Raw genomic sequence first — 227934 nt, 5'->3', positions numbered from 1 at the left:
AAACAACCAGCTCGCGCCGCTGCAGTGATACCAAGATCACTATCTTCAAATGCCGCGCATTGATTTGCTGCCACCCCAAGCGTGTCTGCACCCTGCAGATATGGTGCGGGGTCGGGTTTATTCGCCCGCACCTCATCCCCACCAATCACGGCGCGAAAACAGGGCAGCAGCCCTGCGCGATCAAGATGATGACGCGCTTTGTCGCCCAAGGTCGAGGTCACCACAGCCATCGCATGGCCCTCTGCGTACAAGGTTTTGAGAGTGTCAGCGACGGTCGGTTTAACCGGAATACCCCCGGCCATGCGTTTTTGGCTGTGGTATTGCCACGCCTGATCCAACGCCTCGAAATCGCGATCAGGGCCGATGAAGTCGCGCACCATCTGCTCGCCCTGTGCTTTGGCAGTGCCAATCAACCCCATAAAGAAGGGGCGCATCGCTTCGGGATCTAAATCAAACTCTGGCGCGCAATCGAGAAACGCATCCAAAGTGAGCTGCTCCGTATCAAGGAGCAGCCCATCCATATCAAAGAGATACGCCGCAGGCATCAGCCGAGATAGTCCGAGCGCTGCAGGCCGTATTTCGCCATCTTCTCATTCAGCGTCCGACGCGGCAGGCACAACTCGTCCATGACCGACGCAATGGAGCCTTTGTGGCGACGCATGGTGTTGTCGATCAGCATACGTTCAAACGCTTCGACATATTCCTTGAGCGGTTTGCCCTCGGTCGTCATCACCGGCTGCATGTCTTCGTGATCGCTCATCAACAGCGAGGCAATGGTGCCGGAGCCGCGCCGCGATTGCAGCACTGCGCGTTCCGCCACATTGATCAGCTGACGCACGTTGCCCGGCCAGGGCGCCTGCAACAGCTGCGCCGCTTCCTGCGCGGTCACTTGTGGCGCATCACAGCCGTATTCCTCGGAGAATTGCTCTGAGAGACGAGTGAAGAGCGTCAGGATATCCTCGCCACGCTGCCGCAGTGGCGGCACAGTGATCCGCAATGCGGCCAGACGGTAGAAGAGATCGGCGCGCAGCACATCCTCGGAGGTTTTACCTGCCTCTTGCAGGTTGGAGATCGCGATGATGCGCGTCTCGCCCGGAATGCCTTGCTCATTGATGAAGCTCAGGAGCTTGGCCTGCAAAGGTTCACTCAGCGCCTCAACATCCTCCAGCACCAGCGTGCCACCACGGGCCTCTTCCACGGCGGGGAGCATGCTGTCTTCGGGCTGCATCGGGCCAAACAGACGTTTGGCGAGCGCTTCTTCTTCGAGCGCGGCACAGGACACTAGCACGAATTTCTTGCCTGCCCGGCTGCCCACAGCGTGAAGCGCATGGGCCACCAAGGTCTTGCCAGTGCCGGTTTCTCCGTCGATCAGCACATGGCCGTCGGCCTGGCCGAGATCAAGGATATCCTCGCGCAGACGGTCCATCACCGGACTGGTGCCGATGAGTTTCTTCATGATCTGGCCGCCATCGGACAATTCACGCCGCAGCGCGCGGGTGTCCAGCGTCAGACGACGCGCACCGGTTGCGCGTTTTGCCAGTTCTGACATGCGATCCGGATTGAACGGCTTTTCAAGGAAGTCAAAGGCGCCGACGCGCATCGCTTCGACCGCCATCGGCACATCGCCGTGACCGGTAATCATAATCACTGGCAAGGAGCTATCCGATCCCATCAGCTTCTTCAGGAACTGCATCCCGTCCATGCCCGGCATCTTGATGTCGGAAATCACGATGCCCGGATAATCCGGCCCCAGCGCCTTTAGCGCGTCTTCAGCGCTGGCAAAGGTCTCAGTGTCATAGCCAGACAGTGCCAGCCACTGGCTGATCGACTGACGCATGTCCTGTTCGTCATCCACAATCGCAATTTTCATGGCCTGTGCCATAAGTTGCCCTCCAGGTCGTGCCGCTTACTCAGCGGCCTCGATGCCGTCCACAAGGATCGGCAGTTGCATTTCAAACACCGCGCCACCCGCCTCGGAGTTGCGGGCCGTGAGGCGACCGCCTAGGTCGTTCACGATCCCCGAGGAGATAGCAAGCCCAAGACCAACACCGTCACCGGGTTGCTTGGTTGTATAAAACGGCTCAAACAGGCTGTCGAAGTCCTGAATGCCGTCACCATTGTCCCGCACGGTCAGTGTCGCGGTTTCCCCGGCTGCGAGAATAATCTCCACCTCGGGTTCCTCGACGGATTTGGTGGCATCCAGCGCATTGCGCAAGAGGTTCACCATCACCTGTTCCAACCGCATCCGGTCTGCCATCACATAGACCGGTTCATCTGGAAGTATACGGGTAATTTGCACATGACGCTGGCGCAGCTGCGGTTCCATCATCGACAGGCTCGAGGCCAGCGCATCGCCCATGTTTACAGGGCTGAACGCGTCACCGCCCTTGCGCGCATAGGATTTAAGCTGGCGAGTGATCGCCCCCATGCGCTCAATGAGATCATCAATCCGCCCAAAGGAGGACAACGCCTCGTCCGGTCGGTTGCGCTGCAACAACAGTCGCGCCCCGGCGAGGTATGTTTTCATCGCTGCAAGCGGTTGATTAAGCTCGTGACTGACCGCTGCGGACATCTCGCCCAATGCGGCCAGTTTTGAGCTTTGCGCGAGGCTCTGCTCGGCCACAGCAAGGGTCTCTTGCACCCGCTCGCGTTCGGCAATTTCTCGCTGTAAGCGCGTGTTCAACACGCGAAGCTCCGCCGACTCGCGCTGGAACAATGCCATCCTGAGCGCGGTCTTTCGACTGAGCGCATAGAAGGCCAACGCCAGAAGGATCGCGAAGCCCATGATTTCGAGCGCAATTACTGCGTTCACCTGCTCTCGGATCGAATCATAAGTGGTGTAGGACATCATCCGCCAGCCCTGAAACGGCACGCGGGTCTCCAGCCGCATCACCGCCTCGCCCTGCAGATAGACATCCGTCGGCAGCGCGGTCCAATCCGCAGTTGCGCGAATGGCCCGCTGAATCGCGCCCTCGGGTGTTTGTTCCTTGAGCGCTTCCGCTTCCGACAGACCGCGCCAGCGTGCCTCGGTCGCCATCACCACCTTACCCGTGCTGTCAGCCACCATGACCGCATCGGAAATGCCGGCCCATGCGCGTTCGAACTTTTGCAGATCGACCTCGACCATAATCACGCCAAGGGTGCCGCTGCTGTCGACCAAACGGCGCGAATAGGTGAACTGATACCCACGCACCTCGCGCGGGATCACAGAAAACACCGTGGAGTTCGAACGGATCGCCTCCACAAAGAAGGGAGAGTTGCGATAAATCTCTCCCAGCCGAATGCGATCCGTCGCAGCAACCGTGCGCCCGTCCCGGTCCATCAATGTGATTGAGGCCGCGCCGATCTCATCAACAAAGGAAATGAGCCGCTGAGTGGACAGAGAAAAGTCCTGGCTCTGCAGCGCCGAGATCAAAGCCTGATCGCGCGACAGAAGTTGCGGCACAATCGCGTGGCGGCGTAACTCGCTGACAAGGTTGCCAGAATAAAGCGCTAACCGCAGCTCTGCCCGGTTACGCGTGGTTTCGGTAAAACTATGGGTCAGCGTGGAGTTGGTGAACCACACCGTTGCACCTGCAACGGCCATAAACGCCACCAACGCGAAACGCACGCGCCAAGAAATGGTGCGCGAACGCGGTGCTGTGCGTTTGTCAGGGCGCTCAGATGGCGCACGCGGCTTTTGGCCGGAGGGCTCCTCAGGGGCAGTCATGACGCAACACTAGGTTTACCGCCCCTGAGGCTCAAGTCAGGCCTCTGTCAGAAGTCCGGACAATGCGCGGAACATCGCCGCACCATCGGTGCCGCCATGGCCGTCATCCGCCGCCCGTTCCGGGTGGGGCATCATGCCAAGCACGCGGCGGTTTTCCGACAGGATTCCCGCAATATCCGCGACAGAGCCGTTGGGATTGTCCACATAGGTAAAGGCGATCCGGTCTTGATCCTTCAGCGCCTGCACGGTGGCCTCATCGGCGTAGTAGTTGCCGTCGTGGTGCGCAATCGGCACACCAATCACATCACCAGCGTTGTAGCCCTGGGTGAAAGCACTGTCCGAGGTCGCAACACTCAGGTCCACGGTCTTGCAGATGTACTTCAGCCCCGCATTGCGCAACAGCGCCCCCGGCAGCACGCCGGTCTCGGTCAGGATCTGAAACCCGTTGCAGACACCCAGCGCATAGCCGCCACGTTCGGCGTGATCGACCACGGCCTTGCAGATCGGCGACTGCGCCGCGATCGCACCGCAGCGCAGGTAGTCGCCATAGGAAAAGCCACCGGGAACGCCGACGATGTCCACGCCTTCGGGCAGTTGGCTGTCCTTGTGCCACACCATTGAGACGTCGAAACCGGCCTGTTCAAAGGCCACGGCAAGGTCACGGTCGCAGTTGGAACCGGGGAAAACGACGACGGCAGCCTTCATCACTGGATCTCGACGCTGTAGGATTCGATCACGGTATTGGCGAGCAGCTTTTCGCACATCTCGGTCACATCGGCCTCGGTGGCACCCTCGGCCAGCTCCAGATCGATGACCTTGCCCTGACGCACGCCTTCGACCTTGTCAAAGCCAAGCGCGCCAAGCGCGTGACGAACGGCCTCTCCTTGCGGATCGAGAACCCCGTTCTTCAGCATCACATGCACCCGTGCTTTCATCGCGTCTTTCCTCAAGTTCCTGCGGGCGGGAGCATGAGCGCCCTGCCCTGTTGCGCTATTGAAAAACCCGCAAGACCGGCTGAGCAGACCTTGCGGGCGAAATCTCTTAGTTCACCAGCTGGGGCTTGCCCGGCGCTGGCGGATTGTTCGGCATGACACCCAGACGGCGGGCAACCTCGGTATAGGCATCCGTGAGGCTGCCAAGATCGCGGCGGAACACGTCTTTGTCGAGTTTCTGGCCGGTCTTGATGTCCCACAGGCGGCAGCTGTCGGGGCTGATCTCATCAGCCACCACAAGACGCTGGAAATCACCGTCATAGACGCGGCCGATCTCGATCTTGAAGTCGACCAGTCGGATCCCCACGGCAAGCATCACACCAGACAAGAAGTCATTCACCCGCAGCGCCAGCGACAGGATGTCATCCATGTCCTGCTGACTGGCCCAGCCAAAGGCCGCGATATGCTCTTCGGTGACCAGCGGATCACCCAGTGCATCGTCCTTATAGCAATATTCAACGATGGGACGCGGCAGCTGTGTGCCCTCATCGATGCCAAGACGTTTGCACAGCGATCCGGCTGCATAGTTGCGCACGATGATCTCCAGCGGGATAATCTCGCAGGAGCGCACCAGCTGTTCGCGCATGTTAAGCCGTTTCAAGAAGTGCGTCGGCACACCGATCTGACCCAGACCCAGCATGAAGAATTCGCTCAGGATGTTGTTCAACACCCCTTTGCCCTCGATCACGTCGTGCTTTTCGGCGTTAAAGGCCGTGGCGTCATCCTTGAAGTACTGGACGATCGTGCCCGGTTCAGGCCCTTCATAGAGGGTTTTTGCCTTGCCTTCGTAAATCTTTTTGCGCCGCGCCATGGAGAGCCTTTCGGTATGGACCACCGGGAATCTGCCCCGATCCGTAGCGCTCTCATAGTGCAAGGGGCCTGATCCCGCAAGCACAGCGCAGAGCGATCACCGCCCCACACAGCCGCAATTTTGTGGAACCTATGCAAAATGCGCAAAATGAACGCAATTCCGCCCCAGATGTCCAAAGTTGACTGCGCTTTCGCCCTTTGCGTTGACGCTTTATTCAAGAACCAGTGCTAATTTGGCTGCAACCACATACGGATGTCTACGGATGTCCGGCCTCCCGTGGTGGGACCCGGGGACGCGGTATCAGTGCACAGAATGGCACGCCGCACCCTTTCACAGATGTGACAGCACCATGCTGTCTTGATGTGCTACCCTAAGCTTCGGGGCGAATGTGTGATCTGTTTACGCCCCACGGGTCCACAGCTTTGGGGAGGACAGCAGATGACGACCTTTGACGACCGCGAGAAGGCGTTTGAAAATAAGTTTGCGCATGACGCGGAACTGAGGTTCCGCGCCGAGGCGCGTCGCAACAAGTTACTCGGCCTCTGGGCTGCAGATATCTTGGGGCACAGGGATGAAGCGGCAGAAGCCTATGCCCAGACCGTTGTGATCGCCGACCTGGATGAACCGGGCGACGAGGATGTTTTGAGAAAGCTGGCAGATGACCTTAATGGCAAGGTCGAGCGCGCAGCGATCCGGGACAAGATGACGGAACTGATGATGCAGGTGGCAGAAGAACTCTCCCACAAGGATACCTGACCACGACTGGCTGCCCGTTCATTCGCGCTAAGGGGCATGTCCGTCTGACCCTGAACCGGCAGGTGCTGCACGCCTGACTCTGTGCCGCGCCCGCGAAGAATGGCGGAAGCTAGACATGCCGACACGCGCCCGACGCAAGCAAACCGTAGCAAACTCTCTGCGGGTGGTCACGCCATTGATCATTATGGCAGGCTGCCTCTTCGCCCTCACCAGACAGGCGGATCTGCCGCATATTCATGACCTGTTCATCCTGCTGGGTCAGGTCCCTGCGCCGCATTGGGTCGGCGCGCTAGGCGCCACGGTTCTGAGCTTTTGGGCCCTTGGGCGCTATGATGCCGTGGCGCACCGTCACCTCCGCACCGGTGTCGATGACCCCACGGCGCGGCGCGCGGGCATGGCGTCCATTGCGTTTTCACAGGCGGTAGGCTTTGGTCTTTTTTCCGGCTCGTTTGCGCGCTGGCGTCTGCTACCTCGGCTCAATCCGCTGCAATCTGCGCAACTCACGGGTTTTGTCGGCATCACCTTTATGACGGCCCTTGCCGTGATTTGCGGTCTCTCTTTGCTGCTCGTTGGACCGTCATTGGGAATGCGTGCGTCCGGGGCGGGCATTTTGCTGGTTTCGACAGTTGCGTGTGGGCTGTGTTTTTTGCACCCCGAGTGGCGTGTACGCGGGCTTCGGCTTCGCCTTCCCTCGCTGCAGGCCATTTTTGCGCTCGCCTTCTGGACGTTGATGGATGTTACCTTTGCCGGGGTTGCACTCTGGCTGCTTTTGCCTCTGGGTCATGACATCGGTCTTGGGGTGCTGTTGCCTGCTTATTTTCTCGCGCTTGGTCTGGCGATTATCTCGTCTTCGCCCGGTGGCGCAGGTCCGCTGGAGCTTGCGATGCTCACGCTCCTTCCCGGCGCAGATCCCGCCATTCTGGTCGCAGGTCTTTTGGCCTTTCGCGCGGTCTATTACGCCCTGCCCGCCGCGCTGGCCGGTGTGGTGTTGCTCTGGCCAAACCTGATGCGCCGCGGGCTGCCCCTGCCGGATCATGCGGAGGATGACTACCTCGGCAGCGACGTGCGCCCCGCCGCCAGCCAGCCCTTCGTGCGACCTCAGGCGGAAACTGGGGTTATCCTGCAGAACGGCGGTCATATCATGGCGTTTGGCCTCAATCAAGTGGCCATGCTCGACACCCCTCAGATCTCGGCGGTCCTGTTTGACCCGATCAGCGGGCGACGCGGCGAGATTCCAGATGCCTTGCGCGCCCATGCCCGTGCCAGAAACACGGCCGCATGTTTTTATAAATGCAGCGCGCGCACTGCAATCGCAGCGAAAAAACAGGGCTGGAAAGTCTTGAAAGTAGCGCAAGACGCCATCCTCTATCCCGCAGAGTTTTCTGTGAACGGGTCGAAATTTCGCCAGCTCCGCCGCAAACTCCGCCATGCGGAAAAATCGGGCCTTCGTGTTGAACCCGCATGGAGCAGCCTGCCACTGGTACAGATGGCAGAAGTCGATGAGGCTTGGACACGCCAGCACGGCGCCGCACGCGGCACCACCATGGGACAATTCGAACCCGGTTATGTTTCCATCCAGATGACCTGTCTCGCTTGGCTCGAGGAACGGTTGGTGGGCTTTATGACGTTTCACCGTGCCGCCGATGAATGGTGTCTTGATCTGGTGCGCCAACTGCCCGGTGCCCCCGACGGCACCGGACACGCGCTTATCTGCACCGCGATTGATGCTGCCCGCGATGCCGGGGTGCGCCGCCTCTCCCTCGCTGCGGTGCCCGATCACCGTTTCAGTCAGCGATTTGATGGTGGGTTACATCAGTTCAAATCCTGTTTTGCCCCAAAGTGGGAACCTCGTTACATCGCCGCCCCCACTTGGCCGCAAATGGGGCTCGCCATTGCCGAAATGACCCGGCTTGTGCACCGTCCGGCGCGCCCGGAGGTTGAGATGCCGCAGGCGAACATGCCGGGATTTGAGAATCATGCTGATGTTGCTGAAAATACAGTTGCGGCAAAATGGACCGCATGACAAAGGGACCATCCTAACAGGGCCTGCGCGCCCTCCGTGCGGATATGGCAAGTGGATAAGAGCATGAGCAATCGTTTCCTTGAGCTTCTGGAAAGCCGTGAGGTGCTTCTGGCGGATGGCGCAACGGGCACCAACCTGTTCAACATGGGACTGCAATCCGGGGACGCGCCCGAATTGTGGAACACGGATGAGCCGGAAAAGATCAAAGCGCTCTATAAAGGCTCTGTCGACGCGGGCAGCGATCTGTTCCTGACCAACAGCTTTGGCGGCACCGCCGCGCGCCTGAAACTGCACGATGCGCAAGGCCGCGTACGAGAGTTGAACCGCGTTGCTGCGGAACTTGGCCGCGAGGTTGCAGACAAATCCGAGCGCAAGATCGCCGTTGCCGGGTCAGTGGGCCCCACGGGCGAAATCATGCAGCCCGTTGGCGAATTGAGCCACGCACTGGCAGTGGAAATGTTCCACGAACAGGCCGATGCGCTCAAGGAAGGCGGCGTTGATGTGCTGTGGCTGGAGACGATCTCCGCACCCGAAGAATTCGCCGCCGCTGCCGAAGCGTTCAAACTGGCCGATATGCCGTGGTGCGGCACCATGAGCTTTGACACCGCAGGCCGCACCATGATGGGTGTGACCTCAGCCGATCTTGCCAAACTCGTCGAAGATTACGATGTGCCGCCTCTGGCCTTTGGGGCGAATTGCGGCACCGGCGCCTCTGACATTCTGCGCACCGTGCTTGGCTTTGCCGCACAGGGCACCGAACGCCCGATCATCTCCAAGGGTAATGCAGGCATTCCGAAATATGTCGACGGTCATATCCATTACGATGGCACACCGAAGCTTATGGGCGAATATGCCGTGCTGGCCCGCGACGCCGGCGCAAAAATCATCGGCGGTTGCTGCGGCACCATGCCCGATCATCTGCGCAAGATGCGTGAAGCACTGGACAGCCGCCCGCGCGGTGACCGCCCCACGCTGGAACAGATCGTCGAGGTCCTCGGCCCCTTCACCTCGGCCAATGACGGCACCGAAGAAGGCAGCGACGCAGGGTCTGAACGCCGTGGTCGTCGCGGCCGTCGTCGCAGCTGATCCATTCTGCATCACAAGAGAGCCGGGCTATGCCACGGCTCTCTTGCTATTTTGAATTACGAAAACAGGCTCAGTTGATCGCCCGCCTGAGCGGGTTTTGCAAATAGGTCAGTTCTGAGCGGCGGTGATCGTTCCGCCAGCCCAAGCCGTTTACACGCAAGCCGAAAGCGCCGCGCGATCATATCCGCATATTCGCCCTCCCCTCGCATACGATGCCCCCATCGCGGATCGTAATCCCGTCCGCCGTGCATCTCGCGCAACCGGGCCATGACCTTGGCAGCACGGTCCGGTTCATGCTCCTGCAACCAATCCTGCCACAAATCCGATACCTCACGCGGCAGCCGCAGCATGATCCAACTGGCGGCATCCGCTCCCGCCTCTTGCCCCGCTGCCAAAAGCGCTTCTAATTCGTGATCAGTAAGCCCCGGCACCAGTGGCGACGTCATGATCCGAACCGGAATACCCGCCTCACTCAACCGACGGATGGTGGCCAGTCGGCGCGCCGGAGCGGGCACGCGCGGCTCCATCCGCCGCGACAGATCTGCATCCAACGTGGTCACGGAAACGCCCACCCGCACCAGACCTCGGGTCGCCATATCCGCAAGAATGTCGATATCGCGTTCGATCATCGCCCCTTTGGTCACAATCGCCACCGGGTGATTGAACGCCTGCAGCACCTCAAGACAGTGCCGCATCAATTGATGATCCCGCTCGCAGGGTTGGTAAGGGTCGGTATTGGTCCCAATTGCCAGTGTCGCTACCTTGTAGCTTCGCGCAGATAACTCCTTGCGCAACACCTCTGCCGCATTGCTGCGCGCAATCAGTCGTGTTTCAAAATCCAGCCCCGGCGACAGACCGAGATAGGCGTGAGACGGCCGCGCAAAGCAATAGATACAGCCATGTTCACACCCGCGATATGGATTGATGGAACGATCAAACGGCAAATCAGGAGAGCGGTTATAAGAGATCAGACTACGCGCCAACTCGCTGCGAATCTCTGTCGCGATCGACGTATCGGGCAGCTCTTGCTGCCAGCCATCGTCCACGTTTTCGCGCAGCAAGTCAAAGCGACCTGCCGCATTGCTAAGCGCCCCGCGAGATTTGCGACGTGGGGTGGAAAATCGATCAGTGTTCTGCATACGTTCCAAATGGCACATGCATAGGAACAAATAAAGAACTTACTGCGCAAAATCAGCAAAACCCATGGGTTGAACCGATCAAACTATCCCAATTCCCCAACCAAAGGTCGGTTCGAAACGCGTCAATGTCGCAATCGAAACAGTGGAGATCTGAACATCTGTCACAAACGTATGAAATGGCCAATTCAGCCAGGCCCGCCAGCTAAGGAATGCAGATATGTCGGAAGAAGAAGACATCATCCTCTCAGAACTCGATGACGAGGAACTGGTCCAACAGATGTTCGACGACCTCTATGACGGTCTCAAGGAAGAGATCGAAGAGGGCGTGAACATCCTTCTGGAACGCGGCTGGGCACCTTACAAAATCCTGACCGAAGCCCTCGTGGGCGGTATGACCATCGTTGGCGCTGACTTCCGTGATGGCATCCTGTTTGTGCCCGAGGTACTGCTTGCGGCCAATGCCATGAAGGGCGGCATGACGATCCTGAAACCGCTTCTGGCGGAAACCGGCGCACCGCGCATGGGCTCCATGGTGATCGGCACAGTCAAAGGCGACATTCACGACATTGGCAAAAACCTCGTCTCCATGATGATGGAAGGTGCCGGCTTTGAGGTGGTCGACATCGGCATCAATAACCCGGTCGAAAACTATCTCGAGGCGCTTGAGGAACATAAACCCGACATCCTCGGCATGTCCGCGCTGCTGACCACCACCATGCCCTATATGAAAGTCGTGATCGACACGATGATCGAACAAGGCAAGCGCGACGACTACATCGTTTTGGTGGGCGGCGCACCGTTGAATGAGGAATTCGGCAAAGCCATCGGCGCCGATGCCTACTGCCGCGACGCAGCTGTTGCTGTGGAGACGGCAAAAGAATATGTCGCGCGCAAACACAACGCCATGAACGCCTAAAATGGCCGCCGCGTCCCTCAGACGCGGCCGAGCTGCCCGGCTATCACACCGGGCAGCCCTCCCCTTGCCCAATGGCACATCTCTTGACGATAGAAGCCTTACAGAAAACGGCCTTGCTGCACCGGAACGCAAAACAGGCCGCATCCTGCTGATCGCCTGCGGCGCGCTCGCCCGCGAAATCCTCGACATCTGCAATGCAAACGGGCTGGATCACATGGATCTGACCTGCCTGCCCGCAAAGCTGCATCTTTACCCCGATCAGATCATCACGCATGTAGAGGCCGCAGTGGCAAAACATCGCGCGATCTACGATCAGATCTATGTGGTCTACGCCGATTGCGGCACCGGCGGCCAGTTGCAGAAAAAATGTACAGACCTCGGCGTTGAGATGGTGCCCGGCCCACATTGCTACGCGTTTTTCGAAGGCAACACCCGGTTCGACACCCTGTCAGAGGCCGGGGAAATCACCGCTTTTTACCTCACGGATTTTCTCGTCAAACAATTCGACGCCTTCGTCTGGCGCCCCATGGGGCTTGATAAGAACCCAGAGCTGCGCGACATGATATTCGGGAATTACACCACCCTGATCTACCAGTCACAGATCCGCGACTCGGCGCTTTTGGGTAAAGCACGCGACTGCGCCAAACGTATGGGGTTGGACTTTATTCACCGCCACACGGGCTACGGCGATCTTGAGACCACGCTCAAGTCCTGGGGCAAGTCCGCCCCCTCTTCTAACTAAAAATATCCCGGGGTGAATTGGCCGCAGGCCAAGAGGGGCAGCGCCCTCTTTAGGGGTCAAACCTGCGCTGCAGCCGTGTCGCGGATACGCTCAATCATGGCGCGCAACCCATTGGATCGCTGCGCCGACAGATGGTCATTCAGACCAAGGCGCCCCATTTCCGCCCGCGCATCCACCGCCAGCACCTCTTTGAGCGTCAACCCATTGTAGAGCTTGCGCAAAACCGCAATCAGCCCTTTGACGATCATCGCGTCGCTGTCGCCATCGAAATGGAATACACCATTCTCGATCTGCGGATGCAGCCAGACCTGACTTGCGCAGCCATCCACCTTGGTTGCAGGCACTTTCAGCGCCTCATCCAGAGGCGGCATCGCCTTGCCCTGCTCGATCACATGGCGGTAGCGATCTTCCCAATCCTCAAAGAACTCAAAATCCTCGACGATTTCCTCGAAGGCGGCACTGGCCATAGCAAACCTCATCTCGCAGTCATGTGGCAACAGATCGGACCTAGGCCAGAGCCTTAGTCTTTTCAACCGCTTTTCAACGCCGCTTCAATCGGGTAGTCAGTTTTGCAAGTAACTCTGACTGCGGCAGGTATTCATGCGTATCACTATCGGCGCCCTTCTGATTAGCACATTGGTCCTGTCGTCCTGCGGTGGATGGCGCGATTCGCGCGTCAACCCGACCAACTGGTTCGGCAAATCGCGCGAAACCACAAACACTGTGGATGAAAACCTGAATCCGCTGATCCCGCAGGAAGAAGAAAAAACCAACCTTCTGGGTCGCAAGGATGACAAAGGCGAAGACCGCAGCCTCCCCATCGCAGTCATCAAGGACATGCGGATTGAGCGCACGTCGGTCGGGGCGATCCTCACTGTCGAGGGCGAAGCCGCCCGTAACGGTGCCTTTGACGCCAAACTGGTGCCTGCCGACCCACAAGAGCCGGGGCAGTTGGAATATACCTTCCGCGTGACCTATCCCAAGAAAGCAACCTATCAGGGCACCGTCGCAACACGCACCATCCGCGCGGCGGTGAGCCTCTCTAATCAGGATCTTGCAGGTGTCCGTGTCCTGCGGGTTGTGGGAAAAGAAAACGCCCGCGAAACCCGCCGCTAAAGACGCCAACAGACAGCAACAAAAAACGCGCCACGGTCATCCGGGCGCGTTTTTTGTTGCTTGGTCACTTAGTCACGATGCGATCAGAGGTCGACAACCTTCACCAGCTGTCCCTTGGCTGCAAGCGCAATCTCACCATTGCACAGGCGCAGCGCGTCTGAGCCGAAGACTTCATGACGCCAGCCCTTGAGCGCAGGTACATCCCGCTCGCCTGCGGCGATGGCATCCAGATCTGCGGAAGGCGCAATCAGCTTGGCCGCAACACCGGCGGTTTCGGTCTTTGCTTTCAAAAGCACCCGTAACAGATCCGCAAGCGCGCCATTGATCTGCATTTTTTCGCGTGAACGGTCCGCTTGGGGCATGTCCTCCTGCGGACAATTCACGCCACGTTCCACCGCTTTCAAAATCCCCTCAGCGATCGCGCCCTTACGCGCTTCACGCAGCAACAGGCGCGAGCCGCCCAGATCAGACGGCGTGTGCGGCTTGGTGGACGCGAGTTCCACCAATGCGTCATCCTTGTAAACCCGGTTGCGGGGCACATTGTTGGTCTGGGCGTATTCCTCGCGAAAGGCCGCAAGCTCACGCACCACAGCAAGGAACTTACCAGAATTGGTGCGGGTTTTGACCCGACGCCATGCCTCTCGGGGCTGAATATCATAGGTCGCGGGATCGGTCAGAACCTGCAACTCTTCCGCCACCCAATGGCTACGCCCGGTCTTGTCCAGTTCTTTGCGCAGGTGCTCATAGATCTGGCGCAGATGGGTAACATCAGCCAAAGCATAGGTTTTTTGAGCGTCGGATAGCGGGCGACGCGACCAGTCGGTAAAACGTGACGTTTTATCAAGGCCTTGCTTGCAGATCTTGCGCACCAGCGTCTCGTATCCAACCTGTTCACCAAAGCCGCAGACCATGGCTGCGACCTGCGTGTCAAACAGCGGCTTGGGGAAGACGGATGCATCCACCCAAAAGATCTCCAGATCCTGACGCGCGGCATGAAAAACCTTGACCACATCCTCATTGCGAAAGAGCTCGTACAAAGGCTCCAGCGACAGATCACCTGAAAGCGGATCGACCAGAACCGCATCTGTTTTGCCATCCCCCCGAAAGGCAATCTGGATCAGGCAAAGTTTGGAGTAATAGGTGCGCTCTCGGAGAAACTCGGTATCGACCGTCACATAAGGATAATTCGCGGCCTCTTCACAAAAGGCGCGCAGCTCGTCGGTGGTGGTCAGAGTTTTCATCAAATGGGTCTTTATTAAGGGTTTCTGCCGCTCGGTCCCCCGTTGATACGACGAGTGCGAGCGGGTTGCAAACCCTCTAAGAGCAAGAAGGTTGCAGTTCAGCTCAGATGAAGGACGTCACGCTCGCCGCGCAGATAACGTGCAAGCACCGCCGGATAGAGGCGATGTTCCTGCACCAACACGCGCGCTGCCAGATCATCCGGCGTGTCGCCGGGATTTACTGGCACCTCGGCTTGTCCCAGGATTGGGCCATCATCCAAAAGTGGCGTCACCTCATGCACGGTGCAGCCGTGGCGATCATCGCCTGCCTCCAACGCCCGGGCATGGGTATGCAGGCCCTTATATTTGGGCAGGAGAGACGGATGGATATTCAGCATCCGCCCCTCGAACTGACGCACAAAACCGGCGGTCAGCACCCGCATGAATCCCGCGAGACAGACGACATCGGCGCGCGCCTCAAGGATAGGCTTTACCAGCTCTGCCTCAAACGCCTCGCGATCTTTGCCAAAGGGGCGATGATCCACAACAGCCGTCGCAACGCCGCGCGCGGCGGCCTTCGTCAGCCCCCCGGCATCGGCGTTGTTGGACAGCACCAGACAAGGTTGGCCCGGATGATCGGCGTCATTCAGCATACTGTCGACGAGGGACACCATATTGGAGCCCCCGCCGGAAACCAGAATGGCGACGCGTTTCTTGTCGCTCACAGCAGCCCGCCTGTGTAGCGGATGCCCTCCCCGGCTGTCACCGTACCGAGACGCGCGACGGTTTCGCCTTCGCCCTCCAGCACTTCGGTCAGCGCATCGGCGCGCTCGGCCTTCACCACAAGCATCATGCCGATGCCGCAGTTGAAGGTCTTGAGCATCTCGCCCTCTTCAATGCCGCCAGTTTCCGCCAGCCATTTGAAGACACCCGGAAGCTCCCACGCACCAAGGTCGATATCAGCCCCCAGCCCCTCGGGCAGGACGCGCGGCAGGTTCTCGGTGAGGCCGCCACCAGTGATATGCGCCAATGCATTGACGCCCCCGGCACGTACCGCAGCCAGGGCCTGCTTCACATAAAGACGCGTCGGGGTCAGCAACGCCTCCCCCAGTTTGCCCTCGCCAAACGGGTTGTCGCCGTCCCAGCCAAGGCCCGAATATTTCACGATCTGGCGCACAAGCGAATAGCCGTTGGAGTGCACACCATCAGAGGCCAGTCCCAAGAGCACATCGCCCTCGCTCACGCCTTCGGGCAGTGCGGTGCCCCGCTCCATCGCGCCAACGGCAAAGCCGGCGAGGTCAAAATCACCCTTGGGGTACATGCCCGGCATCTCTGCCGTTTCACCACCGATCAGCGCGCAGCCAGAGCGCACGCAGCCCTCAGCGATGCCTTCGATGATTCGCGCCGCGACATCGGTTTCCAGTTTGCCGGTGGCAAAGTAGTCGAGGAAGAACAGCGGTTCTGCGCCCTGACAGACCAGATCGTTGACACACATGGCCACGAGGTCGATGCCCACGCCATCCACAAGACCGGTATCAATGGCGATCCGCAGCTTGGTCCCAACCCCATCGGTGGCACCGACAAGGATCGGGTCCTCGTATCCGGCAGCTTTCAGGTCAAACAGCGCGCCAAAGCCGCCGAGGCCGCTCATCACGCCGGGGCGGTTGGTTCGCTTTGCGGCCGGTTTGATCCGGTCCACAAGTTCGTTGCCCGCATCAATATCGACCCCTGCATCTGCATAGGTCAAACCGTTCTTGCCGCTGGTCATCGCATGGCTCCTTCGCAATGGTTGACGAGCGTTTAGCCTATAGGACGGGTGAAGGAAACTAGGGAATGTCCCCCTCCCACCGCAGAAATCTGCACAATGGGAGGGGTATTTGACTGATTGCTACAAAATCCGGCGCTCAGTGGGCCAGATCAAAGCCCGAACTGCCATGGTGCCTGATCAAATGCGTAGGCCGCGCCGTCGCGCTCCACCCGGCCCAGACCCGGGAAATCCAGATGCATGCCAGTCACCAACAGCTGATCTGCAGCCGCGCGATCAAACATCGCCTTGCGAGTCTGCGCCGCCAATGGCTGATCCGCATCAAACGGGATGGTCCAGTCCGGGTTCTTGAATTGCAGCGCAGTGCTGTGCACCACATCGCCCCAGAACAAGAGCTGCGCATCGCCCGCATCGAGCATAAAGCCACTGTGACCCGGCGTATGCCCCGGCAGCGGCATAGCGGTAAAGCCGGGTGCCACTTCGACCTCGCCGGTGAAGGGTTTTCTGCGCTCTGCATAGGGTGCCACCGCATCGCGCGCCATCTGAAAGAAACCACGGCTTCCTTCATCGACTGAGGCCATGATGGCATCATCGTACCAAAAGCCCCATTCGGTTTCCGCCACCACCAGCTCTGCATTCGGGAAGGCGGCACTGCCATCGGGCGCGATCAGCCCTCCCGCGTGGTCCGGGTGCATATGTGTCAAAAGGATAGTTGTGATCTGCTCTGCGGTGACGCCGGTTGCCGCCAGCGCCGCCATAAGACCACCAAGATCAGGCCCCATGAGCTGCGCCGTCCCGGTATCAATCAGCGTATATTGCCCCCCGCGCTCCACCAAATAACCGTTTACCGGAATTTCGAGCCCCTGCCCGCCTTCGCGATAAAAGCTGCCCGCGAGGGTCTCTGCCACCTTAGCTGGATCGGACCCGGTAAAAATTGCCGAAGGAATGGCCAGATGACCATCCAGGAGTGCGGTGATGGTGGCGTCGCCAAACCGAAACTGATGCAAGACGGGTGCAGGGCCGGAAGGTGCAGCCTGTGCCATCATCCCAAACGACGGCAGTGCAAGGCTCGCACCGCCCAGGCCCAGGGATTTCAAAAGAGTTCTACGGGAAAGGGTCATAAGAGGCTCCAATATCCATGTCAGCGGATGTCGCCGACGAGCTCGAGATAGTGTTTTGCTGTGGCCTTCTGCAGTCTTTGATGGCTAATAAGGGGTATTAGCATTTGCGATAGGAGTGCCAATGGACCGGCTGTCGCTACTTGAAACTCTGATCGTGGCCTTGGATGAGGGCAGCCTGAACCGCGCCGCAGCACGCCGGGAGATGACGCAATCCGCAGTGAGCCAGCAGATCAAACAGTTGGAAAGCCTCATCGGTCACCAGCTCCTGCATCGCACTGCACAAGGGGTGCGCGCCACGCGCTATGGCGAATTGGTCTACACTCATGCGCAAGGCCTGCTCAGCAACTATGATCGGATGACGGCGGAGCTTGATCAGTTGCAAGAAGGGCTCTCGGGCGATTTTCGCATCAGCGTTAACAGCTTTCTTGGGCGTCACCTGATTGGTCCCATGCTGGTGGATCTGGATCGCAAGCATGATGATCTGAACATCATTCTGCGTCTTGAGGATCGTCTGGTGGATGTGGTGCGCGAGAACTACGATCTGGCGATCCGCACCGGACGACTTGGCGAAACCGATGGCGTGGGGCGCCGGATAGCCACGATGGAGACGGTGCTGCTGGCGACACCTGACTATCTGGACCGAATGGGACGCCCCGACGGCCCCGAAGATCTGACACGACTAAAGTACATTCAATACTACGAGGACCAAACCAACGGTTTCTTCCCGCTCAGTCGCAACGGCGAAGAGGTGCTGGCGCCGATCCGTGTTGGCTTTACTGCCGATGATCCCGATCTGATCCGCCACGCGGTCACCAACGGCACAGGCTATTCACGCGTGCCGCTGTTCTTTGTGCAAGAGATGATCGAAGATGGCCAGTTTGAGCGCGTATTGCCCGAATGGGACGCCCCGGAGAAAGACGTATTTGCCGTCTACCCCTCGCGTCACGGCATTGATCGCCGCAGAGAGTTGGTCATAGAAGGTGTGGTTGCCAAATTAGACGAATTTCGCAGCCGCCGCCCTGCCCCGCGCCTGCAGGCGGTCACGGCCTGATTTCGAGCGTCGTCACGCAGAGTTTCCCCTCCTATGTCAGTGGGATGCAACCAGGGATGCAACGGGTTCAATTTCTTGCACAGAACGGATTGCGAGGTCCGTGGTTCGGTTCTATAAGGCTGCTGGCGGGAGATTAGCTCAGCGGTTAGAGCAGAGCGCTCATAACGCTTTGGTCCAGAGTTCGAATCTCTGATCTCCCACCACCCTAGCCGCCGTTTTTGTGCAGCTGAATGCGCCTCCATAAAGTCCAGGTTCAGAGTGCGATTACGATATCCGCCTGCAACCCGCCCAGCTCTTCGCTGGTTCCGAGCCGTAACGTGCCACCATGTGCGCGCGCGATATCGGCCACAATCGCAAGACCCAACCCAACTCCGGTGCCCAGATCCTGATTGCGGGCCGGATCAAGCCGCGTGAAGGGGCGCATGGCATCGCCGCGCAGATCCTCGGGAATGCCGGGGCCATCATCTTCGACCCGGATACGCAGGGACTTTTGCATGACCGCCACCGACACCCGTGCCCGCGTGCCATAGCGCACCGCGTTCGAAATTAGATTGTCCAGCGCCCGGCGCACTGCCGCCGCACGAAGAGGCACGGTGCGATTGCCAATGGTCTCTACCAGATGCACCGTTTTTCCCTGCCGGGTCCAGTTATCGACCGCCTCCTCAACCAGCGCGCAGGGGTCCGTCTCCTCCATCGCACTGGTGGTTACCCCGCGCGAGAAATCGAGGAAGGCATTCACCATATCCTCCATTTCCTTGACATCCTGCAGCATCGGTTCTGCGTCGTCGTCTTCCAGCATGGAAAGACTGAGCCTTAGCCGCGTCAGCGGCGTGCGCAGATCATGGCTCACCCCCGAAAGCATCAATGTGCGTTGCTCGATCTGCCGATCAATCCGGGCGCGCATATCGTTAAACGCGGCCCCCGCAGCCCGCACCTCGGTCGCGCCACGCGGCTGATAAGGGATCACACGCCCACGCCCAAACGCCTCTGCCGCATCCGCTAGCCGTTTGATCGGGCGAAGCTGATTACGCATATAGGCCATGGCGATCACCACCAGCATAAAGCCAAACACTACAGTGATAACGATCAGCTGATGGGGGGCGGCGACCGTGGCGCGACGGCGGCTGAATTCGATCTCTGCCAATCCGAATTTCGTCCCCATCACAATATAGCTTGCATGGGACCGGGTGAACCGGATGGAGTGAAACTCTGGCAAGCTGCGCATCATTGTATCGCGCACGACCCGGCCTGAAAGATCCTCAAACGGGATATAGGTTTCGGGTTCCGCCTCATCCGGCCCGATAAATCGCAGCTGAAAATTCAGGCGCAGCAGCAAGGGCTCCAACGCGTTTAATGCAGCCTCTTGCGTTGGCGCAGCCTCGATCTGATCATTGATCACAAACAGCTCTCGCACCACGGTGTAGGACATCTGCTGCGTGATATCCTCAAGGTCGCGCCGGATAAACACAAAGGCCACCACCAGTTGCAGAACCACCACCGGCATCAGCAAAATAAGCGCAGCACGGCCGTAGATGCCGGTGGGCAGGCGTGGAACATAGTGTTTGAGATGAGGGAACTTCATGACTAAGCCTAGAGCGGGACAGGTTTACGCCCTCCGTCAAAGAGGATCATCATGAGCAGAACGCAAGCCACCGACGGGTTCAACCCCAAACCCGGCCATCCCGAAACGGTTGCCACCGGTATTCGCAGAATTGTCGCGCCAAACCCATCGCCCATGACCTATCGGGGCACCAATACGTATTTGGTCGGAGACACTGAGCTTGCGGTGATTGATCCGGGCCCCGCGTCTGAGGCGCATCTGAACGCCATCCTTGCCGCGTGTCAGGCCGGCCAAACCATCAGCCATATTCTGGTGAGCCACAGTCATCTCGATCACTCCCCCCTCGCCAAACGCCTAAGGGACAAAACCGGCGCACAGATCTATGCCTTCGGCGACGCGGGTGCCGGGCGCAGCGCCATCATGCAAGACCTCGCCCTCACGGGTACGGCAGGCGGCGGCGAAGGGATTGATCATAGCTTTGCTTGCGACCACTGCCTTGAGGACGGAGAAATTTTACGCGGAGCTGACTGGCAGATTGAGGCGTTGCACACGCCGGGCCATATTGGAAATCATTTGTGTTTTGCCCTCGGCGACATCCTGTTTTCCGGCGACCATGTCATGGGGTGGGCCAGTTCGCTTGTCTCGCCTCCGGATGGGGATCTGACAGACTTCATGGCCTCTTGCCGCAAATTACAACTACGCGAATGGTCATTGTTCCTACCCGGCCATGGCGCGCCAGTGGCATCGCCTCTTGCGCGACTTGACTGGCTGATCGCGCACCGTCTGGAGCGTGAGCGCGCGGTCCTCGCGCAATTGAGGTCTGCGCCTGCAACCGCTGCGGATCTTGCGCGCGAAATTTACAAGGACACACCCGCAGCCCTGCTGCCAGCTGCAGAGCGCAACGTCTTTGCCCATCTGGTAGATCTGACCCAACGCCAGCAAATCCAACCAAACGGCCCATTGGCATTCTCAGCGACATTCATCTGTGTGGATTGATTTTTTTGACGGTTTTTTGTTTTTCGCTCTGGACGCCCAGAAACGGCATCGCTATACGGTCGCTCACACTCCGGCGTAGCTCAGCGGTAGAGCAGTTGACTGTTAATCAATTGGTCGTAGGTTCGATCCCTACCGCCGGAGCCAAAATCCCAAACAGCATGAAACCGCCCAAGTGAAGCGTTGATATATTGAGGTATTCGCTTACGCCTTAGGGGAAGCAATCATCAGGATTGCGGTATATTCATCCCAATATTTTTGACGCAAAAAAGGACAGATCACTGTCTTTAGCAGCGTTGGAAATCACCTGCGCAGGGTGCGGATATGCACCTTAACCTATGATTAGTCATAACACCCAAGACCTGTGGTGAAACCACCATCAAGAAGGGTTCTGTTAGGATATATCAGTTAGGTTGATCAACCACGAACTGTCCGACATTGGACCTGGTCACAGATGAAGTGGTAGACATAAATGTTCAAGCGAAAGCCCCAGAAAGCTGCATCGACCGATCTGAATGAGGATCGAAAACTGCGCGCAATGATCGAACGCACGCAGGCAGTTATCGAGTTCGAAGTGGATGGCACCATCCTGCGCGCGAACGACAACTTTTTGCAAACGCTGGGCTACACACTGGAGGAAATCCAAGGCAAGCATCACAGTATGTTTGTTTACCCCAGCTTCGCCAAAACCGATCGCTACAAAAACATGTGGCGTGAGCTGGCAGAAGGCAAACCGCAAACCGATCAGTTTCCACGCTTGCGCAAAGATGGTGAAGTGGTTTGGATTCAAGCCACCTATGCCCCCTATCTGAACGAGGATGGGACCGTTGAGCGCATCGTAAAGATCGCCACCGACATCACCAAACGCCGTATGGAAATCCTCGGCATTGCCGCAGCGCTGGAACATCTGCGAAATGGTGATCTGACCCATCGATGCGCTCCTTCCGACATCGATGATATCGGCCGCCTGTCTACCGCCTATAACGAGGCCGTGGACTCGTTGCAGACGGCGATCCGTACGGTGCGCGACGTCGCCGATGGCGTCAGTCGAACCGCGGGACAACTGAACGGTTCCTCTGCTGAACTGTCTCAACGTACGGAAAATCAAGCAGCAACGCTGGAAGAAACCGCAGCCGCGCTAGAAGAACTGACGGCAACCGTACGATCCGCAGCGGAAGGCGCGCGGGACGTCGAAGGCAACGTTCAAAACGCACGCGTCACAGCCGAAAAAAGCGGACAAGTGGTAAAAGATGCTGTCGAGGCGATGTCCAAGATCGAAGAATCTTCGCAAGGCATTGCAAAGATCATCTCTGTGATCGACGATATTGCCTTCCAGACCAACTTGTTGGCACTGAACGCCGGTGTTGAGGCCGCGCGCGCAGGAGAAGCGGGTCGCGGTTTTGCCGTTGTGGCCTCCGAGGTACGCAGCCTTGCCCTGCGTTCAGCAGATGCGGCCGGTGAGATCAAAGGGTTGATCGAGCAAAGTACCCGACATGTGTCCGACGGCGTCACCCTTGTGGGGCGTGCGGGTACGGAGCTTGAGACGATCATCACCAGCGTGAACTCGATTTCGGAAAATGTAACCGAGATCGCCCGCGGCGCTGAGGAGCAATCGATCACCCTGAATGAAATCAACACTGGCATCGGTCATCTGGACGAAGTGACACAGCACAACGCCGCGATGGTTGAAGAAACCACCGCAGCCAGCCAAACACTCTCGAGTGACGCAAATGTCATGACCCAAGAGATGGCAAAATTCGTGTCTGAAGGCGAAGTGAAGATCGCAAAACATGTCGCGCCGATCCCGTCTGCCCCCAAAACGCCGCAAGCAGAGCCGGAACTGCGCACGGGCACCTAAACGAGGGCCTGCGCCCTTCGAACTGGTGCCAATCCGGGTCAGTCCAAGGGGGAAAGCAACGGTCCCTTTCGCCAGTGGACGCACGATGAAACCAAAAGGACTGCACCGATGAGCGCGGTGTAGGCCTTTGATATGTTTGAGGCCCAGAACACTGTCTGAATAGGCGCTTCGTCTCAACAGACACTTCCCTCAGCGCGGGCGGGTTTTGAGCTTGTTGGGAATGATGACGCATTGTGCCTTCGCCGCACACAACGCTCCCCTGCGCCCAGCGCCTCACCAGTTTGTGATTTTTGCGCTGAGTTTATTATCTACGCGCCTTACCGCTCTAAACCAGAACTTAAGAGAAACCTCATAAAACATTAGAATATAGAAATTTGTCCACGCGTTAACCAGCATTGGCTCCTTGTATCGGAGCCGGGAAGAGTAAGATGGCCACGATGAACTCCGGCCTTGGCGGCACGTCAGGCTATGGTGAAAACAGTTTTGTTGCCAACGGCCCCGACACTGGCACGCTTGATGATGGCAGTGTCTATGTCGACATCACGTCTGTTTTTGGCCCGGACGGGATCACACTCTTTGGTGAGAGCTACACGGGGTTCAATGTCGGCACCAATGGTGTCATCGGCTTTGATTGGGACAGCACCAGTTATTATTCGCAGGGGTTAGCCGGTTTCAACGGAGGCCCTCTGATTGCGCCGCTCTGGACCGACATGGACCTCAACAAAGGCGGCGACATACTGTGGGATCTCGACCCCACCAACGGCAAAGTCACAATCACTTGGCTGAATGTCGCGCCCTACTCCGGCACGGGGACCAACTCGTTTCAGGTGGTGTTGACGGATACGGGTGACGGGAACTTCGATCTCGAGTTCATCTACGAAGATATCCAGTTCGGCGATGGCTATAACCAAGGTAACAATATTGGTATTACCGACGGCAACGGGAATGTCTACGAGCTGGAAGGATCCAGCGACCCGACCGCGACCGAACAATATGAGACCACTGATTTCGAAAGCGGCTCATCGGGGCATTTTGCCACCTCTGTGGTAGATGGTACACCGCAGGTCTATGTTGTGAACGGCACCAATGGCGCCGATAATATGGATCTCGGCTATATTGATGGTGACGGTCAGGAGATCACCAATCACGACGACAGCATCGAGGGTGGCGCAGGCAACGACACCATCCAAGGCGGCGAAGGTGATGACACGATCATTGGTGGCGCCGGAGATGATGTCATCTACAGTGGCACCCATTCTGATGCCACAACCCCGACCTATAAAACGGTCAATACTGGCGCGAACTACCAAGGCACCACAGGTCAGGATTTCTATCACTGGACTGCGGAAACCGGTGGCTATGCCACAATCCGCATGAACTACACCCCCGCAGACGCGGGCGTCGGGGATGGTGAAGCGGATTATGTCGTTGTCGGCAGCACCAATCAGACCGGCACCTTGGAGATTGGGGACTTCGATATTGGCAATGACCGTATTGTCTTGCCCGAAGAATATTACTCGATCTCGATCAGTTCTTATGAGACGACGTCATATCACTACGCCGATATTACGATTACCTATAACAATGGGAACACACAGAATTTTCTCATCTACCACGATGGGACGACCCCGGTAACAGCCGCCGATATTTTCACCACCGAAGCTCCCACCGTCACAGCCAGTGACAACGATCTGCTGATTGGTGGCGAGGGGGACGATACGTTCATCCTTGAAAACAGCTTTGGTGATGACACCATCGACGGCGGCACTGGGGAAGGCGACCAGATCGATGCCTCGAACCTGTCCTCGGGTGTCACGGTCACCTACACTGGCGACGAGTCCGGCGAGATCGACAGCGGCACCGACACCATTGCCTTCAGCGATATTGAAGAATTCACGCTCACCAATCGCGATGATTACTTTGATGCGAGCAATTCTACCACCGGGGTGGTGCTCGACGCCGGTGTCGGAAGCGACACGATCATCGGTTCGGATGGCAATGACACCCTCTCAAGTGGCAACGGCCACGACACGATAACCGGCGGTCTCGGTGATGACGTAATGATCAGCGCCGGTGGTGAGGATCTGTTCATCCTCACAACCAGCGGTGGCCGCGATACCATCACTGACTTTGGCATGGGTGATCTTGATGGCGACGGGCGCTACAACGATCAGCTTGATGTGTCCGATCTTGCGGGAGGCACTGGCCCTGACGGCGCTGTCACCATTTACGATATTGTCGTAACCGATGATGGCAGCGGCAATGCGGTCATGACGTTCCCCGAAGGGGAGCAATTGGTTCTGGAAGGCGTTCCTCCCTCCAGCCTGTCAACACCTGCAAGCCTTTATTCAGCAGGTATCCCGTGCTTTACGGCGGGGACACTGATTGAGACCGCACGTGGTCCCTGCCCCGTGGAGACACTGCGTGTTGGCGATCTATTGCAAACCGCTGACAACGGTCTGCAACAGGTGATGTGGGTTGGCACATCTCACATCGAAGGCGCAGCACTGCGCGCCAATCCGCGCCTGCGCCCGATCACATTGCAACCGGGGGGCATTCTTAACCTGCCTCACCCCATGACGGTGTCCAGGCAGCACCGCTTTGTTTTAAACGACACCGATCAGGCGGAGCTTTTCTTGCGGGCAAATCAATTGCATCAGCTTGCGCCCGAACAGGCTCAGTCTCATTGCCCTCAACATGGGGTGACCTATGTCCACGTCTTGCTGGAACGCCATGAGGTGATCTTTGCAGGTGGCATCCCGACAGAGAGCTTCTACCCCGGCCCGTGGTCCCTGCGAGGCCTCTCAAATGATGCACAGGCGGAGCTGACGTCATTGCTGCCCGATCTACGCGCCCTTCGCCCGCTGCATCCACGTTTGGCACGCATTGCCACCGATAAGATCTACTCTCCCTTGGCCCGTAAAGAGATCTCTACTGCGGATCTAGGAATGAGGATAACGCCGGAACGATTGCAACGTCACGCCTGAGCGGCGCATTGCCGCGCATCTTTGTAATGAGGCAATGCATATTGCAGAGCCTGTCGGACGCATGAGATACCCTGACCCGCACCAGACCTGACAGTCACCGTGAGGACGTTTCATGCCGCCCTATCCCCTCTCAATGTCGCAAGCGCCGCATGTTGAAGGCTTCTTTGATCCCGCCACCAACACGATCAGCTATCTTGTGAGCGACCCGCACACCGGCGCTGCTGCGGTGATCGACAGTGTAATGGACATCGACTATGCCGCCGGGCGGATTACCTATGACCACGCCGACCGGATCATTGCCTGCATCATCGAGCGCGAGTTGAGGCTCGACTGGATTATTGAGACCCATGTTCACGCCGACCATCTGAGTGCTGCCCCCTATATTCAGGACCGTTTGGGCGGCAAAATCGGCATTGGCGCTCGGATTATGGAGGTTCAGGAGACCTTCGGAAAGATCTTCAACGAGGGCACCGAGTTCCAGCGTGACGGCAGCCAGTTCGATAAACTGTTTGAGGATGGCGACACGTATATGGTGGGCGACATCTCCTGTTTCGCCATGGCAACGCCCGGCCACACGCCCGCTTGTATGGTGCATGTGATCGGCAACGCAGCCTTTGTGGGGGATACGTTGTTTATGCCCGATGGGGGGTCAGCGCGGGCGGACTTTCCCGGCGGAGATGCGGGCGAACTTTATGACTCGATCCAAAAGGTACTGGCGCTGCCGGACGAGATGCACCTGTTCATGTGCCATGATTACGGCCCCAATGGACGCGATATCCGCTGGGAGACCACCGTCGCTGACGAAAAGGCGCATAATATCCACGTGGGCGGCGGCAAAAGCCGCGAGGAGTTCATTCGTTTCCGCACGGAACGTGACGCACAACTGGCAATGCCCAAACTGATCATCCCCTCGCTGCAGGTCAATATGCGCGCAGGTGAGATGCCCACAGATGACGATGGAACCCCGATGCTGAAGGTCCCGATCAACCGTCTCTGATAGGCTGCGCGGAATCGCCGCAGCCGCGAAGACCCGCAATTGCGCCCTGTAAAGCCGCACAGGGGCGGTGCGATTGACAGTAAAATCCCTGTCTTATCTTGTAAAATTCGTCAAAATCCGGCGGGAATTTACAGTATTTCAGCAAGCACCGGAAAGAGATTTACAGGCAAGCCCTTATTTTAACGATGTTTATTCACATCTTTTCAACTTTGCTTATTATTACCGCAGAGGTTGGAGAACGTTTGACTCTTGGCGCGCTTCCATGTGGAGATCGCGCTCAAGAGAATATTGGAGGGAGGACATTCCATGACCACGCCCGAGAGCGCAGTGTACCCGCCGTCTGAGGACATTATCAAAAACGCGCATATTGATGCTGCGAAATATGATGAGATGTACGCGCAATCCATTCAGAACCCAGAGAAATTCTGGGCCGAACAGGCAGAGCGTATCACCTGGATCAAGCCTTTCACCAAGGTCAAAGATGTCTCCTACGACTTTGGCAATGTGAACATCAAATGGTTCGAAGACGGCCAATTGAACGTCGCCGCCAACTGCATTGATCGCCATTTGGCGACCCGTGGCAATCAGACCGCGATCATCTGGGAGCCCGATGATCCGAACGAGGATGCCAAGCATATCTCCTATAAGGAGCTACATCTGAAGACCTGCCGCATGGCGAATATCCTAGAGAGCATGGGCGTCGGTAAAGGCGACCGGGTGGTGATTTATCTGCCGATGATCCCAGAAGCGGCCTATGCCATGCTGGCCTGCGCGCGCATCGGTGCCATCCATTCCATTGTGTTTGCAGGCTTTTCGCCGGACGCATTGGCGGCGCGGGTCAATGGCTGTGATGCAAAGGTTGTTATCACCGCAGACGAGGCCCCGCGTGGCGGTCGCAAAACTCCGCTGAAATCCAACGCCGACGCCGCGCTCCTGCACTGCAAAGAGAGCGTCAAATGTCTCGTGGTGCGCCGCACCGGCGGCCAGACCACTTGGATTGATGGGCGCGACTACGACTACAACGAGATGGCACTGGAGGCGAACGATTACTGTAAGCCTGCCGAGATGAACTCCGAGGATCCGCTGTTCATCCTCTACACCTCCGGCTCTACCGGCCAGCCCAAGGGTGTGGTGCATACCACCGGCGGCTATCTGACCTACGCAGCGCTGACCCATGAGGTGACTTTCGACTACCACGACGGCGACATCTACTGGTGCACGGCGGATGTGGGCTGGGTCACGGGCCACAGTTACATCGTCTATGGCCCCCTCGCCAATGGCGCGACCACGCTGATGTTTGAGGGCGTGCCCACCTACCCCGACGCCGGTCGATTCTGGGCGGTCTGCGAAAAACACAAGGTCAATCAGTTCTATACCGCGCCCACTGCCATTCGCGCATTGATGGGTCAAGGCACTGAATTTGTTGAAAAATACAATCTATCCGATCTCAAGGTGCTTGGCACTGTGGGAGAGCCGATCAACCCCGAAGCGTGGAACTGGTACAACGACGTCGTCGGTAAGGGCAAATGCCCCATTGTCGACACTTGGTGGCAGACCGAAACCGGCGGCCACCTGATGACGCCGCTGCCCGGCGCGCATGCCACCAAGCCCGGCGCAGCCATGAAGCCGTTTTTCGGGATTGAGCCAGTGGTGCTTGACCCGCAGTCCGGCGCGGAAATCGAGGGCAATGGTGTCGAAGGTGTCCTGTGTATCAAGGATAGCTGGCCCGGTCAGATGCGCACCGTTTGGGGCGATCATGAGCGGTTCGAGAAAACCTATTTCTCCGACTACAAAGGCTACTATTTCACGGGTGATGGCTGCCGCCGCGATGAGGGGGGTGATTACTGGATCACTGGGCGCGTCGATGACGTGATCAACGTCTCCGGTCACCGCATGGGCACCGCCGAGGTCGAAAGCGCATTGGTCGCACATGCCGCCGTGGCCGAGGCCGCCGTGGTGGGCTACCCGCATGAGATCAAAGGTCAGGGCATCTACTGCTATGTGACCCTGATGAATGATCGTGAGCCATCGGATGAGCTCATGAAGGAGCTGCGCCAGTGGGTGCGTACGGAAATTGGTCCGATTGCCTCACCGGATGTGATCCAATGGGCGCCGGGCCTGCCAAAGACCCGTTCAGGCAAGATCATGCGCCGCATCCTGCGCAAAATCGCCGAAAACGATTTTGGCAGCCTTGGCGATACCTCGACCCTCGCGGACCCATCCGTCGTAGACGATCTGATCACCAACCGCGCCAGCAAGGGGTAAGTGAACATGAGCACTGATGTGATGACCCGCCCAGCGGTATTGATCCTGCTGGGGCCTCCCGGTGCGGGCAAAGGTACCCAGGCCCGTATGTTGCAGGAAAAATACGGGCTTGTGCAACTGTCCACCGGCGACTTGCTGCGTGCGGCGGTAGCCGCCGGAACGGAAGCCGGGAAACAAGCCAAGGCCGTAATGGACGCCGGGGGATTGGTGTCCGATGAGATTGTGATCGCCATTCTCAAGGATCGGATGAATGATGCGGATTGCAAAAACGGTGTCATCCTCGACGGCTTTCCCCGCACCACCGTTCAGGCAAAGGCGCTTGATGCGTTGCTGGCCTCGACCGGACAACGCATCAATGCAGCCATTAGCTTGCAGGTAAACGACGAGGCCATGGTCGAACGGATCTCGGGCCGTTCCACCTGTGCGGGATGCGGTGAAGGCTATCATGACACGTTCAAGCCGCCGTTGCCGGGGGACACCTGTGCCAAATGCGGTGGTACAGAACTGACCCGTCGTGCGGATGATCGGGCTGAAACCGTCGCCAGCCGGCTCGAGGCATATCATGCCCAGACCGCGCCTTTGATCACCTACTATGGGGATGCAGGGGTTCTGCAAACCGTTGATGCCATGGAAGAAATCAATCGCGTCGCCACTCAGATGTCATCTGTCGTGGAAACGGTTTTGCGCTAAACCCTTTTTGGCATGGGTCGCTTTTTGAACGCCTCCGTCCGCATGGCCGGGGGCGTTATTCTTAATTTCTTTTGCATCTTAGTGCAGAGGTTGAAATAAGGGCGTGGGCCGCACTGCGCCTTTCGCACCTGCAGCAACCAACACGGAAACGGAACCCCTGCTCTATGACCCAAACCAGCTTCATTCCCGGCCCAGACACACAAGCCGAGATGCGCGCTGCCTTGGGGTGTTTTGCAACCGGCGTTGTGGTGGTTACAACGCAAACCGAGCGCGGTCCTTTGGCGATCACTGTTAACAGTTTCACATCCGTCTCACTGACGCCGCCGCTGGTGCTCTGGTGTCCTGCTATCCAATCCCAGCGTCATGATCCATTTGTCAAAGCGCAGCATTTCTCCATCCATGTGATGGCAGAAACGCATATGGAGGCAGCCCTGCATTTTGCCCGCCACGGAGAGGTTTTCGACACCCATCCATGGAGCCGCAACGACGAAGGGAACCCGGTGCTGGATGACGCGCTCACGCGGTTGGATTGCCTACATCACGCAGCACATCCCGGCGGTGATCACACGATCCTTGTGGGTGAAGTTCTACGCGTATCACAGCGCTCGGATCTGGGATCTGGTCTGGTGTTTCATCAGGGCAAATACGGCCGCTTCTCCGACTGACTGGCCTCAGGCGCTACGCTGAGCGGCGGGCAACGGCAGGATCGCCAGCACCCGCTCGGGGCAAGCACTGGCGCACAAACCGCACCCCGTGCAGTGGCGATCTCGAATTTCCAACGTATCACCCTGTTCACCAAGGTGGATGGCATCGCTTGGGCAGGACCAGATGCAGTGTTGGCACAGGGTACAGCCCTCAGAGATGGTCACATAGCCCGCATTTGCCTCCGCTCTGTCTTGTGGCTCCTGAGGTAAGATCAGCATCGTTTCTTCTGTCACAGGCTCTTCCAGCAACACAGCCAGTGCATTTTCAGAATGAAACAGGGCGACGGTTCCATCCAAGCCTGAGCAGGCGGCGATATCCTCAACAAGATTAAGCTGTCGGTGGATCAATCTGATATCAGGAGATAATTCCAGGAACACGCGCGAAAAGCCATGGGCCAATGCGCCCAAGACATCCTCCGTTTGCAGGCAGGCCCCATTACAAACCGTGAGGTTTGTCACCGCATATGCACCGCGCAGCTCCCCCGCAGGGTGCACCGGAACATTTGCATTGTAATACAGCACCAAAGCCTCAGGACCGCCTCCCATTCGGGTGCGCATTCGCGCTTCGAGACAGGCCCGTTCAAGGGCTGCGGAGCGGCGAAGGCTTGGCGACGCCGCCCCACAAAAACACACGTTACTGGTTAACTGGGACATCATTTCCCCCGTGACACGAGGGAGCAGATCCCCGCACACATTAACTCAAACGCCTATCCCCTTAACAGAAAGTTACTTTTTCTTAAAATTGACGATACCCAGCCAATGCTCTGGCTGGGTATCCTGATGTTTCACGATGGCTTCACTAGCCGAGAGGTTTAGTTCAACGCCGCATCCGTAATGGCGTGGGTCCAAGCCCCTTCTGGCGTTTTGGTAATCACCGGATCAGACCCACCCGTAAGCAGTGTTTCCACGGTGCGTTCATAGTCTGCGACGTCCAGCGCGCCATTGCTGCCAGAGGTCAATTTTGCGATCTCGCGCATCATGCGTTTCTGGTGGGTTTCGGTCTGGGCACCAGACGCATCATTGTCGAGCACGATTTCCGCGGCCTCGTCCGGGTTGGATTCTGCATATTTCCAGCCCTTCATCGAAGCGCGCACAAAACGCTCCATCTTGTCGACAAAGGCCTCATCAGACAGGTTGTCTTCGAGCACATAAAGGCCGTCCTCAAGCGTCGCGACGCCCTGATCCTCGTATTTGAAGGTCAACAATTCTTCTGGCGTCACGCCCGCATCAATCACCTGCCAATATTCATTGTAGGTCATGGTTGAAATGCAATCCGCCTGGCGCTGTAACAGCGGGTCGACGTTGAACCCCTGCTTCAGCACCTCGACACCCTCGGGGCCTTTGCCTTCGGTGGAAATCCCAAGCTTGCCCATCCAGCTCATGAAGGGGAACTCATTGCCGAAGAACCAGACCCCCAGCGTGCGATCCGCCAGATCCGCAGGCTCGGAAATTCCAGTGTCTTTCCAGCAAGTCAGCATCATGCCCGAGGATTTGAACGGTTGCGCGATATTGACCAGGGGCAGGCCCTTTTCACGCGCCGCGAGGGCCGCGGGCATCCATTCCACGGTGACATCCGCGCCACCGCCCGCAATCACCTGTGTCGGCGCAATGTCGGGGCCACCGGGCAGGATGGTCACGTCGAGGTCTTCTTCCTCATAAAACCCCTTGTCGAGCGCCACGTAATAGCCCGCAAACTGTGCCTGCGTGACCCATTTCAATTGCAGTTTGACCTCATCCGCAGCCTGTGCGGCGGAGGTTGCCATCAGTGCCATGGCGGCGGCTGTTAGCACGTTTTTCATCAGTTCGAACTCCCTGTTGATTATGATGAAATCATGCGCAAGCTCATCTCGACACGCAAAAGTTTTGCTTCTTATTGACGGTCGAAACGGCGTCCTCGCGCATACATTGAGCACAGGCCAAGGCGGGGATTTTTCCCTCTGTTTAAGGCCTTGCACCCAAAGGATGAGGCGCACCCGCAAAACACGGAGGCGCCGATAGTTTCAGCCCCGTTGAGACGGGTGCCAGAAGGTCAGCGTTTTCTCCAAAAGCGCCATCAGACCGTAAAAGAGCGATCCGGCAAGTGCTGCGACCACGATTTCGGCCCAGACCATATCGAGGGCCAGCTGGCCCACCGAGGTGGAGATGCGAAATCCCATCCCGACGGTCGGAGAGCCAAAGAACTCGGCCACGATCGCACCGATCAAAGCAAGCGTGGTGGAGATCTTGAGCCCATTGAACACGAAAGGCAGCGCGGCTGGCAGGCGCAGCTTGAACAGGCTTTGCCAATAGGAGGCCGCATAGGTGCGCATCAGGTCACGCTGCATCTGATCGGTTTCACGCAAACCCGCCACCGTATTCACCAGCATCGGAAAGAACACCATCACCACCACGACCGCAGCCTTGGATTGCCAGTCAAAACCGAACCACATTACGAGGATCGGCGCGGTGCCAACGATGGGCAGTGCGGCGACAAAGTTCCCGACCGGCAACAGCCCCCGCCGTAGGAAATCGCTGCGATCCACAAGGATGGCCGTCAGGAACGCCGCACCGCAACCGATGACATAGCCGCCAAGCGCGCCCTTCAGAATGGTCTGGCTGAAGTCCGCCCAAAGGATCGGCAGGCTGGAGGCAAACCGCTCCGCGATCAACGAAGGCGCGGGCAGGATCACCAAGGGCACCTGAAGGCCACGCACCAACAGTTCCCAGACGATGAGGATCGTCAAGCCAAAGATCGCAGGCACCAAGAGCCCCACCGCACGGGTATTGGCTTTTGGTCCATTGGCCAGACGCGCGTTGATCCACCAGCCCGCGATCCACACGAGCAGTGCAAGAAGAACCAAGCCCATCAGCGCACCTCCTCTGTGGTCAGGTTGCATCGGGCGTTCGATGTCAGCATATCGCTCATGGCTTCACCCCCATGCGCCCCAGCAGCACCCGCTCCAGCAGCCCCAGCAGCGCAACCAGAGCCGCCGCCAGGATTGCCGCCGCAAAGAGCGCCGACCAGATCTGCACCGTTTGTCCGTAGTAGCTGCCCGCCAGAAGCCGCGCGCCAAGTCCGGCAACCGCGCCGGTGGGCAATTCGCCCACGATGGCACCGACCAACGAGGCCGCAATCCCGATCTTCAGCGAGGCAAAGAGATAGGGCATCGAGGATGGCAACCGCAGCTTCCAGAACACCTGCCCCTGAGACGCAAAATACGTCTTCATCAGGTCAAGCTGCATATGATCGGGACTGCGCAGCCCCTTCACCATGCCCACGACCACAGGGAAGAAACTGAGATAGGCGGCAATGATCGCCTTGGGTAAAAGCCCTTGTACGCCAATGGAATAGAGCACGACGATAATCATCGGCGCCAGCGCGATGATGGGGATGGTCTGGCTGACGATGGCCCAGGGCATCACCGACATATCCATCACCCGCGAATGCACAATCCCCACGGCAAGCAGGATGCCAAGCCCGGTGCCGATGGCAAATCCCATAAGCGTCGCCGAAAGCGTCACCTGCGCATGGTAGATCAGGCTGCGCTTCGAGGTGATCTTTTTCATCACCGTCGTGTCCCACAGCTCCGTGGCGACCTGATGCGGGGCGGGCAGACGTGGGCGCTCCACCGACCAGACACGCGGAATGGCAAAGCTGTTCTGCGCCACGAGACCAAGCGCCGAAGCATCGCGCCGCTCCCTTGCAGTGGCAGGCGTCACCTGCTCCCCTGCCCGTTCAGCCGCATCCAAGACGCCCTTGATGTTCATCGGCACGCAGGCGAGATACCAGATCCCGATAAGTGTCGCGACAACGGTGAGGACAGCCAAAAGCGTCTTCATGCGCGGCCCTCCGAATTCCTAGCGTCAGTCATGCGCATGCCCCGCGCGCAGCCCCTCGCGGACGCGATGGGCGATCTCGATGAACTCTGGCGAGTCGCGAATATCGAGGGGGCGTTCTTTGGGCAGCGTGCTGTCGATCACCTCATGGATGCGGCCCGGACGGGGGGACATCACCACGATCTTGGTCGACAGATACACCGCCTCGGGGATCGAGTGGGTCACAAAGCCGATGGTTTTATCCGTTCGCGCCCAGAGTTTCAGCAACTGCTCATTGAGGTGATCGCGCACGATTTCATCAAGCGCCCCAAAGGGTTCGTCCATCAACAGTAGATCCGCATCAAAGGCCAGCGCGCGAGCAATGCTGGCCCGCTGCTGCATGCCGCCCGACAGCTGCCACGGGAATTTACCACCAAACCCAGAAAGCTCCACCAGCTCCAGCACCTCGGCCACGCGTTTGTCCTGCTCGGCCTTGGAATATCCCATGATTTCAAGCGGAAGCTTGATGTTCTTGGCGATGGTGCGCCACGGGTACAATCCCGCCGCCTGAAACACATAGCCATAGGCACGCTGCTTGCGGGCGTCTTCGGGTGTCATCCCGTTCACGGTCAAGCTGCCGCCCGTCGGCGTCTCCAGAGATGCCACACATCGCAGGAATGTCGTCTTGCCACAGCCCGAAGGGCCAATAAAAGAGACAAACTCCCCTTTGTTGATCGTCAGGTTGATATCCTTGAGCGCGTGAACGGATGTCTCGCCCGTCCCAAACACAAGGTTCAGATCCCGGGCTTCGATCACTGCGGCATCCGGGGCTCGGTCCATGGCGCTGTCCACCCGTGAGGTCATTTGCATATTCATTTCATAGCCTTGGTCAAACAAACGGGGGCACGCGGCCCCCGTTCCTGATGCAGTTAGACGCCAGTGGCGGGAATGCCGCTGCGCTCCACCGGGCGCGGCGCGGTCAGATCCTTCCAGGTGCTGAGCGCCGTGTTGACCACCGTGTTGGGCGCGCGCTCCACAAACTTGCCGTGACCCTCCTGCGTCTTGATCTCGCCGTCCATCACAGCCACCTGACCACGGGTCAGCGTGTAGCGCGGCAGGCCCTTGACCTCTTTGCCCTCGAACACGTTGTAATCAATGGCGGATTGCTGCGAGGCGGCCGAGATCACCTTGGTCTTCGCAGGGTCCCAGACCACCAGATCCGCATCGGCGCCGACCAGCACCGCGCCCTTTTTCGGGTAGCAGTTCAGGATCTTGGCGATGTTGGTCGACGTGACCGCGACAAATTCATTGGGCGTCAGACGGCCGGTCTCAACCCCATGGGTCCAGAGCATCGGCATCCGGTCCTCAAGCCCACCGGTGCCATTGGGGATCTTGGTGAAATCCCCCACGCCATAGCGTTTCTGCTCGGTCGAGAACGCGCAATGATCCGTCGCCACCACCGACAACGATCCAGACTGAAGACCCGCCCAGAGGCTGTCCTGATGCTGCTTGTTGCGGAACGGCGGCGACATCACCCTTCGTGCGGCATGGTCCCAATCGGCGTTGAAATACTCGCTTTCATCCAGCGTCAGATGCTGGATCAGCGGCTCGCCCCAGACCCGTTTGCCCTGCATGCGCGCACGGCGAATGGCCTCGTGACTGTCCTCGCAGGAGGTATGCACCACATAGAGCGGCACGCCCGCCATATCGGCGATCATGATGGCGCGGTTGGTGGCCTCGCCCTCGACCTGCGGCGGCCGGGAATAGGCATGCGCCTCGGGGCCGGTGTTGCCCTGCGCCAGCAGCTTGGCGCTGAGTTCGGCGACCACATCACCGTTTTCGGCATGCACCATTGCAATGCCGCCAAGCTCCGCAAGCCGCTGAAATGATGCATACATCTCGTCATCATTGACCATCAAGGCGCCCTTGTAGGCCATAAAATGCTTGAAGGTGTTGATGCCGCGGGTCTCGATCACGGTCTTCATCTCGTCAAAGACCTGCTCCCCCCACCATGTCACCGCCATGTGGAAAGAATAGTCGCAGTTCGCTCGCGTCGATTTATTGTCCCAGCGTTTCAGCGCATCCAGCAGGCTCTCACCCGGACTTGGCAGTGCAAAATCCACCACCATGGTGGTGCCGCCCGCCAGCCCCGCGCGGGTGCCGCTCTCAAAATCATCCGACGAATAGGTGCCCATGAAGGGCATCTCCAGATGGGTATGCGGGTCGATCCCGCCCGGCATCACGTAGCAGCCGGTGGCGTCCAGCACCTCATCGCCCTTCAGATCCGGGCCAATTTCGGTGATGACGCCACCCTCGACCAGCACATCCGCCTTATAGGTCAGATCCGCGGTGACAATGGTGCCGTTCTTGATGACTTTGGTCATATCAAACTCCCTGTGGTCCGACGCCTTGCGCGCCGTTGTCTTCAAATCCCGGGCGAGTTTCTTCTGACCCTAAATATCCCGGGGGAGTCGCGCAGGCGCGACGGGGGCAGCGCCCCCTCCATCTCAGCGGTTTCAGGCGACGATCTCTGCCGTCTCCAGCACCGCATGCAGCATCACATCGGTGCCCGCTGCGGCCCAGTCCTTGGAAATCTCTTCCGCTTCATTGTGGCTCAGGCCATCAACGCAGGGGCACATGATCATCGCAGTGGGGGCCACATCGTTGATCCAACAGGCATCATGACCCGCGCCGGACACGATATCGAGATGGCTGTAGCCCAGACGCTCCGCCGCATTGCGCACCGCGCTGACGCAGGTCTCGTCAAAGGTCACCGGGTCAAAATGCCCAACGGGTTCGATCTCCAGCCCAAGCCCCAGCTCATCGGCGATCTCCTTCGCCTTGGCCTCGAACTGCGCCCGCATCGACGTGAGCTTCTCCAGATCCGGCGAGCGGAAATCGGCGGTGAACACCACCTTGCCGGGGATCACATTGCGCGAGTTTGGGAAAACATCACAATGCCCCACCGCGCCGACCGCATGCGGCTGATGCGCCATGGCGATCTGATGCGCCGCTTCGGTCATCCGCGCCATGCCAAGCCCGGCATTCACCCGCATATTCATCGGCGTGGAGCCAGTATGCGCGTCCTTGCCGCTCACCGTACATTGCAACCACCACAGCCCCTGCCCATGGGTCACAACGCCAATATCTTTGCCTTCGGCCTCGAGGATGGGGCCTTGCTCAATATGCAACTCGAACATTGCGTGCATCTTGCGCGCGCCGACCGTCTCATCCCCGACCCAGCCGATCCGTTTCAACTCGTCGCCGAACGTCTTGCCCTCGGCATCCTCGCGCCCATAGGCCCAGTCCTGCGTGTGCTTGCCCGCAAACACGCCTGAGGCCAGCATCGCGGGCGCAAACCTTGTGCCTTCCTCGTTGGTCCAATTCGTCACCACGATGGGGTGTTTGGTCTTGATCCCGAGGTCATTCATCGTGCGCACGACTTCCAAGCCACCAAGCACCCCCAGAACACCATCGTATTTGCCGCCCGTGGGCTGGGTATCCAGATGCGAGCCCATATAGACCGGCAGCGCGTCGGGATCTTCGCCGGGGCGGGTCGCAAACATATTGCCCATGGTGTCACAGCCCATGGTCATGCCTGCCGCCTCGCACCAGGACTGAAACAGCGCCCGCCCCTCTGCATCCTCATCCGTGAGCGTCTGGCGGTTGTTGCCCCCCGCGACGCCGGGGCCGATCTTGGCCATCTCCATCAGACTGTCCCACAGCCGGTCGCCGTTGATTTTCAGATTTTGTCCAAGCGCGGTCATCTCTGTTTGCTTCCTTCCCTGTGGTCTGCCTCGCCCTCATGCATCGGGGCGAGGTCCTGCGTGGCTTGTCCAGCCCGGGTCAGTGGCTCTCACTGTGCCGTTGGTTCTGGCCGGGCCGCCAGGACAGGCAAGGCCGGACATTTGACCAACTGGTCAAACTCACGCTATCACCAGATGAGACTCAGTCAAGAAATTGCGCATCCTGAGAATTGGAATAGATATTTGCAGCCCATCATCTGCGCAAAATTCAGGCAGCACCTCCAACCGCAAATAACAACAGAAAGCACCGGCACGACATGGCCACTGACCGCAGCCCCACGAGGATCCAAAAACGCAATCGCGCCAACATCCTAGAGGCAGCTCTGGATGTGTTTTCCCAGAACGGCTTTCGCGGTGCAACGGTCGATCAAATCGCCAGTGCAGCCGGTCTTTCCAAGCCCAACCTGCTCTACTATTACCCCTCCAAAGAGGCGATATTCACCGAATTATTGTCAAAACTTCTGGCAACCTGGTTGGCCCCTTTGCGCGATATCGACCCGGAAGGAGACCCGATGGAGGAGATCCTCGGGTATGTGCAGCGCAAACTTCAGATGAGTCAGGACATGCCGCGCGAAAGCCGCCTCTTCGCCAATGAGATCGTGCAAGGTGCGCCGCGCATGATCGACACGCTCTCGACGGAACTGCGCGAACTGGTGGATGCGACAGAAGTCATCTTGCAAGGCTGGATGGCGGCGGGCAAGATCGCCAACGTTCATCCCCGGCATCTGTTGTTTTCGATCTGGTCCCTCACCCAGCATTACGCGGATTTCGAAGTTCAGGTACAGACCTTGATGACCCCCGAAGACCCTTTTGCCGCCGCACCGGAGTTTCTCGACACCCTCTACCGCCGCATGCTCACGCCCACGACCTGACACTCCGGACCCAACGCCAAAGTTGGGACGCCCTTGAGGGGGATGGCGGGTCAAGGGCCGCAAAGCGGCGGCGCGCAAGCGACGTTTACCCTTGAGGCGCCAGCGCCCGCCTCAGACTTGATCTGCACATGTGCCCCTGATGGACCTCCCCAGCAAAATTCCGATCTCTCCCCAATAGCGCTCCGGCCTCGGCTTTACGCCAAAGCGCCGCGCGAAGCGCGGCGCCGGGCCCAACGGGAGAGGATGCAGGTTACCTGCATCCTCGACGGGCGGGAGCCTCCCCGCCGTGGCTTATTCCGCCGCTGTCGCAACCGGATTGTTCGGATGCTGTGTCCAGTTGCCATATTCGCCGCTCACCACCTTGCCGGTGCGCTCATCAACAGCGCCGACGGCAACCTCTTCCATGGTGATGCAGCCCTCGACCGGGCAAACATTGACACAGAGGTTACAAGCCACGCATTCATCGTCCTTCACGGTAAAGGTCCGATCCGCCGACATCGCAATCGCCTGATGCGAGGTATCCTCGCAGGCCGCATAGCAACGCCCGCATTTGATGCAATCGTCCTGAGAGATCTTCGCCTTGGTCACGTAATTCAGGTCCAGATACTGCCAGTCGGTGACGTTCGGAACTGCCATGCCGCGGAAGTCCTCAATGGAGGAATATCCCTTCTGATCCATCCAGTCCGACAGACCCGAGATCATCTCCTCGACAACCTTGAACCCATAGGTCATTGCCGCCGTGCAGACCTGCACATTGCCCGCCCCCAGCGCAATGAACTCTGCCGCATCGCGCCATGTGGTGACACCGCCGATGGCGGAAATCGGCAGGCCAGCGGTCTGCGGATCGCGGGCGATCTCGGCGACCATATTCATCGCGATGGGCTTCACCGCCGGGCCGCAATAGCCGCCATGGGTGCCCTTGCCGCCGATCATCGGCTCCGGCGACATCGCATCAAGGTTCACCGAGGTGATCGAATTGATCGTATTGATCAGCGACACTGCATCCGCATTGCCCGCATGGGCCGCGCGCGCCGGGCGGCGGATATCGGTGATATTGGGCGTCAGCTTCACGATCACCGGCTTGTCGTAATATTGCTTGCACCACTCTGTGACCATCTGGATGTATTCAGGCACCTGCCCCACCGCAGAGCCCATGCCGCGCTCAGCCATGCCATGCGGACAACCAAAGTTCAGCTCGATCCCGTCACAGCCAGTTTCCGCCACACGCGGCAGGATCGCTTTCCACGCGGCTTCTTCGCAGGGCACCATGATCGAGGCAATGAGCGCGCGATCCGGATAATCCTTCTTCACACGGGTCATTTCCTCAAGGTTCACATCCAGCGGGCGGTCGGTGATCAGCTCAATGTTGTTGAGCCCCAAGAGCCGCCGGTCCGCGCCCCAGATCGCGCCGTAGCGCGGCCCGTTCACATTCACCACCGGCGGGCCTTCGGCGCCCAGCGTCTTCCAGACCACGCCGCCCCATCCGGCCTCAAAGGCACGGCGAACGTTGTATTCCTTGTCGGTGGGCGGCGCGGAGGCCAGCCAGAAAGGGTTCGGTGATTTTATACCGAGGAATTCTGTCGTAAGATCAGCCATTTGATCTCTCCCTGTTTGCTAACTATGCGGCCTGCCCTACATCGCAAGGCGGCGCATAGCGGCTTCAGCCCATCAGGCTCGCGTGGATATCTTCGGCCGCATCGCGGCCCTCGGCGACGGCGGTCACGGTGAGGTCATCGCCGCCGGATGCACAATCGCCCCCGGCCCAGACCCCGGACACCGAGGTGCGCCCGGTTTCAGAAACCTTGATCTTACGCCCTTCCAGCGCCAGCGCCTCCGGCTGGGCTTCAAGCGTCTGACCGATAGCCTTCATCACCTGATCGGCGGCCAGTCGCACCGTTTCTCCGGTGCCGGTGACACGCCCGTCCACAACATCGGTGTATTCCAGTTCGATCTCGACCGCAGATCCGTTGCCGTGGATCGCCTTTGGCATCACGTTGAACATCAGCTTCACGCCCTTGGAGGCCGCAAGATCCTGTTCAAACCGGCTCGCGCCCATGGCGTCACGCCCCCGGCGATAGGCGATGGTGACGTTTTCAGCGCCCAGAAGTTTGGACTGCACGGCGGCATCCACGGCGGTCATACCGCCGCCGATAACCACCACATTGCGCCCCACGGGCAGCGCGGTCAGATCCTCGGCCTGACGCAGCTCCGCGATGAAATCCACCGCATCTCGCACGCCGTCCTTGTCTTCGCCGTCCGCACGCAGCGCATTAACGCCCTGTAGCCCGACGGACAGGAACACCGCATCAAAGTCAGACTGAAGCCCTTCCAGCGTCAGCCCCATACCAAGCCCGCGCCCGTACTCGATGGTGATGCCGCCGATTTGCAGCAACCACTCCACCTCGCGCGCGGCGAAGTCATTGGTGGATTTATAGGCCGCGATCCCGAATTCATTGAGGCCGCCCGCCTTGGCCTTGGCCTCATAGACCGTGACCTCGTGACCGTGCATCGCGAGACGGTGCGCCGCCGCAAGACCCGCAGGCCCTGCCCCCACAACCGCAACCCGCTTTCCGGTGGCCGCTGCGCGGGTGAAGGGGTGCACGTCCCGCTCCATCAACATATCGGTGGCGTAGCGCTGCAAGCGACCGATTTCGACCGGCTTGCCCTCGGCCACCTCCCGCACGCAGACCTCTTCGCAGAGCGTCTCTGTCGGGCAGACCCGGGCGCACATACCGCCGAGGATGTTCTGCTCCAGAATGGTCTTGGCGGCACTTTCCGCATGCCCGCCCTGGATCTCGCGGATGAATTGCGGAATGTCGATGCTGGTGGGACACGCCGTCATACAGGGCGCATCGAAACAGAAATAACAGCGATCCGCCGCAACCGCGGCCTCATGCGCATCAAAGGGCGCGTGAAGATCCGCGAAGTTTTCGGCGATTTCCTGAGCGCTGAGCCGCTCTGATCGCACTCCGGATACCTGGTGGCCTGCTGCCATTGGGTGTCTCCTTGCTGATACTGGACAGTCAATGATGTCTTCTTGTTGAAACCAGAGTGCCACAGGCGAATTTTTTATCAACTGGTAAAATTTAGAGAATGCGCATTCTCATCGTTTGACGCCGCAACAACGCCTCGCAATCACATGATTTAAATGAAAAAATCATGCGTGATTAATTCTGATGCACATCCCTGTCAGGCACAAAGACACAGCTGAACAGCACATTTTCAATGCAAAACGGGGACCTGAGTCCCCTCAGATCCCCGTTCAAACAGGTTGGCGTATGGGTCCGGTTCAGGACATTCCAAGCGCTTCTTTGTACATTTCCAACACGGCCTCTTCTTCGGCGATGTCGTTTTCATCTCGCTTGCGCAGAGCGATAATCTTGCGCAGAACCTTGACGTCGTAACCGCGCCCCTTGGCTTCGGCCATGACCTCTTTCTGCTGCTCGGCAATTGCCTTCTTCTCTTCGTCCAGACGCTCGAACCGCTCCACAAACTGGCGCAGTTCGCCTGCGGTGACGCGGTAGTTTTCGCTCTTTTCGTCTTCGGTCATGTCCATGGGATGGCCCTCGTGCAAATTGCCTCAACTGCTCCGGTTTGGCACCGGTTGAGGCAGAGGGATACAGGGCTGCCGCGCGCCTCGCAAGACTGGAGTTGACATGCATCCGCTTGCAGTGTCGCAGCCACTCTTGTAGGCGCTATGCCACCGACATGGCACGCTTCGGCGGCGATTGCCTGAGACAACCTGTGACAAGAGGTAGACGGAACATGGAATACCTGATCTGGGCCGGTGGTGCCCTGTCGATCCTTGGTATGCTGGGACTTGCGTGGTGTGTGCTGATCGTGGTGCGCGCCAAGCGCAAAGGGTTGAGCGAGGATGAGCTGCGCGCGGTCCTGCAATCGGTGCTGCCCAAAAACCTCGGCGCGTTGTTGCTGTCTGTCCTTGGGCTTATGCTGGTGATGGTCGGCCTGTTTCTGCGCTAACTGTCGTAACCGGCGCGTCTATTTGGCGATCACAGGCGATTTCTATAAACCGCCTGAATTCGCCAATCGGACTCCGTCAGTTCACACTCACACTTAGTCGGCAAATGCCAAATCAAACCGGCATATTATCAAACTGACGTTCCACCAGCTCGTCATTGAGCGCCTGTTCCGTTCGGCGCAAATGTCCGGGAACAGATTCCCCTGCCGCCTTAATATGCCGCAAGACACGCGAAAATTCTGGCTGCAAATCCAGCCTCGCCACCTCAGAAGCGGTCCGGATTTGCTTTTCAAGGTGGCAGGCACGTTTCATCAACTGTTCTGTCGTCATTCGTTACTCTCCTCCCCTACAGGTCCAAAAATAGGATCCTGTCCGCGCAGCGTAACACTTGCCGCGCAGGACCAGTTTACATCAGTTCAAGGGTGCAGCAATCATCGCCGCTGGGGAATACCGCAAATTGACGCATTCCAATCGTAAACCCTGCAATAATATTGCCAATATATTAGGCCATTCGCCTTTCAAGCCAAAACAATTGGCAGTGCCCAAACCCAACTTCGGAAACGAAAAATACCTGTCAGCAGCGCGTGCCGCCCAGCCAAACGCCGACACCGAAAAACCCCAACAAGGATCGGAGCTTTTCTGCCGATATGTATAACGCCTTCTGTGCGTGGAGGGGGACTCGCTTGGTTCTGGACCGCAGCCCAACAAAGGCTTAAACCGATTGCCATGGATGCACGCACATTGACCCCCCGTTACTCGGTTTCTCCGCAGATCTCCGTGGAGGATATTCCCGCAATCAAAGCTGCCGGTTTTACCACCGTGATCTGCAACAGACCTGACGCGGAAGTTCCGCCCAGCCATCAGGCGGATACAATCCGCGCGGCGGCTGAAACGGCTGGTTTGAAATTTCAGGTCCTGCCGCTCACCCACCAGACCATGACGCCTGAGAACGTCGAGAAACAAGGCGCATTCATTGAGGCGTCAGATGGGCCAGTTCTGGCTTATTGCGCCTCTGGTACGCGGTGTTCGGTGGTTTGGGCGCTGGGTCAGGTGTCAAACCCTGACGTCTCGGTCGACGATATCATGACCACCACGCAACAGGCGGGGTACGATCTGTCCGGTCTGCGCCCGACGCTTCAATCCCTTAAAGGCTAAAACATCGCCTTTACCTAAGTCAGAATGGTTTTGCGGCCCGCGGAGAATTCCGAGGGCCGTTTTTCTATCCTACTAGGATCATGTCCTGATGATGCGCAAATGTTGCTGGTTGCGGGCGTTAGGTGCCCGTCTCCGATAGATCTGACAACCCAGCCAATTCGGAAATCTCTGCCGCCGTATCATCGGCGTTAAAATCGCCAAGATCGTTCATTGGCAATTCTGGCAGGTCTCCCATGGCGTCGAAATCTCCCATCGGAAGATCACCACCATCAAGGCCGCCGCCCAGATCACCACCCAGGCCACTGCCCAGATCGCCACCCAAGTCGCCGCCAAGATCACCCCCGAGGTCCCCGCCCATCATGCCGCCAAGATCCCCACCAAACCCGTCGCCCGGATCTTGCAGACCATGCGCCGCAATCGACAGATCCAGCGTGTTGTCATCCATGGCCGGTGCTGCACCCCGACCGATCCCGTCGGAAAAGCTGCCCTGATTGTTTGGCACAAGCCGGGTGCGTTGCTGATCCAGGCGCACTGCGCGCGCGCCGTTCATCTGGCCAAGCCGGCCCTTGGCGATCGCCTGTCCATTGATGGCAATCAAGTCGGTCTCATAAAGATACGCCTGATCCAGCGGCAGCAACTCCCCGACCTTGAGCGCAGAGAATTGACGCAAGGGGATTCGCATTTTGCACAAAACCGCCGACAGCTCTGCACGCATCGATCCGACACTGGACCCCAAGCGCGGACCACGGACTGCATTTGCCTCGTCATATTCGTCAACCGAGGGTTCCGGCAGCACCAGACAGATCTCGCCCTGCATTTTGCCCGTCGCAAGATCCACGTTCAGATTGATCACCCGGTAGTCATCCGCTTCCATTCCCAGCACAAGCGTTCGAACATCTTCAACCTGAGCGCCGAATCTATATCCTTCAAAAATGCGCAGATCGCTCTGGTCTTCCAGCAGGTTAGTGACCTTGCCGAACAGCTTCTCCAGAAACTCCGCCACCATTGCGGCATCTGTCGGTGTGTAATTGCGCTCATCCCCGGACATGCCGAGGACCGTCCCCATGGTCTGCTGTTGAATAAGCGCCGTAACCGCAGCGGCATCCAGCGTCGCTGCGCCAATCCGCCCTTCGGGGCAGTCGAGAACCACAAGGAGATGTTTGTCGGACAGAAGGCCAGTCAGATCTTCGGGCACGCGGTTGGTTTGACGCGCCGCGATCACTGCCATTGGCAATTCGCACAGATCCTCAGCGGCGCGCGCCACCGATCTGCGCAACGCCTTGAGCGTGAGCGATCCGCCTGTCCCGGCAGTCCCTTCTTTTGAGGCTGCAAGTTTACGCGCAAGTCCCCCGACCGCGCGCTTGCCATCCTCCGTTTGATCCTTGTCCGTCATAAATGAACCTGAAGCCTTCCGCACCCGTATGGACATGGTTCTAGCCCAGTGCTGGTTACCAAGACCTTTACAGAATTCAGCGGATTTCTTCTATTTTCAGTCGAATGGGCAGTGTGACCCGAAAAGCAGCCCCCTCTTGCTCCGACAAAAAGCTGATATCGCCGCCGAGCTTGCGCATGATTTCCTTGCAAATCGCCAGCCCAAGCCCCGCGCCACCAGCGCGCTCCGGGGTAACCCGCGAGAATTTCTCAAAAATCATCTCGTGGAAATCCACCGGGATGCCTGCACCATTGTCGGCAAGGTCCACCTCAACGCGATCCCCATTGCTGCGCACATGCATACGCAGTTCAGGGTTTGTGGCGGTGCAGTATTTTTGTGCATTGGCAATCAGATTGATAAAAACCTGTGACAAGCGATCCACGTCAGTCTCGATCTCGACCGCCTCTCTGTCACGATCCCGTATGATCTGCAGCGGCCCATCCGCCCCTGCCAGCGCTGAGGAAAGCGCATGATCCAGCACGTCCCCAAGACGACGCGTCGACACGTTGAGCGACACCGCACCGCTTTCCAGCACGCTCAGATCAAGGAGGTCATTGAGGAGCCGCGTCAGCCTCAGCGCTTCGTCATGGATGATGGAGGCGTATTTATGCTGCTCCGCCGCAGTTAATCCCGGCTCATCGCGCAAAATTTCGGAAAACGCACGCACCGATGTCATGGGCGTGCGCAGTTCGTGGCTCACCTGACTGAGAAACGCATCCTTTTGCTCAGAGAGTTGCGTCAGCTTCTGGTTGGTGTCGCGCAACTGAAGCGCGGTGCGCGACAGCTCTTTGGATTGCGCTTCCAGACGACTGGAATACTCCAGAAGTTGCGCTGATTCGTCCGCCACCGCGAGCAGATCCTCCACCGACACCGCAGCACCGCTGACAATCTGGCCAATCATCGCATGCGCCGCTGCCGCACCGATAGATGCGCTCAACTCGCGCTCCAATTGTTCAAGAAAACTTGGGGTCGGTTCCGGAAGCGGCCCCGGCCCGCCCTGTCGCCTCAACGCGGCCTGAAAGAAATTCTGCGCCTCCTCCGGCCCGAGGATACGCTGGGACATAATCATCAGGTCTTCGCTCTGTGCAACAGACCCGGTCCAACCGCCTGGCCCGGCGGAATGATCAAACACATGCACAAATTGCGCGCCCTGCAATCGCTCCATAGGGCTCGGAAAGCTCATGACCGACACCAGAGCAAACGCCGCCACATTGAGGCTCATGGACCACAGCACGCAATGGACAATCGGGTCGAACCCCTCAATGCCAAAGAGCGCCTGCGGGCGCAGCCAGCCAAGGCCAAATGGGCCATTGGCGAGTGTTGAGGCGGAAAACACCCCGCCTGCAACTTCGGGCAACAGCAGCGTATAGCCCCAGACCGCAAACCCGATGGTCAGCCCCGCCAATGCGCCCGCGCGGGTCGCCCCACGCCAGAAAAGCCCGCCCACCAGCGCAGGCAGGATCTGCGCGATGCCGGAAAATGAGATCAGACCAATCGCAGCAAGCGCAGCGCCGCCGCCCGAAATCTGATAGTAGGCATAGCCCAACCCCATGATCGCCGCGATGGAGAACCGTCGCGCAAACAGCACCACGGAGCGCACATCCCCCGACACCGACGCCCCCTTGAAGGCCCCGGTAGAGCGCAGCCAAATCGGCATTACGATATGGTTTGACACCATGGTCGACAGGCTCATGGCGGCAACGATCACCATTGATGTGGCCGAGGAAAACCCGCCCAGAAACGACAGCATCGCCAGACCGTTCTGCCCCTGAGACAGCGGCAGCGTCAGCACAAAAAGATCGGGGTTAGAGCCCTGCGGCAACAGTTCCAGCCCGAGCGCAGCAATCGGCACCACAAAGATCGAGATCAGGAGCAGATAGGTGGGAAAGGCCCATGCGGCAGTGCGCAGATGGCGTTCATCCTCGTTTTCGACCACCATCACCTGAAACATGCGGGGCAGGCAGACAAAGGCCGCCGCCGCCAGAAATGTGATCGCGGTCCAGCGTCCGCCATCCACCTGCCAATGCCCAATGGGCGAGCGGTCAATCCGTGCAAGCGTCTCCTCAATGCCGCCCGCCAGCCCCCAAACCACAAAGACACCAACCGCGACCAAAGCGATGAGTTTTACCACCGCCTCAAGTGCGACGGCCATCACCACCCCGTGGTGGCGCTCATTTGCGTTGAGGTTCCGGGTGCCGAACAGGATTGCGAAGCAGGCCAACCCCATCGCGATCCAGAACACGGTGCCGGATTCATTGTGACTGCGTGTCGGGTCGGCCTCAGCAAAGATCGCAACAGACAAGGTAATAGACTGCAATTGCAGCGCAATATAGGGCGTCACCCCAACCACGGCGAGCAAAGTAACCCCGATTGCCAGCACATTGGATTTGCCGTAACGCGCCGACAATAGGTCTGCAATGGAACTGATGCGTTGGCTTCGCCCCACCCTCACCAGTTTGCGCAGCCCCCACCACCAGCCGATCATTACCAATGTCGGGCCGAGGTAGATGGTGACATATTCCATACCCGACCGCGCCGCATATCCTACCGCGCCGTAAAAGGTCCAAGCGGTGCAATAGATCGAAAGCGATAGCGTGTAGATCAGCGGCGAGCGCATAAAGCGCGCGCTGCGTCCCCGGAGCGCCTGCCGGTCAGCCCAAAAGGCAACCATAAACAGGATCGCAACATAACCGAGGCTGACTGTGGCCAGCAGGTTGAGCGAGGTCACGGATGATCCTCCGGCCCTGTTGATGCAGGCGGGAGGGGCGCGGTTGAGGGAGACGTGTCGACTCGATCCTCGGCTCTGTCATCACCCGGTTGGCGCATGGCCAACACATCTGCGGTCTCTGTTGGGGCGCCAACGCCGGTCCAATGCACCGCCCAAAGCCGAACTGCGACCGAAAACGCCACCGAGAACAGGATCAGCCCGATCCAGACACCGAATATGTAAATCATCGCGGTGGACATGCTGCTCCCGGCGTCATGCCCTCCCCCTTCAGAGAGATGCTGCTCCGGCCACAACAGCGGCACCAGAAACAACAAGGCCCCGATCAGCGGCGCCAGACGGGCAATGTCCATGAGACGGCGGCGGCGATAGGTGCGGCGCTCCACAAAAGGGGTGCGCAGCTCGTCTTTACTGCCCGCGCCATCGGATCGGATCATCGCGGGCGGCTCAGCCTGCGTCGCGCACAGAAGAGGCCTGTGCCTGCCGTGCCTGCGCATTGAGATCGCGCACCGCGGTCAGCACCTCTGTGTTCGAGAACGGTTTGGTCATGAAACGGGTGACCCCCGCACGTTCCGCCATCTCGCGATCTTTCAGTTGACCACGCGCCGTGAGCATCAGAACGGGCAGATGAGAAAATTCCTCTACCTCTCTGATTTCACGAATGATTTCCATGCCACTTTTGCCCGGCAGCATCAAATCCAAGATGACCAGATCAGGCTCTGCCGCCTTAATCACCGATAGCGCACTGCTGCCATCTGCATGTACATCGACCTGCCATCCCTCGCGCGAGAGCAGAAAGCGGATCGCCTCTGCAATATTGGCTTCGTCTTCAATCAAAACGACTCGTCCAGCCATTGATTTCTTTGTCCTCCCCAAGCACCACGCCGTTTGCCGGTTCCTCCGGGTGCGATAGCGATCTTTGCATGAAAGCAACACCGCTGTCACCCGGCAGTTACATCTGCATCAAACGCGCCCCAGATGAATCACGCAGGATCGACGGCTCGCGGCGTGCCGGGCAGCCTCTGCGAACACAGATCCGACAACTGGCTCCAACCGGCCGCGAATCCGCATGAGGTGGCTGATCCGGGTGCTCTGACGGCAGGATCAGCATCACCGAACGCATCACCGGATCACGATCAAATCCGGGCTGCTCCGCCTGCCATGAAATCGCAAAACACTCACTGTCACGCGCCGCGCGCCCCTTTTGATGGATACGCCGCCGGATCGGCACCCCCGGCTGAGAGAGCGCCGTAAACAGCGGCCAGAGCGGACAAGAGGTGCCAAAACGCGGCAGCGGGAAACCCGCAACGGGCTTGCGCATCAGGATAGAGCCTGAGGCATCGCAGATCACCAATCCGACCGGATGCCCAAGCACATCTTGAGGAACCATCGCCAGACGGCGCAGCAGACGATAGATTTCGACGTCTAATGCCTGTGCCAGTTTTCCGGGAGCGAGCCCGTGGGTCTCGATAGCGGCGCGCAACGCAACCAGCGGCATGCGCTCGGCGTCCTCCTGATAGAGCTGTAGTCCCGCTTCTGCCAGCTTGCGCGCGGCGGTGCTTTCCAGTTCCGGGGCTGCCTTCACCAGATCACGCGGCTCTACGCTGCCCTTCTCAATCTCGGGGAAATGAAACTCCCGCGCGGTGAAAAACGCCTCCACTTCCTCTTGAGGAATGCCCCGGCGCTCACCAGCCTGATCGCTCTCATCCAGAAACCGCACCAACGCCCGACTGCTATCCGCAAGCCGCTGGGCATCCTGGTCGAGGTTTTTGTGAAACCGGTCTCGCCATTCGGCCTCCAACTCCCCCGGTTCCGCCAGGATACCAGCAGTAGAGCGGATCGCCGCTGCGGTAGAGAGCACTTCATGCAGCGAGGCCGCCAGATGAGGATCATGCGTGAGCCGGTCCGAGAGAGATCTCACAGTGCGCTCCAATGCACCAATACGCCCGTGGGTCTGTGCCAGGACTTCTGCCCAACCGGGAAACCGACCTGCGAATTCGTCCACGCGGTCCAGTTCCACCATCGGCGTCCGTGCCTCGGCCGCCGCTTCTCGCAATGACGCCACCAACGTGGCCTCCACCCCTTCCGTCAAAAGCGATGGCTCAACATTGAGCACCTGCGCCAGTGTCACCAGCAACTTGCCGCCGATTCTGCGTCGATTGTGTTCGATCAGGTTGAGGTAAGAGGCCGATATCCCGGCGTCACGGGCAAGATCAGCCTGACGCAACCCTAGCATTAATCGCCTTTCACGAATGCGACTACCGGTCAGACTGTCACCTGCCATGGGTTTGCCTCCTCCTGCAAAACACCGGGTTATCAAGGGCTTTCTGCGCGGCAGAATAAGATAATTTACCGCAATACGCCCCTCACTGTATATTTCTTTACAGAAAAAACATTCAAAACAAGCGTTTTATTGCGGTGATTTACAACACACCCCCATACTGATTTTGCACAATGTTGCAAGGCAACGCGCGGAAGTGAGGAGTCGCGCCTCGCCTTTTACACTCAGGGAGGAACTTAAATGTCCAAGACAGACGTAAGCCGTCGTGGCCTGTTGAAAACCAGCGCCGTTGCAGGCGCAGGTCTCGCCGTGCCGACCATTTTCACGGCCCAAAGCGCAGCTGCTTTCACCAATAATCCAACCGGCGGCACCGTCACCCTCGGCTTCAACGTCCCGCAGACCGGACCCTACGCCGACGAAGGCGCGGACGAGCTGCGCGCATATCAACTGGCGGTTGAGCACCTCAACGGCGAAGGCGACGGCGGCATGCTGAACACCTTCAGTTCCAAGGCGCTTGAGGGCAGCGGTATCATGGGCAAGAAGGTGGAATATGTCACCGGCGACACCCAGACCAAATCGGATGCGGCCCGCGCCTCTGCAAAATCCATGATCGAAAAAGACGGCGCGATCATGATCACCGGCGGCTCCTCCTCCGGTGTGGCGGTTGCGGTTCAAGGCCTGTGCCAAGAGGCAGGCGTGATCTTTATGGCAGGCCTGACGCACTCGAACGACACCACCGGCAAAGACAAAAAAGCCAATGGTTTTCGCCATTTCTTTAACGCGTATATGTCCGGCGCGGCGCTCGCACCGGTGCTCAAGAACCTCTATGGCGATGACCGCAAGGCCTATCACCTGACTGCTGACTATACTTGGGGCTGGACCCAAGAAGAATCCATCAAGGCCGCAACAGAAGCGCTCGGCTGGGAGACCGTCAACACGGTGAAAACCCCGCTCGCCGCGACTGACTTCTCGTCCTATATCGCACCTGTTCTGAACTCCGGTGCGGATGTGCTGGTTCTGAACCACTACGGCGGTAACATGGTGAACTCGCTCACCAACGCCGTGCAGTTCGGCCTGCGCGAAAAAGAAGTGAACGGTAAAAACTTCGAAATCGTCGTGCCGCTTTATTCGCGTCTGATGGCTAAAGGTGCGGGCGAAAACGTGAAAGGCATTCACGGCTCCACCAACTGGCATTGGTCGCTGCAGGACGAAGGCTCCAAGGCCTTTGTGCGCTCCTTCGGTACCAAGTATGGCTTCCCGCCCTCACAGGCTGCGCATACCTGCTACGTGCAGACCCTGCTCTATGCAGACGCAGTTCAGCGCGCGGGTTCCTTCAACCCCTGTGCGGTCGCAGAAGCGCTCGAAGATTTCGAGTTCGACGGCATGGGCAACGGCAAGACGCTCTATCGCGGCGAGGATCACCAGTGCTTCAAGGATGTGCTTGTGGTGCGCGGGAAAGAAAACCCGACATCCGAGTTTGACCTTCTTGAGGTGGTCGAGGTCACACCACGCGCGCAGGTCGAATATCCGGCGGATCACCCGATGTTTGCAGGCGGCCAGCTCGGTTCTTGTAACCCGGGCGCATAACGCGAGAGCCCTATCACTGGTCGGGTGCGAAAGACGCGCCTGACCACCCTTCTCCCGCACAGCTTTGGTCTCTTTGATCCGCGCCCTCTTGGCGACCGGGCGTGACCTACTGTTGCATCCCGAAACCAGCCACCCAGACGAACCGGAAGGTGGGGATCATGGACGCATTCCTTCTGCAAATCCTAAACGGGCTCGATAAGGGCTCTGCCTATGCGCTGATCGCGCTCGGGCTTACACTTATTTTTGGCACGCTCGGCGTCGTGAATTTCGCCCATGGGGCGCTGTTCATGATCGGTGCCTTCTGCGCGGTGACGCTGCAAAAAATCTTCAGCCTCAGCTTTGAGACGGTCGACCCCGAAAAGACCGATTTCCTCGGCAACCCGCTGAAGGTCAAAACCCCTTATGTCGAGAGCTGGTTCGGACCGGAATTCGGTGGCGCGATCATCGACTGGTCAGTGCCGCTGGCGATCCTCTTTGCGATCCCGATCATGGTGGCCGTCGGCTTCATCATGGAGCGCGGGCTGATCAAGCATTTCTACAAACGCCCCCATGCGGACCAGATCCTTGTGACATTTGGCCTCGCCATCGTGCTGCAAGAGGTCATCAAGTATTTCTACGGTGCCAACCCGATCCCGACGCCCGCGCCCGATGCGCTCAATGGCGTGGCCAATCTTGGCGCGGTGATCGGCATGGACTTGATCTATCCGGTCTGGCGTATCGTCTATTTCTGCTTTGCCTGCCTCATCATCGGTGCGGTCTTTGCCTTTCTGCAGTTCACCACCTTCGGCATGGTGGTCCGGGCCGGCATGGCGGATCGTGAAACCGTGGGCCTATTGGGTATCAACATCGACCGCCGCTTTACGATCATGTTCGGCATCGCGGCCGCCGTCGCGGGACTTGCGGGCGTCATGTACACGCCCATCAACTCGCCCAACTATCACATGGGCATGGACTTTCTTGTGTTGTCCTTTGTGGTTGTGGTTGTGGGCGGCATGGGTTCCCTGCCCGGTGCGGTGCTGGCGGGCTTTGTGCTCGGCGTGCTTGAAAGCTTTGCCTCGATGGAATGGGCGATCAGCCTCATTCCCGGCATCAATCAGATCATCATCTACCTCGTCGCCATCATCATCCTTCTGGTCCGTCCACGCGGATTGATGGGGCGCAAAGGCGTGATGGAGGACTAAGATCATGTTCGGACTTGATAAAAGAGACACTACATTGCTTTTGATCGTAGCTGGACTGACGATCTTTGCTCCCTTCCTTCTAAATCCCTTTCCGACCGACAGCGGTCTGGCGCAGTTCAATGCGGGTTATCCCGACCTGATGCAGCGCTTTGTGATCTTTGGGATTTTTGCCATCGGGTTTAACATCCTCTTTGGCCTCACCGGGTATCTGTCCTTTGGTCACGCGGCCTTTCTCGGTGTGGGGTCTTACTCCGCGGTCTGGATGTTCAAACTGCTGAGCATGAACGTCCTACCCGCCATCATCCTCAGCGTCATCATTTCGGGCCTTTTTGCGCTGGTGATTGGATTTATTAGTCTGCGGCGCTCCGGGATCTACTTCTCGATCCTGACGCTGGCCTTTGCGCAGATGTCCTTCAGCCTCGCCTATTCGGTGCTGACACCGATCACCAATGGCGAGACCGGCCTGCAACTGACACTTGATGATCCGCGCGTGCTGGGGGTTTCTGCTACGGCTGACGGCTCCATCCCCGTAACCAACCTTTTTGGCATGGAGATGCGCTCGACCTACCATCTGATCGTGGGGCCATGGGACTTCCAGTTCAACATGGGCTACTATCTATGTGCACTGGTCATGATCGCGGCCTTTTACCTCTCGATCCGCATCTTCCGCTCGCCTTTCGGGATGATGCTGCGGGCGGTAAAATCTAACCAGCAGCGGATGAATTACACCGGTCTGAATTCCAAACCCTACACGCTGGCAGCTTTTGTGATCTCTGGCATGTATGCAGGTCTTGCCGGTGGTCTGATGGCCTCCATGGACCCGTTAGCCGGTGCGGAGCGGATGCAATGGACCGCCTCTGGCGAGGTCGTCCTGATGACCATCCTTGGTGGTGCGGGCACGCTGATCGGGCCGGTTCTGGGCGCAGGCTTCATCAAATACTTCGAGAACATCTTCTCCAAGATCAACGACAACGTGCTGCACGGCTGGTTCAGCTTCCTGCCGGATGGGCTTGAGGACTTCGTGGTCTTCATCATCCACCCGTTTATCGGCAAAGGCTGGCATCTGACTCTTGGTATCCTGTTCATGCTGGTGGTGATCTACCTCCCCGGTGGCCTTGTGGAAGGCGGACAGCGGATCGGCAATTGGTTCAAGGGGCGCAAGAAATCTGACGCCCGCCAGAACGAAACCCACCCGGCGGAATAAGGAGACATCTCATGAGTATTCTCGAAGTCAAAAACGTCGGCAAACGCTTTGGTGGCCTGCAGGCGCTCTCGGATGTGAACCTCTCCGTCAAGGAAAACTCGGTTCACGCCATCATCGGCCCCAATGGCGCGGGCAAGTCCACGCTGCTGAACTGCCTTGTCGGCAAACTGATCCCCGACACCGGGTCGGTGATGTTTGACGGGCAGTCGGTACTGGGGCGCGCGCCCTACGAGATCAACCAGATGGGCATCAGCCGCGTCTTTCAAACGCCTGAAATATTTGGTGATCTGACAGTTCTTGAGAACATGATGATCCCCTGTCTGGCGAAACGGGACGGCGCATTTGAACTCAACGCCATCGCTTCGGTGATGTCGCAACGCGACATTCTCGACAAGGCCGAGGCGATGCTGGTGGAAATGAACATGGCCGAAAAACGCCATATGCATGCCGCCTCGCTCTCGCGCGGGGACAAGCGGCGGCTGGAAATCGGCATGTGCCTTAGCCAGGAGCCACGTCTGCTGTTGCTGGATGAACCCACGGCAGGCATGGCACGGGCCGACACCAACAACACGATCGACCTCCTGAAACAGATCTCGGATCAGCGCAATATCACCATCGCCATCATCGAACACGACATGCATGTGGTGTTCTCGCTCGCCAATCGGATCACCGTTTTGGCACAGGGCACCCCATTGGTAGAAGACGATCCGGAGAACATTCGTGGCAACCCGAAGGTGCGCGAAGCCTACCTCGGCGAAACCGCGTAAGGGGAAAGGAAAAGAGATGAACGTAAAACCCGACTTCTCCAAAGGCGCAAACCACGCCGCCACCGCGCCCGCGTTTCTGTCGATCTGGGACGTGCACGCCTATTACGGCGAGAGCTATATCGTTCAGGGTATCAACTTTAACGTCCATGAAGGCGAGATTCTCGCGCTTTTGGGTCGCAATGGGGCGGGCAAAACCTCGACTCTGCGTTCCATCGCGCGCACGGGCTCGCCTATGGTGACACGCGGCGAAATCTGGCTCGATCACCAACCGCTGCACCTGATGGAAAGTCATGAGGCCGCAGCTGCCGGGCTTGGCCTGGTGCCAGAGGATCGCCGCATTATCCCCGGCCTCACGGTCGAGGAAAACCTGCAACTGGCGCAGATCGCCCCCCCCATCGGCTGGTCCATCGAGCGTCTGTATGAGCTGTTTCCGCGACTTGGCGAGCGGCGCAAACAAGAGGGCGTCACACTTTCGGGCGGCGAGCAGCAGATGCTGGCCATTGCCCGCGCCCTTGCCCGCGACATCAAGGTTCTGTTGCTTGATGAGCCTTATGAGGGTCTTGCCCCGGTCATCGTGGATGAGATTGAGAAGACTCTGATCCACATCAAGGAACAGGGCATGACAACCATTATCGTAGAGCAAAATGCCGTACGCGCGCTGCAACTGGCAGACCGTGCGGTCATCCTTGATACGGGCGGGATCGTCTTTGACGGCACCGCTGCCGAGGTTCTCGAGAATGAGGAGTTGCGGTCCGAATACCTCGCGATCTGATCTCCGGGTGCGCGGCTTGCGCATTTGACGTTTTACTCCGTGCTGCACGGCAATTCCCTGTCGCGCACACCTCCTGTGCCGGGCCTGTTTCAGGTCCGGCTTTTTTTGCAAACCGGACCGACCCTGTCGTAAACACAAGCGCCCTTCCCTTGCGCAGTGCTGCGCTTTAGAACCAGCCCATGTCTGATCCCGCTTTTGACTACGCGCCCGTTGGGCTTGCGCTTTTAGAACATCGCATCATCAAGCGGTGCAATCTGCAATTCGCCGACACCTTTGGGGCCACTCCCGCGGAGCTGTGCGAACTGCCCATCGCCGCACTTTATCCCAGCGTCGAGGATTACCAGCGTATTGGTGAAATTCTGCAAATGCCGGAATCACAAAGCGGATTTTACCACGACGAGCGCATCATGCGCCGCACCTCGGGGGCGCTGTTTTGGTGCCGCGTGCGGGGGCGTTCGCTGGATGGGGCGCGTCCGTTCCAAAGCGGTGTTTGGTCCTTTGCCGATCTCTCCGATGAACGCCCCGTCGTCAGCCTGACCCAGCGCGAACGCGAGGTGGCAATCCTCACCTGCCGGGGGTTGTCGGCCAAGGAAATCGGCCTGAAGCTCGATCTTTCCTATCGCACGGTTGAGACTCACCGCGCCCGCCTGCTGGATAAATTCAACGCCCGCAAGCTGCCCGAACTGGTGGCAAAGCTCAGCGGCATGCCCCTGTGACGGAGGCCGCAACAGGGATATTCCCCTGCAAAAACGATTGAAAATCGCCCCTCGCGCCCTCATCTTGTGAGGCAATCCAAGTACGCTTTCCTTATGGTCAGCTATGGCTTATAAGGCCGCAAATTTCCGCCCCGGATGCATTCGGGGCCAGACAGGACCCTGCCGAGGAACACAATGACAAATAAATCTCATGAAGCAGATGTAGCGTTCATCAAGGCTCTGGCAGAGCTTTTGCGCGAAAATGACCTGACCGAGCTGCAGGTAAAGCGCGACTACGCGGAAGATGACAGCCTGAACGTGCGCGTCTCCCGCCAATTCCCAGCACCCGTCGCGCCGGTTCAGGTCGCCGCCGCACCTGCCGCAGCCCCAGTTGCCGCGGCTCCCGCTGCTGTTGCTGCCGCACCGGCTGCTGAGGCCGCCGTGTCTGACGATCCTGCCAACCATCCGGGTGCAGTGACCTCGCCAATGGTCGGCACCGCCTATCTGGCACCAGAGCCGGGTGCCTCTGCATTTATCTCCGTCGGCCAGCAGGTCAATGAGGGCGACACGCTCCTGATCGTTGAGGCGATGAAAACCATGAACCACATTCCGGCCCCCAAGGCTGGCACCGTGAAGCGCATCCTCGTCGAGGATGGCGCAGCGGTTGAATTTGGTTCTCCGCTCGTCATCGTCGAGTAAGGCGGTCTCATGTTTGACAAAATCCTGATTGCGAACCGGGGTGAGATCGCGCTGCGCGTGATCCGTGCCTGCCGCGAGATGGGCATCCAGTCCGTCGCGGTGCACTCCACCGCCGATGCCGACGCGATGCACGTGCGCATGGCAGACGAGTCGATCTGTATCGGCCCCCCTTCCGGCACCCAAAGCTACCTGTCGATCCCCGCCATCATCTCCGCCTGCGAGATTTCCGGCGCACAGGCAATCCATCCGGGCTATGGCTTCCTGTCTGAGAACGCGAACTTCGTGCAGATCGTCGAGGATCACGGGCTGACCTTCATCGGCCCCTCCGCCGAGCACATTCGCCAGATGGGTGACAAGATCACCGCAAAAGACACCGCAAAAGCGCTTGGCATTCCCTGTGTGCCCGGCTCTGACGGTGGCGTGCCCGACGTGGAGACCGCCAAAACCGTCGCCGCCGACATGGGCTATCCCGTCATCATCAAAGCCACCGCCGGTGGTGGTGGTCGCGGCATGAAAGTGGCGCAAACCGAGGCCGATCTGGTCCATGCGTTCCAGACGGCCCGCTCCGAGGCCAAGGCCGCTTTTGGTAACGACGAAGTCTATATGGAGAAATATCTCCAGCGTCCGCGCCATATCGAGATTCAGGTCTTTGGCGACGGCAAAGGCGGCGGTGTCCATCTGGGCGAGCGCGACTGCTCCTTGCAGCGCCGCCACCAGAAGGTCTTTGAAGAGGCCCCCGGCCCCTGCATCTCTGAGGAAGAACGCGCCCGGATCGGCAAGATCTGCGCCGACGCCATCGGCAAGATGGGCTATTCCGGCGCGGGAACTGTCGAGTTCCTCTACGAGGACGGCGAGTTCTACTTCATCGAGATGAACACCCGCCTGCAGGTGGAACACCCCGTGACCGAGGCCATCTTTGGTGTCGATCTGGTGCGTGAACAGATCCGCGTGGCCTCTGGCCTGCCGCTCTCGTTCGGCCAGGACGATCTGACCATCAACGGTCACGCCATCGAGGTGCGCATCAACGCCGAGAAACTGCCGAACTTCTCCCCCTGTCCGGGCAAGATCACTGCATACCACGCCCCCGGCGGCCTTGGCGTGCGGATGGATTCGGCGCTCTATGACGGCTACTCAATCCCGCCCTACTACGACAGTTTGATCGGCAAGCTGATCGTGCATGGCCGCGACCGGGACGAGGCGCTGGCGCGTCTTAGCCGTTCGCTGGGCGAGTTGATCGTGGACGGGATCGACACCACCGTGCCGCTGTTTCATGCACTCTTGCAGGAAAAGGACGTCCAGACTGGTGACTATAACATTCACTGGTTGGAAAAATGGCTTGAGGCCAACCTGCAGAAATAAAATACTTTTAAGGGCGGCGGTCGAAAACCACCGCCCTTGCTCATTCCTGTGCTAGGCTAACTTATGACGCTCAGCGCTGATCTTCTTCTTCATGCCTATGCCAGCGGCGTCTTTCCCATGGCGGAAAGCCGCGACGATCCCGAGGTGTTCTGGGTCGACCCCAAACGCCGTGGCATTCTGCCTCTTGATGGGTTTCGCATTTCCCGCTCGCTGGGCAAACGCCTGCGCCGCGACGATTATGAGATCTCAGTGAACCGAGATTTTGCAGGCGTCGTGCACGGCTGCGCCGATCGTGAGGAAACCTGGATCAACGAGGAAATCTTTGACCGCTATCTGGAACTCCACCTGATGGGCTTTGCCCATTCCCTTGAGGTCTGGATGGATGGCGCGCTCGTCGGTGGGGTTTACGGCGTCTCTTTGGGGGCCGCTTTCTTTGGCGAAAGCATGTTTTCCCGCCGCCGCGATGCCTCAAAGATCGCACTGGCCTATCTGGTGGATCGGCTCAATGCGGGCGGCTATACCCTATGTGATACGCAGTTTATTACGCCCCACCTCGCCTCTCTGGGCGGAAAAGAGATCAGCCGTGCACGGTATCGCAGATTGCTGGCAGAGGCTTTGGATCAGTCCGGCGATTTTCTGTCCCCGGCAATCCCTGCACCTCAGTCGCTCTTGCAGCGCAGAACCCAGACGTCATAGCGGCGATGGTCCAGCGCGCTCAGAGCGGGGCTTGAGGCGATCATCCAGCCATCAAAGAACACCTTCCCATCCTGACGATCGCGGATCGTCAGATAGGCAAACGCATCGCCCGAGGGGTTCTCCGTTGGATAACGGCACTCACGCATGGTCACGATCAGACCGAAGACCTCAACCGAACCACCGGTTTGAACGTCCACGTCCGTGCTCTTGCCGTTGACCTTATCAAGGCCGCGCAAGCTGGCGATGCTGCCCTTTGTGGCTTCCACACGTTCCACATGCTCGCGGGTTTCAGGCACCCGAGGTTGCACCGGCGATGGCGCAAGTTCTTCAACCGAAATCGTTTGCGCCACAGCAGAGCTCGCAGCCACAAGGCAAAAGGCAAGTGTCGTCAGGCGCATCATCAGGACTCGTCACCGCCGCCGGAAACAAATTTTACAAGCAGCGAGATCAGGCTGACTGCGCCTTGCGTGTCGGTGATCTCATCCCCTGCTTCAAAGTTGAACGGCGACCCACCGGGCATCACTTCGACGAAGTTGCCGCCCAAAAGCCCCTCGGACGCAATCACGATGGCGCTGTCGTCGGGGATCATAATGCTGTTGTCGACGGAAAATGTGGTGTCGGCGCGAAAGGTTTCAGCATTCAGCGCCACATTGGTCACCGTGCCGATTTTAACCCCGGCGAGGCGCACATCTGTGCCGACACTCACCCCTTCGAGCGAACGAAAGGAGGCCGACAGCGGGTAGCTATCGCCCCCGCGGGAGAGGCCTGCAGCCTGGGCTGCGTAGAACGCAAAACCAGCCGCCACGGCCAGCACAAGGCCGCCGGTCAACACTTCGGTTGTGGAATGGGTCATTTAAAACCTGCCTTTTGGCCAGATCGCAAAAGGGCGGCCAACTCGGCTGCACCCTTCTGGAAGTCACTTATTCAGGGCTCCAGGCCTCGTAATCGCTGCGCGGCTTTGGCGTACCGCCCGCGCGGATCGACCCGGCCGGAGCATAGGCCAACATGGTGCCTGTCAGGTTTTCCTGATGCGGCTTTTCCCATGTCTTGTGCTTCAGCGGCTTTTCACTTGGAACCTCGTTAAAGGTCCGGTGCAGCCAGCCATGCCAGTCGGCGCTCACACGAGAGGCCTCTGCCTCACCGTTGAAGATCACCCAGCGGCGGCTGTCATCTGCAGTGCGGTAGAACACATTGCCCTGTTCGTCTTCACCAACTTTCACACCCTTGCGGCGGGTGTAGATCATGGTGTTCAGGGTGGCGCCATTCCACCAAGTCACGGCCTGCAAAAGCGAATTCAGGATTCCCATCGGTCCCTCCGAAAATCTCTCTCCCGATATGGCCCATTCTCGCCATAAGGTCCAGTGGTTCGCGGCGAAGTGGTGAACAGACTGGCAGGAAACAGCAATATCGCCACGCTCTTTGCTGGCTCAGACGTGCCCTGTGCGCTGTTCACAAAAGCGCAAGCGGTTGCCAAACGGATCTGTCACCGAAATCTGCAGCCCCCATGGCATCGCATCAAGCGCAGGTTTGATGTTGCGATAGCGCCGCTCCCCCAGTTCCTGATGCATCGCCATCGCAGCGTTGATGGGGACAAAGCAGGTCGACCCCGGTGTCGCATCCCCGTGATGTTCGCTCAGATGTAAGACACACCCCGACCGGGAGATCTGCATATATATGGGGGTATCCTCTTCTTGGCGATGCTCCCAATCGACACTGAAGCCAAGGTAGTCGAGGTAATAGTCCCGTGCCTTTTCAAGATCAAAGATACGGATCACCGGGATGGCGGGGCGAATTGTCACCGTGCTGTCTGTGTTGTCCATCTCAGCCTCCTTATGATGATGCCGACGCCGCAAGGGCCGTCACTTCGATCTCAATGCGAAATTCCGGCGCGATCAGGTTGCACTCGATCATCGTGGCAGCTGGTGGGTTGGCCCCAAATGTCTCGGCGAGGATCGGCCAGCAAGGTTCAAATTCCGCCGCATCCGGCAGGTAGTAATTGACCCGCACCACATCGGCGAAACCAACACCCGCCTTGGCCAGAGCAGTTTCGATAGTGGCAAGCGCAGAGCGGCATTGCGCCACCACATCCTCACCCTGCCCCACGGTTCCGGCCACATGGACAAAGCCTCCGGCCACAACGGCACGACAGTACCCGACCTTGGCCTCAAACTCTCCACCAGAGGAAATGCGTCTGATTGTCATGCGGTGTCCTTCCCTTTATCGCGTTACAAATTTGTGACTACTTAATTTGGTAAGCGATTAGCGGTGTCGGCAATATTGCAATATAAGCAACCCCGCTATGCATACGCTGCGCGCTAATTCTGCAAGGTCTCGGCCAGAAATCCCGTGAGCGCCTCCCAAGCCCGCGCCGTCGCGCGCGCATTGTACATCATGCCGCCGTCGCGATCCTGTGCGTTTGGGTTGGTAAAGGCATGTCCTGTATGACCAAATCCTAAGACCTGCCAATCCGCACAATGTGCGCTCAGTTCCACTGCCAGCGCCTGCAAAGCCTCTGGTGGTGCAAGCGGATCGTCCCAGCCATGTAGCACCAGAACGGACGCATGGATGGTCTCTGTTTCAAAATTCGGGCGATCATACACCCCGTGTAGCGGGGCACAGGCCCGGATATCCGCCCTTGTGCGCGCCAGATCCAACACCGCCTTGCCGCCCAGACAGTACCCCATCGCGCCGATCCGGGCCGCATCCACCTGCGGCAGGGCTTTTGCCGCATCACATGCCGCAACCATGCGTCGGGCCAGAATTTTGCGATCCGCCTGCAGCGTGCCCATCAGGGCCTGCGACTCTTCGGGCGATCCTGCCCGTTTTCCGTTCCCGTAATAATCCACCGCGATGGCCACATATCCAAGTGCGGCCAGCTCCTCGGCACGCGCCCGTTCAAAATCACTCAGCCCGCCAAAAGCCGGGGCGATCAGTACAGAAGGCTGCGGGCCGTCCAACGTTTCATCCCACGCCAGATGACCAATAAAGTGATCTGCGCCATCGCTGTAATTGAATGCTTCGCTTTTCATAAAGCCCTCCCATTTGAAATTCTGTCACCCGCGCAATGAAAAAGGCCAATGTCACGAGGACATTGGCCTTTTTCTTTAATGCATATTGGTCTGGACCAAATCACACCGGATTACCCGGCGGTGGCCGATTCCTTCTCATCCGCGTGGATCATCAGCGGCTGCGCCTCAGAGGTGACAGCCTCTTCATTCACAACCACTTTGGTGACGCTTTCCATTCCCGGCAGCTCGAACATGGTATCGAGCAGAATATCCTCAAGGATGGAACGCAGACCCCGCGCACCGGTTTTACGCTCGATGGCCTTTTTGGCAATCGAAGAGAGGGCTTCGTCGGTGAAGTCCAGTTCGGTATCTTCCAGTTCAAAGAGACGCTGATACTGTTTGACCAGAGCGTTCTTGGGCTTGGTCAGGATGGTGATCAGCGCATCCTCGTCCAGATCTTCCAGCGTTGCCAGAACCGGCAAACGGCCGACAAATTCCGGGATCAGGCCGAACTTCAGCAGATCTTCAGGTTCCAGATCACGGAAAGTCTCGCCCACGCCAGCGTCGCTCTCATCGCGCACATCCGCGCCAAAGCCCATCGCAGAGCCCTTGCCACGTTGCTTGATGATGCGATCAAGACCGGCAAACGCACCGCCGCAGATGAACAGGATGTTGGTGGTGTCCACTTGCAGGAATTCCTGCTGCGGATGCTTGCGCCCACCCTGTGGCGGCACAGAGGCGACGGTGCCTTCCATCAGCTTCAGAAGCGCTTGCTGCACCCCCTCGCCCGACACGTCGCGGGTGATGGACGGGTTTTCGGATTTGCGAGTGATCTTGTCGACCTCGTCGATGTAGACGATGCCGCGCTGCGCGCGCTCGACGTTGTATTCCGACGCCTGCAACAGCTTCAGGATGATGTTCTCGACATCCTCACCCACATAGCCCGCCTCGGTGAGCGTGGTGGCATCCGCCATGGTGAAGGGCACATCCAGAATGCGCGCAAGGGTTTGCGCCAGCAGAGTTTTACCGCAACCCGTGGGGCCGATCAGCAGGATGTTGGACTTTGAAAGTTCAATATCATTGCCAGCCTTCTGGGCATGATTCAGACGTTTGTAGTGGTTGTGAACCGCCACCGACAGCACACGCTTTGCCGTCGCCTGACCAATCACATAATCATCCAGAACATCGCAAATATCCTTCGGTGTTGGCACACCGTCGGTTGCTTTCATCCCGGAGGCTTTTGTCTCCTCGCGGATGATGTCCATGCACAGCTCAACGCATTCATCACAGATGAACACGGTCGGGCCTGCAATCAGCTTTCGCACCTCATGCTGGCTCTTGCCGCAAAAGCTGCAGTAAAGCGTGTTCTTGCTGTCGCCGCTCGAGTTCGTCGCCATGGTCTACCTTTCCATCCGCCTCGGGGCCAGCGCGTGTCAATTTGCCCCGATGTCCAGCCAGCTTAGGACAGCTCCCAACTGGCCACAATGTCAAATTGTGCTCCCTTGAACACATTGATGAAGGGAGCACAAAGCCCGTGCACAGACCGGCTTAGCTTTCTTCGTCTTCCGCTTTGACGCGGTTTTCGACGATTTCGTCGATCAGGCCAAATTCCTTGGCTTGTTCCGGCGACATGAAATTGTCACGTTCCAGCGCCTTTTCAATGGTGTCGTAGTCCTGACCGGTGTGTTTTACGTAAATCTCGTTCAGGCGACGCTTCAGCTTCAGCGTTTCCTCAGCGTGGATCATGATATCCGTGGCCTGACCCTGATAGCCACCGGACGGCTGGTGCACCATCACACGCGAATTCGGCAGGCTGAACCGCATGCCCGCCTCACCGGCAGTAAGCAGCAAGGAGCCCATAGAGGCCGCCTGACCGATTACCAGCGTCGACACCTTCGGCTTGATGTACTGCATGGTATCATAGATCGACAGACCCGACGTCACCACGCCACCGGGCGAGTTGATGTACATCGAAATTTCTTTCGACGGGTTTTCTGCCTCAAGGTGCAAAAGCTGCGCCACGATCAGCGAGGACATGCCGTCATGCACCGGACCGTTGAGGAAGATGATACGCTCCTTCAACAGGCGCGAGAAAATGTCATATGCGCGCTCGCCCCGGCTGGTCTGCTCAACGACCATCGGCACGAGTGTGTTCATGTATGTTTCTGTTGGATCAATCATTGGACCTGCCTGTCTTAGGATCATGACGGGCACCATACCCGACAGAGGATTACCCGAGTCTTAGTATTGCGAAAAATGGGCTGCAAGAGGTGCGCCTGCATTTTCGCTTAAGCGTGACGGTGGAATACCAATGAACACCCCGCCTCAGCATCTTTGTAGAAAAAAGCAAGGTGTCGTAATTCGCCGTGCCAAGGTCGGATTATCCCGGCACCTGTCGCGGCGGCGGCGATAGCTGATAAATGTGACAGAGATTTATCTTTGCCCGCAGCCAGTACCTCCCTGATGGACCAGCCCATGTCTGATGACAGTTTTGTTCAAAAAGGCGCAGCCGCCACGCTTTCGGTGCCGCACATAGGCGAGCCACAGGATTTTTATTTCCTGCTGCTGCCCAAAGCCACGATGTTGCCGGTTGCCGCCGCGATCGAACCACTCAGAATCGCAAATCAGGTCACAAATACAAAGCTTTACCGCTGGTACATCATGACCGAGGACGGCGCGCCCCTACGCTGTTCCAACGGCATGGTGGTCACGCCCGACATGCCGCTTGCAGCGCTTCCGTCGGATGCGATGGGCTTTGTTTGCGCAGGCGTAGAGCCACAAGAGACCGCAAGCGATACCACCCTCAACTGGCTTCGGCGCGAGCATCGCTTTGGCCGCAAACTTGGCGGTATTTGCACCGGTGCATTTGCGTTGGCACAGGCCGGCCTCATCAAGGATCAGCCGTTTACGCTTCATTGGGAAAACCAGCCCGGCTTTGTGGAGCGTTTTGAACACCTGAAGCCCTCGCCTAATATTTATGAAATTGCCGGAAATTTGATGACCTGTGGCGGCGGCAGCGCTGCAACCGACATGATGTTGACCCTGATCGAGCAACGCCATGGCAAGCAACTGGCGATTATTGTTGCAGATATGTGTCTACATGTGCGCTCCACCTCGGGGGCTGCGCCGCAAAAATCCAATTACGCCGTTGCCATCGGCAGCCGAAATCAACGCCTGCTGAGCGCTTTGCAACTTATGCAAGAATCAATAGAGGAGCCGCTGTCGATTGGCGCGCTGTGTACCCGGCTGGACATTTCGCGCCGGCAGTTGGAGCGGCTGTTTTCGCGTTATCTCGATCAAAGCCCGATGCATGTTTATGCCGACATGCGTCTGAGCCACGCCTTTGCGTTGATGAATGAAACCTCAATGTCCGTGACCCAAATCGCCTTGGCCTCCGGGTTCAATTCCGCCACGCATTTCTCTCGTCAATTCAAACGTAAATTCGGCGCAAGCCCGCATTTCTTCCGCAAAGGCTGGGCCTGATCCGCAATACACCGCACAGCTCATGGGCCGAACTTTCGGTCAGAGGGGCTGCAGGGGGCTATGACGGGGCACCCACTGAAATGTGACGAGTATTTCAGCCACTTCGCGCGTAGACCATGTATCAACCCTCATTGAAGGAGCCCCACATGGTCCGCCCCCTCGCCCAACTCAAACGCCTCGGCGCAAGTCTCTTACTAGCTGCAACACTCGCCGCCCCTGTTGCGGCGGGAATCCCTGCGCGCGAAGGCTGGGCCATCCATGCCAGCACCAAGGATTACCAAACATTGCTCGCCGATCTGAAAGCTGCGGTCAAAGCGCAGAACATGGGCGTGGTGACCGAGGCCGGGCCAACGGGCGCTGCAGCCGCCCGCGGCATCACTATCCCCGGCAACCGCGTCGTCGGGGTCTTTGCCAATGACTACGCAGTGCAGATCCTTGAACTCTCCACCGCCGCCATGATCGAGGCCCCCATACGCTTTTACGTCACCGAAGAGGGCGATGGCACCGCGACGCTCTCCTACAAAACACCAAGCCATGTCTTTGCCCCCTATGTGCCAGAAGCAGGAGAGAAACTCTCTGCCGTGGCCACGCGGCTTGACGCGGTGTTCAGCGCGATTGCCACGGCCGCCCTGCGCGAATGATCCTTTTGACGACAAACTGATACGGACTACTGATGACCCAATCTCTTCGCGCCGCCGATGTTCTGGCCCGCCGTCTTTATGACGCAGGCTGCCGCCACGCCTTTGGCATGCCCGGCGGCGAAGTTCTGACCCTTGTGGACGCGCTCACCCGTGCCGGGATCCGTTTCCAACTCGCCAAACACGAAAACTGCGCCGGGTTTATGGGCGAAGGCGTGCATCATAGCGATGGCGCTCCCGCTATTCTGGTGGCGACACTTGGCCCCGGCGCACTGAACGGGGTCAATGTGGTGGCCAATGCCCATCAGGACCGGGTGCCAATGCTGGTGCTGACCGGCTGCGTCGATGCGGATGAGGCGCAAACCTACACCCATCAGGTGCTCGACCAGCAGGCGGTTTTTGAACCGATCACCAAGGCCAGCTTCCGCCTTGATGCAGCCGCCGCCGATGTGATCGCCGACAAGGCCGTCGCCATCGCCACCGAGGCTCGCCAGGGACCGGTTCATATTGATGTGCCGATCACCGTGGCCAACGCCCCCGCCACAGAACGCAACATCCGCCGCGCGCCTGCAGGTGCAACCGCGCCTGCAGGCGCAACACTGGCGCAGGCGCATGATTGGCTGAGGGAGGCCGCGCGCCCGCTTGCGGTCATTGGTCTGGATGCGCTGCTGCCCGGTGGCCCGGAAGCGGTCGCGGCCTTTGTCGAGGCCCGCCAGATCCCTTTTGTCACCACCTACAAGGCCAAGGGCATCCTGTCTGAAGATCATCCCCTGTGCCTCGGTGGGGCTGGCCTCTCGCCGCTTGCGGACCGACATTTGCTGCCGATCGTGGAGACTTCGGACCTCATCCTCTGCATCGGTTATGACCCGATCGAGATGCGCACCGGCTGGCGCAATGCCTGGGACGCAGCCCGCACCCGCGTGATCGACATCACACCAGAATCCAACACCCATTACATGCATCAATCCAGCCTGCCGCTGGTGGCCGACATCCCCGCCACACTGGCAGCCCTCGCGGTTGCACCGCAGCCCGCAACCCTCTGGCCCGGCGGCGAAATCCCTGACACGCAAAAGGCCCTCGCCCAGGCCTTCCCACGCTCTGACGACTGGGGCCCGGCCGGCGTGATCGCGCAATGCATCGAGAGCCTGCCCGCCGACACGCTGCTCACCGCCGACAGCGGCGCGCACCGTATTTTGCTCAGCCAGATGTGGCCCTGCACGGAACCGCGCCAACTAGTGCAATCCTCTGGCCTGTGCACCATGGGCTGCGCCCTGCCGCTCGCCATGGGGCGCAAGCTTGCAGATCCTGACCGCACTGTTGTTAGCTTCTCCGGGGATGCGGGGTTCCTGATGGTGGCGGGCGAGCTGGCAACCGCTGCAGAAATGGGGCTTGCGCCGATTTTCATCGTCTTTGTCGATGCCTCGCTTGCCCTGATCGATCTCAAGCAACGCCAGCGCCAGCTCCCCAATGCGGGGGTGGATTTTGGCCGCCACGAGTTTGCCGCCATCGGCCGCGCCTTTGGCGGTGAGGGTCACACGGTCCGCAACCGCAAGGAGCTAAAGACCGCCCTTGACCTTGCCGTCAAAGCAGAGACATTCACGGTGATCGCCGCTGAAATTGACAAGGAAGCTTACGATGGCCGCATCTGAATTCTCGCCCGCCGCCGCTCTGCCACATGGCGCGCTCAAGGGCGTGAAGGTGCTCGATCTATCGCGCATCCTCGCAGGCCCCACCGCGACGCAGCTCCTGGGCGATCTTGGCGCGGATGTGATCAAGGTGGAAAACCCCTCCACCGGCGGCGACGATACCCGCCAATGGGGCAAGAGCGTCGCAGAAGACGCTGACCTTACGCCCTATTTCATGGCCGCCAATCGCAACAAACGCTCACTCGCGCTTGATATTGCAAAACCCGAAGGACAGGACATCATCCGCCGCCTTGCGACGCAGGCCGATGTGCTGGTGGAGAACTTCAAACCCGGCGGGCTGGCCAAATACGGACTGGATTACGCCTCCCTCCGCGAGAGCTGTCCCCGTCTGGTCTATGCGTCCATATCCGGCTACGGCCAGACCGGCCCCAATCGTGAAAAGCCCGGCTATGACCTAATGGCGCAGGGCTATGGTGGCATCATGTCCCTGACCGGCGACCCCGAAGGCGCGCCGGTCAAGGTCGGCGTCGGCATCGCGGATGTGATGTGCGGCATGTACGCGACCATCGGCATCCTCTCGGCGCTGCGCCACCGCGACCTCACCGGCGAAGGCCAGCAGGTGGAACTGGCGCTGGTGGACGCGCAGATCGCCTGGCTCATCAATGAGGGGGTGAGCTACCTCAACACCGGCCAAAAACCGCTGCGGCGGGGCAATGAGCACCCCTCGATCATGCCCTATGGCACCTATGAAACCCGCGATGGCCACGTGATCCTCGCGGTGGGCAATGACAGCCAGTTCCGCCGTTTCATGGCCTTCCTCGCGCTTGAGGGGCTGGCGGAGGATTCCCGCTTTGCCACCAATCCCGCCCGCCTTGAAAATCGCGGCGCGCTGAATGACATCCTGATCCCCGCACTCCGGCGCTACAGCACCGATGAGGTAATCACGGCGATGGAGGCGGCAAAGGTCCCGGTCGGCCCGGTGAAAACCCTCGATCAGGTGTTTGAAGCCGATCAGGTTGCGGCGCGCGATATGGTGGTGACTATGCAATCGGGTGACACCCCGCTGCGCCTTTTGGGCAATCCGCTCAAATTCTCACGCACCCCGGTGACATACCGCAAATCGCCCCCTATATGCGGCGCAGACAGTGACGAGATTCTCGCCACTGATACGCCTTTTAAGGACGACTGAAATAGACAGGATTGCTGCGGGCCCGCGGGGCCGTTTCGCAATGTTACAAAACCCGGTGCCACGGCACCCGCGTGCTGCCTCAAACAGCGCAAGCTCGGGTGTTTGTGCCGGTTTTTGCTCATCTCAGCCCGTTTTCATGTCAGTTTCCTGCCGAAACCCACACGCGCCTTCACCAAAGCGCGAGCGGGGGGCGCGCGGTGTAAACCACTCCGCTAGCATCACTTTTGACACCTGTATTTATCAGCTTGCGAAAGTGACCCGCCCATGACCCAGGATATCTTCGGACAGGATTGCAGCCTCACCGATCCCCGCGCGCTCAGCGAATGGAACGGAGCGCAACTGGGCGTGCTCGCCCACGCAGCGCGCACCGCAAACCACCTTGGCGCAGTGCTGGAGGCCGCCCCCGATTTTGCGCTGGGTCAGGCCATCAAGGGACTGTCGCTCCTGATGCTGGGGCGTGCGGAACTGGTGCCCACCGCGCACGAGGCCCTTGCAACCGCAAAGACCGCCTATGAGGGCGCCTTGCCGCGTGAACGCAAATATGTGGACGCGCTGGAGGCATGGCTCGCCGGGCATCCCTCGCGCGCGATCAGTTGCATGGAGGAGGTGCTGACCAACCACCCCTGCGACACGCTGGCGATGAAACTGAGCCACGGTATCCGGTTTATCCTCGGGGATGCGCGCGGCATGCGGGCCTCGATCGAACGTGTGCTGCCCGCCTATTCCACCGAACACGCAGGTCATGGCTACCTTTTGGGCTGTCACGCCTTTGCGCTGGAGGAAACCGGCGAATATGATCGCGCCGAGATCACCGGGCGTCAGGCGCTCTGGACCGCGCCGGATGACGCCTGGGGCCTGCATGCGGTGGCGCATGTGCATGACATGACTGGCAATGCCAAAACCGGACTCGGTTGGCTCAGCGGGCGCGAGGATGCTTGGGCGCATTGCAACAACTTCCGCTACCACGTCTGGTGGCACAAGGCGCTGATGCATCTGGACCTTGGCCAGATCGATGAAGTGATGCGGCTGTATGACGACGAGGTACGCAAGGACAAGACCGACGACTACCGCGATATTTCCAACGCCACGTCGCTGCTGATGCGGCTGGAACTGGACGGCGTCAATGTCGGGGATCGCTGGGACGAACTGGCAGACCTCTGCGCCAACCGAACCGAGGATGGCAGCCTGATCTTTGCAGATCTGCATTACCTGCTGGCTCTGGTCGGCGGCGATCGCGCATCGGCGACGGACCGCCTGATCCGGCGGATACACGCCGATGGTGCGCAAGCCTCCACTGAAGCCGCGCAAAGAATGGCCGACCCGGGCTGCATTGTTGCAAAGGGGCTTGAGGCTTTTGGGGAAGGCGACTACGGCACAGCTTTCGGTTACCTCGCTAAGTCACGGGATTCGTTGCAACTTGCAGGTGGCAGTCACGCCCAACGGGATGTCTTCGAACGAATGACAATTGACGCAGGGCTGCGGGCAGGCAACTGGACGCAAGTGGAGGCCATTCTCGACGATAGACGGGCCAAACGTGGGGGGGCTGAGGACAATTACGCGATTGCCCGTCGCACTTTGATTGCATCCGCACGGAACAACGGCGGGGCTCAGAGCGTTCCGGCGGAGTGATCCTTTAGGAGATTTGAAACAGATGGCAGACGTCGCGCCTTTCCCGGCGCCCGATAAGGGCAGCGCTTCCCGCGCCGCCGCCAACACAATGAGCGCGCCACCCGATGGAGCGGCCGCTCTTCCTCGCCCCCGCGATCCGCGTCTCGACTTTTATCGTGGCATCGCAATGTTTATCATCCTTTGTGCCCATATCCCCGGCAACCGCTGGACTGGCTGGATACCGGCCCGGTTTGGGTTCTCAGACGCGACCGAGATTTTTGTGTTCTGCTCGGGCATGGCCTCGGCCATCGCCTTTGGCGGGTCATTCGCCCGTCATGGCTGGTGGCTTGGCACCGCCCGCGTGGCCTATCGCTGCTGGCAGGTGTTCTGGGCCCATATCGGCCTGTTTTTCTTCCTCGCCATGTCGATGGCCGCGCTCGATCTCTATGGCAGTTTCGACAAGAGCTATATCGGCTCGCTGAACCTGCACCGGTTTTTCTCCAACACCACACAGCAGATCGTGGGGATCTTCACCCTCACCTATGTGCCGAACTACTTTGACATCTTGCCGATGTATCTGGTGGTTCTGGCCTTGATGCCTGCGGTGATGGGGCTCAGGAAAGCGGGGCTTTGGGCCGTGGCCGGATTTAGCATTGCGCTCTGGCTGCTCGCAAACCCCTATATCCTCGGTCTTGGCCCCAATGGCGTGTCACTGCCGGCAGAGCCATGGTCGGATCGTGAATGGTTCTTCAACCCGTTCGGCTGGCAGCTTTTGTTCTTCACCGGCTTTGCCTTCATGGCCGGCTGGCTGCCAAAACCACCGGTCAGCCGCACCCTCGCCGTGATCGCTGCTGCCTTCCTGATCCTCTCGATGCCCTTTGGATCGTGGAAAGTGTTCAGCTGGCTCAATGCCGCAGCACCTGATCTGAGCGAGGCAATCCGCCCCGCATGGACCATCACCGACGAGTGGCGCGAAAAGACAGACTTCGGCCTGCTGCGCTACATGCACTTTCTGTCGCTGGCGTATCTGGCGTGGCTTGTGGCCGGTGAAAATGGTCAAAACCTCGTGGCGCGCGGCACATCTGCGCTCTCGCGCCTTTGGGGGCTCGTCATCGCGCTGATCACCAAGGTCGGCCAACAAAGCCTTGCAATCTTTGTGTTTTCCATGGCGCTCGCCCGTTTCATCGGCGCCACACTGGATCAAACCGATCGCGGTATCCTCGTGACTGCCGCTGCAAATCTCGCAGGCTTCGCACTTATCATCGGCTGCGCTTATGGCGCGGCTTGGTTCAAATCCCAACCGTGGAGACGCAAACGATGAGCACAATCAGCCGTCGTTCCTTCCTTCAATCTGCATCTGCTCTGTCGCTCATGGCGATGGCGCCCGCTGCCCGTGCCACCACCGGCTCTGAGAAATTCTCCCGTGCCGATGTCGTCGCACGCGCCAAAGCCCTCGCCGAGCGCCCCTTCAAGGCGCGCAGCTCTGTACCGGATGACTGGCTCGCCATGAGCTACGACCAATACCGGTCGATCCAGTTTGATGTCGACAAGGCGCTCTGGGCCAACACCGACCGCAGCTACAACGTGGATTTCTTCCTGCCCGGCCTGTATTTCGAACGCCCGGTACTGGTGCATGCGGTCGAGGATGGCATCTCAACCAGCATCCCCTTTGACATTGGCCGTTTTAAGACTCATCCGGAAATATCGCCCGAGCTTTCACAAGAAGGCCCGCTGGGGTATTCGGGTTTTCGCCTGCGCACAGACCTTGGCGACCGAGACCATCCGGGCAAGAAAACAGAGTTTTGTGTGTTTCAGGGCGCAAGCTATTTCCGCGCGATTGCCAATGGCAATAATTACGGTCTCTCGGCCCGGGGGCTGGCCCTGAAAACCGCCGACCCCGAGGGCGAGGAATTCCCCGAATTTGTGAGCTTCTGGCTGGAGGCCCCCGGCCCCCTGCAGGACAACATGGTGGTGCATGCGCTGATGGACAGCCCGTCCGTGACGGGCGCCTATCGGTTCGACATCACCCCAGGCAATCCATGTGTGATGGATGTCGAAGCGACACTGTTCCCGCGCAAAGACCTCACGCACGCCGGGCTTGCGCCTTTGACATCGATGTTCCTGTTTGACGGCACCAATCACCAGCGTTTTGACGATTTCCGCCCCGCCGTGCATGACAGCGATGGCTTGTTGATGAAAAACGGCCAAGGCGAAGTGCTCTGGCGTCCGCTCGCCAATCCCACGCGCTTGCAAGTATCGAGTTTCGTGGATCAAAGCCCCATGGGTTTTGGCTTGATGCAGCGTGCACGCAAGCTCTCGGATTTTGCCGATCTTGAGGCGCATTATCACCGCCGCCCTTCGCTGTGGGTGGAACCCCGTGGCGATTGGGGGGCAGGCTCCGTGACACTGGTGGAAATCCCCGCCGATAAGGAAATCTACGACAATATCGTCGCCTACTGGCGGCCCAAAGACCCATATGCTGCAGGTACGCGTGTCGATCTGAACTACCGCCTCAGCTGGGGCGAAGGGCCAAAGCTGGATCTGCCGCGTGTGATTGACACTGCGTCAGGTGCCAAGATCTTTGGCGATCCCGGTCGCCTTATGGTGATTGATTTCGAGGCGCATCCCATCTTTGAGGCCGCGCCCGAGGATTTCGATATACATATCTCCTCGCCGCATCTGCAAACCAGTGCAGGCATTCTTGAACGCAATCCGGAGACCGGCGGCATGCGGCTGGCGTTTTCTTTTGATCCGGGCGAGCAGACCCATGTTGAACTGCGCGCCCAGCTTCGCAAAGACGGCGCTGCCGCCTCCGAAGTCTGGCTTTATCGGTGGACTGTTTAAATGAGTGATGACCCTTCCATATTTACGCCCCCGCAACTGGTGCCACCAGAGGCTCCGCTGGCCATGCCGGCGCAGGACTTTGGGCGCCAGTTCCACGACACCAGCGCGCCGGCATCAGACGAGGGCGACCAGCCCGGTGTTGCGCTTTGGCGTATCCTTGCGTTTTCCCCTGCCATGGCGGCCACAGTCGCACTGGCTTGGGTCATGCAGGGCTGGTTTGCGGCTGACGGCACCACCCTTTTGGAATGGGTGCTTCTCACACTGATCGCCTTCAATTTCTTCTGGATCACCTTCACGGTTTCAACGGTTCTGCTGGGGCTTTACAGCCTGTCGCGCACCCGTCCCACGCCGCAACGCGGGCCACGCCGGTCGATGCGGGTGGCGCTTTTGGTGCCCGTCTATAACGAGGTGCCGTGGTATGTGCTGGGCAATGCCCGTTCCATGCTCGAAGAGCTGCGCGCCATTGGCGGGGCACACCAGTATGAGATGTTCATCCTGTCCGACACCCGCGACCCGGAGATCGCCGCACAAGAAGAAGAAAGCGTGCAAGCCCTGCGCGCAGAACTGCCCGAAGGCATTACGCTTTATTATCGCCGCCGTGAGAAAAACACTGCCCGCAAAGTGGGCAATATCCACGATTGGGTGACCCGCTGGGGCGGCGACTATGAGGCGATGCTGGTTCTGGATGCCGACAGTCTGATGACGGGCCGCGCGATTGTGCGCCTGACCGATGCGCTGTCGCGCGACCCGGCTGCAGGCCTCATTCAGAGCTTCCCGCAACTCATTGGTGCGCAATCCGTTTTTGGTCGCATGCAGCAGTTTGCAAATGGCGTCTACGGTCTCGCACTGGCCGAAGGGCTGGCGCGCTGGACTGGTCATGAGGGCAACTACTGGGGCCATAATGCAATCATCCGCACCCGCGCGTTTGCTGCCTGTGCGGGCCTGCCGGAACTGCCGACACTTACGGGCGGCACCTCCATCATCATGAGCCATGATTTTGTCGAAGCTGGCCTCTTGCGCCGGGCAGGCTGGCGGGTGCGGTTCCTGCCGCGTATTCGCGGCTCTTATGAGGAAACGCCCGCCACGCTGATCGATCACATTCAACGCGACCGGCGCTGGTGTCAGGGCAACCTGCAGCATCTGCGCATTCTGTCAGCCACCGGTTTTCACGCCATGTCGCGCTTCCATCTGGCGCATGGGGCCATCGGCTATCTGATGGCGCCTGTGTGGTTTGCGCTATTGGTGATCTGGGCGGTGATCGGCCGTGAAGATGGCGGATCGGTCATCACCTATTTCTCCGAGAAGAACCCTCTGCGCCCCAATTGGCCCGACATGAGCGAGCCGCGTCATGTGGCGGTGATCATCCTGATTTACGCGATGTTGCTGGCCCCCAAGATTCTGTCCGTGGCCGCCCTGCCCCTCACCGGGCGCAGGATTTCCGACTATGGCGGCGTGGGACAGTTTCTGCTGTCGATGCTGACGGAAATCCTGCTGGCAATCCTCTATGCACCGATCCTGATGGTGCAACAGATGATCGCAGTTCTGCGCACGCTGTTTGGCTTGCAAAAAGGCTGGTCCCCGCAGGCCCGCGAAGGAGGGCACTACAGTCTTGCGACGCTGTTCAAATGCCATGCACTGGAAACCGTCAGCGGTGTGGCGCTGTGGATCGGGATCGCTTCTGGGCTGGTGTCGCTCTGGCTCGCCCCCATCGCGCTGTCACTGGTGCTGGCAGTGCCGCTTTCGGCGCTTTCCAGTCTGCGCCTGCCGCGCGGCTGGATGGGCACCGCAGAGGTGTTGAACGAGCCGCGCATTAACCGCGCCGCACGTCATTACCGTGGGTTGTTGCGGCAAAATCTAAAAGGTCCGGACGCGCCGGTTCAAGCCGCAGAATGATCTGGAAAATTGGGATCTCGGGGGCTCTGCCCCCGCACCCCCGGGATATTTCTAGTTAGAAGAAAAGCCCAGTTCACTCCGTATCTGGTGTTGCGGGGATTTGGGCCTCAATCCATGTAATGGCGCGATCTGCCCAGCCGGAGGGCACCCGATGACCGCCGGGAAAGAGTTCAAACGTGAGAGTGTGCCCTTCTCCGCATTCCCAGCGGCGCAGGTGACGCGCATCGTCTTGCCAGATTTGGTCAGGCGCGTGTGTGTCGCAGCCTAACGTGTCGCGCCAAAGCTCTAGCCCTGCCCATATATCACCTTGGGTAAAGCGCCCTCCTCCCAAGATACGCCCTTCGAGTGGCACCACCTCATCTGACCAGCCGTGACTTTGGTAGAGAGACACCGGACCGGCGCAGGTTTCAGGCTGCGGTCGCCAGAACCCGCCTGAGACGGGCAGATAGGCGGCAAAAGCCTCGGGCTCTTTGCAGGCGAGGTAATTGACCATGAACGCCCCCGATGAAAACCCAGCCAAAACAGTGCGTTCCGGATCAACATCAAAGCGCGCCGCGGCATCATTCAACACCTCTGGCAGAAAGTTAAAATCGTCCCGTCCGCCAAATTCCGGCAAGAATGACCAACTGCGCGGACCGTTCGGACGGCGCGCGCCGTTGGGGGCGATAACCGCATAGCCCCGCGCGGTGAAACTCTCGACCATTTCGCGCATGTTCAACACACCCACAGCAGAGCCGCCGTGCCCGTGCAGGAACATAACCGCAGGGATAGGACGGTTATCTGTATCGGGCCGCGCGATGTGGTAACTGCCTGCAGAGAGCGTGCAGGGCGTCTCACCGCCGCAGTCCGCAACAGCACTGCTGGCCAGCGCTGCGCTGACGACGGCAATTGCGATCAACCGTTCCATGGGCGCACCGGGAGGTTGGATTTGAGCCAGCCCGGCCCTGCCGCTGAGCCATAGATGCCTTCGGGGACGTCAATGATCTGCCCGAACCCCGCCGCAAGCAATTGGCGGCTCAACCGTGCGGAGCGCACGCCGCCCGCACAGATCAAGGCAACAGGTCGATTTTCGGTTTGCACCAACAGAGATTGCAGTGACTCCATAAAATCATCACTGCGCATATCCAATGGTACAGCACCTTCGGGTACTCCGGTCTGACGCCATTCTCCGGGCGTGCGAATATCGACGAGTAAAATCGCTCCGCTTATGGCCTGAGCATGAGCCTGCGCCACGGTGAGCTGGCCGCCATCATGTTTTGGTCGATACCGGTAAAGCGCCCACCAGCCGCCGCCCGTCACAGCGAGAGCGCCGCCACAAACCAGCAGGCTGCGGCGCGAAATCAATGCAGGGGGTTCGGTTTCTTGCATCTGCCCATCCGATTTTATCTGCGAAATCTAGCACAGCCGGTGGACACATGCGCGTCTGCCGCACACACTTGCCGTTCAAGATCCTGTCATAATCTCGCTGCAATGCAGCACTTGCGGATCAGCAACAGAGGAGGCCAAAAACATGCGGCGCAATGTCACATTTAGCGATTTCCGATCAGAAACGTGAGGTTATCCACCGGAAATTCTGGAACCCTACTGGAAATTTCCCTACTCAAATAACAGCTAGGGGCCTGTTGCCCGCCATAATAACAATCCGAAACTTGGAGAGTATGACGTGTCCCTTTTCCTGATAGCAGCCCTGCCATTTCTTGGTGCGCTGTTTCCCGCGCTTTTGATCCGCGCCGGTCGCAATGCCTCGGCCTCATCTGCCGGGTTGGCGACGGGGCTTGCTTTCATTGGTCTGATGCTACACGCCCCCGCCATCCTGCGCGGCGAGGTTGTTCAGGTTGGCATCGACTGGCTGCCTGCTCTTGGGCTTTCGGCCAATTTCTTTCTGGATGGGCTTGGGTTTCTCTTTGCGACTTTGATCCTCGGGATTGGTCTATTGATCATCGTTTACGCGCGATTTTATCTGTCGCGGCAGGACCCGATGGGGCAGTTTTACACGTATCTTCTGTTGTTTCAGGGCGCGATGGTGGGGATCGTCCTTTCGGACAATATCCTGCTTTTGCTTATTTTCTGGGAACTTACATCGCTGTCTTCGTTCCTGTTGATCGGCTATTGGAAGCACCTTCCCGAAGGGCGTCAGGGCGCGCGCATGGCGCTTACAGTGACCGGTATGGGCGGGCTTGCCATGATCGGGGGCATGCTGATCCTCGGCAATATCGCCGGATCTTACGACATCAGCGTGATCCTGCAGAACAAAGAAGCGATCCAGTCCTCTGATCTCTACCTGCCCGCCTTGATCCTGATCCTGATCGGGGCTTTCACCAAGTCGGCTCAGTTTCCGTTCCACTTCTGGCTGCCGCATGCGATGGCCGCGCCGACACCGGTTTCAGCCTATTTGCATTCTGCGACGATGGTGAAGGCCGGTCTGTTCTTGATGGCACGGCTCTGGCCGGTGCTCGCGGGCACGCCGGAGTGGTTCTATATCGTGGCGACCACGGGTCTGATTACAATGGTGATCGGCGCTGTGATAGCTCTGTTTAAGGACGATCTGAAGGCGCTGTTGGCGTTCTCCACCGTTTCGCATCTGGGCCTGATCACTATGCTTTTGGGTATGGGAACAAAGCTCGCAGCAGTGGTCGCAGTGTTTCACATCATCAACCACGCCACCTTTAAGGCCGCGCTCTTTATGTCCGCAGGCATTGTCGATCATGAGGCACATACCCGCGACATCAAGCGATTGGGCGGGCTGCGCCATGTGATGCCCGTGACATTTGTGATCGCCACCGTGGCGTCGCTGTCAATGGCGGGCATTCCACCACTGAACGGCTTTTTGTCCAAGGAGATGATGCTGACAGAGGTGTCCGAAACCAACTGGTTGCAAAGCCCCTACGCCATGTCGATTCTTGCAACGATCGCTGCAGTGTTTTCCGCCGCTTATTCGTTCCGCCTGATTGCCCATGTGTTCTTGGGTCCCAAACGAGACGATTACCCGGCCAAGCCGCATGACCCCGGCTTTGGCATGTGGGCCTCGCCTGCGCTTTTGGTGGTGCTGGTGGTGCTGATCGGGTTGTTCTCGGCCAAGCTCGTCGGCCCGCTGGTCGCGGCCTCTGCCAGCGCGGTCATTGGCGGCGAGAAACTGCCTTATTATTCGCTAAAGCTCTGGCATGGGGTCAACGCGGCCCTCTACATGTCGATCATCGCAGTGGTTGGCGGTCTGGTCCTGCTGGCGCTTCATCGCCCGTTGGAGCGGCTGTGGAACGCCTTGCCCCGCCCCGAAGCCAAGGTGATCTTTGACGTGATCGTGCGCGGCTTGACCGCGCTGGTACAGGGCGTGACTGCGCGGCTTCATAATGGGTCGCTCACACGCTATGCGGCGATCATGGTGAGCTTTACCGTGGCGATCAGCCTTTACGCCTATGCCACCGGGACATTGGGTGCACCGACGCGACAGATGCAACAGGCTGGCGTAATGCCGATGGTGGCGTGGTTCTGCCTTGCGATGGCGGCAATCTGCATCGTGATCTTCCACCGCCGTCGCTTTGTGGCACTGATCCTGATCGGCATTGTCGGCCTCATTGTGTCGATGTCGTTCAACTATCTCTCCGCCCCCGATCTGGCCCTAACGCAGATCTCGGTCGAGGTGGTGACGATCATTCTGATGCTGCTGGCGCTCAATTTTCTGCCCAAGGAAACCCCGGTGGAGACGCCGCTGTTTGCACGCCTGCGTGACGGGGGCATTGCCATCGTCGGCGGTCTGGGCGTTGGCGGGTTGATCTATGCGATGTTGGTTCGCGATTTTGCCTTCCCGTCGATCTCTGGCTTTCACATCGAGAACTCCTACAAAGGCGGTGGCGGCACCAATATGGTGAACGTGATCCTGGTGGATTTCCGGGGCTTTGACACCTTTGGCGAAATCATCGTGCTGGGTATTGCAGCGCTGGTGATCTTTGCCCTGACCGAGGCAGTGCTGTCGACCCGCGTGCGGGCCTATCTCCTTAACCGCAAACCCGACATCGAACAGGCAGGCGACAGCCATCCGGGTATGATGGTGGTGGTCACGCGGATGATGATGCCGGTGGCCCTGATGGTTGCGGCCTATATCTTCTTCCGCGGTCACAACCTGCCGGGCGGCGGCTTCATCGCGGGTCTGATCGCAGCCATCGCGGTGATCATGCAATATATGGCGTCCGGGTTTGGCTGGGCGACCGAACGGCAACGCTTCCCCTATCACGGCATCATCGGCTCTGGCGTGCTGATCGCAGCCGCCACGGGGATTGGCGCGTGGTTCAATGGCCAGCCGTTCCTGACCTCCGCCTTCGGTTATGTGCATATCGCACCGCTAGAGGAATTCGAACTGGCCACCGCAGCCCTCTTTGACCTTGGCGTCTTCCTCGCCGTCGTGGGCGCTGTGATGCTGGCGCTCGAAAGCCTGTCACGCTTTGCATGGCAGCCGGGCACCGCGTCAGAACACGCCATGGACATCAACCCTGCCCGCGATGACGCGGAACAAGACATGAAGGAGGCCTGAGAGTATGGAACTGCTCGTTGCTTCGGCCGTCGGCCTGCTCACTGCGGCGGGGATCTATCTGGTCCTGCGTCGCCGCACTTTCCCGGTGATCCTCGGCACCTCACTGCTGTCTTATGCGGTGAATGTGTTTCTCTTTGCTACCGGACGGCTGGCGACCGACGCGCCGCCGATCCTCAACAAATATGCCGAGGTGACCTATAGCGACCCGTTACCGCAGGCGCTGGTGCTGACGGCGATTGTGATTTCCTTTGGCATGACCGCCGTGGTGGTGATGGTGGCCCTTGGGGCCTACCTCAGCGCCCGCGATGACAATATCAACATGGACGACACTGCGCCTGCGCAGGGAGAGGACGCATGAACCACCTACTGATTGCGCCCATCGTGCTGCCTGCGCTGGTGGCACCCTTTATTATCATGACCTTACGCTATCACATTGATCTTCAGCGTATCTTCTCGCTGGCGACCAATGTTCTGCTGATCGCGATTGCGGCGGCGCTTGCCGTACAGGCGGCGGATGGCACCGTTCAGGTCTACGAGCTTGGCGACTGGCAGGCCCCCTTTGGGATCGTGCTGGTGCTGGACCGGCTCTCGGCGATGATGGTGTTGCTGACCACGGTGCTTGCGCTGGCGGTGAACCTCTATGCGGTGGGCAGCAAATGGGACGCGCGCGGCGCAAATTTCCATGCGTTGTTCCAGTTTCAGCTGATGGGCATCATCGGTGCCTTCCTGACCGGCGATGCCTTCAACCTCTTTGTGTTCTTTGAGGTGCTGCTGATTGCCTCCTATGGTCTGATGATCCACGGCGGTGGCGCGCGGCGCTTTCAGGCGGGCGTGCAATATGTGGTCTTCAACCTCCTCGGCTCCACGCTGTTCTTGTTCGCACTTGGCACCATCTACTCGGTGACAGGCACGCTCAATCTGGCCGATCTTGCGGTCCGTGTGGCTGAACTTCCTGCAGAAGACAGCGCGCTTATTCGCGTGGGTGCGGTGATGCTGCTGTTGGTTTTTGCGATCAAAGCTTCGCTCCTGCCGCTGCATTTCTGGCTGCCTGCGTCTTATGCCAACGCTCCCGCCCCGGTGGCGGCGCTCTTTGCGATCATGACCAAAGTGGGCGCCTATTCCATCCTGCGCGTCTACACGCTGGTCTTTGGCCCTGATGTCGCGGTTGTTGAAGGGCTGGTGGACAATTGGCTCCTGCCCGCCGCACTCCTGACCATCGCTATCGGTGCCATTGGTGTATTGGGATCAAAGGACATCGGACGCCTGATGTCCTTCGGCGCGATCACCTCTGTCGGTACATTGCTGACGGCCATCGCGCTCTTTACCCCCGAGGCCACGGCAGCAGCACTTTACTATACGGTGCATTCCACACTGGCAGCAGCGGCCCTGTTCCTCGTGGCCGATATGGTGCGCGAACGCCAAGGCGGCGAGATCGCCCCTAAGCCCGTCATGGCGCAAAGCGGGCTGATCTCAGTGCTGTTCTTTGTGGCCGCAATCGCCACCGCAGGCATGCCACCGCTTTCGGGCTTTTTGGGCAAACTGCTGATCCTTGATGCCGCCCGAGACAGCACACTTGTGGTCTGGGTCTGGGCGGTAATCCTGATCAGCTCTCTCATCACCATCATGGGCTTTGCTCGCGCAGGCACGCTAATTTTCTGGAAGAGCCACGGTCTGACACAGGATCACAGCCTTGAGGAGCCTGAAATTGAGCTGGAACAAGCCGATCAGGCGGATTCACCACGCACTCCGCGCGCACCCGCGCTGCCATTTGTGGCGTGTTTCTCGCTCCTTGCGGGACTTGCTGCGCTTACGCTTTTTGCCGGACCTGTGACACGCTACACCACCGCAACCGCCGCCGATCTCTTTGCGCCTCAGGCCTATATCGAGACGGTTCTGGCTAATCGGGATCGCCCCGTGGTGGAGCCGGATCAAACACCCGGAGACAAGACACTGGATCTCGACGCTGGTGACACCACTTCGGAGGAGAACCACTAATGAAGCTCCTGAACCGTCTTCTCCCGCACCCTCTGCTCACGTTGATGCTGACGGTGATCTGGCAATTGCTGGTGAACAAGTTCTCGCTCAACTCGCTGTTGTTTGGATTTCTCCTCGGCCTGTTGATCCCGATTGCGACCCAGCCCTATTGGCCCAATCGCCCCAAGCTCAAAAGCCCGCTGCGGCTGGCGACCTATGTGCTGTTGGTGTTCTGGGACATCGTGATCGCCAATATCACCGTGGCGCGGATCATCCTGTTCATGCCCAACAGCAAACGTCAGCCCACATGGGTCGAAATTCCACTGGACATCCGCACGCCCGAGGCCATCGCGATGCTTGGCGGAACCATCACCATGACGCCGGGCACCCTGACTGCGGATATCTCGGCTGATGGGCGTTATTTGCTGGTTCACTGCCTGCACGCGCCCGACACCGCTTCTGTCCGCGATGAAATCAAGACCCGCTATGAACGCCGCCTGAAGGAGATTTTCGAATGATCGAATACGCCTATATCTTCGCCTTCGGCTGTTTCGCCCTGGCGATGCTGATGAACCTGTGGAAAGTGGTGATCGGCACAGAGATCACCGACCGCATCCTTGCGCTTGATACGATGTTCATCAACTCCATCGCTCTGGTGGTGTTGTTCGGGGTGTTTCTGAGCTCGGAAATCTTCTTCGAAGCCTCGCTGATCATGGCCATGCTCGGCTTTATCTCCACCGTAGCCTATGCGCGCTTCTTGCTGCGCGGCAACATCATCGAGTGAGGAGACAGACATGATAATCGAACTTCTCATCACCGGGTTCATCGTAATGGGTGGCTTTTTTGGCTTTGTAGGCTCCTTTGGTCTGCTCAAGCTCAACGACCCGATGTCGCGCATGCATGCGCCCACCAAGGCGACGACGCTCGGCGTCGGCGGTGTGCTTCTTGGGTCCATGCTGCATGCGGTGGTCTATGAGGGCCGCCTCTCTGCTCATGAGCTGCTGATCACCCTGTTCTTGCTGGTCTCCGCTCCGGTCACGGCAAATTTCCTTGCCAAGGTGTTCATCAACCAGCAGACAAAGCCCAAAGACCTGCCCGTCCCCGGCGACTGCAAGCTCTGGGCGACGCATAACAAACCTGAACATCGTTCGGCCGACACGCCCGAAGCCTAGCGTTTGGGACCGGCCACCACCCGGAGGCCCCGATGCACGCACCCCGTCTTCCCCTGACCCGCGATCTGGTTCTTGTGGGGGGCGGCCATACCCACGCGCTGGTGCTGCGTATGTGGGGGATGCAACCGCTGCCAGGCGTGCGCCTCACCCTGATCAACCCCGGACCCACCGCGCCCTATTCCGGTATGCTGCCGGGATTTGTCGCCGGTCATTACGACCGCGATGCGCTCGACATTGATCTTGTAAAGCTCGCACGTTTTGCCGGGGCGCGGCTCATTCTGGGGGCCGCCGAAGAGATCGACCCCGAGGCCAAGCGCGTTACCGTGCCGGGCCGTCCGGCCATCTCATATGATGTGGCCTCTATCGATATCGGCATCACATCGGCCATGCCAGAACTGCCGGGCTTTGCCGATTTTGCCATCCCCGCCAAACCCTTGGGAGAGTTTGCTGCAAGCTGGGACGCCTTTCGTGCAGGCACTGAACCGGCCCGGATCGCCTGCATCGGCGGTGGCGTTGCCGGGGTGGAGCTGATCCTTGCCATGTCGCATGCCCTGCGAAAAAAGAACCGTCTGGCGCAGGCGACCTTGATTGACAGTGACGCCGCGCTCTCCGTTCTGAGTTCCCAGAGCCAATCGCGCCTGCGCAAGGCGCTGGATGCGCATGGTGTTACGGTTCTGGAACATGCGCCGATAGAGCGCCTGAGCGAAGGTCGCATTCATCTCAAGGACGGGCGCGACATCTCCAGCGATTTCATTGTTGGCGCTGCGGGCGCGCGTGCCTATGGCTGGCTTGCGACCTCCGGGCTTGCGCTCCATGACGGCGCGCTTGTGGTTTCGGAGCGTCTTCAGACCTCTGACCCTCATATCTTTGCCACCGGCGATTGTGCTTATATGGCGCATGCTCCGCGCCCCAAGGCAGGCGTCTTTGCGGTGCGGCAAGCGCCGGTGCTCTTTCACAACCTCAAGGCTATGCTGGCAGGCGGAGCGTTCAAGAGCTATCAGCCGCAGCAGGATTACCTCAAACTCATTTCTATGGGCGGAAAATCCGCTCTTGCGGATCGCAACGGGCGTAGCTTTTCGGGTGGGCTGTTGTGGCGCTGGAAAGATAACATCGACCGTAAATTCATGGGGAAATTCACGTCCCTGCCGGTCATGTCACCGCCCGCCCTGCCCCGCGTCCACGCCAAGGGCATGCAGGAAGCACTTAGCTCAAAACCCATGTGCGGCGGCTGCGGCTCCAAGGTTGGCCGCACGGCGCTACGCCACGGGCTGAGCACCTACCACGGGGCGTCGCGCCCGGATGTGACCCCGCTGCCGGGCGACGATGCCGCGCAGCTGGCGACGGGTGGCGCGACCCAGGTCATCAGCACCGACCACTTGCGCGCCTTTACCGAAGACCCAGTAGCGATGACCGCGATCACCGCGCAACATGCGATCAATGACATCTGGGCGATGGGCGCGCGCCCACAGGCTGCCACCGTCACCCTGATCCTGCCCCGCCAGTCCCCCGAACTACAGGAACGGCTGCTGTCCGAGATCATGGAAACCGCCCATCAGGAAATGAAAGCCGCAGGTGCCGCCATCGTGGGCGGTCATACCTCTTTGGGGGAGGAACTGACGGTCGGCTTCACCGTAACCGGGCTTTGTAACACGCCCCCAATCACCCTTGCTGGCGCGTGCGCGGGCGATCACCTGATCCTGACCAAACCCTTGGGATCAGGAACGATTTTAGCCGCCGAGATGACAGGACAAGCGCGCGGGGCTTGGGTCGCGGGCGCGCTTGATCTGATGTGTCAGAGCCAACGCAACGCCGCCAAGGTCCTGCGCCCCGTGGCGCGCGCCATGACCGATGTCACGGGCTTTGGACTGCTAGGTCACTTGCAGGGGCTGTGCGAGGCCTCACATCTGGGCGCAGAGATCACATGTGACGCGATCCCGCTGATGGAAGGTGCACGCGAACTGGCCGAAGCGGGCGTGCGGTCCACGATCTTTGACGACAATGCGGCTCTATTGCCCGGCATTGGCACCGCGGGCGCGCGGGCGCTGCTGTTTGATCCGCAGACCTCGGGCGGGCTCTTGGCCTGCGTCGCACCCGAACATGCCGCGCAGGTGTTGGAGCAGCTTAGAAACCACGGCTATCGCGCTGCAAATATTGGCGAAATGCGCGGTTCTGACGAGGGTATCGTGCTGCGATAACCCGTGTTAAAGAGCTGCCATCACCTCCAATACGCGCGCTGCGGCCTCCGCGCGATCCGACGCGGCTAATCCCGGCAGCGTAATCTGGCGCTGGGTGCTTACTGCGTAGCGGCTGCGGGCCTTGCGGTAGGCGGGGTCGTAATGATCCGCCATCAGCCTCGCCACCAGTGCAGGTTTATCCCCCGCCGCGATCAGCTCGAACCAGGCTTCCACCACCGCACCAGAGCGATGTTCCCTGAGAGGTTCGAGCTTTTCGCGCAAGTGGTCCGCGTCAGACAGGATGTCATCGTAAGCCTCAACCAGATAGGCGCAGCGGGCCTCAAACGGCACCTCCAGATCAATCCTCGGCGCGGCTTTCATCGCCTCCCACAGGCTGGGCGGCAGGATGCGCGCCCCGATCTTGCTGGCTTCGGCCTCGACCAGCACCGGGCGCGCCGGGTCCATCTGCGCCAATGCGCAGGCGATATAGCTCTCGAACCGTTTCTGACTTGGCTGCCCTCCCGGCATCTCGCCCAGGAGCGAACCCCGATGCCCCGCAAGACCTTCCAGATCCAGCACCTGACCGCCCATCCCGGCGACCTGCTGCAAAATCTCGGTCTTGGCAGTGCCGGTCAACCCGTCCAGCAAGACCAGCCGATGCGACAGCCCCGCCTCATAGAGCGCGGCATGCACCAGACGGCGATAGCTCTGGTAGCCGCCCTGAACCACCTCGGCGCGCCAGCCGATCTGGCTCAACATCCAGGTAAAACTGCCCGAGCGCTGCCCGCCGCGCCAGCAGTAGACCAGAGGTTTCCAGCTGCCGACGTGATGGCTCAGCCGCTGTTCGATGTGGGTGGCGGCATTGCGAAACACCATCGCCGCCCCGATCTTACGGGCGCGAAAGGGGCTTTCCTGCACATAGATCGTGCCCACCTCGGCCCGTTCCTCATTGTCGAGCACCGGCAGGTTGATCGCGCCGGGCACATGGTCCTCGGCATATTCCGCAGGGCTGCGCACATCGATCACCGTGTCATGCCCGTGCGAGAGAAATTCGGAAAGTGTTTGAAACGTCAGAGCCATGCTCCATTTCTTATAACCACAAGGCACACAACAAAACATGAAACCGCGCTACAGCACCACAGCCTGCCACACACCAGACGGAATACCACGATGTCAGACACCGAATTGGAGATCGACACACAGCCCGCCACCCTGATCCGCCGCCTCAATCAGATTGCGGTGGCGCGGTTTGCATCCGTCATGGCGGCTGCTCAGCTGGATCTTACGCCGGTGCAATACGCGGCCCTTTCGGCCCTGACTGAACATCCGGGGGTAGATCAGGCGACATTGGCCACGCTTGTGGGGTATGACCGGGCGACCCTTGGCAAAGTTGTGGAACGGCTGGAGGCAAAATCGCTACTGGTCCGCGAGGTCGATCCCCGCGATCGGCGCGCACGCTGTCTGCGCATCACACAGGAGGGCGACTGGCTGGTCTCCAAGGCGCAGCCTCTCGTCAGCGCTCTTCAGCCGCAAATCCTGAACGGGCTCAATGCCGCCGAGCGAGAAGAGCTGATCTATCTGTTGAAAAAGGTGACCCGCGCGCAGGCGACTACCGCTCAGGGCGCGCATCCTGTACGCTAACCGGGCATCAGCCGCGTTTTCGTGCCAATTCCAGCCGTGCCTCTGTCATCGACAAATCCGCAATAATCTGGCGACGCTTGCTGCGATCCCCGGTTTCGCGCAGCTCCTCGCGCAAACGCGCCAATTCCCGGCTCAGCGAGACCACCTCCGGCACCGCGCCATTGTCTTTTAGAATACGGTTCATGACGGCGTTTTCCGGATCATCGCAGGGCGGCAGAGGTCGCCCGGCCCCTTCGAGATTATCAAAGGCTCCGTCTTTTTCGGCCGCCGCGATACGCGCGTTGATCAGGTCAATCAGCGGATGGTCCATGCACAGGAAACTAGGAACTCTGCCCACTGCTGGCAATAGCAGCGGGCAGGTCAAACCTGTTTAACGCAATGCGTCGATGCGCACTTGATCCGTGCTCGGGAAGTCGGGATCTTCATAAATGCGCACGGCGCGGATCAGATCGCCCTCAAATTCAAAGACATTGCAAAACCGCCCCTGCGAGACGGTGCCATCAGGAAAAGCCGTGCCGTCCGACATCTCTCCCCACACACGTCCCTCGACAACCACTGTATCGCCTGCCTCGATGATGTGCAGACCTTCGATGTCGTGCTTCAGCCAGTTGAGCATCGCACCCATTTTTTCACCAAACCGCTGCATGTCTGCCTTGCCTTTGCCGCTGCCAAACTTGGGAAAGAGCAACTCCACATCATCAGTATAAAGATCCATCAATCGCACATCGCGATGATCCACGTACTCAAAATAGAGACGCACGATGTCCTGCCGACTTAAGGGCATAACCTATTCCTTTTGCTTTATATTCTTCCTTGGCATGTGGTCAGTGACTGGCACGCTTTCAAGTTGCGCCAATGAAATACCCCCGCCAGATCTCTCCAGCGGGGGGTTAGGGGGTGTTGCGCTATAGTTTCAGAGGTGAGACATCGGGTCAGGATTTCTGACCATGTCGGGCCTGACCTTACTTCTTGGTGATACGACCGTCGGTGTAGGCGCTGTAGGGGCCAACTTCGGCAAGGTATTCGGCCACCACATCGGCCAAGTCAGGGCCAAAGTCATAGGCGTTTTTGTCGTCACCGGCGAAGACCTTGTAGCCGTCGCCACCGTTGCGCACGTAGTTGTTGGACACCACGCCGTAGGTTTTCGCCGGATCAATCGCGACCCATGCGTCCCCCTCCATGACCATCACATCAGAGATCCGGGAACCCGGTTCCTTAGAGGCATCAAAGGCGAACTTCATCCCGGCAACCTGTGGGAAGCGCCCACCTCCGTCTTCAACCTGACTCACACCGTTTTCCAGCGCCTCAACAATGGCTGAACCTGGGATCTGGAAGGTCGCAAGCGTATTCTGAAATGGCAGAACGGTCAGTACTTCGCCCATGGTGACATCGCCCGCATCGATCGAAGCCCGCAAGCCCCCACCGTTTTGGATCGCAATCATCACGCCCTGATCCTTGACACGATCAAGCATCGCATCGGCGACCAGATTGCCCATGGAGCATTCGCCTGCCCGACACACATCCCGGTTACCTTCGATTGCTGTTTCAGTAGAGGCTACTACTTTGTTGCGCAGTTCATCCAGCGGGCCGCTCAGCTCAGAAATCCGGGCTGCAGTTGCCTCATCCTGAGCAACCTCAGCATCCATGATCAGCGGCTCACCTTTGGCGTCAACCACATTTCCGGCATCGTCGAACGTGACATTCAATTCGCCCAGAAACTTGCCATAAGCATAGGCCTGAACAATCGCAACGCCATTCACCATTGTGGGGTACGGGCCTTCGGCACGGTCAGATTCGTTTGACAAATAGGTGTTCGTATGGCCGCCAACGATTACGTCCACGCCGGTGGTTTCGGCAGCGACTTTTTTGTCGACCCCATAGCCGGAGTGGCTGAGGACGATGATTTTATTCACACCAGAGGCGGTCAGGCGATCCACTTCGCCCTGAACAGCCGCTACCGGATCACTGAAATGCACGTTCGGACCGGGGCTGGCGAGTTCATCAGTATCTTCGGGTGTCAGGCCGATCAGGCCGATTTTTTCACCACCTTTGGTAATCACGGTGGATTTGAGCAGCTTGTCAGATAGCAGCTTTTCCTTAGAGAAGTCCGCATTGGACATCAGCACCGGGAAATCAACCGCATCCATGAAACCCCGCAACACTTCGGGACCGTCATCAAACTCGTGGTTGCCGACGGTCATCCCGTCATACCCGAGCTTATTCATCATCTCGGCGGCCACTTTACCTTTGTAGTATGTGTAAAACAGCGTGCCTTGGAACTGATCGCCCCCATCTACCAGAATGGAGTTTTCAGCACGCGCACGCGCCGCCTCTACCGCAGTAACAAGCCGTGCAGAGCCGCCGAAACATTTGCCTTCTGCGTTATCTTCAGCAGAACAGCCGCTGTCATATTTGCTTATTGGCTCGAACCGGGCATGAAAGTCGTTGGTATGCAGAACGGTCAGCTTGTATTCCGCTGAAGCCATGCCGGCGGTCAGACCCAACGCTGCAACAGACATCAGTAAACGTGAAATCATAGAGAAAATCCTCACCTTTGTTATGCCACCTCTACCGGTGGTTGTTATGGTCTCAATATTCGTGATCTTTGCCCAAACAGTCAAAACCAAACTTACGTGACAGACCGATGTAGACGCAGGGGAAACTTTACGCTGCCCTGTGCATAAGCGCTCTTGCGCAAAGGGGGCGTCTGAGGGCATGAGGTGGCCATGCTGATTTACAAGATTTTCCGTGACGACGAATGGCGCGCCTTTGAGGCCGCTGGTGAAACCGATGGCGCGCCCGTGGACCTTGCGGACGGCTTTATCCATTTCTCGACCGCCCCACAGGCGGCAGAGACCGCAGCCAAGCATTTTGCGGGCGCTGAGGGGCTGTGGCTATTGGCTTTTGAGGCGGATCACATGGGCGATGCGCTCAAATGGGAGCCGTCGCGTGGTGGTGCACTGTTCCCGCATCTTTATCGCCGGCTGCAACATGCGGAACTGATCTGGGCCAAGCCGCTGCCGCTGGTTGAGGGTGTTCACCGCTTTCCCGCAGAGATGGTCTAAGCGCGCCGACGCGCAACAAAGGAGGCACGGCCAATGAAGCTGTCCGAAAAACTGGCGCTGGCCGTGATGCATCGCCTTGATCCCGAAACCGCGCATGGGCTGTCCATCAAGGCCCTGAAATCCGGTCTCACGCCCTGCCCCGGCCCGGTGACATCGCCACGCCTAAAGACAGAGATTGCCGGTCTGACCCTGCCCAACCCGGTCGGGCTGGCCGCAGGGTTTGACAAAAATGCCGAAGCACTCGGCGCGCTCACGCAAGCCGGTTTTGGATTTATCGAGGTGGGGGCCGCAACCCCGCGCCCACAACCGGGCAATCCCAAACCGCGCCTGTTTCGCCTGAGCGAAGATCGCGCGGCGATCAATCGTTTTGGCTTTAACAACGAAGGCATGGAGGTGATCGGCGCACGCCTTGCTCAGCGGCCCAAGAATGGCTTAATCGGCCTCAACCTCGGTGCGAACAAAGACAGCGATGACCGCGCGCAGGATTTTGCCCGCGTCCTGAGCCATTGCGGCGCGCATCTGGACTTTGCCACTGTCAATGTCTCTTCTCCCAACACCGAAAAGCTGCGTGATCTGCAGGGTAAAGCAGCCCTTTCTGCACTACTGACAGGGGTCATGGAGGCACGAGAGGGCCTGGACCGCCCGATCCCGGTGTTTCTCAAAATTGCACCCGACCTGGATGAGGCAGGTCTCGATGATATCGCTGATGTCGCGCGCGAAAGCGGGATTGATGCGGTGATTGCAACCAATACGACGCTTGCCCGCGATGGTCTGAAAAGCGCGCAGCGCGATGAAATGGGCGGGCTCTCCGGCGCACCATTGTTTGAAAAATCCACCCGGGTGCTGGCACAGCTCTCCACCCGGCTTGACGGAGCCGTGCCGATCATCGGTGTGGGCGGAATTTCCTCAGCTGAGGACGCCTATGCCAAGATCCGCGCGGGTGCATCAGCGGTGCAGTTTTATTCCGCACTGGTCTATGGCGGCCTGTCACTTGCAGCAGAGATCGCCAATGGCCTTGATGCGCTTCTGGCACGCGACGGGCATGACAGCGTTGCGCAAGCGGTTGGCACCGATCGCGCAACTTGGCTCTAGTCGTCCAAAGCAGCCGGGGACGCTCCCGCCCGTCAGGGATGCTTTTAAAAACCCCCCTTCCCGTTTGGCCCGGCAGGCCGCGCCAAAGGCGCGGCCTGCCCCCGGCGATTTGCAAAGCAAAGCGCAAAACCTCACCTGTGATTAGCAATAGCAAATCTCAATTTGGCAGCCTGCATATCGCGCAGACGAGATGCAGCGCTTCATCCAGCGGATGCAACTGATGCTTCCAGTCGAGGGTATCGGGCCGCCAACGTTGCCGCGCGGGCAATATTCAGCACCATCAAAGCAAGCCAAAGCCCGTGATTTCCCAGCGCCGGCACAAAGATCACAAGCGCGATCACATAGCCCCCCACCGCTTGAATCATTGCGATCCGCATGTCGCGGGTCCAGGTGGCACCAATGTAGATACCGTCAAACATGAAGCTCGCAACGCTGATCAACGGTGCCAGCGCCACCCAGATCAGATAGTGCCGCGCAGTCTCGCGCACCTCCGGCGCTGTGGCCATCAAATCAATCAGCGCAGGCCCGCCCCACCAGAAGACCATCGCCAGCGCCACCGAGAACCCCACTCCCCAATAGCTCGACACAATGACTGCCCGGCGCAGGCGCGCAGAATCCCGTGCCCCGACTGCCCCACCCACCAACGCCTCGGCGCTGAAGGCAAAGCCGTCCAGCGCAAATGCGGTCATCTGCAGAAGCTGGATCAACACCTGATTGGCGGCCAATGTCACATCGCCAAGATCCGCACCGAGAAACAGGAAGGTGGTAAATGACAGGTTCAGCAAGACCGAACGCACCATGATGTCGCCATTGACCTGCATCATCCGCTTGATCCGCACGCGATCAAAGATCCGCGCCCAGTCGTGCCACTGATCACCGGCAAAGGCCGATCCGCAAAGCCAGAGACCTAAGGCCAGCCCCGACCACTCCGCGATCAACGTCGCAGTCGCGACGCCTTCGACGCCCCAACCCAGCCCCAGCACGAACCACAGATCCAGCACGATATTGAGGCCATTCATCCAGATCTGCAGCAAGAACACTCCCCGCGTGCGCTCCATCGCGATCAGCCAACCTGTGACGGCATAAAGGCCGATGGTCGCAGGCGCACCCCAGATTCGGATTTCCAGATATTGCCGCGCCAGCCCCTCCACCTCGGCACTGGCGGGGGCCAGCGTAAAGGCTCCCCAAAAGACCAAAGCCTGCGCCAGAATGAAGAACAGCCCCGCGCCGCCCGCAAGGAGCAGCCCTCGCATCAACAGCGCGCCGATCTCGGCCTCATCGCCAGCACCGCGCGCCTGTGCCGCCAGACCAGTGGTGCCCATGCGCAAAAAGCCAAAGATCCAATAGATCGTCGACAGGATGACCGCGCCTATGCCCACGGCACCAATGGGGGCGGCCTCGCCCAGCTGGCCCACCACGCCCGTATCCACCGCGCCGAGAATGGGCACGGTGGCATTGGACAAGACGATCGGCAGCGCGATTTTGAGCACCCGGGAATGGGTGATGGGGCCAGATGCCTCTGACATGAATAAAATCCTTGAAATCAGTCGCCTGAGCGGCGATCCTGCGGCATCAGGAAATGCCCCGTTGCCTGCGCAAAGAGCTTGTCCTTGTGATCCTGCCAGGCGGCCACATGCACCGACGCATAGCGCCGACCGGAACGATTAACAGTCGCACGCGCATAGGAATCCCGTGGCAGGCCCGAACGCAGATAGTCCACTGTAAAATCGATGGTTTTAGGCAGACGCGGCATCTTGCCAGCCGCCATCGTCTCCACGTCCAACTCGCCGCTTTCAAACTGCGGCCAGAGGTGGAACCACTGCAGGGTGATCACCGAGGTGACCTCCAGAAAGGCCGCCGTCGCCCCACCGTGGATCGCGGGCAGCATCGGATTGCCGATCAGATTGTTGTGAAAATGCATGGTCGAGGTCAGCTCATCGCCACGCCGCTCGAAGGTGATGCCAAGAAACCCGATGTAAGGCACCGATTCCACCAAGGCCGCAAGAGCCGCATCGCGGCGTTGCTTGATCACTTGCACGGGCTCAGGACGGGGGCGGCTCATTGCTTTGGCTCCAGCGTGAAGGCGCCAGAGGCAGTTGCGACGGGCACTTCGGTTTCCTCATCCGTCGCCACCGCGCGCACGAAGGCGACATTGCGGGTCACGTGGTGACAGGTTGCGGTGGTGGTGATGGTCTGCCCCGGCGTCGCTCCGCGCATATAATCAATCCGCAAATCAATGGTGGCAGTACTAGACGGCTCGCTCGGGTGGCTCATCACGGCCGCGCCACAGCAGGTATCCATCAGGGCCGAAACCGCACCGCCATGGATCACGCCAGTATCCGGATCCCCGATCAGTTTCTTATCATAGGGCATCACGATCACCGCCCGCCCATTGCCGATCTCGGTCAGCTCCATCCCCAAAGCCTTTGAGTGCGGGATCGCCTCAATGAACTGGCGCGCCAATTGGGTCTTGTCTGCCATCGGATGCTCCTTACCGCTATCGGCTCTTTTATCAGACGCTCCTTACCAAAGCGCAAGGCTTGCAAAACTCCCAGTTGCACCGCTCGGTTCAGATGCTTAGGTTGCCCGAGCAAGGGAGGACATGGATGACCGAGACAAAACTGTCATTCAAGGAGATGTGCGCAGAGTTCGATGTGACGCCGCGCACCCTTCGGTACTATGAATATATCGAGCTGTTGCAGCCCGAACGTCAGGGGCGTTCACGGTTCTACGGCGCGCGCGAAGTGGCGCGGATGAAGCTGATCCTGCGCGGGCGCAAGTTCGGCTTTCAGCTCGAAGAGATCCGCCAATGGTTGCTGATCTACGACAAGGAAGGCGACGAAGCGCAAAACCGCGCCTTTATCGAGATGGCCGACCGGCAACTGAAGGAACTGGAACTCCAGCGCCAGCAGATCAACGAGGCGATGGACGAACTCACGGATCTGCGCAAGGTGACGCTGGATTTATTGAAGTAGGTCACTCGCCCGTTTCCCCCCACCGAAAGTAGCTGCGCAGGGTACATCAATGGGCATACACGACTGCATCGGCGAGACCTCTTTCTATCCGCAGCTGCTGATCGGAGCTGGGGTTCTGATCTCGGGTATTTTCGTAAAGCTCAAGGAGGACCTCACTGTCGCACAAATGTGCACGGTCTTGGTCGGTCGTCGCAAGATATCCAGCAACAAACTGCAATGGGCGCTTCTGGTGCTTACGTTACTGCTCCCTCTCGTGCTGTGGCTGTATCTCATCGACAGATGCATGTCATAGGGGCCTAGTGGTAAACTCAAATCAGCCTGTTTGCGGATGCTTTGCGGACACATGGCGCTGATTTAACCTCTAAAATTTTTGGCTTTTCCCCAAAACGTCACGTCAATTCGCCCTGCCACCACGTCACCCCTCAAAATGACGCGGCGTCGGAGTTACGTAAACGTCAAGTTCATGTTGTAACTCTCGTCAAGAGCCGCCAAGGTTTACGCAGACGACGCCAACGTAAAGCAACATCTGAGTGACGCCCCATGAGTGAAGACACCAAATCCATTCGCGAGATGTGCGACGAGTTCGGAGTAACGCCGCGCACGTTGCGATTTTACGAAGCCAAGGAATTGTTGTTCCCGATCCGGGACGGCCAAAAGCGGCTCTTTACCAAACGCGATCGGGCGCGGCTGAAACTGATCCTGCGCGGCAAGCGGTTTGGCTTCAGCCTGGAGGAAATCCGCCAGCTTCTCGATCTTTATCATATGGGCGACCAGCAGCTCACACAGCTGAGCCGCACCTATGAGATCGCGCAGGACCGTCTGGCCGATATGGAACGCCAGCGCGACGAGCTGACCGAGGCCATTGATGACCTGAAGGATCAGTTGAAATGGGGCGAGAAAGTCATCGCCTCAATGAAAACAAACGCCAAGGCGGCCGAGTAACCTCACCGCCCTGCCCGCCAGATTGAACACGCAAACCGCACCACTCCAACCTTTGAGGACCGCGATGCCGAGCTATACCGCCCCCACCAAGGACACCCAATTTGTTCTGCATGACGTGCTGAACATCAAGGACGCAGGAATCCCCGGCTATGACGAGCTGGAGCCCGATTTCACCGGCGCCGTTCTGGAAGAAGCCGGCAAGATCGCCCGCGATGTGCTGCACCCGCTGAATGTGGTTGGCGACACCGAGGGCTGCCGTCTGGAAAACGGTGTGGTCTACACCCCGACCGGCTTTAAGGCCGCTTTTGAACAAGTCAAAGAAGGCGGCTGGCCCGGTCTCGACATGCCGGAACAATACGGCGGCCAGAACATGCCTTATGTGATCGGCACCGCCGTGGGCGAGTTTTTCTCTGGCGCGAACCAGGCGTTTACCATGTATCAGGGCCTGACCCATGGCGCGGCCTCGGCCATTCTGGCACATGGCACCGACGCACAGAAAGACACCTATCTGCCCAAGATGGTCTCTTGCGAGTGGACCGGCACCATGAACCTGACGGAGCCCCATTGCGGCACCGATCTGGGTCTGATGCGCACCAAGGCAGAACCGCAGGACGATGGCTCTTATAAGATCACCGGCCAGAAGATCTTTATCTCCGCTGGCGATCACGACATGTCCGACAATGTGATCCATCTGGTGCTGGCCAAGATCCCCGGCGGCCCCGAAGGCATCAAGGGCGTGTCGCTCTTTATCGTGCCGAAGTTCATCGTGAATGAGGACGGCACCCCGGGCGAGCGCAACGGTGTTTCGGTCGGCAAGATCGAAGAGAAGATGGGCATTCACGGCAATTCCACCTGCGTGATGAACTACGACGCCGCGACCGGCTGGCTCTTGGGGGACATGCACAAGGGCATGCGCGCTATGTTCACCATGATGAACGAAGCACGTCTGGGTGTGGGCATGCAGGGTCTGGCGCAGGCCGAAGCGGCCTATCAGAACGCAGTGGAATACGCCAAGGACCGCCTTCAGGGCCGTGACGTGACCGGCGCAAAGAACCCCGATGGCCCGGCCGATCCGCTGATCGTACACCCCGATATTCGCCGTAACCTCATGGATCAAAAGAGCTTTGCCGAGGGCGCACGGGCGTTCATCCTCTGGGGAGCGACCATGATCGACAAGGCGCATCGCTCTGAGGACAAGGACGCCGATGGGCTGATCTCTCTGCTGACGCCGGTCATCAAAGGCTTCCTGACCGATAAGGGCTATGACATGACCGTGCAGGCCCAGCAGGTTTACGGCGGCCATGGCTACATCGAGGAATGGGGCATGTCGCAATACACCCGCGACGCCCGTATCGCGATGATCTACGAGGGCGCAAACGGTGTGCAGGCGCTGGATCTGGTGGGCCGCAAACTGGCGCAGGATGGCGGCAAACATGTGATGGCCTTCTTTGACATGGTCAAAGGGTTCTGCAAGGAAAACGCCGAGATTTCCGAAGACTACGCCAAGGACTTCATCGAGCCTCTGAAGGCAGCCTCCAAGGATCTGCAAGCGGCGGGGATGTATTTCATGCAAAACGGCATGAAGAACCCCAACAACGCGCTCGCTGGCTCCACCGACTTCATGCATATGTTCGGCCATGTCTGCCTTGGCCTGATGTGGGCGATGATGGGCAAAGCCGCACAAAAGGCGCTTGACGAAGGGGCCTCTGACGCGGCGTTCTACGAGACAAAACTCGCCACCGGCCGCTACTACATGGCACGTCAACTGCCCGCGACCAAACTGCATCTTGCCCGCATCGAGACCGGTGCCGACACGGTGATGGCTCTCGACGCCGCGCAGTTCTGATCGCGCTCTTTGACATGACATGGGATGTGCCCCTGAGGGGCATATCCACCCTTGGCCGCCGGGGCGCATTTGGAATTGAGAGGATCCGAATATGCCCAAACGCTTTCGCCTGACCCGCCGCTTTCCCGTCGCCATGACGGAGGATGGCTTTCGCAGGCTCAAACGCTTTGCCCAGGAGGCAGGACTGGATGAGGGAGAAGCGCTGTCGTTTCTGTTCGAGAATTTTGACAGCGTGACCAACCATGAAAACCTGACCCACCGGTTGCGGCTGTTCAACGCCGAGCTGGAGGATCGCAAACGCTAGCGCACGGCAAGGACTGCCACGCGCTTAAGGGGGAGAGATGAGCGCAGAGCTGGATTTTCGCACATCATCTGCATGGATGACCGACGAGCACAAAATGCTCGCTGACATGACGCAGAGCTTTATCACCAGGGAGTGGGCCCCAAAGTTCGAACGCTGGCGCAAGCAGGGCGAGATGGACCGCTCCACCTGGGCTGAGGCCGGTGAACTGGGCCTGCTCTGCCCCTCCATCCCCGAGGAATTCGGCGGCGCGGGCGGCGATTTTGGCCATGAGGCGGCGATCCTGATCGAGGCCAGCCGCGCCAATCTCGCCAGCTGGGGCCACGGCATCCATTCGGGCATTGTGGCGCATTACATCCTGTCCTATGGCACAGAAGAGCAAAAACAGCGTTGGCTGCCCAAGATGGTGTCCGGCGAGCTGGTCGGTGCGCTGGCGATGACAGAACCCTCAACCGGGTCTGACGTGCAGGCCATCAAGACCAAGGCCATTCGCGATGGCAATGATTATCGGCTGTCCGGGCAGAAAACCTTTATCACCAATGGCCAGCACGCCAACCTGATCCTTGTGGCCTCAAAAACGGACCCGTCCCTTGGGTCAAAAGGCATCTCGCTGGTGGGGCTTGAAACAGATGGCGCCGACGGGTTCACCCGTGGCCGCAATCTCGAAAAGGTCGGCCTGCACGCAGCGGACACGTCGGAACTGTTCTTCGACGATATCGCGGTGCCGCCGGAAAACATCCTTGGCGGTGCCGAGGGTCAGGGCTTTTACCAGATGATGCAACAACTGCCGCAGGAACGGCTGATCATCGCCTGCGGCGCGGTTGGCGCGATGCAGGGCGCGGTCGAGCGCACCATCGCCTATTGCAAGGAGCGCGAAGCCTTTGGCGGGCCTCTGACCCAATTTCAGAACACCCGCTTCAAGCTCGCTGAATGCCTGACCAAGAGTAAAGTCGCCCGCGCGTTCCTTGATGAATGCATGGTCGACCACCTACGTGGGAACTTAAGCGTCGATAAAGCGGCGATGGCCAAATACTGGATCACCGACACCCAAGGCGCTGTGCTCGATGAGTGTTTGCAACTGCACGGAGGATACGGGTTCATGCAGGAATACGCCGTGGCGGAAATGTGGACCGATGCCCGTGTGCAGCGCATTTACGGCGGCACCAATGAGATCATGAAAGAGCTGATTGCGAGGTCGCTGTGACAGTTCCAGCGCTTTCCCTTGCCGCGTCTGACGGATGCCTCCGGCGGGGATATTTGAGAGAAGTTGAAGGTATGGGGCGCGCCTGCCCCCGGGCTCTCCGCCTAATGGGCAAGCGCGCCTTCAGCTTCTGCGGTCATCGGCTTCCCAGCCTGTACCGCACTGCCATGTTATCGCCATCTTGGTTAACAAACGCTGACTATCCTTCATCTTCTTCAAAATATCCCACGGGGGTGCGGGGGGGTGAACCCCCCGCCGCGACATCGCCACTGGGAGGGGCGATTTGATATGAAACTCTATTGTTTTGGCGAATCCGGCCATTCCTACAAGGCGGCGCTGGCGCTTGAGCTTGCGGGGCTTGCGTGGGAGCCGGTCTTTGTTGACTTTTTCAACGGCACCACACGCGGCGATGCGTTCCGAAGTGACGTCAATGAAATGGGCGAGTGTCCGGTTTTAATTGATGGTGACGTAACGCTCAGCCAGTCCGGCGTGATCCAGCAGTATCTGTCCGAGACCTATGGCAAGTTTGGTGGAACCACCCCGGAAGAGAAACGGGAAGTCCTGCGCTGGCAGCTCTGGGACAATCACAAACTGTCTTCAAACGCGGGCCTGTGCCGGTTTTTGATGAATTTCCTGCCCAAAGACAAACGCCCGGCTGAAGTAATTGCATTCCTGCAAGGACGCCTCAAAGCGGCCTACGCAGTTCTGGACAAACACCTGGAGGGCCGCGACTGGATCGTGGGCGAAAGCCTCACCAATGCCGACCTTACCTGCTGTAGCTACCTCTATTACCCGGAGCCTTTCGGCTTTGACCGCAAGGATTACCCCAATATCGACGCCTGGCTGTCGCGCCTCAGCGCCCTGCCCGGCTGGAAACACCCCTATGACCTGATGCCCGGCAACCCGTCGGATCGAGCTTGAGGAGACCAATATGACCGAAGCTTACATCTATGATTCCGTCCGCACCCCGCGCGGCAAAGGCCGCAAGGACGGCGCACTCCATGAGGTGACCTCCGTGCGCCTCTCTGCCCTGACCCTGAACGCGCTGAAAGAGCGCAACAACCTCGAAGGCCATGCGGTCGAGGATGTGATCTGGGGCAACGTCACGCAGGTGATGGAACAGGGAGGCTGTCTGGCGCGCTCTGCGGTGCTCGCCTCCGATCTGGATCAATCCATTCCGGGCCTTGCGATCAACCGCTTCTGCGCCTCTGGCATGGAAGCGGTGAACCTCGCTGCAAACCAAGTCAAAGGTGGCGCGGGAGATGGCTATATTGCGGGCGGCGTCGAGATGATGGGCCGTGTGGCGATGGGCTCTGACGGGGCGGCGATTGCCGTGGACCCAACCCTTGCGATGGACACTTATTTTGTGCCTCAGGGGATCTCCGCCGATATCATCGCGACCCAGTATGGGTTTACCCGCGAGCAGGCCGATGCGCTGGCGGTGGAATCCCAGCGCCGTGCCAAGGCCGCGTGGAATAACAACCGCTTTGCCAAGTCGATCATCACCGTGCGCGACCAGAACGGTCTGGCGATCCTCGATCATGATGAATACATGCGCCCCGGCACCGATATGCAGGCACTTGGCGCGCTCAATGCGTCCTTTCAGATGATGGGCGAAGTGATGCCGGGCTTTGATGCCGTGGCAAAACTGAAATATCCGCATCTGGAAAAGGTCAACCACATCCACCACGCCGGGAACTCCTCGGGGATCGTGGATGGTTCTGCCGCGCTGTTGATCGGCAACAAGGAATTTGGCGAGCGTCATGGCCTGAAGCCGCGCGCCCGTATCAAGGCGACTGCCAAGATCGGCACCGACCCGACTATCATGCTGACTGGCCCTGTGCCTGTGACCGAGAAGATCCTCAAAGAGACCGGCATGACAATCTCCGATCTGGATCTTTTCGAGGTCAACGAAGCCTTTGCCTCGGTGGTCTTGCGCTTCCAGCAGGCCTTTGACGTCGATCCGGCCTTGGTGAATGTGAACGGCGGATCCATCGCCATGGGGCACCCGTTGGGGGCGACCGGTGCGATCATCATCGGCACGCTGCTGGACGAGCTGGAGCGGCAGGACAAGGAATGCGGCCTTGCCACGCTCTGCATTGCATCCGGCATGGGTGCGGCCACCATCATCGAGCGCGTCTAAGCGACGCCTTCTCACCTGATAGGGTTGGAGACAAAGACTATGACCGATTTCAAATACGACGTAGACGCCGATGGCATCGCCATCATCACATGGGACGCTGAAGGCAAAAGCATGAACGTCCTCACCCGCGAGGCCTTTGGCCTGGTGGAGGAATATATTGACCGTGCACTTGGCGATGACGCCGTCAAAGGCGTGGTGATCACTTCCGGCAAGAAAGACTTTGCGGGCGGCATGGACCTGAATGTGCTGGCCACCATCCGCGAGGAATCCGGTGAAAATCCGGCACAGGGCCTGTTTGATTTTACGATGAATGGCCACCGCATCCTGCGCAAGCTGGAGCGCGCCGGGATGGACGCCAAGACGAACAAGGGCGGCAAACCGATTGCCTGTGCCATCAATGGCACCTGTGCGGGCATCGGCACCGAGATTGCGCTGGCCTGTCATTACCGCAGCATGACCGACAACCCAAAGGCCAAGATCGGCCTGCCGGAGATCCTGCTGGGCATCTTCCCCGGTGGCGGCGGTACCATCCGCTATTCGCGCATGGTGGGCGCAGTCAACGCCGCCCCCGTGCTGCTCGAAGGCAAGATGCTGGACCCTAAAAAGGCAAAATCCGCAAGCCTCGTGGATGAGGTTGCCGCCGATCCGCTGGAGGCGGCGCGTCAGTGGGTGCTCAATGCCAAAGACGCCGACATCGTCAAGCCGTGGGATCAGAAGGGCTATAAAATGCCCGGCGGCGCGCCTTATCATCCTGCGGGTTTCATGAACTATGTCGGTGCTTCCGCCATGGTGCATGGCAAGACCCAAGGCGCGTTCCCGGCGGCCAAGGCGCTGCTCTCTGTGGTCTATGAAGGCGCGCTGGTGGATTTCGACACTGCGCTGCGCATTGAGGCGCGCTGGTTCACCCATGTGCTGATGAACCCGTCGTCCTCTGCGATGATCCGCTCGCTGTTCCTCAACAAGCAAGCGCTTGAGAAAGGCGCCGTGCGGCCCAAGGGCATCGAGGATCAGTCCGTCAAGAAGATCGGCGTTTTGGGCGCGGGTATGATGGGCGCGGGCATCGCATTGGTGTCGGCGCAGGCGGGCATGGAAGTCGTGCTGATCGACCGCGACCAGGACGCCGCCGACAAGGGCAAGGCCTACTCCGCCGCCTATATGGACAAGGGCATCAAGCGCGGCAAAGCCACGCCCGAGAAGAAAGAGGCGCTGCTGGCGCAGATCACGGCAACACCGGATCTGGAAGTGCTGAAGGGCTGCGATCTGATCATTGAGGCGGTGTTTGAAGACCCGAGCGTAAAGGCCGAGATGACCAAGAAAGTTGAAGCGATCATCCCCGAGGATTGCATCTTTGCCTCCAACACCTCGACCCTGCCGATCACCAGCCTCGCCGAGGCCTCGGTCCGACCGGAGCAGTTCATCGGCATTCACTTCTTCTCGCCGGTTGAGAAGATGTTCTTGGTGGAGATCATCAAAGGCGAGAAAACCGGGGATCGCGCGGTGGCCAAGGCGCTGGACTATGTGCGCCAGATCCGCAAGACGCCGATCGTGGTCAATGATGCGCGCTTCTTCTACTGCAACCGCTGCATCATCCCCTACATCAACGAAGGCGCTCGGATGATCACCGAAGGTGTCTCGCCAGTGCTGATCGACAATGCGGCGCGCCAGCTGGGCTTCCCGGTGGGGCCGATCCAGCTCACCGATGAGACCTCGATTGATCTTGGGGCGAAAATCGCACGGGCCACCAAGGCCGCGATGGGCGATGCCTATCCCGACAGCCCGGCGGATGATCTGATCTTCTGGATGGAAGACCAAGGGCGTCTGGGGCGCAAGGCCAATGCGGGCTTCTTTGATTATGATGACAAAGGTAAACGAGTTGAGTACTGGAAGGGCCTTGCGGAGAAATACCCGCAAGCTGCCGAGCAGCCGGATTTGATTGAGGTGCAGGAACGGCTGATGTTCGCGCAGGTCCTTGAGGCCGTCCGGGCGCTGGAAGAAGGTGTGTTGATGGACATCCGCGAGGGCGACGTGGGCGCTGTTCTGGCCTGGGGCTTTGCACCGTGGTCCGGTGGACCGCTCTCGTGGCTCGACATCATCGGCACACCCTATGCGGCGGAGCGCTGCGACCAGCTGGCAGAGGCATATGGCGACCGTTTTGCCTGCCCGCCGCTGTTGCGTGAGATGGCGGAGAAAGGCCAGACCTTCTATGGCCGTTTTGCGCCGGAAGAGGATCAGGCGGCCTGATCTCTGCACACATGTGATCTAAAAAGTCGCCCCTCGCGGGGCGGCTTTTTTTCTTTTGCGAGGCTCTACCTCGCGCTCAGAGGTATTTAGAAAAAGGTGAAAGACAGGTGCGCGGTGATGCGCTATGACGCGTGTGCGCTTGGCAAGACTGTCGCGCCACTTCCCCCCTGAAATTATGTGAGGTTGGTCATGGGTGACCATTTGTATGTCGTAACGGGTGGTCCCGGGTCCGGCAAAACGACATTGATAGAGGCGCTGGGTCTGCACGGCATTGCATCGATGCCTGAGGCCGGACGCGCCATTATCCGCGATCAGATCGCCATCGGTGGACAAGCGTTGCCTTGGGCGGATCGGGGGTTGTTTGCGCAAACCATGCTGAGCTGGGATATGCGCTCCTATCACGAGGCCACAAAGCTGCCGGGGCCGGTTTTGATGGATCGCGGCATCCCGGATACCCTTGGATATCTGCGCCTGTGTAACCTGCCGGTGCCAGCGCATGTGGAAAAGGCGGCTGGGATGTTTCGCTACAATCCACGCGTGTTCATTGCGCCCTACTGGCCGGAGATCTTTGGTCAGGATGCGGAGCGCAAACAGGGTGAGGCGGAAGCGCGTGCGACATTTGAGGTGATGCAGCGCACCTATCAGTCCTTGGGGTATGAGGTGATTACCTTGCCCAAGGCCCGCGTTGAAGATCGCGTGGCGCTGGTGCTTTCGCATCTAAGTCAGGGCTGAAACAGAGAAAACCCGCCGCCGAAAGGATCGGCTGGCGGGTCGTCTGCTCTGGAGGGGGTGAGAGAGAGCGTGTAATCAGGCGAAGGTTGCGTATTGCGGCTCGCCAGTGCCGCCGGTGCCTGCCATCGCGCCGGCGGGGGTCCAGAAGCTGTCTTCGGTGATCATGTCGATCACCAATTCACGGGCTTCGGAGGCGGAGAGGATGGTGTAAAGCTCCTCGGACTGAGCGGTCACGCAGTAGTGCATCAGGTCGTGATCTGCGGGGCAGAAGGCCAGAACGCCGGCCTCGATATAGACGACCTCATCCTCATCAAAGTTGAGAACGATGGTTTCCATGGTCACCTGCTGCGGTGCGCGGGTGATACCGCGGTATCCTTCGAGGGCGCAGGCGGGAACCACTGCAAAAGGATCTCCCAGCGCATCCTCAAGGAGGTCATGCTCCAGCAAGATGCCCTGCTCTGGCTTGACCCACATCGGGTTGCGGTTGCCGAGTGCATCGCGGGGGATGTAGATGGGCGCCATTTCCTGTGCAGAGGCGGTGTCGCCCAGAACCAGAACGCGGCGTTCAATGGATTTTACGGGGCGCATGCCGTGATCGAAGGTCAGAACCTCATCGCCGGTGGAGAGGGCTTCTACCGGGCGCCAACCAGTCGCAGTTGCAACCATGGTCCCTGCGAGAAAGCCCGCCTGACCTGTGGCCACCATCGGAAACTCGGTGGTGAATGCTTCTGCCATCGGGGAGGCATTCCGTTTTGCAAACCAATCCAGCATGTTCCTGTCCTTTCGACACTTAAGTTGCTCCGGACCTCGGGGGCTCGAAGCTCCAATCGCCGTTCCGTGAATTCTTTGTAGCAAACCGGGCGGGCCTGGGCGCGGTCTCTTAGGGAGCCGCTCTGTATCAAAGGGATAGGGGGTAATCGTTAAAAGAGTATTCAAATCGTCCGATTTCGAGGTGGCAGCACGTCCTTACGGCATCAATCGCCTGTGAATCATAGTAAATACGCCAGTCGGGATCGCGCCGCGACTCATTCACACGGGGCAATTCCAGTGCGAATCCCAAGTGATCGAACAAAGGTGCGGTATCCTTGGCGAAATGTTCGAGCCTTATGTAAAGGCTGCAATGCTCATACCCGTCCGACTGCATCATATAAGACGGAGCCGGTTGAGACTTGAGCGCGCGCATCACCAAAGGATCGGTCACAAAACTGGTAAACGGCAGCGCATGCGCCAGTGGCACCATCGGATGATCAAAGGATTGCTCTTTGAGCCAGTGATAGAGGCTGACCATGCGATCAAAAGGATTGCGCACCAGCGTGAAGGCAAACATCTGACGCAGCTCTTCGCGGCTGGCGAGACCCTCGATATCGGCAAGGGTTGAGTGTTTCCACAATCGCCCCCGCGTTTGGGTGCCATGCAGGCGGCGGCGGCGTTTAACGGCCTTCGGCGTGTCGCCCAGCATCTCGTCCCCGGCCATGGCGCGCGCCTCCAGCGCCAGCGCGAGCGCGGTGCCGCCGGTCTTGGGGATATGAATAAAGACGTAGTTGCGCCCGCGCGAAAGGATCATGCGCAGAGGCTAACCCATTAAGGCGCATTGGGAAACAGCGAAGCGGAGGCGGCCTATGCAGCATAAATACCGCCAACGCACGCAATCTCTTTCAATTTTCACATCTCCAGCGCAATATTCGACCTCATGGACAAAACGGCAAGACCGGGGAGGAGGAACCATGGGATGGCTGGCAGATGAAACCGGGCTGGATCGGACGGCGGCGAACTATGTGCCGCTGACACCGCTGTCGCATTTGCAACGCGCGGCGCACGTCTTTGCCGAGGACACGGCCCTTGTCTACGGCCAAACCCGGCGCACCTATGCGCAGTATCACGATCGCTGTACCCGGCTGGCGGCGGCGCTGGCCGGCATGGGGGTGACGCCCGGCGATGTGGTTGCCACCTTGCTGCCAAATATCCCGGCGCAGGCCGAGGCGCATTTTGGCGTGCCCGCCTGTGGTGCGGTGCTCAATACGATCAACATCCGGCTGGACGTGGATACCGTCGCCTATATCTTTGAACACGGAGAGGCCAAGGTGGCGCTGGTCGACAGCGAATTCCTCGCGCTGGCCGAGGCCGCCAAGGCGCAAATAGCAGGTGATGGCCCGATCCTCATCGAGGTGCCAGATCCCGAGGCGGGTGTGCCCGCAAGCGGACGCCATGCCATCTATGATGAAATCCTCGCTGCTGCAGCCGATGATTTTGACTGGATCATGCCCGAGGACGAATGGGAAAGCCTTGCGCTCAACTACACCTCCGGCACCACCGGGCGGCCCAAGGGTGTGGTCTATCACCATCGTGGCGCCTATCTGATGACCATGGGCACGGTGATTTCATGGCAACTGCAATTGCGCCCGATTTATCTGACCATTGTGCCGCTGTTTCACTGCAACGGCTGGAATCACACGTGGATGATGCCAGTGCTGGGTGGCACCGTGGTTTGCTGCCGTAACACAACCGCCGAGGCGATTTATAATGCCATCGCCGATGAGGGAGTGACCCATTTTGGTGGCGCGCCCATCGTGCTCAATATGATCGTCAACGCCAAGGATGCGGAGCGGCGTGCCTTTGACCACACGGTCGAGGTCTTTACCGCAGGCGCGCCCCCTGCCCCGGCGACGCTGGAAAAGATCGAACGACTGGGGTTTCACGTCACACAGGTTTACGGTCTGACGGAAACCTATGGCCATGTCACCGAATGCCTCTGGAAAGGAGACAGCTGGAACACGCTCGACACCGCCGGGCGGGCCGCGATCAAGGCCCGTCAGGGTGTGGCCTTTCCGATGATGGACCATATCACCGTGGTCGACGCAGAGATGAAACAGATCCCGATGACTGGCACGGATCAAGGCCAGATCGTGATGCGCGGCAATTCGGTCATGAAAGGCTATCTGAAAAACCCCGAGGCTACCACAGAGGCCTTTGCCGGCGGCTATTTCCATTCCGGCGACATCGCGGTGCAGCATCCCGATGGCTATATCCAGATCTCAGACCGGGCCAAGGACATCATCATTTCAGGCGGAGAGAATATCTCCTCCGTGGAGGTCGAAGGCGTGCTGATGGGTCACCCGGATGTGAACCTTGCTGCGGTGGTGGCAAAGCCAGACGAAAAGTGGGGCGAAGTGCCCTGTGCCTTTGTGGAGTTGAAAGAGGGCGCAGAGGTCGACGAAGCAGCCCTGATCGCCTTCACCCGCCAGACGCTTGCCGGTTTTAAGACCCCAAAAGCGGTATTTTTTGGGGAACTGCCCAAGACATCGACCGGTAAGATCCAGAAGTTTGAACTGAGAAAACGGTTCGCTGGCGGGAGTTGAAGACGATCTCCACCCGCGGATTGGGGACGCTTTTGTAAAATGACACTGGATGGCAAAGATCTGTCAGACCGGGCGAGAAGCTGCGATTGCTGACATTCAGCACGCAGACCACAAATGGAAACGAAGAGGACAAAACTACCGTTTTGTCGTTAGGCGTGAGTGTCCGGTTTCATCACGACGCTATTGTAACCGCGCCACTAGAAACTCCATCAGCGCTCTTACGCGCCGTGGCTGGACTGCTCCTGCTGGGTAAACCATGTGAAGCGCGTTCGGTTCTGGTGAAAACGCCTGCAGTACCTCAACAAGGCCTCCAGATGCCAGATCCGTCCGGACATCCCATTCCGACTTTCGTGTAATACCCTGCCCGCCCAGACACCACCGCCGAATGAGGCCTCCATCATTGGCAATGCGGTTCCCAAAGACCCGCCTCGTTTTCATCTGCCCGTCGATCACAAACGCCCAATCCCGATCAGTGTTGGCTCCAAAGCGCATGATCAGGCAGTTGTGATGGCTCAGATCATCTGGATGCATGGGCGTTCCGTTGCGCTTCAGATAATCGGGGGACGCGCAGACGATCCGACGGTTTGCCCCGAGCTTGCGCGACTTCATCGTGCTATCGGACAATTCGCCAAAGCGGAGCGCAAGGTCGATGCCCTGCCCGACCAAATCGATAATTCCGTCACTGAGCGTCAGGTCGATCGCGATTTCCGGGTGCTCTGACATGAATTGATCCAGCAGCGGCACGAGTTGCGTGCGACCTAGATCACTCGGCGCACTCATGTGGATCATGCCGGATATTTTTTCCACCCCCAGCTTGATCCTTGCTTCTGTTTCCTCCGTCTCTGCCAATATGCGCCGCGCGCCCGTGACCAACTCGCGGCCCTCGTCTGTCAGACTGATCGAGCGCGTTGTTCGCGTCAGCAGGCGCGCTCCGTAATGCGCTTCGAGTGCAGCGAGCCGCTCTGTGACCGTCGCGGGCGACAATCCAACCTCACGACCCGCCGCCGCAAGCCCAGCTTTTTCCACTATCAGCAGGAACAGCTTGAGATTTTCTATCAGCATGGATGCTTCATTATTCGCCTATTCCGAATTATCAATTGGGATTTTAGGCAATTATTTGCCCTAAGGATAGGCGATAGATGATGATCAACGAAAGGAGATCATCATGCATCTCGACCACATCACCATCCGAACACGCGATTTGCCCGGGACACGGGCCTTCTTGCTTACGGTCTTTGATGAGTTGCAAGAGCGCGCAAGGCCCGAGGCGATCCATCGTATTCCGGGGCACTGGCTCTATGCTGGTGACAAGCCAATCATCCATCTGATCGGCGCGCGGGGCTACGGCACGGATACCGCCGCCGAAGCCTACGATCATGTGGGCATCCATCTTGATGATTACAGGGGCTTTCGCGCCAAGCTCGAAGCTCTGGGTATCCGCTATTCAGCGATGGACCTCGAAGATCTGGATGAACGGAGGCTGTTTTTCCGCACGCCTTCCGGTCCGCTCATCGAAGCCGTTTTCCACGACCCCATGCCTCAACGAGAGGAGACCCTTCAATGACCTTCACCAAGGAAACCAAAACCATTGTGATCGGCGGTACATCCGGGATCGGAAAAGCCGTTGCAACTGCGCTTGCAAACCGCGACGGAACTATTGAAGTGGCAAGCCGGTCCACTGGACTTGATGTGAAAGACGAAGCGGCGATTGAAGCTTACTTCGATGCGCAAGGTCCGGTCGATCATGTCGTTTTCACCGCAGGGTCATCAGCACCGGGCGGTGCAGTCACCGACGTGTCGTTTGATGCTGCAAAGCAAGCCTTTGACACAAAGTTCTGGGGGGCGATCGCGGTTGCCAGAGCAGCGGCGCGCCACATCAAACCCGGCGGATCAATCACGCTGACGTCCGGGTTCCTCGCCCGGCGCACGGTACCCGGTACCTACGTCAAAACTGCCATGAATGCGGCTCTAGAAGCGGTGGCCAAAATTCTGGCCAAAGAGCTGGCCCCGATCCGCGTCAATGTCGTCAGCCCCGGGCTGACCGATACCGAAGCCTACGCCGGTATGACGAGCGAGGCGCGCATGGCGATGCTCCATAACGCCGCGAAATCGCTGCCTGCGCGCAAGGTCGGCTGTGCCGATGATCTGGCCGCTGGCTACCTCTTCGCCATCGACAACCCCTTCGTCACCGGTGCCGTCATCGACATCGACGGTGGCGCATTGATCAACTGAAGGAGGCCCAAATCATGTCCCTCAAATCGAAAATGCCGCTGCAAGTCTGGATATTGACGCTCGCAGCATTCGCCATCGGCACGGCAGAATTTGTCATTGCCGGTATTCTGACCCAAGTGGCCGAAAGTCTGAATGTCTCTGAAGGTCAGGCCGGCCACCTCATCACTGCCTATGCGATGGCTATCGTCATTGGTGGGCCGATCCTGACACTCTGGCTGTCACGCTATCGCAAACGCGTTGTGCTGATCGGTCTTATGGTGCTCTTCGTCGCCTCGAACCTGATCACAGCCTTTGCAACTGATTACACGACACTGATGATCAGCCGGGTCATGGCCGGTCTGACACAGGGGCCATTCTACGGTATCGGAGCGGTTGTCGCCACGCGGCTGGTCACAAAGGACATGGAAGGCCAGGCGGTCGGCCAGATGTTTGCAGGCCTGACGCTGGCCAATGTACTGGGTGTTCCCGGCGGCGCGTGGATCGGCAATATGTTTGGCTGGAACACAACCTTCATCGTCGTCGCCGTGCTTGGTGCAATGGCTGCCGCCGCTATTGCGATTGCCATCCCACCACAAGGTGCTGAAAAGCCGAAATCCATCCGCTCGCAAATCGGCGCGTTCCGCAATCCGCAGCTGCTGGCCAGTTTGCTCATCACAACGCTTGGCTGGGTCGGCTTCATGACCTTCTACGGCTACATCGCGCCAATCGCAGAACAGGTCGCAGGCTTTGAACGGGCGTCCCTGACATGGATTCTGGTCATCATCGGGCTGGGTCTGGTGCTGGGGAACACGCTGGGTGGCAAGACTGCCGACAAAAACCTCCGCGCGTCCCTGATCGGCTGGCCTGCCGCAATGATCGCCGCGCTGATCGTCGTCGGTCTGGTGGCCTCGCAACCCTACCTGTTCGTTGCTGCGGCCTTCGTTTTTGGTGTCGTGTCTTTCGCCAACGTCCCACCGATGCAGATGCGCGTCATGAAGCATGGCGGTGAAGCGCCTGAGCTTGCCGCGACGGCCAATATCTCGGCCTTCAATATCGCCAACGCCCTGGGCGGCATCATCGGTGGCGCGGTTGTCGATAGCACACTGGGGGCCGCCTACATCCCCTTCGCCGCGATCATCGTGCCTGCACTCGGCCTCGTCTTCATCGTCTGGCAGGAGCGAAACCCCGCTCCTGCCCCCACCAAAGCCTGAGGTTGAAAGGACCCGAACATGACACTCTTCACCCCCGTATCCATCGGCGCGATCAATCTGCCCAACAGGGTGGTTATGGCCCCGATGACCCGCTCACGGTCGACACAACCGGGTGATGTGCCGAACGCCATGATAGCGGAGTACTACGCGCAACGCGCCAGCGCTGGCATGATCATCACAGAAGCCACGCAAATCTCACCCGAAGGTAAAGGGTACTCCTTCACGCCGGGCATCCATTCCGAAGCACAGATTGCCGGATGGAAACAGGTGACCGACGCAGTTCACGCCAAAGGCGGGCGCATCGTATTACAGCTCTGGCATGTCGGGCGAATGAGCCACCCGATGTTCCACGCAGATGGCAAGCCTGTTGCACCATCTGCCATTGCCCCGGATGCGACCGTCTGGATCGTGGATCCTGAAACGGGCAAAGGTGGCATGGTGGAATGCCCTGTTCCACGCGCGCTTGAAACAGATAAAATCGCCCGCATTGTCGAGGATTACCGCCTTGCGGCCCGCAACGCCAAAGCCGCCGGTTTCGATGGCGTCGAGATTCACGCAGCCAATGGATACCTCATCGACGCGTTCCTGCGCAGCACATCCAATCATCGCGCGGACGCCTATGGCGGTTCTGTGGAAAACCGCATCCGTTTTGCGGTGGCAGTTGCCGAAGCAGTTTCATCGCAGATGGGTGCAGACCAGACGGGCATTCGTTTCTCGCCCTTTATCACGCAGCGCGGGATGGACGATCCAGATGCGCCGCAGGCCATCCTGACTCTGGCGAAAAAGCTGGACCAGATCGGATTGGCCTACATCCACTTGGCCGAAGCCGATTGGGACGATGCGCCGCAAACGCCGGAATGGTTCCGCAAAGAACTTCGCGCGGCCTATTCAGGGTCGGTCCTCGTCGCAGGTGGTTACACGCCAGACATGGCCGTCGCCGCTATCAACAGCGGCTATGCCGATGCTGTGGCCTTTGGACGCCCGTTTATCGCCAACCCTGATTTGCCACGCCGCTTGGCTGAAAATCTTCCGCTGTCTCCCTTTGATAGCGACACGCTCTTTGGCGGCGATGCGCAGGGATACACCACCTACGAGGTCTCGGTATGACCGCCCCGCTCACAAAGCACGAGATCACCGAAGGCCGGGCAAATCCTCGGATCGGCACTGCGCTTGTCGCTGAAACCGACGGAATGCGCATCTGGCACCTCAGGGTGCCGCCGGGCGAAACTCATCCTCCCCATCGTCACGACCACCCCTATTTCTGGACAGTGCTGACCGATGGTACGGCGCGATCCCGCTTCGATGACGGTCGCGTGGTCGATGTAACCTACACCAACGGCCAGACCCAGCATTTCCCTGACCTGTCGCCCGACAATGCCTTTGTCCACGACCTGATCAACACCGGCGAGACAGAACTTGTCTTCGTCGCCGTCGAATTTACCAAACAAGGAGAAGACCTATGAAAGCTGTCGGATTCACACATTATCTGCCCATTGAGAACGAGAGTGCGTTTCGCGATCTCAACGTTGAAAAACCACTGCCCGAAGGCCGAGATATTCTGGTGAACGTCAAGGCTGTTGCCATCAATCCGGTGGACACGAAGGTACGCGCACCCAAAGACAAGGTGGAAGAGACACCACGCATCATCGGCTATGATGCATCCGGCGTGGTCGAAGCCGTCGGTCCGGATGTGACGCTCTTCAAGCCGGGAGATGAGGTGTACTATGCGGGCGACATCACCCGCTCGGGCACCAATGCGGAGTTCCATCTTGTCGATGAGCGGATCGCCGGCCGTAAGCCTGCGTCCCTGTCGCATGCCGAATCCGCCGCCCTCCCGTTGACGACAATCACAGCTTACGAGGCGTTTTTTGATCGTCTTGGCATAGACCGCGACGGGGCAGATGCCGGACAATCACTCCTTATCATCGGTGCGGGCGGTGGTGTCGGCTCCATTGGTATCCAGCTTGCCAAACAGGCCGGGTTAACAGTGATCGCCACCGCATCCCGTTCCGAAACTTCGGATTGGGTGAAATCGCTTGGCGCGGATCATGTCGTCAACCACCGCGAGGACATGGTTGCTCAGGTGCAAGCCATTGGCCTCAAGCACGTCGATCATATCGCGATCTTCAACGACATGCGGCACTGGGACACGGCGGTTGAGTTGATCTGCCCGCAAGGTGGCATTGTCAGTATCGACGACACCGATCTGCCTATGCCAATGGGTGGCATGAAGACCAAGGCCGCGAGCTTCCATTGGGAGTTCATGTTTGCCCGCTCCATGCACCAGACGCCGGACATGATCGAGCAGCATCACCTTCTCTCCTACGTGGCCGGTCAAATTGATGCGGGAAACATCAAGACAACCCTCTCCGAGGTTCTGTCCCCGATCAATGCCGCCAATATGCGCGAAGCGCACAGGCTGGTCGAAACGGGTCAGGCCAAAGGTAAGATCGTCGTCGAAGGATTTTAACCATTGTCACGGAACGGCGACAAACCGTTCCGTGCAACCAATTTAGGCGAGCAGCCCTTCATGCACCTTGCAGAACAGATGGCTCCGCTGGAAATTCGCGGCACGCAATACGAATAAGCGCGATCAAGCAGACCGCCTCTTTATTACGATGCTCAAACACCGCGCATCCCCCGCATCGGTATCTGACACATCATCTCGCCCTTCTGCCTTCGCGGGCGCATTCGCCCTCAGGTGTGCCCATCAACAGGCCAACGGGACGTCTTGCGCAGCCACATCTGGCTCATTTCTACCTCAACGCCCTCTCAACGCTCAGAAAAACACCTAAGCATTGCCATTTTAGCCGCAAAGCGGTTTGCCGCCGATGCAGCTTGCATGTTAAATAACATCTAGAACAACAGGAGCAGGCAATCCCGGTCGATGACGGTACTCCGTGAATTTCAGCGGCTTGAGGCGGTGGGCATCTGGCGGCCTTCGCCGTCAGAGCAGCGGCGCGACGTGATTGTCTCGCTCGGGGATGCGACGCTCACCATTACCGATATGCAAGATCGCCCCCTTGCCCATTGGTCGCTGGCTGCGGTCGAGCGAGCCAATCCCGGTGAGTTCCCTGCCCTTTATCATCCCGATGGTGACCCTGGCGAGACGCTGGAACTGGCCGAGGATGAGGTCACCATGCGTGAGGCCATCGAGAAAGTGCAGACCGCAATCGAACGCGCGCGCCCACACCCCGGACGGCTGCGGCTTTTTGGTGGGGTTGCGATTGTCACCTGCGCCGTGGCGCTGCTGGCGCTTGGCCTGCCGCAGACCATGCGCAACCAGACACTGGCGGCGGTTTCAGAGGTGCATCGCAAAGCCATCGGTCAGGCGCTATTGGGCCGTATCGAACGCGTATCAGGTCAGGCTTGCTCAACGCCGGAAGCTGACCCAATCCTGAAAAAGCTCGCGGATCGTACCGGTGTGCGCCGCGTGGTTGTTCTGCGCTCCGGCATTGCCGAGAGCCTGACGCTGCCCGGTGGTATCGTGTTGATGCATCGCACCTTTGTCGAAGATTACGAAGACCCGGCCGTGGCCGCAGGGGCAGTGCTGGTCGAGCACGTCCGCGCACAGGCGCAGGATCCGATGGCAGAGATCCTTGATGTCGGAGGGTTTATGGCGACCTTCCGGCTGCTTACGACGGGCGAAATCAAACGCGAAACACTGGATCGCTATTCCGAGACCATGCTGTCCTCGCCCCGTCCGGCTGTGGATACTGAGGCGCTCCTGGCTGAATTTGCCCGCGCCGCCATCCCCTCGACACCCTATGCCTATGCGCGTGATGTCACAGGAGAAGCCACCATTGGCCTGATTGAAGCCGACCCAATGGCGGGGCGTGATCTGGCGCCAGTGCTGAATGACCGCGACTGGGTGCAATTGCAAAACATCTGCGGCTAACCATCTATTTTCCAATAAAAAAGGCCGGGACAACCCGGCCATTTCTTCCAGAGAATCTGGGATTAGATTTACTTGCTGAGCCGTGCGCGGCTAAATCCCGCAGCGCGAATACGTTGCAGCGCCTGATCCGCACCAGCGGTAAAGGGTCCAGCCAAAACCACCTTCAGGGTCTGGCCATTGCGATTGAGCGTACCGAGGCGCATCTGCAGACCTGTCGCCGCAGAAAGCTCGCGCGCGACACGCTTTGCCTCTTCTGTATTGGCGAGGGTTGCGGCGCGCACATAGCGCGGTGTGGCCGGTGTCTTGCTCGTCTCTGGCAAGGTTGCATCCGGTGCCGCACGGCTGGAGATGCGGGTGGTGGTCACAGGGCCACCCCGGCGTGGCGGCACGATGCCGTATTTGGCCTTGGCATCCCACAGAATGAACGGGGTCTTATCAAGCGATTGCTCCACCTGACGGCGCGGCAGATTGTCCGTCCAGACCTGTGCCATCTGTTGATCGCCTTGCTGCGTGCGCTGCGCCCGGCGGGTGTTCATCCGGTTGTCCGAACGCTCCGCCAGAATGTAGCCCTCAGGCACGGCGGGCTGTTCGTTGATCACGGTTGGGCGGATGGTCTGCTCGACCCGATGGATGTTCAGCCGGTCGTCTTCCCACGCGGGTCGATACCCTGCGGGCACCTGCAGCCCCTCGCTCTCGCGACGCAGCAGATAGACATGTACCGGCAAAATGCGGGTGTTCGGAGTGATCTGCGCAAGCGGATCACCAGATTTGCGCAACCGGGTGCGCGGCACGGTTGCAACGGTCGGCGCTGCGGGTGCAGGCGCTGCCGCAGCGCGCAGCGGTTTGGGTGGCGTCGCACGCGCCGGGCGAGCTGGTGAGAGCGCCACGTTTTTTGCATCGGTCGAGGTCATCGCGGCAGTGCGCTCTGGCTTAATCGCTGTGCTGGGAGCTGTGCTACGGCTGCGCACAGCGGGCGGAGGCGTCACCCGCACGGGCGCAGGTTCATCAACGCGACCGGCATCGGGGGCCAGTGTAATGATGTCTGGACGCGGATCCTGAGCTGACGGCTGTTGGCGGGTAGATCCGGCGATATTGGAAGGCTCAGCACCACACAGCTGCTGACGGGCCCGGTTCACACGCGGAATCCACGCTACATTTCCATCGACACCGGCGCGGATGAAGATACAGCCACGACTGTCCACATATTGGCGCCCCTGATAGCTGGCTGGAGGAAACTCCGCCGGTTGCGCCGTCTTGGATGAAAGCTGCGCAAAAGCACCGGAGCCCAAACCGGATACCAAGATGAGGGATACTGCCGTAATTGTAGTTATTTTCATCAACCTGCCCCACAATATATGGCGGTAGGATGCCTGAAAAGCGCAACTGAGTAAAGGCAATCTGGGCAACAATATGGCGCGATCCAGCGGATCGTCGCCATATTTCTCGATCACGTAACAGCGCACGGCAGAACGCGTATAAAAGGCCGCTGCCTGTTATCCAGAAGCCGTTATTTGGTGCCGAACATCCGGTCGCCTGCATCGCCAAGACCGGGCATGATATAGCCCTTCTCGTTCAGCCCACGATCCAGCGAAGCGGTGATGATTTTCACATCCGGATGCGCTTCCTTCATGCGTGCGACCCCTTCGGGCGACGCAAGCAAGCACAGGAAACGAATGTTGTTGGCACCGGCCTCTTTCAGCAGGTCGATGGCAGCAACCGAAGAATTGCCGGTGGCCAGCATCGGGTCCACTGCAATTACCATTCGGTCAGAGATCTGCTGCGGCACCTTGAAGTAGTATTGCACCGGCTGCATCGTCTCTTCGTCGCGGTACATGCCAACAAATCCAACCCGCGCAGAGGGGACCAGTTCCAGCACACCGTCCAGCATCCCGTTGCCTGCGCGCAGGATCGACACCAACGCCAGTTTCTTACCCGCAAGGATCGGCGCTTCCATATCCTCCATCGGGGTCTCAATGGTGGTGGTGGTCAGTGGCAGCTCGCGCGTGACCTCATAGGCCAGCAGTTGGGTGAGTTCGCGCAAGAGTTGGCGAAACTCATAGGTGGAGGTTGCCTTGTCCCGCATGATGGTCAGCTTGTGCTGCACCAGCGGGTGGTCAACGACGGTCAGGTGGTCACTCATAAAGGACACTCCTTTTGGCTTTTTGTTCTCTTAAGCGCCGCGCCCCCAGACAAGCAAGGCGTTTTCCGTCCAAATGCGGCGTGGATCAGCGCAGGAAACTGCGCCCCGGTCCCTGTGACGGTACGTCAAGATGCGCCGCAACCGAGGCCGCAACATCGGCAAACTGCACAGCTCCGATCGTGCCGGTGCCAGCGCCCGCAACAAGGACAGGCACCTGTTCGCGGGTGTGATCTGTGCCCGGCCAGCTCGGATCGTTGCCATGATCTGCGGTCAATATCATGAGGTCTCCATCGCGCAACTGATCCAGCACCCGCGCGATTTCCCGGTCGAACCACTCCAACGCCCGCGCATAGCCAGAGATATCACGGCGATGCCCATAGAGGCTGTCGAACTCCACGAAATTTGCAAATGTCAGGCTGCCCTCCTCGGCCTGCTGAACCGCCTCGCTCAGATGCACCATCAGTGCCGCGTCAGAACCTTTCTGAAGCGTATCAATCCCTTGCATAGAGAAGATATCGCCGATCTTGCCGATTCCATGCACCCGGCCACCGCTCGCGCGAACCCAATCGGTGAGGATCGGTGCAGGCGGCCTGATCGCATAATCACGCCGGTTGGTGGTGCGGCTGAACCCTTCCTCGGGCGTGCCAACGAAGGGGCGCGCAATCACCCGGCCCACTTTGCGCGCATGCAGATAGGGCGCGACATCGGCACAGAGTTTCAGCAATCGCTCCAGTCCAAAGTGCTCCTCATGGGCGGCGATCTGGAACACGCTATCGGCAGAGGTGTAGCAGATCGGCAGGCCAGTCTTCATATGCTCTGCGCCAAGGTCGGCGATGATGGTCGTCCCGGAGGCATGACAGTTGCCAAGGAGACCTGTGGTCCCAGCCGCCTCAGCGACATGCGCCACCAACTCCTTATCAAAAGCCGCGCCGTCTTCGGGAAAATAGCTCCAATCCCAAGGCACCGGCAGCCCTGCCAACTCCCAATGGCCAGATGGCGTGTCCTTGCCCGCGCTCACTTCCGAGGCCGCCCCCCAGAGGCCCGTTGGTTTTGCATCCAGCCCCAGTGCGGGTTGATTTGACGCCAGCCGCACCGCCGCGCCCAGCCCCAGCGCATCCAATGTCGGCAATCGCAACGGACCGCTGCGCCCCTCTTCGGCGCGCCCCTCCGCGCAGGCCTGCACGATATGAGCAACCGTATTGGCCCCGAGATCGGGCAGATCCTTGTTGAAGTACCGGCCCGCATCCGGCGCGCCCCCGATCCCGACCGAATCCATCACCACCAGAAAAGCGCGCGCCATCATCCGATCCTTTCATGCACCAGTGGCAGCAGATCGGGCGCGGCAGGCGCTATGCTCACCGCCGCCCGCAAGGCCAACATTGCGTATTGCGCGGCGTCCGTGTGGGCGGCATGGATGCGTGCGATGACGTCTCCTTTGGCAATTTTTGTGCCCAAGGGCAGCAGGTCAGAGATCCCCACCGCCAGATCGACCCGGTCGCTCTCAATCATACGACCACCGCCAAGACGCACCACCAAGAGCCCAAGCGCCTCACCGTCAATGGCGTTGACATAGCCTGCGTGCTCAGCCGTCACCTCCAAAATCACCGGAGCCTCTGGCAAAAACCGCTGCCATTTCTCGGCAAAGCCGACGGGGCCGCCCTGCGCCGCCACCATTTTTGCAAACCGTTCCGCCGCGCGCCCCTCTGCCAAGGTCGCGGCGATCTGCGCCTCACCGGCCTCAACGCTTTCAACCAGCCCGGCCTGACGCAACACCGCACCGCCGAGCGCCACGGTGATATCGATGATCGGCCCAGTGGCCGGCCCTCTCTGCGCGCCCGTCAATGCGCGCATCACCTCTGCAACTTCCAACGCATTGCCCAGTGACGGCACGAGCGGTTGGTTCATATCCGTGATCAGCGCCTGCGTCGGGCATCCGGCAGCGTTTGCGGTCTCCACAAGCGATGTAGCAAGCGCACGCGCCTCCGCAGTGGTTTTCATAAACGCGCCAGAGCCGATTTTGACATCCAGCACCAAAGCCTCCGGGCTGGCCGCGAGTTTTTTCGACAGGATCGACGCGGTGATCAGATCGAGGCTCTCGACCGTCGCCGTTACATCGCGCACCGCATAAAGCCGCTTATCCGCAGGCGCGATCCGCGCAGTCGCCCCTACAATGGCGCAGCCCACATCTGCAACGATCCCTGCCAGCCGGTCTTGCGCAACCTGCGTGCTGAGACCGGGAATGGCCTCCAATTTATCAAGCGTGCCGCCGGTGTGGCCAAGGCCACGCCCGGAAATCATCGGCACAAAGGCCCCGCATTCCGCCAATGCCGGTGCCAGCAACAGCGACACACAATCGCCCACCCCACCGGTCGAATGTTTGTCCACCACCGGCCCCGGCAGATCCCATGTCAGCACATCGCCACTGTCACGCATCGCCAGCGTCAGCGCCGAGCGTGCCTCAGGAAGCAGACCATTGAGGCAGACCGCCATCGCAAACGCCCCCGCCTGCGCATCACTGACCGCCCCACTGGCAAGCCCTTCGGCAAACCACGAAAGTTCCTCAGCCGTGGGGATCTCTTTTTGTCGTAACCGGGCGATGACCGCACGCGCATCCATTCTGTCAGCTCCGCTCCATATGGCCCGCGTCAAAGGCACCGGGCAGCAGGTCGCCAATGGTGGTTTTCATCTCCACCCCATCGGTGGTGGCAAGGGTCACCTCCACACCGGTTGCGCCAAATTCCTTGAGCTTTTGACGACAGCCACCGCAGGGCGGTACCGGGCTGGGGCAATCAGCGATCACATAGGCCTCAAGGAGTTCCGTCTCCCCTGCCGCAACCATCGCTGCAATTGCCCCCGCTTCAGCGCAGGTGCCTTCGGGATAGGCGACATTTTCGACATTGCAGCCCACATAGACAGTACCAGATTTTGCCCGGATCGCCGCCCCCACTTTGAAGTTTGAATAGGGCGCATGGGCATTTTCGCGCACGGCCGCAGCGGGCGCGCGCAAGGGGTGGCTGTTTGCGGGATCTGATGCGGGCATGGGCTTACTCCGTCCTCGCCCCGGTTTTGGCCTGATCGGCCAACAGTTCCGTGGGGCGCTGTGTTGCTGTTCCTCACCAGTCTTTGCTGGTTTTGATCGGATGGTCAAATGTCATCTCGCGGCACCTGCGCGCCCGCTCACAGCAGCACGGTTGCCGCGTCTCCAGCGATGGTGTCAGATGCAGACACCCGCCGAGCGAAGAGCACGTATTCAAAAGCCTGTTCCCCTCGGCCCCAAGATAGTTTAGCACTAAACTATCACCATCAGGAGCGCCATTCATGCCCGATAAGACCTCGGAATCCCTGCGCGACGCGGCTCTGCGCTATCACGAGTTCCCGCGTCCCGGTAAACTGGAAATCCGCGCCACCAAGCCGTTGGCCACCGGAAACGACCTCGCCCGCGCTTATTCTCCCGGCGTGGCCGAAGCCTGTCTTGAGATCAAAGACGATGAGGTCAACGCTGCGCGCTACACCGCACGCGGCAATCTGGTTGCGGTGGTGTCGAACGGTTCAGCGGTTCTGGGCCTTGGCAATATCGGCGCGCTGGCCTCCAAACCGGTGATGGAGGGCAAGGCGGTCCTCTTTAAGAATTTCGCCAATATCGACTGCTTCGATATCGAGGTGAACGAGAGCGATCCGGAAAAACTGGCCGATATCGTCTGCGCGCTGGAGCCGACCTTTGGCGCGGTGAACCTTGAAGACATCAAGGCACCGGATTGTTTTATCGTCGAAAAACTCTGTCGCGAGCGAATGAATATCCCCGTATTTCACGACGACCAGCACGGCACTGCGATTGTCGTGGGCGCGGCTGCAAAAAACGCGCTGCATGTGGCCGGCAAGAGTTTTGAGAACATCAAGATCGTCTCAACCGGTGGCGGCGCGGCAGGGATTGCCTGCCTCAATATGCTGCTCAAACTCGGCGTGAAGCGCGAAAACGTCTGGCTTTGCGATATTCATGGGCTGGTTTATGAGGGTCGCGAAGAGGATATGAACCCGCATAAGGCGGCCTTTGCCCAAGCCTCTGACAAGCGCACTTTGGATGAGGTGATCGACGGCGCGGACCTGTTCCTCGGCCTTTCCGGCCCCAATGTGCTGAAGCCCGAGATGGTCGCAAAAATGGCCAAACGTCCGATCATTTTTGCGCTGGCAAATCCGACGCCCGAGATCATGCCGGATGCGGCGCGCAAGGTGGCACCGGACGCGATCATCGCCACCGGGCGCAGCGATTTTCCCAACCAAGTCAACAACGTACTCTGCTTTCCGTTCATCTTCCGAGGCGCGCTGGATGTCGGTGCAACCGAGATCAACGACGAGATGCAGATCGCCTGTGTCGACGGCATCGCAGAGCTGGCACGCACCACCACTTCGGCCGAGGCCGCCGCCGCCTACAAGGGTGAACAGCTGACATTCGGGGCCGACTACCTGATCCCGAAACCCTTTGATCCGCGTCTGGTGGCTGTGGTGTCTTCGGCGGTGGCAAGTGCCGCCATGTCCAGCGGCGTGGCCAAGCGCCCGATGGAGGATCTTGGCGCTTATCGCGCAAAGCTGAACCAAAGCGTGTTCAAGTCCGCCCTTCTGATGAAACCGGTGTTCGAGGCCGCCCGCGCAGCCGCCCGCCGGATCGTTTTTGCCGAGGGCGAGGACGAGCGCGTGCTGCGGGCTGCGCAGGAGATCCTGCGCGAAACCACCGAAACCCCAATCCTGATCGGACGCCCCGAGGTGATCGAGAGCCGCGCCGAACGGCTTGGCCTGTCGATCCGTCCGGGTCAGGACGTGCAGATCGTGAACCCGGAAAACGATCCGCGCTACCGCGATTATTGGACCAGCTATCACCGGATCATGGAGCGTCAGGGGGTGACGCCGGATCTCGCCAAGGCGATTTTGCGCACCAACACGACTGCCATTGGTGGCATCATGGTGCATCGCGGTGAGGCGGACAGCCTGATCTGCGGCACCTTTGGGGAATACCGCTGGCACCTGAATTATGTGCAGCAAATTCTGGGCGGTGGCTCTTATGCGCCGCATGGGGCGCTGTCGATGATGATTCTCGAAGACGGGCCACTGTTCATTGCCGACACGCAGGTGCGGATTGAACCCACCCCGGAAGAGATCGCAGAGACCGTTATCGGGGCCGCACGCCATGTGCGGCGGTTTGGTCTGACACCGCAGATCGCGCTCTGTTCACAAAGCCAGTTCGGCAACATCCCCTGCGACACCGGTGCCCGCCTGCGCGCGGCGCTGGAAATCCTCGATGATAAGCGTCGCGACTTTATCTATGAGGGCGAGATGAACATCGACACCGCGCTCGACCCGGAGCTGCGCGAGCGGATCTTCCCCAATTCGCGTCTGGAAGGGGCCGCCAATGTGCTGGTCTTCGCCCATGCAGATGCGGCCTCTGGCGTGCGTAACATTCTGAAGATGCGTTCCGGCGGGCTTGAGGTCGGGCCGATCCTGATGGGCATGGGCAACCGCGCTCATATTGTGTCGCCCTCGATCACGGCGCGTGGCCTTTTGAACATGGCGGCCATCGCTGGCACCCCTGTGGCGCATTACGGCTAAGGCTCAGGATGACAAACACCAGTGAGGGGCGGCCTGCCCCTCACCTCTCACGCTGATCTGACGTAAAGTGAGTCGGCCCATCAGATCGTGAAGTTTTCGCAAAATTAGCTTTGCAACTTTGCAGATCTGCCAAATTTTCCCTGCAAAATTCGCGCCAGTTATGGGTTTGCAAAACTTTGCAACTCCACTTGGCAAAATCTACCGCTAACAAGTTTTTAAAACGCCGCAGCCCCCTTCGCCGCGCTTGCGAGATGTCTGTGCTTACGCCTAGGCTCTACCCCCAGAGGAGACAGGGAGGAGGACCCCGATGACCTATTCTGAGGTGTATGCGCAGTGGAAATCAGATCCAGAGGGGTTCTGGATGGAGGCTGCAAACGCCATCAGCTGGGATAAGGCCCCGACCAAGGCGCTAAGCGATCTTGGTGGTGGGCTTTATGAGTGGTTTGCCGATACCAAGGTCAACACCTGCTATAATGCCGTCGACCGCCATGTTGAGGCTGGGCGCGGCGAGCAAACCGCGATCATCTACGATAGCCCCGTCACCCACACCAAGCGCGAGATTTCGTTCGTTGAGCTGCGCAACCGGGTCGCGACACTGGCCGGTGCGCTCCGGGCCAAGGGCGTGGAGAAAGGCGACCGGGTCATTATCTACATGCCGATGATCCCTGAGGCGCTGGAGGCGATGCTTGCCTGTTCCCGCATCGGCGCGGTGCATTCGGTGGTCTTTGGCGGCTTTGCCTCCTCCGAACTCGCCGTCAGGATTGATGATGCTACCCCCAAAGCGATCATCGCCGCCTCTTGCGGGATCGAGCCGGGGCGGACCGTGCATTACAAGCCGCTGTTGGATGGGGCAATTGAATTGGCGACCCACAAGCCCGACTTCTGCGTGATCTTCCAACGCGAACAGGAAGTGGCCGAACTGGTCGAGGGCCGCGATGTGAACTGGCACGGGTTCCAATATGGCGTGGAGCCTGCGGACTGTGTGCCGGTTGAGGGCAATCATCCCTCCTATATCCTCTATACCTCCGGCACCACCGGTCAGCCCAAGGGCGTGATCCGCCACACCGCCGGGCAGTTGGTGGCGCTCAATTGGTCGATGAAGAACATCTATAACGTCGACCCCGGCGATGTGTTCTGGGCCGCGTCCGACGTGGGCTGGGTCGTGGGTCACAGCTACATCTGTTACGGCCCCCTCATCCACGGCAACACCACCGTGGTCTTTGAGGGCAAGCCCGTGGGCACGCCTGATGCGGGCACCTTCTGGCGGGTGATCTCGGAACATAAGGTCAAGAGCTTCTTTACCGCGCCCACAGCATTCCGCGCTGTCAAACGCGAAGACCCCAAGGGCGAGTTTGTCGGCAAATACGACCTCTCCTGTCTGGAGCAGGTCTATCTGGCAGGCGAGCGCGCCGATCCCGACACCATCACCTGGGCGCAGGACCAACTGGGCGTGCCGGTCATCGATCACTGGTGGCAGACAGAAACCGGCTGGTCGATTGCTGCCAACCCGCTTGGGATCGAGGAACTGCCGGTGAAACTGGGATCTCCGGCGGTGCCGATGCCCGGCTATGACGTGCAGATTCTGAATGAGGGTGGCCACCCAATGCCACCGGGAGAGCTTGGCGCAATTGCGGTCAAACTGCCCCTGCCCCCCGGGACGCTGCCAAACTTGTGGAATGCCGAGGATCGGTTCAAGAAAAGCTACCTCACCACCTTCCCCGGCTACTACGAGACTGGAGATGCGGGGATGATAGACGCGGATGGCTATCTCTACATCATGGCGCGCACCGATGATGTGATCAACGTCGCGGGCCATCGCCTGTCGACCGGTGCGATGGAAGAGGTTCTGGCCAGCCACCCGGATGTGGCGGAATGTGCGGTGATTGGCGTGGCGGATCAGCTCAAAGGCCAGATGCCGCTGGGGTTCCTCTGTCTCAACGCGGGCTGCAACCGCCCCCACGCCCACATCACCGCAGAGGTGGTGACTCTGGTGCGAGAGAAGATCGGCCCGGTGGCAGCGTTCAAACTCGCCTGCGTGGTGGACCGCCTGCCCAAAACCCGCTCGGGCAAGATCCTGCGCGCGACCATGGTGTCGATCGCCGATGGCACCGATTGGAAAATGCCTGCGACCATTGATGATCCGGTGATTCTGGATGAGATCACTGCGGCCTTGCAAACACTCGGTTACGCCAGCCGGTAACCCAGCAACAGAAAAAGCGGCCCCGCTGAGGGCCGCTTCTTATTAATGGTAGCACCTGACGTGGGTGCTTCGGATCAGACGCGATCCTTCAGACGCTCCGCGAATTCATCAATCTGACGCTCCGCTTCATCCTTGGCCACGCCGTAGCGCTCCTGAATGATACCGGCGAGCTTTTCACGGTTGCCCGCAGCCTGATCGATCTCATCCTCAGTCAGCTTGCCCCACTGGGTCTGCGTTTCCCCTTTGAGCTGCTTCCATTTGCCTTCGATAATATCCCAGTTCATGATCTCTGCTCCTTGCGTTTCAGGTCGGATCACAGTGCGTTTTCAAACGCTTGCTGCTTGACCGGATAACGTAGCAGCGCAGAAATTGTTCCCAAGCACCGCCAGTTTATTACGTGATCCCGCTCAATTTCTGTGCTCTGTCAAAGGGTTCTGCATGTTTCGGAAATATCCCCTTCCCAGCTCCGTGATGGCGCACTAGTCTCCCGATCAAGGAGATTGTTAACATGTCAAATCAAGAGCTTTGGCGCCTGAGCGCAGATGAATTATCCCCCCTGACCCGCAGTGGCGAAATCCACCCCAGCGAGGCGGTTGCCTCCGCATTGGCGCGTATGGATGCGGTGAACCCGGCCCTCAACGCGGTGGTTGAGGATCTGCGGGATGAGGCGCTTGCACGGGCCGAGGTTCTGGACAGCACGCCAGAGGCCGCACGCGGACCCTTGCATGGCGTACCTGTGACGATCAAAATCAACGTGGACCAGACCGGCCACGCCACCTCCAACGGCATTCCCGCGCTCAAGGATCTGATCGCACCCGATGATGCCCCGGTGGTGCAAAATCTGGAACGTGCGGGCGCGGTTGTGATCGGACGCACCAACACGCCGGAGTTTTCCTTCCGCGCGGACACCGACAATCCGCTTTACGGGCGCACCCACAACCCTTGGGGGCGGCATATCTCTCCGGGCGGTTCTTCGGGTGGCGGCGGTGCCGCAGTGATGGCCGGGATCGGCCCGCTGGCGCACGGCAATGACATCGGCGGCTCCCTGCGCTTTCCCGCAGCCGCCAATGGCGCGGTGACGGTCAAGCCGGGCTTAGGCCGCGTGCCAGCGTGGAACCCCAGCCAAAAAGCCGAACGCGGATTGTTGGCACAGCTGATGAGCGTACAGGGTCTGATGACCCGGTCGGCGCGTGACCTGCATCTCGCCATGCCCGCGATGGTCGCACCGGATGTGCGCGACCCCTTCCATGCGCCGGTCCCATGGCAAGGCCCGAAACCCGATGCTCCCATCAAGGTGGCCTTCACCCGCAACACCCATGGCTATGATCTGCACCCGGAGGTCGAGGCCGCGCTGCTGGCGGCGCGCGATTCCTTGTCAGATGCAGGCTATATCGTCGAAGAGGTCGAGCCCCCCAATGTGTTTGAGGCCGGGCGCACTGGCTACCGCGCACTCATGGGCGAAGTCCATACACTCATGAAATCGGATGTCGATGCTGTTGGGTCCGAGGTGATCCGCACCATGTTCGACACTTATTTTCAGGAGTTCCCGCCCTTCCTCGGCGAAGACCTCCTCAAGATGTACGCCAAACGCAGCCACTACGCCCGTCAGTGGGCGATGTTCATGGCGGACTACCCGCTGGTGCTGACGCCTTTCCTGCCGCATCCGTTCTTTGCGCCGGATCGTGACCGCGAAGGTGTTGAGGGCGCGCATGATGTCCTCGGCTGTGCAGTCTATTCTTACGCCATGAACTACATGGGTCTGCCCGCCGCCTGCGTGCCGTCCCGGCTGGCGCAGCTGCCCAAAGGCCCACAACCCATCAACGTGCAGATCGTGGCCCAACGCTGGCGCGAGGATATGGCCGTGGACGCCGCCATCGCCATCGAAGACCGCATCGGCCAGATGGCTCCGCTGTTGTGGGAGCGGATGTGACACAGGGGCCCGTCCCTATGTCCTCATCTTTTCGTTAAATACCTCCGCCGGAGGCAACGGCCCCGGACCAAAAGGTCCGGGGCTAAACATGTCGCGCGCCAGCGCGCCCGCTCAGACGCGATCTCAGTTGAACTGCTCGGAGATCAGCCGCTCTTCCAGCCCATGTCCGGGATCAAACAGGATCTTATGGCTGATCCCGCGCTCCGTCTGAATTTCGACCCAATCGATTTCCTTGAACGACACCGAATCCGCTTCCGCCATCACAGGCCGCTTGGCCGCATCGATCACGTCAAATCGCACTGTCGCACCACTTGGCAACAATGCTCCGCGCCAGCGCCGCGGGCGAAAGGCGGCAATCGCGGTCAGGGCCAACACATCCGCCCCAATCGGCAGGATCGGACCATGGGCTGAGAAATTATAAGCAGTGGAACCCGCCGGCGTGGAAACCAGTGCTCCATCGCAAACCAGCTCCGCCATACGCTGGCGTCCATCCACCGAGATCTTCAACTTGGCCGCCTGCGGTCCCTGCCGCAACAGCGAGACCTCGTTGATCGCCATTGCCTCATGCAATTTGCCCGCACGATCTTTTGCGTGCATCCGAAGAGGATGGATGATTTCCTCATTGGCAGCCTCCAGCCGCTCCAGAAGCTCCCCCTCACCATAAGAGTTCATCAAGAACCCAACTGTACCACGGTTCATCCCGTAGATCGGAATATTCAGATTCACGGTGTCCCGCAACGTGTGCAGCATAAAGCCATCGCCCCCGAGGGCGACGATCACATCCGCCGCCTCTACCGCGACAGAGCCGTAGCGCTTGCTCAGCACATGAAGAGCCGTCTGCGCCAAAGGGGCCTCGCTGGCCAGAAATGCGATTCTCATATGGCGCGATCCTGTTTCCGGTAGGGTCCAAACGGTTCCGAAACAAGCACAGGTTTTCCCCGTTGACCAGAGTTGCCGTTCACCTGATGCGTTTCGTCGCTTTACAGCCTTTCAGATCTGTGAAGTTTCCTATAGGAAATCTCGCAAATATCAGCCCCAACCAGACGGAGCCAACATGACTGACGCGACCCGCGACCCCGGTTTCTTCACCCAAAGCCTCTCGGAACGTGATCCCGAGCTTTTTGGCGCAATCACAGACGAGCTGGGCCGCCAGCGCGATGAGATCGAACTGATCGCTTCGGAAAACATCGTCTCCGCCGCTGTCATGGAAGCGCAGGGCTCTGTGCTGACCAACAAATACGCAGAAGGCTATCCGGGCCGTCGCTACTACGGTGGCTGCCAATATGTCGACGTGGCGGAAAACCTTGCCATCGACCGTGCCAAGCAGCTGTTCAACTGCGAATTCGCCAATGTGCAGCCGAACTCTGGTAGCCAGGCCAACCAAGGCGTGTTTCAGGCGCTGATCAAGCCCGGCGACACCATCCTCGGCATGGATCTCGCGTCCGGCGGTCACCTGACCCACGGTGCCGCGCCGAACCAGTCCGGCAAGTGGTTTAACGCGGTGCACTACGGCGTGCGCGAATCCGATTGCCTGATCGACTACGATCAAATTCAGGCGCTCGCGACCGAACACCAGCCCAAGCTGATCATCGCCGGTGGCTCCGCCATCCCGCGTCAGATCGACTTTGCCAAATTCCGCGAAATCGCTGACAGCGTCGGCGCATATCTGATGGTCGACATGGCGCATTTTGCCGGTCTCGTGGCCGCAGGCGAGCACCCCTCGCCCTTCCCCTATGCGGATGTCGCCACCACCACCACGCACAAAACCCTGCGCGGTCCGCGCGGTGGTATGATCCTGACCAACAACCCCGATATCGCTAAGAAGGTGAACTCCGCCATCTTCCCCGGCATTCAGGGTGGTCCCCTGATGCATGTGATCGCAGGCAAGGCGGCCGCGTTCGGCGAAGCGCTGAAGCCTGAGTTCAAATCCTACCAAAAGCAGGTGCGTGCAAACGCGGTTGCACTGGCGGATGAGCTGATCAAGGGCGGGCTGGACATTGTGACCGGCGGCACCGACACCCATGTGATGCTTGTCGACCTGCGCCCCAAGGGCGTGACCGGCAACATCGTCGACAAGGCTCTGGGCCGCGCGCATATCACCACCAACAAGAACGGCATCCCGTTTGACCCGGAAAAGCCCACCGTGACCTCCGGCATTCGTCTGGGCACGCCTGCCGGCACCACCCGTGGTTTTGGCGAGGCTGAGTTCCGCGAAATCGCACAGTTGATTGTCGAAGTGGTCGACGGTCTGGCCGCCAATGGCGAAGACGGCAATAGCGCGGTTGAAGAAGCAGTGCGCGGCAAAGTCGCGGCATTGTGCGCCCGCTTCCCGCTCTATCCGAACCTCTGATCGATCCCCACTACGGGTAAAAATCAAACCGCCGCGCTAAATAGCGCGGCGGTTTTTTGTTGTCTGATCGCACGATCCAGAGAGGAACTTATCCCTCGGACGTCGGCTCTTTCAGCGCGTCTTCCAGCATGCGCTCGTTGCGAATGTCCTCAATGCGGCGAATACGGTCTTCGCTCTGGCGGATGTCAAAGCGGTACTTCACCACGTTGATGAGGCTCAGGGTCAGCAGAAGGATACCCATCCCCCAATACCCTTTGGTCGACAGCGGCACCTCGGTCGAGAGCCAGAGCGAAATGCCGAGCATCCCATAAGCGATTACGACGCCAGCAATGTTGAGGTTGGTGATCAGGGCGTTTTCGTTGCGCATGTTAGACATAAGTCAGGTCCTTTGATTTGAAATTAGTCACGTAAAACCGGGCGTTTGCCCAGGTGAAGTGGGGCGTCTTTACCCCGGAGAGATTTTAGGTCAGCTGTCGGATTTCAGACGGCTCAGCACATCATTGGCAGTGCTGCGGGTGGCCGCGCCAAAGCCCGCGTCTGCCAGTTGATCTGCAACGGAATGGGGCGTCAGGCCGGTTTCAATCTCGTTGAGGATTTCCGAGGCCTCAAAGGGATCTTCCTGCCCCAGCACCTCCTGAATAAGCTCCGCCGCTTCATCCATTGGCCGCCCGTGGAGCGCACTTCCAAGAGAGGCCTGCGCGCGATGCTCGCCCCGCACGGCCTTGGCGGCGATGGCCCCCTGACGCAGGTCGATCAAACGGCGGCTGGCGGTTTCCACGGATTGGCGCAGACGCAGAATGCGGGCTTCCAGTCGCGCTTGTGTCTCCTGACGCAAGCGACGTTCGTTCTCCATCTCGGCGATGGCGGCTGCGGCGGTTGTCGCCAGGTCGTCGCGCCCATCTACCAGTGCGGCTTTGGCGCGGAGGGTCAGATCATTGATCCGCGTTGTCAGCGTTGCAATCTGACGCCCTTCGGCGCGTTCCTTTTGGATCAGGCTGACCAGTGTGGATTTGGCCGACTTCAGATCATCATTGGCCTGGGCGATCTTTTCCTCGATCAACTCGATGGAAAATTGCTGGCGCACTTGGGTTTCGGCGCGGCGGTTTGCACCGACCATCAGGGTTTTGAGCGTTGAGAACACGATCATTCCTCCATTCGTGAACATCGTTCATATGGAGGATGTACGGCATCCCTGAACGCCGTTCAAGAACAAAAATGAACAACGTTCACAAAAGTAAGGTTTACCTTACCGTCAACTGTGACAGCACCAGTGCAATCATGCGCCGGATCTCTTGCGGTGGCACGCCAGAGATGCGGTTTTCCAATCCCAGCAGCACAATGCCATGCACAGAAGAAAACAGCGCCCGCACGGTCAGCGCCTGCTCCGCGCGCGGCTGATCGGGAAACAGCTCGGCAACCGGGCCGGCAATATGCTGAAACAAGCGATCAAGTGCGGTGCGATACCAATCGGGCACCGCCCCATCGGCTGGCAGTTCCAGATCGAACAAAGCGCGCCAAAGGCGATTGTTGGCGCTGGCAAAGTCCAGATAGGCCTCGCTCATCCGGATCAGCCGTTCACTGGCGACCGCATCCTGTGATGCGGCCACGGCGGCCTCGACCTCTGCCCCGAGGCGCTGAAACGTGCGCCCGTTTACCGCCATGACCAAGGCTGTCATATCGTCAAAAGCATTGTAGATCGCCCCCACCGCGCAGCCTGCATCCTTGGCCAGATCCCGCGCCCTGAGCGATGTCACGCCTGCGTCGCGGATACGCGCTTCTGCTGCATTCACCAGCTTCTCACGAAGGTCCGCCCTGCGCTGCTCTGCCTTTGTTGTCATCTTACCCATCCGATTTCTTGAACCGCGTTCACGCTACGTCCGTCTATAGGCCGCATGTCCCCCCAAATGCAAATCCCGGCTTCAAACACCCTCCGCGCACCAAAAGCACATGGACTTCATGCCAGTTTTGCAGTCATTTCCCTCATATGACCCAGCAGACACCCCATCCGCCCGCCAGCGTCACCCGCACACGCCGTCTTGAGCGCGCCCTTGGGGATTGGATGCGCGCACGGCTGCCGCATTATCTGTCGGAATTCGTGATGTTCACCCTGAAACAGGGCTGGGCTGCGATCTTTGGTATCCTGCTTTTGGGTGGGCTGTTGATCTCCAGTCGCATCTGGCAAGCGGACTGGGCATTGGCGCGCTATGATGCGCTTTTGATCTATGCGCTGGGGCTGCAGGTGGTGTTTCTGGCCACTGGCATGGAAAGCTGGCGCGAGGTGCGGGTGATCCTGTTGTTTCACCTCACCGGCACGATCATGGAGATTTTCAAGGTCGATGCCGGCAGCTGGGCCTATCCCGGGGACGGTCTGGCGAAACTCTGGGGCGTGCCGCTGTTCTCGGGTTTCATGTATGCCTCGGTGGGGTCCTACATGGCGCGGGTGATCCGCCTGTTTGACATGCGCTTTGCCCCCTATCCGCCGCTCTGGATGGCGACGGGCCTTGCGGTGGCGATCTACGTGAATTTCTTCAGCCACCATTTCCTGCCGGACATCAGGCTGGCTTTGTTTGTTGCCACGGTGGTGATTTTTATCCGCACCCGGATCTGGTTCTACATCGGCGGCCACGCCTATTGGATGCCACTGCCACTGGCGGCCTTCCTGTCCAGTTTCTTCCTCTGGGTGGCGGAAAACGTCGGCACCCGCACGCGCACATGGCTCTATGCCGGGCAGGACAGTGATCAATGGGTCAGTATCGCCAAGATGGGCAGCTGGTATCTGCTGTTGTATGTGAGTTTTGTCACCGTCACCTTGGTGGTGCGCGACGCGCTCTCACACGCGCCTTACCGCCCGGTCGGGTCACACGGGATCAGACGAACCCCCGCCAGCGCAGCACGACCACCAGAAGCGCTATGACGCACAATACGGCAAAGGCAGAGGTAGCGGCCATATCCAGAAGGCGCCCCTTGCGCCTGTCCTTGAGGTCGAGTTCCGCAAGATAAGCCCGCAGGCGACGCGCGTTCTTGACCAGTCGGTCCTCATCCAACGCCGCAGCCAGACGTGGATGAGCAAAGCTCTGCTCCGCGGACACAAGATCATCCGCCGCTTTGCGTAACCGATGCGGCAAATGACGCCGGGCACGGCGCAAACTTTCCGATAGCTCCCCCGAGAGCTTCAGCCGCTTTTCCAGCAACGCGCGAAGTTGATCCAACTCGCTCTCAAGTGTTTCGCTCATGGGGAGAAGTCCTTAACGGCAACGCTACAGCAGGCGCGAGCATAGCGGCAGCCTTGCATGATCTCAATGGCTAGGCTGGTAGTGAAACTCATACTGCGTGCGATGACGAATGGGATCGGCTGTCGCCCCCCGACATAATCGAAGACTCACACAAGTAATGCAAACTCGGCGCGTAAATCCATGAAGGTGGTGGGGCCTATGTTATCTGATGCAGCGCTTCGCACCATGGACCGCAACACTCAGGCAAACTGCGTCACCCCCCTCTTCTATAGCTGCAAAATATCGCTTTAGTCCGTTTGATAAGGGGTATCAGCAGGAGATCCAGCATGATCCGTCCAGCGGCGGTTCCCGCTCTCCCTGTCGAAGTGCAAAATGCGATTGTGATCGGGATAGGTCACAACGTCACGCGGAGACCTCGTACCAATCACGAGATACCGAACCGCTGTGTCACTGTTGTTTTGCATACAATGTCCAACTGGATCACCGGCTTTGAATGTTGCGGCGTCGCCCGGACGCATAACAACGCTGTCGTCGCCTTCGTGAAGAGTGACCTCGCCTTCTAATATATAAACCATCTCGTCCTCCCCCGCATGCCAGTGCTTAACCGACGAAGAAGACCCCGGCGGCAAGGTTTCTTCAAAAGCACCAAACTGCGTCAAGCCCCCGCTGTCGCTAAACAAAAGCGCTCGGTATGGACCACACGGATCCCCTTCGCCATCACTGCTGTCGGATTTGGCGGTTTCCTTGCTGAACACTGGCATCACAGTTTGTCCCGAAATAGTTTTCTCTTCGACAGTTTTATCATCTGCAACTTAGGTTCATATGCTTTGCTGTTGGAGAAGGTGATTTCCCTTTCGCAACAAGTTGTTCATTTCTGCAGCATGGCGTGATCAGGTTTGGCTCTAGGCACAATTCCAGAGATCGCCCGATCAACTTACATGCAAGGACTGTGCGCGGTTGGGGGCTGACACCGTCGCTTGTTGTGGCTATCACCGCGGTATGTTGAACACGATCCTACATGGCACCCCGACCGACCAACCACCCCTGTTGATTGCCCATGGCCTCTATGGCTCCGGGCGCAACTGGGGGGTGATTGCCAAGCGGCTTTCGGACGAACGGCAGGTGATTGCGGTGGATATGCGCAACCACGGCCTCAGTCCGCAGACCGAGAGCCACACCTATGTCGATCTTGCTGAGGATCTGGCGGAGGTGATCGCCACCCATGGCGGCCGCATGGATGTGGTGGGACATTCCATGGGCGGCAAGGCGGCGATGGTACTGGCACTCCACCACCCGGAGGCCGTGAACCGTCTGGTGGTCGCCGATATTGCGCCAGTGAGCTACCAGCACACTCAGGCGCATTTCATCACCGCCATGCGCAGCGTGGATCTGTCGCGCGTGACGCGCCGCTCGGACGCGCAAGAACAGCTGGCAGAGGCTGGCGTGGACGCGATGCTGCAGAGCTTTTTCACCCAGTCCCTTGATGTGGAAAACAAATGCTGGCGGTTGAACCTCGACACATTGGAGCGCGAGATGCCGCATATCCTGTCGTTTCCGGAGATTGAAACCCATTGGGACGGCGCGGCCTTGTTCCTGACCGGGGCCAATTCGGAATACGTGCTGGCAGAGCACCGCGGCCGTATCAAATCGCTGTTTCCGGGCGCTCGCTTTGCCAAGATCCCCGGTGCAGGCCATTGGCTGCACGCCGAAAAACCGCGTGAGTTCGAAGCTACGGTGCGCAGCTTCCTGAACGCGTGATCGCGGCACCGGTATTGGGGGCGCTGCCCCCGGCCCTATTGGGGCCTCCCCCGGGATATTTGGTGTTAGAAGAGGCTCGGATTAGTAGGTGAGGAGCAACCGGTCCCGCACCATCTCTGTCTCCATCCGCTGACCGCTCATCTGGAAACGCTTTAGCATTGACTGGCCCATATTGACGAGGATCTCGCGGTCAAACAGCCCCCGTGGGATTGGAATATCGCAGTAGATATCGCCGGATTTCTTGGTTCCGTCGATTGACATGGCCACCCGCACCCCGCGCGCTTTGCAGGCCGCGATCGTGGCGAAGAGTTCTTCGAGCCGAAACGCCTGCGCACCGTAAAGGATGGTTTGCGAATGCGCATAGGGCGGGTCGCAGTAGATCACATCGCCTGCCCGCGCCTGCGCCATGGCGGCGCGGTAATCCAGACAAGCGAAACGCGCGCCTGACATGCGGTCGTGCCACATCTCGACCCGTTCTGCGAATTTATGCGGCTTCATCACCGGATGGCTGCCGCAGGGCGTGGACATATAGCCATCCTTGCGCCGAAAGCGTACCACACCGCCGTAGCAGGCACGGCACAGGAACAGGAAATCCGCACCATTGGGAGCAGCGTTATAGCGCGCTTTGATCGCCTCATAGGTGGCGACGCGGTCGCCCGCCATAAAGCTCCGATAGCGGGTCTGATACCAGCGATTGAGACGATCCGGATCGTCGTGCAAGGCCTGCCAGATGTCGATGAGCGGGGCATAGATATCGGAGCCCACCGCGCGATGCGGGCGCAGGTTTGCCATCACGCCGCCTGCCCCCAGAAATGGTTCAAAATATGTGCCGTAGTCTTTTGGCAAATGCGCCACGATCTCATGGGCGAAGCGCTGTTTGTTGCCAACCCATTTGAGCAGTTGCGTCTTGAAGGGCGGTGGTGGGCTGGGATCGCTCACCCGCGGCAAATCCGTGGTTTCAGATGTCATCCGCGCCCTCTGGTCTAACGCTTGGGTTTGCGGAGAAATACGCGATCTCGTCGCAACCTGCCAGAGCGATGAGGGCAAGTGCAAAACAGCAAAGAAAAAAGAGGCCACTCTCGCAGCCTCTTCTTAGGGTTGAGCGCTGGTCAGAAGCGCAGGCTGTAGTCGATGGTCAGGCCAAAATCCTTATAGCCTTCGCTGCCAAGCCCATCGTAGCGCGCAGAGATGGCGAAACGACTACCGTTGGCCCATTGATAGCGGACACCAAGGTTCACTTTGGCCCGCCAGCCCGTATAGGCTGGGATTACTGTTTCCGCGACTGCTGTCCCACTGGTGGCAGACCATACCCCGGCCAGACCACCGGTCAGTTCAGCCACAGCGTCGCCTCCGGTTGCGAAATGACGTGCAAAACCCACACCGAAGGTCGCCTGTCGCAGATGGATTTTCTGCGCGCCAATGCTGTTGCCGAGGCTGTCGACATAGGCTTCTTGCTCCTCATTGGCATATGCGGCGTCCACATAAGGGGTGAAGGTGGTCTCGCCATGTTCCACCTCGCCTGCAAGCCGCAGTTGGGCCAGCATACGAGTGGTGTCGAAATCATCCTCATAAGTACCAAAGGGCGAGATGCTGTTGGCCGATTGCCCGTAGAGGACGCGCGCCTCCAGATAAAGGGCCTGATCCGAGAGTTGCGCTACCGCATATGGACCTGCCAGCCAGCCAGTCCCTTCGATACGGCGCGCGCCTTCGTCCTGATTGAGGTGATCGAATTGCAGCATCGCCCCCAACAAGAACCGGTCACTGACATTCAGATGGCCACCGACGGCACCAAACGCATAGCGTGTCTCAGACTGGTCCTCTTCGCTCCAACTGCCTTGCAGGCGGAACCAAATTGGCAGGCCAGACCGAGAGGTCAGGTTGAAGTCACCCGCGCCTCGGGTGACATGTGCCTGCATTGCCCCCGACCCCGCATCAGAGTGCGATAGAAAGCCGATCAATTCTGGTTGGTTGGCGATCAGTTGGTTGGCGCGATTATAGAGGAACCCGGCGATCTGCTCCTGTGTTTCGACAATCGTGCGATCATCAAAGCGCAAGATATTGGATGCGGTGGTTGCGTTTCCTGCGGCATCTTCGGCGGCACCCGCAGGGATCTGCACGGTGACAGCACCGGAACCGGAGGCACGCAATTGCACGATATAATCGGTGCCCGACCCTGAAACAGACAGCACGCTTGCGTTTTGGGTCACGATGTCTGACGTCGCAAAGCCGGTCACCCCTTCGCTAAAAGTCACGGTGATTGCAAAGCTCTCCTGCGCGCCGATGCCATCACTTGGCCCGCCGCTCAACACCACATCGGGGGATGTCGTGTCCACCGTCACAGTCGCGGTCGCCGAGGCACCACCACCGCTTGTGGAGGCCACTGCGGTGACGGACCCACTGGGCTGAGCAGAGGCAGATGTTGCAGAATAAGTCCCGGTGGTGACGGCATAGCTGCGGGCAGAATCTGCAGTTGAGGATTGCGATGAGCCAGAGGCCGTCGTATCCACCGATGTGCCATCGGGGAATGTCACCGTGACCGTCGCACCGGATTGCGCCGTTCCGCTCACTGTCACGGTTTTATCTGAGTTGATGGTCACGTCGCTGATGGTTGGCGGCGGCGGCGGCGTCCCATCCAGAACCGTCACGGTAAAGGACACCTGGGTGGCGTCATTGCCCGCTGCATCGCTTGCGTCCATTGTCACGGTGGTTTCGCCAATCGGGAAGTCATAAGCCCCCGTTAGAACGGTGCTGCCAACCCGGTAGGTGATCGACAGGCTGCCACCGACATTGTCACTCACAGAGCCAAGCGCGGTGACATCCAAAGACACGGTGCTCTCGCCCGATGCGGTTGTTGCGCTTTGATCTTCTGGAGCGGTCAATACAGGCGCGGTGCCATCATCGACAGTCACGGTGAATGAGACCTGCGTGGCAGCATTTCCAGCCGTATCGCTGGCGTCCATTGTCACCGTGGTGACACCGATCGGGAAATCATACGCTCCGCTCAGGACAGTGTCGCCGACCTGATAGGTGATCTCGACCTCTGTATCGACATCATCGCTCACCGAGCCCAACCCGGTAACATCCAGTGAAGCCGTATCCTCTCCGGATGCGGCGGTTGCGGACTGGTTGGACGGCGGCGTCAACACTGGCGCGGTGCCATCGGAAACTTTCACGATAAAGGATACTTGGGTGGCGTCATTGCCCGCTGCATCACTTGCGTCCATTGTCACCGTGGTTTCGCCAATCGGGAAATCATAAGCCCCAGTCAGAACGGTGCTGCCAACCCGGTAGGTGACCGCAACGCTGGTGTCATAATTGTCGGAAACCGAACCCAAAGCGGTCACATCCAAAGAGACTGCGCTGGCACCGGTGGCCGCTGTCGCAGTCTGTTGTGCGGGTGCAGTCAGGACAGGTGCCGTTCCATCCGCCACGGTCACGGTGAATGAGACCTGCGTGGCATCGTTGCCCGCCGCATCAGTGGCATCCAGTGTCACCGTAGTTTCACCGATTGGGAAATCATGTGCTCCGCTCAGGACCGTGCTGCCGACCTGATAGGTGATTGCGAGATCATCATCGACATTGTCGCTTATGGAGCCAAGGTTTGTAACGTCAACAGACACACTATTGTCGCCAGATGCCGCAGTGGCCGTCTGGTTTGTGGGCGCGGTAAGGACAGGGTTTTCATCATCTGAAACCCGCACAATAAAGCTCACTTGCGTGGCATCGTTCCCCGCCTCATCGCTGGCGTCCATCGTCACGGTGGTGTCGCCTAGCGGAAAATCATGCGCGCCGGTCAGTGTGGTGCTGCCGATCTTATAGATAATGGCAACCGTGCTGTCGCGATTATCACTCGCCGACCCGAGCGACGTCACATCTAACGACGCCGTTGCCTTACCTGTATCGGTGCCAAGGTTACGAGTTGTCGGTGCGGTCAGCACGGGGGCTGTGTTATCTGCGGTAACCAAGGTGCTGCGAGCGGTCGAGAATTCATAGCTCCCTGCATCCATATAACTGGTTTCTTGAAGCAGATCGAAACTAATGCCCATGTAGGTGTCGTCATCAAACGACGTTACCGCACCAGTTTGTGTAAAGTTGCTAATGTTGGAAACATCCGTATCTAAGCACCCAGCGAGTTCGGTCGCTGATATCGGGCTATATGTCGTACGAATACTACCATCTGCTTCATGATATGCACCGCCAGATACTTGAATCGTTGAACCCGCATTGATCCAAACGGCTGCGAAACCATTGCTAGATCTCACTTGGGCATTAAATATACACCCTGTTCCGTCGACTGAAAAACTGCGGCTGACATCATCGCTCGCAGAGAACGAATATGCCAATGTCGGTAATACGATAATCGCACCAGAAGCGCTTAATCTGGCCAATGTTTTTAGGGTCAATGCTGTCTCCATTTTATATCGGCCGCAGCACCCGCTGTCTCAAATTTCAAATAATGAAATGTGAGACAACATCAGCTGGTGCCATCACTTGCTTTGTGAAGGGAAATTCCTGGTAGCGGTGTAAGGGTAAACACTTAAATATGAGTGAACAATTTCAGGTCACTGAACAAAATATGCCTACGTATAGATGAACGCAGATCTATCTTATGAAGCAGGGTTCCCGCGGCCAAACTTTGACTAAAGCGATGTATGAACCTTCAGCCTCAAATTCCAATTTTGTACATTTGAAGATGAGGTTTCAGTCTCTGGATGCTCAGGTCATGACGCCGAAATACTCTCCCTCACCCTTTCGGACAGATACGCGTGCGCTGCTCGGGGTGACAGGTCCTGTCCTATTCTGACGGCTTACTGACGCTCAACACGAATGCGGCGGTGCTTAAACTCGGTTCGCGGCGGGCAGCCAACACGTATGTCAAGCGCGGGCAAAGAGACCTTAAGTCGCTGCGCAAGTTTCTGCAACGCATGCGCGACCTCAGCTGTGGCCCCTTCGGTGGGGTGATCCAGCCAAACGGTGAGCACGCCCTGTTTCTCAATGATGGAATAATCCCGTACGGAGGCCCGCATCGCGGCAATCGCACTGCGGACGGCCTCTGCCGGGACCATCTTGCGGCCATTCTCGCCCTGCCACCACAGCATGTCATCCTCGCGCCCCTCGATCCGGGCGATCCGGAGACAGGCGGACCCGCACGCACAGGGGGCAGGTTCAGGCAGGAGAACGTCATTCAGACGATAGTTCAAAATCGGCAGGCTCTCTCGGGTAAAGTCATGAATGATCGGACAAAATGCACCCGTATCCGGATCGATCACATCCCGGTCAATTTGTAACCATCCCTCATTGAGGTGCAGCGATCCTGCAGGACAGGTAAAGGCCAGCACCCCCTCCGTCGCCTGATAGACCTCATCGAGCCTGCAGCCAAACGCCGCCTCGGCCAGGGCTTTGTCATCGGGGCAAAGCGTCTCCGCGACGGAGATGATTTTGTGCGGAGCGATCCCGATACGTCCCTCGTTCTGCACCTGTACCAGATGACGCACCAGGCTTGCTGGCGCAATCACCACCGTTGGCGCAAGGTCGTTCAGCCGGCGTAGATGCGCCTCAAACGGGCTGAGCATGTCGAAGAACTCAAACCGCACCAGTGGATTGCTCAAAGTTCGGTACAACGCGTTGTCCGCACGCATAAAAAACGCAACGCGCTGGCGCTGCATAAGATTTGGCCAAAACCGCCCCATCAGGATCGCAGCCCACAGGCGCCGCTCTTGGGGGGTCGCCAGAAACAGCCCCCGCTGCCCCGAGGTACCGGTCGACAGGCCCACGGACACGTCGCCGATGGTGGGGCTGAAATCACGGCTGCGCTCTGCTTTCAACGCGACATGCAGCGCCTCATCATAAGCGATCCCGCAGGTGTTGATCCGAGAGAAACTCTCCATCAGCCGCGCCTTGTTCATGGGCGGCAAATCCTGCAGGGGCCGATCCGCGTGCGCCGCATAAAACGGCGAGCGCGGCATCACGTTGGCCCGAAAACGCGCAAAGCCAGCGCGTTGATGCGCCTCAATCGCCGCACGTGTGCGCCAGCCTGCGCCATACCGGGTCCGCACAAAAGCCCCGAGGCTCATGTGATCACCTCCCGACAGTGAGACGGCACAAAGGTAATATCGGGCCGCGCGCCCATCAGCCGCCGCAACCGCGCAAAAGTGTCGCGATACCGCGCGGCATCCCCCAAACGATGCAGCACAAAAGCGGGGGGCATGCGGCCCGTGCGCAGCGCCTCGCGTCCATAGGCGGCGTCGGCAATCAGGAAATGAGCCGTTTGCGGCACCCAAATCCCGATCTGCCCAACACCATGCCCGGGCAAGGGAATGGCGATTATCTCGCCCGTGCCGAGCAGATCACGCCCCTGCGGAAATTCAGGTAACTCGGTTTCAATAAGGTCTTGGTCCTCAACGGGCTGCGGCGCGCGGGCCAGAACCCCATCGCGCAAGATCGGAGGACAGGCCTCAAGCGTGGCTTTCAGCCCGCGTAATGTCGCCAAATGGGCAATTGCAGCGCCCGACGCACAGACCGGAACATCGCGCGGCAGATCCATCAGCCCTGCCACATGATCCCCGTGCATATGTGTCAACACGATCAGATCCGGGCAACAATCGAGCTGAGACGTGATGTGCTCATGATCGGGCAATTGAACCGGCGTTGCGACCCGGTAGGCCCGCGCGGGAAAGCGATGCGTGGCATCAAAAAACGCCGGACCGTAGCCGCAATCAACCAGCACGTTAGCGTTTGGGGCTTCAATCAGCGTGGCCAAAGCAGGCAGATCAACTTTTCGCCACCCAGCCAGCCCCGCTGCAAACGGACGCACGCGGCAACTGCCGACGCGCATAGATGTCACGCGAAGCATTCCGACAGCCCCTCTTCCAATGTCACCAAAGGCCGATACCCGAGATCTCGGCGCGCGGCACTGATATCGAGCGTCAAAGAGCGCCCCAGCGACACCACCGCCTGACGGGTCAAAGCTGGCTCACCCGCGCCCATCCAAAGCGCGCGCCGTTCTGACAACGAGGCGATTGCATAGGCCAGCGGATAGGGGAGCGGCAATCGTCGCGGCTGATAGCCACCATGGCGGGCCACCAGATCTGCCAGCGTGCGAAAGCTGAATACCTCGCCAGAGGTGATGTTCCATACGCCACCTGCAGGACCTGCCGCAGCCAATCGCATTGCACGGGCGGCATCGCTGCGGTGGGTCAGGTCAATCTTGGCCTGGCCTCCTGATATCATCGGAACAAACCCGCGCGCCATGACGGCGCTGAGGCGCGGCAGCAATGCGCGATCATGGCGGCCATAGATGGCGCGCGGACGGATGGCCGTGCAGCGCATCTCTCCATCCGGGGCCAAGACCAACGCCTCTGCCCGACGTTTAGTCTCAGCATAAGGCGACAGAGCGCGCGGCGGGAGTTCGGCGTCTTCGCTGAGGTTCAGCCGATCTCGCCCATCCGCATAGATGCTTGGCGTTGAGGCAAAAACAAAACGCGCGACGCCTGCTTTTTTCGCGGCCCGCAGCAAACGCTGCGTTGCAGTAACATTCACGGCCTCAAACTCCATCGGACTGCCCCAACCGCCGCTAAGGGCCGCGCAATGAAACACAGCATCCATGCCTTGGGTCAGCGGCAGGAGATCATCACAAACCAAATCTGCAGGGTGAAAATCGGGGAGATCAGCAGGTACGCGCGCCGTAGTGCGCAGCTGCCAGCCATGACGCGAAAGTTCATCGACCAAGGCGCGACCCAAACAGCCGCTCGCCCCTGTGATCAGCGCACGCATCAAAACTGCACCACAGTTCCGCCAATCGAAATCCCGGCAGAGGTTCCGATCAACAAGGTCTTGTCGCCACGCTGCAAACGCCCATTTCGGACCGCGTGGTCCAGAACCGTTGGAATGGAGGCCGCCACCTGATTGCCGTGGTTGCAGAAGATATCCACCACCTTGCTTTGTGGCAGGTGCAATGCGCGCGTCATCAGACGCAACGCCTGAGCACTGGCCTGATGCGGCAAGACGGCATTCAGTTCATCACGCTCAAGACCTGCGCGTTTGAGCAGATCGGTCAGAAAGTCCGGCAGATAGCGTGCGGCCAGTCGATAGGCTTGTGCTCCGTCCATCTGGAAACAATTGTCTCCCTCATCGCTGCCCCGCACTGGGTTTACCCGTGTGCCACCCGCTGCCAACACGCAGGCCTGCTTTCCCTCAGAATAGGTTGCAAAGCCATGTGACAGCACAGCCCCCTCGCCCGCGCCAACCACAACCGCCCCTGCCCCATCGCCAAAGATCGCGGCACTCTCGGGGTGCGACCAGTTCAACCCCACCGATGCGATATCGGCAGAGAAGATCAACACACGCCGCGCGCGTCCCGCTGCCACCCAGAGGCCCGCCACATCGAGCGCTTGCAAGAACCCAAGGCAGGTCGCATTGATATCAAAGGCCGGAATGCCGGATTGCCCCAAACCAAGGCGATCCTGCACCAGCACGGCTGTTGACGGAATCGGCTGCTCCATCACGCCACAGGCACCGAGGATCAGGTCCAGATCCTCCGGCCCGCAGTCGGCCATATCCATTGCGCGGCGCGCAGCTTTTGTCGCCATCATCGAACTGGTTTCATCAGGCGTCGCGACCGCGCGGCCCTCAAGACCAAACCGCGCCTGCACTTGCCCGTCCTCCCAACCAAGGCGGCGATCGATCTCCGTACTGAGACGTTTATTTTCAGGCAGATAGCTACCCGTTCCTTGAATGGTAAGCGCGATCGGAAACATAGAAACAATCCATTTCTGAACATCGTTCTAAAATATTGACATATGCGACCGGATCGTCAAGATCATTTCAGAACATTGTTCAAATACCCAGCGCCCATTCCAATTATGGGCCTTTCCAAAACTGGAGATCCACATGGCACGGCCCCGGCAATATCATCCCGAAACACTGCGGGCCGCGGTGGTCTCCGCCGCCAGAGGCTTGCTGGAAGAAGGTGGCCCCCCTGCTCTGACGGCGCGCGCATTGGCGCAGGCCTCAGGTGCTACGAGCGGCACGATTTACGCCAGCTTCGGGGATCTCCACAGCGTGCTGATCGAGGTAAACCGCGACACCTTTCGGGAGCTGGGCGAAATGATCAATGCCTTGCCGGATGCGCCGCCGGAACCTTGGCTTTACGCACTGGCGGAGGCCTATGTGGACTTTATGTTAGAGCGCAAGGGTGTCTGGCGCGGCCTCTTTGAGGGAGACCGGGTCACGGATGTTTTTCCGCAGTGGTACATGGCCGCAATCAATGCCCTGCTGGCAAAAATTGCGCATCCCATAGCAGCGCTGGCCCCCTCCGAGAATGCAGCCGAACGCGCTGAGGAGTTGTTCATTTCCGTTCACGGCGTGGTCGCATTGGCCGCGATTGGGCGTCTGGATATGGTGTCCCCTAGGTCGCCAAAGGCGTTGGCACACGCGGCGGTGAGCACAATGCTGAGCGCGCTCAAGGATGCAAGCGATGCATAACCCTGCTCACAAACTGACGGGTGGATTCATCCTTGGTTCCGCCCGATGTGGCTCAACTTTGGTTTCCGATATTCTGCGGCTGCACCCTGCGATCCTGTCGCTGTCGGAATTGTTCTCGACTGTTGGGCCAAATGCCTTTCGGCCAGATCAACTGAGCGGAGAGACATTCTGGCACAATCTGTCCAAACCCTCGCGCGCCTTATCACAGATCGGCAACCCCGACAGCGCGCCCAATGAGTTCCTCTATGGGCGCGTTAAAGCCCCAGCGCATGACCCGTGGTTCTGCCCTCCCATATTAGCGATCACCTTGCCACACCTCTCGCACTCTCCGGACGCGCTGTTTGCTCAACTCGCCTCCGAGATCCCACAGTGGAACCGCAGGGACATAGGTGATCAGTATCGGGCGCTATTTCAAAGCCTTGCGAATAATCAGGGCGGCAAGCAGATCTGGGTCGAACGCTCCGGAGGCTCATTGGTGGCTGCCAAGACGCTCCTCGATATGTTTCCCGAAGCGCGCCCGGTCTTGCTGTTGCGAAATGGGCCTGACACGGTGCTCTCGATGCGCGACTACCCGGCCACCCGCGTGGCAATCTGGATGTGGCGGCACCTACGCCCATTTGGGATCGATCTTCTCGATCCCCAAACCCACTACGGTCGCGGCGCACTATGGCCCGTGATCGAACGTTTAGGCAGCGTATTCGGCCTGCGCAGCATATTGGCAAAGCGCCCGAGCCTGACTGACAGCGCGGCCTTCTGGTCGGCGATGATGGAAACCGGCCTTCAAACCCTAATGGGGCGGGATCTGATGGTGCTTTCCTACGAAGAGCTTTGCGCAGCGCCACGGCAGGAAATCACCCACCTTGGCCAATATCTCTTGGGCGATGCACCTGAAGCATGGGTTGAAGCTGCAAGCCAATTGCCAGAGCAACGCCCATCCAAGATAGCCACCCTGACAAGCACGGAACGTGAGGCTCTTTATGCGGGATGCGCCCGCGGTGAATTGGCCATTCGAGAGTTTCAATCGCACAGGGCATCGTCGCGCACCGACGGTTAAACCGACATCTCAGGTTTGTTTTCCATCTTGATACAACCACTTGGCTCGCTCCATCACCACATCCCCTCGCGGCGCAACGCCGTCAAAACACATTCAGAAAGTAACTGTATTTTGACCTGCTGACGTCACAATGGAGGTCGGAACGGTTTGTTGTGTGTTGCGAGTGAGTGCTCATGTCAGAAATTGACGCTGTCTGGATGCTAATTTCAGCACTTCTTGTGCTTGTCCTGCAATCCGGGTTCCTCTGCCTAGAGTCCGGCACCGTCCGGACGAAGAACGCCGCCAATGTTGCGCTCAAAAATATGGCGGATGTCTGCGTCGTCTGCACATGCTTCTGGCTGGTAGGTTTTGGCCTGATGTTCGGCACCAGCTTTGGGGGCCTCTTTGGGACTGGTGGCTTTTTGCCCCGGCTCGACAACGCCACAGGTCATTCAGCCGCGATCTTCTTGTTTCAAATGGCCTTTGCTGCCACCGCCACCACCATCGTCTCCGGCGCGGTCGCCGAACGGGAGCGTTTTTTAGGCTATATGATTGTGTCGATCGCACTCAGCGCCTTCATATATCCGATTGCCGGTCATTGGATCTGGAATGAGGCGGGTTGGCTCCGACAACTCGGATTCATCGATTTTGCTGGTGCAACGGTTGTGCATAGCGTGGGCGGATGGACGGCCTTGGTCGCCGTGATCTTCTTGGGTCCAAGGCTTGGGCGCTACGGTCGAAAGAACCGCTTTTTTGAGGAAAACTCCATCTCGCTGGTCACACTGGGCGGGCTGCTGCTTTGGGTTGGCTGGGGGGCTTTCAATGGCGGATCGGCGCTGGCCTTTAACACGAATGTCGGCCCTGTCATCGCCCGTACAATGCTGTCCGCTGCAGGCGCGGGTTTGGCCAGCATCGCCATCGGCCTTGGCATCTTTCGCTGTGTCAGGGCGGACCTCTTGGTCAATGGTTTCCTCGGTGGACTTGTAGCAAGCACCGCTGGCATCCATTTGATATCCGGGCCGACAGCCTTCTTGATTGGCGCCGCTGGCGCCGTAGCAGTCATTGTGGCGCGTGATATATTGGACGCGCTGGAAATCGATGACGTTGTTGGCGCAATCCCTGTTCATCTGGCGGCGGGTCTTTTGGGCACGCTGGCAGTGGCCTTCGCGGCTCCACTGGATGCACTGCCTGCAGGCAGCCGGATTGCCCAGCTTGGCGTGCAGGCTTTTGGCGCAGCTGCCGTCGGGATCTGGGTCATATCCTGCATGACGCCCTTGATCCTGCTCTTAAAAGCCCGCGGCCTTCTGCGCGCACGCCCCCGAGATGAAGTGCGCGGCCTCAACCTAGCAGAAAACAACCAGCGAAACATGTTGTTGGAATTGCTGGAAGAAATGAAACGTCACCAGCGAACCGGATCGTTCAGCAGCCGCGTGCGCATCGAACGCTCGTCAGAATTGGGCGTGCTGGCCTATCGTTACAACCGTGTTCTCGACCGCGTTGAAGACGAGATTGACCAGCGCATGGCCTCAATCCGCAAGGAGCGTATGAGCCGGGAGATGGCGGAAGAAGCCTTTGAGGCGATGCGCGCGGCTCAGGAGGAGAGCGCCTGGTCGGCCCGACATGACAAACTCACCGGTCTGGGCAATCGCAAGCACCTTGAGGAAATTGCCGCAGCGCCTGCGACAGCTCAGCAGGCCGGAACGCTGGTTATCGCGCTTGATCTGGACCGTTTCAAATATATCAACGACACCTATGGCCACGAAGTGGGCGATCTGGTCCTAGAACAGGCTGCACGGCGAATTTCGGACAGGATCCAGCCCGGATGTGATTTCGCTTTCCGCATCGGAGGGGATGAGTTTGCCTTGCTGGTGGAATTTTCCGGAAGCGAGGCAGAGGCGTTTGAGTATTGCTCCGACCTACTGTTCGAACTGCTTCAGCCTGTGCGCTACAAGAACGTCGAGCTTGAGGTTGGTGTCTCCATTGGGTTTGCACTCTGCGAGCGCGATGAAACGCTTCTTTCCGCGCTGCGGCGCGCCGATCTGGCTCTTTATGCGTCAAAGGCCGACGGGCGATCCTGTGTCAACGCGTACTCCACCGACATTGGCGCGGCGCATGATGAAAAAATGGATCTGATCCGGGACTTTAAGCAGGCGTTCCGAAACGATGAAATCAAAGTGACCTTCCAGCCGCAAATCGATGGAAAAACCGGGGCGATTGCTGGCTGTGAAGCTTTGGCCCGCTGGCACCACCCCAAGCGCGGCATCGTCGGCCCAGATGTTTTTGTATCCGTTGCCAAAGAAGTGAACATGTTGGCGGAGCTGGATCGGAGAATTTTGGACCTTGCGCTTGCTGCTTATTGGGAATTCGCCCAACATAACATTAACTTACCCAGCATATCGGTGAATGTCTCTGCAGAACGGCTGGGGCATCCGGGCTTGATTGAAGAGTTAAAGCAACGCACGGACCTCCCCGCCAGCGGCTTAGCTTTTGAACTCCTAGAGACAGTGTTTCTGGATCATGTCGACGAGGATTACGCCAAGCAAATCGACGCCCTGAAAGCGATGGGCATTGGGATCGAAATTGATGACTTTGGCACAGGGCATGCCAGTATCGCAGGCGTGTTGGCGCTGCGCCCCGACAGGCTCAAGATTGATCGTATGTTCACGGCCGGTATCGACAGCAAGCCTGCGCGCAGAGATCTGATGCGTGGATTGATCGAAATGGCCACAAGCGCAGGTGCTGCAACGGTTGTGGAGGGCGTGGAAACTGAGGCCGAAGCCAAGATACTCTCTGATCTTGGGGCCGACGTCTTGCAAGGGTATGCATTCGCGCGCCCAATGGATCGCGATAGTTTCCTTGCTTGGGCTCAGGACTGGAATTCTGGTCAGTCGTTCATGCAGGTCGGCTAAGGACGCCCCAATTCCTAAGCACAGGACACGCGTCGTTGCGGCCCGTCTATAGCCTTACAAAGGATATCTCTGTCCGCGCCGGGCCGAGAAGCCCATATAATCGGAGCAATACCACCCCAAGACCGTGCCGGAATTACGTGAGATTTCAAATGAAACGCCTTTCGTCAGCCCCTCGTTTGTGAAACAAATCCAGAACGTGGAGGAGTGCAGCGCATTGGCCCGGTTAAAAATCGACAATCACACCGCCCGCGCCCTGTGGCTCGGATCGCATGGCCTCGCGCACGCGCCGACGGGACCCTTGGACACGCCGCAGTTGATAAAACAGCTGGGATTTGTGCAACTCGATACCATTCAAGTTGTGTCCCGTGCCCATCACCATATCCTGTGGAGCCGCAATCAGAACTATCGCGAACACATGTTGGACCCTTTGCTTCGCAGCACACGGCAGGTGTTTGAACATTTCACCCATGATGCTTCTGTTTTGCCCATGGAATTCCTCCCCATGTGGCAGCGTCAATTCTCGCGCAAAAAAGCTCAAGTCGGCCGCTCAAACTGGTTTGGCAAGTATCTCGAACCAGAACTGATCGACGAGGTTCTGCGTCGGATTGGAGAACACGGCCCTCTGTCGACAAAAGACTTTGAGACCAAAATTTCAGGCGAAAAGACGATGTGGAAACGTCCGCCTCACAAGATGGTGCTCGATTATCTTTGGTACTCTGGCGAATTGGCGACATCGCATCGAGACGGGTTTACCAAATACTATGACCTGGCCGAACGCGTGTACCCGCAGGATATGCCCGAACTCAGCGACACGGAGCAAATCACCCAGCTCTGCCGCACCGCAGTTAACAGGATCGGTTTTGGGACTCTAGGTGAAATCCATAAATTCTGGGAGGCCTGCGAGAGAGCAGAAGTCCAATCTTGGTGGACTAGTGATGCCAAAAACCTGATCGAAACTGAAATACAAGGCGCAGATGGCAGTTGGACCAAAGCAGTGGCTTGTGCAGATATCGAGGAGCGGATCAGAACACTGCAAACCCCAACGTCCCGACTGCGCATACTCAACCCGTTCGATCCGGCCATTCGTGACCGCAAGCGCCTCACGAGACTATTTGGTTTTGACTATACCGTCGAAATGTTTGTCCCGGCCATGAAACGAAAATGGGGGTATTACATTTACCCTTTGCTAGAGGGGAACCGGATGGTCGGCCGAATAGAGGTCAAAGGCGATCGCGCAAAAGGCACACTTACGCTGACCAAGTTTTGGACCGAAGACACACGCCTGCACACGAAACAACGCACAGACAAGCTCGAGGCGGAATTGAAGCGGCTCGCCAAACTCGCGGGCTTGAGTGAGGTCATCTGGGCGCTGGAATAAAAAGCCATATCTGGCTGAGCGAGCATCCACTCAAAAGCCAACCGACTGACATCTCATTGCTTGGCATATTGTGGAGGCGAGTACCGGAATCGAACCGGTGTACACCGATTTGCAATCCCGCAATATTCTGCTTTATATCAGTGCCTTGGCGCATAATTGGTATCAAGACAAATGCCGAACTACAAGAGAACCTGATACCTTCACAAATTGCGCTCAGACCTCCCCGAAAGTCGATCTATGAGTTGGCGGGTGGCGAACGCGTGCGCAAGACGGAAGTTCGGGAGCGCTTCACGCAAGCAGGTCATTATGTTCCTTGCCGATAAGGCAAGCGATGACGGGTCGGGCATTTGGTGCTCGAAGGGGACGATCCAGCGGCACACAGAGCTCGGGGAGAGCACAGTCAAGCGGACGATGCGGGAGTTCCTGAAAGAGGGCATTCTAATTGAGACCGGCGCACGCGGCTGCAAGAATGGTTATACTGTCGTCTACCGGATCGACCTGGGGAAGGTCGGGGCACTGGAACTGACCGCTGACCCCGAAATCGAGACAGGGGCCACAGTGGCCCCCGTCCAGACTGGTCCCGGAACGGGGGCCATAGTGACCGGGGTACCGGGGCCACAGCGGCCCCCAAACCACCCTAAAACCATCCAGAAACCTCCTACGCGCAAGTGCGTGGCGGTGGCGGATGAAGAAGCTGAAAAGGTGTTGATGGCCTATCCTCCGGACCGAGTGCGGGGGAAGGCGGACTGTCTCGGACGGATCAGGGAGGCCTTGGACGATGGGACGGAGGTCGAGGACCTGTTACAAGCCGTGAAGGCCTACGCTACCGAGAGCGCGGGCTTCACCCGGTCGAAGGTCTATTTCTCTGACAACTGGTTCAGGGCCGGACGATGGCGGGCCTATATCGAGGACATCGCCAAGAGCCGTGAAGCGGTGAAGGCGAAACAGGCCGAGTTGCTGGCAGGCCTGGCAGACTGGGTGACGGAGCGCCATACGCTCTGTCGCCACATCACCCCGGGCTAGGTCGACGCGTTGCTGGCCGCTAAGCTGGTGACACAGGCGCAAATTCAAGCGGCAGGCCTCAGATCATGAGCGCCCTCGATTCCACCGAAGCGCGAACAGCAAGGCGACCCATGTCATACGCTGGCGCTGCTGACACGGGACCTTGCGAGGGGCGGCAAGCCTCCCCTTCGAACCCCCACCGGCGCGGGCAAAGCCCGCGCCACAGAGCGGCTGACGGAGACCTTCGTCTTCCGTTGCACGGCGGCCGAGAAGGCCGAGTTGCGCGCCAAGGCCGAGGCCGCAGGCTTACCTGCCTCGACGCTCCTGCGCGAGGCGCTTGGCCTCTCCGAGGCCCGCCGCCGCAAGCCCGTCCCCCGCGTCGATCCGGCGCTGGTGCTGGCCATCGGACGCATCGGCGGCAACCTCAACCAGATCGCCCGCTGGCTGAACCACGCCATGAAGGTCGGACGCACAGACCTCGACACCATGAAGGTCGCCCGCTGCCTTGCCCCTGCTGATTTTCGAGATCGCGGTGGGCAGTGTGCAGCGACCCAGTGATTGGGTGGACTTCCAGTGGGGTGATTATGATGGCGAAACTCTGAAGTTGCGCCAGAACAAAACCGGCAAGTCTTTGCTTTTGCCTTGTACTGAGGCGTTGAGAGCAGCACTTGACAGGGCGAAGGCCGAGCTGAGGTTTGTGCCCCATCCATCGCGACACATCCTGACGCGTGCTAATGGTTCCGCGATGGATTATCACGCGATGGCTCGGGTAATGGTACAAGAGCGCAAGCGGCTGGGGTTAATGGCCTTTGATCAACACGCGTTACGCTATCGGGGGGTGATGGAACTGGCTTGGGCTGGCTGTACCGACGACGAAATTGCCAGCTTCAGCGGCCACACATCCAAAGCGATGATCATCAAATATGCAGGCGAAGCGCGGCAAATCATGCGGGCGCGTCAGGCCGCAGCAAAGCGCAAGTGACATGCGAACAGAACAAGCACAGAACGAGAAACTGATACCCGGGGTGATACCCTATGAGTAGAAAAAGCCATAACCTATTGATTTTATTGGAGGCGAGTACCGGAATCGAACCGGTGTACACGGATTTGCAATCCGAGAAATATGAGTTTCATAGGTGAACATAGTATAGCGAGATTCTTGCTTTTGCCTTGAAAATAAGGTGTATTGTGACTACTGCTGAACATAGCAACACCTCCTTACACTCTCGATCTATGAGACTAAAAAGAGACTGAAATGAAGCTGCGACTGACCGACATGGCGATCAAGAAGCTATCCCTTCCCGAGAAGGGACAAGTGACCCACTGGGATGAAGTCATGCCAGGATTTGGCTTGCGGTGCTCAACAAAGAGCAAGTCTTTCGTGGTCATGTACGGGGAAAAACGCCGCCTCAAGACGTTGGGCCGTTACCCAAGCCTGTCACTGTCTGATGCTCGTGCGCAGGCCAAGCGCTTCTTCGTTGAGGTGGAAATTGAAGAGGACACGCCATCCCGGCAAACCATGCCGTTTGAAGACGCCAAGACACGCTTCCTCAGCGATTGCGAGAAACGTAACAAGCCGCGCACCGTCGCTGACTATACGCGCCTTCTGAACCGGCATTTTAATTTCAAAGAGGATGTTCAGGATGTCACGCGCAAGCAAGTGATGGAGATAGTGTCCAGCTTGTCGGGCACACCATCAGAGCAGTCTCATGCCTATGTGGCAATCCGCACTATGATGAACTGGTGTGTGCGGCATGGCCTCATTGAGCACTCAGTCGTGCCGCCGATGAAGCAGACGATGAAGGCACGAGATCGCGTGTTGAGTGAAGATGAGCTTAAACAAGTGTATCTGCGTGCCTTAGAGACCCCCTTTCCATTTGGGCCGATTGTACAGCTCTTGATCCTAACCGGTCAGAGACGCACTGAGATCGGGCTTCTGCGCCGATCCTGGATCAATAGGGACGAAGTGACGTTCCCTGAAGGCTTTGCCAAGAACAAGCGAGAACACCGCATCCCCTTGTCGCCTTTGGCTCAAGAGGTGATCTCTAGTCTGCCGGATACTGGAGACTTACTATTCCCTGCGGCTACCGATCCAGAAAAGCCTTTCTCAACATGGGCTTGGCACAAGGCCAGATTTGATGAAGGGTTAGAAAATGTTGCTCCTTACACCCTTCACGATTTACGCCGTACCTTTGCAACCGTTCATGCCCAGATCGGTACACCGATCCACGTCACCGAAAAGCTCCTGAACCATGTAACGGGGACCATCAGCGGGGTTGCAGCAGTTTATAATCGACATTCATATTCAAACGAAATGAGGCAAGCTTCTAACAGTTTCGATGATAGCTTGATGAGTACAGCTGGGCAGTAGCTTGATAGCTTCTGGCCGAACTGTGCAGCTTCCTACGGTAAGGCCGCAAAGAAAGAGATAGGAATGAAAGCCTGAATTCTACTCGTACTAGTGGTGGTCACTGGCTAAACGGTGGGCGGAACACTGGTAGCTGAGTTCAATGGAGGCGAGCCGCGGTGAAAACTTATTGCAAGTCTTACCTGAATTCGAAATAATGACACACATACGGGTAGTTGCATTGCTTGCTTAGTGGAGGAAGGTGTGAGAAATAAACCTTAACATTCAAATGTTTAGTGGCCAGAAATGGCGATCTCTGAGCGAGATTTGGTAGGTTGCATAAATGTCAGAAACAGTTCCTAACGCATTCCTACTTCTTCTAGGGCAGATTGGTATTTTTGTAGCCAGTCTTTTTTTTGTTATTCCACTCTCTCTAGTCTCTGGAGTAATTGTCGGCACTTCAATTTCGCCAACAACATGGGCTTTCCTATTCGTTGTAGCTGTTGCCTCAGTGATGATGGTTGCAAATATCATGTTAGGATGGAACGCGGTCAGATTTGCCCGACAAGAACTTGACAAAATGGGTAACACATATTCATCGAAATTGTTTGCCGCAGATCTTCTTGTGATTTTTATTTTTTTCTCAATGAATAATGTGATTATTTTTGCCGTTGGTGCTGGCCTCTCTGCGTTCGATCCTTCAACGCTTCTATCTAAAGTTAAGAGCGGAATCCCGAAAGGCACGACATCGATGACGTTGGGAGCTTTAATTCTGCTTTCGGCGCTATATTTGTTTATTTGCAAGTTTTGGAATAGTGAATTTTACCAAACAGTGGGCATTGAAAATTCCGAAGCGTACGAAAAGAAACTATCGCATGTTATAGTAATACAATTTTTGATTGGATTAGTCACGCTGATGGCACCTGAGCACCCGGCTTGGAATTCAGTTGTGTGCTCAATCTGGCTTATATCTTGGATCGTTGTCAATTTTGGATGGATTTCTGCTGGTTTTGTCGAATAAGTTTAACCCTCTAGATCCGATGTTCCCGAATAATGCGCGGGAGCTTTTTCGGCATATGCGAGACTGCCAACCTGTCTTCAAGGAGGAGCGGCAAGGCAAAAGAATTATTCATATGTTTAGGTACGCAGACTGCGCTCAGGCACTTCAGGACTATGGTCAATGGTCGAGTAATATCTCACTTTTTGAGCAGCTATTACTTGGTGACGCAGCGATTATGATTCAGGATGATCCTCCTGTGCATACAGCGTATCGAAGAGCGATTACTCCTTGGTTTAATCACAGGACAGCAAGCGTTTCCAAAATAGTGAAGAGAGGGTTTGGGTTCTTAGATATCGAGCTGAATAAGACATATTTTGATGGCGTGGCGCTGGCAGAGAGAATTTCAACTGAAGTAATTGTATTAATTTTTGGATTTCGCCCTGTCGAGTTAGAGTTTCTGAAGTCTTGGTATGCTAGGTTTGGAGCTGGTGTGGGAATTGAATTTCTTGAGTTTGAAGGGGAAAGGGTTGACGCTCAAGAGAAATTTGTCCGTGAGATGCATCTGGAACTTGATGTGTTTCTCGACCGGGTAATTTCCGATCCGCCAAAACAGATCGAAGAAATGATTGCAAGTGTCGAGAAGGTGCTTGAGGACAGAAGATCGTCTAGAGCCTTGCTGAAATCGTTGATCTTTGCGAGTGGACATACACTTTCGGGACAGATAGTCAATTCTCTAGAAGTTTTAGCAAGCCAGAGCATCAAACGGCAGAAGATTTTACAAACCGACCTGGGAACTTGGTCAAGACAGATCTCCGAAGAGTGTATTCGTATAAGACCTGTCTTTCGAGGCAGTCATCGAGTCGCATCTAGAGACTGTGAAATAGGAGGTATTCAAGTAGAGAAAGGAAGCTACTTGATTATATGGAATGCATCTGCAAATTTGGATGATCGAGTATATGAAAATCCAGAAAGCATTCAGTTTCAAGTTCGTGGTTGTCGACATTTGTCATTTGGTCGCGGGGTGCATAGGTGCATCGGGTCGGTATTGGCATCACAAGTAATAACGGCCACCGTCTCCCAAGTACTTGGAACAAAAAGACTTCTTACACTAAGATCGTCGACGCCAGCTAAAGATCCATGGATTGATTCATTTGAGAGCCTTGAACTTAATGTCCAGTGAGCCACGAACTTCTAGCGTAATTGTAAAGCCTCAGCAAAGCCTCAAAAGTGTGCTGAAGCCAGTTCTTGATGGAGTTTTTTCTAGATTTTTCGGAGTTATTGTAAAGGTAACAAGAGGAAAAGACAGCGAGGCCGCGAAGACGATAAAGAGATACTATTCCAAGCAAAGGTACAACGAATCCGCTGTGGACATAGTTGACTCTTCGACGAACTGGTATGGCAGCTTCGTGATGAGTTTTGTCTCGGACACGCTTGGAGGCTTAGAACTTGATCGACTAGTTGAAATGGGGTGTGGTCAGGGGAAGATAACTACACTTCTCGATTCTACGTTAGGAAATGTAAAGAGATATATTGGGATCGATCTATACATTTCGAAGCTTCAGTGGCAGCTCTCAGCGCAAGATACACGTATTGAGTTTTTAGAGGGTTGTGTAGAGCAAAAAATTGATGAGGTAGGTCGTTCAGGAGCTGGTACATCTTCCTTTTTGTCGGTTAATTTTCTCTGTTACCTGGATTCGTTGGATAAGTTCCTAACAGTAAATGGTGGTTCGATTGCAAGTTCCGGCGAAGATCTGTTGATTATTGAACCGTTTCCGAGCATTTTTTGGGAAACTTGGTTTGATGGTATTTTCATTCAATTGAGATCTCCCTCAGAGATGCGTCGTTTCTTTGAAGATCGAGGTTGGAAATTGTGTGAGGTAAGGAAATTATATTTGTTTCAGATTTTCGGATTGAATTTCTGGCCAGTTTCTTACGGCCTGCATTTCAAGATGATAGTGGAGGCAAATCATGATTTATGTTCGTAAAGCAGACGCAGGGGAAATCCATACCTTAGCGTTGCTGTGCGTTGAATTCTCAAATGAAGTCGCACCGGGGCGTGTCACCAAGCTCAGCATCCAGGATTTTGAAGTGGCGATTAATACGCTAACCAAGCGAAATGGGAATGTATATGTAGCTGTCTCTAGGTCATCGTCAAGGATTCTCGGATTCATGGCAATTGCCGAGCGAGAGGCTTTGATTTCAGGAGGAGGATATCTTGAGTTGTCGGATCTTTATGTGGTTCCTGATGAACGCAACCGGGGAATAGGGAGATTGATGATTGAGTATGCTAAAAGCATATGTCGAATTCGAAACATTGATCGACTGACGCTTTCGACGGGAGTACCAGACCATTCCAGTGCACCAAATACACTCTATGTTAGACAGGGGTTTGAATTCATAGGGCCAACTTTTCGAGCGTTGGTTGGGGATGTTTGATGTCGTTTGTTGCGGTACTTGGATTGGCGGGAGTCGGTAAAACAAGTGTCGTGCGGCGACTCTCCCTAGACCTTGATGCAAAAGCATTTTGTGAACCTGATCGAAAGGATTGGCCAGCCTTTATAGAAGACGGTTTTGTTGATTTTTCATTCGATGTTTTGGAGTGGTTTCGCTGCTATCAAGTAGATTTGATAAGACGGGCTTCGAAGTATGGGAAATGTGGGCTGTCAATTTGTGATGCGTACTATCACAAAATAATGATTGGTTACGTAAGCCATCAATCATCTAATTGGATAATCCCCAAGAATGATCCATATTTTTCAGTTCTTATGAGAATTCTTGAGCTGGATTCAAAGTATCTCCCAAATGCAAGCATGATCATCTTCCTTTCGGCTGAGTATGAAGATTGGGCAAAAATGGTAAACTCTAGGTCTCAGCAAGGTGACGATATTCTTTTGTCGCAGGCTTTTGCTTCACAGGATTCGATGCGTCAAGCAGCCGAAGCGCATGCTCGTCTCGAGAGAATCCCCTTGCTACATGTCCAACAAACTTACGGACGACTGGATGAAACTGTGCTAAAATGCGCGGAGTTTATTAGGGAAAACATGAAGTGAATACTGAACCAAAACTTACCGATCAACATGTAGCTGCACATTTTGAGATGCAACTTTCGGGGTATTATTCAGGTAAGGTGCTTGGGCCTAATGGTTCTAGCTATTTTTACTCCGAAGATATTCCATCCCTGTCTTGGAACCACTCGGTATTAGCGGATCCCAGTAATTCTTCACATTTAAACTTCATTAAGGATCAAGCTGCCTGCAGACACCGGCAGCCAGCTTTTTTTGTACGTGAAAGTGAGTTGAAGCACGTGATGCTCGCTTTAGGAGATAAATGCTCGGTGGCAAGAGAGCAATGGATGATTTGCTCTCGTGATACGTTGCTAGAAACACCTATATTGGGCGAACTGGAAGTGAGATTTTCAAAGGAAGCGGTTCCACCAGATGATTACTGTTATGTATTGGAAAATCTATTTGAGGACAATAAACTAAATGATCGCTTCAGAAATTTTTATGTTCCTACTCTGAAGCGATCAACACTGAAAGCAGGGACATCTGTTAGCCACGCTGTTGGCTATGTTGAGGGGGAGCCGGTTACGTGCGGCTCAGTCTATCGGGCAGGTAGCTTTGCAGGCTTATACAGCGTTGGATCAATCGCTTCCAGGCAAAATCGCGGATACGGTAGACAAGTTTCCCTTGCGCTAAGTCAATCCGCTTTGAATGAGGGGGCGGGCGATATTTTTTTACAATGCGTAATTGGAAATCATGTTGAACGCCTTTACTCTTCAATTGGATATGTCAGTGTTGAAAAGCCTGGTTTGATTTCAATCTAGTGTGGTAGATTCGCTCTTGTAGACGCGGCTGTTTTTTGACTTTCGAGACCAGTATCATTTTTTATTGGTCTAGCCCCCTTTTTTCACGCCCATGCTGGTCGCTGAACGGTGGGCTTTTAGGTAGATCGCATCAATCATCACGGTCTTCTGTCCGCCTTGGTCAGCCGCCAGACCGGCCATCATCCGGGCGAAGATGCCTTTGTCGCTCCATCATTGTACAAGGTCTTGATTGTACAAGGTCTTGTGCGGGCCGTACTCCTCAGGTGAGTACCGCCATCGCGAGCCATTCCGATTGATAAAGATAATCCCGCTCAAAACCCGTCGATCATCGACACTGGGCTTGCCATGGGACTTTGGGAAAAATCGCTCAAGACGCGCCATCTGGGCTTCGCTCAACCAGAAAAGGTCCGAAATGTTCACCGCTCGTTTTCGAACCGTGAAACACGCGATCAGCCCGAAATCAATAGGTCCTGACCCTAGGCCACAATCCACCTTGAACTACTCCAAACAAAAGCGTAATCTTTTATAATAAAACAATATGAGAATATAACGATGAAATTTCCCATACATCTTAATTTGTCAGTGCCTTCAGCAAATGGAAATATAGATAGAACCGTTAATTTAAACAGCCCTCTAACAGTACTTGTTGGGCCAAATGGATCCGGAAAAACACACCTTATGAGATCTTTGAAATTGGAGCTCAAATCTCATACGTCAGGAAAATACGTTCGCTTTTTATCCGCTGGGCGTATGGGTCTCATGGAACAGTATCGCTCAGATTTTGATGGGCAACGGGGCGCTTCACCTAATTATGAGAACGCATCTTATGGAGGGAAACGAGATTCACAACTGCGCATGAACTTTGAAACATTGAATGGAGACTTTCACACTTTAGCTGCAAGGCCAGACATTCTTATTAAGGTAAGCGAACGCCTCAGAAAGCTTTTCAAAAGAGACATTTCAATATTTTGGGACTCCGGACAACTGAAAGTTGAGTTTCAGCACGAAGAATATGACCATAGCTATTCATCTGCTCGTGAAGCCTCTGGGCTAATACACTTAGTCGGCCTTCTGGCAGCACTTTATGATGACGCCGTTGGCGCACTTTTAATTGACGAACCTGAAGTTTCTTTACACCCACAACTTCAAGCTTTTTTACTAAGAGAAATAAAACATGTGTCAGGCATACCCGAAAACGGAAACTTCAAAAAGCTCATCATCATCAGCACGCACTCCACTGAGTTCATTGACCTAAACACCACTCTAGATATTCCTAACTTTATCTTTTGCCAAGAGCTAGGAGAAGAACCAAGGCAAATCTCGCCTAAAGAACCGACATTAAAAAATCAAAAGCTGCAAGAACTAGTGATCAGAATGGGGCAAGAACATAAACTTGCACTTTTCTCAAAATCACCACTACTAGTTGAAGGACCATCTGACACTATAATTTGCGGAGGTTTAGCAAATAAACTAGACCTCCACATTGAAGCGGGAGGATCTCAAATATTGCCTGTTATTGGCAAAGGGGAGTTTCCAACCGTGGTTAAACTCTTGCGACTAATGGGAAAAACCCCAATTGTGTTAGCTGATGCAGATGCATTTGTTGACACTCCCGACCTTTCAAACACTTTTCTCGCAGCCCCCGAAGCGGATAGTTACGTTAATAGTAATTTGGGCTCACCTTCTGCTGTCAAATTCTGCAACGCCATCAGGAGTGATTTTCTAAGTTTAGTTGATACATCTTGGGACCAAATTTCAATTCTTGCTGAAACGACTCTTTACTGGAAAACCAGGAAAGACAAAGACTCAGGGAGATTAGCGAAACAACGTTCAGCCTTCTCCGCCCTATTCCTAAACGACAAACTACCCGAGGGCTGGAGCTCCATAAAGGAACGCCTCACAATCGCATTAGATTTACTCGAGAGATTTGGATGCTTTATACTAAGACGAGGATCAATTGAAGAGTACTACCTTAAGGATCATGACGCTTTAGCTATCGGAAAGCCCTTAGCCGCAGTCAATGAAGTAAATTGCTTTGATAATTTACCGAATGTCAGTGACAACTACTCAGATGTAGTGCGTTGTATCCATGCAGCCTCACAAGCACCGGCGATCAATGAAGCTGAATTAGTTCGAGATTATCTATTATCTATTGCTTCCGTAGCTCTAGAACACTTTAAGACAGAAAAAGACGCGAGAAAAATTCAATCGCAAGTAAAAAGAATATTAGGGGATAAAGCGGACCTTTTCAAAATGTCCGTAAAAGATAATCATCTCATCATAGATTTAGAAAGCAGCGTACTCGAGATAGATGCATTTCCCATCTATATGGAAGAAGGTGAAAACATCAACGACTTCATTCCTAAGGCGCTTGGTTTGCCAAGTTAATTTGGCTTCCATTTCCCGATCATTCACTGTCGTTCTGCAAATAAACAAACTAAAAATATGCTGAGTCGAATAAAAAGATAACAGCAAAATCATAGCATGGCTTGCTCTTACCCTCTTGAACGAATTTATCCGTGCCAGCTCAAACCCTGCACGTGCATTCTTCGTTCAGCTTGCAATTGCGATCATCATCGATTCAATTACTTAAACACTTATATTGTCTCTGGGCGTGCCACCTTACTGGCGCACCAAAGTAACCTGCATTTTTTACTACCAAAACCGGCGATCTTGCGCAACATTATGCCGCCTCACGATTAAATCCTGCCCATGAGCAAAACAACAGTTCTACTAATCCACACCTAACAATTCTCCCAGCTTATGAGTGACAGGGCGCAAAGGGTCAACAAACCCAAGGTCGTAAATCATTGTGGTATCAATATTCCCTCTGTGATCAACATAGTGCGACACGTCTTCTCGTCTTACTCCTTGACCAGTGATCATCAATGAGATCGCCATCCGCTTGATATCATATAACTGGAAATGCGCCGGAATGCCTTCTAGGCCCTTAAACTTCTTGATTGCCCGGGCAAAATTGTCGCGGGGCTGTGTGAGATCGGTGTGGTTTGGAAAAACAAAGCCGCTGTCCGGCCAGCGAAGCCGTTGTTGTTGCACCAGCTCTCCGACCTTTGGATGGATCGGAACTGACCTAAAAGCATATTCATAGGTTGTTCTGGATAGTTTAATCCCCTTCGTGTTGTGTTTGTGCCAGATCAGCCTATCCAAATCAAAATGTTCATATCGGGCATGTTTCACCTCGGTGGGCCGTGCCATGGTTAAGAAGAGTATTCCCATGAAATTGCAAAGCTCCAAGAGCTGATCGTGTTCCCGGCCAGCATGACCAGCCTGTAGCGCAGCTAGTCGCTTCTTCTCGCCTTCCAGCCCCTCCAAACTGATTGCAGCCTTCATCGGTGGGTTAAATACGCGTTGCGCGATCAGCCTGACTTGCTCTGGCGTATAGTCTCGCCTTTGCTTGATGATCTTGCGCATTTCAAAGGGTCCGCAGGGGTTGCGCATATCCACGATCTGCATGCGGATCGCCCAGTTGAACAATGCCCGGAGTTGGCGCAAGGCGCTGTTGGCGACACTATCAGAGGGAATGCGCTGCAAGTATGGGCCAATATGGCGCGGAGTTATCTCTTCGGCAATCGTCTCACGAAAGGCTTGGCCGATGGTCAGGCGGGTTTGACGCTTACCGCCCCTGTTCGGGTTCTTTGGCTCTTCTCGGATCCAAGGTGCGATCAGGCGACCAAATTCAGCACGGTGAGACTTACTTCGCTTGCTCAGATGTTGATCAACATAAGCGTCAATGATCTCACCTAAAGTTTCTCCATGCTTTTTTCGATGGTCGACAGATTTGATAGTATTGGGGTCAACGCCTTGGTCAATCTCATGGTTGCGTTGCTGTACGACCATCCGCGCTGATGCCACATTCATATTATCATTTGTTCCGATTACCTCCCGGCGTGATTTCCCGTTAAATCTGTAGGTATGAATAAAAGATTTCGCGCCGTGCTGCGTAACTCTTAATCCTAGCCCTTTGACTGAACCATTGCGCAACTTTCCGTCAACGCCTCGCGCACAGTCACAGATAATTTCCTGGGATTTCCCAATCGGACAAGTCGCCGACTTGACCAGAGCCTCAGTTAAATATAATTTCGCCAATATCCTTCTAACATATTATTGATGTACAACCCATGTAGACATTCAAACACAACATATAGACATTTTGCAATGTGTAGGTTTTAAAAAAATTACCAAAAACCCATAATCACAAACGAAAATCAACTATAGCACAAACAACAGGCATCTACATATTGTTTTTTGAAAATCCTTGTGTCGGCGGTTCGAGCCCGCCTCTGACCACCATAAATTTCAACAAGTTAGACATCTCTCACTAACTATCAACCCTACCATGTACAATCCATGTACAAAATATTTCTCATGATTTTTAATACGCTCCAATCAATGCATTAAACATCACAGGAATCAAATGATCAAAAATTCTTGACGAAATGGGGCAAATGTGGTTATATATTTTCAACGTCGCAGCTATGCGGCTTTTTTTATTTTGGGGCGCCGGGTGGCGCCCTTTTTCGTTAATTGAGATAAAGGATATATAGATGAGTGGACAACCCGCTATGATATTTATGGAGCACGAACTCCAACACATGCTGACAGAAACAGCCAAACAAGCGGCTCAGGAGGTCATCGATAGTTTTAAATCAGAACTGAGCACTGATCCGAACGAAGTCGTGATCCGCAAACTGCGAAGATTTCTTGCAGATCGTCAATCAGTTGCCAATCCACGGGAGCACTGGGCCAACGGGTTGCATATTCGGAGCATCAAGACAAACACGCGCGGAAAGCCTCGATCACAGTCCTGGTTTCAGCAGTTCAAGGTAAAGAGTGGCCTCAATGACTGCATCAACCGCAAGTCCCTCACCTCGGGTGGGTTCCGCGAATGGTGCTTTGAGGATATTGCCAATGCCTGGGAGCAATCTCAGTTCTGAAGCCACATTCTGCGCGCTATCTGCCGTTCTTCCGGCCCTAGCGCTTGACTATAGATCGCGGTGGTTTCCAAGCGGGCATGACCGAGCCAGCGCTGAATCAAGTGCAGAGGGACACCTTTCGAGACAGCATGAACCGCAAAGCTATGGCGCAAGCCGCGTGGGGTTGCTTGTGGGCCTATGATCTTTGCATCCGCCATGACGGCTTTCACAATACTCCATGCTTGTGTACGCCCCCATGGAAACAGAGGGTCATCCGCTTCCGTCACCATGACGACAACAGAACGGGGCAGCGGTACATGTCGATGACAAATCTGACCACGTTTCTTGAGAGTGCGAAACACCACCACCCCCTCTTCCAGAGAGATGTGATCCCGACGCAGGGAAAGGATCTCTGACAAGCGCCCGCCACTCCACAAGAGCATCAGGCACAAGAGGCTTTCAGAAGAACGACGCCGTTTGGCTGTAGCGATAAACCGGCGTCGCTCAGAGGCGTTGAGATATTTCCGGTGACCGGTTGAGGTCAACAATGACGGGGAGGAGATCATAAAATATCCTCCGGTGCCAGACCGTACAAAATCCAATCTTTCATTGAGGTTAGTCTTCTTTCTTCATCTGAACAGAATTGCCCATTCTGTTCGGTGAAGAAAATCTGTCTTTGATGTCAAAGACATGGACGCCACCGCTGCAACGTCTGATGGAATCCTACATGAAACCTATCGCGTTATTCAATCGTAAAATCATGGGTTTGCCGCTGACTGAACAGTTTGGGCAATTCTGTTCGATCTTACAGGAGCGACACGATGCGCAAAACGGGTTTGATCCTGAGCCTCTTGCTAGCGTCAGGCTGCATGACGACCGAATATCAATACAAAGCAGGGATTACCCCACAACAACGGCGCAGTGACATCTCTATCTGCGAACGCCGTGCAACACAGCAGTTCCCCGTGGCCAATAAAGCCAACTACACGCCGCGCTATTGGGTGCCGCCGGTCCAGCACTGCAAAAACGGCAACTGCTACTATCGGGGCGGTCATTGGGCCGGTGGACAGACCGATATTCAGGATCAAAACCTTTTGCAACGCAAACGCGCCTTCGCGCAGTGCTTGGGGCAAAAAGGCTACCAATCCATCGCCACAACAAGCTGCACGGGTAAAGTTCGTGACGCGGTGCTGCGCAGCCCGCAAGGGCGCTACCCTCGCCTCACCGCCAACTCCTGTACGGTTGGCATGTCTGATGGCACGCTCAAAGTCTACTCCCCGCAGTAATCCAACCCTGGAAGGAGCCTCTCATGGGTATCTTCGATGACGACGATCTCTTTGGCAACAAAGACAAACCGTATTCCGCTTTTGATAAGCTGGGATCAAGTAGTGACAGCATGTCTGCCATCAACACCTATCGCAGCGGTGGCATGGGGCATGGCCTCAGCACGGCTCAGCAGATCATGTCCGACAATGCCGAAGATGACGTGGACGCGCTGTTTGTCGGCAAGCCCAGCAGCAAAAAGAGCTTCTGGTAAAAAATCCGTCCATCTCCCTCACCGTGCCCCGGAGTGCCGGGGCACTTTTGATTCCAAAAGGAACATCACCGTGCAAGCAACATTCACCCAATGCGGCCTCAACAAAACCAGCGCTCTTGACCGTTGGATGATCAGTGAAGATAGTCCCGTTTTTGTGGGTACAAAGAAACTCGGCACTTTATCAGAGATTAGCAGCGATTGGACTGCGCGGATCATCCTTGCAAATGTCATCTACTTCAATGCCGTCAATGTCCTTAATGACGATGCAGCAGATCGCATTATCAAGGCGACTTTTACAGAAGGCGGAGACGCTGGACAGCATGCACTCGCACCAATTTATGCAGAGATCTACGCAGAGTTAGAAGCGGGCAAGGTTCCATCACAAATTGCATCTCGCATCATGCTGTATCTTTTTTCTATCAATTGGACGGTAGCAAAGCCTTACGGTAGCTATAAACCGCCGGTTCATGAAAAGCTATCGCGTGCAGACACTGTGCTCACGCTGTCGCAATTTGATGACGGCGATTACAACCTCATGGTGGGAATTTTCTCTACCTCATCTGAGACCTTAAGCCTCATCTCTACTGAGGTTGGCCGATTGATTGTCGCCGGTCTTGCAGATATAGATGGGATGTATTTCTCAGATAAAAACACGCTGATTAAATGTACGCGTATTGTCCAAAAGTACCTCAAAGAAAAATGGGGTTACTCATTCACGGTCAGTGACGAGACCTGAGCTTCGCGCGAAATCTCTCATGAACTCATTGCCGACGTGCGCAATGACACCACTGAACAACGAAATACAAAAGGAACCCAACATATGACCAAGAAATCTTGGGGTATTACACTCCTCATCGGTGCTGTGATCCTTGTGGGTATTGTTTATCCGATGCGCCCGCCGTCTGGTTTTACGGATGCAGCGCTGCGTTCTGACCGACCGCTGCTCACAGAGGGGGCGTTTTACACCTTGCTCATCATCGCAGCGATCATGGCCATCTTCGGGATCGTGAAGCTGTCCGACGGGGATAACAAGTGATCTCACAGGGCGGTGCAGGAGCGCCGCCCTGTCAAAATAGTAATAGTTGCTGTTTGTTGTTATTTATGGCATCCTTCATAATGAAGTGAAGGAGGTACAAAATGAATTTTTCTCTTGGAAAACGCTGGGAAGACTATGTTTCTCAGCAGGTTAAGAGCGGCGTATTCAATAACGCCAGCGAGGTCATGCGCGATGCGTTGCGCCGTCAGGAAGAGAGTTTCCTGAAACTGGAACAGCTCCGCGCAGAAGTGCACAAAGGTCTCTCCTCCATAGAGCGGGGCGACTATCGCAAAATCTCACAAGATGAGATCGAAGAAAAAGCGCTACAGCAGCGATCCGATACATGAGTCAACGCTATGCGCTGACCCCAGAAGCGGAAGAAGACCTGATTGGCATATTCCTGCATGGCCTTACGACATGGGGACGCCCGCAAGCGCGCCAATACCATGGAGATCTTCATCATACCTTTGACGTTCTGGCTGAGAACCCTCAAGCAGGGCGTACACGGTCAGAACTGGCTGCCAGTATCCGCAGCTTTCCCTATAAGGCGCACGTCATCTTTTATGTCATCGAGAGAGATGAAGTAATTATTGCACGTATTTTACATGGGGCGCGGGATATTGACGTCCTATTCTCTCGATAAGGAACGTCGGCACAGCAACGCCAATTAGATCAGAAGATCACTCTTATCTGCGCCCGCCTCAATGGCCTCTTTAAACCAATCAGGCTGACGGCCTCGACCGCTCCATGTGAGAGAGGGGTTTTCCGGGTGGCGATATTTGGGGGCAACAGGAGTTTTAACCTTCCCCGACTTCACGCCAAACACCTCGTCAATGCTGACGCCTAGTTCTTTCGCTTTTGCGGTCAGAACGTCACGGGCTTCTGCGAGTTTGCGGGCCTCAAAGGTTTTGATGGCTGCGCCAACCTCTTTTTCAAGAGCCTTTAGTTCTTCAAGAGACATATTGTTGAGATCAGTCATTACCTGTCTTTCACTATGTGTAGGATTGAACGGGGTGTGCCGATAATAATGTACTTTGTCCAGCTTGAAATGATTCAAGCCATGAGGTCAATCTAGCATGTTTCAATAAAACATCGAGTGTGCCCCCTCTATGATGGACACGGGTTTCAAGATCATCTTGGAACCCTGCCATGTGGCGAACGCGGGGGTAGCAAGGACAAGGGCGCGGCGGGGATTATTTTGATCCGCGAGGAATGACGTTCAATTCTGAGAATTGAATGTCAGGGGAAAATAATCTCTGACGCGGGCGTAGCCTTTACCCATTGCCCGCGCGAGGGGCAAAGCCCCCTGAGTACACCATCAAAGATGGCGCAACTTGTTTGCGCGTGCTGCCTGGCAGCACTGGGGGAGAGGCAACGCCTCGGCGGGGGTATCCCCCGATGGCCAACGGCCATGTACGGCTGCGCCGTCACTCCAAGCAACGCGGGAGTGACGGCGCTCGGTTTGCCTCCCTCACCGCCACTTCTGAGAGAAAATGACAAATGACGGACAAATGACGGCCTGAGACCTGAACAGTCTCCCATCATTTTTGATCATTTCATCGAAGAAATATCTGCTTCCAGATACAATGACGGTCTTCGCGGATAAGGAAGCCCTTTCGGCTCCTTTCCCGAACCATCTTAACCATTTTACAAGGAGACACTGCATGATCACTGATCATCTCAAACCGCCATGAGCGGTCTAATCACGGCTCTACGGCATCAAGCCGGACCCGCTGCGGATCGCAGCACATACCCTGAAATCCCGCCTCCGGGCGTATTTCTGCCCATTGGGGCAACAGACACAAGCGCCAAGGGCGTTTCTTTGTCTGGGCCAATTCCCGTACTGCGGACCGAACAGCCTGCGGGCTGCCGGTTGGCCATCAACACTAACCAACATTTAAACAACAGAAAGAAAAGGAGATGGATAATCTCACTATGGACTTGGTGCGTCTCACCAAGCGTAATCGTGATGGCAGTTTTGGCACTCAAAAGAACCGTCAACGAGGGCTGACTGCCATGGCGTCAGAGCTCAAACATCTGGGCTATTCCCTAAAGACAGCCCGCTCGATCAAACCAAAGCATGTCAATGTCCTGGTTGATCACTGGCGGGACAGCGGGCTCACCAAAGCCACCATCCGAAACCGCATGAGCTGGCTTCGATGGTGGGCACAGAAGGTGGACAAAATTTCGATCTTGGACAAAGACAACGCCAGCTATGAGTTGAACGATGATCGCAGGGAAAAACAGAACATCGCGTTCACGCTGCACCCGGATCAATTAAACGCTTTGACAGACCGGTATGTGCAGGCCGCAGTCATGCTGCAAGCAGCATTTGGGTTGCGTCGGGAAGAAGCAATGAAGTTTATTCCCAAAGAGGCCATCAGGAAGGACTGCCTGAAACTCAAGGGAAGCTGGACCAAGGGTGGGCGTCCGCGCACGGTGCCGATTGTGTCCCAGCATCAGCGGGTTGTGCTGGCTGCGGTGAGCCAGGTTGCCATGGATGGCAGTCTGATCCCGGAAGAGCGCAGCTATGCCCAGCACATGCGAATTTATGAGCGTCAGGTGCACAAGGCAGGCATCGCCCGCGCGCATGGTCTGCGCCATAAGTACGCGCAAGCTCGGTATGAAAAGCTTACAGGCATGAAATGCCCCATCAATGGTGGCCCTGAGCGCTCCTTGATGAGCGATGAGCAATACGAACTGGACCGCCAGGCGCGTCAGCGGATCTCCAAGGAGCTCGGCCACAATCGCATCGAGATCACCGACGTGTATTTAGGCCGCTTGCTTCAGGGAGGGACAGCTCTATGATCGTGAGTCTGTTTATCATCCTGGGACAACTCATCTGGCTGCTTGCGATGGCCGCACACGCTGTCATGCACGGGCTGGTCCTACTGCTCAGCAAGCTGATCCGATGAAAGGGCTATCCTCCATAGATTGAATCTCGTATCAAAGAACCACCCTGGGGCTTTCCTTGGGGCATCGCGATGCTCCTCAACAAGAGGAGTATTGTGATGAAGATGTTGAGCAAACGGCAGGTGACTGAATTGGTTCTGTACTCACCGCAACACATCGCGCGTCTGGAAGCGGCAGGTAAATTCCCCAAGAGGGTAAAGCTAGGCCACAACCGGGTTGGATGGGTTGAAAATGAGGTTCAGGACTGGCTTCAAAGTCGCATCGACGCACGTGATCAACGCCAATGACTCTCCTTGGCGAGAGCGGGAGGGCTGGCCGAGAGGTCAGTCCTCTTTCCAATTGAGCCAAAGAGTAATAACGAATTTCCACTATTGATGTCTGAGAATCGGTCTTCCACGGTAAACTTTCCATTATTCTATCTTTTGGTGGAAATTATCAGTCAGAAAAAGGCCTCAAGATCCAAACTGGAAATTAAAAGCTGTGAGTTAACCCGAGATGTAGTCCGGCCTCAAAGATCAAAATTTCGTTTTCTCCATTTTCTCGCATCCGGTCAATTAATTCTGGTAGAAGGTCAATGGAACCGTTGTCTGGCTGTATGTTCACAAAGTCCACATAGTCATCAATAAGTTTCCCTGCAAGGGACGAGTTTACCCCCAAGTTCATTAACCGAATTTTCGCGTTATTGGTAGTGCCATACTTTATCTTTAAATACAGGTCCGCATCTACCATTTCCAGATCATTGAAAAGTTCGACATATTTGAGTAGGTGATTATCTACGAAATCTTGCTCTTCCTTGATTCGAACAATGGCTAGGATTACTTGTTCGGAGTGTGATTTTTCACTGATGTTTACCCAGCTAGGTCGAAAAGAACCTTCTCTGGCAAACTCGCCCCACTTCCCAACAAAGACTTCATCACTATCGATTTCCTCCCAGTATCGTAAAAAATTTTGGATCATTTCAGCATATGAGGCTCCCCTTATTTTCCAATCTATAAGCATTGCATAGAAGGTTTGGGCATTTTTTTCTTTCAGGCGGCGGAGGATATCGAAAGCGCTTCCGTCTTTCAAAAATGGGATGAAAGCATCGGCGATCATGGCCAGCACTTCGTTGGAAGTCTCTAGTCGGGCGTCGAGCACCTCAAGTTTTTCTTGGATCTGGGATTCGTGGATGAGCACATCAACTTCAGAAATATTGTTCAGGAAGCACGCTCGGCCTGCGGGAGTGGTAGCATGAGATACTTCCAGCCCTGTTGTGCCCGGCAAAACATTCTCAAGAAACTCGTCGGCCTCTCTTTTTCGGTCTTCATCATCTTGTTCGATAACGGATTCTTCCAGAAGCACATTTTCAACCTCATCCTGAATTTTTAAATCCACTTGCGCCACGGTCTTTATAAATTTTCGCAAATTTGCCTGCGAGCCCAAATATTCACTGGTACCGATCAAGTATATTTCAGGTTCAAGCATCTTCATATTTGCGGCGTCTTGATCAAAGATTTCACTAAACCGACAAACACGACCCACAAGGTTTCGAAACTGTGACTTTGTTAGATTGCTTGGACCCTTTTTGTTTTCTAGGATAAACATTTTCTCTGCCGGGATATTCACGCCCTCGAGTAACGTTGAATTGCAAACGATGTGTTTAATTTCAGGGATTTCGGTGTAAGCTCTCTCAATGTAGAGTTTTACAATGTCTGGAACGGAACCGTGGTGATAAAGTACGCCCTTGCGAAGCCCTTCAACCAACAAATAATCACTATGCAAGAAGTCTGAAATGCTCTTGCAAACGCGGTCAATGCGATCGCTTTCAATATCCTTATTTATTGGCAAGAAGGAACGAAGAAATTTCTCAATTTTCTTGGGTAGATTGAAGAAGATAATGTTCTTGCTGGAAGAAAAGTGGGAAATAAATTTAAGTTCGTCATGGAAGATGTCTTCGCCACATTTCACAAATTTGTCAAAGTACTGGTCGTAAAGGTGTACTGCATCACCCTCTCGACAGTCGACAATATAGTAGCGCTCTGTTTTTAGACTTTCCCCAACTTTGTAGTCAGCTGGTTCTATTTCTGTGTACCGGAGTTGCAAATTTTTTTCATCTACGAGGAACGGTGTTAGATACTTAACACGCGCGTCAGGATTCCTTTGCTTCTGCAAAATAATTACCTTCGCAAGTAACAACGCCCGAGGGTCTTGCCCAAGCAAGTTGTGAGCCTCGTCAACGAAGATAACATCGAAATCAACTTGTGGATGCTTAATGAAGAATCTGAGCAGTCTTTCTTGTGTTAAGACGGCAATGAATTTTTGATCGCCACCTTGAAACATTTCGGCATGTGTAATAATTGCTCTATTGTCGTCCACGCTCAACTTCTTCAAAAGCCGTTGTTTGGTTTGCGCCAACAAAGCTTTTGTGGGAACTAGGACGCAAATTTTACTTTGTGGATTTTGATTGCAAAATCCTGAAATAAGTTCAGACTTTCCGTATGAGGTTGGCGCTGTAACTGTGACATCATCCTGTTTGTGCTCATTAAAAAAATTACCCAGGTCCAATTGTGTCTCGGTAAAAACAGCATCGTCAACCTTATATAGATTCAAGAGGGACGAGAAGTACTCAGGGAAGAAATGCCCTCCATCGTCACCTTCCATCAGGGTCTCCTGGATATTGTTTACGATAGGCATAAAACCTTTACCTATTGCAACGTCGTACAGAGGGATATAGTCGCCAGTCATATTTGCGTACATGACGACTATACGGTATCCTAAAGCGTTAATATGGCGGTTCTCATGATTCAGAAAAACAACCGCAGCTGTAAGCAGTGTTTCAGCTTGAGAGACGCTTAGTTCACCTTGTGTCAAAAGGGTTTTGTAGAGCGAGAAGAATTCAGAATTTCGGAGCGTTCTGAGCGGAGCCTTAGACATCTTTTATCTCGCCTCTTAGAAATTCCACAACACTTTGGAAAGTGTCTTTTTGAAATGCAATGGAAATTAGGTCGTGAAACTCATTCATTTCCTTCTGTGCGTTGTGTCTCCTGTCGAACTCTTCCGGAGTTGCAAATTCTTGATTTCCTAAATAACTGACGGCGACTAAAGCTGCATTATAGTCTGTGCTAGTAGATTCTCCTTCCAGAGCTTTTTCGTTATAACCTTCCAGCAGGTTTTCGATTTGCTCTTTTAGGCTTCTATCTTGAATTACAACAGTGGCCCCGTGAACCGCATTTTGCCAAAGTGTAAAGCGCTTGCTGTTTAGGGCAGTTTTCAAACCATTTTTGGCAAGAGAAAGTAAATCGCCGAGTTTTTGAATGCTAGTTTTTCCTCCACAATCTCCAGCCTTGACTTCAACAAACCAGATTTGACCTGTGGTATCGTGATGTAATACCAAATCAAATCCCTTTTTAATGGAGTCTTCTTCTAAGTTGAAAAAGGTCGATGCAGATCGAAAGTCACTTTCATAGTGTAAAAGCAGAACGTGAGTAAGTAACTCTCCAATCATTCCTTTCTGGGTGTCAGAAGACTTTGTATCGAACTTTTGGAAGAAGGCAGATAAAGTTCGTTGGTATGAATACAGAGTTGTGTTTCTAGAAGCCTTTGCTGCGCCATTGCAAATTTCAGAAAGTCGGCTTCGAATTTCGATTTTCAGATCTTCTGATATCTCGCGCACTGCGAAACAAAGGGAGCCAGTTTCGCCTTTTTTGAATTCAACCCCTTGCAATGCACATTTCTCCATTAAAATTAGTCTTCAAGGATATGACGGCTTGGTGGTCCAGAAAACGGATAAGCTCCAAGAAATGATCTGCTCTTTCGATTTCACTTTTTATCCGTCCTGTTTTTGTCTTTGGGTTCGATGTCTAGTGTTTGACTCTAAATTATTTTTCTTGCGCGGAAAAGTTGATTTTTTCTTTCTTAAATCTTATTGGAGGGGATTTCTGTGTTTTCAGGTGGATCAACCGCAAGCATTCCCTGCGTCACGTTGAAGACGTGGGGAATAACGATATTGTAACTAATTGAAAAAAACATTTTGCGAGAGGGGGAAGGCTGGATATTGTATGATGTATTCAGAAGCAGTAGCCATGTTCAATGTCATGACCATTGAGGAAGAAGCATTAGGGTCATTGCTAGCACGCGTTCAAAATAGAAGTAATCTTCTCATTTACTTTCTGTTCAGGGACTGCGAGATCTTCTCTTTGAAAGCGTCCTTCGATGGAGCTTCTTTATATAAGATGGCTTGCTGTAAGCTGGCATGGCTGGTCCCTTCTACGCGCTTCAAGCGCGGAACAAACTGGCCCGGGTTTTCAGGATCTTCTTCGAAAGTGTAAGTCATGAACACGATGTTCACCGTCGAGTTCCGCACGTCTGTCGAGCGCATGAACTCGGCTTTATTGATTACGTAGTCGTATACCTGATCCTGGATCACAGCGACAATTTTTGTGCCCCAGTGGTGGTGGAAGTAACCCTTGCGAACAAGCTGTGTGATATAGCGTTTGTAGACGTTGTCCCAGTTGAAACCATAGGTTGGTCGCTTGGGCAGATCTGTTCCAGCTCGAAGGGCTTCGTAGGCAGGAAATACTGAGCCGGTAATGTCGATGGCTTGCAGCTCGACTGAGAGAAAATTCTTAATCTCGCCATCTGGACCCTGATCCGCAATCACAAAGTCAACGTTGCCAAATCCGGTCATTTTGACTTCAGTGGCAACCACTGGGTCTGTAGGAGGATCAAAAGGCCAGCAGTTCTCGATTACTGCGTCAAGCCAATCAACTTGGTAGAACCTTTTGGGGCACACGCAGATGACTTCGCGTTCAACTTCGGCATCATTCCTGTTTGCTTTCCACAAGGAACATACAGGATAGGCTTCATCACCGAGGTTAGTTGAACGCTTCGGACAGCGCTTCTGAATATAAGGGCATTCGAAGCTGTTTAATGATGGATCAACCTTGGCGGTCGCTCTCTGACCTTGAATTTCAGCGATAGCGTCCTTGGGGTCAAATGGCATGCAACCTAGTACTTTCATCTAAAAGCGAAGAATCATTCAACTTCATGGTATCCGCTTTCAGAATGGATTGTGCAACTGCCTTACCCAAAAGCGGGGGGACGGCATTGCCAACCTGTACGAACTGTTCGGTTCGACTTCCGCTAAAGGTGAAAAAATCTGGGAAGGACTGTAGGCGCGCAGCTTCACGCACAGTGAACGAGCGATCTTGAGTAGGATGAATATAAGCGCCCCAATGCACGTCGCACTTGGTCAGGATGGTGCAGGCCAGATCACTTTTGGCTGGGCGGCCATAGCGCTTAGTATGGTCACTCCGTTTGGCCTTCCGCATGCCTTTTGGAAGAAGATTAAAAGGAATGTCCCGCCAGGAACCACCTTGCGGAATGTGTTGCATCCTCTCGATGTTGATCGATCCCAATTTTGGTGCACTATGGTTCTCTACAAACCTGCGATCTCCACGCAGTAAGGCTTGATAAGCGCTCTGAGGAGCTGTTGCATATTTCGCCTGATCGAGAACCTGCCCGTTCTCTAGTTCGGGCAAGTCAGAAATTGCATCCCAAACAGTCACAAACGGTTCAAGTTCCGGCCCATGTGTTGGGCTCGGGAACAGAATTGGACAGGTGTCCTCGCGGGTGGCAATGAAGAATACCCGGCGGCGCTCTTGGGGGACGCCATATTCTTCCGCCTTCAACATTTTCATATCGACCCTGTACCCAAGCCGACGCATGCCGCTCTGGATTTCACGAACAATGCCACCGTTCGCGATTGAAGTAATGCCCGTGACATTCTCCATGACCAGCCAACGCGGTTGGAGCGCTTCAACGATCCGCAGGTATTCCTTAAAGAGGCCAGCGCGAGGGTCATCTAGCCCCCTCTGGTGATTGTAGACCGAGTAACCTTGGCAGGGCGGTCCACCTATCAGGACGTCAAGTTCACCTGGGTTAAGGCCCGAGGCTTCCAGCAGGATCTCAGCCTTAATATCTTGAATAGGCCCATGCACGAAACGTGCTTCAGGGTGGGTTTTCTCGAAGGTTTCGCCAAATACGGCTTCAATATCCTGGCCAGCAAGAACATGAACACCTGCCTGGCGGAAGCCTTCAGATAGACCGCCTGCACCGCAAAACAGGTCAATCGCCTTCCATTCACTGCTCATGCTCGCCTCTCCGCCTTGTGTCTGTCGGTTAGAAAAAAACTACTACACTTTGTGTCGGGCCAATCAACCCAGCAGAAGTATGTTCACCATACGTTCTTGCGGATGCCTGTCTACCACAAAGACCTGATAACAGGCTGTGCATGGGGCTTGATGAGGTCTCTGAGGTAAAGGCTGCATAGCCTTCTTTCTTGGGTGAACTTGATCTCCAAAGGCACTTTTGCAGCAGAGCGGACTTTGCGGATAGGGGGATAGTGGCGGGGATACGGCACCTCCATCTGCTTTCGTCCACATGTTCAGCACTGTTTCTTTATGAGTCGATATGAGTCTTACTACCCTGCATTGCTAATTTCGTGATTCATGCACTCCATGAGGGTGCGCTGATTTGACTGTTGGGAGATGCCACATGCGCCTGGAGGACTATCAGGATTTTGGTATGCAAGAGCTCAACCTTGAGCTCGCCGGTGCTGATAGCATTGGCCGTATCCGCGTTTCGGAAAGTGATGAAGTGGTGGATCATTGCATTCAGCATCGCTTGCAGATCGTCGCCAATGCCATTGACAACATCTATATCGAGCATGGCAACGACATGGGGTTGAGTGCTGAACAGAAACGTCAGCTCTTAACCTTTGATCAGTACCTGAGCACCGTCAAAGGCATAGACAGTATTCGCTCAAAGCTGGCCGACGCCGAACGGGATAAACCCTACCAAGGCAGACGCATGGGAAACCCAACCGAAGACAAGATTGCCGCTAGGATCATTGAGAACAAGACAGGTTATAATCCGACTGAGAACTGGAAACAGGCCGACAAAATCAACGAGGCCCGTCGCAAGCTTTATTCGCAATACGATACCATAACTTTGCATCTCGCGCGCAACTATAACCCTCATATTCATACGCCAGACCGCAAGGGATACCTGAACTTCATATCAGGTCAGGATGCGGCCTTTATGTCAGCGCTCAATGAGGCTCTGCCTGTTTATCCAACCCTTTCAGAAATCCGCCGTCACACCTATATCACGGGCGGCTCGGGTTCCGGCAAAACAGAACTTTTGAAACAACTGATCCATGCTGCCTATCATCGCTGTGATGAAGCGACGATTGTCATTGATCCTCATGGAGATCTTGCTGAGCAGGTTGCTCATTGGGAAATGTTCGTGGATGACGACCGGCTGATCTACATTGATCCCTATCTGGAAGACGGTCATGTGCCCGCCTTCAATCCGCTGATCGTGTCTGACGGTACGTCCATGCAGCAACGGGAAGTCATCGCTCAGCAACTGGTCAATGCCTTTGAACAGCTCCTTAAGGGTTCTGGCGGTGACAGCCTGACCGTAAACATGCGAACGGTTTTAATGCCCTGCATTTTGACTCTACTGGATCAACCGGGTTCGACCCTTGCTGACCTCCAGAGGTTTATGAACGACCGGTTAAATGAAGACCTGGTTGCACTTGGGGAACAGTCGAATCGGCGCGCGATCCGGGATTTCTTCAAGTATGATTTTGCGGGTGATCCGACATTGCGGCCGTCAAAAAGCGCGATCTCAAGAAAGCTGCAAAGCCTCTTCAACACCTTTGCCTTTGATGAAGTGGTCAACAGTCCCACAAGGCTCGACCTTGAAAATTCCATCAGGCAGGGCAAGGTCATCCTCTTCAATCTCTCAAAAGGTCGAATGGGGGATGAAGCCAGTGAAGCCTTTGGGCGGTTGATCGTAGCAGCGGTTCAAGGACTGGCCTTACGCCGTGCAGATATTCCGGAAGATCAGCGTACCCCTATCAACCTCTTCATTGATGAATGCCAGAACTACATCGCACCTGCCACGATGCAGATTTTGGAAGAAGCCCGCAAATACGGCGTCAGCATGACGTTGGCGCAGCAAGTGGTAGGCCGAGGCATGTCGTCCGAGATGCAGACCGTGGTGCTCAACAACACCAACGTCAAAGCAGCAGGCCGAACACCTGAAGATGACAAGCTCGCCAAAATCCTCGGAAAGACTCAAGCAGATGTACAAGCTCTCAAAACCGGTCATTTCTGGATGAAGGTCGGCAATGGCAGTACATTCAAGCTTGAAGCCAACAGTGATCTAGTTGGCAATAATATCAGCATGACGCCAGACCAATGGGCTGAGATCAAGCAGCAGCAGCTTGGATACTATCGAAACCTGAATGAAGCTGCTGCTTCGCCTCCCCTAAGTGAACCCACCCCTGATGATGGTAGTCCTATGGCATGGTGAAACTGGACGCTCTGGGCCGCCGTAGCCGCTTTGAGCGAAGCCCTACAGGTAAAAGGATGCGCTTGACGCTGCGTGACCAGGAGATTCTGTCCTGGCTGTATCGCTACCGCTATCTGCGTCACGATCTCTTAATCAGCATCTTTGCGCCCAAATCACCCAAACGCTTCGCTGAGCGGCTAGGTGATTTGTTTCATGAGACGGGCTTCATAAGCCGCCCATTGCTTCAAGCGCCCCTGTTTGATGCCCGTGCAACACCGATGATGTACGAGATCAGCAACAAGGGCGTTGCCTATCTGGAAGCGCTTGAACTGCTTCCCCACCGGGCCGTCACCTTTTCCCGCCGCCCTCGAGACAGCTTCAATCCGCAGATGCTGCACACGATGATGATCATTGAAACCCTGCTGGAGACTGAGTTGGCAACACGGTCCGAACCGGATCAACGCTTTGTGCCAGTAGATGAGATTTTGGCACGGGCACCAGAAGCCACACAGAAAGCCAGGAACCCGTTGGCGCTACCCGCCAGAATCGACGGACGGAAGACGCAGCTAATCCCAGACGCGCTCTACGGCATTGAGCATCAAGTCGATGGTGAAAGTCGCTACCGCTTCTACGCACTGGAATGCGAGCGCACGAGCCCAGCTTATCGTTCAGGCACTGCCACATCCAGCACCAGAAAAAAGAAAGCCGCCTATGCTACGGCGATTCAGGCGCAAGCGTTCAAGGCCCAGTGGGGCATCCCCAATCTTGAAGTGAAAATAATAGGTTCTGACTGAGTTAAACTGATGACAAATAGGAGTTAAACCAATGACCCCCATGCAGAAGGCTATGGAACTTGAGATGAAGTACAAAAGCTGTCTGGATAGCAAGGTATTTGCAACAATCCCAAATGAGGCCGAGCGAGAACTGTGCAAGGCAGCGGCGAAGCTGTGCAACTATGACAAAGATCAGTTCTACGGCGCTCTTCAGTACTTGTTGTCACGGTAAGTAGATTATCGCTCATGCCTGAACATAGGTACTCGCTTCGAAACTCAACGATTTATGAGACTAAAAAGAGACTAAACCCGCTGCAGGGTTCACTAATCCTCTCATAAGTACTTGAATTTGTTTGGAGGCGAGTACCGGAATCGAACCGGTGTACACGGATTTGCAATCCGCTGCGTCACCACTCCGCCAACTCGCCGCCTTTAGCACCTGATGTGGCGGGTGGTGTCCGGCCACTTGGTGTGTTTCGCTTTCTATGGAGGTTACATGCAGGGTGCAAGAGCCAAAACTACATTGAGATGCGAAAAATCCGCTATCAAGCGCCGCTCAGGATCACCCCTTTGCACAAAAACAGCCTCCCCTGTGTCGCAGGGCTCATCTCCGCTTAATCGACCCGGATTTGCGCCAGTGGCAGATGGGTCGTGGATTTGATTTCCTCCATCGACAGGAGCGCCGTCACATTGTGGACGCGCACTTCTGAGATCAGCGCCTGATAGAATTTGTCGTAGGCCCGGGCATTCTTCACCCGTACCTTCAGGATGTAATCGATATCCCCTGCAAGGCGATGTGCCTCCTGCACTTCGGGGCGTTCTTGCAGTGCTTTGAGAAACTTCGCCTGCCACTCGGCCTCATGTTCGGACGTGCGGATGAGAACAAAGAAACAGGCCTCAAACCCCAGCGCTTCGGCATCGAGGATCATGGTCTGGTTGCCCACTACTCCGGCCTCGCGCAACTTGCGGATACGATTCCAGACAGGCGTCTTTGAACTGCCCACTTGCTTGGCGATTTCGTCCAGCGACTGCCCCGCATCGCGCTGGAGTTCCGCCAGAATTTTCCGGTCCGTGGCGTCGATCCGCACTGTCATTCCAAAATTCTCCTAAGTTTAGGACGCGCGGACCTCACGGCGAAATGCAGTGAGACATGTGTCCTTATTTCCCAGCCCATATAGCACAGAGCGAGGAATATTTCCTATATCTACAATCACGTCAAACAGCAAAAAATGGACCGAGAGATGCCCCGCGACACGCATTACATCCCGCCCCTCACGCCGCCCCTGCCGGGAGCCGCTGGCGTGATGTGTCCGGGCGTTGTGGCATTTGCAGGCTCCGGTCCCGGCGATGCCGACCTGCTGACCCTCAAGGTGTTGAAGGCGCTGAGGGAGGCCGATGTGATCCTCTATGATCGTCTGGTCAGTGATGAGATCATGGCGCTCGCCCACGACGACGCCATTCTGGAAGACGTCGGCAAAGAGGGCTTTGGCCCCTCCATGGCACAAGAAGAGATCTGCGCGCGGCTGGTGTATCACGCCAAACGCGGCCTCAAGGTGCTGCGGCTGAAGTCGGGTGACCCCACCATCTTTGGCCGTCTCGACGAGGAACTCTCGGCCTGCGAGGCTGCTGATGTGGACACCCAAATTTTTCCGGGCATCACTGCTGCCTCGGCTGCAGTTGCCGCCATCGGGCAGAGCCTGACCCAGCGGGGGCGCAATTCCTCGGTGCGGTTCCTGACCGGGCACGACATGAAGGGCTTTGCCGATCATGATTGGGCACAGCTTGCCCGTCCGGGCGAGGTGGCCGCCGTCTATATGGGCAAGAAATCTGCCCGCTTTGTGCAGGGGCGCATGTTGATGCATGGCGCGGATCGCGCAACGCCCGTGACCGTGGTGGAGAACGCCTCGCGCGCGGATCAGCGTGTGCTCGCCACGACTCTCGATCAATTGCCCGCCGATCTGGCCACAGCGAATTTTGCTGGTCCGGCGCTTACTATCCTTGGGCTGGCGCCGCGTGCCGCGTCTGCCGCCAACACCGAAATTCAGATGGAGCTTGCCTGATGGCCCGTGCATTCACCCCCAAAGTCGTCACCGCCAACGACCTGCTGGAAGGCGATGTGATCTATCTCACCACCTCTGGCAACTGGACCCGCGACCTGCGCGACGCAGAGTTGATCACCGATGAGGCGGAGGCGCAGCTGCGCCTTCTTGATGCACAAAGCCAGCCGCAAATCGCCGTTGGTGCCTATCTCGCCGACGCAAAAGCAGGCGAGCAAGGCCCCGAGCCCACCCATTTCCGCGAGGATTTCCGGCGCACCGGTCCCTCGAATTATGCCCACGGTAAGCAAGAAGCCAAACTGGAGGCCACCGCAGATGTATAAGTACAACGACTTCGACTCCGCATTCCTCGCCGAACGCAATCGCCAGTTCCGCACTCAGGTGGAGCGCCGCATCGACGGTGCCCTCACTGAGGATGAGTTCAAGCCGCTGCGTCTGATGAACGGTCTCTACTTGCAACTGCACGCCTATATGCTGCGGGTGGCGATCCCCTATGGGACGCTCAATCCCGATCAGATGCGCGCGCTGGCGTTGCTGGCCCAGAAATGGGACAAGGGCTATGGCCATTTCACCACCCGTCAGAACATCCAGTACAACTGGCCAAAGCTGAAGGACGTGCCGGACATGCTGGACGCGCTCGCAGAGGTGAACCTGCATGCGATCCAGACGTCCGGGAACACCATCCGCAATGTGACCGCAGATCATTTCGCCGGTGCCGCCGCCGACGAGATCGAAGATCCGCGCCCCATCGCCGAGCTGATCCGGCAGTGGTCCACTGATCATCCGGAATTCCAGTTCATGGGCCGCAAGTTCAAGATCGCCGTCTCTGGCGCCTCCAACGACCGCGCGGTGCTGAAAGCGCATGACCTTGCGGTAAAGATCGTCAAGAATGACGACGGCGAGATCGGCTATCAGGTGCTGGTGGGCGGTGGTCTGGGCCGCACCCCGATGATCGGCAAAGCTCTGAATGAATTCGTCGCCGCCGATGACCTGCTGCCCTACATTGAGAGCGTGATTTCGGTCTGGAACCAACTGGGCCGTCGCGACAACAAGTATAAGGCCCGCATCAAGATCACCGTGCACGAACTGGGTCTGGAGAAAATCCGCGAGCTGACTGAGGAACGCTTTACCCAGGTGCGCCCGACCTTTGGCGGTGCCGATCAGGCGCTGTTTCAGGACATCAAGCGCCACTTTGCTGCGCCGGAGTTTCGCGCTGGTGGCACCGAGGCCTTTGACGCCGCTTACGACTCCGATCCGGTGTTTCGCGCATGGGCTGACACCAACCTCGCCGCGCACAAGGCACCGGGGCATGCCATCGCAACCATCTCGATCAAGAAACACGGCGCGACGCCGGGCGATGCAACTGCCGATCAGATGCGCGCCATGGCGGATATTGCCGAAGAGTTCGCCTATGGCGAGCTGCGCATCAGCCACGAGCAGAACGTGATCCTGCCGCATGTGCACAAGAACGACCTGCCCGCGATCCATGCGCGCCTCAAAGCGGCGGATCTGGCCACCGCCAACATCGGGCTGATCTCGGACATCATCGCCTGCCCCGGCATGGATTACTGCGCGCTGGCCACCGCACGGTCTATCCCTGTCGCGCAGGAGATCGCCACCCGGTTCGAGGATCTGAAGATGGAGCATGATATCGGCCATCTGCAGATCAAGATCTCCGGCTGCATCAACGCCTGCGGACACCACCACGTCGGCCATATCGGCATCCTTGGTCTGGATCGCGCAGGCGTCGAGAACTACCAAATCACGCTGGGTGGTGACGCGACTGAAACGGCAGCGATCGGCACCCGCACCGGGCCCGGCTTTGCCTATGACGAAATCGTCCCCGCAGTAGAGCGCATCGTGGAGACTTATCTGGAGCAGCGCGAGAGTGCGGAGGAGGAATTCCTTCAAACCTATCGCCGCGTCGGCATGGAGCCCTTTAAGGCGGCGCTCTACCCGGCAGCAGAGAAAAAGGTGGCCTGAGCCATGACCCGCATCGACCATGACATCCATGGTCACCCCGCTGCCCCGCGCAGCGAGGAGGCCCTGGCCGAACAAGTGGCCGCGCTCAATGCGCGTTTCAAACACCATTCGGCCACCTCAGTGATGGAAGGCGCTTTGCGTGATGCTGGAAACATCGCGCTGGTGTCCTCCTTTGGCGCAGAATCGGTGGTGCTTTTGCATATGGCCGCCGTCATCGACCCGATGGTGCCAGTGTTGTTTGTGGACACGGAACTACTGTTCACTGAAACGTTGGTCTACCAGCAGGAGGTGAGCGAGCGTCTGGGGCTAAAGAACGTGCGTGTCATCAAGGCCGATGACATCGCCGAAAAGGACCCTTACGGCGCGCTGCGGTTCTCCGACACGGATGCTTGCTGCGCCCTGCGCAAGACACTGCCGCTGCAACATGCGCTCAAGGGCTATGACGGCTGGATCACCGGCCGCAAGCGGTTCCAGTCCGGCACCCGCGCCGCGCTCGACTTCTTTGAGGTCGAGGACGGAACGGGACGGATGAAGATCAACCCGCTGGCCCATTGGGCGCCCGAGGACGTGCGCGCCTATATGGATGAAAACCGCCTGCCCCGGCATCCGCTGGTGGCAAAGGGCTATCCTTCGATCGGCTGTGCCCCTTGCACCAGCCCGGTCGCAGAAGGCGAAGACCCCCGCGCTGGCCGCTGGCGCAACCAGAACAAAGTCGAGTGCGGCATTCACGTGGTGGATGGCAAATTCGTCCGTACAGGAGCTTGAATGATATGAGCGTTATCGTAACCGACACGGGCTTTGCCCATGATGACTGGACCGGCGGCTTTGAGGGCCCAAATGTGCTCGATCTGGCGTCTGACACGGATCCTGCCACCCTAAAAGACCAACTGGACGGCATAGAGATGATCCGGGTGGATTTCCCCTCTTTTGCCGACGGGCGCGGATTTACCATTGCACGGATGCTGCGCCTGATGGGATATCAGGGGCGCCTGCGCGCGCATGGCCATGTGATCTCGGATCAATACGCAATGGCGCGCCGGGTTGGCTTTGACGAGGTGGAGATTTCCGACGATCTCGCCACCCGCCAGCCCGAAGGCGAGTGGTTGTTCCGCGCCAATTGGCAAAGCCACAACTATCAGGCCCGCCTGCGCGCGCAATCAAACGCCGCGCGCTAAGCCAGCCCCACGACATCGCCGTCAGGCCCCGCCCCGTTCTCGGTCCACCCTTATGCTGGACCAGTGGGAACGACACCCTGCGCAAGATTGCCGCAGAGGGGGTTCCCCTGACTTGGATCAAAGACTAATCAGAGGTGCCGGCCTATCCCCGCTGGCAGAGACATGATGAACGAGATTTCGCCCGTGAGTGAGCCTGTGACCGAAGCTGCCGCGCCTGCAAAGGCCAAACCCGCCCTGCCCGACTCCCAGACCGTAACGGAGGTCAAGCACTGGACCGACCGGCTGTTTTCCTTCCGCTGCACGCGGCCTGCATCCTTGCGCTTTCGCTCAGGCGAATTCGTGATGATCGGCCTGATGAACGATCCGGACCCAAAGACCGGCAAGGTAAAACCCTTGCTGCGCGCCTATTCCATCGCGTCCCCAAGCTGGGACGAGGAAATGGAGTTCTACTCGATCAAGGTGCAGGACGGCCCACTGACCTCGAAGCTTCAGCACATCAAGGTCGGTGACGAAATCATCCTGCGCCCCAAACCCGTCGGCACGCTGGTGCATGACGCGCTGCTTCCGGGCAAGCGGATCTGGTTCTTTGCCACCGGCACCGGCTTTGCGCCCTTTGCGTCCCTGCTGCGCGAACCGCAGACCTATGAGGATTACGACGAGGTCATCATCACCCACACCTGCCGCGAGGCCGGTGAGCTGACCTATGGGCGGGAGCTGATCGAGAGCCTGAAGACGGATGAGCTCTTGAACGAGGTGATCGGCGAGGGCTTCTGGAAGAAGATCAAATACTACCCCACCACCACCCGCGAAGAGAGCGCCAAAATGGGCCGCATCACAGATCTGATGCGCTCGGGCGAGGCCTTTGCCGATCTCGGCGTGCCGCCGCTGAACCCGGAAAGCGACCGTGCGATGATCTGCGGCAACCTTGCCTTCAACCTCGAACTCAAGGATCTCTTTGAGAACACCTACGGTCTGGAAGAAGGCGCGAATTCCAAACCTGCGCATTTTGTGGTGGAAAAAGCCTTCCTCGACTGATTACAGATCACTCGACCTGAATTTGAAACGCCTTCTTTGAAACGCCTTCGCAGATCAACTGCGGGGGCGTTTTTCTTTGCAAGTCCAACCCTGACACCCACACAAAAAACGCCCCGAAAACTCGGGGCGTCTCATTGTGCGCTCTGTCCTAAGATCTAAATCTCAGAGACCCAGTGCGGAACGCGCTGCCTGCAGGGCTGATTTCAAAAGCTCTGGATTGTCGCGCGCCTGAGTGATCGCCGATTTCACGGCGGTCTTTTTCAGCGGGTCCAGTTCCGAGCCATCAATCATTTCGATCACGCGGTCGTAGTTGAACCCTTCGGGCGTCAAAAGCTCCGAAGGCGTTGCAGCTTCTGCCTCTGCGGTGGCGTCTGCTGTAGTTTCCGGCGTGACGGCCTCGGTGACCGCATCTGCGGCATCTTGCGTCTCAGTCTGCGCCTCAGTGGCCAGATCGCTCGCCCCTTCGGTCACAGCGTTCACCGCGTCAGACGCTGTTGTCTGAGCAGCCTCTACGGCACTGGTTGCCCCCTCTTGTGCAGCCTCAACCGCGGCGGCGGCGCCTTCCACGGCTGTTGCAGCGCCTTCCTGTGCTGCTTCAACCGCTGCGGTGGCCTGTTCTTGGGCCGCCTCGACGGTTTCAGTCGCGCCATCCACAAGATTTCCTGCCGCGTCAGAGGCGGCCTCTGACGCGCTCTGAACTGCCTCAGAAGCCTGGTCGGCAACGGCTTGTGCAGTTTCCTCAACCGTGGTGACTGCTTCTTCTGCTGCCGCCTCAGCCTGTTCTTGCAAATCGGTGGCCTCGGCCTCACCGGTTTCGACTTCAGCAGCTTCGGTCTCTTCAGCAACGACAGGCGCTGCCTCATTTGCAACCTCAGCCGGTGTGTCAGTCACGGCCTGTTCGTCTGGCTGGTTCAAATACCACACGGCACCTGCAACCACGACCAAACCAATTGCTGCGCCCACTCCTGCGATTTTCATGGCAATATCCTTCCATGCTAACGTCCCGACGTGGGACGGATTGCAGATGTACTTCTGCTTAATTGACGGATACAACAAGGGGGAAGTCCTTGCACACGCTCCCCTCGGCCATGCTTTGCCAGCACATCCAGCTTATGCGTGAAATCTCTTGCCAATCGCAAAAACCCTTGTGTTTCCGGCTTGCAAGACTGTGAGACACCTATTAAATTCCCGGCTCAAATTTCTGCAATTATCAAAGGATAGAACCCATAGCTCGCAGACCTCATAACGCGCCGCCGACCCGTGACACTGGCCCGCGCGTAAACGACAAAATCCGCGCTCCCGAAATCCGCCTGATCGGTGCAGAAGGCGAAAACGTAGGCGTTGTGCATCCCGCAAAGGCGATGCAGATGGCCGAAGAGGCTGGTCTCGACCTTGTTGAGATCTCGCCCAATGCCACGCCCCCGGTCTGCAAGATCATGGACTTCGGTAAGTTCAAGTATGAACAGCAAAAACGCGAAAGCGAAGCGCGCAAGAAGCAGAAGATCATCGAGGTCAAAGAGGTCAAGTTCCGTCCCAACACGGATACCCACGACTATGACGTGAAGATGCGCAACGTGATCAAGTTTCTGGAAAACGGCGACAAGGTGAAAGTCACCTTGCGCTTTCGTGGCCGCGAAATGGCACACCAGAACCTTGGTCGTGAACTGCTGCTGCGCGTGGCCGAAGACATCAAGGAACTCGGCAAGGTCGAGAATATGCCAAAGATGGAAGGTCGTCAGATGATCATGATGATCGGCCCGCTTCCGACGAAGTAATGCGCATCGACCGCTCTTGAGCCGGTTGAACAAAAATCCGAATAAATAGCCTCCCCCGAGATTTTGGGGGAGGCTTTTTTATGTTCTCTGAACCTGCTGCGACGGGGTTAGCCCGCCGCTGTCACCGCCCGCTTGGTCATCACACCGACCAGATGCGCGCGATACTCTTTGGTGCCGTGGATGTCACCGATCATGCCCTCAGCTTCAACGGTCAGGCCGGATACCGCATCGGCGCTGAAATTGGCCGACAGCGCCGCTTCGGCCTCCGCCCAGCGGAACACGCCCTCCTCAGACGCGCCGGTAACCGCCACCCGCACGCCATCCGCAAACTTCGCGACAAAGACCCCAACCATGACAAAGCGCGACGCCGGTTGCAGGAACTTCTGATAGTTCGCCACCTCGGGCACCGGAAAGCGCACCTCGGTGATGATCTCACCCTCCTCCAGCGCGGTGGTGAACATACCTTGGAAATAGTCATCCGCCGCAATCTCGCGGGCATTGGTCACAATGGTTGCGCCCGACGCCAGAGCCGCCGCCGGGTAGCAAGCGGCAGGGTCGTTATTGGCCAGAGATCCGCCGATGGTGCCCCGGTTGCGCACCGCTGGATCACCAATCTGCCCGGCCAGCGCGGCCAGTGCCGGATAGGCGCTCGCACCTTCCGCAACCTCAGCATGGGTGGTGCCACCTCTCACAACCACCTCACGTCCCGAGGCAGAAATACCTTTCAACTCAGAGATGCCGCTCAGACTCACCAGGGTCGTCGGCATCGCCAGACGTTGCTTCAGCGTCGGGATCAAAGTCTGCCCACCGCCCAGCGCCTGCGCATCCTCTTCGCTCAGCGCCTGTACCGCATCAGCCACCGTTTCGGGACGTGCGAATTCAAACTCATACATCGCTCTTCCTTTCCGAAGGATCGCCCTTGGGCTCCTTCATCTTCTCATAAATATCCCCGGGGTGCGGGGGCTGGCCCCCGCTCCGCCGTCTCAACCTTGCATCGCCGCCCAGACCCGCGCTGGTGTCAGCGGCATGTCGATATGGGTCACATCCTTGCCGGCGGAGCGCAGCGCATCCACCACCGCATTGACCACTGCCGGCGGCGAGCCGATCGCCCCGGCCTCGCCACAGCCCTTCACCCCCAGCGGATTGTGGGTGCAGGGCGTCTGACAGGAATGATCCACCTGATAGAACGGCACATCGTCGGCGCGTGGCATGGCGTAGTCCATGAAACTCGCGGACAGGAGCTGACCATCCTCGTCATAAACACAGCCCTCCAAGAGCGCCTGACCGATCCCCTGCCCCAGACCACCATGCACCTGACCGTCGACGATCATCGGATTGACGATATTGCCAAAGTCATCGGCAGCGGCAAAGCGTTCGATGGTGACCTTGCCAGTATCGGGGTCAACCTCAACCTCGCAGGCATAGGCCCCCGCCGGATAGGTGAAATTGGCCGGATCGTAAAACGCCGTCTCCTCGAGGCCCGGCTCGATCTCTTCCAGCGGGTAGTTATGCGGCACATAGGCGGCGAGCGTCACATCTCCCCACGCCACGGATTTATCCGTGCCCACAACCGAGAACTTGCCGTCCTTTAGCTCGATATCGGCATCTGCGGCCTCCATCAGATGGGCGGCAATCTTCTTGGCCTTCGAAATGATCTTCTCGGTTGCCCGCACCATGGCAGAGCCACCCACCGCAAGCGAGCGCGAGCCATAGGTGCCCATGCCCATCGGCGTGTTGGCGGTATCACCGTGTTCGATCTCCACCATATCCTCGGGGATGCCGATCATCTCGGAGATCACCTGCGGAAAGGACGTCTCGTGTCCCTGGCCGTGGCTGTGACTGCCGGTCATCACCACGATGCCGCCGGTGGCGTTGACGCGTACCGTGGCGCTCTCATAGAGGCCCGCGCGGGCGCCCAATTGCCCGACGAGGTTCGAGGGCGCGATACCACAGGCCTCGATATAGCAGTTCACACCCAGGCCGCGCAGCTTGCCGGATTTCTCGCTCTCGGCCCGGCGCGCGGCAAAGCCTTTGATGTCCGCGATCTCTTCGAGCTTATCCATCGTCGCCACATAGTCGCCGGTGTCATATTCCACCGCCACAGGCGTGGCATAGGGGAACTCGGTGACAAAGTTCTGCCGCCGGAGCGCGATCGGGTCGACATCCAGCTCGCGCGCTGCCTTGTCGATGACACGTTCCAGCTGGAAGGTCGCCTCGGGCCGCCCCGCACCGCGATAGGCATCGACCGGCACCGTATTGGTGAACACCGCCTTGACGTTCACATAGATCAGCGGCGTCTTGTAATTGCCCGCCATCAGCGTGCCATGCAGCCAGGTCGGAACCGAGGGCGCAAAGGTCGACAGATAAGCCCCCATATTCGCATAGGTCTCGGTACGCAGAGCGGTAAAATTATTGTCCGCGTCCAGCGCCAGCTCAATCTTGGTCACATGATCGCGGCCATGCGCGTCCGACATAAAGGCCTCGGACCGCGAGGAGGTCCATTTCACTGCACGATTGAGCGCCTTGGCGGCAAAGGTGCAGAACGCCTCTTCCGCGTAGTGAAAGATCTTGGAGCCAAAGCCGCCCCCCACATCCGGGGCCACCACGCGCAATTTATGCTCCGGGATGCCAAGCACAAAGGCCCCCATCAAGAGCCGGATCACATGCGGGTTCTGGCTGGTGGTATAAAGCGTGCTCTCGCCGGTGGCGCGGTTGAAATCGCCCACCGCCACGCGCGGCTCCATCGGGTTGGCGACCAGCCGGTTGTTGACCAGCTCCAGCGTTGTGACATGGGCGGCGGCGTCAAAGGCCTTGGCCACCGCCTCCTTGTTTTCCTCTACAAAGCCCCAGTCATAGCAGAGGTTGGAGGTCAGATCGTCATGGACCTTGGGCGCGCCGTCCTGCAGCGCCGCCTTCATGTCGATCACGGCGGGCAGGTCTTCGATTTCCAGCGCAATCGCCTCGGCGGCATCGCGGGCCAATTCGGCGCTTTCGGCCACCACAGCGGCGATGGGATCGCCCACATGGCGCACCTTGCCCTGCGCCAGCACCGGATGCGCCGGTTCCTGCATCACCTCGCCAAAGCGGTCGGTCACTTGCCAGCCGCAGGGCAGACCGCCGATCCCTTCGAAATCCGCGCCGGTGAACACCCGCAGCACGCCGGGCATCGCCGCCGCCGCGGATGTATCAAGCGAGGTGATCCGCCCATGCGCCACGTCCGAGCGCAGGAAATGAACATAGGCCTGACCGTTTACATTGATGTCGTCGGTATAATTGCCGGTTCCCGTCAGGAACCTGATGTCTTCTCGCCGTTTGGTGGCGGCGCCGATGCCGCTCTCCTTGGCGTCAATATCTTTAGGCATTCTGACTTCCTCCCTTGAGGACTTTTATCGTCTCACCGGGCTCCTCTTCCCTGTGAACGACAAAGTTCAATTGTTAGATGCATCTTGGTCTGGCCTATTTTTCGATCTTCTGCGCGTACATGCTGCAATGGCCGCAATGACGATTACCATCAGAGCTTTTCCTACCAACTCTAAGGACTGCTGATAATGAGACGCATAATCTATGCGGGTCATGACAAAGCCTGTCCAAAATTGCTGGATTCCAATTCCGAGTCCTACGATCAGGACCCAAAACGCTATTTCACGGATAATCCTCATTTTTGATGCGAATTTGGCTCACTCCGCTGCGATGGCAGAGACATCCTGACCGGAGGCTGCCATGATCGCCTTGACGATATTGTGGTAACCGGTGCAACGGCAGAGGTTGCCCTCCAGATAATGGCGAATCTCGGCTTCGGAGGGTTTGGGGTTCTCCTTCAGCAATGCCGCTGCCGACATCACCATGCCGGGCGTGCAAAATCCGCACTGAAGCCCGTGATGTTCCTGAAACGCCGCCTGAATCGCGTTGAGTGTGCCGTCAGGAGCCGCCTGCCCCTCGATGGTGGCAACCTCCGCCCCTTCGGCCTCAAGCGCCAGCATGGTGCAGGATTTCACCGCCTTGCCGTCCACATGGACAACACAGGCTCCGCATTGGCTGGTGTCGCAGCCCACATGGGTGCCGGTGAGCCCCTGCTGATCCCGCAGGAACGACACAAGTAATGTACGACCTTCGACATCCCCGGACATGGGGGTGCCATTCACGGTCATCGAGACCTTCGTCATAAATTCCTCCCTAGCTTGAAATTCTTTGTCTGGCTGAGATCAGTTAATCACGGGTCAGAAGATGGCGCGAGGATTTTATGCGGCAAGGGAGGGCGAAGGAGATTGCGGATTGGCATGCCTCGTCCGACCAAGAGGTCGGACAGCACCTGACATTCCCGCCGGAAAGGCGCTTCTCGCCTCCCCCCCGCCTCCCCGTGGTCAGGCACGGTCCTTGGTGTTACTCCCCATCCCGCCGCGGCCTTGGCCGTGTGGGGATTTCCTTCAACAGACCGCCAACTCCCATCATCGCAATATCCGCCGACGTCACATCTATGCCGCAGACCACCCGTTCCAGCACCCAATCCGCCCCGTTGAGCGCAGGTGAGCGCGCACATCCGGGCAGGCCGATCACGGGTTTCTCGCCAAGATGGCCAAGAAACAGCAGGTTGCCCGGATCAACCGGCATCCCAAATCGTGTAACCGTGCCCCCAGCCAGGCGCAGCGCCTCTGGTGCGACATCCATAGGATCGGATGTCGCAGAGCCGGTGAGGACAAACAGAACCTCACCCGGCGCTTCCTTCAGTGCGGTGGCAATCTCTGCGGTATGATGTGGGATCACTACCCGTGGGCTCAGCACCATACCCATCCGTTCCAGACGCCCCGCCATCGCAGCGCGCCCTTTGTCGGACGGTATCTCTTGCGTCACCCGTGTTTCAATCAACGTAGCCGATGAATAAACCGGAGATCGCACGCGGAGCGCAGCCGTAGCCGCAGCCGTCGCTTGGTTCAGATGCGTTTCAGGCACCGCATATGAGATAATCTTGATCGTCGCGACCATGCCATCTGCATCAACCCGGTGATAATCTGGCACTGTCGCCACGGTGATCATCGGATCGATCGCATTCACCGCCGCGATCTGGCTGGCATCCAGCTGCAAAACGCCAGAGCTCAGCGCATAAAGATTGACACGTCCAGCGCCCGCACCCGATAGGCGCAATCCTTGTCCGTCCGCGTCCGGCACCAGAGCCTGCGCCAAACGCAGGGCCGCGTCGTTCTCATGCACGTCGCTGGGTTCAAGCCGCGCTACGACAATCTCACTGTGCCCTTCCTCGATCAGATCTTCGATATGATCTGCGGTCAGTTCCGTACCCTTGGCAATCTTATAGTCCAGTTGCGACGCGTAGGGGCGCGCGGTGGCCCGGATTGAATGCGCCGCAATCGCACCAAGAGCGTCGCGCACCGGAACCGGCCCGAATTTCATGCCGCTTTGCCCCGCAACACCGCCGTCATCTCGGCAAGGATGGAAACCGCAATTTCTGCAGGGCTTGCCGCACCGATATCAAGTCCGATTGGGCCATGGATACGGGCAATGTCCTCTTGCATGAAGCCTGCGGCAATCATGCGTTGGTGCCGCTGCCCGTGGGTGCGTTTAGACCCCAACGCGCCGATGTAGAAACACTCTGCTCGTAAGGCCGCCATCAGGGCCGGATCGTCGAGCTTTGGATCATGCGTGAGCAACACCAAAGCAGTGCGGGTATCCAGTCCAAGGCGCTCCACCGCTTCATCCGGCCAATCATCCACGATACGTTCGCCCGGAAACCGCTCGGCAGTGCCAAACGCTGCGCGCGGCTCAATGATTACGGGATCATAGCCCGCGATCCGCGCCATCGGCACCAATGCTTGCGCGATATGCACCGCCCCCACCACGATCACCCGCAAAGGCGGGTTGTGGATCGCCACAAAGGTCTCTCCATCGTCTTCAACGCCAGAGCGATCCATCCGCATGCGCTCCGGGTAGGATGCGGCATTGACCAAATGGCCCTCTCCGCTCGCGAGGCTTACCTCATAGGCCAGTGGGCGACGCTCATTACGCGCCAGAACCAACGCCTCCAGCGTGTCCTCAGCCAAGGTGTGACCAACGGGTTCGAGCAGGACCTTGATGGTGCCGCCGCAGGCCAATCCCACGGCAAAGGCGTCGTCATCGCTGACGCCAAATTCCAGCATCTTATGGCTGCCCCGCTCCAGCGCCTCCTGCGCTTCCATGATGACCGCACCTTCGACGCAGCCCCCCGAGACGGATCCCTCGACGCGACCATCTCCGCCAACCACCAGTTGTGATCCCGTGCGTCGTGGGGCAGATCCCCACGTCTGCACCACGGTACACAGCACCGCACCAATCCCTGCGCGGTGCCACGCCAGTGCAAGCTCAGGTGCATTGTCGAAACGCGACTTCGGTGCAGGTTCGCTGTCGGTGTTGGTGCCAGATGTCATCTCAGAAATCCCGGTGCCTGAATGTGTTTTAAACCATGGCTCTAAAGGTCAGAAGTTCAAGGATAAATCGCTTCAACTCAGAAACTCTTGAGCCTCTGTGCTTTGCATCAATGCCATAAGACGCGTCTTCTCGCCTGTATCCTCAGGCCGAGAGAGCACTCTGGCAAGATCTTCAAGCGAGGCAATGTTGTGACCTGCCCGGAAACTGTCCACATGGGGCAGCATCGCCTGAATGCCCTGCGCGCGTGGTGCAAATCCATCCCACCGTAAGAGCGGGTTGAGCCATATCAACCGCTTGGCAGAGCGCTGCAAACGCTGCATCTCGCGCGCCAAATCCACCGGATGCTCCCGGTCAAGCCCATCCGAGACCAACACCACCACAGCACCCTGCCCCATTACCCGGCGTGACCAGTCGCGGTTAAACGCATGCAGGCAGGCGCCAATCCGGGTACCGCCCTGCCAATCCTGCGCCTCAGCGCCTGCAGCGGCAAGGGCCGCATCTACGTCGCGTTGGCGCAAGTGACGGGTAATGTTGGTCAGCCGGGTGCCAAAGGTAAACCCATGCACTTGCGCCCAGCGCCCGCGCCTGTGGGCCTCTCGTGCATTGGTCAAAGCATGTAGAAAATGCAGCACCATGCGGCTGTATTGGCTCATGGAGCCCGAGATGTCACAAAGCACCACAAGATTTGGAAATCGCTCCGCCCGGCGCGTTCGGGCGATCCGGTGGATTTCGCCCCCCGTGCGGCAGGCGCCGCGCATCGTACGCCGCCAATCCGCCCGCGCGCCTTGCGGTGACGGCAGATGGCGGCGCGTTTTCAAAGGTTTGATCGGCAATGTAAGACGCGCGAGCATGCGTTTCGCCTTTGCGATTTCATCTGTGCTCATCTGTTCGAAATCAAGCGTTTTAAGCCGCTCTTCAGCCGAAAGCGTCATGGTCGCATCTATCTCGATCTCTTCGCCCTCGGGCGCATCCTGAGGCTGATCATCGGGCAATTGTCCCTGCAGCAATGCTTCCGCTGCACGTTTTTCCGCAGGTTTTGCGCTGCGCTCTTCCTGGACACCTCGGATCGCGGGCAGCATTGCCGCCATCATATGCTCCAGAAACCGCGGATCGCGCCAGTACAGCCGGAACACTTGCGCGAACACCGCCCGCTCTTCGGGACGCGATACAAAACAGGCGTGCAAGGTCCAGTAAAAGTCTCGCCGAGAGGTAAAGCCCACGGCAGCCACGGCCTTCACAGCATCCATCACGCGCCCGGTGCCCACATTCAGACCCGCCTTGCGCAAAGCGCGCGCGAAATGGGTGATATTTGCAACCAGCTTAGGGTTTTCCGGCAAACTCAGGGTCGGGACCTCTGCCATCACCCATTATGGGGGCGTTGCCCCCACACCCCCAAGGTATTTGAAAAAAGATGAAAGGACATATTAGCGCTCCTCAAGAGATGCCCGCGCCTGATCGAGCAGACGTTTGGCCTCGGAGCCTTGCAGTCGGGCGATGTCATCTTGGTATTTCAGCAATGCCCCCAAGGTATCGGCAATGGTCTCGGGACTTAGGTTCACAACATCAAGCGCCAGCAGGCAGTTGGCCCAGTCAATGGTCTCTGCCACGCCCGGTTTTTTGAACAGATCCTCCGTGCGCAACGCCTGCACAAAGGCCACCACCTCGCGGCTGAGGGTCTGCGCTGCCTGCGGCACCTGTGCGTGCAGAATTTCAAGCTCACGTTCAAAATCAGGATAATCCACCCAGTGATAGAGACAGCGGCGTTTGAGGGCGTCATGCACCTCGCGGGTGCGATTTGACGTCAGGATCACCATTGGAGGCTCAACTGCTTTGATGGTGCCGAGTTCTGGAATGGTCACCTGAAAATCAGAGAGTGCTTCGAGCAGAAACGCCTCGAAAGGCGCGTCGGTGCGATCAAGTTCGTCAATTAGCAAGATCGGTGCGCCACGCGGGTCTGGTTGCATCGCTTGCAACAGCGGGCGGGCAATCAGGTAATCCTCTGAGAAGAGTTCGTCCTGCAGCGCCTTACGGTCTGTATTGCCCGTAGCCTCTGCGGTGCGGATCGCCACCATTTGCGCGGCGAAATTCCATTCATAGGCGGCGCTCGCCGCGTCCAACCCCTCATAGCATTGCAACCGGATCAAGGGACGCCCTGTCAGGGCAGAGAGAGCCTTGGCAATCTCTGTCTTGCCAACGCCTGCCTCTCCTTCGAGGAACAACGGACGATTGAGGCGGGCAGATAAAAACACCACCGTCGCCAAGGCTCTGCCACAAATATATCCCACCCGTGCAAGCTCGGCCTGTACGGCATCAATCGACTGAAATTCTGCCTGTTGTGTCATGCGGCGCGCCTCTTGGTTCAGGTTCTGCCAAGAGGCCATGGCCGCCCCCCTTGCGTCAAGCAGCCTCAACGCGGAGGTGATGCAACATATTGCGGGCTTTGACGCCGGACAGATTGACGGCGCCGCCTGCAGGGTGCGACAACACCAGCGCCAAGGACCCCGGCTGAACGGGTGGGGAGAAAACGCCCCTGCAGGCGATAAGAGGCACGATCCACGCGTTCATCTGGGGCGTGGAGCACAAAGAGGGACAGGACAATGCGCATCACCGCGGTGACCTGCGTCAAAAACGAAGGCCCATTCCTGCTGGAATGGATCGCGTATAACCGCCTGATTGGCGTGACGGATTTCCTGTTTTATTCCAACGATTGCACCGATGGCACTGATGCGCTTTTGGATGCGCTGGCAGCGCGTGGCGGTGTCACTCATCTGCCCAACCCGGCACAGGGACGCGCCTATCAGATGGAGGCGCTGAAAGATTGCGCCCATCAGCCCATTGTACAGCAGGCCGATTGGCTTTGGATTGCGGATGTGGACGAATTCCTGAACATCCATGTAGCCGATCACACGATCCCTGCCCTGATTGAGGCCTGCCAGAACCCACAGGCGATTTCGCTTTCATTCCAGTTTTTTGCCAATGGGGGTGTTGAGAGTTTCTCTGACCGCCCGGTCATTGATCAATTCACCCGCTGCCATAACCCCGACATCTGGTGCGGAGAGACCGCAATCGAGGTGAAGACCTTGACCCGCAGGGATTTCCCACTGGGGTATTATGGCGCGCATCGCCCGTTTATCCGGAAGGGCGCAGATATACGCCCGCGCTGGTGCGATGGCGGCGGACGGCAAGTTCCGCAGAAGTTTCTGGTCGCGGCCAACCCACGCCGCATTCGCAAGTTCCCAGCCAAGGGCGCGCGACAGTTCGCAACACTCAATCACTACGCCCTGCGCGCGCTTGACAGCTATCTGGTCAAAAATGATCGTGGCGATGTGAACCGTGAGAACCGCGCCTTTGACGATACCTACTGGCGGGAGAGGAATGATCCTGCCTGGGAGGATCGCTCGATCCTGCGGCTACTGCCTGCGCTGCAAGCTGCATTGGACGAGATGAAATCCGACCCGGAGATTGCCCGCCTGCATGCGGATTGCGTCGCCCGTCACAAGGCGCGGCGCGATGAGCTTCTGGCGCAGCCTGCCTATCAGGCGATGCGCGCGCAGTTGCAAAAAGCCTCTCCGCTGCCGCCGCAGGAAGAAGACATGATGCTGCGGCTGGGATTGATGTGAGACCTGTTGAATGACCGTTGAAATCATCAACCTTGGGCTGCCGAAATCCGGAACCACCACGCTGAAACATGCGCTGACGCAGGCGGGGTTTTCTGTGGCCGACCACCGGATGAAATCGCGCGAGGATCCCAACGATCCGGCCGACAGAGTGTTTGTTGGCGATCTGATGTATCAGGGGCTGTTTAAATACGGCGACCCGCTGGCCCTGCTGAACGACCATGACGCGCTGACCGAAATTAGTTTTATCTACGGTGGGAATTCTGTCTGGCCGCAATGCGATCATGCGTTGTTGTTGGCGTTGCGAAAACTTCACCCAAAGCTGTGTTTTATTGCGACACGGCGCGACACAGAGCACATGGCGCGCTCGATCATGCGCTGGAACAACCTTGGCAAACTTCGCATTCCGCTCTCCACCGTTCCCGGACTCCCGGTCGGATACGGCCATGAGATCGATGAGCAAATGATCTGGATCGATGGCCATTATGAGGCCCTTGCCCACTGGTTCCGCAATGATCCGCTCTATCTGGAACTGGACGTTGCCGCCCCCGACGCGCGGCTGCGGCTTGAGCGTTTCTTGGGCCGTCCGGTGCCGTGGTGGGGACAGTCCAACATCAACCCGGAAGATCGCGCCGCACAAGATGGCCGCGCAGAACAGGATAGTGCGCGTTGATGCGAATTTATCTTCATATCGGCCTGCACAAGGCGGGTTCTGAACGTCTGCAGGCGGTGCTCGCGGACAAACGCGATCAGTTGTTGGCGCGCGGCGTGATGGTACCGCGTGCCGCAGGACCAAAGAACCACACGCGTCTGTTTATGGCGGTCACCGATCCAGACCATGTCGACCCGCTGCGCTATAATCGGGGTTTCATCGGCACAGCCAAACAAGCGCATCTGCGCGAAACACTGGTCGAAAGCCTCGCTGCGGACATTGCCAAACACGCACCCCATACGCTGATCCTGAGCGCCCACCAACTCGGCACACAATTGTCGCGCCAGAGCGAATTGGAGCGGCTGAAAGCGCTGTTGACGCCGTTCTCTGATGACATTCGCATTGTTGCGCATCTGGATGCACAGGCGCGCATGCTGGCAGATGTCTTTGCCGAGCAGGTCTTTGAAGGCCGTGCCACCGGGCTGGCCCGCGAGGTGGAACTGACCCGCGAGGACAGCTGGTGGGATGCAGCACTGGACACCCTGCCACCGGTAGACCCACAAGCGGGTCAGTTCGAGGAAACCCAAGGCGCGCCTTTCTGGCTTGATTATCAGGCGCTTCAAGCCTTTTGGGAGCAGGTCTTTGGCGAGGGCTCGGTTACGTTTCGCAGCTATGACCCGGCAGAGTTTGACAGCGCGGACATCACCCAAGAGATCTGCGCGGCCTTTGGCATTGAGGGGCAGATCGGGCGTGCAACGGCTATAAAACCCAGCCTACCTGTTCCTGCCGCATGGCTCACCCGTGGGCGCCAGTTCAATGCGCTGCTGCTCAGGCTTTTGGCGCAGGGCAACCATATCCTGCCGCGCAAGCTGTGGCGGCAGATGATCCAAGACCTCCATGTCGAGGGTCCGCCCATTGACGTAGCACGGCTTGGTGCCGTGACACGGTATTTTACCGATCAAAACGCCGCGCTTTGTGCAGCGCATGAGGCGCTGTCAGAACACATCTTCGAGGTTGCGACCTCGACCGAGGAATGGGCAGAAACTGACCCGCAGATGGGATTTCGCGCCTCGCAATATCTTATGGCCTTTCTGCACCGAATTGAGAAAGCGACAGCGGAAGAGCGCGCCGCACGCGAGGGCGATCTGCTGGCGCACCGGAGCGCTCGCGCGGCGCAGACGAGCGCAGTGGGTGCCGCACCCTCCGCAAAGGCGCGCCGATTGATGCCTCCATTGGCGCTTAAGAATTTTGCAATGTTGCAGGGGTCTTCGTTCAAGCCGCATGACCAACTTGGCCGGGTGGATGAAACCGCCCAAATGCCGCCCTACACTGAAGTTACGCCGCGCAAGCTCTCAAAAGGACAAAGCGGCAATGTCATCGTCGGCTGCATGAAAGATGAAGCACCTTACATCCTCGAATGGGTGGCCTATCACCGCATGATCGGGGTCGATCATTTCCTGATCTACACCAATGGATGCAGTGATGGCACTTCGGAGCTGTTGGACCGCCTGCAGGACCTTGGCATCCTGCAGCATCGCAACAATGACAACTGGAAAGGCAACTCCCCCCAGCAATATGCGCTCAATCAGGCGCTGAAAGAGCCGGTGATCAAACAGGCCGACTGGGTCATCCATATCGACGTCGACGAGTTCATGAACGTGCGCTGTGGCAATGGAACACTGGATGATTTCTTTGACCATGTGCCGGACGCCACCAATGTCGCGATGACATGGCGGTTGTTTGGCCACAACGGCGTCACCGCCCTCAGCGACCGGCCTGTGATCGCGCAGTTCGATCATTGCGCGCCAAAGTTCTGCCCCAAGCCACATACGGTCTGGGGCTTTAAAACCATGTTCAAAACTATTGGTGCCTATAAGAAAATCTCCTGCCACCGGCCCAACAAGCTGGAAGAAGACAAACGCGCGCAGGTGAAATGGGTCAATGGCTCCGGTCAGGACATGACGCAGGAGGTGGCGGACAATGGCTGGCGCAGCTCCAAAAAATCCATCGGTTACGATCTGCTGCAACTGAACCACTACGCGCTGCGCTCGGCAGAGAGTTTTCTGGTAAAACGCCAGCGTGGTCGGGCGCTGCATGTGGATCGCTCCATCGGGCTGAACTACTGGATCCGCATGGATTGGAACGACCACCGCGACATCACCATTCAGCGCAACCTACCCAGAATGCAGGCAGAAATGGCGCGTCTGATGGAGGATAAAACCCTGTCCGATCTGCATCAGGCGGGGCTTGAGTGGCACCGCGCCAAGGCGGCAGAGCTACACCAGCGCGCCGAGTTCGAAGAGCTCTACCGTCAGGCTCTGGAGATCGACCTTACCGCAACCGAACGCGTCGCTTGGGCGCTCTCGCTGGATCTGGAGAGCTGATGATGCGCACGCTGGCCGTTCTGACCGTCCGAAATGAGGCCGCCTATCTGTTGGAATGGCTCGCCCATCACAAGGCGGTGGGGTTCACGGATTTCCTCGTCTTTTCCAACGATTGCGATGATCAAACGGTGGAAATGCTGGACCGCTTGGACGAGATGGGCCATCTCGCACATGTTGAGAATACCGGCCCCTTTGATAAAGGCGGCATCCAGTTCACCGCCATGAAACGCGCCGACAAACACCGGCTGACCAAACGCGCCGATTGGATCATGGCGCTGGATGTCGATGAATTTGTGAACATCCACACCGGCAAAGGGCAGATCAGTGATCTGTTGGAGGCCCTGCCGGAGGCCGATGCAATCACCCTCACATGGCGGCTTTTTGGCAATGCCGATCAGGTCCGCTATCAGGGGGAACGTGTCACCGATCGCTTCACCCGCGCGGCCCCCGCAGTGATGCACTGGCCATGGCGTGCTTCCATGTTCAAAACGCTTTATCGCAATTCCGGCGTCTACCGCAAAATCGGCATCCACCGCCCGCGCAATGTCAAAGACGACGCCGCACTGGAGCAGTTTCGCTGGTTTGACTGCGTCGGGCGCGAGTTGATGGGCGATTTCAAGACCAAGCGGGTGTTTTCCAACTATGGTCAGGACAATTATGCGCTGGCGCAACTCAACCATTACCCACTTGGCGCAATGGAGAGCTACATCCTGAAGGCCAATCGCGGTCGTGCAGTCCATTCAGACCATCTGCTGGACATCGACTACTGGGTGGAGCGCAACTTCAACACCGATGAAGACACCACTATCGCACGCTACCGCCCTGCACGCGATGCGATCCTCGATATGCTTCTTGAGGACGCCAGACTGCGAAAATTGCATGAACGCGCGGTGCAGTGGCGCAAGGACCGCTTTATGGAACTGATGCGCGAAGAGCCCTATCGCGCGCTCTTTGGTCGTTTGATGATGACACCGCCCTCGCGCCCCATCAGTGATGTGACAGGTCGTACCCTGGCCGGGTTTGCCACATTAGGCATGCGCCAGCGCCGCACGGTACGCATAGAGCCAAAATCAACCGAGAGCCCGGAAACTGGGCCCGGCAACACGCCAACACAAAGCTCCGAATAATCAGGAGTTATCCCCACTGCGGCAACAATGGCCGACAATTGGGCCAAGGTTTTTCTAAATTTAGCCTCAATCTCCACCTAGATCTTACCCTGAGCAAGACCGAAAAAACGGGTGGCAGGTGGCGCAAATGCAAGACGACACAGATATCCTCGAGCAGGACCTTTCAGGATTAAAGCCTGCGGAATGGCAGGCCCGCCTGGCAGAGATGGCTGAGGAAAACGGCATGTATCAGCCGCTCGGTGATAGGCATTTCGCCACATTCATCGATCAAGGCAACACGCTTCTGGTAACGTTCGAGAGCCGTCAGGGCATCGAGAGCTTTTCTGAAACCGCCCAGCCACTGGGGTTTGATCTGGTCAAGAATTTGGGCTGGTCGCATCTATGCGTGATCTCGGATGGCGACACCTGGTTTCGCGAGGCGCGTATCTACGGGTTCTTCGATCAGTTGATCGACGATGGTTTCTTTGAAGAATTCGACAATGTCGTCTTCTATGGCGCAGGTCCCTGCGGCTATGCGGCGGCGGCGTTTTCCGTTGCGGCCCCCGGTGCCACAGTGGTGGCGATCCAGCCGCAAGCAACGCTCGACCCGCGTATGACCGAATGGGACGACCGCTTTGTCGAGATGCGCCGCACCTCCTTTACCGACCGCTACGGCTATGCGCCGGATATGCTGGATGCAGCTGACAAGGCCTTTGTGCTTTATGATCCCTACCAGTCTCTGGATGCGATGCACGCGGCCCTTTATGCGCGCCCCAATGTAACACGTCTGCGGCTTCCTTGCATGGGAGATGCAATCCAGACCCGCCTGATCGAGATGGATATTCTCTATCGGATCATGTCCCTTGCAGGCAGTGGGCGGCTCACCGCAAACGCATTCCACCGGCTCGCACGGGCGCGGCGCGACAATAATGTCTACCTGCGTAATGTTTTGAACCGGCTCGATTATCTTGATCGCCCCTATCTGAACGTGCTCCTGTGCAGAAACGTCAATGATCGCCGCCGCCTGCCGCGTTTCCGTCGCCGCCTGCGCGGTCTGGAACAGCGCGCGACAGACGGCGAATTTCGCCTGCCCCCCGGCCCGGTGCTTCCACCAGAGAAGCCCCAGACCGACAGCGGGCATTAACCCGCCTTCCCAAGCTCATGGGGCTGTGCTAACGCCTGCCCCATGACCCAGAGCCTGACGATCACCCGCCCCGACGACTGGCATCTGCATCTGCGCGACGGCGACATGCTGCGCGCGGTGCTGCCGGAGACCGCCCGCCATTTTGGCCGCGCCATCATCATGCCAAACCTCGTGCCGCCGGTGGTGACCGGCGAACAAGCTGGCGCTTACCGCGACCGCATCCTGTCCGCCCTGCCCAGCGACATGACGTTCGAGCCGCTGATGACGCTCTACCTCACCGAGGACACCGACCCCGAGGATGTCGCCGCCGCCCATGCGTCAGGCCTGGTGAAAGCGGTCAAACTCTACCCCGCCGGGGCCACCACTAACTCCGCTTCCGGCGTGCGCGATTTCGACAAGGTGCGCCCGGTGCTGGAGAAGATGGCCGAAATCGGCCTGCCACTCTGCACCCATGGCGAGGTCACCGACCCCGACATCGACATCTTTGATCGCGAAGCGGTGTTTATCGACCGGGTTCTGGACCCAATCCGCCAGGCGACCCCGGGCCTGCGTGTGGTGATGGAACATATCACCACCAAGGACGCTGCCGATTACGTGCGGTCGCAGGATAAGGATCTGGGCGCGACCATCACCACGCATCACCTGATCATCAACCGCAACCACATCCTCGTCGGTGGCATCAAGCCGCATTACTACTGCCTGCCAGTTGCCAAGCGCGAAGAACACCGTATCGCCCTGCGCGCTGCCGCCACCTCGGGCGATGCACGGTTCTTCCTCGGCACCGACTCAGCCCCGCATACAGACGCCAACAAGCTGCAAGCCTGCGGCTGTGCGGGCTGTTTCACCGCCACCAACACCATGGCGCTGCTGGCCCATGTGTTTGAAGAAGACGACGCGCTGGACCAGCTCGAAGGCTTTGCTTCCAAGAACGGTCCCGCCTTCTACCGACTGCCGGAAAACCCCGGCCAGATCACACTGGTGAAACAGGACGCGCCCGTCGCGTTCCCGGAGCAGATCGACACGCCGGACGGCCCGGTCACCGTCTTTGATCCCGGATTTCCGGTGCATTGGACCGTCGCTTGACTTCATCTTCTTGATAAATATCCCCGCCGGAGGCTCCCGCCCGCGCCTCTGGCACTCTGCTCTCGAAGGATACGCCATGATCCCCTCCTCCTACCCCTCACCCGAAGAAATCGCCCGCCTCTCCGCCCGGATGCTGTTGGAAATCGGCGCGGTGAACTTCAACACCGATGAGCCCTACACGCTGGCCTCCGGCTTGCCCTCGCCGAGCTACATCGACTGCCGCAAGCTGATTTCTTTCCCGCGCATCCGCTCCACTCTGATGGATTTCATGGCGGTCACCGTGATGCGGGATGCAGGTTTTGAAGCCTTTGACAATATCGCCGGCGGCGAAACCGCGGGCATTCCCTTTGCGGCCTTGGTGGCCGAACGTCTCGCCCTGCCGATGACCTATGTGCGCAAAAAGCCCAAAGGCTACGGCCGCAACGCCCGTATTGAGGGTGCAATGTCCGAAGGCGAGCGGGTGCTTCTGGTCGAAGACCTGACCACCGATGGTGGCTCTAAGCTCTCCTTTGTGGATGCGATCCGCGACACCGGCGCGACCTGCGGCCACACGGCGGTGATTTTTTATTACGACATCTTCCCCGAAACCACCAAAACACTGGGTGATCACGGCGTCGCACTTCACTACTTGTGCACATGGTGGGACGTGCTGAAAGAGGCCCGCGTTCAAGGGGCATTCAGCGTCGAAACCCTTGATGAAGTAGAGAAATTCCTGCGAGATCCCCGCGCTTGGCAAGACGCCAACAAGAAAGCCTGAGGAAAACTCTACCCCCAAGGCTACTGATTTCTGTGGAAAAGGTCGCACCGAATCGGAGCGGCCTTTTCCATATCTCGTGGCTGACGCGACTTGCGCACCCCAGATACAGAAGTCAGACGCGCCTATCCCGGTTTTTCGAAAAATTGCCCACATCCGTCTCTGCGGTTATCCTCACTTCATCCACAGGGATTTCCAGATGGAAATCAGGTTCGAATCCAGCGTAGAACTCGGGCCTATCACAAGAGAGCAGACATGAACGAGATCACCTCATTTAACGGCGATCCACAGCCGCCCGCGTCACCAGACTCCAGCGGCTCGGCAGGTGAAGCACAGGCATCGGAATTGCCCCACTCCGTCGAGGCGGAACAGCAATTGCTGGGGGCAATTCTCACCAATAATGACGTCTACGACAAAGTCGCCTCAATCATTAACTCCTCGCATTTCTATGATCCCGTGCACGCCCGGATCTATGAGGTCGCAGCCGCCCGCATCTCAAAAAATGCGCTGGCCTCGCCGGTCACCCTCAAGGCCTTCATGGAAGATGATCAGGGCCTGCGCGAACTGGGGGGGCCCGCCTATCTGGCCAAGCTGGCCTCTGCATCGATCTCCGCCTTTGCGGTGCGCGACTATGCGCAGATGATCTATGATCTGGCGATCCGGCGCGAGTTGATCGCTCTTGGTCAGACCATCGCCGAAAAGGCCCGCCGCGTCGATGTCGCCTCGGAACCCAAGGAACAGATCGTCGAGGCGGAACAGTCGCTCTATCAACTTGCCGAACAGGGCCAGACCGAACAGGGCTTCAAATCCTTCCTGCGCGCCGTGACCGAGGCGGTCAATGTCACCAATGAGGCCTACCAGCGCGGCGGCGGCATGGCCGGGATTTCCACCGGGCTTGACGATCTCGACAAACAACTCGGCGGTTTGCACCCATCGGACCTGTTGATCCTCGCGGGACGTCCCTCGATGGGGAAAACCTCGCTCGCCACCAACATCGCCTTCAACGTAGCCAAAGCCTACAAGCGCGGGCTGAAACAGGACGGCAGCGAAGGCGCGGTGGACGGTGGCGTTGTCGGCTTCTTCTCGCTTGAGATGTCAGCCGAACAGTTGGCGGGCCGTATTCTGGCCGAAGCCTCCGAGATTTCCTCGCACAAGATCCGTCAAGGTGACATGACCGAAGAGGAATTTCGCCGCTTCGTGCAGGCCGCCAAGGATCTGGAGAGCTGCCCGCTCTTTATCGACGACACCCCCGCGATCCCGATCTCGCAGCTTGCCGCGCGCGCGCGACGTCTGAAACGGACCCACGGGCTCGATCTTCTGGTGATCGACTATCTACAACTCTGCCGCGGCATGTCCGACAACCGGGTGAACGAAATCGCCGAGATCTCCATGGGTATGAAGGCCATCGCCAAGGAATTGAACATCCCCGTGGTCGCCCTGTCGCAGCTGTCACGTCAGGTGGAAAGCCGCGAAGACAAACGCCCTCAGCTGTCGGACCTCAGGGAATCGGGCTCGATCGAACAGGACGCCGATGTGGTGATGTTCGTGTTCCGCGAAGAATACTACAAGGAACGCGAAAAACCCGGCGATCACGAACTCGACAAGATGGAAGAGTGGAAACAGGCGATGGAGCGTCTGCACGCCAAAGCCGAGGTCATCGTCGGCAAGCAGCGTCACGGCCCCATTGGCACGGTGGAGCTATCGTTCGAGGCGCAGTTCACCCGTTTTGGCAACCTCGCCAAATCCTGGCAGCAGCAGCCCGACGGCTACTAAGAAAAACTCAGGTCTGCGGGGACACGCGCCCCGCCCTTTCACCCTTTATCAAATACCTACTGCGCGATCTCGGCTCGCAGTGCGTCTCGGAAAACCGCTGCGGGTGCGTCTGGGCAGCATCGACCGACCGCGCGGAAGTCTCCAAGATCAAAGCGCGTCCGGCTGTCGTGGCGTACTCACTGCGCTGGGTCAGGTCACTTTCAATTGGCCGCAGCGTTGCCGAAGTACACCTCTGGGTCCACAAGCGTGCCATTTGTTGTGGCGATGTAGAACACGCCGTCTTTTACTTCACCGACCTTGCCATACTTGGAATGCGTGACCTCGAAGTCATTCAATGTAACGCGACCGTCCTCGTCGAAGCTTGTCGAGGTTTCGGCCGTGATACCGAAGTCGCGGGTCAATTCAGACGCCTTAATATTAAACCACATTCCTGTGACAGCTAGGACATGTTGACAAAAGGGATTCACACTGGGGCTTCGACGTGATTCAAACTGGTATCTGCTATGGAGATCAGCTTGCCCCGAAACCTGATGAGCGACGACGAGTGGTCGCTGTTTGAATACTTCATTCTTGCGATCCGAGCCCGGAATGGGCGCAAGCCTACCAACCATCGCCTTGTACTGGATGGGATATTCTGGATTGCACGCACCGGATCACCTTGGCGAGATTTGCCCGAAGAGTTTGGCAAATGGTCCAGTGTTTACCGCCAATTCCGGCGCTGGACGTTGGCTGGGCTGTGGGAGGACATACTCGAAGCCTTGAACCAAAGCGGGGCCGTTCCAAACGCTCTCCAAATGATCGACAGCACTGTTATTCGCGCGCATCATCAAGCAGCGGGCGCAAAAGGGGGACTCCGAGACAGGGTTTTGGCCGTTCAAGAGGTGGCTTCACGACCAAGATCCACCTCCGCGTCAACGCGCACGGGTTGCCCATGAGAACAGACATCACACCGGGGCAAACTTCGGACTACCTTGGTTTTGATCTCGTCATGTCTGATAATCTGCCTGAGCCGAAAGTGCTACTGGCAGATCGGGGCTATGATGCTGATCGCATTCGGAAAAACATGAATGAACGTGATATCCTGACCCAAATTCCGATGCGAAAGACCCGCAAGATGCGCGTCGGCGTGGATCATGGGCTGTATCGATTGAGAAACCTGGTCGAACGGTGTTTCAATAAGCTCAAGAACGCCCGCCGCGTTGCTACCCGGTATGACAAAACTGCAGAAAGTTACCTCGGGTTCATCGACATCACATCCATCCGGCTCTGGGTGCGCCATTTGTCAACATGACCTAGATCATGCGCCTGTTTTTCTTCAGCTCGGGTCAGTTGCTCAGGAGAAAGCTCCGCCAAAGCCAATTCAGCGTCCTCAAGCTTTGCGTGTGACCAAATAAAACCGCTATCGGTTTCAGCCCTAGCGACACTATCATCAACTGGATAAGTAACTGTGTTTCTTGTCCAGTTTGCCTGCTTGGCAGCGGTAATCATGTCCCCCAAACGCTCCGCCGCCGCAGCAACAGCATCTTCACGGGTCTCATAGTGGCCCATCCCCGGTTGCTGGGCCTGCGCCATGGAATTAGCCGTATAAAGCCCCATCGACAGACGGTTTTTGTATCCGTTCTCTGCCTGAAAGGCATCGGATGCGGCCTGTCTGGCATAGGCGTCGGCGAATATTTTAGCGCGCTGCGCTGGATCGGAGAACCGCCCGCCATAGGTGCCGCCTTCCTCGGGGATTCCAGCCCCTGCGCCCTCGAAGACCGGTGCCGCAGGTTCTCCCGCCCTTGCTGCAAGCGCAATCTTGCTGAGTGCAAATTTCACGGCCTGATCGGCGACAGATGACGATGCCAGCGACGTCCTCGGTGCCTCTGTGCCATCCTGGCTTGCCCCTGCGGTTTTGAACAGGGCGAGCGTCTGTTCGCTCAAAGATTGATTGATATACATGGTGACCTCTCAATATCTCAAAGTCTTGAACCAGTCTGACCAGGGTAGATTTAACAAATCACGCAGACCAATACTCGCATAGGTAGAATTGCGGATATCTCTAGTAAAAACCGCGATGGTGAGGCACGTGGAGCCAGTCCAGCGGGCGCGCGGTCGTGCCTCCTCTCGGCCCCTGAAGCAGCGCAATAGCCTGCCCAAAGCCACCCCCGATGCGGTTTCCCCCTTGACCCCGGTGGCCTCCATGTCATGAACGACGCATGAGCACGGCACGTTTAAAAATCAACCTGGATGCGTTGGCGATCAACTGGCGCAATCTGGATGCCAAGACCGGCTGCGAGACCGCAGCCGTGGTCAAGGCCAATGGCTATGGTCTGGAATCTGGTCGCGTCGGCAAGGCGCTGGCTCAGGCAGGCGCCCGCAACTTCTTTGTCGCCATCGCCGAAGAGGGCATCGCGCTCCGGCGTGCGCTGGGACCGGGACCCGGAATTTCGGTCTTTTCCGGTCATATGGAGGGTGACGCAAAACTGTTGCGCGACTTCCAGCTGACACCAATGCTCAACTCGCTTGACCAGATGCTGCGCCATTTCGAGAGCCTTCCGGGACATCCCTTTGGCGTGCAGCTCGACAGCGGCATGAACCGGCTCGGGATGGAGGCGGCCGAATGGATGGCGGTGCGCGACATTGCGCTGGATCAGAACCCGGTCCTCTTGATGTCGCATCTGGCCTGTGCCGATGAACCCGGCCACGGCATGAACCCCTATCAGCTCAAGAACTTCATCGAGATGACCGAGGGGCTGAACCTGCCCCGTTCGCTCGCCGCCACCGGCGGTCTGCTTTTGGGGCGCGACTATCACTTTGATCTCTGCCGCCCGGGCATCGGTCTTTATGGCGGTGCGCCCTACAGCGACGCCCTGCCGGTGGTCGAACTGGAGGTGCCGGTGATCCAGACCCGCGACCTCGCACCGGGCGAAAGCGTGGGCTACGGCAACACCTGGATCGCACAGCGCGACACCCGCATTGCCACCATTGCGGCAGGCTACGCAGACGGTCTGCACCGCGCCTTTCAGCGCCAAGGCATCATGGCCTATGCAGGCTCCATCCCTTGCCCCGTGGTGGGGCGGATCTCAATGGATCTGATCACTGTGGACATCACCGATCTGGACGATGTGCCCCCCTATCTGAGCCTGATGAACGAGGCGCAGACGGTGGATGTTCTGGCCAATGCCGCCGACACCATCGGCTATGAGGTTCTGACCTCGCTCGGCAATCGCTATGCGAGGACCTATAGCGCATGACCCCCATGTCCGCCCTTGGGATGATCGGCCGCACCTCGCTGGGCCGCCTCGCGGCCCTCGGGCGGATCACGCGCTTTGCCGCCTCGACCTTCAGCCATATGCTGCGCCCGCCGTTTTACCCGCGCGAGTTTGCCAATGCGCTGCTGCAGGTCGGCTGGCTCAGCCTGCCGGTTGTTGCCCTGACCGCGATTTTCACCGGCGGTGCGCTGGCGCTGCAGATCTACGCCGGCGGCGCGCGCTTCAATGCCGAGGCCGTGGTGCCGCAGATCGTCGCCATCGGCATGGTCCGCGAACTCGGCCCGGTGCTGGTGGGGCTGATGATCGCGGCGCGGGTGACCTCATCGATTGCCGCCGAAATCGCCACCATGAAAGTCACCGAGCAGATCGACGCGCTGGTGACGCTCTCCACCAACCCGATGAAATACCTCGTCGCGCCGCGTGTGCTGGCGGCCCTGATCACCGTGCCGGTGCTGGTTGGCGTCGGTGACATCATCGGCATCATGGGCGGCTATGTGGTCGCCACTGAGACCCTGGATTTCAACGCCGCTGCCTATCTGAAAAACACCGTCGATTTCCTTGAGCTGCGCGATATCGTCTCAAGCCTGGTCAAGGGCGCAGCCTTTGGCACCATCGCCGCCCTCATGGGCTGCTACTACGGCATGCAGTCGGGCCGCGGCGCGCAGGGCGTGGGCCGTGCCACCAAAGGCTCGGTCGAGGCCGCCGCCGTGCTGATCCTCGCCGCCAACTTTGTGCTGACCGGGGTGTTCTTCTCGCTATGACCCATCCGATGATTGAAATGCGTCAGGTCGCCAAGGCCTTCGGCTCCAACGAAGTTCTGCGCGGTGTCGATCTGGAGGTCGCCAAGGGCTCCTCTCTGGTCATCATCGGCGGCTCCGGCACCGGAAAATCCGTGGCGCTGAAATGTGTGCTTGGCCTCATTGAGCCCGACACGGGCGAAATCCGCGTTGATGGCAAACCCGTGGGCCAAGGTGATCGCGATGCCTTCCTTGCCCGCTTTGGCATGTTGTTTCAGGGTGCGGCACTGTTTGACTCGCTGCCCGTCTGGCAGAATGTGGCCTTTCGGCTTTTGCGGGGCCGCCTCGCCCGCCCCCGTGATGAGGCTCGCGAGATCGCCATCGAGAAACTCCGCCGTGTGGGCCTGAAGGCCGATGTGGCCGACCGCCTGCCCGCAGAGCTGTCGGGCGGTATGCAAAAACGCGTGGGCCTCGCCCGCGCCATTGCCACCGACCCGGAGATCATCTTTTTCGACGAGCCCACCACCGGGCTCGATCCGATCATGTCCGGCGTCATAAACGACCTCATCCGCGAGATCGTGGTGGAGATGGGCGCCACCGCCATGACCATCACGCACGACATGACCTCAGTGCGTGCCATCGCCGACAATGTTGCCATGCTGCACGGCGGCAAGATCCGCTGGACGGGTCCCGTGGCGGAGATGGATCAGTCGGGCGACCCTTACGTGGAACAGTTTATCTCTGGCAGTGCGGAGGGGCCGATCGAGGCGGTGCGGTGAGTAGTGATCAAAGTGATCTCGACAGTTACGCGCAGGCATATCTCCTCGCTTTTGAGGCGATGTACCACTTCGGTACAGAGGAATCCCGCGGTCACACTTATTGGTTCGGACCCGTATACCATAATCTAGGGATGGCTGCTGAGCTGTGTTTCAAACACTTTTTGCACACAAACTCGGGAACCTTCGACCGTACCCATGATCTATGTGCTCTCTATGCAGGGGTCCGAAAGCTACTCCCGGACCCTATATCCTTTGAACGTGATCTCGGTGAGGTTGCAAAACAATGGTGTGAGCCCTCTGGCGACTTAAAAGCCAGGCTCACAACCAAGGAAGCACGGGTATCATATTACGTCTTTTGGCTGCAGCTATCTCTTCTCAATCAAACTTATTATCGAGATCAGTGCAGCCACTCCCGTTTCAAAACACGCTACCCAACGCCTACCGATATGACCTATTACCCTATCAACTGTGCCCTGATTGCTAACGGTGTGAGAGCGCTTCTCGAGAGTGAGCAATACCAGCGATGATCCTCCTCCGCCTCGCCAACCTCGCCCTGCTGATCCTCTACCCCGTCGCGTGGTTTGCGCCTCTGTTGCGGGCTGGTCTTCTGCCGATCTTCGGCCTGTCGGAAATCTCCGTCCTCACCGGCCTTCAGAGCCTCTGGGGCAGTGACATCGTGCTGGCGCTGGTGGTCACCGCATTTGCGCTCTTCGCCCCCTACCTCAAGACCATCGGCCTCGCGCTGGTGCAGTTCCACCTGCTGGATGCGCGCAGCCTGCCTGTGCTGAATATCCTCGGCAAACTTGCGATGGCCGATGTCTTCCTGATTGCACTTTATATTACGCTGGCAAAAGGCATCAGCTACGCCACCATCGAGGTGGCCTGGGGGATGTATCTCTTCACCGCCTGCATCCTTGCCTCCATCGTTCTGTCGATTCTGACGGACCGCCAGATCAAACGTGAGTCGGCGGCGGGTCAATGACGGCCCAGCGGGCCGCCGCGCCCCGCGCGGTCGCAGATCATTGAGGCGCAGGCGACTCGCATTCAGGCTGGACAAGGCGCGTTCAGGGCAGACCTGCGCCTGAACCGCTTCTCAGCAGCCCTTTCGCGCCGCGCCAGCGGCGCGCGGCCCAACAGGAGGAGATCATCTTTGATGATCGTACGACTGGCGGGAGCGCCACCTATATGCAGGTAAAAGGGGGCGCTGCCCCCGGCCCTGATGGGCCTCCCCCGGGATATTTGTGGTTAGAAGACGGTAAAGCCGCACTTGAACAAACCAGAAACATCTGCCACTGATCGCTCATGGCAAAGACAACATTCTCCTGCTCCGCCTGCGGAGCCTCCTTCTCCAAATGGTCAGGTCGTTGCGAAGGTTGCGGCGAGTGGAACACCATTTCCGAGGACAAGGGCCTCACCTCTGCCGGTCCGGCCAAGAAATCACTGGGCGCCATGCGCGGCAAGCGGCTGGTGCTGAGCGACTTGGCCACGCAAGAAACACCACCGCCGCGTACATTATGTGGGGTCGCCGAACTCGACCGTGTGCTTGGTGGCGGTTTGGTGGAGGCTTCGGCCATCCTTGTGGGGGGCGATCCCGGTATCGGTAAATCGACGCTCTTGTTGCAGGCAGCGGCGCAGTTTGCCCATGCGGGGCTGAAGACGGTCTATGTTTCGGGAGAGGAAGCCTCTGCCCAGGTGCGGATGCGCGCGCAACGGCTGGGGCTGGAGCAGGCGCCGGTCAAGCTCGCAGCAGAAACCAATCTGCGCGACATCCTGACCACGCTTGAGGCGGAAAAACCCCAGCTTGCCATTATCGATTCCATCCAGACCATGTGGGCGGACAATGTCGACAGCGCACCGGGGTCGGTGAGCCAGGTGCGCGCCGCCGCGCATGAGCTGACCACATTCGCCAAGACCAACGGCGTTAGCATCATCATGGTGGGCCATGTCACCAAGGAAGGCCAGATCGCAGGCCCCCGCGTGGTGGAGCATATGGTCGACACGGTACTCTATTTCGAGGGCGAGCGCGGCCATCAATTCCGCATCCTGCGTGCGGTCAAGAACCGCTTTGGCCCCGCCGACGAGATCGGCGTGTTTGAGATGACTGGAGGTGGCCTTGCACAGGTGGTGAACCCCTCGGCACTGTTCCTGTCGGAACGCGGTCAGCCCTCACCCGGATCAGTGGTCTTTGCCGGCATCGAAGGCACCCGGCCGGTTTTGGTGGAGATGCAGGCGCTTGTGGCGCCCTCGCCCCATTCGCAACCGCGCCGCGCGGTCGTCGGCTGGGACAGCTCGCGCCTTGCGATGATCCTTGCCGTTCTAGAAGCGCGCTGCGGCATCCCCTTTGCCGGGCTTGATGTCTATCTGAACGTCGCAGGCGGTATGAAAATCTCCGAACCCGCAGCCGATCTGGCGGTCGCCGCCGCGCTCCTGAGTGCCCGAGAAGACACAGCTCTTCCGGCGGATACGGCAATATTTGGCGAAATATCTCTCTCCGGGGCGCTCAGACCGGCCCCTCAGACCGAAAACCGGTTGAAAGAAGCGCAAAAACTTGGTTTCACGGCAGCGATCGCTCCGAGCGGTGGCAAAACTGTATCTGTCCCCGGCCTGACCCTGCGCCCGGCCGCCGACCTCACAGGATTTGTTGGCGAATATTTCGGAGCAGGCTAAAAGGCCACTCAATAGAGATTTCGCGGGCAAACAGGCGAGGGACATGGAAGGTTTCACCATTATCGACGGCGCAGTAGCGCTGGTTATCGTTGTATCGGCGCTTCTTGCCTATGCACGCGGCTTTGTCCGCGAAGTCATGGCTATCATCGGCTGGGTTGCCGCTGGTGTGCTGGCTTATATGTTCGCGCCGCAGGCCGAACCTCTGATGGCAGAGATTCCGGTGGTGGGCGACTTTATCGCCGACAGTTGCGAATTGTCGCTGATCGCCGCGTTCTTTGCGGTCTTTGCCATTGCACTGATCGTTGTCTCCTTCTTCACGCCTCTCATGGCGGGGCTGGTACAGCGCTCTGCACTTGGCGGGCTTGATCAGGGGGCTGGGTTCTTCTTTGGTGTGCTGCGCGGCATCCTGCTCGTGGTGATTGGCTTCTTTGTCTATAATGTCGTGATGACCGGGCAGAGCTTCACCATGGTGGATGAGAGCCGCTCGGCCGCAGTGTTCAACCAAGTGATCGGCAAGGTCGAAGAGCAAAACCCCGAGCAAGCGCTTGGCTGGGTGACTCAAAAGTACGAAGATCTGATCTCCTCCTGCGAAGGCTGAGAGACGTCACATTGACATATCTAAAGGGCGTCCATTTTGGGCGCCCTTTTTACATTCCCAAACAAGAATAAACCAAACCCGTGTTTCGCTGAGATCTGTTCACAGAGTTATCCTCAGCCGCCGTAAAGTGGTTAACGCGAAACCAGCAATAATTAACCATCTGTTAACAAAGAAGAATCGATTCTAAACATCTGCCCAATACAGGCGAAATCCGTCTCTAAGTGTTAACAAGTCCTTAATTACCCCCAGATCCGGCGTTAACCTTTGGGTTGTATCGTGTTTTTCCGGTCCCAAATGCGCTCTGGTACCGAAACTGTCCCAAGCCTGCCCCATTCTTGTCCCAATTCAGGGGCCAATTGAGATCAACGAAGGCAAAAAGCCTCGGCGCTCTCAGAAGGGACATTTGGACATGCTGTTGGATCACACCACCGCGTTTACAGACTATCAGCCGGTTGACCTGCTTCTGGACCTGCGTTCGGATGACGCGGAGGGTCTTAGCGCGTCCCGTCTGCGCCCTCAGCAGGGCGGTGTTTTGCCCGGCACCCTCATCGAGACAGAGTTTGGTTTCAAACAGGCCCGTACCCTGCGCCCCGGTGACATGGTGCAGACCTTCGACGGCGGCCTGCGTGAAGTGGTCAACATCCGTCACTCCGTTCCGCGCCTCACCGCCATGGTGCATGTACCTGTGGGCGCTCTGGGCAACGACGCCGCACTCGATCTTCCTTCCGATGCCATCGTCGCCATCGAAGGCGATCTGGCGCTGGAGCTTTTCGACCTGCCAGTCGTGACCGCAAAGCTGGTTGCGCTGATCGGCCACAACGGGATCAGCACAGCCCTGCCCCAACGTATCGCCCGCATCCACATCGATTGCGCCGAAGAAGAATTGCTCTGGAGCGAAGGCGGTCTGGTCCTGAACGCAGGCGCATCTGACGATGATGGGTTCTACAGTGTTCTGAGCCTCTCCGAGACCCGGATGATTGTCGAAGCTGGTCGCGAATCTTCCGTCGAGAAGAACACTGCCGCCGAGATTGACGAAGACGCAGAAGATGCGCGTTTCTTCGGTCTCGACGCAATGCCTGCACCGGCCTTTGATCCCATCGATCTGCTGTTTGGCCGCTACGCTGCCTGAAACCCAAACCTATCCAGATCGCTCTGCGCTGACATCTGACGACGATCCGGCGCCGCGCAATTCAGCCTGTGCGGGAAATCCCGCTCCGATCCGGCCCGACATTGTGATCCTTTGATGACATTGCCTGTCAGACAGCCTATGTGAGGGCCGTCACTGTTAGACAGGATTCGGAGCCAAAGCCCCTGTGTTGATCCAGTACTCAGCCGACCTGCGCAGCCGCTCTCGCGCTGCAGGTTCTGCCCCTCTGGCACCCCGCAGCCGCAGTGTGGCCCGCGCCATCGCAGCGCTGCACCGCAAAGGCTCCGCCTACCCGTTCACGAGAAATCCCCTATATCTTGGCCCAACATATGCTGTTGTAGCCTCCGTTCCCGGCGCTCGCGCCGCGACACCTCACGTCTCGGCCTTCGGGCTGTAAGCCACTCGAACGATTATATTGGAGCCTCGCCATGTGCGGTATCTTGGGCATCGCAAGCAGAAACCACCAAGTGTTTGCGGAACTCTATGACGGGCTGCTGATGCTGCAGCATCGCGGTCAGGATGCGTCAGGCATCGTCACCTACGGCGACGGGTTCTTTCGCGAACGCAAAGCCAATGGCCTTGTGAAGGATGTCTTCGGCGCAAAAGATGCCGATACCCTGCAGGGCTGCATCGGCATGGGCCATGTGCGCTACCCCACTGCCGGGTCGCTTTCGGCCGCCGAGGCGCAGCCATTCTTTGTGAACGCGCCCTACGGCATCTATCTGGTCCACAATGGCAACATCACCAACACCGAAGAGCAGCGCGCCAAGGTCACCGGCAAATACAGCCGCCACCTGCGCACCACCTCGGATTCCGAGATCATGCTCAACGTGCTGGCGGATAAGGTTGCCGATGCCATCAAGGTCAACGGCAACGCCGATCCCATCCGCAACATCTTTGCCGGTGTGAAAATGACGATGGAGCGCGTGCAGGGTGCCTATTCGGTCATCTGCCTGATTGCCGGTGTCGGCATGCTGGCCTTCCGCGACCCGCACGGCATCCGTCCACTGTCGGTGGCCAAACGCGACGCCGAAGGAAACGGTAACGATTATGCCTTTGCCTCAGAGGATGTGGCCTTTGGCATCAACGGGTTTGAAAAGCTGCGCGATCTGAAACCCGGCGAGGCCATCTTGATTGATCTCGACGGCAACAAACATGAGTTTCAGGCCGTCGAAGGCAAGCTGACGCCCTGCATCTTTGAGTATGTCTACCTCGCACGTCCCGACAGCCTGCTCGATGGGATCTCAGTTTACAAAACCCAGATCCGCATGGGGCAGACGCTTGCAAAACAGATCGAAGCCTCGGGTCTCGACATCGACGCGATCATCCCTGTGCCCGACAGCGCACGCCCCGTGGCATTGGAAGTCGCCAATATCACTGGCATCCGCTACCGCGAGGCATTGGTCAAAAACCGCTATGTGGGCCGCACCTTTATTATGCCCGGTCAGGAAGAGCGGCAAAAATCCGTGCGCCGCAAGCTGAACGCGATCCCGCGCGAAATGCAGGACCGCAATATCCTGCTGATCGATGACTCGATCGTGCGCGGCAACACCATCAAGAAGATCGTGCAGATGTGTCGTGAGGCAGGCGCCAAGAAGGTCTACATCGCCTCCGCCTCGCCTCCGGTGAAATACCCCAATGTCTACGGCATCGACATGCCCACCAAACATGAGCTGATCGCAAATGGCCGCTCCATCGAGGAGATTCGCGAGGAACTGGGCGCGGATGAGCTGTTCTACCAAAAGCTCGACGATCTGATCTGGGCCGCGCAGGGTGGCAATCCGGATATCGACACCTTTGACTGTTCTTGCTTTGACGGCAAATATGTCACCGGCTCCGTGAGCGAGGATTACCTCAACACGCTGGAAAGCAGCAGCCGCGTCAGCAAGAAAATCAAAGACATGCCCGACGCTGGCACCTCTTGGAACGGCGCAACACTGGCGACCTGAGATCAAAACGCAGGCTCCATCGCGGCACCTGCGGCGGTGCGCTCTGCCCGGTGGTGCTTTGGCACAGCGATTGCATGTCCGCGCCAACAGGCGTATGGGGCCTCATCAATCCCGATGGCGCTGATCCCGACAGATCAGCGCCATTCTCTATTTGACTTTCGAAAGGGGCGCTTTCTTGGACGCGCATCTCGCCCGCATGCTGAGTTCTTCTCGTCAGTGCCGCTGTTGCGGCGCGACGTTTGCTCAGCTTCTCAGCCTCTCCTGCGACCGCCCCGACATCGTGCCGGGCGATCTGGAGGTGCAGGACAACACAGCCGTGTTTGCGACCAATGGCGATGTGCTGACCGAGGATTTCTGCCGTTTTGGCAACCTGCGCTTCTTGCGTGCGGTGCTGGCGATCCCGCTGGCAGATTCGCGTGGCGAGGAGTTCATTCTTGGCACATGGGCCGGTGTCAGCGAGGAAGTCTTTATGGAGTATCTCGACCTCTTTGAATTGCGCGAAACCGAAAGCATGGGCTCGCGCCCCGCATGGCTCTCAAACCAGATCCCGCCAGACAGCAGTGGCCCGCTTGCTTGCATGTTGCACATGCGTCCCGACGGCCAATATCCGGAGCTTCAGGTGTCTGAGGTCAATCATGACCTTGCCCGCATGCAGGAACTTGGCCTTGATCTCGAAGAACTGCTGATCTTTTTACATGCCTATGGGCATGATCTCGCCTCGCTGGTCTACGACGCCTGACCCTCCGGCAGCAGTTCGCGCATTTGCCCACGCCGTGTCGGCTGCCCCCCGCTTAGTCGGGCACACCCCGCTTTTGCTTTGTGATCGTCGCTGATAGCAGCGGCTCAGAACCATTTGATCACCACTCACAGCTGACACATCGCGCGCTTGGGATTGCAATTTCCGCACCCAAGCGCGTCACCGGACCCCGAATGGCTAACTCACAAACCGCCACCGCCGAAGCGCTCGCCACCTCAAAGGGCGCGCTTCCAAACCGCAATCTCTCACTGATCGGCCTCTTTGGATCGGAAAACAACATGCAGGCGCTGGTGCGTTATGCCTCCGGACGTATCGAGACCGTCAAAGCCGGTGAACGCCTCAGCCTTGGCCGCATCGTCGCAATCGACCAGAACGGTCTATTGATCGAGCGGCGTGGCGAAGTGGGCCGCCTGCCGATCCTCACCAACTGAAGGCCCCCATGCGATATCCGCCGCACAAAGGCGCATCTCGTCGCAGGGCAACAGGAGGATCATCACGGGGCTTGACCCCGGAGCGGCCTCACAGCATGTAAGCGGCCATGACCGATAAACTCGCCCTCATCACCGGGGCCTCGCGGGGCCTTGGCGCCGCCTTGGCCGAAGCGCTTGCGCCCACGCATCACATCATCGCCGTCGCCCGGACAACGGGCGCGCTGGAAGAGCTCGACGACCGGATCAAAGCCGCTGGCGGCTCGGCGACACTTGCCCCCATGGACATCACCGTCCCCGAGGCAATGGCGACCCTGTGCCGTGGTATTTTTGATCGCTGGGGCAAACTCGACCTGTGGCTCCACTGCGCAATCCACGCAGCACCGCTCAGCCCTGCACATCACGTGGCCCCAAAGGACTGGCAAAAGTCCGTCACCATCAACGCGACAGCTACTTCGGTGCTGATCCCCTATGTAGCGCCTTTGCTGGGCCAGACAGGCAAGGCGGTCTTCTTTGACGACCCCCGCGCGGGCGAAAAATTCTTCGGCGCCTATGGTGCGACCAAAGCGGCGCAAATCTCCCTTGCCCGCAGCTGGCAGCAGGAAACGGCCCGCACCGGCCCAAAGGTCAAACTGCTTACACCACCCGCCATGCCCACGGCTCTGCGCGCCCGTTTCTTCCCGGGCGAAGACCGCGAGACCCTGACCTCGCCAGCGCAGGCCGCAGCCACACTGCTGCCCGACATTCTGGCAGACTGAGGCCCGCCCTCTTCTAACAAAAAATATCCCGGGGTCCGGGGCAGCGCCCCGGCTCTGCCCCAGAGCCTTGGTCATTCCGGGCGATTTGGCCACACCAGCACCGCCGCACAACTGAAAATGCGGGCAAAAACCTTGCCCTGTGCCGCCCTGCCGCCTATTCAAGGGCGCAGTCGCTGCCCCCATCTATTGGGTTCGCGCAGACAAAAAAACGTGAATAATCCGCAGATATGCTAAGGGGTCACAATGCGCATTCTGGTCACCAATGACGACGGCATCAGCGCACCGGGACTGGCCGTTCTGGAACAGATCGCCGCTGAACTCGCAGGCCCGGATGGCGAGGTCTGGACCGTTGCCCCCGCCTTTGAGCAATCCGGCGTTGGTCACTGCATCAGCTACACCCACCCCTCGATCCTGTCCGAACTCGGGCCGCGTCGCTTTGCTGCCGAGGGCTCGCCTGCCGATTGCGTGCTGGCCGCACTGCATGTGGTGATGAAAGACAATTTGCCGGACCTGATCCTCTCAGGCGTAAACCGGGGCAATAACTCCGCCGAAAACGCGCTTTATTCCGGCACATTGGGTGGCGCGATGGAGGGCGCTCTTCAGGGCGTGCCCGCAATGGCGCTCTCGCAGTATTTCGGCAGTGGCAACCGCAATCTGGACACCCCGTTTGAAGCGGCACGCCAGCACGGGGCCGCTGTGGTGCGCAAACTGCTCGCCGCTCAGCCCCAGAGCACCGACGCCTACCGGCTGTTTTACAACATCAATTTCCCCCCTGTCGCGGCAGCGGATGTCAAAGGGATCAAGGTCACCACTCAGGGCTGCCGCGAAGGCAAGCGGTTCTCCGCAGAAGAGCAATTCTCCCCGAATGGCAAGCGTTTCATCTGGGTGAAAGGCGGCGATCAGCAAATCTCGACCGCGCCGGGAACCGATGCGGCGGCCAATCTGGAGGGTTTCATCTCTGTCACTCCGATGCGCGCCGACCTCACTGCCCATGACGCGCTGGAGGCCTTGAAGGCAATCGAATGAGCGGCCCAGACGCGCAAACCAAGATGCAGTTTCTCTTTGCTCTGCGCTCGCGCGGGGTCACCGAAGGGCCAGTACTCGAGGCCATGGAGGCCGTCGACCGTGGCCTGTTCCTGCGCGGCATTTTCTCGGAACGCGCCTATGAGGACGTGCCGCTGCCGATTGCCTGCGGCCAGACGATTTCCCAGCCCTCAGTTGTTGGCTTGATGACGCAGGCGCTGCAGGTCAATGCGCGTGATACCGTGCTCGAAGTGGGCACTGGTTCTGGCTATCAGGCTGCAGTGCTCGCCAAACTCGCACGTCGCGTCTACACGGTGGATCGCCACGGGCGACTGGTGCGCGAGGCCCGGCAGGTGTTTCAGAAAATGGGCCTGTCAAATATCACCTCAATGGTCGGCGATGGCAGCTTTGGGATGCCCGATCAGGCTCCGTTTGATCGAATCATTGTGACCGCCGCCGCCGAAGACCCCCCCGGACCGCTGCTTGCTCAATTGAAGGTTGGCGGTATCATGGTGGTGCCGGTGGGGCAGTCCGATGCTGTTCAGACGCTGATCCGCGTCCGAAAGACGGAAAATGGGCTGGAATATGACGAATTGCGCCCGGTGCGCTTTGTTCCGTTGCTGGAAGGGCTTGGAAAAGACACCTGAGCTGTCCTATTCCGTGGTCAGCCCCGTTGTGCGGTGGCGCCACGCTCGGTTCAGGCCCGGGCCAGATACTTCGCCGCTGCCGTCAAAGTCTCCGCCATAACGGGGACGCCATTCGAGGAGAGCAAGAGATATGACCCGCCCCAGCAAGGTCTTCCGCCCGATCCCCCTGCGCCCCGCAGTTCTGTTGCCGCTGGTTTTGGTGGCCGCAGCCTGTACCGAACCACTGGATTATGACCTGCGCGGTCAACTCGGCGCGTTCAACACCTCCAAAGCGGCCCAGACCGCCACCGAGAACCGCCCTGCGCCAGACAGCCGTGGCCTGATCACCTACCCCTCATATCAGGTGGCCGTCGCGCGCAATGGCGACACCGTCGCCGATCTGGCGGGCCGGGTCGGACTTCCTGCGGTCGAGGTTGCGCGCTTTAACGGCGTGGAAACCACAGATCCCCTGCGAAAAGGCGAGGTGCTAGTGCTGCCACGCCGCGCGCCAGAAACTTCGGCACGTGGCGGCAACGCGGCCCCCGGCGGCGTCGATATCGCCTCTCTGGCAGGCAGCGCCATCGACAGCGCCCCGTCCACATCGCCCAACCCCGGATCTGTCACCACGACGACGCTGCAGAACACTCCTGCAAAACCCGCACCGGCTCGTGTGCAGGATGGGCCGGAGCCCGTGCGCCACAAGGTCACCCGCGGCGAGACAGCCTATACCATTGCCCGCCTCTATCAGATTCCGGTGAAATCACTGGCGGAATGGAACGGGCTTGGCAGCGATTTTGCCATCCGCGAAGGTCAATATCTGCTGATCCCGCTCAAAGATCCCAAGGCACCGCCGCCGAAGGTTGAGACGCAAGAAACCGTGACCGCGCCCGGTCAGGGCAGCTCGACGCCCACACCCCCAAGCGCCACGCAGCCGTTGCCGGATGAGAAAGTCAAACCCGCAGCACAAGCCCGCGCAGAACCCGCCCCGACGGTAAAGGTCGAAGAGCCGACTCGCGCCTCACAGGCGGCAATGGCCTATCCGGTCACCGGCAAGATCATTCGCGCCTATTCCAAGGGTAAGAATGATGGTATCGACATTTCAGCGGCACCGGGCAGCGCTGTAAAGGCCGCCGCCGCAGGCACAGTTGCGGCCATCACCGCAGACTCCAACAAAGTGCCGATCATCGTGATCCGTCACGACCGCAATCTGTTGTCTGTCTATGCCAATGTGGATGGCATCAAGATCAAGAAGGGCGACCGCGTGAACCGCGGCCAGACCATCGCAAGTCTGCGCAGCAGCGCTGAAGAGGCCTATGTTCACTTCGAGGTGCGCGACGGCTTCGAAAGCGTCGATCCCCTGCCTTATCTGCAGTAACACATCCCAACACGGCATATATGGCGAGATGCGCCCGCGCCGGACCGCCAGGTCCGGCGCCCAGCCCAACGGGAGCGGGGCGCTCTGCGCCCCAGCGACGGGCGGGAGCCTCCCCCCCCTTCTGGCCTATTCCATCAGCCTGAAATTCTCTCGGATGACTCTGCTATGCTTGCCTTGATCAAGGCAGCACTCCCGCCCGTTTCCATCGCCGCAAAGCGACGATCAAAACCGTTGGGCCCGGCGCCGCGTCCCTGACGGGCCGCGGCGGATACCCGCACCAGTGTCAGCGCAGCGCCACACCCTTACGCCCTGCCAGATCGGTGAAGAACTGCCACGCCACCCGGCCCGACCGTGCACCGCGCGTCGCCTGCCACTCCACCGCCTCGGCCCGCAGTGTCTCGGCGTCGACTTCGATGCCATATGCCGTACAATAGCCCTCGATCATCGCCAGATAGGCGTCTTGATTGCAGGGATGGAACCCAAGCCAAAGACCAAAACGATCCGAGAGCGAGACTTTTTCCTCCACCGCCTCGGAGGGGTTGATCGCCGAGGAGCGCTCATTTTCGATCATGTCCCGGGGCATCAGATGGCGGCGGTTGGAGGTGGCGTAGAACACCACATTCTCAGGCCGACCCTCGATGCCGCCGTCCAGCACCGCTTTGAGGCTCTTGTAGTGCTGGTCGTCATGGCTGAACGACAGATCATCGCAAAACAGGATAAACCGGTAAGGCGCGCCGCGCAGATGGTTCAGCAGGCGCGCCACCGAAGGCAGATCCTCGCGTTGCAGTTCCACCAGCTTCAGATCGGAATGCGCGGCTGTCAGCGCGCCGTGGATGGCCTTCACCAGCGAAGATTTCCCCATGCCGCGTGCGCCCCACAACAGCGCATTATTGGCCGCGTGACCTGCTGCAAAACGGCGGGTGTTTTCCAACAGCGTGTCGCGCGAGCGGTCAATCCCCACCAGGAGATCCAATTCCACGCGGTTGATCTCAGGCACCGGTTCCAAACGATCCGGGCCAACATGCCAGACGAACCCAGAAGCCGCCGCAAAATCCGGTGTCGCCAGCGGGGCGGGCGCCATGCGCTCCAGCGCGTCTGCAATGCGGCTAAGTGTGTTGTCGTCCATGCCTTCCTCCACGTCTGAGTGCGGCCATGACAAAGCACGATTGCCCCCGCGCAACAAGAGCGCACAAACCTGCCCGCAATATTCGCGCGAAAGACATGCATTCACGCGCAGCCACATGCACGCGCGATCCTGCAACGGCAGAGCGCGAAACACGAAACCGAACATGGAAAAAGGCGCGCCTCAAAAAGCGCGCCTCCTTCATTCATAAGAGCTGTTTTCGTGCTTACTCGCCGTCCAGTTCATCATCGTAGAACCCTTCGGCGCGCAGTTGTTCTTCGCGCTTTTTCTCGACACGCGCGACGAGGAAGATCGACACCTCATAAAGCCCGTAGACCACCGTGAAGAGTATGATCTGGGTGATGACATCCGGCGGTGTGACCAGCGCGGCCAGAACCAGAATGGCCACCACGGCATATTTGCGCATGGCCCCCAGCCCTTCGGCACTCACCAGACCGGCCTTGCCCATCAGCGTCAAAAGCACAGGCAACTGGAAGCACAGGCCAAAGGCCATGATGAATTTGAGCGTGATATCAAGGCTCTCGTTCACCTTGCCAAAGAAGGTGATCTTCACTCCTTCTGTGGTTTCCGGCACCACTGCCACATCCACGGGCACGTCGCCTCCGGTTGCCTGCGACAACAGGCCCGCAAAAATCGAACTCACGTCCGCAAAGCCCAGAAAGAACTGCATCGCCAGCGGTGTCACCACAAACTGCGCAAAGCTCGCGCCCAGCAGGAACATGAAAGGCGAGGCAATCAGGAACGGCAAAAACGCGCCCTTTTCGCTCTTGTAGAGCCCCGGTGCCACGAACCGCCACAGCTGAAATCCGATCACCGGGAAGGACAGCGCAAAGCCGAACACCATGGAGATCCGGAACAGTGTGAACAGATATTCCTGCGGCGAGGTATATTGCAGCGTCGGGGAAGGATCGCCCAATTCGCGCAGGGTTTGCTCGATCGGGGATACAAGAAACTGCAAGATCGGCTCGGCCACCATAAAGGCCAGCACGATACCCACAGCAAAAGCGAGCACCGCCCGGATGAGGCGGCTGCGCAGTTCCGCCAGATGCTCGATCAGCGGCGCTGTGGAATCGTCTAGATCGTCTGTTTGGCTCATGCCTTAGTCTCACTGTCAGAAGACGGCGCGCCGCTTGATGTTGCTGCCAGTGCCGCCTCGGCCTCTTCTGCCTTGGCCATCGCCTCGGCAGCCTCCTTGGCCTTGCGCTCTGCCGCAGCACGCGCGGTGGCGGCCTGTATCTTCTTGGCGCTTTCGGCCCGGTCGGCGGCCAGCTTGCCGGTCTCGCTGTCGGGGTCGAATTTCGTTGGGTCGATGGAATCTGTCAGATCGCGTGTCGCCTGTTTGACACTGTCCATCGCCGATCCCATCGGATTCGTCGCTGTTTTAAAACTCTTCTGGATGTCACTGACGCCCGCCTCATCCGCCGCGTCTTCCATCGCGCGGCTGAATTCACGGGCCATGCCGCGTGCCTTGCCCACAAACCGGCCCACATTGCGGAACAACATGGGCAGATCCTTGGGCCCGACCACGATCAGGGCAACGACGCCAATGACCAGAAGCTCTGTCCAGCCAAGATCGAACATCTAGGAGTTACGCCTTGTCTTTGTCGGCTTCGGGAGTGACGTCGCGCGCTTGATCGGCAGCGTCGTCTTCCAGCTCTTTGCTGCCCTCGCTGATGCCTTTTTTGAAGGAGGTGATACCTTTGCCCACTTCGCCCATCAGCGAAGAGATCTTGCCGCGGCCAAAGAGAACCAGAACCACGACGGCGATGAGGAGAATGCCGGGAAGGCCGATGTTGTTGAGCATGGGTGTTGCCTTTCGTTATGCGGGGCGCGGGATCGGGCCACAGCCCAAAGCGCCAAAATAGGTTGTCCTGTCCTGAGTGATAGGCGCTGCACGCGCCGGAGCAAAGCGCAGGCTGGCAGATCGGAGCGCCCATTGCCCTCACATATACGGTTTTTTCAATCCGCCATCACTCAACTGACAGGTTTGTGTCAGTTGCCCTGCCTTAGGACAGGATCATCGAAACCGTCAAGACAAGGATGACGACAGATGACCAAGACCGTGGTGGAAGTGGTAACCTTCAAACTGAACCCGGGCGTCAGCGACGCGGACTATGTGGCTGCCACCCAAAAGACCGAAAGCTTCATCGGCAGAATGCGCGGCTTTATTGACCGGCGCCTGTCAAAAGGCGAGGACGGCACCTGGATGGACTATGTGATCTGGGCCGATCTGGCGGCCGCGCAGGAGGCCAGCGCCAAGTTCCCGCAAGCCGACTGCACCGCCGACATCATGCGCATGATCGACCAGAGCAGCCTCGTGATGCGGCATGAGACACAGATGTGGACGATGGCCCCTGCCCCTGCGATGGGTTGACCTTGAGGTGCGGCGCAGGTGAAAGATCTCTCCATGCGCCGCACCGACCGCCTTTTTGAAATTATCCAGATCCTGCGCGATGGGAAATTACACCGGGCGCAGGACATTGCCACACGGCTGGAGGTCTCCACCCGCACCATCTATCGCGATATGGACACGCTGGTGGCGTCGGGCGTGCCGGTCGAGGGCGAGCGCGGTCTCGGCTATATGGTGCGCGAGGCGATCACCCTGCCGCCGCTGACCCTGACCCCGTCCGAGCTGGAAGCGCTCAACCTCGGCATGGCGATCGTGGCCGAAGCCGCCGATCCGGAGTTGAAGGCCGCGGCAGAGAGCCTCGCCGCAAAGGTCGATGCAGTGCTGCCGGTTGAGACCGTGACAGAGGCGGATGCCTGGAAATTCGCGGTCTACCCCTTTGCCGATGCGGCGCGGGGGTTTACCTGGATGCCGACGCTGCGGGCGGCGATCAAGGCCCGCCAGAAACTCGCCCTGCGCTATCGCCGCATTGACGAGACGCTCACCGAACGGGTGATCCGCCCCTTGCATATGGAATATTGGGGCCGGGTCTGGACCCTGACCGCATGGTGCGAGACGCGAGGGGACTTCCGGGTGTTCCGCGTCGATCTCATCGAAGGTGCCGAGGCGCTGCCGGAACTCTTCGTGGATGAGCCGGGCAAACGCTTGCAGGATTATCAAGCCTGCGAAGAGGCGCAGCATCGCACTTAGGAGTTAACCCAACTCAAAACTGGTCACGCCATAAATCAGATCCCGCGCCACTTCGGGCTTGCGCCCCCGATACATGCGCGCGGTTTCAAATACGGGCTGAAGTCCCAAATCCCGCGCCAGATCAACCGCCACCGCGTTGGGGTCCGGCACATCGAGAAAAATCTCCTGATCTGCGGGCCAATCGCGCAGCAATCCCGCCAGAACCGCAAGCGCCGCCGCGCGAGAGGTCGCAACAAGGGGCGCGATCTTTGCCCCAGTCTGACAACGCCGGAGCGTGCCAAAAGCGCATATGCCACCCTCGTCATATGCCGCAATGCTCACATGCCCCGGCGCGCACAACCACTGCTGCCAGAAGTCCGGGCGCGCAGCCGGAAAAACCCGCGCATCAAGCGCTGCCACATCACCAGTCAGCCCCTCCAGCCACGTCAGCGTATAGGCGTCCGACACTTTGAGCGCGGCCTTGGGCACGCCGCCAAATCGAATATTGCGCCACGCCAGATCAAAGCCCGAACGGCGGTAGTTGTCCTGCTGGTCCACCACCCCATCCAGACCAACGGTGCGTTGCCCGGCGTGCTCCAGCGCTCGCTGCCACAGGGCATAGCCATAGCCCTGCCCCCGATGGGCGGAGTCTACGATGTAGAATCCAAGAAAAGCAAAAGCCTCACCATAGGTGACAACGGAGATGCAGGCGATCATCTCTCCGGCCAGAAAGCCGCCCCAAAAGCCGCTTGGGTCTTGCGCGGCAAAGCATGCAGCATCCTGCGGTCCGGGGTTCCAGCCCTCTCGCGCGGCCCATGCCACGGCGGTGTCGATTTCGCCGCGAGTGAGCGGTCGGATCTCATAGCTCTGCTGCATGGTGGCCTCCGGTTTCCTGATCCCACCATGACGGTCAAAAATCACCGTGGAAAGACGAAACACCGATCACGTGGAACTGTCAGCCACATCGCACGGCCTTCGGCGGGCAGGAACACATTGGGCACCGTCGCCTTCAGGATCGAGCCGTCAAAGTCCATGCGGAACTCCACAAGGCTCTCATTGCCCAGGAAACGCGCGCGCTGCACGATCCCACGTGCAGGCACCCCATCCCGCGCGGTCGCTTCGGGACCACGACCATTTCGGTCAAAGTCGATGCGCAGATGCTGCGGGCGGAACACAATCTCCACATCGGTGCCATCCGGCACCCCCGGCGCAAGAAACTGACCAAACGGCGTTTCGGCCAGCGCGCCATTGACCTGCGCGGGCAGCGTATTGACGTCAGAGAAAAACGCCACCGCCGCCTTATCCACGGGGCGGGTATAGACGTTGTAGGGCGCGCCCTGCTGCACAATGCGCCCATCCCGCATCAGGGCAATCTCATCCGCCATCCGCATGGCTTCTTCGGGCTCATGCGTGACCAGCAACACGGCTGTGTCTTCTTCTTTCAGAACGCTCAGCGTCTCATCACGGATGCCATCACGCAGACGGTTATCAAGCCCGGAGAATGGCTCATCCATCAGCATGATCTTGGGGCGCGGGGCCAACGCACGCGCCAGCGCCACCCGCTGCTGCTCCCCACCAGAGAGCTGATGCGGGTAGTCATCAATATACTGCGCCAGCGACACCCGATCCAACAGCTCATGCGCGCGGGCCCGTTTCTGGTCTTTGGGCCCTTTCAGACCAAAGGCGACATTGTCGCCAACGCTCAGATGCGGGAACAGAGCAAAGTCCTGAAACATCAGGCCAATTTCGCGCCGCTCTGGAGGCACCCGAAACAGCGTGTCGCAGATCAGCTTGCCATCGACATAGATCTCGCCCTCATCCTGCATCTCCACGCCCGCAATCATACGCAGGGTGGTGGATTTCCCGCACCCCGAGGGGCCGAGCAGACAGGTCACCTGCCCCGGCAACACCGTGAGCGAGACATCATCCACCACCGCACGGCCCTCAAAGAAACGGCGGATGTTGCGGATTTCCAGCCGGGGCGTCACCTCGTGCCCTTCCGCCTGCACGGAGGGCAGTGCGGATTTGGTCATCTGCTCTGGCATGGTCTGGCCCTTTATGTCTGGATTGCTGGCAATCGGAGATTGCGCGCTGATATCAAGCTGCCCTGCCTCAGGCAAGGAACTCCACTTCGCCACTCGCGCGGGGCTGGCCATTGACCATCAGCGTGACGCGATGCGCCCCCGGCATCAGCGTAAAGGTCGAAGCCTGCGCCTTGAGTGGATGGGATTTTTGCAGCGCAAGACCATCTCCGCCCAGCGCACCGGTTTTCCATTTGAACACTTTGGTCGACGTCTTGCCGCCCGCACGCTGAAAGGTCAGCGCATAATCAACCAGCACCCGCGCGCCGTTTGCGCCTTTTAACGTACAGCCCAGCATGAGCTTTTCACCGATACGTACGCGCGCAGGCAGATCCAGTTGCGCGGTCAGCTCAAGATCGGGATCATAGCCCAACAGCCGCAGCGCCCGTGGATCCCCCGCCTTTACCAGCCCGCGCAACGCGTGGGAGGTGATCCAGTCCAGTTCTTTGGGCGCTTGTTTTCCCTGCCCTTGCCAATCGGTCAGCCGGTCGATGACGATCTGCGGATCTTTCTTGGCAATATCATTCAAATGGTTCGCCACAGACCGCGTGACAAAGCGGGTCGGATCACCATGCAGCCGGTCCAAAATCGGCAATGGCGCGGTCAGCGGCAGGTTCACTGCCAGTCCCCATGGCAGGCGCGGCCGGGTGCCCTCGCTGGCCAGACGACGCACATGATAATGCCCATGCGTTGCCCAGTCCGCCATGCGCGCCAGCACCTGATCCGGCCAGCGTTTCAACAGGGGCCGGATGGCAAACTCCATTGAGAACCGCTGCGTCAGAACCTCCAGCACATCCAGTGCAAGCGGCAGGTCATTGTCAGCCTGCGTCAGGGCCGTCACCCACTCACCAAGGGGTGCAAAAATAAAGTCGCCAAAATCATCGTCCCTCAGGCTCGGGTCCAGCGGCGGCGGCAGAGCGGCGATGATCACCGGTGCCACTTTCTCCAAGGGGCCCGGTACATGCTGCGACAGTTGCTCGGCAATCCAGTTGATGCGTTCCTTGAGTGCCAGATCAAGCAACCGCGCCATCACATCCGCCTCAAAGGCGTTTGCATCGAAACTCGGGGACGCCGCAGCAAAAAGCCCCGCCAGATAGCGGGTCTTTTCGATGTTAAATAGCTGATCCTTCAGCGAGAATGCCTCTGCCATCGGGTCAGATCGTCATATTGGTGGCACCACCGTCCAGCAGGATATTCTGCCCGACGATGAAACCCGCATGCTGTGAACACAAGAACGCACAGGTCGCACCAAACTCCTGCCGCGTCCCATAGCGCCCGGTTGGGATCGTAGCGGCGCGCTGATCGCGGGCCTCATCCATGCTGATGCCCTGTGCCTGCGCCACCCCGGTATCAAGCGAGATCGCCCGGTCGGTGGCATGAATGCCCGGCAGCAGATTGTTGATGGTCACACCCTTGCCAGCCACCTGCCGCGAGGTGCCCGCCACATAGCCCGTCAGCCCCGCGCGCGCGGAATTGGAAAGCCCCAGCGCCGCAATAGGCGCTTTTACCGACTGCGAGGTGATATTGACCACCCGGCCCCAGCCTGCGTCCATCATCTGCGGCAGCAGCGCTTTCATCAGCGCAATCGGGGTAAGCATATTGGCATCAATCGCCTTGATGAAATCTTCGCGGTCCCAATCGCTCCAGACGCCCGGAGGCGGCCCACCTGCGTTGGTGACAAGGATGTCGACACCTTTGGCGCGTTCGATCAGCTCTGCGCGCGCGCCCTCATCGGTCACATCACACGCAAGCGTATCCACACGCACCCCGAACCGGTCGCGAATGTCCTGAGCCGATGCCTCCAGCGCTTTGGTGCCGCGCGCATTCATCAACAGATCCACACCCGCCTGCGCCAATGCTTCTGCACAGCCCAGACCTAACCCTTTGCTCGATGCACATACCAATGCGCGCTTTCCGCGAATGCCCAGATCCATGAAACTCTCCCTGCTGCTGCGTGTTCCGGCGTGACCCTGCCAGCGCAGTGACGGGTTTTCCAGATGACAAACCGGGCACGGGCCAGAAATTTTCCCCTGAGTGCCCGTTTCTCGCCCAAGTGTGAACCTAGTCTTTACTACGCGGGGTGCAAAGTTGTTCCGCAATCGAGGCACTCCCGACGCCTCCTTAGACCGAAAGACAGTGATCGACGTGACAGACGACACCATCTCCCTCTACGCCCTCCCGGCCTATCCGGCGGAACAGTTCTGCGTGGATATCGGCGCCAATTCGGGCGATCCGGTCGGGCTGTTGGATGAGTTGGTGATGGATGACATCTACGAACTGAGCAGCCCTGCAAGGCTGCAGAGGCTGGCATTCACCGTCTCAGCCGAGGGCGCAATTTCCCTGC

220 protein-coding genes, 3 tRNA genes and 1 pseudogene (2 of these 224 cut by a window edge) are annotated in these 227934 nt (G+C 57.9%); 129 read left to right on the top strand and 95 right to left on the bottom strand.

What is annotated here, in order from left to right:
- From K529_RS06265 to purC, 6 genes are all read right to left on the bottom strand, one after another.
- Positions 1–545, bottom strand: partial view of an HAD family hydrolase gene (locus K529_RS06265; protein ID WP_040641197.1) — the 5' portion only. It extends 145 nt beyond the left edge of the window; the window shows 545 of its 690 coding nt (coding positions 1–545); it begins with the start codon at positions 543–545; the stop codon falls past the left edge of the window.
- Entirely contained in the window at positions 545–1882 is a 1338-nt protein-coding gene (locus tag K529_RS06260) for a sigma-54-dependent transcriptional regulator (RefSeq protein ID WP_005607057.1), read from the bottom strand. Before K529_RS06260 ends, K529_RS06265 begins: the two co-directional genes overlap by 1 nt.
- Positions 1883–1906: 24 nt before the next feature.
- Positions 1907–3709, bottom strand: a complete 1803-nt coding sequence (locus K529_RS06255; protein ID WP_005607052.1) for a sensor histidine kinase — start codon at positions 3707–3709, stop codon at positions 1907–1909.
- Between the two features lie 36 nt (positions 3710–3745).
- Positions 3746–4414, bottom strand: coding sequence for a phosphoribosylformylglycinamidine synthase subunit PurQ (gene purQ / locus K529_RS06250; RefSeq protein WP_005607049.1), 669 nt, complete (start codon positions 4412–4414; stop codon positions 3746–3748).
- Positions 4414–4644, bottom strand: coding sequence for a phosphoribosylformylglycinamidine synthase subunit PurS (purS, locus tag K529_RS06245; RefSeq protein ID WP_005607046.1), 231 nt, complete (start codon positions 4642–4644; stop codon positions 4414–4416). Before purS ends, purQ begins: the two co-directional genes overlap by 1 nt.
- Before the next feature lie 106 nt (positions 4645–4750).
- Complete coding sequence (purC, locus tag K529_RS06240; RefSeq protein ID WP_005607038.1) at positions 4751–5512, bottom strand: phosphoribosylaminoimidazolesuccinocarboxamide synthase; 762 nt, start codon at positions 5510–5512, stop codon at positions 4751–4753.
- Between the two features lie 438 nt (positions 5513–5950).
- On the opposite strand from purC, the gene K529_RS06235 reads away from it, so the two are divergent.
- From K529_RS06235 to bmt, 3 genes are all read left to right on the top strand, one after another.
- On the top strand, positions 5951–6268 hold the full coding sequence (locus tag K529_RS06235) for a DUF1476 domain-containing protein (RefSeq protein ID WP_005607033.1): 318 nt from the start codon (positions 5951–5953) through the stop codon (positions 6266–6268).
- 115 nt (positions 6269–6383) lie between these two features.
- Positions 6384–8291 (top strand): phosphatidylglycerol lysyltransferase domain-containing protein, encoded by a 1908-nt coding sequence (locus K529_RS06230; RefSeq protein ID WP_046002162.1) that lies wholly within the window; start codon positions 6384–6386, stop codon positions 8289–8291.
- Positions 8292–8354: 63 nt separating this feature from the next.
- Positions 8355–9377, top strand: coding sequence for a betaine--homocysteine S-methyltransferase (gene bmt, locus K529_RS06225; RefSeq protein ID WP_005622629.1), 1023 nt, complete (start codon positions 8355–8357; stop codon positions 9375–9377).
- 56 nt (positions 9378–9433) lie between these two features.
- On the opposite strand, the gene K529_RS06220 is transcribed toward bmt, so the two are convergent.
- On the bottom strand, positions 9434–10516 hold the full coding sequence (locus tag K529_RS06220; RefSeq protein WP_046002163.1) for a PA0069 family radical SAM protein: 1083 nt from the start codon (positions 10514–10516) through the stop codon (positions 9434–9436).
- Positions 10517–10733: 217 nt separating this feature from the next.
- On the opposite strand from K529_RS06220, the gene K529_RS06215 reads away from it, so the two are divergent.
- Together K529_RS06215 and K529_RS06210 are read left to right on the top strand one after the other, a co-directional pair.
- Positions 10734–11432, top strand: a complete 699-nt coding sequence (locus K529_RS06215; protein WP_005622625.1) for a corrinoid protein — start codon at positions 10734–10736, stop codon at positions 11430–11432.
- 1 nt (position 11433) lies between these two features.
- The gene (locus tag K529_RS06210) at positions 11434–12174 is read left to right on the top strand and encodes a DUF1638 domain-containing protein (protein WP_040642425.1); all 741 of its coding nucleotides are present in this window, start codon (positions 11434–11436) and stop codon (positions 12172–12174) included.
- 56 nt (positions 12175–12230) lie between these two features.
- Here the strand turns inward: K529_RS06210 and K529_RS06205 are convergent, their stop codons facing one another.
- Entirely contained in the window at positions 12231–12641 is a 411-nt protein-coding gene (locus K529_RS06205; RefSeq protein ID WP_005622621.1) for a SufE family protein, read from the bottom strand.
- A gap of 133 nt (positions 12642–12774) precedes the next feature.
- Here K529_RS06205 and K529_RS06200 point away from each other — a divergent pair, with 133 nt between their 5' ends.
- Entirely contained in the window at positions 12775–13290 is a 516-nt protein-coding gene (locus K529_RS06200) for a hypothetical protein (protein ID WP_005622619.1), read from the top strand.
- A gap of 83 nt (positions 13291–13373) precedes the next feature.
- Here the strand turns inward: K529_RS06200 and rnd are convergent, their stop codons facing one another.
- The 4 genes from rnd to rmmL form a co-directional block, all read right to left on the bottom strand.
- Complete coding sequence (gene rnd, locus K529_RS06195) at positions 13374–14531, bottom strand: ribonuclease D (protein WP_005622617.1); 1158 nt, start codon at positions 14529–14531, stop codon at positions 13374–13376.
- A gap of 98 nt (positions 14532–14629) precedes the next feature.
- On the bottom strand, positions 14630–15184 hold the full coding sequence (gene purN / locus K529_RS06190; RefSeq protein WP_235858798.1) for a phosphoribosylglycinamide formyltransferase: 555 nt from the start codon (positions 15182–15184) through the stop codon (positions 14630–14632).
- Positions 15185–15231: 47 nt separating this feature from the next.
- Positions 15232–16278: a phosphoribosylformylglycinamidine cyclo-ligase gene (gene purM, locus K529_RS06185; protein ID WP_005622613.1), complete on the bottom strand. Its 1047-nt coding sequence runs from the start codon at positions 16276–16278 to the stop codon at positions 15232–15234.
- Positions 16279–16427: 149 nt separating this feature from the next.
- Positions 16428–17396 (bottom strand): quorum-quenching N-acyl-homoserine lactonase RmmL, encoded by a 969-nt coding sequence (gene rmmL, locus K529_RS06180; protein WP_040642402.1) that lies wholly within the window; start codon positions 17394–17396, stop codon positions 16428–16430.
- Between the two features lie 121 nt (positions 17397–17517).
- Here rmmL and K529_RS06175 point away from each other — a divergent pair, with 121 nt between their 5' ends.
- A complete protein-coding gene (locus K529_RS06175) occupies positions 17518–18447 on the top strand; it encodes a LysR family transcriptional regulator (RefSeq protein ID WP_005622610.1) in 930 nt (309 codons plus the stop codon).
- A 127-nt stretch (positions 18448–18574) separates the two neighbouring features.
- Positions 18575–18650, top strand: a tRNA-Ile gene (locus K529_RS06170).
- 50 nt (positions 18651–18700) lie between these two features.
- Here the strand turns inward: K529_RS06170 and K529_RS06165 are convergent.
- Positions 18701–20029, bottom strand: a complete 1329-nt coding sequence (locus K529_RS06165; protein WP_005622608.1) for an ATP-binding protein — start codon at positions 20027–20029, stop codon at positions 18701–18703.
- 51 nt (positions 20030–20080) lie between these two features.
- Here K529_RS06165 and K529_RS06160 point away from each other — a divergent pair, with 51 nt between their 5' ends.
- The 8 genes from K529_RS06160 to K529_RS06125 all read left to right on the top strand — a co-directional run bounded on the left by K529_RS06160 (position 20081) and on the right by K529_RS06125 (position 30463).
- Entirely contained in the window at positions 20081–21004 is a 924-nt protein-coding gene (locus K529_RS06160; protein WP_005622606.1) for an MBL fold metallo-hydrolase, read from the top strand.
- A 69-nt stretch (positions 21005–21073) separates the two neighbouring features.
- Positions 21074–21148 (top strand) — tRNA-Asn (locus K529_RS06155).
- A 325-nt stretch (positions 21149–21473) separates the two neighbouring features.
- The gene (locus K529_RS06150) at positions 21474–22859 is read left to right on the top strand and encodes a methyl-accepting chemotaxis protein (RefSeq protein WP_005622604.1); all 1386 of its coding nucleotides are present in this window, start codon (positions 21474–21476) and stop codon (positions 22857–22859) included.
- Positions 22860–23287: 428 nt separating this feature from the next.
- Positions 23288–25846, top strand: coding sequence for a Hint domain-containing protein (locus tag K529_RS06145; protein ID WP_005622602.1), 2559 nt, complete (start codon positions 23288–23290; stop codon positions 25844–25846).
- A 112-nt stretch (positions 25847–25958) separates the two neighbouring features.
- Positions 25959–26843, top strand: coding sequence for an MBL fold metallo-hydrolase (locus K529_RS06140; protein WP_005622600.1), 885 nt, complete (start codon positions 25959–25961; stop codon positions 26841–26843).
- 306 nt (positions 26844–27149) lie between these two features.
- Positions 27150–29108: an acetate--CoA ligase gene (gene acs, locus K529_RS06135; protein ID WP_005622598.1), complete on the top strand. Its 1959-nt coding sequence runs from the start codon at positions 27150–27152 to the stop codon at positions 29106–29108.
- A gap of 6 nt (positions 29109–29114) precedes the next feature.
- Positions 29115–29798 carry an adenylate kinase gene (locus tag K529_RS06130; protein WP_005622596.1) on the top strand — a complete coding sequence of 228 codons (684 nt, stop codon included), beginning with the start codon at positions 29115–29117 and terminating at the stop codon, positions 29796–29798.
- Positions 29799–29962: 164 nt separating this feature from the next.
- A complete protein-coding gene (locus K529_RS06125) occupies positions 29963–30463 on the top strand; it encodes a flavin reductase family protein (protein WP_005622594.1) in 501 nt (166 codons plus the stop codon).
- Between the two features lie 6 nt (positions 30464–30469).
- On the opposite strand, the gene K529_RS06120 is transcribed toward K529_RS06125, so the two are convergent.
- From K529_RS06120 to K529_RS06090, 7 genes are all read right to left on the bottom strand, one after another.
- Positions 30470–31048: a 4Fe-4S dicluster domain-containing protein gene (locus tag K529_RS06120; RefSeq protein WP_005622592.1), complete on the bottom strand. Its 579-nt coding sequence runs from the start codon at positions 31046–31048 to the stop codon at positions 30470–30472.
- Positions 31049–31314: 266 nt separating this feature from the next.
- Positions 31315–32301 (bottom strand): ABC transporter substrate-binding protein, encoded by a 987-nt coding sequence (locus K529_RS06115; protein ID WP_005622590.1) that lies wholly within the window; start codon positions 32299–32301, stop codon positions 31315–31317.
- 201 nt (positions 32302–32502) lie between these two features.
- The gene (locus tag K529_RS06110; protein WP_005622588.1) at positions 32503–33348 is read right to left on the bottom strand and encodes an ABC transporter permease; all 846 of its coding nucleotides are present in this window, start codon (positions 33346–33348) and stop codon (positions 32503–32505) included.
- 55 nt (positions 33349–33403) lie between these two features.
- Positions 33404–34321, bottom strand: coding sequence for an ABC transporter permease (locus tag K529_RS06105; protein ID WP_005622587.1), 918 nt, complete (start codon positions 34319–34321; stop codon positions 33404–33406).
- A gap of 24 nt (positions 34322–34345) precedes the next feature.
- Positions 34346–35173: an ABC transporter ATP-binding protein gene (locus tag K529_RS06100; RefSeq protein WP_039983021.1), complete on the bottom strand. Its 828-nt coding sequence runs from the start codon at positions 35171–35173 to the stop codon at positions 34346–34348.
- Between the two features lie 53 nt (positions 35174–35226).
- Positions 35227–36681, bottom strand: a complete 1455-nt coding sequence (gene hydA / locus K529_RS06095; protein ID WP_046002164.1) for a dihydropyrimidinase — start codon at positions 36679–36681, stop codon at positions 35227–35229.
- Positions 36682–36813: 132 nt separating this feature from the next.
- Positions 36814–38064, bottom strand: coding sequence for a Zn-dependent hydrolase (locus K529_RS06090; protein ID WP_005647435.1), 1251 nt, complete (start codon positions 38062–38064; stop codon positions 36814–36816).
- Between the two features lie 296 nt (positions 38065–38360).
- On the opposite strand from K529_RS06090, the gene K529_RS06085 reads away from it, so the two are divergent.
- Entirely contained in the window at positions 38361–38975 is a 615-nt protein-coding gene (locus tag K529_RS06085; protein WP_005647431.1) for a TetR family transcriptional regulator C-terminal domain-containing protein, read from the top strand.
- A 291-nt stretch (positions 38976–39266) separates the two neighbouring features.
- Here the strand turns inward: K529_RS06085 and preA are convergent, their stop codons facing one another.
- From preA to K529_RS06070, 3 genes are all read right to left on the bottom strand, one after another.
- Positions 39267–40571, bottom strand: coding sequence for an NAD-dependent dihydropyrimidine dehydrogenase subunit PreA (gene preA / locus K529_RS06080; protein ID WP_046002165.1), 1305 nt, complete (start codon positions 40569–40571; stop codon positions 39267–39269).
- A 64-nt stretch (positions 40572–40635) separates the two neighbouring features.
- Positions 40636–41970 carry an NAD(P)-dependent oxidoreductase gene (locus tag K529_RS06075; RefSeq protein WP_046002166.1) on the bottom strand — a complete coding sequence of 445 codons (1335 nt, stop codon included), beginning with the start codon at positions 41968–41970 and terminating at the stop codon, positions 40636–40638.
- Between the two features lie 294 nt (positions 41971–42264).
- On the bottom strand, positions 42265–42531 hold the full coding sequence (locus tag K529_RS06070; RefSeq protein WP_005609905.1) for a DUF2312 domain-containing protein: 267 nt from the start codon (positions 42529–42531) through the stop codon (positions 42265–42267).
- Between the two features lie 209 nt (positions 42532–42740).
- Between K529_RS06070 and K529_RS06065 the strand changes: the two genes are divergently transcribed.
- Positions 42741–42956: a hypothetical protein gene (locus K529_RS06065; protein WP_005609908.1), complete on the top strand. Its 216-nt coding sequence runs from the start codon at positions 42741–42743 to the stop codon at positions 42954–42956.
- A gap of 112 nt (positions 42957–43068) precedes the next feature.
- Here K529_RS06065 and K529_RS06060 read toward each other — a convergent pair whose 3' ends face one another.
- Positions 43069–43284 carry a hypothetical protein gene (locus K529_RS06060; RefSeq protein ID WP_005609910.1) on the bottom strand — a complete coding sequence of 72 codons (216 nt, stop codon included), beginning with the start codon at positions 43282–43284 and terminating at the stop codon, positions 43069–43071.
- A gap of 396 nt (positions 43285–43680) precedes the next feature.
- Between K529_RS06060 and K529_RS06055 the strand changes: the two genes are divergently transcribed.
- Positions 43681–44109 carry a TIGR01244 family sulfur transferase gene (locus K529_RS06055; protein WP_005609913.1) on the top strand — a complete coding sequence of 143 codons (429 nt, stop codon included), beginning with the start codon at positions 43681–43683 and terminating at the stop codon, positions 44107–44109.
- A gap of 118 nt (positions 44110–44227) precedes the next feature.
- On the opposite strand, the gene K529_RS06050 is transcribed toward K529_RS06055, so the two are convergent.
- From K529_RS06050 to K529_RS06030, 5 genes are all read right to left on the bottom strand, one after another.
- Positions 44228–45502: a FliM/FliN family flagellar motor C-terminal domain-containing protein gene (locus tag K529_RS06050; RefSeq protein ID WP_005609916.1), complete on the bottom strand. Its 1275-nt coding sequence runs from the start codon at positions 45500–45502 to the stop codon at positions 44228–44230.
- A gap of 76 nt (positions 45503–45578) precedes the next feature.
- Positions 45579–48269, bottom strand: coding sequence for an ATP-binding protein (locus K529_RS06045; RefSeq protein ID WP_005609917.1), 2691 nt, complete (start codon positions 48267–48269; stop codon positions 45579–45581).
- Positions 48266–48703 carry a hypothetical protein gene (locus K529_RS06040; RefSeq protein WP_005609919.1) on the bottom strand — a complete coding sequence of 146 codons (438 nt, stop codon included), beginning with the start codon at positions 48701–48703 and terminating at the stop codon, positions 48266–48268. The genes K529_RS06045 and K529_RS06040 overlap by 4 nt, the downstream gene beginning before the upstream one ends.
- Before the next feature lie 10 nt (positions 48704–48713).
- A complete protein-coding gene (locus K529_RS06035; protein ID WP_005609922.1) occupies positions 48714–49121 on the bottom strand; it encodes a response regulator transcription factor in 408 nt (135 codons plus the stop codon).
- A 97-nt stretch (positions 49122–49218) separates the two neighbouring features.
- Positions 49219–50550: a helix-turn-helix transcriptional regulator gene (locus K529_RS06030; RefSeq protein WP_040641316.1), complete on the bottom strand. Its 1332-nt coding sequence runs from the start codon at positions 50548–50550 to the stop codon at positions 49219–49221.
- A gap of 237 nt (positions 50551–50787) precedes the next feature.
- On the opposite strand from K529_RS06030, the gene K529_RS06025 reads away from it, so the two are divergent.
- From K529_RS06025 to aat, 9 genes are all read left to right on the top strand, one after another.
- Positions 50788–52134, top strand: a complete 1347-nt coding sequence (locus tag K529_RS06025; RefSeq protein WP_005609928.1) for a substrate-binding protein — start codon at positions 50788–50790, stop codon at positions 52132–52134.
- A gap of 158 nt (positions 52135–52292) precedes the next feature.
- The gene (locus tag K529_RS06020) at positions 52293–53315 is read left to right on the top strand and encodes a branched-chain amino acid ABC transporter permease (RefSeq protein ID WP_005609930.1); all 1023 of its coding nucleotides are present in this window, start codon (positions 52293–52295) and stop codon (positions 53313–53315) included.
- 4 nt (positions 53316–53319) lie between these two features.
- Positions 53320–54519 carry a branched-chain amino acid ABC transporter permease gene (locus K529_RS06015; RefSeq protein ID WP_005609932.1) on the top strand — a complete coding sequence of 400 codons (1200 nt, stop codon included), beginning with the start codon at positions 53320–53322 and terminating at the stop codon, positions 54517–54519.
- A gap of 11 nt (positions 54520–54530) precedes the next feature.
- Positions 54531–55286: an ABC transporter ATP-binding protein gene (locus K529_RS06010; protein WP_005609935.1), complete on the top strand. Its 756-nt coding sequence runs from the start codon at positions 54531–54533 to the stop codon at positions 55284–55286.
- Between the two features lie 16 nt (positions 55287–55302).
- Complete coding sequence (locus tag K529_RS06005) at positions 55303–56058, top strand: ABC transporter ATP-binding protein (RefSeq protein WP_005609938.1); 756 nt, start codon at positions 55303–55305, stop codon at positions 56056–56058.
- A gap of 179 nt (positions 56059–56237) precedes the next feature.
- The gene (locus tag K529_RS06000) at positions 56238–56774 is read left to right on the top strand and encodes a PAS and helix-turn-helix domain-containing protein (protein ID WP_005609940.1); all 537 of its coding nucleotides are present in this window, start codon (positions 56238–56240) and stop codon (positions 56772–56774) included.
- Between the two features lie 174 nt (positions 56775–56948).
- On the top strand, positions 56949–57452 hold the full coding sequence (accB, locus tag K529_RS05995) for an acetyl-CoA carboxylase biotin carboxyl carrier protein (RefSeq protein WP_009177003.1): 504 nt from the start codon (positions 56949–56951) through the stop codon (positions 57450–57452).
- A gap of 9 nt (positions 57453–57461) precedes the next feature.
- Positions 57462–58811 (top strand): acetyl-CoA carboxylase biotin carboxylase subunit, encoded by a 1350-nt coding sequence (gene accC / locus K529_RS05990; RefSeq protein ID WP_005639692.1) that lies wholly within the window; start codon positions 57462–57464, stop codon positions 58809–58811.
- A gap of 63 nt (positions 58812–58874) precedes the next feature.
- Positions 58875–59507 carry a leucyl/phenylalanyl-tRNA--protein transferase gene (gene aat / locus K529_RS05985; protein ID WP_005639695.1) on the top strand — a complete coding sequence of 211 codons (633 nt, stop codon included), beginning with the start codon at positions 58875–58877 and terminating at the stop codon, positions 59505–59507.
- On the opposite strand, the gene K529_RS05980 is transcribed toward aat, so the two are convergent.
- The 8 genes from K529_RS05980 to K529_RS05945 form a co-directional block, all read right to left on the bottom strand.
- Positions 59471–59908: a DUF2155 domain-containing protein gene (locus tag K529_RS05980; protein WP_005639698.1), complete on the bottom strand. Its 438-nt coding sequence runs from the start codon at positions 59906–59908 to the stop codon at positions 59471–59473. The two genes, aat and K529_RS05980, sit on opposite strands and share 37 nt — an antisense overlap.
- Entirely contained in the window at positions 59908–60360 is a 453-nt protein-coding gene (gene mlaD, locus K529_RS05975) for an outer membrane lipid asymmetry maintenance protein MlaD (protein WP_005639701.1), read from the bottom strand. Before mlaD ends, K529_RS05980 begins: the two co-directional genes overlap by 1 nt.
- A gap of 67 nt (positions 60361–60427) precedes the next feature.
- Complete coding sequence (locus tag K529_RS05970) at positions 60428–60814, bottom strand: NADH:ubiquinone oxidoreductase subunit NDUFA12 (protein WP_005639704.1); 387 nt, start codon at positions 60812–60814, stop codon at positions 60428–60430.
- A 120-nt stretch (positions 60815–60934) separates the two neighbouring features.
- Positions 60935–61327, bottom strand: a complete 393-nt coding sequence (locus tag K529_RS05965) for a glyoxalase superfamily protein (protein WP_005639706.1) — start codon at positions 61325–61327, stop codon at positions 60935–60937.
- A gap of 10 nt (positions 61328–61337) precedes the next feature.
- Positions 61338–61709, bottom strand: a complete 372-nt coding sequence (locus tag K529_RS05960; RefSeq protein ID WP_005639708.1) for a RidA family protein — start codon at positions 61707–61709, stop codon at positions 61338–61340.
- A 113-nt stretch (positions 61710–61822) separates the two neighbouring features.
- Entirely contained in the window at positions 61823–62536 is a 714-nt protein-coding gene (locus K529_RS05955; RefSeq protein WP_005639710.1) for a dienelactone hydrolase family protein, read from the bottom strand.
- Positions 62537–62646: 110 nt separating this feature from the next.
- Positions 62647–63912: an ATP-dependent Clp protease ATP-binding subunit ClpX gene (clpX, locus tag K529_RS05950; protein ID WP_005639713.1), complete on the bottom strand. Its 1266-nt coding sequence runs from the start codon at positions 63910–63912 to the stop codon at positions 62647–62649.
- Positions 63913–64063: 151 nt separating this feature from the next.
- Entirely contained in the window at positions 64064–64696 is a 633-nt protein-coding gene (locus K529_RS05945; protein ID WP_005639716.1) for an ATP-dependent Clp protease proteolytic subunit, read from the bottom strand.
- A 294-nt stretch (positions 64697–64990) separates the two neighbouring features.
- Between K529_RS05945 and K529_RS05940 the strand changes: the two genes are divergently transcribed.
- The 8 genes from K529_RS05940 (at position 64991) to mdoH (ending at position 75816) form a co-directional block, all read left to right on the top strand.
- Complete coding sequence (locus tag K529_RS05940; RefSeq protein WP_005639718.1) at positions 64991–65998, top strand: GlxA family transcriptional regulator; 1008 nt, start codon at positions 64991–64993, stop codon at positions 65996–65998.
- Between the two features lie 146 nt (positions 65999–66144).
- Positions 66145–66639 (top strand): DUF302 domain-containing protein, encoded by a 495-nt coding sequence (locus K529_RS05935; protein WP_005639720.1) that lies wholly within the window; start codon positions 66145–66147, stop codon positions 66637–66639.
- A gap of 32 nt (positions 66640–66671) precedes the next feature.
- The gene (locus K529_RS05930) at positions 66672–68285 is read left to right on the top strand and encodes a thiamine pyrophosphate-binding protein (RefSeq protein ID WP_046002167.1); all 1614 of its coding nucleotides are present in this window, start codon (positions 66672–66674) and stop codon (positions 68283–68285) included.
- On the top strand, positions 68272–69471 hold the full coding sequence (locus K529_RS05925) for a CaiB/BaiF CoA transferase family protein (protein ID WP_005627017.1): 1200 nt from the start codon (positions 68272–68274) through the stop codon (positions 69469–69471). The genes K529_RS05930 and K529_RS05925 overlap by 14 nt, the downstream gene beginning before the upstream one ends.
- A 264-nt stretch (positions 69472–69735) precedes the next feature.
- Positions 69736–71100 (top strand): tetratricopeptide repeat protein, encoded by a 1365-nt coding sequence (locus K529_RS05920; protein ID WP_005627014.1) that lies wholly within the window; start codon positions 69736–69738, stop codon positions 71098–71100.
- 22 nt (positions 71101–71122) lie between these two features.
- Positions 71123–72400 (top strand): OpgC family protein, encoded by a 1278-nt coding sequence (locus tag K529_RS05915; RefSeq protein ID WP_005627012.1) that lies wholly within the window; start codon positions 71123–71125, stop codon positions 72398–72400.
- Positions 72397–73923: a glucan biosynthesis protein gene (locus K529_RS05910; RefSeq protein WP_005627008.1), complete on the top strand. Its 1527-nt coding sequence runs from the start codon at positions 72397–72399 to the stop codon at positions 73921–73923. The genes K529_RS05915 and K529_RS05910 overlap by 4 nt, the downstream gene beginning before the upstream one ends.
- On the top strand, positions 73924–75816 hold the full coding sequence (gene mdoH / locus K529_RS05905) for a glucans biosynthesis glucosyltransferase MdoH (protein WP_046002168.1): 1893 nt from the start codon (positions 73924–73926) through the stop codon (positions 75814–75816).
- 73 nt (positions 75817–75889) lie between these two features.
- On the opposite strand, the gene K529_RS05900 is transcribed toward mdoH, so the two are convergent.
- Positions 75890–76723, bottom strand: a complete 834-nt coding sequence (locus K529_RS05900) for an alpha/beta hydrolase family esterase (RefSeq protein WP_005616388.1) — start codon at positions 76721–76723, stop codon at positions 75890–75892.
- Positions 76711–77184 carry a rhodanese-like domain-containing protein gene (locus K529_RS05895; protein WP_005616389.1) on the bottom strand — a complete coding sequence of 158 codons (474 nt, stop codon included), beginning with the start codon at positions 77182–77184 and terminating at the stop codon, positions 76711–76713. The genes K529_RS05900 and K529_RS05895 overlap by 13 nt, the downstream gene beginning before the upstream one ends.
- Positions 77185–77479: 295 nt before the next feature.
- Between K529_RS05895 and K529_RS05890 the strand changes: the two genes are divergently transcribed.
- Genes K529_RS05890 through selD form a run of 7 tightly spaced genes read left to right on the top strand, consistent with a single transcriptional unit; the run spans position 77480 to position 85682 of the window.
- Positions 77480–80341, top strand: a complete 2862-nt coding sequence (locus K529_RS05890; RefSeq protein ID WP_005616390.1) for a monovalent cation/H+ antiporter subunit A — start codon at positions 77480–77482, stop codon at positions 80339–80341.
- A 4-nt stretch (positions 80342–80345) separates the two neighbouring features.
- On the top strand, positions 80346–80699 hold the full coding sequence (locus K529_RS05885; protein WP_005616391.1) for a Na+/H+ antiporter subunit C: 354 nt from the start codon (positions 80346–80348) through the stop codon (positions 80697–80699).
- Positions 80696–82336, top strand: a complete 1641-nt coding sequence (locus tag K529_RS05880; RefSeq protein ID WP_005616392.1) for a monovalent cation/H+ antiporter subunit D — start codon at positions 80696–80698, stop codon at positions 82334–82336. The genes K529_RS05885 and K529_RS05880 overlap by 4 nt, the downstream gene beginning before the upstream one ends.
- Positions 82336–82833: a Na+/H+ antiporter subunit E gene (locus tag K529_RS05875; protein ID WP_005616393.1), complete on the top strand. Its 498-nt coding sequence runs from the start codon at positions 82336–82338 to the stop codon at positions 82831–82833. Before K529_RS05880 ends, K529_RS05875 begins: the two co-directional genes overlap by 1 nt.
- Positions 82830–83099, top strand: a complete 270-nt coding sequence (locus K529_RS05870) for a K+/H+ antiporter subunit F (RefSeq protein ID WP_005616394.1) — start codon at positions 82830–82832, stop codon at positions 83097–83099. Before K529_RS05875 ends, K529_RS05870 begins: the two co-directional genes overlap by 4 nt.
- A 10-nt stretch (positions 83100–83109) precedes the next feature.
- Complete coding sequence (locus K529_RS05865; RefSeq protein ID WP_005616396.1) at positions 83110–83487, top strand: Na+/H+ antiporter subunit G; 378 nt, start codon at positions 83110–83112, stop codon at positions 83485–83487.
- 32 nt (positions 83488–83519) lie between these two features.
- Positions 83520–85682: a selenide, water dikinase SelD gene (gene selD, locus K529_RS05860; RefSeq protein ID WP_046002169.1), complete on the top strand. Its 2163-nt coding sequence runs from the start codon at positions 83520–83522 to the stop codon at positions 85680–85682.
- Between the two features lie 6 nt (positions 85683–85688).
- On the opposite strand, the gene mnmH is transcribed toward selD, so the two are convergent.
- The gene (gene mnmH, locus K529_RS05855; protein WP_046002170.1) at positions 85689–86741 is read right to left on the bottom strand and encodes a tRNA 2-selenouridine(34) synthase MnmH; all 1053 of its coding nucleotides are present in this window, start codon (positions 86739–86741) and stop codon (positions 85689–85691) included.
- A 90-nt stretch (positions 86742–86831) separates the two neighbouring features.
- On the opposite strand from mnmH, the gene K529_RS05850 reads away from it, so the two are divergent.
- On the top strand, positions 86832–87302 hold the full coding sequence (locus K529_RS05850) for a MarR family winged helix-turn-helix transcriptional regulator (RefSeq protein WP_005619475.1): 471 nt from the start codon (positions 86832–86834) through the stop codon (positions 87300–87302).
- Between the two features lie 7 nt (positions 87303–87309).
- Here K529_RS05850 and K529_RS05845 read toward each other — a convergent pair whose 3' ends face one another.
- From K529_RS05845 to K529_RS05835, 3 genes are all read right to left on the bottom strand, one after another.
- Positions 87310–87612 (bottom strand): DnaJ family domain-containing protein, encoded by a 303-nt coding sequence (locus K529_RS05845; protein ID WP_005619478.1) that lies wholly within the window; start codon positions 87610–87612, stop codon positions 87310–87312.
- A gap of 60 nt (positions 87613–87672) precedes the next feature.
- Positions 87673–88086: a nuclear transport factor 2 family protein gene (locus tag K529_RS05840; RefSeq protein ID WP_005619480.1), complete on the bottom strand. Its 414-nt coding sequence runs from the start codon at positions 88084–88086 to the stop codon at positions 87673–87675.
- Positions 88087–88264: 178 nt separating this feature from the next.
- Complete coding sequence (locus K529_RS05835; RefSeq protein WP_005619482.1) at positions 88265–89839, bottom strand: bifunctional metallophosphatase/5'-nucleotidase; 1575 nt, start codon at positions 89837–89839, stop codon at positions 88265–88267.
- 189 nt (positions 89840–90028) lie between these two features.
- Between K529_RS05835 and K529_RS05830 the strand changes: the two genes are divergently transcribed.
- Together K529_RS05830 and K529_RS05825 are read left to right on the top strand one after the other, a co-directional pair.
- On the top strand, positions 90029–90367 hold the full coding sequence (locus tag K529_RS05830; protein WP_005619485.1) for a DUF952 domain-containing protein: 339 nt from the start codon (positions 90029–90031) through the stop codon (positions 90365–90367).
- 33 nt (positions 90368–90400) lie between these two features.
- Positions 90401–91459, top strand: coding sequence for a quinone-dependent dihydroorotate dehydrogenase (locus K529_RS05825; RefSeq protein WP_005619488.1), 1059 nt, complete (start codon positions 90401–90403; stop codon positions 91457–91459).
- Between the two features lie 200 nt (positions 91460–91659).
- Here the strand turns inward: K529_RS05825 and K529_RS05820 are convergent, their stop codons facing one another.
- Genes K529_RS05820 through K529_RS05810 form a run of 3 tightly spaced genes read right to left on the bottom strand, consistent with a single transcriptional unit; the run spans position 91660 to position 93940 of the window.
- The gene (locus tag K529_RS05820; protein WP_005629598.1) at positions 91660–92985 is read right to left on the bottom strand and encodes an MATE family efflux transporter; all 1326 of its coding nucleotides are present in this window, start codon (positions 92983–92985) and stop codon (positions 91660–91662) included.
- 17 nt (positions 92986–93002) lie between these two features.
- Entirely contained in the window at positions 93003–93521 is a 519-nt protein-coding gene (locus K529_RS05815; protein WP_005629594.1) for a PaaI family thioesterase, read from the bottom strand.
- On the bottom strand, positions 93518–93940 hold the full coding sequence (locus K529_RS05810; RefSeq protein ID WP_005629591.1) for a PaaI family thioesterase: 423 nt from the start codon (positions 93938–93940) through the stop codon (positions 93518–93520). Before K529_RS05810 ends, K529_RS05815 begins: the two co-directional genes overlap by 4 nt.
- Before the next feature lie 125 nt (positions 93941–94065).
- Here K529_RS05810 and K529_RS05805 point away from each other — a divergent pair, with 125 nt between their 5' ends.
- From K529_RS05805 to K529_RS05760, 9 genes are all read left to right on the top strand, one after another.
- Entirely contained in the window at positions 94066–94434 is a 369-nt protein-coding gene (locus tag K529_RS05805) for a MerR family transcriptional regulator (RefSeq protein ID WP_005629589.1), read from the top strand.
- Positions 94435–94974: 540 nt separating this feature from the next.
- Complete coding sequence (locus K529_RS05795) at positions 94975–95376, top strand: MerR family transcriptional regulator (RefSeq protein WP_005629585.1); 402 nt, start codon at positions 94975–94977, stop codon at positions 95374–95376.
- 64 nt (positions 95377–95440) lie between these two features.
- Entirely contained in the window at positions 95441–97222 is a 1782-nt protein-coding gene (locus K529_RS05790) for an acyl-CoA dehydrogenase C-terminal domain-containing protein (RefSeq protein ID WP_005629583.1), read from the top strand.
- Positions 97223–97313: 91 nt separating this feature from the next.
- Positions 97314–97526 (top strand): hypothetical protein, encoded by a 213-nt coding sequence (locus tag K529_RS05785; RefSeq protein WP_005629582.1) that lies wholly within the window; start codon positions 97314–97316, stop codon positions 97524–97526.
- 37 nt (positions 97527–97563) lie between these two features.
- Complete coding sequence (locus tag K529_RS05780; protein WP_005629580.1) at positions 97564–98727, top strand: acyl-CoA dehydrogenase family protein; 1164 nt, start codon at positions 97564–97566, stop codon at positions 98725–98727.
- A gap of 285 nt (positions 98728–99012) precedes the next feature.
- On the top strand, positions 99013–99645 hold the full coding sequence (locus tag K529_RS05775; RefSeq protein WP_005629577.1) for a glutathione S-transferase family protein: 633 nt from the start codon (positions 99013–99015) through the stop codon (positions 99643–99645).
- A 10-nt stretch (positions 99646–99655) separates the two neighbouring features.
- Positions 99656–100867 (top strand): acetyl-CoA C-acetyltransferase, encoded by a 1212-nt coding sequence (locus tag K529_RS05770; RefSeq protein ID WP_005629574.1) that lies wholly within the window; start codon positions 99656–99658, stop codon positions 100865–100867.
- 39 nt (positions 100868–100906) lie between these two features.
- Positions 100907–103108, top strand: coding sequence for a 3-hydroxyacyl-CoA dehydrogenase NAD-binding domain-containing protein (locus tag K529_RS05765; RefSeq protein ID WP_005629570.1), 2202 nt, complete (start codon positions 100907–100909; stop codon positions 103106–103108).
- Positions 103109–103297: 189 nt separating this feature from the next.
- Positions 103298–103840, top strand: a complete 543-nt coding sequence (locus K529_RS05760; RefSeq protein WP_005629566.1) for an AAA family ATPase — start codon at positions 103298–103300, stop codon at positions 103838–103840.
- 75 nt (positions 103841–103915) lie between these two features.
- On the opposite strand, the gene K529_RS05755 is transcribed toward K529_RS05760, so the two are convergent.
- Entirely contained in the window at positions 103916–104611 is a 696-nt protein-coding gene (locus K529_RS05755; RefSeq protein WP_005629563.1) for a Hint domain-containing protein, read from the bottom strand.
- 127 nt (positions 104612–104738) lie between these two features.
- Positions 104739–105404: a sulfotransferase family 2 domain-containing protein gene (locus K529_RS05750; RefSeq protein WP_046002171.1), complete on the bottom strand. Its 666-nt coding sequence runs from the start codon at positions 105402–105404 to the stop codon at positions 104739–104741.
- Positions 105405–105564: 160 nt separating this feature from the next.
- On the opposite strand from K529_RS05750, the gene K529_RS05745 reads away from it, so the two are divergent.
- Positions 105565–107196 (top strand): AMP-binding protein, encoded by a 1632-nt coding sequence (locus K529_RS05745; RefSeq protein ID WP_046002172.1) that lies wholly within the window; start codon positions 105565–105567, stop codon positions 107194–107196.
- Between the two features lie 180 nt (positions 107197–107376).
- On the opposite strand, the gene K529_RS05740 is transcribed toward K529_RS05745, so the two are convergent.
- A complete protein-coding gene (locus K529_RS05740) occupies positions 107377–108258 on the bottom strand; it encodes a LysR family transcriptional regulator (protein ID WP_005645560.1) in 882 nt (293 codons plus the stop codon).
- A 103-nt stretch (positions 108259–108361) separates the two neighbouring features.
- Here K529_RS05740 and K529_RS05735 point away from each other — a divergent pair, with 103 nt between their 5' ends.
- The 7 genes from K529_RS05735 (at position 108362) to K529_RS05705 (ending at position 114516) form a co-directional block, all read left to right on the top strand.
- Positions 108362–108760, top strand: a complete 399-nt coding sequence (locus K529_RS05735; protein WP_005645562.1) for a VOC family protein — start codon at positions 108362–108364, stop codon at positions 108758–108760.
- Entirely contained in the window at positions 108757–109428 is a 672-nt protein-coding gene (locus K529_RS05730) for an SDR family oxidoreductase (RefSeq protein WP_005645565.1), read from the top strand. The genes K529_RS05735 and K529_RS05730 overlap by 4 nt, the downstream gene beginning before the upstream one ends.
- Positions 109429–109442: 14 nt before the next feature.
- Complete coding sequence (locus tag K529_RS05725; RefSeq protein ID WP_005645568.1) at positions 109443–110618, top strand: MFS transporter; 1176 nt, start codon at positions 109443–109445, stop codon at positions 110616–110618.
- 18 nt (positions 110619–110636) lie between these two features.
- Complete coding sequence (locus K529_RS05720) at positions 110637–111725, top strand: alkene reductase (RefSeq protein WP_005645571.1); 1089 nt, start codon at positions 110637–110639, stop codon at positions 111723–111725.
- Positions 111722–112081, top strand: a complete 360-nt coding sequence (locus tag K529_RS05715; protein ID WP_005645574.1) for a cupin domain-containing protein — start codon at positions 111722–111724, stop codon at positions 112079–112081. The genes K529_RS05720 and K529_RS05715 overlap by 4 nt, the downstream gene beginning before the upstream one ends.
- Positions 112078–113088: a zinc-binding alcohol dehydrogenase family protein gene (locus K529_RS05710; protein WP_005645578.1), complete on the top strand. Its 1011-nt coding sequence runs from the start codon at positions 112078–112080 to the stop codon at positions 113086–113088. The genes K529_RS05715 and K529_RS05710 overlap by 4 nt, the downstream gene beginning before the upstream one ends.
- Before the next feature lie 417 nt (positions 113089–113505).
- Positions 113506–114516: a hypothetical protein gene (locus K529_RS05705; protein ID WP_005645581.1), complete on the top strand. Its 1011-nt coding sequence runs from the start codon at positions 113506–113508 to the stop codon at positions 114514–114516.
- 68 nt (positions 114517–114584) lie between these two features.
- On the opposite strand, the gene K529_RS05700 is transcribed toward K529_RS05705, so the two are convergent.
- From K529_RS05700 to K529_RS05680, 5 genes are all read right to left on the bottom strand, one after another.
- The gene (locus tag K529_RS05700) at positions 114585–115853 is read right to left on the bottom strand and encodes an SPOR domain-containing protein (protein WP_046002173.1); all 1269 of its coding nucleotides are present in this window, start codon (positions 115851–115853) and stop codon (positions 114585–114587) included.
- A gap of 170 nt (positions 115854–116023) precedes the next feature.
- Positions 116024–116656 (bottom strand): uracil phosphoribosyltransferase, encoded by a 633-nt coding sequence (gene upp / locus K529_RS05695; protein ID WP_005651217.1) that lies wholly within the window; start codon positions 116654–116656, stop codon positions 116024–116026.
- A gap of 85 nt (positions 116657–116741) precedes the next feature.
- A complete protein-coding gene (locus K529_RS05690) occupies positions 116742–117956 on the bottom strand; it encodes a phosphopentomutase (protein ID WP_005651218.1) in 1215 nt (404 codons plus the stop codon).
- The gene (locus K529_RS05685) at positions 117956–119272 is read right to left on the bottom strand and encodes a thymidine phosphorylase (protein ID WP_046002174.1); all 1317 of its coding nucleotides are present in this window, start codon (positions 119270–119272) and stop codon (positions 117956–117958) included. The genes K529_RS05690 and K529_RS05685 overlap by 1 nt, the downstream gene beginning before the upstream one ends.
- A gap of 4 nt (positions 119273–119276) precedes the next feature.
- Complete coding sequence (locus K529_RS05680) at positions 119277–119696, bottom strand: cytidine deaminase (RefSeq protein WP_005653388.1); 420 nt, start codon at positions 119694–119696, stop codon at positions 119277–119279.
- 278 nt (positions 119697–119974) lie between these two features.
- Between K529_RS05680 and K529_RS05675 the strand changes: the two genes are divergently transcribed.
- Positions 119975–122254, top strand: a complete 2280-nt coding sequence (locus tag K529_RS05675; protein WP_005653386.1) for an NADP-dependent malic enzyme — start codon at positions 119975–119977, stop codon at positions 122252–122254.
- A 307-nt stretch (positions 122255–122561) separates the two neighbouring features.
- On the top strand, positions 122562–124454 hold the full coding sequence (gene prpE / locus K529_RS05670) for a propionate-CoA ligase PrpE (RefSeq protein WP_005653383.1): 1893 nt from the start codon (positions 122562–122564) through the stop codon (positions 124452–124454).
- A 74-nt stretch (positions 124455–124528) separates the two neighbouring features.
- On the opposite strand, the gene K529_RS05665 is transcribed toward prpE, so the two are convergent.
- Positions 124529–124738, bottom strand: a complete 210-nt coding sequence (locus tag K529_RS05665) for a CsbD family protein (RefSeq protein ID WP_005653381.1) — start codon at positions 124736–124738, stop codon at positions 124529–124531.
- A 224-nt stretch (positions 124739–124962) separates the two neighbouring features.
- Here K529_RS05665 and K529_RS05660 point away from each other — a divergent pair, with 224 nt between their 5' ends.
- A complete protein-coding gene (locus K529_RS05660) occupies positions 124963–126384 on the top strand; it encodes an amidase family protein (RefSeq protein ID WP_046002175.1) in 1422 nt (473 codons plus the stop codon).
- A 123-nt stretch (positions 126385–126507) separates the two neighbouring features.
- Here K529_RS05660 and K529_RS05655 read toward each other — a convergent pair whose 3' ends face one another.
- A complete protein-coding gene (locus tag K529_RS05655; RefSeq protein ID WP_005621436.1) occupies positions 126508–127263 on the bottom strand; it encodes an NAD kinase in 756 nt (251 codons plus the stop codon).
- Between the two features lie 175 nt (positions 127264–127438).
- Between K529_RS05655 and glyA the strand changes: the two genes are divergently transcribed.
- The gene (gene glyA / locus K529_RS05650; protein WP_005621438.1) at positions 127439–128734 is read left to right on the top strand and encodes a serine hydroxymethyltransferase; all 1296 of its coding nucleotides are present in this window, start codon (positions 127439–127441) and stop codon (positions 128732–128734) included.
- A gap of 88 nt (positions 128735–128822) precedes the next feature.
- On the opposite strand, the gene K529_RS05645 is transcribed toward glyA, so the two are convergent.
- The 3 genes from K529_RS05645 to K529_RS05635 all read right to left on the bottom strand — a co-directional run bounded on the left by K529_RS05645 (position 128823) and on the right by K529_RS05635 (position 130572).
- Positions 128823–129110: a YiaA/YiaB family inner membrane protein gene (locus K529_RS05645; protein WP_005621440.1), complete on the bottom strand. Its 288-nt coding sequence runs from the start codon at positions 129108–129110 to the stop codon at positions 128823–128825.
- A 90-nt stretch (positions 129111–129200) separates the two neighbouring features.
- Positions 129201–129881, bottom strand: a complete 681-nt coding sequence (locus K529_RS05640) for a PspA/IM30 family protein (RefSeq protein ID WP_005621443.1) — start codon at positions 129879–129881, stop codon at positions 129201–129203.
- Between the two features lie 94 nt (positions 129882–129975).
- Positions 129976–130572 carry a TetR/AcrR family transcriptional regulator gene (locus K529_RS05635; protein WP_040642338.1) on the bottom strand — a complete coding sequence of 199 codons (597 nt, stop codon included), beginning with the start codon at positions 130570–130572 and terminating at the stop codon, positions 129976–129978.
- A 146-nt stretch (positions 130573–130718) separates the two neighbouring features.
- Between K529_RS05635 and K529_RS05630 the strand changes: the two genes are divergently transcribed.
- Positions 130719–131648 (top strand): DUF817 domain-containing protein, encoded by a 930-nt coding sequence (locus tag K529_RS05630; RefSeq protein ID WP_005621448.1) that lies wholly within the window; start codon positions 130719–130721, stop codon positions 131646–131648.
- Here the strand turns inward: K529_RS05630 and K529_RS05625 are convergent.
- Positions 131602–131967, bottom strand: coding sequence for a hypothetical protein (locus K529_RS05625; protein ID WP_005621451.1), 366 nt, complete (start codon positions 131965–131967; stop codon positions 131602–131604). The two genes, K529_RS05630 and K529_RS05625, sit on opposite strands and share 47 nt — an antisense overlap.
- Before the next feature lie 287 nt (positions 131968–132254).
- Positions 132255–132728: a cupin domain-containing protein gene (locus K529_RS05620; RefSeq protein WP_005621453.1), complete on the bottom strand. Its 474-nt coding sequence runs from the start codon at positions 132726–132728 to the stop codon at positions 132255–132257.
- 238 nt (positions 132729–132966) lie between these two features.
- On the opposite strand from K529_RS05620, the gene K529_RS05615 reads away from it, so the two are divergent.
- Positions 132967–133725, top strand: a complete 759-nt coding sequence (locus K529_RS05615; protein WP_046002176.1) for an alpha/beta fold hydrolase — start codon at positions 132967–132969, stop codon at positions 133723–133725.
- An 81-nt stretch (positions 133726–133806) separates the two neighbouring features.
- On the opposite strand, the gene K529_RS05610 is transcribed toward K529_RS05615, so the two are convergent.
- From K529_RS05610 to K529_RS05585, 6 genes are all read right to left on the bottom strand, one after another.
- Positions 133807–134694, bottom strand: a complete 888-nt coding sequence (locus K529_RS05610) for a DNA adenine methylase (protein ID WP_005621459.1) — start codon at positions 134692–134694, stop codon at positions 133807–133809.
- A gap of 140 nt (positions 134695–134834) precedes the next feature.
- Positions 134835–137732 carry an HYR domain-containing protein gene (locus K529_RS05605; protein ID WP_228707420.1) on the bottom strand — a complete coding sequence of 966 codons (2898 nt, stop codon included), beginning with the start codon at positions 137730–137732 and terminating at the stop codon, positions 134835–134837.
- An 801-nt stretch (positions 137733–138533) separates the two neighbouring features.
- Positions 138534–139799, bottom strand: coding sequence for a F390 synthetase-related protein (locus tag K529_RS05600; protein WP_040642335.1), 1266 nt, complete (start codon positions 139797–139799; stop codon positions 138534–138536).
- Positions 139796–140578, bottom strand: coding sequence for an MBL fold metallo-hydrolase (locus K529_RS05595; protein ID WP_046002177.1), 783 nt, complete (start codon positions 140576–140578; stop codon positions 139796–139798). The genes K529_RS05600 and K529_RS05595 overlap by 4 nt, the downstream gene beginning before the upstream one ends.
- Complete coding sequence (locus tag K529_RS05590) at positions 140566–141498, bottom strand: NAD-dependent epimerase/dehydratase family protein (RefSeq protein WP_005632825.1); 933 nt, start codon at positions 141496–141498, stop codon at positions 140566–140568. The genes K529_RS05595 and K529_RS05590 overlap by 13 nt, the downstream gene beginning before the upstream one ends.
- Positions 141498–142481: a 3-oxoacyl-[acyl-carrier-protein] synthase III C-terminal domain-containing protein gene (locus tag K529_RS05585; RefSeq protein WP_005632827.1), complete on the bottom strand. Its 984-nt coding sequence runs from the start codon at positions 142479–142481 to the stop codon at positions 141498–141500. Before K529_RS05585 ends, K529_RS05590 begins: the two co-directional genes overlap by 1 nt.
- A 133-nt stretch (positions 142482–142614) precedes the next feature.
- On the opposite strand from K529_RS05585, the gene K529_RS05580 reads away from it, so the two are divergent.
- The 14 genes from K529_RS05580 to K529_RS23440 all read left to right on the top strand — a co-directional run bounded on the left by K529_RS05580 (position 142615) and on the right by K529_RS23440 (position 156703).
- Entirely contained in the window at positions 142615–143208 is a 594-nt protein-coding gene (locus K529_RS05580; protein WP_005632830.1) for a TetR/AcrR family transcriptional regulator, read from the top strand.
- Positions 143201–144262, top strand: a complete 1062-nt coding sequence (locus K529_RS05575; protein ID WP_005632833.1) for a sulfotransferase — start codon at positions 143201–143203, stop codon at positions 144260–144262. The genes K529_RS05580 and K529_RS05575 overlap by 8 nt, the downstream gene beginning before the upstream one ends.
- Before the next feature lie 173 nt (positions 144263–144435).
- A complete protein-coding gene (locus K529_RS05570) occupies positions 144436–147150 on the top strand; it encodes an EAL domain-containing protein (RefSeq protein ID WP_005632836.1) in 2715 nt (904 codons plus the stop codon).
- A gap of 124 nt (positions 147151–147274) precedes the next feature.
- A complete protein-coding gene (locus K529_RS05565; protein WP_227512276.1) occupies positions 147275–148528 on the top strand; it encodes a winged helix-turn-helix domain-containing protein in 1254 nt (417 codons plus the stop codon).
- A gap of 306 nt (positions 148529–148834) precedes the next feature.
- Positions 148835–149551 (top strand): hypothetical protein, encoded by a 717-nt coding sequence (locus K529_RS05560; RefSeq protein ID WP_227512277.1) that lies wholly within the window; start codon positions 148835–148837, stop codon positions 149549–149551.
- Between the two features lie 258 nt (positions 149552–149809).
- The gene (locus K529_RS23450) at positions 149810–150088 is read left to right on the top strand and encodes a plasmid mobilization protein (RefSeq protein ID WP_046002192.1); all 279 of its coding nucleotides are present in this window, start codon (positions 149810–149812) and stop codon (positions 150086–150088) included.
- The gene (locus tag K529_RS05550; protein WP_080929570.1) at positions 150036–150512 is read left to right on the top strand and encodes a tyrosine-type recombinase/integrase; all 477 of its coding nucleotides are present in this window, start codon (positions 150036–150038) and stop codon (positions 150510–150512) included. Before K529_RS23450 ends, K529_RS05550 begins: the two co-directional genes overlap by 53 nt.
- A gap of 273 nt (positions 150513–150785) precedes the next feature.
- Positions 150786–151901, top strand: a complete 1116-nt coding sequence (locus tag K529_RS05545; protein ID WP_005624184.1) for a tyrosine-type recombinase/integrase — start codon at positions 150786–150788, stop codon at positions 151899–151901.
- 319 nt (positions 151902–152220) lie between these two features.
- Positions 152221–152898: a hypothetical protein gene (locus tag K529_RS05540; RefSeq protein ID WP_131664968.1), complete on the top strand. Its 678-nt coding sequence runs from the start codon at positions 152221–152223 to the stop codon at positions 152896–152898.
- Positions 152867–154057, top strand: a complete 1191-nt coding sequence (locus K529_RS05535; RefSeq protein WP_131664970.1) for a cytochrome P450 — start codon at positions 152867–152869, stop codon at positions 154055–154057. The genes K529_RS05540 and K529_RS05535 overlap by 32 nt, the downstream gene beginning before the upstream one ends.
- Before the next feature lie 229 nt (positions 154058–154286).
- On the top strand, positions 154287–154862 hold the full coding sequence (locus K529_RS05530; RefSeq protein WP_131664972.1) for a hypothetical protein: 576 nt from the start codon (positions 154287–154289) through the stop codon (positions 154860–154862).
- Positions 154846–155313: a GNAT family N-acetyltransferase gene (locus K529_RS23015; protein ID WP_080929572.1), complete on the top strand. Its 468-nt coding sequence runs from the start codon at positions 154846–154848 to the stop codon at positions 155311–155313. The genes K529_RS05530 and K529_RS23015 overlap by 17 nt, the downstream gene beginning before the upstream one ends.
- On the top strand, positions 155313–155927 hold the full coding sequence (locus K529_RS23445; protein ID WP_081284860.1) for a hypothetical protein: 615 nt from the start codon (positions 155313–155315) through the stop codon (positions 155925–155927). Before K529_RS23015 ends, K529_RS23445 begins: the two co-directional genes overlap by 1 nt.
- Positions 155924–156703, top strand: a complete 780-nt coding sequence (locus tag K529_RS23440; RefSeq protein ID WP_131664974.1) for a GNAT family N-acetyltransferase — start codon at positions 155924–155926, stop codon at positions 156701–156703. Before K529_RS23445 ends, K529_RS23440 begins: the two co-directional genes overlap by 4 nt.
- Positions 156704–156775: 72 nt before the next feature.
- Here the strand turns inward: K529_RS23440 and K529_RS05520 are convergent.
- Positions 156776–157117, bottom strand: a pseudogene (locus K529_RS05520) (transposase); the annotation flags it as partial.
- A 138-nt stretch (positions 157118–157255) separates the two neighbouring features.
- On the opposite strand from K529_RS05520, the gene K529_RS05515 reads away from it, so the two are divergent.
- Positions 157256–159091 (top strand): ATP-dependent nuclease, encoded by a 1836-nt coding sequence (locus K529_RS05515; RefSeq protein WP_040642562.1) that lies wholly within the window; start codon positions 157256–157258, stop codon positions 159089–159091.
- Between the two features lie 345 nt (positions 159092–159436).
- On the opposite strand, the gene K529_RS05510 is transcribed toward K529_RS05515, so the two are convergent.
- Positions 159437–160810, bottom strand: a complete 1374-nt coding sequence (locus K529_RS05510) for a tyrosine-type recombinase/integrase (RefSeq protein WP_110590980.1) — start codon at positions 160808–160810, stop codon at positions 159437–159439.
- Between the two features lie 458 nt (positions 160811–161268).
- Here K529_RS05510 and K529_RS05505 point away from each other — a divergent pair, with 458 nt between their 5' ends.
- A complete protein-coding gene (locus K529_RS05505) occupies positions 161269–161658 on the top strand; it encodes a hypothetical protein (protein WP_005624158.1) in 390 nt (129 codons plus the stop codon).
- Here the strand turns inward: K529_RS05505 and K529_RS05500 are convergent.
- Complete coding sequence (locus K529_RS05500; RefSeq protein WP_005624155.1) at positions 161649–162203, bottom strand: tyrosine-type recombinase/integrase; 555 nt, start codon at positions 162201–162203, stop codon at positions 161649–161651. The genes K529_RS05505 and K529_RS05500 overlap by 10 nt on opposite strands.
- A gap of 255 nt (positions 162204–162458) precedes the next feature.
- Between K529_RS05500 and K529_RS05495 the strand changes: the two genes are divergently transcribed.
- From K529_RS05495 to K529_RS05470, 6 genes are all read left to right on the top strand, one after another.
- Positions 162459–162923 carry a hypothetical protein gene (locus K529_RS05495; protein WP_005624153.1) on the top strand — a complete coding sequence of 155 codons (465 nt, stop codon included), beginning with the start codon at positions 162459–162461 and terminating at the stop codon, positions 162921–162923.
- A gap of 23 nt (positions 162924–162946) precedes the next feature.
- Positions 162947–163174, top strand: coding sequence for a hypothetical protein (locus K529_RS05490; protein ID WP_005624150.1), 228 nt, complete (start codon positions 162947–162949; stop codon positions 163172–163174).
- A 70-nt stretch (positions 163175–163244) separates the two neighbouring features.
- Positions 163245–163910, top strand: coding sequence for a hypothetical protein (locus K529_RS05485; protein ID WP_005624147.1), 666 nt, complete (start codon positions 163245–163247; stop codon positions 163908–163910).
- A gap of 84 nt (positions 163911–163994) precedes the next feature.
- Positions 163995–164210: a hypothetical protein gene (locus K529_RS05480; RefSeq protein ID WP_005624143.1), complete on the top strand. Its 216-nt coding sequence runs from the start codon at positions 163995–163997 to the stop codon at positions 164208–164210.
- Positions 164211–164311: 101 nt separating this feature from the next.
- Complete coding sequence (locus K529_RS05475; protein WP_005624140.1) at positions 164312–164557, top strand: type II toxin-antitoxin system ParD family antitoxin; 246 nt, start codon at positions 164312–164314, stop codon at positions 164555–164557.
- The gene (locus tag K529_RS05470) at positions 164554–164853 is read left to right on the top strand and encodes a type II toxin-antitoxin system RelE/ParE family toxin (protein ID WP_005624137.1); all 300 of its coding nucleotides are present in this window, start codon (positions 164554–164556) and stop codon (positions 164851–164853) included. Before K529_RS05475 ends, K529_RS05470 begins: the two co-directional genes overlap by 4 nt.
- A 24-nt stretch (positions 164854–164877) precedes the next feature.
- Here the strand turns inward: K529_RS05470 and K529_RS05465 are convergent, their stop codons facing one another.
- Positions 164878–165267, bottom strand: coding sequence for an H-NS histone family protein (locus K529_RS05465; protein ID WP_319822653.1), 390 nt, complete (start codon positions 165265–165267; stop codon positions 164878–164880).
- 863 nt (positions 165268–166130) lie between these two features.
- On the opposite strand from K529_RS05465, the gene K529_RS05460 reads away from it, so the two are divergent.
- Both K529_RS05460 and K529_RS05455 read left to right on the top strand, forming a co-directional pair.
- Positions 166131–167018 (top strand): phage integrase N-terminal domain-containing protein, encoded by an 888-nt coding sequence (locus tag K529_RS05460; protein ID WP_005624131.1) that lies wholly within the window; start codon positions 166131–166133, stop codon positions 167016–167018.
- Positions 167019–167221: 203 nt separating this feature from the next.
- The gene (locus K529_RS05455; RefSeq protein WP_005624128.1) at positions 167222–167410 is read left to right on the top strand and encodes a helix-turn-helix transcriptional regulator; all 189 of its coding nucleotides are present in this window, start codon (positions 167222–167224) and stop codon (positions 167408–167410) included.
- Between the two features lie 184 nt (positions 167411–167594).
- Here the strand turns inward: K529_RS05455 and K529_RS05450 are convergent, their stop codons facing one another.
- The 4 genes from K529_RS05450 to K529_RS05435 all read right to left on the bottom strand — a co-directional run bounded on the left by K529_RS05450 (position 167595) and on the right by K529_RS05435 (position 173254).
- On the bottom strand, positions 167595–170036 hold the full coding sequence (locus K529_RS05450) for a DEAD/DEAH box helicase (protein WP_005624125.1): 2442 nt from the start codon (positions 170034–170036) through the stop codon (positions 167595–167597).
- A complete protein-coding gene (locus tag K529_RS05445) occupies positions 170029–170841 on the bottom strand; it encodes a Hachiman antiphage defense system protein HamA (protein ID WP_005624122.1) in 813 nt (270 codons plus the stop codon). The genes K529_RS05450 and K529_RS05445 overlap by 8 nt, the downstream gene beginning before the upstream one ends.
- A gap of 423 nt (positions 170842–171264) precedes the next feature.
- Positions 171265–172104 carry a NotI family restriction endonuclease gene (locus K529_RS05440; RefSeq protein WP_005624119.1) on the bottom strand — a complete coding sequence of 280 codons (840 nt, stop codon included), beginning with the start codon at positions 172102–172104 and terminating at the stop codon, positions 171265–171267.
- Positions 172094–173254 (bottom strand): DNA cytosine methyltransferase, encoded by a 1161-nt coding sequence (locus K529_RS05435; RefSeq protein WP_005624117.1) that lies wholly within the window; start codon positions 173252–173254, stop codon positions 172094–172096. The genes K529_RS05440 and K529_RS05435 overlap by 11 nt, the downstream gene beginning before the upstream one ends.
- 403 nt (positions 173255–173657) lie before the next feature.
- Between K529_RS05435 and K529_RS05430 the strand changes: the two genes are divergently transcribed.
- The 3 genes from K529_RS05430 to K529_RS05420 all read left to right on the top strand — a co-directional run bounded on the left by K529_RS05430 (position 173658) and on the right by K529_RS05420 (position 176471).
- Entirely contained in the window at positions 173658–175487 is a 1830-nt protein-coding gene (locus tag K529_RS05430) for a type IV secretory system conjugative DNA transfer family protein (protein ID WP_005624113.1), read from the top strand.
- Positions 175488–175549: 62 nt separating this feature from the next.
- Complete coding sequence (locus K529_RS05425) at positions 175550–176260, top strand: replication-relaxation family protein (RefSeq protein ID WP_157859733.1); 711 nt, start codon at positions 175550–175552, stop codon at positions 176258–176260.
- Between the two features lie 31 nt (positions 176261–176291).
- A complete protein-coding gene (locus tag K529_RS05420) occupies positions 176292–176471 on the top strand; it encodes a hypothetical protein (RefSeq protein ID WP_040642559.1) in 180 nt (59 codons plus the stop codon).
- Positions 176472–176593: 122 nt separating this feature from the next.
- On the opposite strand, the gene K529_RS05415 is transcribed toward K529_RS05420, so the two are convergent.
- Both K529_RS05415 and K529_RS05410 read right to left on the bottom strand, forming a co-directional pair.
- Positions 176594–176667 (bottom strand) — tRNA-Cys (locus tag K529_RS05415).
- 186 nt (positions 176668–176853) lie between these two features.
- Positions 176854–177333 (bottom strand): Lrp/AsnC family transcriptional regulator, encoded by a 480-nt coding sequence (locus K529_RS05410; RefSeq protein WP_005647105.1) that lies wholly within the window; start codon positions 177331–177333, stop codon positions 176854–176856.
- Between the two features lie 147 nt (positions 177334–177480).
- Between K529_RS05410 and cobA the strand changes: the two genes are divergently transcribed.
- The 6 genes from cobA to K529_RS05380 all read left to right on the top strand — a co-directional run bounded on the left by cobA (position 177481) and on the right by K529_RS05380 (position 182489).
- The gene (gene cobA, locus K529_RS05405; RefSeq protein WP_080929578.1) at positions 177481–178299 is read left to right on the top strand and encodes a uroporphyrinogen-III C-methyltransferase; all 819 of its coding nucleotides are present in this window, start codon (positions 177481–177483) and stop codon (positions 178297–178299) included.
- Complete coding sequence (locus tag K529_RS05400) at positions 178299–178619, top strand: DUF2849 domain-containing protein (RefSeq protein ID WP_005647101.1); 321 nt, start codon at positions 178299–178301, stop codon at positions 178617–178619. Before cobA ends, K529_RS05400 begins: the two co-directional genes overlap by 1 nt.
- Positions 178612–180279, top strand: a complete 1668-nt coding sequence (locus tag K529_RS05395; protein ID WP_005647098.1) for a nitrite/sulfite reductase — start codon at positions 178612–178614, stop codon at positions 180277–180279. Before K529_RS05400 ends, K529_RS05395 begins: the two co-directional genes overlap by 8 nt.
- 3 nt (positions 180280–180282) lie before the next feature.
- On the top strand, positions 180283–181044 hold the full coding sequence (locus tag K529_RS05390) for a phosphoadenylyl-sulfate reductase (RefSeq protein ID WP_005647095.1): 762 nt from the start codon (positions 180283–180285) through the stop codon (positions 181042–181044).
- 5 nt (positions 181045–181049) lie between these two features.
- Positions 181050–181454: a DUF934 domain-containing protein gene (locus tag K529_RS05385; protein ID WP_005647092.1), complete on the top strand. Its 405-nt coding sequence runs from the start codon at positions 181050–181052 to the stop codon at positions 181452–181454.
- Positions 181455–181616: 162 nt separating this feature from the next.
- On the top strand, positions 181617–182489 hold the full coding sequence (locus tag K529_RS05380) for a ferredoxin--NADP reductase (protein ID WP_406707196.1): 873 nt from the start codon (positions 181617–181619) through the stop codon (positions 182487–182489).
- Between the two features lie 162 nt (positions 182490–182651).
- Here K529_RS05380 and K529_RS05375 read toward each other — a convergent pair whose 3' ends face one another.
- Entirely contained in the window at positions 182652–183467 is an 816-nt protein-coding gene (locus tag K529_RS05375; RefSeq protein ID WP_046002179.1) for a hypothetical protein, read from the bottom strand.
- A 206-nt stretch (positions 183468–183673) separates the two neighbouring features.
- Between K529_RS05375 and infC the strand changes: the two genes are divergently transcribed.
- The gene (gene infC / locus K529_RS05370) at positions 183674–184264 is read left to right on the top strand and encodes a translation initiation factor IF-3 (RefSeq protein WP_323807504.1); all 591 of its coding nucleotides are present in this window, start codon (positions 183674–183676) and stop codon (positions 184262–184264) included.
- A 107-nt stretch (positions 184265–184371) separates the two neighbouring features.
- On the opposite strand, the gene K529_RS05365 is transcribed toward infC, so the two are convergent.
- The 7 genes from K529_RS05365 to K529_RS05335 all read right to left on the bottom strand — a co-directional run bounded on the left by K529_RS05365 (position 184372) and on the right by K529_RS05335 (position 193020).
- On the bottom strand, positions 184372–185157 hold the full coding sequence (locus K529_RS05365; RefSeq protein ID WP_046002180.1) for an FAD binding domain-containing protein: 786 nt from the start codon (positions 185155–185157) through the stop codon (positions 184372–184374).
- 90 nt (positions 185158–185247) lie between these two features.
- Positions 185248–187626 carry a xanthine dehydrogenase family protein molybdopterin-binding subunit gene (locus K529_RS05360; protein ID WP_046002181.1) on the bottom strand — a complete coding sequence of 793 codons (2379 nt, stop codon included), beginning with the start codon at positions 187624–187626 and terminating at the stop codon, positions 185248–185250.
- A 315-nt stretch (positions 187627–187941) separates the two neighbouring features.
- Positions 187942–188427 carry a (2Fe-2S)-binding protein gene (locus K529_RS05355; RefSeq protein WP_005611806.1) on the bottom strand — a complete coding sequence of 162 codons (486 nt, stop codon included), beginning with the start codon at positions 188425–188427 and terminating at the stop codon, positions 187942–187944.
- A 217-nt stretch (positions 188428–188644) separates the two neighbouring features.
- Entirely contained in the window at positions 188645–189667 is a 1023-nt protein-coding gene (locus tag K529_RS05350; protein ID WP_005611809.1) for a molybdopterin-binding protein, read from the bottom strand.
- Positions 189664–190677, bottom strand: coding sequence for an XdhC family protein (locus tag K529_RS05345; protein WP_005611812.1), 1014 nt, complete (start codon positions 190675–190677; stop codon positions 189664–189666). The genes K529_RS05350 and K529_RS05345 overlap by 4 nt, the downstream gene beginning before the upstream one ends.
- A 72-nt stretch (positions 190678–190749) precedes the next feature.
- Entirely contained in the window at positions 190750–192039 is a 1290-nt protein-coding gene (locus K529_RS05340; protein WP_046002182.1) for a vWA domain-containing protein, read from the bottom strand.
- A 63-nt stretch (positions 192040–192102) separates the two neighbouring features.
- Complete coding sequence (locus K529_RS05335; protein WP_040643317.1) at positions 192103–193020, bottom strand: AAA family ATPase; 918 nt, start codon at positions 193018–193020, stop codon at positions 192103–192105.
- Positions 193021–193275: 255 nt separating this feature from the next.
- Between K529_RS05335 and K529_RS05330 the strand changes: the two genes are divergently transcribed.
- The 8 genes from K529_RS05330 to K529_RS05295 all read left to right on the top strand — a co-directional run bounded on the left by K529_RS05330 (position 193276) and on the right by K529_RS05295 (position 203191).
- Positions 193276–194298 (top strand): glycosyltransferase family 2 protein, encoded by a 1023-nt coding sequence (locus tag K529_RS05330; RefSeq protein WP_005650341.1) that lies wholly within the window; start codon positions 193276–193278, stop codon positions 194296–194298.
- Between the two features lie 10 nt (positions 194299–194308).
- The gene (locus K529_RS05325; protein WP_005650339.1) at positions 194309–194968 is read left to right on the top strand and encodes a sulfotransferase; all 660 of its coding nucleotides are present in this window, start codon (positions 194309–194311) and stop codon (positions 194966–194968) included.
- On the top strand, positions 194968–197331 hold the full coding sequence (locus tag K529_RS05320; protein ID WP_046002183.1) for a glycosyltransferase family 2 protein: 2364 nt from the start codon (positions 194968–194970) through the stop codon (positions 197329–197331). The genes K529_RS05325 and K529_RS05320 overlap by 1 nt, the downstream gene beginning before the upstream one ends.
- Before the next feature lie 2 nt (positions 197332–197333).
- Positions 197334–198458 carry a glycosyltransferase family 2 protein gene (locus K529_RS05315; protein ID WP_227512280.1) on the top strand — a complete coding sequence of 375 codons (1125 nt, stop codon included), beginning with the start codon at positions 197334–197336 and terminating at the stop codon, positions 198456–198458.
- A 127-nt stretch (positions 198459–198585) separates the two neighbouring features.
- Positions 198586–199581, top strand: a complete 996-nt coding sequence (locus K529_RS05310) for a hypothetical protein (protein WP_046002184.1) — start codon at positions 198586–198588, stop codon at positions 199579–199581.
- Between the two features lie 42 nt (positions 199582–199623).
- The gene (gene pyrC, locus K529_RS05305; RefSeq protein ID WP_046002185.1) at positions 199624–200664 is read left to right on the top strand and encodes a dihydroorotase; all 1041 of its coding nucleotides are present in this window, start codon (positions 199624–199626) and stop codon (positions 200662–200664) included.
- Between the two features lie 76 nt (positions 200665–200740).
- Entirely contained in the window at positions 200741–201421 is a 681-nt protein-coding gene (locus tag K529_RS05300; protein WP_040643227.1) for an orotate phosphoribosyltransferase, read from the top strand.
- 252 nt (positions 201422–201673) lie between these two features.
- Complete coding sequence (locus K529_RS05295; RefSeq protein ID WP_005646628.1) at positions 201674–203191, top strand: replicative DNA helicase; 1518 nt, start codon at positions 201674–201676, stop codon at positions 203189–203191.
- Positions 203192–203391: 200 nt separating this feature from the next.
- Here K529_RS05295 and K529_RS05290 read toward each other — a convergent pair whose 3' ends face one another.
- Entirely contained in the window at positions 203392–203592 is a 201-nt protein-coding gene (locus K529_RS05290; protein WP_131664976.1) for a hypothetical protein, read from the bottom strand.
- 102 nt (positions 203593–203694) lie between these two features.
- Between K529_RS05290 and K529_RS23010 the strand changes: the two genes are divergently transcribed.
- Positions 203695–204482, top strand: a protein-coding gene (locus tag K529_RS23010; RefSeq protein ID WP_157888506.1) for an IS5 family transposase whose coding sequence is annotated in 2 segments (ribosomal slippage) — positions 203695–204031 and positions 204031–204482 — 789 coding nt in all. Because the reading frame shifts where the segments join, the coding sequence is not laid out codon by codon here.
- Here the strand turns inward: K529_RS23010 and K529_RS05280 are convergent.
- Positions 204422–205132, bottom strand: a complete 711-nt coding sequence (locus tag K529_RS05280) for a hypothetical protein (RefSeq protein ID WP_065317474.1) — start codon at positions 205130–205132, stop codon at positions 204422–204424. The genes K529_RS23010 and K529_RS05280 overlap by 61 nt on opposite strands.
- A gap of 257 nt (positions 205133–205389) precedes the next feature.
- Here K529_RS05280 and alr point away from each other — a divergent pair, with 257 nt between their 5' ends.
- The 14 genes from alr (at position 205390) to K529_RS05205 (ending at position 219289) form a co-directional block, all read left to right on the top strand.
- Positions 205390–206427: an alanine racemase gene (gene alr / locus K529_RS05275; protein ID WP_046002023.1), complete on the top strand. Its 1038-nt coding sequence runs from the start codon at positions 205390–205392 to the stop codon at positions 206425–206427.
- Positions 206424–207206, top strand: a complete 783-nt coding sequence (locus K529_RS05270) for an MlaE family ABC transporter permease (protein WP_046002022.1) — start codon at positions 206424–206426, stop codon at positions 207204–207206. Before alr ends, K529_RS05270 begins: the two co-directional genes overlap by 4 nt.
- 8 nt (positions 207207–207214) lie before the next feature.
- Positions 207215–207961: an ABC transporter ATP-binding protein gene (locus tag K529_RS05265; RefSeq protein ID WP_046002021.1), complete on the top strand. Its 747-nt coding sequence runs from the start codon at positions 207215–207217 to the stop codon at positions 207959–207961.
- Between the two features lie 523 nt (positions 207962–208484).
- Positions 208485–208943 (top strand): paraquat-inducible protein A, encoded by a 459-nt coding sequence (locus tag K529_RS05255; RefSeq protein WP_005667596.1) that lies wholly within the window; start codon positions 208485–208487, stop codon positions 208941–208943.
- A gap of 320 nt (positions 208944–209263) precedes the next feature.
- On the top strand, positions 209264–210628 hold the full coding sequence (gene radA / locus K529_RS05250) for a DNA repair protein RadA (protein WP_005622540.1): 1365 nt from the start codon (positions 209264–209266) through the stop codon (positions 210626–210628).
- A 43-nt stretch (positions 210629–210671) separates the two neighbouring features.
- Positions 210672–211226, top strand: a complete 555-nt coding sequence (locus K529_RS05245) for a CvpA family protein (protein ID WP_005622538.1) — start codon at positions 210672–210674, stop codon at positions 211224–211226.
- A 409-nt stretch (positions 211227–211635) separates the two neighbouring features.
- Positions 211636–212355, top strand: a complete 720-nt coding sequence (locus tag K529_RS05240; RefSeq protein ID WP_005622536.1) for a Hint domain-containing protein — start codon at positions 211636–211638, stop codon at positions 212353–212355.
- A 446-nt stretch (positions 212356–212801) separates the two neighbouring features.
- Complete coding sequence (purF, locus tag K529_RS05235) at positions 212802–214322, top strand: amidophosphoribosyltransferase (protein ID WP_005622534.1); 1521 nt, start codon at positions 212802–212804, stop codon at positions 214320–214322.
- A gap of 175 nt (positions 214323–214497) precedes the next feature.
- Positions 214498–215061: a DUF2199 domain-containing protein gene (locus tag K529_RS05230; protein WP_005622531.1), complete on the top strand. Its 564-nt coding sequence runs from the start codon at positions 214498–214500 to the stop codon at positions 215059–215061.
- 191 nt (positions 215062–215252) lie between these two features.
- Positions 215253–215510 (top strand): hypothetical protein, encoded by a 258-nt coding sequence (locus tag K529_RS05225; RefSeq protein ID WP_005622529.1) that lies wholly within the window; start codon positions 215253–215255, stop codon positions 215508–215510.
- A 107-nt stretch (positions 215511–215617) separates the two neighbouring features.
- Positions 215618–216265 (top strand): SDR family NAD(P)-dependent oxidoreductase, encoded by a 648-nt coding sequence (locus tag K529_RS05220; protein WP_046002020.1) that lies wholly within the window; start codon positions 215618–215620, stop codon positions 216263–216265.
- Positions 216266–216508: 243 nt separating this feature from the next.
- The gene (surE, locus tag K529_RS05215; protein ID WP_005665157.1) at positions 216509–217291 is read left to right on the top strand and encodes a 5'/3'-nucleotidase SurE; all 783 of its coding nucleotides are present in this window, start codon (positions 216509–216511) and stop codon (positions 217289–217291) included.
- Positions 217288–217935 carry a protein-L-isoaspartate(D-aspartate) O-methyltransferase gene (locus K529_RS05210; RefSeq protein WP_005665154.1) on the top strand — a complete coding sequence of 216 codons (648 nt, stop codon included), beginning with the start codon at positions 217288–217290 and terminating at the stop codon, positions 217933–217935. The genes surE and K529_RS05210 overlap by 4 nt, the downstream gene beginning before the upstream one ends.
- 130 nt (positions 217936–218065) lie before the next feature.
- Entirely contained in the window at positions 218066–219289 is a 1224-nt protein-coding gene (locus K529_RS05205) for a M23 family metallopeptidase (RefSeq protein ID WP_046002019.1), read from the top strand.
- Between the two features lie 283 nt (positions 219290–219572).
- On the opposite strand, the gene K529_RS05200 is transcribed toward K529_RS05205, so the two are convergent.
- The 4 genes from K529_RS05200 to K529_RS05185 form a co-directional block, all read right to left on the bottom strand.
- Positions 219573–220415: an ATP-binding protein gene (locus K529_RS05200; protein WP_046002029.1), complete on the bottom strand. Its 843-nt coding sequence runs from the start codon at positions 220413–220415 to the stop codon at positions 219573–219575.
- Between the two features lie 223 nt (positions 220416–220638).
- Positions 220639–221529, bottom strand: coding sequence for a twin-arginine translocase subunit TatC (tatC, locus tag K529_RS05195; RefSeq protein ID WP_005673014.1), 891 nt, complete (start codon positions 221527–221529; stop codon positions 220639–220641).
- Positions 221526–222014, bottom strand: a complete 489-nt coding sequence (gene tatB / locus K529_RS05190) for a Sec-independent protein translocase protein TatB (RefSeq protein ID WP_005673016.1) — start codon at positions 222012–222014, stop codon at positions 221526–221528. Before tatB ends, tatC begins: the two co-directional genes overlap by 4 nt.
- 7 nt (positions 222015–222021) lie before the next feature.
- Positions 222022–222237: a twin-arginine translocase TatA/TatE family subunit gene (locus tag K529_RS05185; protein WP_005673018.1), complete on the bottom strand. Its 216-nt coding sequence runs from the start codon at positions 222235–222237 to the stop codon at positions 222022–222024.
- A 246-nt stretch (positions 222238–222483) separates the two neighbouring features.
- On the opposite strand from K529_RS05185, the gene K529_RS05180 reads away from it, so the two are divergent.
- Positions 222484–222807: a hypothetical protein gene (locus K529_RS05180; RefSeq protein WP_005673022.1), complete on the top strand. Its 324-nt coding sequence runs from the start codon at positions 222484–222486 to the stop codon at positions 222805–222807.
- Between the two features lie 33 nt (positions 222808–222840).
- Entirely contained in the window at positions 222841–223530 is a 690-nt protein-coding gene (locus K529_RS05175) for a helix-turn-helix transcriptional regulator (protein WP_046002018.1), read from the top strand.
- Positions 223531–223533: 3 nt separating this feature from the next.
- Here the strand turns inward: K529_RS05175 and K529_RS05170 are convergent, their stop codons facing one another.
- The 4 genes from K529_RS05170 to K529_RS05155 all read right to left on the bottom strand — a co-directional run bounded on the left by K529_RS05170 (position 223534) and on the right by K529_RS05155 (position 227524).
- On the bottom strand, positions 223534–224385 hold the full coding sequence (locus tag K529_RS05170; RefSeq protein WP_005653776.1) for a GNAT family N-acetyltransferase: 852 nt from the start codon (positions 224383–224385) through the stop codon (positions 223534–223536).
- A 41-nt stretch (positions 224386–224426) separates the two neighbouring features.
- Positions 224427–225542, bottom strand: coding sequence for an ABC transporter ATP-binding protein (locus K529_RS05165; protein ID WP_046002028.1), 1116 nt, complete (start codon positions 225540–225542; stop codon positions 224427–224429).
- Positions 225543–225621: 79 nt separating this feature from the next.
- Complete coding sequence (locus K529_RS05160) at positions 225622–226740, bottom strand: hypothetical protein (RefSeq protein WP_005653770.1); 1119 nt, start codon at positions 226738–226740, stop codon at positions 225622–225624.
- A 4-nt stretch (positions 226741–226744) separates the two neighbouring features.
- Positions 226745–227524 (bottom strand): SDR family oxidoreductase, encoded by a 780-nt coding sequence (locus tag K529_RS05155; RefSeq protein ID WP_005653768.1) that lies wholly within the window; start codon positions 227522–227524, stop codon positions 226745–226747.
- A 202-nt stretch (positions 227525–227726) separates the two neighbouring features.
- Here K529_RS05155 and K529_RS05150 point away from each other — a divergent pair, with 202 nt between their 5' ends.
- On the top strand, positions 227727–227934 hold the 5' end (the start) of the coding sequence (locus K529_RS05150) for a Hint domain-containing protein (protein ID WP_005653767.1). The gene runs 809 nt beyond the window's last position; 208 of the gene's 1017 nt are visible here — the first part of the coding sequence; its start codon is at positions 227727–227729; its stop codon lies off the right edge, out of view.

Source organism: Tritonibacter mobilis F1926 (genome assembly GCF_000376545.2).
Taxonomy (GTDB): Bacteria; Pseudomonadota; Alphaproteobacteria; order Rhodobacterales; family Rhodobacteraceae; genus Epibacterium; species Epibacterium mobile.
Note: the sequence above shows the minus strand (reverse complement) of the source record. Positions and strands in the feature narration are given on the sequence as shown.

Excerpts from the sequence above, each read along its gene's own strand:
- K529_RS06260 (WP_005607057.1), bottom strand. The coding sequence starts at position 1,882 with ATGGCACAGGCCATGAAAATTGCGATTGTGGATGACGAACAGGACATG.
- K529_RS06255 (WP_005607052.1), bottom strand. The coding sequence starts at position 3,709 with ATGACTGCCCCTGAGGAGCCCTCCGGCCAAAAGCCGCGTGCGCCATCT.
- purQ (WP_005607049.1), bottom strand. The coding sequence starts at position 4,414 with ATGAAGGCTGCCGTCGTCGTTTTCCCCGGTTCCAACTGCGACCGTGAC.
- purS (WP_005607046.1), bottom strand. The coding sequence starts at position 4,644 with ATGAAAGCACGGGTGCATGTGATGCTGAAGAACGGGGTTCTCGATCCG.
- purC (WP_005607038.1), bottom strand. The coding sequence starts at position 5,512 with ATGGCGCGGCGCAAAAAGATTTACGAAGGCAAGGCAAAAACCCTCTAT.
- K529_RS06235 (WP_005607033.1), top strand. The coding sequence starts at position 5,951 with ATGACGACCTTTGACGACCGCGAGAAGGCGTTTGAAAATAAGTTTGCG.
- K529_RS06230 (WP_046002162.1), top strand. The coding sequence starts at position 6,384 with ATGCCGACACGCGCCCGACGCAAGCAAACCGTAGCAAACTCTCTGCGG.
- bmt (WP_005622629.1), top strand. The coding sequence starts at position 8,355 with ATGAGCAATCGTTTCCTTGAGCTTCTGGAAAGCCGTGAGGTGCTTCTG.
- K529_RS06220 (WP_046002163.1), bottom strand. The coding sequence starts at position 10,516 with ATGCAGAACACTGATCGATTTTCCACCCCACGTCGCAAATCTCGCGGG.
- K529_RS06215 (WP_005622625.1), top strand. The coding sequence starts at position 10,734 with ATGTCGGAAGAAGAAGACATCATCCTCTCAGAACTCGATGACGAGGAA.
- K529_RS06210 (WP_040642425.1), top strand. The coding sequence starts at position 11,434 with ATGGCCGCCGCGTCCCTCAGACGCGGCCGAGCTGCCCGGCTATCACAC.
- K529_RS06205 (WP_005622621.1), bottom strand. The coding sequence starts at position 12,641 with ATGGCCAGTGCCGCCTTCGAGGAAATCGTCGAGGATTTTGAGTTCTTT.
- K529_RS06200 (WP_005622619.1), top strand. The coding sequence starts at position 12,775 with ATGCGTATCACTATCGGCGCCCTTCTGATTAGCACATTGGTCCTGTCG.
- rnd (WP_005622617.1), bottom strand. The coding sequence starts at position 14,531 with ATGAAAACTCTGACCACCACCGACGAGCTGCGCGCCTTTTGTGAAGAG.
- purN (WP_235858798.1), bottom strand. The coding sequence starts at position 15,184 with ATGGTGTCCCTCGTCGACAGTATGCTGAATGACGCCGATCATCCGGGC.
- purM (WP_005622613.1), bottom strand. The coding sequence starts at position 16,278 with ATGACCAGCGGCAAGAACGGTTTGACCTATGCAGATGCAGGGGTCGAT.
- rmmL (WP_040642402.1), bottom strand. The coding sequence starts at position 17,396 with ATGACCCTTTCCCGTAGAACTCTTTTGAAATCCCTGGGCCTGGGCGGT.
- K529_RS06175 (WP_005622610.1), top strand. The coding sequence starts at position 17,518 with ATGGACCGGCTGTCGCTACTTGAAACTCTGATCGTGGCCTTGGATGAG.
- K529_RS06165 (WP_005622608.1), bottom strand. The coding sequence starts at position 20,029 with ATGAAGTTCCCTCATCTCAAACACTATGTTCCACGCCTGCCCACCGGC.
- K529_RS06160 (WP_005622606.1), top strand. The coding sequence starts at position 20,081 with ATGAGCAGAACGCAAGCCACCGACGGGTTCAACCCCAAACCCGGCCAT.
- K529_RS06150 (WP_005622604.1), top strand. The coding sequence starts at position 21,474 with ATGTTCAAGCGAAAGCCCCAGAAAGCTGCATCGACCGATCTGAATGAG.
- K529_RS06145 (WP_005622602.1), top strand. The coding sequence starts at position 23,288 with ATGGCCACGATGAACTCCGGCCTTGGCGGCACGTCAGGCTATGGTGAA.
- K529_RS06140 (WP_005622600.1), top strand. The coding sequence starts at position 25,959 with ATGCCGCCCTATCCCCTCTCAATGTCGCAAGCGCCGCATGTTGAAGGC.
- acs (WP_005622598.1), top strand. The coding sequence starts at position 27,150 with ATGACCACGCCCGAGAGCGCAGTGTACCCGCCGTCTGAGGACATTATC.
- K529_RS06130 (WP_005622596.1), top strand. The coding sequence starts at position 29,115 with ATGAGCACTGATGTGATGACCCGCCCAGCGGTATTGATCCTGCTGGGG.
- K529_RS06125 (WP_005622594.1), top strand. The coding sequence starts at position 29,963 with ATGACCCAAACCAGCTTCATTCCCGGCCCAGACACACAAGCCGAGATG.
- K529_RS06120 (WP_005622592.1), bottom strand. The coding sequence starts at position 31,048 with ATGGGAGGCGGTCCTGAGGCTTTGGTGCTGTATTACAATGCAAATGTT.
- K529_RS06115 (WP_005622590.1), bottom strand. The coding sequence starts at position 32,301 with ATGAAAAACGTGCTAACAGCCGCCGCCATGGCACTGATGGCAACCTCC.
- K529_RS06110 (WP_005622588.1), bottom strand. The coding sequence starts at position 33,348 with ATGGGCTTGGTTCTTCTTGCACTGCTCGTGTGGATCGCGGGCTGGTGG.
- K529_RS06105 (WP_005622587.1), bottom strand. The coding sequence starts at position 34,321 with ATGAAGACGCTTTTGGCTGTCCTCACCGTTGTCGCGACACTTATCGGG.
- K529_RS06100 (WP_039983021.1), bottom strand. The coding sequence starts at position 35,173 with ATGAATATGCAAATGACCTCACGGGTGGACAGCGCCATGGACCGAGCC.
- hydA (WP_046002164.1), bottom strand. The coding sequence starts at position 36,681 with ATGACCAAAGTCATCAAGAACGGCACCATTGTCACCGCGGATCTGACC.
- K529_RS06090 (WP_005647435.1), bottom strand. The coding sequence starts at position 38,064 with ATGACCGCGCTTGGACAAAATCTGAAAATCAACGGCGACCGGCTGTGG.
- K529_RS06085 (WP_005647431.1), top strand. The coding sequence starts at position 38,361 with ATGGCCACTGACCGCAGCCCCACGAGGATCCAAAAACGCAATCGCGCC.
- preA (WP_046002165.1), bottom strand. The coding sequence starts at position 40,571 with ATGGCTGATCTTACGACAGAATTCCTCGGTATAAAATCACCGAACCCT.
- K529_RS06075 (WP_046002166.1), bottom strand. The coding sequence starts at position 41,970 with ATGGCAGCAGGCCACCAGGTATCCGGAGTGCGATCAGAGCGGCTCAGC.
- K529_RS06070 (WP_005609905.1), bottom strand. The coding sequence starts at position 42,531 with ATGGACATGACCGAAGACGAAAAGAGCGAAAACTACCGCGTCACCGCA.
- K529_RS06065 (WP_005609908.1), top strand. The coding sequence starts at position 42,741 with ATGGAATACCTGATCTGGGCCGGTGGTGCCCTGTCGATCCTTGGTATG.
- K529_RS06060 (WP_005609910.1), bottom strand. The coding sequence starts at position 43,284 with ATGACGACAGAACAGTTGATGAAACGTGCCTGCCACCTTGAAAAGCAA.
- K529_RS06055 (WP_005609913.1), top strand. The coding sequence starts at position 43,681 with ATGGATGCACGCACATTGACCCCCCGTTACTCGGTTTCTCCGCAGATC.
- K529_RS06050 (WP_005609916.1), bottom strand. The coding sequence starts at position 45,502 with ATGACGGACAAGGATCAAACGGAGGATGGCAAGCGCGCGGTCGGGGGA.
- K529_RS06040 (WP_005609919.1), bottom strand. The coding sequence starts at position 48,703 with ATGATCCGATCCGATGGCGCGGGCAGTAAAGACGAGCTGCGCACCCCT.
- K529_RS06035 (WP_005609922.1), bottom strand. The coding sequence starts at position 49,121 with ATGGCTGGACGAGTCGTTTTGATTGAAGACGAAGCCAATATTGCAGAG.
- K529_RS06030 (WP_040641316.1), bottom strand. The coding sequence starts at position 50,550 with ATGGCAGGTGACAGTCTGACCGGTAGTCGCATTCGTGAAAGGCGATTA.
- K529_RS06025 (WP_005609928.1), top strand. The coding sequence starts at position 50,788 with ATGTCCAAGACAGACGTAAGCCGTCGTGGCCTGTTGAAAACCAGCGCC.
- K529_RS06020 (WP_005609930.1), top strand. The coding sequence starts at position 52,293 with ATGGACGCATTCCTTCTGCAAATCCTAAACGGGCTCGATAAGGGCTCT.
- K529_RS06015 (WP_005609932.1), top strand. The coding sequence starts at position 53,320 with ATGTTCGGACTTGATAAAAGAGACACTACATTGCTTTTGATCGTAGCT.
- K529_RS06010 (WP_005609935.1), top strand. The coding sequence starts at position 54,531 with ATGAGTATTCTCGAAGTCAAAAACGTCGGCAAACGCTTTGGTGGCCTG.
- K529_RS06005 (WP_005609938.1), top strand. The coding sequence starts at position 55,303 with ATGAACGTAAAACCCGACTTCTCCAAAGGCGCAAACCACGCCGCCACC.
- K529_RS06000 (WP_005609940.1), top strand. The coding sequence starts at position 56,238 with ATGTCTGATCCCGCTTTTGACTACGCGCCCGTTGGGCTTGCGCTTTTA.
- accB (WP_009177003.1), top strand. The coding sequence starts at position 56,949 with ATGACAAATAAATCTCATGAAGCAGATGTAGCGTTCATCAAGGCTCTG.
- accC (WP_005639692.1), top strand. The coding sequence starts at position 57,462 with ATGTTTGACAAAATCCTGATTGCGAACCGGGGTGAGATCGCGCTGCGC.
- aat (WP_005639695.1), top strand. The coding sequence starts at position 58,875 with ATGACGCTCAGCGCTGATCTTCTTCTTCATGCCTATGCCAGCGGCGTC.
- K529_RS05980 (WP_005639698.1), bottom strand. The coding sequence starts at position 59,908 with ATGATGCGCCTGACGACACTTGCCTTTTGCCTTGTGGCTGCGAGCTCT.
- mlaD (WP_005639701.1), bottom strand. The coding sequence starts at position 60,360 with ATGACCCATTCCACAACCGAAGTGTTGACCGGCGGCCTTGTGCTGGCC.
- K529_RS05970 (WP_005639704.1), bottom strand. The coding sequence starts at position 60,814 with ATGGGAATCCTGAATTCGCTTTTGCAGGCCGTGACTTGGTGGAATGGC.
- K529_RS05965 (WP_005639706.1), bottom strand. The coding sequence starts at position 61,327 with ATGGACAACACAGACAGCACGGTGACAATTCGCCCCGCCATCCCGGTG.
- K529_RS05960 (WP_005639708.1), bottom strand. The coding sequence starts at position 61,709 with ATGACAATCAGACGCATTTCCTCTGGTGGAGAGTTTGAGGCCAAGGTC.
- K529_RS05955 (WP_005639710.1), bottom strand. The coding sequence starts at position 62,536 with ATGAAAAGCGAAGCATTCAATTACAGCGATGGCGCAGATCACTTTATT.
- clpX (WP_005639713.1), bottom strand. The coding sequence starts at position 63,912 with ATGGCGACGAACTCGAGCGGCGACAGCAAGAACACGCTTTACTGCAGC.
- K529_RS05945 (WP_005639716.1), bottom strand. The coding sequence starts at position 64,696 with ATGATTGATCCAACAGAAACATACATGAACACACTCGTGCCGATGGTC.
- K529_RS05940 (WP_005639718.1), top strand. The coding sequence starts at position 64,991 with ATGTCTGATGACAGTTTTGTTCAAAAAGGCGCAGCCGCCACGCTTTCG.
- K529_RS05935 (WP_005639720.1), top strand. The coding sequence starts at position 66,145 with ATGGTCCGCCCCCTCGCCCAACTCAAACGCCTCGGCGCAAGTCTCTTA.
- K529_RS05930 (WP_046002167.1), top strand. The coding sequence starts at position 66,672 with ATGACCCAATCTCTTCGCGCCGCCGATGTTCTGGCCCGCCGTCTTTAT.
- K529_RS05925 (WP_005627017.1), top strand. The coding sequence starts at position 68,272 with ATGGCCGCATCTGAATTCTCGCCCGCCGCCGCTCTGCCACATGGCGCG.
- K529_RS05920 (WP_005627014.1), top strand. The coding sequence starts at position 69,736 with ATGACCCAGGATATCTTCGGACAGGATTGCAGCCTCACCGATCCCCGC.
- K529_RS05915 (WP_005627012.1), top strand. The coding sequence starts at position 71,123 with ATGGCAGACGTCGCGCCTTTCCCGGCGCCCGATAAGGGCAGCGCTTCC.
- K529_RS05910 (WP_005627008.1), top strand. The coding sequence starts at position 72,397 with ATGAGCACAATCAGCCGTCGTTCCTTCCTTCAATCTGCATCTGCTCTG.
- mdoH (WP_046002168.1), top strand. The coding sequence starts at position 73,924 with ATGAGTGATGACCCTTCCATATTTACGCCCCCGCAACTGGTGCCACCA.
- K529_RS05900 (WP_005616388.1), bottom strand. The coding sequence starts at position 76,723 with ATGGAACGGTTGATCGCAATTGCCGTCGTCAGCGCAGCGCTGGCCAGC.
- K529_RS05895 (WP_005616389.1), bottom strand. The coding sequence starts at position 77,184 with ATGCAAGAAACCGAACCCCCTGCATTGATTTCGCGCCGCAGCCTGCTG.
- K529_RS05885 (WP_005616391.1), top strand. The coding sequence starts at position 80,346 with ATGGAACTGCTCGTTGCTTCGGCCGTCGGCCTGCTCACTGCGGCGGGG.
- K529_RS05880 (WP_005616392.1), top strand. The coding sequence starts at position 80,696 with ATGAACCACCTACTGATTGCGCCCATCGTGCTGCCTGCGCTGGTGGCA.
- K529_RS05875 (WP_005616393.1), top strand. The coding sequence starts at position 82,336 with ATGAAGCTCCTGAACCGTCTTCTCCCGCACCCTCTGCTCACGTTGATG.
- K529_RS05870 (WP_005616394.1), top strand. The coding sequence starts at position 82,830 with ATGATCGAATACGCCTATATCTTCGCCTTCGGCTGTTTCGCCCTGGCG.
- K529_RS05865 (WP_005616396.1), top strand. The coding sequence starts at position 83,110 with ATGATAATCGAACTTCTCATCACCGGGTTCATCGTAATGGGTGGCTTT.
- selD (WP_046002169.1), top strand. The coding sequence starts at position 83,520 with ATGCACGCACCCCGTCTTCCCCTGACCCGCGATCTGGTTCTTGTGGGG.
- mnmH (WP_046002170.1), bottom strand. The coding sequence starts at position 86,741 with ATGGCTCTGACGTTTCAAACACTTTCCGAATTTCTCTCGCACGGGCAT.
- K529_RS05850 (WP_005619475.1), top strand. The coding sequence starts at position 86,832 with ATGTCAGACACCGAATTGGAGATCGACACACAGCCCGCCACCCTGATC.
- K529_RS05845 (WP_005619478.1), bottom strand. The coding sequence starts at position 87,612 with ATGGACCATCCGCTGATTGACCTGATCAACGCGCGTATCGCGGCGGCC.
- K529_RS05840 (WP_005619480.1), bottom strand. The coding sequence starts at position 88,086 with ATGCCCTTAAGTCGGCAGGACATCGTGCGTCTCTATTTTGAGTACGTG.
- K529_RS05835 (WP_005619482.1), bottom strand. The coding sequence starts at position 89,839 with ATGATTTCACGTTTACTGATGTCTGTTGCAGCGTTGGGTCTGACCGCC.
- K529_RS05830 (WP_005619485.1), top strand. The coding sequence starts at position 90,029 with ATGCTGATTTACAAGATTTTCCGTGACGACGAATGGCGCGCCTTTGAG.
- K529_RS05825 (WP_005619488.1), top strand. The coding sequence starts at position 90,401 with ATGAAGCTGTCCGAAAAACTGGCGCTGGCCGTGATGCATCGCCTTGAT.
- K529_RS05820 (WP_005629598.1), bottom strand. The coding sequence starts at position 92,985 with ATGTCAGAGGCATCTGGCCCCATCACCCATTCCCGGGTGCTCAAAATC.
- K529_RS05815 (WP_005629594.1), bottom strand. The coding sequence starts at position 93,521 with ATGAGCCGCCCCCGTCCTGAGCCCGTGCAAGTGATCAAGCAACGCCGC.
- K529_RS05810 (WP_005629591.1), bottom strand. The coding sequence starts at position 93,940 with ATGGCAGACAAGACCCAATTGGCGCGCCAGTTCATTGAGGCGATCCCG.
- K529_RS05805 (WP_005629589.1), top strand. The coding sequence starts at position 94,066 with ATGACCGAGACAAAACTGTCATTCAAGGAGATGTGCGCAGAGTTCGAT.
- K529_RS05795 (WP_005629585.1), top strand. The coding sequence starts at position 94,975 with ATGAGTGAAGACACCAAATCCATTCGCGAGATGTGCGACGAGTTCGGA.
- K529_RS05790 (WP_005629583.1), top strand. The coding sequence starts at position 95,441 with ATGCCGAGCTATACCGCCCCCACCAAGGACACCCAATTTGTTCTGCAT.
- K529_RS05785 (WP_005629582.1), top strand. The coding sequence starts at position 97,314 with ATGCCCAAACGCTTTCGCCTGACCCGCCGCTTTCCCGTCGCCATGACG.
- K529_RS05780 (WP_005629580.1), top strand. The coding sequence starts at position 97,564 with ATGAGCGCAGAGCTGGATTTTCGCACATCATCTGCATGGATGACCGAC.
- K529_RS05775 (WP_005629577.1), top strand. The coding sequence starts at position 99,013 with ATGAAACTCTATTGTTTTGGCGAATCCGGCCATTCCTACAAGGCGGCG.
- K529_RS05770 (WP_005629574.1), top strand. The coding sequence starts at position 99,656 with ATGACCGAAGCTTACATCTATGATTCCGTCCGCACCCCGCGCGGCAAA.
- K529_RS05765 (WP_005629570.1), top strand. The coding sequence starts at position 100,907 with ATGACCGATTTCAAATACGACGTAGACGCCGATGGCATCGCCATCATC.
- K529_RS05760 (WP_005629566.1), top strand. The coding sequence starts at position 103,298 with ATGGGTGACCATTTGTATGTCGTAACGGGTGGTCCCGGGTCCGGCAAA.
- K529_RS05755 (WP_005629563.1), bottom strand. The coding sequence starts at position 104,611 with ATGCTGGATTGGTTTGCAAAACGGAATGCCTCCCCGATGGCAGAAGCA.
- K529_RS05750 (WP_046002171.1), bottom strand. The coding sequence starts at position 105,404 with ATGATCCTTTCGCGCGGGCGCAACTACGTCTTTATTCATATCCCCAAG.
- K529_RS05745 (WP_046002172.1), top strand. The coding sequence starts at position 105,565 with ATGGGATGGCTGGCAGATGAAACCGGGCTGGATCGGACGGCGGCGAAC.
- K529_RS05740 (WP_005645560.1), bottom strand. The coding sequence starts at position 108,258 with ATGCTGATAGAAAATCTCAAGCTGTTCCTGCTGATAGTGGAAAAAGCT.
- K529_RS05735 (WP_005645562.1), top strand. The coding sequence starts at position 108,362 with ATGCATCTCGACCACATCACCATCCGAACACGCGATTTGCCCGGGACA.
- K529_RS05730 (WP_005645565.1), top strand. The coding sequence starts at position 108,757 with ATGACCTTCACCAAGGAAACCAAAACCATTGTGATCGGCGGTACATCC.
- K529_RS05725 (WP_005645568.1), top strand. The coding sequence starts at position 109,443 with ATGTCCCTCAAATCGAAAATGCCGCTGCAAGTCTGGATATTGACGCTC.
- K529_RS05720 (WP_005645571.1), top strand. The coding sequence starts at position 110,637 with ATGACACTCTTCACCCCCGTATCCATCGGCGCGATCAATCTGCCCAAC.
- K529_RS05715 (WP_005645574.1), top strand. The coding sequence starts at position 111,722 with ATGACCGCCCCGCTCACAAAGCACGAGATCACCGAAGGCCGGGCAAAT.
- K529_RS05710 (WP_005645578.1), top strand. The coding sequence starts at position 112,078 with ATGAAAGCTGTCGGATTCACACATTATCTGCCCATTGAGAACGAGAGT.
- K529_RS05705 (WP_005645581.1), top strand. The coding sequence starts at position 113,506 with ATGACGGTACTCCGTGAATTTCAGCGGCTTGAGGCGGTGGGCATCTGG.
- K529_RS05700 (WP_046002173.1), bottom strand. The coding sequence starts at position 115,853 with ATGAAAATAACTACAATTACGGCAGTATCCCTCATCTTGGTATCCGGT.
- upp (WP_005651217.1), bottom strand. The coding sequence starts at position 116,656 with ATGAGTGACCACCTGACCGTCGTTGACCACCCGCTGGTGCAGCACAAG.
- K529_RS05690 (WP_005651218.1), bottom strand. The coding sequence starts at position 117,956 with ATGGCGCGCGCTTTTCTGGTGGTGATGGATTCGGTCGGGATCGGGGGC.
- K529_RS05685 (WP_046002174.1), bottom strand. The coding sequence starts at position 119,272 with ATGGATGCGCGTGCGGTCATCGCCCGGTTACGACAAAAAGAGATCCCC.
- K529_RS05680 (WP_005653388.1), bottom strand. The coding sequence starts at position 119,696 with ATGCCCGCATCAGATCCCGCAAACAGCCACCCCTTGCGCGCGCCCGCT.
- K529_RS05675 (WP_005653386.1), top strand. The coding sequence starts at position 119,975 with ATGCCCGATAAGACCTCGGAATCCCTGCGCGACGCGGCTCTGCGCTAT.
- prpE (WP_005653383.1), top strand. The coding sequence starts at position 122,562 with ATGACCTATTCTGAGGTGTATGCGCAGTGGAAATCAGATCCAGAGGGG.
- K529_RS05665 (WP_005653381.1), bottom strand. The coding sequence starts at position 124,738 with ATGAACTGGGATATTATCGAAGGCAAATGGAAGCAGCTCAAAGGGGAA.
- K529_RS05660 (WP_046002175.1), top strand. The coding sequence starts at position 124,963 with ATGTCAAATCAAGAGCTTTGGCGCCTGAGCGCAGATGAATTATCCCCC.
- K529_RS05655 (WP_005621436.1), bottom strand. The coding sequence starts at position 127,263 with ATGAGAATCGCATTTCTGGCCAGCGAGGCCCCTTTGGCGCAGACGGCT.
- glyA (WP_005621438.1), top strand. The coding sequence starts at position 127,439 with ATGACTGACGCGACCCGCGACCCCGGTTTCTTCACCCAAAGCCTCTCG.
- K529_RS05645 (WP_005621440.1), bottom strand. The coding sequence starts at position 129,110 with ATGTCTAACATGCGCAACGAAAACGCCCTGATCACCAACCTCAACATT.
- K529_RS05640 (WP_005621443.1), bottom strand. The coding sequence starts at position 129,881 with ATGATCGTGTTCTCAACGCTCAAAACCCTGATGGTCGGTGCAAACCGC.
- K529_RS05635 (WP_040642338.1), bottom strand. The coding sequence starts at position 130,572 with ATGACAACAAAGGCAGAGCAGCGCAGGGCGGACCTTCGTGAGAAGCTG.
- K529_RS05630 (WP_005621448.1), top strand. The coding sequence starts at position 130,719 with ATGACCCAGCAGACACCCCATCCGCCCGCCAGCGTCACCCGCACACGC.
- K529_RS05625 (WP_005621451.1), bottom strand. The coding sequence starts at position 131,967 with ATGAGCGAAACACTTGAGAGCGAGTTGGATCAACTTCGCGCGTTGCTG.
- K529_RS05620 (WP_005621453.1), bottom strand. The coding sequence starts at position 132,728 with ATGCCAGTGTTCAGCAAGGAAACCGCCAAATCCGACAGCAGTGATGGC.
- K529_RS05615 (WP_046002176.1), top strand. The coding sequence starts at position 132,967 with ATGTTGAACACGATCCTACATGGCACCCCGACCGACCAACCACCCCTG.
- K529_RS05610 (WP_005621459.1), bottom strand. The coding sequence starts at position 134,694 with ATGACATCTGAAACCACGGATTTGCCGCGGGTGAGCGATCCCAGCCCA.
- K529_RS05605 (WP_228707420.1), bottom strand. The coding sequence starts at position 137,732 with ATGGATGCAGGGAGCTATGAATTCTCGACCGCTCGCAGCACCTTGGTT.
- K529_RS05600 (WP_040642335.1), bottom strand. The coding sequence starts at position 139,799 with ATGAGCCTCGGGGCTTTTGTGCGGACCCGGTATGGCGCAGGCTGGCGC.
- K529_RS05595 (WP_046002177.1), bottom strand. The coding sequence starts at position 140,578 with ATGCTTCGCGTGACATCTATGCGCGTCGGCAGTTGCCGCGTGCGTCCG.
- K529_RS05590 (WP_005632825.1), bottom strand. The coding sequence starts at position 141,498 with ATGCGTGCGCTGATCACAGGGGCGAGCGGCTGTTTGGGTCGCGCCTTG.
- K529_RS05585 (WP_005632827.1), bottom strand. The coding sequence starts at position 142,481 with ATGTTTCCGATCGCGCTTACCATTCAAGGAACGGGTAGCTATCTGCCT.
- K529_RS05580 (WP_005632830.1), top strand. The coding sequence starts at position 142,615 with ATGGCACGGCCCCGGCAATATCATCCCGAAACACTGCGGGCCGCGGTG.
- K529_RS05575 (WP_005632833.1), top strand. The coding sequence starts at position 143,201 with ATGCATAACCCTGCTCACAAACTGACGGGTGGATTCATCCTTGGTTCC.
- K529_RS05570 (WP_005632836.1), top strand. The coding sequence starts at position 144,436 with ATGTCAGAAATTGACGCTGTCTGGATGCTAATTTCAGCACTTCTTGTG.
- K529_RS05560 (WP_227512277.1), top strand. The coding sequence starts at position 148,835 with ATGTTCCTTGCCGATAAGGCAAGCGATGACGGGTCGGGCATTTGGTGC.
- K529_RS05545 (WP_005624184.1), top strand. The coding sequence starts at position 150,786 with ATGAAGCTGCGACTGACCGACATGGCGATCAAGAAGCTATCCCTTCCC.
- K529_RS05540 (WP_131664968.1), top strand. The coding sequence starts at position 152,221 with ATGTCAGAAACAGTTCCTAACGCATTCCTACTTCTTCTAGGGCAGATT.
- K529_RS05530 (WP_131664972.1), top strand. The coding sequence starts at position 154,287 with ATGAGTTTTGTCTCGGACACGCTTGGAGGCTTAGAACTTGATCGACTA.
- K529_RS23015 (WP_080929572.1), top strand. The coding sequence starts at position 154,846 with ATGATTTATGTTCGTAAAGCAGACGCAGGGGAAATCCATACCTTAGCG.
- K529_RS23445 (WP_081284860.1), top strand. The coding sequence starts at position 155,313 with ATGTCGTTTGTTGCGGTACTTGGATTGGCGGGAGTCGGTAAAACAAGT.
- K529_RS05515 (WP_040642562.1), top strand. The coding sequence starts at position 157,256 with ATGAAATTTCCCATACATCTTAATTTGTCAGTGCCTTCAGCAAATGGA.
- K529_RS05505 (WP_005624158.1), top strand. The coding sequence starts at position 161,269 with ATGAGTGGACAACCCGCTATGATATTTATGGAGCACGAACTCCAACAC.
- K529_RS05500 (WP_005624155.1), bottom strand. The coding sequence starts at position 162,203 with ATGATCTCCTCCCCGTCATTGTTGACCTCAACCGGTCACCGGAAATAT.
- K529_RS05495 (WP_005624153.1), top strand. The coding sequence starts at position 162,459 with ATGCGCAAAACGGGTTTGATCCTGAGCCTCTTGCTAGCGTCAGGCTGC.
- K529_RS05490 (WP_005624150.1), top strand. The coding sequence starts at position 162,947 with ATGGGTATCTTCGATGACGACGATCTCTTTGGCAACAAAGACAAACCG.
- K529_RS05480 (WP_005624143.1), top strand. The coding sequence starts at position 163,995 with ATGACCAAGAAATCTTGGGGTATTACACTCCTCATCGGTGCTGTGATC.
- K529_RS05475 (WP_005624140.1), top strand. The coding sequence starts at position 164,312 with ATGAATTTTTCTCTTGGAAAACGCTGGGAAGACTATGTTTCTCAGCAG.
- K529_RS05470 (WP_005624137.1), top strand. The coding sequence starts at position 164,554 with ATGAGTCAACGCTATGCGCTGACCCCAGAAGCGGAAGAAGACCTGATT.
- K529_RS05460 (WP_005624131.1), top strand. The coding sequence starts at position 166,131 with ATGGATAATCTCACTATGGACTTGGTGCGTCTCACCAAGCGTAATCGT.
- K529_RS05455 (WP_005624128.1), top strand. The coding sequence starts at position 167,222 with ATGAAGATGTTGAGCAAACGGCAGGTGACTGAATTGGTTCTGTACTCA.
- K529_RS05450 (WP_005624125.1), bottom strand. The coding sequence starts at position 170,036 with ATGTCTAAGGCTCCGCTCAGAACGCTCCGAAATTCTGAATTCTTCTCG.
- K529_RS05445 (WP_005624122.1), bottom strand. The coding sequence starts at position 170,841 with ATGGAGAAATGTGCATTGCAAGGGGTTGAATTCAAAAAAGGCGAAACT.
- K529_RS05440 (WP_005624119.1), bottom strand. The coding sequence starts at position 172,104 with ATGCCATTTGACCCCAAGGACGCTATCGCTGAAATTCAAGGTCAGAGA.
- K529_RS05435 (WP_005624117.1), bottom strand. The coding sequence starts at position 173,254 with ATGAGCAGTGAATGGAAGGCGATTGACCTGTTTTGCGGTGCAGGCGGT.
- K529_RS05430 (WP_005624113.1), top strand. The coding sequence starts at position 173,658 with ATGCGCCTGGAGGACTATCAGGATTTTGGTATGCAAGAGCTCAACCTT.
- K529_RS05420 (WP_040642559.1), top strand. The coding sequence starts at position 176,292 with ATGACCCCCATGCAGAAGGCTATGGAACTTGAGATGAAGTACAAAAGC.
- K529_RS05410 (WP_005647105.1), bottom strand. The coding sequence starts at position 177,333 with ATGACAGTGCGGATCGACGCCACGGACCGGAAAATTCTGGCGGAACTC.
- cobA (WP_080929578.1), top strand. The coding sequence starts at position 177,481 with ATGCCCCGCGACACGCATTACATCCCGCCCCTCACGCCGCCCCTGCCG.
- K529_RS05400 (WP_005647101.1), top strand. The coding sequence starts at position 178,299 with ATGGCCCGTGCATTCACCCCCAAAGTCGTCACCGCCAACGACCTGCTG.
- K529_RS05395 (WP_005647098.1), top strand. The coding sequence starts at position 178,612 with ATGTATAAGTACAACGACTTCGACTCCGCATTCCTCGCCGAACGCAAT.
- K529_RS05390 (WP_005647095.1), top strand. The coding sequence starts at position 180,283 with ATGACCCGCATCGACCATGACATCCATGGTCACCCCGCTGCCCCGCGC.
- K529_RS05385 (WP_005647092.1), top strand. The coding sequence starts at position 181,050 with ATGAGCGTTATCGTAACCGACACGGGCTTTGCCCATGATGACTGGACC.
- K529_RS05380 (WP_406707196.1), top strand. The coding sequence starts at position 181,617 with ATGATGAACGAGATTTCGCCCGTGAGTGAGCCTGTGACCGAAGCTGCC.
- K529_RS05375 (WP_046002179.1), bottom strand. The coding sequence starts at position 183,467 with ATGAAAATCGCAGGAGTGGGCGCAGCAATTGGTTTGGTCGTGGTTGCA.
- K529_RS05365 (WP_046002180.1), bottom strand. The coding sequence starts at position 185,157 with ATGTATGAGTTTGAATTCGCACGTCCCGAAACGGTGGCTGATGCGGTA.
- K529_RS05360 (WP_046002181.1), bottom strand. The coding sequence starts at position 187,626 with ATGCCTAAAGATATTGACGCCAAGGAGAGCGGCATCGGCGCCGCCACC.
- K529_RS05355 (WP_005611806.1), bottom strand. The coding sequence starts at position 188,427 with ATGACGAAGGTCTCGATGACCGTGAATGGCACCCCCATGTCCGGGGAT.
- K529_RS05350 (WP_005611809.1), bottom strand. The coding sequence starts at position 189,667 with ATGAAATTCGGGCCGGTTCCGGTGCGCGACGCTCTTGGTGCGATTGCG.
- K529_RS05345 (WP_005611812.1), bottom strand. The coding sequence starts at position 190,677 with ATGACATCTGGCACCAACACCGACAGCGAACCTGCACCGAAGTCGCGT.
- K529_RS05340 (WP_046002182.1), bottom strand. The coding sequence starts at position 192,039 with ATGGCAGAGGTCCCGACCCTGAGTTTGCCGGAAAACCCTAAGCTGGTT.
- K529_RS05335 (WP_040643317.1), bottom strand. The coding sequence starts at position 193,020 with ATGACACAACAGGCAGAATTTCAGTCGATTGATGCCGTACAGGCCGAG.
- K529_RS05330 (WP_005650341.1), top strand. The coding sequence starts at position 193,276 with ATGCGCATCACCGCGGTGACCTGCGTCAAAAACGAAGGCCCATTCCTG.
- K529_RS05325 (WP_005650339.1), top strand. The coding sequence starts at position 194,309 with ATGACCGTTGAAATCATCAACCTTGGGCTGCCGAAATCCGGAACCACC.
- K529_RS05320 (WP_046002183.1), top strand. The coding sequence starts at position 194,968 with ATGCGAATTTATCTTCATATCGGCCTGCACAAGGCGGGTTCTGAACGT.
- K529_RS05315 (WP_227512280.1), top strand. The coding sequence starts at position 197,334 with ATGCGCACGCTGGCCGTTCTGACCGTCCGAAATGAGGCCGCCTATCTG.
- K529_RS05310 (WP_046002184.1), top strand. The coding sequence starts at position 198,586 with ATGCAAGACGACACAGATATCCTCGAGCAGGACCTTTCAGGATTAAAG.
- pyrC (WP_046002185.1), top strand. The coding sequence starts at position 199,624 with ATGACCCAGAGCCTGACGATCACCCGCCCCGACGACTGGCATCTGCAT.
- K529_RS05300 (WP_040643227.1), top strand. The coding sequence starts at position 200,741 with ATGATCCCCTCCTCCTACCCCTCACCCGAAGAAATCGCCCGCCTCTCC.
- K529_RS05295 (WP_005646628.1), top strand. The coding sequence starts at position 201,674 with ATGAACGAGATCACCTCATTTAACGGCGATCCACAGCCGCCCGCGTCA.
- K529_RS05280 (WP_065317474.1), bottom strand. The coding sequence starts at position 205,132 with ATGTATATCAATCAATCTTTGAGCGAACAGACGCTCGCCCTGTTCAAA.
- alr (WP_046002023.1), top strand. The coding sequence starts at position 205,390 with ATGAGCACGGCACGTTTAAAAATCAACCTGGATGCGTTGGCGATCAAC.
- K529_RS05270 (WP_046002022.1), top strand. The coding sequence starts at position 206,424 with ATGACCCCCATGTCCGCCCTTGGGATGATCGGCCGCACCTCGCTGGGC.
- K529_RS05265 (WP_046002021.1), top strand. The coding sequence starts at position 207,215 with ATGATTGAAATGCGTCAGGTCGCCAAGGCCTTCGGCTCCAACGAAGTT.
- K529_RS05255 (WP_005667596.1), top strand. The coding sequence starts at position 208,485 with ATGATCCTCCTCCGCCTCGCCAACCTCGCCCTGCTGATCCTCTACCCC.
- radA (WP_005622540.1), top strand. The coding sequence starts at position 209,264 with ATGGCAAAGACAACATTCTCCTGCTCCGCCTGCGGAGCCTCCTTCTCC.
- K529_RS05245 (WP_005622538.1), top strand. The coding sequence starts at position 210,672 with ATGGAAGGTTTCACCATTATCGACGGCGCAGTAGCGCTGGTTATCGTT.
- K529_RS05240 (WP_005622536.1), top strand. The coding sequence starts at position 211,636 with ATGCTGTTGGATCACACCACCGCGTTTACAGACTATCAGCCGGTTGAC.
- purF (WP_005622534.1), top strand. The coding sequence starts at position 212,802 with ATGTGCGGTATCTTGGGCATCGCAAGCAGAAACCACCAAGTGTTTGCG.
- K529_RS05225 (WP_005622529.1), top strand. The coding sequence starts at position 215,253 with ATGGCTAACTCACAAACCGCCACCGCCGAAGCGCTCGCCACCTCAAAG.
- K529_RS05220 (WP_046002020.1), top strand. The coding sequence starts at position 215,618 with ATGACCGATAAACTCGCCCTCATCACCGGGGCCTCGCGGGGCCTTGGC.
- surE (WP_005665157.1), top strand. The coding sequence starts at position 216,509 with ATGCGCATTCTGGTCACCAATGACGACGGCATCAGCGCACCGGGACTG.
- K529_RS05210 (WP_005665154.1), top strand. The coding sequence starts at position 217,288 with ATGAGCGGCCCAGACGCGCAAACCAAGATGCAGTTTCTCTTTGCTCTG.
- K529_RS05205 (WP_046002019.1), top strand. The coding sequence starts at position 218,066 with ATGACCCGCCCCAGCAAGGTCTTCCGCCCGATCCCCCTGCGCCCCGCA.
- K529_RS05200 (WP_046002029.1), bottom strand. The coding sequence starts at position 220,415 with ATGGACGACAACACACTTAGCCGCATTGCAGACGCGCTGGAGCGCATG.
- tatC (WP_005673014.1), bottom strand. The coding sequence starts at position 221,529 with ATGAGCCAAACAGACGATCTAGACGATTCCACAGCGCCGCTGATCGAG.
- tatB (WP_005673016.1), bottom strand. The coding sequence starts at position 222,014 with ATGTTCGATCTTGGCTGGACAGAGCTTCTGGTCATTGGCGTCGTTGCC.
- K529_RS05185 (WP_005673018.1), bottom strand. The coding sequence starts at position 222,237 with ATGCTCAACAACATCGGCCTTCCCGGCATTCTCCTCATCGCCGTCGTG.
- K529_RS05180 (WP_005673022.1), top strand. The coding sequence starts at position 222,484 with ATGACCAAGACCGTGGTGGAAGTGGTAACCTTCAAACTGAACCCGGGC.
- K529_RS05175 (WP_046002018.1), top strand. The coding sequence starts at position 222,841 with ATGCGCCGCACCGACCGCCTTTTTGAAATTATCCAGATCCTGCGCGAT.
- K529_RS05170 (WP_005653776.1), bottom strand. The coding sequence starts at position 224,385 with ATGCAGCAGAGCTATGAGATCCGACCGCTCACTCGCGGCGAAATCGAC.
- K529_RS05165 (WP_046002028.1), bottom strand. The coding sequence starts at position 225,542 with ATGACCAAATCCGCACTGCCCTCCGTGCAGGCGGAAGGGCACGAGGTG.
- K529_RS05160 (WP_005653770.1), bottom strand. The coding sequence starts at position 226,740 with ATGGCAGAGGCATTCTCGCTGAAGGATCAGCTATTTAACATCGAAAAG.
- K529_RS05155 (WP_005653768.1), bottom strand. The coding sequence starts at position 227,524 with ATGGATCTGGGCATTCGCGGAAAGCGCGCATTGGTATGTGCATCGAGC.